Source organism: Aquimarina hainanensis, assembly GCF_042684685.1.
GTDB classification, from domain to species: Bacteria; Bacteroidota; Bacteroidia; order Flavobacteriales; family Flavobacteriaceae; genus Aquimarina; species Aquimarina hainanensis.
Genome location: NZ_JBHULX010000027.1, coordinates 887 through 166368 on the forward strand (window position 1 = coordinate 887; position 165482 = coordinate 166368).

148 protein-coding genes, 1 tRNA gene and 1 pseudogene are annotated in these 165482 nt (G+C 34.3%); 115 read left to right on the forward strand and 35 right to left on the reverse strand.

Annotation, left to right across the window (positions count from 1 at the left end):
• Positions 1-5917 (forward strand): RHS repeat domain-containing protein (locus ACFSTE_RS13365; protein WP_378298188.1); only part of this gene is annotated, 5917 nt, incomplete at its 5' end.
• 9 nt (positions 5918-5926) lie between these two features.
• Entirely contained in the window at positions 5927-6301 is a 375-nt protein-coding gene (locus ACFSTE_RS13370) for a hypothetical protein (protein ID WP_378258447.1), read from the forward strand.
• A 463-nt stretch (positions 6302-6764) separates the two neighbouring features.
• Here ACFSTE_RS13370 and ACFSTE_RS13375 read toward each other — a convergent pair whose 3' ends face one another.
• Positions 6765-7067 carry a hypothetical protein gene (locus ACFSTE_RS13375; RefSeq protein ID WP_378258451.1) on the reverse strand — a complete coding sequence of 101 codons (303 nt, stop codon included), beginning with the start codon at positions 7065-7067 and terminating at the stop codon, positions 6765-6767.
• A gap of 764 nt (positions 7068-7831) precedes the next feature.
• Here ACFSTE_RS13375 and ACFSTE_RS13380 point away from each other — a divergent pair.
• From ACFSTE_RS13380 to ACFSTE_RS13445, 14 genes are all read left to right on the forward strand, one after another.
• Positions 7832-8425: a hypothetical protein gene (locus ACFSTE_RS13380; RefSeq protein WP_176027705.1), complete on the forward strand. Its 594-nt coding sequence runs from the start codon at positions 7832-7834 to the stop codon at positions 8423-8425.
• A 33-nt stretch (positions 8426-8458) separates the two neighbouring features.
• Positions 8459-9157 carry a toxin-antitoxin system YwqK family antitoxin gene (locus ACFSTE_RS13385; protein WP_378258455.1) on the forward strand — a complete coding sequence of 233 codons (699 nt, stop codon included), beginning with the start codon at positions 8459-8461 and terminating at the stop codon, positions 9155-9157.
• Positions 9157-10392: a hypothetical protein gene (locus ACFSTE_RS13390; protein ID WP_378258457.1), complete on the forward strand. Its 1236-nt coding sequence runs from the start codon at positions 9157-9159 to the stop codon at positions 10390-10392. Before ACFSTE_RS13385 ends, ACFSTE_RS13390 begins: the two co-directional genes overlap by 1 nt.
• Positions 10367-10735 carry a hypothetical protein gene (locus tag ACFSTE_RS13395; RefSeq protein WP_176027702.1) on the forward strand — a complete coding sequence of 123 codons (369 nt, stop codon included), beginning with the start codon at positions 10367-10369 and terminating at the stop codon, positions 10733-10735. The genes ACFSTE_RS13390 and ACFSTE_RS13395 overlap by 26 nt, the downstream gene beginning before the upstream one ends.
• Positions 10722-11192, forward strand: a complete 471-nt coding sequence (locus ACFSTE_RS13400; protein WP_176027701.1) for a PulJ/GspJ family protein — start codon at positions 10722-10724, stop codon at positions 11190-11192. Before ACFSTE_RS13395 ends, ACFSTE_RS13400 begins: the two co-directional genes overlap by 14 nt.
• A complete protein-coding gene (locus ACFSTE_RS13405; RefSeq protein WP_378258458.1) occupies positions 11192-12328 on the forward strand; it encodes a type II secretion system F family protein in 1137 nt (378 codons plus the stop codon). The genes ACFSTE_RS13400 and ACFSTE_RS13405 overlap by 1 nt, the downstream gene beginning before the upstream one ends.
• Before the next feature lie 109 nt (positions 12329-12437).
• A complete protein-coding gene (locus ACFSTE_RS13410) occupies positions 12438-12863 on the forward strand; it encodes a type IV pilin protein (RefSeq protein WP_176027699.1) in 426 nt (141 codons plus the stop codon).
• Positions 12863-13363, forward strand: coding sequence for a hypothetical protein (locus ACFSTE_RS13415; protein WP_378258459.1), 501 nt, complete (start codon positions 12863-12865; stop codon positions 13361-13363). Before ACFSTE_RS13410 ends, ACFSTE_RS13415 begins: the two co-directional genes overlap by 1 nt.
• The gene (locus ACFSTE_RS13420; RefSeq protein ID WP_176027697.1) at positions 13360-14790 is read left to right on the forward strand and encodes a GspE/PulE family protein; all 1431 of its coding nucleotides are present in this window, start codon (positions 13360-13362) and stop codon (positions 14788-14790) included. The genes ACFSTE_RS13415 and ACFSTE_RS13420 overlap by 4 nt, the downstream gene beginning before the upstream one ends.
• Positions 14791-14792: 2 nt before the next feature.
• On the forward strand, positions 14793-16703 hold the full coding sequence (locus ACFSTE_RS13425; RefSeq protein ID WP_176027696.1) for a type II secretion system protein GspD: 1911 nt from the start codon (positions 14793-14795) through the stop codon (positions 16701-16703).
• The gene (locus ACFSTE_RS13430; RefSeq protein WP_378258460.1) at positions 16703-17896 is read left to right on the forward strand and encodes a hypothetical protein; all 1194 of its coding nucleotides are present in this window, start codon (positions 16703-16705) and stop codon (positions 17894-17896) included. The genes ACFSTE_RS13425 and ACFSTE_RS13430 overlap by 1 nt, the downstream gene beginning before the upstream one ends.
• Positions 17889-18416: a hypothetical protein gene (locus ACFSTE_RS13435; RefSeq protein ID WP_176027694.1), complete on the forward strand. Its 528-nt coding sequence runs from the start codon at positions 17889-17891 to the stop codon at positions 18414-18416. Before ACFSTE_RS13430 ends, ACFSTE_RS13435 begins: the two co-directional genes overlap by 8 nt.
• Complete coding sequence (locus ACFSTE_RS13440; protein ID WP_378258462.1) at positions 18376-19365, forward strand: hypothetical protein; 990 nt, start codon at positions 18376-18378, stop codon at positions 19363-19365. The genes ACFSTE_RS13435 and ACFSTE_RS13440 overlap by 41 nt, the downstream gene beginning before the upstream one ends.
• A gap of 5 nt (positions 19366-19370) precedes the next feature.
• A complete protein-coding gene (locus ACFSTE_RS13445) occupies positions 19371-19850 on the forward strand; it encodes a hypothetical protein (RefSeq protein ID WP_176027692.1) in 480 nt (159 codons plus the stop codon).
• Positions 19851-19910: 60 nt separating this feature from the next.
• On the opposite strand, the gene ACFSTE_RS13450 is transcribed toward ACFSTE_RS13445, so the two are convergent.
• Entirely contained in the window at positions 19911-20861 is a 951-nt protein-coding gene (locus ACFSTE_RS13450; protein WP_378258463.1) for a GNAT family N-acetyltransferase, read from the reverse strand.
• Positions 20862-21139: 278 nt separating this feature from the next.
• Between ACFSTE_RS13450 and ACFSTE_RS13455 the strand changes: the two genes are divergently transcribed.
• The 5 genes from ACFSTE_RS13455 (at position 21140) to ACFSTE_RS13475 (ending at position 25175) form a co-directional block, all read left to right on the forward strand.
• Positions 21140-21388 (forward strand): GlsB/YeaQ/YmgE family stress response membrane protein, encoded by a 249-nt coding sequence (locus tag ACFSTE_RS13455; RefSeq protein ID WP_176027690.1) that lies wholly within the window; start codon positions 21140-21142, stop codon positions 21386-21388.
• Positions 21389-21585: 197 nt separating this feature from the next.
• Positions 21586-21658, forward strand: a tRNA-Met gene (locus tag ACFSTE_RS13460).
• Between the two features lie 943 nt (positions 21659-22601).
• Complete coding sequence (locus ACFSTE_RS13465; RefSeq protein WP_378258464.1) at positions 22602-23243, forward strand: Crp/Fnr family transcriptional regulator; 642 nt, start codon at positions 22602-22604, stop codon at positions 23241-23243.
• Between the two features lie 364 nt (positions 23244-23607).
• Positions 23608-23823 carry a YgaP family membrane protein gene (locus ACFSTE_RS13470; protein WP_378258466.1) on the forward strand — a complete coding sequence of 72 codons (216 nt, stop codon included), beginning with the start codon at positions 23608-23610 and terminating at the stop codon, positions 23821-23823.
• Positions 23824-24287: 464 nt separating this feature from the next.
• Positions 24288-25175 (forward strand): LytTR family DNA-binding domain-containing protein, encoded by an 888-nt coding sequence (locus ACFSTE_RS13475; protein WP_378298190.1) that lies wholly within the window; start codon positions 24288-24290, stop codon positions 25173-25175.
• 417 nt (positions 25176-25592) lie between these two features.
• Here ACFSTE_RS13475 and ACFSTE_RS13480 read toward each other — a convergent pair whose 3' ends face one another.
• On the reverse strand, positions 25593-26642 hold the full coding sequence (locus ACFSTE_RS13480) for a M12 family metallopeptidase (RefSeq protein WP_378258470.1): 1050 nt from the start codon (positions 26640-26642) through the stop codon (positions 25593-25595).
• Between the two features lie 909 nt (positions 26643-27551).
• Here ACFSTE_RS13480 and ACFSTE_RS13485 point away from each other — a divergent pair.
• The 3 genes from ACFSTE_RS13485 to ACFSTE_RS13495 all read left to right on the forward strand — a co-directional run bounded on the left by ACFSTE_RS13485 (position 27552) and on the right by ACFSTE_RS13495 (position 31985).
• Positions 27552-28559: a hypothetical protein gene (locus ACFSTE_RS13485; RefSeq protein ID WP_378258472.1), complete on the forward strand. Its 1008-nt coding sequence runs from the start codon at positions 27552-27554 to the stop codon at positions 28557-28559.
• Positions 28560-28577: 18 nt separating this feature from the next.
• Positions 28578-30455 carry a phosphatidylinositol-specific phospholipase C domain-containing protein gene (locus ACFSTE_RS13490; protein WP_378258474.1) on the forward strand — a complete coding sequence of 626 codons (1878 nt, stop codon included), beginning with the start codon at positions 28578-28580 and terminating at the stop codon, positions 30453-30455.
• Positions 30456-31097: 642 nt separating this feature from the next.
• Complete coding sequence (locus tag ACFSTE_RS13495) at positions 31098-31985, forward strand: LytTR family DNA-binding domain-containing protein (protein ID WP_378258476.1); 888 nt, start codon at positions 31098-31100, stop codon at positions 31983-31985.
• A 338-nt stretch (positions 31986-32323) separates the two neighbouring features.
• Here the strand turns inward: ACFSTE_RS13495 and ACFSTE_RS13500 are convergent, their stop codons facing one another.
• A complete protein-coding gene (locus ACFSTE_RS13500) occupies positions 32324-32890 on the reverse strand; it encodes an RNA polymerase sigma factor (protein ID WP_378258478.1) in 567 nt (188 codons plus the stop codon).
• A 1476-nt stretch (positions 32891-34366) separates the two neighbouring features.
• On the opposite strand from ACFSTE_RS13500, the gene ACFSTE_RS13505 reads away from it, so the two are divergent.
• The 66 genes from ACFSTE_RS13505 (at position 34367) to ACFSTE_RS13830 (ending at position 99073) form a co-directional block, all read left to right on the forward strand.
• Positions 34367-44134, forward strand: a complete 9768-nt coding sequence (locus ACFSTE_RS13505; RefSeq protein ID WP_378258480.1) for an RHS repeat-associated core domain-containing protein — start codon at positions 34367-34369, stop codon at positions 44132-44134.
• A gap of 615 nt (positions 44135-44749) precedes the next feature.
• Entirely contained in the window at positions 44750-45160 is a 411-nt protein-coding gene (locus tag ACFSTE_RS13510; RefSeq protein ID WP_176027596.1) for a prepilin-type N-terminal cleavage/methylation domain-containing protein, read from the forward strand.
• Positions 45160-45642: a hypothetical protein gene (locus tag ACFSTE_RS13515; protein WP_176027595.1), complete on the forward strand. Its 483-nt coding sequence runs from the start codon at positions 45160-45162 to the stop codon at positions 45640-45642. The genes ACFSTE_RS13510 and ACFSTE_RS13515 overlap by 1 nt, the downstream gene beginning before the upstream one ends.
• On the forward strand, positions 45639-47057 hold the full coding sequence (locus ACFSTE_RS13520; protein WP_176027594.1) for a GspE/PulE family protein: 1419 nt from the start codon (positions 45639-45641) through the stop codon (positions 47055-47057). Before ACFSTE_RS13515 ends, ACFSTE_RS13520 begins: the two co-directional genes overlap by 4 nt.
• Before the next feature lie 65 nt (positions 47058-47122).
• Entirely contained in the window at positions 47123-49303 is a 2181-nt protein-coding gene (locus ACFSTE_RS13525) for a type II secretion system protein GspD (RefSeq protein ID WP_378258483.1), read from the forward strand.
• Positions 49303-50514, forward strand: a complete 1212-nt coding sequence (locus tag ACFSTE_RS13530) for a hypothetical protein (protein WP_378258485.1) — start codon at positions 49303-49305, stop codon at positions 50512-50514. Before ACFSTE_RS13525 ends, ACFSTE_RS13530 begins: the two co-directional genes overlap by 1 nt.
• Positions 50498-51016, forward strand: coding sequence for a hypothetical protein (locus ACFSTE_RS13535; RefSeq protein WP_176027591.1), 519 nt, complete (start codon positions 50498-50500; stop codon positions 51014-51016). Before ACFSTE_RS13530 ends, ACFSTE_RS13535 begins: the two co-directional genes overlap by 17 nt.
• 111 nt (positions 51017-51127) lie before the next feature.
• Complete coding sequence (locus tag ACFSTE_RS13540; protein WP_378258487.1) at positions 51128-51778, forward strand: hypothetical protein; 651 nt, start codon at positions 51128-51130, stop codon at positions 51776-51778.
• A 2-nt stretch (positions 51779-51780) separates the two neighbouring features.
• Positions 51781-52710, forward strand: coding sequence for a hypothetical protein (locus ACFSTE_RS13545; RefSeq protein ID WP_378258489.1), 930 nt, complete (start codon positions 51781-51783; stop codon positions 52708-52710).
• Positions 52711-52716: 6 nt separating this feature from the next.
• A complete protein-coding gene (locus ACFSTE_RS13550) occupies positions 52717-53184 on the forward strand; it encodes a hypothetical protein (protein WP_378258491.1) in 468 nt (155 codons plus the stop codon).
• A 29-nt stretch (positions 53185-53213) separates the two neighbouring features.
• The gene (locus ACFSTE_RS13555; RefSeq protein WP_378298192.1) at positions 53214-54458 is read left to right on the forward strand and encodes a hypothetical protein; all 1245 of its coding nucleotides are present in this window, start codon (positions 53214-53216) and stop codon (positions 54456-54458) included.
• Positions 54446-54760, forward strand: coding sequence for a hypothetical protein (locus ACFSTE_RS13560; protein WP_176027586.1), 315 nt, complete (start codon positions 54446-54448; stop codon positions 54758-54760). The genes ACFSTE_RS13555 and ACFSTE_RS13560 overlap by 13 nt, the downstream gene beginning before the upstream one ends.
• Positions 54757-55221: a PulJ/GspJ family protein gene (locus ACFSTE_RS13565; protein WP_176027585.1), complete on the forward strand. Its 465-nt coding sequence runs from the start codon at positions 54757-54759 to the stop codon at positions 55219-55221. The genes ACFSTE_RS13560 and ACFSTE_RS13565 overlap by 4 nt, the downstream gene beginning before the upstream one ends.
• Positions 55222-55224: 3 nt before the next feature.
• Entirely contained in the window at positions 55225-56355 is a 1131-nt protein-coding gene (locus ACFSTE_RS13570; RefSeq protein WP_378258495.1) for a type II secretion system F family protein, read from the forward strand.
• A gap of 470 nt (positions 56356-56825) precedes the next feature.
• A complete protein-coding gene (locus ACFSTE_RS13575; protein WP_378258497.1) occupies positions 56826-59021 on the forward strand; it encodes a tetratricopeptide repeat protein in 2196 nt (731 codons plus the stop codon).
• Positions 59018-59755, forward strand: coding sequence for a LytR/AlgR family response regulator transcription factor (locus ACFSTE_RS13580; protein WP_176027582.1), 738 nt, complete (start codon positions 59018-59020; stop codon positions 59753-59755). The genes ACFSTE_RS13575 and ACFSTE_RS13580 overlap by 4 nt, the downstream gene beginning before the upstream one ends.
• A 136-nt stretch (positions 59756-59891) precedes the next feature.
• Positions 59892-60458, forward strand: a complete 567-nt coding sequence (locus ACFSTE_RS13585) for a hypothetical protein (protein ID WP_176027581.1) — start codon at positions 59892-59894, stop codon at positions 60456-60458.
• Positions 60459-60498: 40 nt separating this feature from the next.
• Positions 60499-60885, forward strand: a complete 387-nt coding sequence (locus ACFSTE_RS13590; protein ID WP_176027580.1) for a hypothetical protein — start codon at positions 60499-60501, stop codon at positions 60883-60885.
• A gap of 262 nt (positions 60886-61147) precedes the next feature.
• On the forward strand, positions 61148-61492 hold the full coding sequence (locus tag ACFSTE_RS13595; protein WP_176027579.1) for a hypothetical protein: 345 nt from the start codon (positions 61148-61150) through the stop codon (positions 61490-61492).
• A 22-nt stretch (positions 61493-61514) separates the two neighbouring features.
• The gene (locus tag ACFSTE_RS13600; RefSeq protein WP_378258500.1) at positions 61515-61871 is read left to right on the forward strand and encodes a hypothetical protein; all 357 of its coding nucleotides are present in this window, start codon (positions 61515-61517) and stop codon (positions 61869-61871) included.
• A 61-nt stretch (positions 61872-61932) separates the two neighbouring features.
• Positions 61933-63201: a PA3715 family protein gene (locus ACFSTE_RS13605; RefSeq protein WP_378258502.1), complete on the forward strand. Its 1269-nt coding sequence runs from the start codon at positions 61933-61935 to the stop codon at positions 63199-63201.
• Positions 63202-63204: 3 nt separating this feature from the next.
• Positions 63205-63933 (forward strand): hypothetical protein, encoded by a 729-nt coding sequence (locus tag ACFSTE_RS13610; protein WP_378258504.1) that lies wholly within the window; start codon positions 63205-63207, stop codon positions 63931-63933.
• 20 nt (positions 63934-63953) lie between these two features.
• Positions 63954-64247, forward strand: coding sequence for a DUF7677 family protein (locus ACFSTE_RS13615; RefSeq protein WP_378258506.1), 294 nt, complete (start codon positions 63954-63956; stop codon positions 64245-64247).
• 104 nt (positions 64248-64351) lie between these two features.
• Complete coding sequence (locus tag ACFSTE_RS13620) at positions 64352-64714, forward strand: hypothetical protein (RefSeq protein WP_378298194.1); 363 nt, start codon at positions 64352-64354, stop codon at positions 64712-64714.
• 23 nt (positions 64715-64737) lie between these two features.
• Positions 64738-65088, forward strand: coding sequence for a hypothetical protein (locus ACFSTE_RS13625; RefSeq protein ID WP_378258510.1), 351 nt, complete (start codon positions 64738-64740; stop codon positions 65086-65088).
• Between the two features lie 16 nt (positions 65089-65104).
• Complete coding sequence (locus tag ACFSTE_RS13630) at positions 65105-65557, forward strand: hypothetical protein (protein WP_378258512.1); 453 nt, start codon at positions 65105-65107, stop codon at positions 65555-65557.
• Positions 65558-65618: 61 nt separating this feature from the next.
• Positions 65619-66038, forward strand: coding sequence for a DUF6678 family protein (locus ACFSTE_RS13635; RefSeq protein WP_378258514.1), 420 nt, complete (start codon positions 65619-65621; stop codon positions 66036-66038).
• On the forward strand, positions 66025-66654 hold the full coding sequence (locus ACFSTE_RS13640) for a hypothetical protein (RefSeq protein WP_378258516.1): 630 nt from the start codon (positions 66025-66027) through the stop codon (positions 66652-66654). Before ACFSTE_RS13635 ends, ACFSTE_RS13640 begins: the two co-directional genes overlap by 14 nt.
• A 3-nt stretch (positions 66655-66657) precedes the next feature.
• Complete coding sequence (locus ACFSTE_RS13645) at positions 66658-66957, forward strand: hypothetical protein (RefSeq protein WP_378258518.1); 300 nt, start codon at positions 66658-66660, stop codon at positions 66955-66957.
• A 23-nt stretch (positions 66958-66980) separates the two neighbouring features.
• Positions 66981-67583, forward strand: coding sequence for a hypothetical protein (locus ACFSTE_RS13650; RefSeq protein ID WP_378258520.1), 603 nt, complete (start codon positions 66981-66983; stop codon positions 67581-67583).
• A 29-nt stretch (positions 67584-67612) separates the two neighbouring features.
• Positions 67613-68065, forward strand: a complete 453-nt coding sequence (locus tag ACFSTE_RS13655) for a DUF6210 family protein (RefSeq protein ID WP_378258522.1) — start codon at positions 67613-67615, stop codon at positions 68063-68065.
• A 7-nt stretch (positions 68066-68072) separates the two neighbouring features.
• A complete protein-coding gene (locus ACFSTE_RS13660) occupies positions 68073-70133 on the forward strand; it encodes a leucine-rich repeat domain-containing protein (RefSeq protein WP_378258524.1) in 2061 nt (686 codons plus the stop codon).
• A 21-nt stretch (positions 70134-70154) separates the two neighbouring features.
• Complete coding sequence (locus ACFSTE_RS13665; protein ID WP_176027568.1) at positions 70155-70418, forward strand: hypothetical protein; 264 nt, start codon at positions 70155-70157, stop codon at positions 70416-70418.
• A 180-nt stretch (positions 70419-70598) separates the two neighbouring features.
• Positions 70599-71318: a leucine-rich repeat domain-containing protein gene (locus ACFSTE_RS13670; RefSeq protein WP_176027567.1), complete on the forward strand. Its 720-nt coding sequence runs from the start codon at positions 70599-70601 to the stop codon at positions 71316-71318.
• 127 nt (positions 71319-71445) lie between these two features.
• Positions 71446-73503: a leucine-rich repeat domain-containing protein gene (locus ACFSTE_RS13675; protein ID WP_378258527.1), complete on the forward strand. Its 2058-nt coding sequence runs from the start codon at positions 71446-71448 to the stop codon at positions 73501-73503.
• Positions 73504-73666: 163 nt separating this feature from the next.
• Positions 73667-74464: a hypothetical protein gene (locus ACFSTE_RS13680; protein ID WP_378298196.1), complete on the forward strand. Its 798-nt coding sequence runs from the start codon at positions 73667-73669 to the stop codon at positions 74462-74464.
• Between the two features lie 102 nt (positions 74465-74566).
• Positions 74567-74965 (forward strand): hypothetical protein, encoded by a 399-nt coding sequence (locus tag ACFSTE_RS13685; RefSeq protein ID WP_176027564.1) that lies wholly within the window; start codon positions 74567-74569, stop codon positions 74963-74965.
• Positions 74966-75009: 44 nt separating this feature from the next.
• On the forward strand, positions 75010-75468 hold the full coding sequence (locus ACFSTE_RS13690) for a hypothetical protein (protein WP_176027563.1): 459 nt from the start codon (positions 75010-75012) through the stop codon (positions 75466-75468).
• 36 nt (positions 75469-75504) lie between these two features.
• On the forward strand, positions 75505-76011 hold the full coding sequence (locus ACFSTE_RS13695; protein WP_378258535.1) for a hypothetical protein: 507 nt from the start codon (positions 75505-75507) through the stop codon (positions 76009-76011).
• A 9-nt stretch (positions 76012-76020) separates the two neighbouring features.
• Complete coding sequence (locus tag ACFSTE_RS13700; protein ID WP_176027561.1) at positions 76021-76452, forward strand: hypothetical protein; 432 nt, start codon at positions 76021-76023, stop codon at positions 76450-76452.
• Positions 76415-77056: a DUF6714 family protein gene (locus tag ACFSTE_RS13705; protein WP_176027560.1), complete on the forward strand. Its 642-nt coding sequence runs from the start codon at positions 76415-76417 to the stop codon at positions 77054-77056. Before ACFSTE_RS13700 ends, ACFSTE_RS13705 begins: the two co-directional genes overlap by 38 nt.
• A 17-nt stretch (positions 77057-77073) precedes the next feature.
• On the forward strand, positions 77074-77454 hold the full coding sequence (locus ACFSTE_RS13710) for a hypothetical protein (protein ID WP_378298198.1): 381 nt from the start codon (positions 77074-77076) through the stop codon (positions 77452-77454).
• Positions 77455-77478: 24 nt separating this feature from the next.
• Positions 77479-78516, forward strand: a complete 1038-nt coding sequence (locus tag ACFSTE_RS13715) for a hypothetical protein (protein ID WP_378258540.1) — start codon at positions 77479-77481, stop codon at positions 78514-78516.
• Complete coding sequence (locus tag ACFSTE_RS13720; protein WP_176027557.1) at positions 78509-78814, forward strand: hypothetical protein; 306 nt, start codon at positions 78509-78511, stop codon at positions 78812-78814. Before ACFSTE_RS13715 ends, ACFSTE_RS13720 begins: the two co-directional genes overlap by 8 nt.
• Before the next feature lie 2 nt (positions 78815-78816).
• Positions 78817-79368, forward strand: a complete 552-nt coding sequence (locus ACFSTE_RS13725; protein WP_378258542.1) for an AAA family ATPase — start codon at positions 78817-78819, stop codon at positions 79366-79368.
• A 12-nt stretch (positions 79369-79380) separates the two neighbouring features.
• Complete coding sequence (locus tag ACFSTE_RS13730; protein ID WP_378258544.1) at positions 79381-79887, forward strand: hypothetical protein; 507 nt, start codon at positions 79381-79383, stop codon at positions 79885-79887.
• A gap of 9 nt (positions 79888-79896) precedes the next feature.
• Positions 79897-80220: a hypothetical protein gene (locus ACFSTE_RS13735; protein ID WP_176027554.1), complete on the forward strand. Its 324-nt coding sequence runs from the start codon at positions 79897-79899 to the stop codon at positions 80218-80220.
• A complete protein-coding gene (locus tag ACFSTE_RS13740; protein ID WP_378258546.1) occupies positions 80217-80456 on the forward strand; it encodes a hypothetical protein in 240 nt (79 codons plus the stop codon). The genes ACFSTE_RS13735 and ACFSTE_RS13740 overlap by 4 nt, the downstream gene beginning before the upstream one ends.
• Positions 80453-81028 (forward strand): hypothetical protein, encoded by a 576-nt coding sequence (locus ACFSTE_RS13745; protein ID WP_378258548.1) that lies wholly within the window; start codon positions 80453-80455, stop codon positions 81026-81028. The genes ACFSTE_RS13740 and ACFSTE_RS13745 overlap by 4 nt, the downstream gene beginning before the upstream one ends.
• Complete coding sequence (locus tag ACFSTE_RS13750) at positions 81015-81326, forward strand: hypothetical protein (RefSeq protein WP_176027551.1); 312 nt, start codon at positions 81015-81017, stop codon at positions 81324-81326. The genes ACFSTE_RS13745 and ACFSTE_RS13750 overlap by 14 nt, the downstream gene beginning before the upstream one ends.
• Positions 81327-81330: 4 nt before the next feature.
• Positions 81331-81636 (forward strand): hypothetical protein, encoded by a 306-nt coding sequence (locus ACFSTE_RS13755; protein ID WP_378258550.1) that lies wholly within the window; start codon positions 81331-81333, stop codon positions 81634-81636.
• Between the two features lie 211 nt (positions 81637-81847).
• A complete protein-coding gene (locus tag ACFSTE_RS13760) occupies positions 81848-82507 on the forward strand; it encodes a DUF2947 family protein (protein ID WP_378258554.1) in 660 nt (219 codons plus the stop codon).
• Positions 82508-82511: 4 nt separating this feature from the next.
• Positions 82512-83021, forward strand: a complete 510-nt coding sequence (locus ACFSTE_RS13765; RefSeq protein ID WP_378258555.1) for a DUF6678 family protein — start codon at positions 82512-82514, stop codon at positions 83019-83021.
• 10 nt (positions 83022-83031) lie between these two features.
• Positions 83032-83592, forward strand: a complete 561-nt coding sequence (locus tag ACFSTE_RS13770) for a hypothetical protein (RefSeq protein ID WP_378258557.1) — start codon at positions 83032-83034, stop codon at positions 83590-83592.
• 7 nt (positions 83593-83599) lie between these two features.
• Positions 83600-84295, forward strand: a complete 696-nt coding sequence (locus tag ACFSTE_RS13775) for a DUF6304 family protein (protein ID WP_378258559.1) — start codon at positions 83600-83602, stop codon at positions 84293-84295.
• Between the two features lie 4 nt (positions 84296-84299).
• The gene (locus tag ACFSTE_RS13780) at positions 84300-85259 is read left to right on the forward strand and encodes a hypothetical protein (protein WP_378258561.1); all 960 of its coding nucleotides are present in this window, start codon (positions 84300-84302) and stop codon (positions 85257-85259) included.
• Positions 85260-85288: 29 nt separating this feature from the next.
• On the forward strand, positions 85289-85963 hold the full coding sequence (locus tag ACFSTE_RS13785; protein ID WP_378258563.1) for a hypothetical protein: 675 nt from the start codon (positions 85289-85291) through the stop codon (positions 85961-85963).
• 30 nt (positions 85964-85993) lie between these two features.
• Entirely contained in the window at positions 85994-86668 is a 675-nt protein-coding gene (locus tag ACFSTE_RS13790) for a hypothetical protein (RefSeq protein ID WP_378258565.1), read from the forward strand.
• A gap of 9 nt (positions 86669-86677) precedes the next feature.
• A complete protein-coding gene (locus tag ACFSTE_RS13795; RefSeq protein ID WP_176027542.1) occupies positions 86678-87190 on the forward strand; it encodes a hypothetical protein in 513 nt (170 codons plus the stop codon).
• A gap of 452 nt (positions 87191-87642) precedes the next feature.
• Positions 87643-89601 carry a cadherin domain-containing protein gene (locus ACFSTE_RS13800; RefSeq protein WP_378258567.1) on the forward strand — a complete coding sequence of 653 codons (1959 nt, stop codon included), beginning with the start codon at positions 87643-87645 and terminating at the stop codon, positions 89599-89601.
• 1021 nt (positions 89602-90622) lie between these two features.
• The gene (locus ACFSTE_RS13805) at positions 90623-90862 is read left to right on the forward strand and encodes a hypothetical protein (RefSeq protein ID WP_176027540.1); all 240 of its coding nucleotides are present in this window, start codon (positions 90623-90625) and stop codon (positions 90860-90862) included.
• 990 nt (positions 90863-91852) lie between these two features.
• Positions 91853-92011 carry a hypothetical protein gene (locus tag ACFSTE_RS13810; protein ID WP_378258573.1) on the forward strand — a complete coding sequence of 53 codons (159 nt, stop codon included), beginning with the start codon at positions 91853-91855 and terminating at the stop codon, positions 92009-92011.
• Positions 92012-92092: 81 nt separating this feature from the next.
• Positions 92093-94024: a sensor histidine kinase gene (locus ACFSTE_RS13815; protein ID WP_378258575.1), complete on the forward strand. Its 1932-nt coding sequence runs from the start codon at positions 92093-92095 to the stop codon at positions 94022-94024.
• A gap of 12 nt (positions 94025-94036) precedes the next feature.
• Positions 94037-94702, forward strand: coding sequence for a DNA-binding response regulator (locus tag ACFSTE_RS13820; protein ID WP_378258577.1), 666 nt, complete (start codon positions 94037-94039; stop codon positions 94700-94702).
• Between the two features lie 230 nt (positions 94703-94932).
• Entirely contained in the window at positions 94933-95493 is a 561-nt protein-coding gene (locus ACFSTE_RS13825; RefSeq protein ID WP_378258579.1) for an RNA polymerase sigma factor, read from the forward strand.
• Between the two features lie 424 nt (positions 95494-95917).
• Positions 95918-99073: a CHAT domain-containing protein gene (locus ACFSTE_RS13830; protein ID WP_378258581.1), complete on the forward strand. Its 3156-nt coding sequence runs from the start codon at positions 95918-95920 to the stop codon at positions 99071-99073.
• A gap of 50 nt (positions 99074-99123) precedes the next feature.
• Here ACFSTE_RS13830 and dsrP read toward each other — a convergent pair whose 3' ends face one another.
• The 10 genes from dsrP to nrfH form a co-directional block, all read right to left on the reverse strand.
• The gene (gene dsrP, locus ACFSTE_RS13835) at positions 99124-100353 is read right to left on the reverse strand and encodes a sulfate reduction electron transfer complex DsrMKJOP subunit DsrP (RefSeq protein ID WP_378258583.1); all 1230 of its coding nucleotides are present in this window, start codon (positions 100351-100353) and stop codon (positions 99124-99126) included.
• Between the two features lie 105 nt (positions 100354-100458).
• Positions 100459-101532, reverse strand: a complete 1074-nt coding sequence (locus tag ACFSTE_RS13840) for a 4Fe-4S dicluster domain-containing protein (RefSeq protein WP_378258585.1) — start codon at positions 101530-101532, stop codon at positions 100459-100461.
• Positions 101533-101572: 40 nt separating this feature from the next.
• Positions 101573-102202: a cytochrome c3 family protein gene (locus tag ACFSTE_RS13845; protein ID WP_176027531.1), complete on the reverse strand. Its 630-nt coding sequence runs from the start codon at positions 102200-102202 to the stop codon at positions 101573-101575.
• Positions 102192-102884 (reverse strand): multiheme c-type cytochrome, encoded by a 693-nt coding sequence (locus tag ACFSTE_RS13850; protein WP_378258588.1) that lies wholly within the window; start codon positions 102882-102884, stop codon positions 102192-102194. Before ACFSTE_RS13850 ends, ACFSTE_RS13845 begins: the two co-directional genes overlap by 11 nt.
• Before the next feature lie 127 nt (positions 102885-103011).
• Positions 103012-105297 (reverse strand): molybdopterin-dependent oxidoreductase, encoded by a 2286-nt coding sequence (locus ACFSTE_RS13855; protein WP_254884090.1) that lies wholly within the window; start codon positions 105295-105297, stop codon positions 103012-103014.
• Between the two features lie 47 nt (positions 105298-105344).
• The gene (locus ACFSTE_RS13860; RefSeq protein WP_176027528.1) at positions 105345-105584 is read right to left on the reverse strand and encodes a hypothetical protein; all 240 of its coding nucleotides are present in this window, start codon (positions 105582-105584) and stop codon (positions 105345-105347) included.
• Between the two features lie 117 nt (positions 105585-105701).
• Entirely contained in the window at positions 105702-106502 is an 801-nt protein-coding gene (locus ACFSTE_RS13865) for a cytochrome c biogenesis protein (RefSeq protein WP_176027527.1), read from the reverse strand.
• A gap of 5 nt (positions 106503-106507) precedes the next feature.
• Positions 106508-107752: a cytochrome c biogenesis protein ResB gene (locus ACFSTE_RS13870; protein WP_378258591.1), complete on the reverse strand. Its 1245-nt coding sequence runs from the start codon at positions 107750-107752 to the stop codon at positions 106508-106510.
• A gap of 18 nt (positions 107753-107770) precedes the next feature.
• Positions 107771-109261 carry an ammonia-forming cytochrome c nitrite reductase gene (gene nrfA / locus ACFSTE_RS13875; protein WP_378258593.1) on the reverse strand — a complete coding sequence of 497 codons (1491 nt, stop codon included), beginning with the start codon at positions 109259-109261 and terminating at the stop codon, positions 107771-107773.
• A complete protein-coding gene (nrfH, locus tag ACFSTE_RS13880) occupies positions 109254-109871 on the reverse strand; it encodes a cytochrome c nitrite reductase small subunit (RefSeq protein WP_176027524.1) in 618 nt (205 codons plus the stop codon). Before nrfH ends, nrfA begins: the two co-directional genes overlap by 8 nt.
• Before the next feature lie 216 nt (positions 109872-110087).
• On the opposite strand from nrfH, the gene ACFSTE_RS13885 reads away from it, so the two are divergent.
• Genes ACFSTE_RS13885 through moaA form a run of 8 tightly spaced genes read left to right on the forward strand, consistent with a single transcriptional unit; the run spans position 110088 to position 115548 of the window.
• Positions 110088-111266, forward strand: coding sequence for a molybdopterin molybdotransferase MoeA (locus ACFSTE_RS13885; RefSeq protein WP_378258595.1), 1179 nt, complete (start codon positions 110088-110090; stop codon positions 111264-111266).
• The gene (locus tag ACFSTE_RS13890; protein ID WP_378258597.1) at positions 111263-111604 is read left to right on the forward strand and encodes a winged helix-turn-helix domain-containing protein; all 342 of its coding nucleotides are present in this window, start codon (positions 111263-111265) and stop codon (positions 111602-111604) included. The genes ACFSTE_RS13885 and ACFSTE_RS13890 overlap by 4 nt, the downstream gene beginning before the upstream one ends.
• A complete protein-coding gene (locus ACFSTE_RS13895; protein WP_176027521.1) occupies positions 111601-112344 on the forward strand; it encodes a sulfite exporter TauE/SafE family protein in 744 nt (247 codons plus the stop codon). Before ACFSTE_RS13890 ends, ACFSTE_RS13895 begins: the two co-directional genes overlap by 4 nt.
• 3 nt (positions 112345-112347) lie before the next feature.
• Positions 112348-112938 carry a molybdenum cofactor guanylyltransferase gene (gene mobA / locus ACFSTE_RS13900; protein WP_176027520.1) on the forward strand — a complete coding sequence of 197 codons (591 nt, stop codon included), beginning with the start codon at positions 112348-112350 and terminating at the stop codon, positions 112936-112938.
• Complete coding sequence (locus ACFSTE_RS13905; protein ID WP_378258600.1) at positions 112922-113155, forward strand: MoaD/ThiS family protein; 234 nt, start codon at positions 112922-112924, stop codon at positions 113153-113155. The genes mobA and ACFSTE_RS13905 overlap by 17 nt, the downstream gene beginning before the upstream one ends.
• Before the next feature lie 29 nt (positions 113156-113184).
• The gene (locus tag ACFSTE_RS13910) at positions 113185-113628 is read left to right on the forward strand and encodes a molybdenum cofactor biosynthesis protein MoaE (RefSeq protein WP_176027518.1); all 444 of its coding nucleotides are present in this window, start codon (positions 113185-113187) and stop codon (positions 113626-113628) included.
• A gap of 1 nt (position 113629) precedes the next feature.
• A complete protein-coding gene (gene moaCB / locus ACFSTE_RS13915; protein WP_378258602.1) occupies positions 113630-114541 on the forward strand; it encodes a bifunctional molybdenum cofactor biosynthesis protein MoaC/MoaB in 912 nt (303 codons plus the stop codon).
• Positions 114541-115548 carry a GTP 3',8-cyclase MoaA gene (moaA, locus tag ACFSTE_RS13920; protein ID WP_378258604.1) on the forward strand — a complete coding sequence of 336 codons (1008 nt, stop codon included), beginning with the start codon at positions 114541-114543 and terminating at the stop codon, positions 115546-115548. Before moaCB ends, moaA begins: the two co-directional genes overlap by 1 nt.
• An 8-nt stretch (positions 115549-115556) precedes the next feature.
• On the opposite strand, the gene ACFSTE_RS13925 is transcribed toward moaA, so the two are convergent.
• The 16 genes from ACFSTE_RS13925 to ACFSTE_RS14000 form a co-directional block, all read right to left on the reverse strand.
• Positions 115557-116003, reverse strand: coding sequence for an RrF2 family transcriptional regulator (locus ACFSTE_RS13925; RefSeq protein ID WP_176027515.1), 447 nt, complete (start codon positions 116001-116003; stop codon positions 115557-115559).
• A gap of 153 nt (positions 116004-116156) precedes the next feature.
• Positions 116157-118166, reverse strand: a complete 2010-nt coding sequence (locus ACFSTE_RS13930; protein WP_378258605.1) for a TonB-dependent receptor plug domain-containing protein — start codon at positions 118164-118166, stop codon at positions 116157-116159.
• A 189-nt stretch (positions 118167-118355) separates the two neighbouring features.
• Complete coding sequence (locus tag ACFSTE_RS13935) at positions 118356-119201, reverse strand: hypothetical protein (protein ID WP_378258606.1); 846 nt, start codon at positions 119199-119201, stop codon at positions 118356-118358.
• A gap of 200 nt (positions 119202-119401) precedes the next feature.
• Entirely contained in the window at positions 119402-119701 is a 300-nt protein-coding gene (locus ACFSTE_RS13940) for a hypothetical protein (protein WP_378258607.1), read from the reverse strand.
• 157 nt (positions 119702-119858) lie between these two features.
• Positions 119859-120641, reverse strand: a complete 783-nt coding sequence (locus ACFSTE_RS13945; protein ID WP_176027511.1) for an ABC transporter permease — start codon at positions 120639-120641, stop codon at positions 119859-119861.
• Positions 120634-121341, reverse strand: coding sequence for an ABC transporter ATP-binding protein (locus tag ACFSTE_RS13950; protein WP_176027510.1), 708 nt, complete (start codon positions 121339-121341; stop codon positions 120634-120636). Before ACFSTE_RS13950 ends, ACFSTE_RS13945 begins: the two co-directional genes overlap by 8 nt.
• The gene (locus ACFSTE_RS13955) at positions 121338-122609 is read right to left on the reverse strand and encodes a nitrous oxide reductase family maturation protein NosD (protein WP_378258610.1); all 1272 of its coding nucleotides are present in this window, start codon (positions 122607-122609) and stop codon (positions 121338-121340) included. The genes ACFSTE_RS13950 and ACFSTE_RS13955 overlap by 4 nt, the downstream gene beginning before the upstream one ends.
• A gap of 20 nt (positions 122610-122629) precedes the next feature.
• Positions 122630-123067, reverse strand: a complete 438-nt coding sequence (locus tag ACFSTE_RS13960; protein ID WP_176027508.1) for a CopD family protein — start codon at positions 123065-123067, stop codon at positions 122630-122632.
• Positions 123067-123507 carry a nitrous oxide reductase accessory protein NosL gene (locus ACFSTE_RS13965; RefSeq protein ID WP_176027507.1) on the reverse strand — a complete coding sequence of 147 codons (441 nt, stop codon included), beginning with the start codon at positions 123505-123507 and terminating at the stop codon, positions 123067-123069. The genes ACFSTE_RS13960 and ACFSTE_RS13965 overlap by 1 nt, the downstream gene beginning before the upstream one ends.
• 15 nt (positions 123508-123522) lie before the next feature.
• On the reverse strand, positions 123523-124122 hold the full coding sequence (locus ACFSTE_RS13970; protein WP_378258613.1) for a hypothetical protein: 600 nt from the start codon (positions 124120-124122) through the stop codon (positions 123523-123525).
• Positions 124123-124299: 177 nt separating this feature from the next.
• Positions 124300-126258, reverse strand: coding sequence for a Sec-dependent nitrous-oxide reductase (nosZ, locus tag ACFSTE_RS13975; RefSeq protein WP_378258614.1), 1959 nt, complete (start codon positions 126256-126258; stop codon positions 124300-124302).
• 7 nt (positions 126259-126265) lie between these two features.
• Positions 126266-126847: a fasciclin domain-containing protein gene (locus ACFSTE_RS13980; RefSeq protein WP_254884089.1), complete on the reverse strand. Its 582-nt coding sequence runs from the start codon at positions 126845-126847 to the stop codon at positions 126266-126268.
• 32 nt (positions 126848-126879) lie between these two features.
• A complete protein-coding gene (locus ACFSTE_RS13985) occupies positions 126880-127389 on the reverse strand; it encodes a c-type cytochrome (RefSeq protein ID WP_378258616.1) in 510 nt (169 codons plus the stop codon).
• 189 nt (positions 127390-127578) lie between these two features.
• Positions 127579-128799 carry a hypothetical protein gene (locus ACFSTE_RS13990; RefSeq protein ID WP_176027503.1) on the reverse strand — a complete coding sequence of 407 codons (1221 nt, stop codon included), beginning with the start codon at positions 128797-128799 and terminating at the stop codon, positions 127579-127581.
• Between the two features lie 84 nt (positions 128800-128883).
• Positions 128884-129612: an iron-sulfur cluster repair di-iron protein gene (ric, locus tag ACFSTE_RS13995; protein WP_176027502.1), complete on the reverse strand. Its 729-nt coding sequence runs from the start codon at positions 129610-129612 to the stop codon at positions 128884-128886.
• A 174-nt stretch (positions 129613-129786) separates the two neighbouring features.
• Positions 129787-131049, reverse strand: a complete 1263-nt coding sequence (locus ACFSTE_RS14000; RefSeq protein WP_378258619.1) for an alginate export family protein — start codon at positions 131047-131049, stop codon at positions 129787-129789.
• Between the two features lie 227 nt (positions 131050-131276).
• Here ACFSTE_RS14000 and ACFSTE_RS14005 point away from each other — a divergent pair, with 227 nt between their 5' ends.
• The 10 genes from ACFSTE_RS14005 to ACFSTE_RS14050 all read left to right on the forward strand — a co-directional run bounded on the left by ACFSTE_RS14005 (position 131277) and on the right by ACFSTE_RS14050 (position 144265).
• Positions 131277-131999: a helix-turn-helix transcriptional regulator gene (locus ACFSTE_RS14005; protein WP_378258970.1), complete on the forward strand. Its 723-nt coding sequence runs from the start codon at positions 131277-131279 to the stop codon at positions 131997-131999.
• Between the two features lie 56 nt (positions 132000-132055).
• Entirely contained in the window at positions 132056-132517 is a 462-nt protein-coding gene (locus ACFSTE_RS14010) for a GyrI-like domain-containing protein (RefSeq protein WP_378258621.1), read from the forward strand.
• A 493-nt stretch (positions 132518-133010) separates the two neighbouring features.
• A complete protein-coding gene (locus tag ACFSTE_RS14015; protein WP_378258623.1) occupies positions 133011-134852 on the forward strand; it encodes a tetratricopeptide repeat-containing sensor histidine kinase in 1842 nt (613 codons plus the stop codon).
• Positions 134849-135586 carry a LytR/AlgR family response regulator transcription factor gene (locus ACFSTE_RS14020; protein WP_176027497.1) on the forward strand — a complete coding sequence of 246 codons (738 nt, stop codon included), beginning with the start codon at positions 134849-134851 and terminating at the stop codon, positions 135584-135586. The genes ACFSTE_RS14015 and ACFSTE_RS14020 overlap by 4 nt, the downstream gene beginning before the upstream one ends.
• A 200-nt stretch (positions 135587-135786) precedes the next feature.
• Positions 135787-136197, forward strand: coding sequence for a hypothetical protein (locus ACFSTE_RS14025; protein ID WP_176027496.1), 411 nt, complete (start codon positions 135787-135789; stop codon positions 136195-136197).
• Between the two features lie 127 nt (positions 136198-136324).
• A complete protein-coding gene (locus tag ACFSTE_RS14030) occupies positions 136325-136876 on the forward strand; it encodes a hypothetical protein (RefSeq protein WP_378258626.1) in 552 nt (183 codons plus the stop codon).
• A gap of 19 nt (positions 136877-136895) precedes the next feature.
• Positions 136896-138035 carry a DUF6882 domain-containing protein gene (locus ACFSTE_RS14035; protein ID WP_378258628.1) on the forward strand — a complete coding sequence of 380 codons (1140 nt, stop codon included), beginning with the start codon at positions 136896-136898 and terminating at the stop codon, positions 138033-138035.
• A complete protein-coding gene (locus ACFSTE_RS14040) occupies positions 138035-139528 on the forward strand; it encodes a M48 family metallopeptidase (protein ID WP_378258630.1) in 1494 nt (497 codons plus the stop codon). The genes ACFSTE_RS14035 and ACFSTE_RS14040 overlap by 1 nt, the downstream gene beginning before the upstream one ends.
• Before the next feature lie 335 nt (positions 139529-139863).
• Positions 139864-142896: a SusC/RagA family TonB-linked outer membrane protein gene (locus tag ACFSTE_RS14045; protein WP_378258632.1), complete on the forward strand. Its 3033-nt coding sequence runs from the start codon at positions 139864-139866 to the stop codon at positions 142894-142896.
• Positions 142897-142909: 13 nt separating this feature from the next.
• Complete coding sequence (locus ACFSTE_RS14050) at positions 142910-144265, forward strand: RagB/SusD family nutrient uptake outer membrane protein (RefSeq protein WP_378258634.1); 1356 nt, start codon at positions 142910-142912, stop codon at positions 144263-144265.
• A 107-nt stretch (positions 144266-144372) separates the two neighbouring features.
• Here the strand turns inward: ACFSTE_RS14050 and ACFSTE_RS14055 are convergent, their stop codons facing one another.
• From ACFSTE_RS14055 to ACFSTE_RS14065, 3 genes are all read right to left on the reverse strand, one after another.
• Positions 144373-145512 carry a cytochrome-c peroxidase gene (locus ACFSTE_RS14055; RefSeq protein WP_378258636.1) on the reverse strand — a complete coding sequence of 380 codons (1140 nt, stop codon included), beginning with the start codon at positions 145510-145512 and terminating at the stop codon, positions 144373-144375.
• A gap of 13 nt (positions 145513-145525) precedes the next feature.
• Positions 145526-146047, reverse strand: a complete 522-nt coding sequence (locus ACFSTE_RS14060) for a hypothetical protein (RefSeq protein ID WP_176027489.1) — start codon at positions 146045-146047, stop codon at positions 145526-145528.
• 82 nt (positions 146048-146129) lie between these two features.
• Positions 146130-146717: a Crp/Fnr family transcriptional regulator gene (locus ACFSTE_RS14065; protein ID WP_378258638.1), complete on the reverse strand. Its 588-nt coding sequence runs from the start codon at positions 146715-146717 to the stop codon at positions 146130-146132.
• Positions 146718-147029: 312 nt separating this feature from the next.
• On the opposite strand from ACFSTE_RS14065, the gene ACFSTE_RS14070 reads away from it, so the two are divergent.
• Positions 147030-148328, forward strand: coding sequence for a C1 family peptidase (locus ACFSTE_RS14070; RefSeq protein ID WP_378258640.1), 1299 nt, complete (start codon positions 147030-147032; stop codon positions 148326-148328).
• 110 nt (positions 148329-148438) lie between these two features.
• Here ACFSTE_RS14070 and ACFSTE_RS14075 read toward each other — a convergent pair whose 3' ends face one another.
• Together ACFSTE_RS14075 and ACFSTE_RS14080 are read right to left on the reverse strand one after the other, a co-directional pair.
• Positions 148439-149173 carry a GH25 family lysozyme gene (locus tag ACFSTE_RS14075; protein ID WP_378258642.1) on the reverse strand — a complete coding sequence of 245 codons (735 nt, stop codon included), beginning with the start codon at positions 149171-149173 and terminating at the stop codon, positions 148439-148441.
• On the reverse strand, positions 149170-150048 hold the full coding sequence (locus ACFSTE_RS14080; protein WP_176027485.1) for a hypothetical protein: 879 nt from the start codon (positions 150046-150048) through the stop codon (positions 149170-149172). The genes ACFSTE_RS14075 and ACFSTE_RS14080 overlap by 4 nt, the downstream gene beginning before the upstream one ends.
• A gap of 301 nt (positions 150049-150349) precedes the next feature.
• On the opposite strand from ACFSTE_RS14080, the gene ACFSTE_RS14085 reads away from it, so the two are divergent.
• The 6 genes and pseudogenes from ACFSTE_RS14085 to ACFSTE_RS14110 form a co-directional block, all read left to right on the forward strand.
• Positions 150350-151051: a TIGR04282 family arsenosugar biosynthesis glycosyltransferase gene (locus tag ACFSTE_RS14085; RefSeq protein ID WP_378258647.1), complete on the forward strand. Its 702-nt coding sequence runs from the start codon at positions 150350-150352 to the stop codon at positions 151049-151051.
• 100 nt (positions 151052-151151) lie between these two features.
• Positions 151152-154370, forward strand: a complete 3219-nt coding sequence (locus ACFSTE_RS14090; protein ID WP_378258649.1) for a SusC/RagA family TonB-linked outer membrane protein — start codon at positions 151152-151154, stop codon at positions 154368-154370.
• 12 nt (positions 154371-154382) lie between these two features.
• Positions 154383-155810 (forward strand): SusD/RagB family nutrient-binding outer membrane lipoprotein, encoded by a 1428-nt coding sequence (locus tag ACFSTE_RS14095; protein WP_378258651.1) that lies wholly within the window; start codon positions 154383-154385, stop codon positions 155808-155810.
• A 77-nt stretch (positions 155811-155887) separates the two neighbouring features.
• Positions 155888-157246, forward strand: coding sequence for a sodium:solute symporter (locus ACFSTE_RS14100; protein WP_378258653.1), 1359 nt, complete (start codon positions 155888-155890; stop codon positions 157244-157246).
• Positions 157222-158052: a metallophosphoesterase family protein gene (locus ACFSTE_RS14105; protein ID WP_378258655.1), complete on the forward strand. Its 831-nt coding sequence runs from the start codon at positions 157222-157224 to the stop codon at positions 158050-158052. The genes ACFSTE_RS14100 and ACFSTE_RS14105 overlap by 25 nt, the downstream gene beginning before the upstream one ends.
• Positions 158053-159183: 1131 nt before the next feature.
• Positions 159184-165482 (forward strand): annotated as a pseudogene (locus tag ACFSTE_RS14110) (hypothetical protein); the annotation flags it as partial.

Consider the following 165482-nt stretch of genomic DNA (forward strand, 5'->3'; position numbering starts at 1 on the left):
GGGGGCAAATGTTAACTATCTCTATAATGATAGGGGGCAGATAACCCAGCAACAGTTAAATATTACCTATAGAGAAGCGGATCATTTCCCTAAAGTAGCCACTGCCAGGTTATATGAATCTTGTGATGTAGTTACCGGAGTATGTCGACTGATTAATTTATTGTGTTGTGGGGATATTAATGATTTGGTGGGAGAAGATAACCAGGTTATATGTATTCAGAATCAACAGGCAGAAGAGACCTTCGAAGCAGGACTATTGACCTTATTAAATGAAGGGATTCTCAATGAGAACCGATTAGATACCCCTTATATGATAAGTTCGCCCTTGACTAGTGAATTTTTAAATAACACAAAATATCGGGAACGAATTTCCCGCTATACAAAAGATATTCCTGGCATTAATGTTTCTACGGATTTTAACAGTTGTTTTTTCTTGCGACGATCCAATCATTTTGAGGAATTAATGTTGATTTTCTCAGCAGATCCAACAGCAGATGCGTCCGCTATTGCTCATCATACAAACTCGACCCAATGTGGAGACTCTAATTGGGCTATTTTTAGAATACAACAACGGAGAAGTGATGGAGCTAACGTATTGAATATAGGAAGGATTAAGAAGTTGGATATCCAAAAAGAGGGAGTATTAGCATTTACACATACAGATCGTAGTACCAATCAGGAGATAGCAACAACCGGAAGTATTGCAAATCTGTTACCAATGCGGACCAATACAATTTGTCAGGTTAGTGGATTTAGACCGGATTGTCAGTTTTTTGAAGATCCTCCTGTGGATTGTATAGGTGAAGCAATAGCAGAAGCAAATCAATTTGCAAATGATATTAAACACCTTGTTAATGCCGTATTTCGGAATGTTGATTTAGCAGGAATAGGTATAAATCAGGGAAGGCTTATAAATTTACAAGGATATCCTGAATATACAAATTTTATACAGAAAGTACTGACTGTAAAAAGTGCTCTTCCTTGTACAACTTGTTATGATAAGTTTTTTGATTATTCGATTAAAGAACATGTCAAGTTTTCTATTACACGTACATCTTCTAATGTGTATGCTCTGAGTATAAACTTGTCAGATATACACCAGGTATCAATTCCGTTGAATGTACCTTCCGGTGAAATACCAAAACAAATAGATAGTATCACACATAGCTCTAATGGAAGATTCACTGTAGTTTCTACTGATTTAAATGGTAAACAATATACCTCCTTGCATAATTTTAGAGGAGTAAAAATAAATGACCCTAATGATCATAAATCTCCTATCTTATTTCAATTTTTTTGTAATACAGATTATAATGCTACTTCATTAGCACAAAATCCGGATAATTTAGATAATGAGAATATAGATGGTATTTGTGGAGATGCTGTATTAGAAAATAATTTAGAGCATGCTTTAAAAATAGCACTTAATGAGGGGATTACATCAATGAAAGAAAATAGACCTGTATCAAGTACTATTTTTGATGAATTGTTTTTTGGGAATGTGAATCTTCAAAAGAGGATAGAAAACCATTTTGGCTTAACGGATCCTACATCTGTATATGACTATCAATTTGATTCTGCAGAAACAGAACCAATTTACCATAGATTTGCTACTGGTCGTATACAGACTAGAGGAACTATGCATTTGATCCTTACTAGATCTGGGGGATATATAACAAGCATAAAACTTAGTTTAGAGGAAGACTTTTTCGATATTTCAGAAATAATAGATATTGAAATTGTTCGCTCTAATATAGAATTAACCCAAGGGGTTAATAATTCTATTTCAGGAGGAACATTTTGTACAATCAATTACAAAGATAGTCTAGGTGGTCTTAAACAAGCTAAAAATGTAATTATAACTTTTTCAGCTTCAGATCTACCTCGAACATATGAAAATCAATTTCTCTGTGATCTATTATCATGGCCTGTATCTTTGGTACCTACGAGAATAGTATCAGAACTAAATGAGAATGAGACCTTATCAACATCAACATATGCACGAGACCTAAACAACTCAAAAAAATCAAACCCACCCTCTGCCAAATCCACGACAATTGCGGATGAGACTATTCCTTGTGGTCCTACCGTTTGTATTCCTCCTGTAGTGGAACCACTAAGTTGTACAACGACCTATTCTGCATATACAGGGGTGATGAGTCGGATAGGGGATACGGAGGCAGAGGATATTGTTAGTGCAGAAGATTTTTGTCAGTACTCGTTGCAATACCTGGTAGCCGATTATGAGTATTACCTGACCAAATTAGGGATAGTATCGACACTAGATCTTTACTATCTGACCATCAGTGAATTTGGTGCTACAGAGTTTAACTATGGATATCCGGGGATGCGTAGGACTTATAAGGGGCGTTCTGCTGTTATTGATCTGTATCAGGCTCATGTGAGCAGCAGTGGCGATAGCGCCAAAAGCTGGACTGCTTTTACCACGGATTATCTGAATACCTCCGGGAATGAAGATATCTGTGTTCCCCGTCCGTTTTTCACCGATTTTACAGAAGTTACAGTGACGATTCCTGATGACACGGATTGCCAGCAATTTGTCAAAAGTGTTCGGGCGGCATATACCCGGGATGTATATGATAGTTATATAGCAGGTAAGCGGGCAGAATTTATAGCTGAGTATTTATCACAAGCGATAGACAATGCAGTAGAGACCTTTGATATGACCTATTATGATAAGGAATACCAATACACCTTATATTATTACGATCAGTCGGGGAATTTACTACAAACGGTTCCTCCGGAGGGAGTTGATCGTTTTACGGATACAGAATTACAGGCATCAGATGCTTCCGGGGAATCCCTTAATAGCCGTATCAATCAGCATCGAACTAATGATATTGCCCGGGAGAATAGTAGTTTATTACCAGCACATGAGCTGTTGACCAAATACCGATATAATTCTCTGAATCAACTGGTATGGCAGAAAACTCCTGATGGAGGGATTACCCGTTTTGCCTATGATGAGCTGGGAAGAATTATCGCTTCACAGAATGCCAATCAGGTAGCCGCCAATCAATTTAGTTATACCACTTATGATGCTTTGGGTCGGATTGTAGAGGCAGGAGCACTTACTCCAACCGTTGGGATTTCCATCCGGGAGAAGACAGGTACACTGGTTTATACAGCTACGGGCAATGTGGTATCGACCCGGGTAGAAGATCAGTATCCTCAGAATATTTCCAGGGATCGGGTAGAGGTCACCCGTACCCGTTATAACGATCTTTCGATAGGAGCGGCGGAGATTTTTGAGACGGTATCAGATCAGTCGATCTATCGGAGTACGACCCGCAACCGGGTGGCAGGAATTTACTACTATGATCAGTATAGCAGTACGACCTTAGAGCGACAATACGACCATGCGATTTTCTATCACTATGACATCCATGGGAATGTTAAAGAGCTGGTGCAGCACGATAAACAAATGGCATTGACCCTGGATGATCCTACCTCAGGGATGAAGCGTACCCAATATGAATACGATCTGATCAGTGGTAATGTTCATAGGGTAACCTATCAAAAAGGGAAGGCGGATCAGTTTATCCATCAGTATCGCTATGATGCAGACAACCGTATTGTAGGAGTATCGACCTCAGATAACGGCCGTATATGGGAGGAGGATGCCCGGTATGCATATTTTTCACACGGACCTTTAGCCAGAACAGTACTAGGAGCCAAGCAGGTACAGGGTCTTGATTACGCCTATACCCTTCAGGGCTGGTTAAAAGGCGTTAATGGAGAGTCCTTAGACCCGACGGCAGATATGGGAGGAGATGGATCTTCCACTTCTGATGTGGCTAAAGATGCCCTGGGATATTCCTTAAGTTATTACGAAGGAGATTATCAATCGATCGGTACTACTACAGGGAGCTCTTTTGTATACAGTAACAGTCCCGGATTAGAGAGTACTAAGAATTTGTACAACGGGAATATCAAACAGATGGTCACCAGTCTGATAGACAACAATGAATCGATGTTGTCTTCCCAGATCAATCACTATGAATATGATCAGTTAAACCGTATCAAGAAGATGCAGGGATCACAGCTGACCGGGATGACAGCAACACCTTCATACCACAGTAGTTATAGCTATGATAAGAATGGGAACTTACAGCAGTTGCATCGGGCTACGGTCAACAGTCAGGGATCGGTTGTGGATATGGACGCCTTGCAATATACCTATAAGACAGTTACTGATCCGGAGACAGGACAGCAAATGCGTTCGAATCAGTTAAGCCATGTAGACGATGCTATAGCAGGGAGTACATTTAATGATTTGTCGGATCAAAATCCCGGGAATTACAGTTATGATGCGATAGGTCAATTGATAGAAGACAAGCAGGAAGGGATTCGCAATATCGAATGGCGGGTAGATGGTAAAGTAAAGAAGATTCATAAGAGCAATGGTACAGAGGTGTCTTTCTATTATGATGGACTAGGGAACCGTATTGGTAAGCGGGTCCTGCCGGAGAACAAGACAACCTTATACAGCAGAGATGCTCAGGGGAATGTATTGGGGGTATATCAGGCAAATACCAGTGGGGCAGTTGCTACGGATATGCGCTTAAAGGAACATCATATCTATGGGAGCAGTCGATTGGGTATTGAAGAGAAGAACATTGTTCTAAGCAATGATCAGGCTGTAGCAGAAGCTACAGTGGGCAATACAGTTGGGGATAAGCGATATGAGCTAAGCAATCACTTAGGAAATGTAATGAGTGTGGTAAGTGATCGCAAGACTGCTACTGTTACAGGAAATTTAACTACCTTTACTCCGGATGTTCTTTCATTTAGTGATTATTACCCCGGCGGGATGCTCCTGCCCAATAGGCACGGGAATTCTTCAGATTACAGGTATGGAATGCAAGGTCAAGAAATGGATAATGAAATCAAAGGGGAAGGAAATAGTTTAAACTTTGCTTTTAGAATGTATGACCCAAGGCTTAATAGGTTTATGAGCCACGACCCATTATTCAAATCCTTTCCTTGGAATAGCCCATATGCAATAAGTGAAAACAGGTTGATAGAAGGAATTGACTTAGAAGGTGGAGAATACCAATGGTTTATGATACAGGCTGAAATGGGTATGTATGGTGAAACTGTTCAGAAAATAACAAGAGGTGTTAATAAATCTATAGAAAAGTCAGTTGACGGTATTGTCTTTGTTGCTCAAAATCCTGGTGAGGCTTTAAAAGGAACAGGTAATTTTGTCTTGTCTAATTATGTTTTAGCAATGCTACCACCAGGAGACCAAGAAGTAGTGTTTCCATATCTTGATGAGAAGTTTGGTACGACAACTCAAGCGACAAGAAAAGCTTTTGCAGATGGTGTTGTTGAATCTGCTAATAAGGTTATATATGGTGATTTAGAGGATAGAACAGAAATTCTAACAGATATCTTCACAGGTATTTTAGGAGCTAAAGGGACTGATAAGATAATTAAATTAGGTAAAGTTGCTGTTTTAGCTAAAATTGAAGGTACTATCAGTATTTCTCTTGGTAAAAATGTAAATCTTAAAACGTTTGCAACAAAGCAAAAAGCTGTTAGTTTCCACGATTTTGACCAGCTTCCTGGTTATACAGATGCAAAGCCTGGATTCTACAATTTTGAAGATGCTTTTAAGTTTGCTACAGAATCAGTTCTAAACACTAAAGGTAAAATTAAGTTTAATCTTGAAATTGTAAACGTTCAAAAAGCAGGTAAAATTAAGCCAGGTACAGGATTATACCAACAGCTTGATGAATTTGGAGGTAAGAGTCTCTGGGAAATGGATATGACAACCGAATGGGAGTTAAGTAAAATATTAAATGACCCAAAGTTACTGAAGAGCACAGAATTTTATAAAATGGATAAAAAAGTTCCAACAAAAACAGTAACTAATCTTGCTAAAGAATAAAAATAACTGATGATAAAAAGTGGTAATTTTAAACTCAAAAAGGTTTTAAAAAATAGAGGATTGTATTGTTCAATTGATTTTGAAGTCGAATTAAACGAGATGAAAAGCAATAACCTTATTTTTAAATATGAAGCTGACAATCAATGGGAAACAGCTAGTAGATTAGGGGGGATGATTTTTTATGACTATTTTCTAAAGAAATCAAATATTGAAATGAGTGTAACTATTAAAAATATTGATTGGATGCCTGTGGACACTAATAATGGAATTATTTTTTATTCAGTATTGAAAGGGTTGTCTGAAATATTAAGTTATCCAATAAATGATTTAGAAATAGATATTGAAAAAGAATCTTTTATAATACCAGAATTGAGGGCAATATAGATTATGTAACTAATAATAATGAAAAAGCTATCCCCTGATGGTGCTAGTTTGTCAGAGTAACGGCTACCGCTAGCATTTGCTAGTGGCGGTACAGTAAGGAAATATATACTATATAAATAAAGAGAGCTACTTAGTTTTTATACTGGGTAGCTTTTTTATGCCTTAAAGCGAAGCAACGTTTTTATCAAAGAAATCCTTAAACTTCTTATTGGTAAGCATTTTATCAATGATTTTAAAGATGGTAGATTTATTTTCCTCGTCTAGCTTGTCAATCAATTTTAAATGTTCATCTTGTGTTTTATCTTTTTGGGATGCTTTTACCCAATAGACATGGAAACAGCGGAAACTACCGCTACGGCTTTCAGGGACAAGAAATGGACAATAAGGTCAAGGGAGAAGGAGACAGGGGTGTCTGAACGGGCTAAAATACGTACAGAACGCTCCGATAGTTGTTTACTACGTCTTATAGGTTGTTAGGAAGATCCAAATCCCTGTTTTCTTCCGGGATAGCAGAACTACGCCCCGGAAACTGACTCGATAAATCCTTATAGGTACTTGTAGTACCCGCTACATTCTGCTGGCTGCGATAATAAGTAATTGCCGCATTATAAATATCAGTACTAAGTAGTTTAGAAGTATTATCCAGACTTTCATATACAGAAGTAATTCGTCGCAGTATCGGTTTGATATCCTCTCGGGCTTTCACATCTTTATCAAATTCTTTTTTATCCAGATAAAAAGGAATGAGCTCAGGTTTTTGATCCATATATGCAACCCAGTTTGCCGTATAGTTGGCGTTCTTCCGTCGTGAGATTAATCACTTTGTCACTGATAATCTTTTCAATAGTAGCAATAGATGCAATAATACTGTTTACTTCCTCAGTAGAGAATGCAGTTGAAATTAAATTGTTGGTTGCCATATTGTTTTTATGTCATCCCGAAAAAAGGAAGACGATGTTAATAGAAACGAAAGTAGTAATTATCAGAGGACTTTCTGTGTAGAAATCTGTAATGTAGAAGGTTATGTTTTTTTTCAAGAGGTTTTTATATGCTTTTTGAAGAGGATGCAGCCATATATCGTCCTAAAAAATAACAGGAAAAACAAAAGAAAAGTTATAGATAAGAGAACGGGATGACAGGAAGGCAATTATCAGGGATTACATGCTCTAAAAAGAGCCGGGGATAGTTGCTTTTCGAAAAATCTACTGCAAAGACAGAAAAAACCGGAGGACAAAAACCTGATTTTTTAGTATAAGATCTACTTTTGACAGTCGGAATTTAAAAACAACGCGTTTCAATATCCCTGAAGAGTACTTCAAAATAGGGATAAAATAAAAAGCAGTGCAGGAGTCTTGATGTATGTGTAGTGTCTTGTTTTTTAGTTGATTGTGTTTGTTTTGTGATATGTCCATTTGTAAATGGACATGAGTGTTTTAAAAAAAGAGAGGCAGGTTGGATATTTTTGTAAGATACTAAAGAAGGTGCATCATTTTTTTTTCGAAGGATTAGGGAATATATATTGAGGATATAATGGACATATTAAAAAAAGGAATTGCAGGAATTGCAGTGATTATTTTTTTTCTTTCGTGTACGGGAGAATCCAAAAAAGGCGAATTGGTAGAAAAGGATACCATGTATCAGTTAAAAGAGCGAGGATGGACCTCCAGATCCATGACCCGTTTATACGAAGGACTTTCGTATAAGGCAACACAGGTACCGGTTCCCTTTTATCTGGCAAAACAATTTCCGGAGAAGGACCTCCGGGAGATCGATTCTATCTATCAAACAGTAAAAACTGAACGCATTGTCGAGATCAATTTCGAACAGGAAAAAGGCAAAGATCTGCTGGAGGAAACCTTCACCCGAATGGATTATGAATCAGGAGTAAAATATATGGCCTTCGAGATTCAGAAAGATTTTAAAGCCATTACCCAATCAGGGGATAGTATTCGCTGTTCGGGAGTGACTTTTGAACGCAATTTTAAATTAGCACCTTATAAAAAAGTGTTGTTATATTTTGAAGGAGTTCCGGAAGGGGAGTCCATAGAAATACTTTATGAGGACTTGCTTTTTGGGAATGGGCTGATCCGATTTCAATTCACCGATCCTCCAATTGCTTTATAAAGAAATCACCAACCTGATAAAGACCAAATCATTATGAGATTATTGCTGTTAGTACTATTAGGAGGGCTGTGCTCTTTCCAGTTTCTTTCTAAAGAAACCCGAAAGATCATTTCGGATGATCAGTACAATTATGAGTTTTATGTAACCGATCATAAGCTAACTGTGTTTAAAGAAAACCGGCAGTATTACTGGTATCGGCTTGGGGAGATTCATCAAAGTCAGTCAGGAGCTAATGGAGCGTTACTACAGGGTCGGTATACCAAGAGTTACCGAGGAGCAGGTATCGCAGAAGAAGGTTTTTTTGAAAAAGGAATCAAGCACCATCGCTGGAGTAGCTGGTATCAAAACGGAGCGCTAAAAGAAGTAACGTACTGGCGGGAAGGATTGCGTTCTGGTACATATACAGCCTACTCAGATCAGGGAATAGCCCGTATCAGTGGGAAATATTCCCGAGGAAAAAAACACGGACGTTGGATTGATTACCAGACACAGGATACAACTTATTTCAAACAAGGAGAAAAAGTAGTCGAAAAACCCAAAAAGCGAAACGAAAAGACAGAGAAGCCCAAAAAAGAAGGGTGGATTACAAATAGCAAAGCCTGGTTCCAAAAGGTATTTAGAAAAAAAACAGCCGCAGAAAAAGCCGCAAAAAAAAGACAACGGGAACTAAAAAAACGCGCTAAGAAACAACAAAAACCCAAAACGAATATCCCGCCAAAACAAAGTAACTAATGGTAAAAGCAGGCTCTTTATTATATGCAATCTATGTGTGTTTGATCATCGCGATTTTATGCAGTGGATTGGTATACCTGTTTACCGCCTATATCAGTAAACATAGTAGGGAGCAATTACAAGCCAGTTTGATCGATCGCTGCGAGAGCTGTTTTACATACTTCTTAGCACAATCGCAACAGCCGAATAACGATAAAGGAACTGAAATTAAACTGTTTGAAGATGGGATTACCTGTACGGTATCCAGAGTTCCATGGGGGATGTATGAGCGGGTTGTCGGAAAAGCGTATTTTAAAAAAGATACCATCCGCAGTTGCTATATCGTGGGAGCAAAAAGAAGAAAAGAAATGCCGGCACTCTATGCCTGCGATTATGGAGAAGAAATTAAAGTGTCCGGAACTGCTCAGATAATAGGTGCCATGCAATTACCGGAATTGGGATATGAAATAGCTCATATCGGAGGAAATGAGGTGAAAAATAATCCCGTCATCAGAGGAAAAATTGGACGATCTGCTTCCAAACTACCTCCGCTGCGGGAGATACCGAGAATAGCAAGTACGGAGAAAAGAGAAATTCCGGTACGTGGAAATCGTTTTTCTGAACGGAATATCTATCAAAGTTTTCAACAACCGCTAAGAGAAATTTTTGTTGCCAAAGGAGAAAACCTAGATGGGCTACAGGCACGGGGTCATGTGATTATCAGAAGTGCAGATACGCTGTATATCAATAAAGAAACCCTATTAGAAGATGTGATTATCCAGGCGCCAAAAGTGGTGATAGGAAGTGGTTTTAGAGGGAGTATTCAGGTACTGGCCGATAAAGAAATCGAGATTGGTACCGATGTGATCTTATCCTATCCCTCTTGTTTGATTATCCCGGCTTCTGGGATAAATACTGAATGCAATATTCATATTGCGAAGGGAGCGACAATATATGGAGGTGTGGTGATGGATAGCAAGAATTTTGAACAGAGTCAGCAACAAAAAGTAATCATTGAAGAAAAAGCGGTGATTACCGGCGATGTGTATGTCGATGGATTGCTACAGTTAGAAGGCGTTGTTCGGGGAAGTGTATACGTACATAAATTCGAACTCATTACAGAAAGCGCTCAGTATGAGGATATGATTTTTAACGGGGTGATTACTACCGAAGATATTCCGGCAGATTTTGCTGGACTTCCTTTGTTCGATTCACCAAAAAACAACGGTTTTGAGCGGATTAAGCAAGTACAGTAACTATCGGGTTCCAGCCAGTTCACTCCTGGAATCAGTGATTGCGATCACCATTATAGCAACTTGTTTGCTGATTGCGATTCGGTTGTATGTACAGGTACTCAATAGCAGCCCTTCTGCGGTGGAGCTAAAAATGCGGTTGGCAGTAGATAAGGCATATATCGAGTTGCAAGAAACACAGGATTGGGAAGAGGGGATGATAACTCAGCCCTCTTTTAGGATAGCTAAGCGCATCCTGCCTTATGGGGAGACAGGAGTGCGACAAGTAGTTTTTACGGTACTAAAAGATCAGGATACCGTACAGGTATATAACTATTTAATAGAAATGGACGATGAGCAATTATAGTATTAAAGCCTTTACCATTTTAGAGATGCTGGTCAATCTGGCCATTATGTCTATTATCCTGGGATTGATCTATTTTGCATATTCGACATTTGTCGATCAGATCCGTTTATACAGGGAATCCATGGAGCAGCAAGATAAGCTGTCGGGAATGTACCTGCGAATGAAAACAGATTTTTATGAAGCGGTAAAAATAATAAAGACCCCTGAAGGGTTTTCTGCGATTGGATATGATGAGAGTAGTATTGGGTACACCGTTCAGCCACAGCAGCTGATTCGTACTCAGGGAATGATCAAAGATACCATCGCTATAGAAAAAGTGGTTTTGTTTTCGGAAACGGACAAAAACACAGGAGAAATTTATATCCACAAGGCAGAGATCCGAACGACTATGTTTGAAGAGTCACTGTCTCTATGGGTAGCAAAACAGTATAAGGCAACCACACGAATGAATTTTTGATGGAAGTAGATTTATCGACATTATCCGGAAAAAATAAAACCAAAGGTCAAGATCGTATTGGGAAGGGGTTTCTGCACCAGGAAATCGGGCTGACCAAAAAGTTTGGCGCCAAGGAAAAAGAAAAACTGTATAAGGACCTGGCGACCTTACTGGGGGCAGGGGTAGATTTTAAAACAGCACTGGATATACTGGCGAATCAGCAGAAAAAAGAATTTATCAGAGACCTGATCCTGGGGATAAAAAATAAGATCATCAAAGGAAAGAACTTTTATGAGGCGCTGGAAGAAACCAACCGGTTTTCTCCCTATGAGTACTACAGTATTAAAATAGGAGAAGAAACCAAAAAACTGGATGCGGTACTGATGGAGTTGCATAAGTATTTCAAAAGGCAACTCAAACTGAAAAAACAGATCATAGCAGTAATTACCTATCCGTCTTTTGTCTTGCTACTCACCGTAGGGGTACTGTATTTTATGCTATCCTATGTGGTACCCATGTTTGGTTCCGTGTTTCAGCAGTTTGATGGCGAATTGCCTGCATTGACCAAAAAGATCATGCTGCTGTCAGAAAAATTTCCATTGATTCTGGGAATCGGCATCGTAGTACTACTGACGGTAGTACTGCTGATCAGGCTGTATAAAAAACATCCGACCTACAGGAGGTATCAGGCACAAGTATTACTTAAAATTCCCTTTTTTGGACGCTTGATCAAAATGGTATATCTGGCTCGGTATTGTCAGTTTCTGGATTTGTTGCTGACTGCCAGAACACCCCTGACCGATTCTCTGGAAATGGTAAAAAAAGTAATTGGGTTTTATCCCATCGAAACATCCATAGATACCATCCGAACCGATGTAATTCGCGGAACGTCGTTTGCAGCGGCGATGAAGAAGCACCGTATCTACGAATATAAGCTCACATCGATGGTGGCTGTGGCAGAAGAAATTAATCAATTAGATACTATGTTCGCCCGTTTGGCAGATGAATATGATGAAGAAGTAGAACATAAGACCAAAATGATAGGAGTGATTCTGGAACCCATTATCATTATTGTGATCGGGCTCATCGTAGGTGTGATTATGGTAGCAATGTATGCTCCGATGTTTGATCTCAGTAAGATTATCAGAGGAGGATAAATATTGATACCCCAATTATTGGGGAGAAGGAATAAATAACCTGTAAGAACAGGGAAGATGAACGATAAAAAATTGTGAATACAATAGAAAAATAAGGAACACGAAGATTATGGTTATAAAAAAACATCGACAGTTAAAAAAAGGATATGTAGCCGCATATTCGATGACAGAGATTCTGATCGTCTTGTGTATTATAGGCATATTATTACTCATGGTACTGCCCAGTCAGACCTCTGTGATTGCCCAGGCGAAGTCCATCGAGGCGCAGAGTATGCTCAATCACCTCTATGGTTTAGAGAAAAACTACTTTTACCGACACTCACGCTATAGCAGTGATTTTGAAGCATTGGGATTCGAGCCGGCATTGACCATAGAACAAGGGGGGCAGGCCGTATATCAGATTCAAATTATCGAAGCAGGAACCAATAATTTTAAGGCAACTGCAACTTCGTTATCTGATTTTGATGGAGATGGAAATTTCAATACCTGGTCGATTGATGATAAAAAGCAATTAAAAGAAGTAGTGAGGGATTAATGGAGTATCAGGAATTACTTATAGAAGTAGGCGTATTGGTGCTTTTGGCATTGATTTTCTGGCAGGACTATCGCCATAGAGCGATCCATATAGCACTTCCTATTGGGATATTTGTACTGGGAGCATACCAGTTTTACCTCAGGGGGTATGAAGTGAAAATGGCAGGATATTCTCTGTTGTTTTTACTATTGACTCTGGGAGGAGGCTATCTGTATATTCGTATTCGCAACACAGCAGCTACAGATCTTTTGGAAATGATCGGTCTGGGAGATATATTATTTCTGGCAGCTGTAATTCCCTTTTTTAGTCCGTCTAATTTTATACTGTTTTTTATCAGTGGACTACTCTTTTCTATTGTGGTGTTTACTGTAATTCCTACGCTTAGAAAAACGGCTCTGGTCCCTTTAGCAGGATTATTGGCACTCTATATGCTAGGGATACGCGTGTTTCAAATATGCTGGGAGTCCGATGTTTTTTATGCTAAACTGAGTGTGTTATGAACGGAGAGAATATCATCGAATTAACAACAGAGCTACAACAGCGGATTCCGGCAGATCTGGCACATCACCTACAGGTGATTCCCAAAGAAGATCAGGGAGATGCCCTTTGTTTCTATGTAGCAGCAGATAAAGATTCCGAAATGGTTCGGGAAGAGCTCACACTATTATTAGGAACAGCTATAGAAGTAGCTCCGATTTCTTCTGCAGCGATCAAAAAAGCATTGATCCGGTATTACCGCAGAGGAACAGAAATAGAGACAACTGCGACAGGAGAAACAGCAGCAGCTAAGACAATACAGGGAGGTCAGGATTTTCTGGATGAATTAATCCTGGAAGCCAAACGCATCGGGAGTAGTGATATTCATTTCGAAGTGTTTAGTGATGAAGCCAGAATTCGCTATCGGATTGATGGAAAGCTGATTGAAAAGTTTAAAATAGAAAGAGAAAACTATTTGGAACTGGTCAATAAAATAAAGATCAGATCCAATCTGGATATTACCGAAAAACGATTGCCACAGGATGGACGTATTAATTACGAGGCATTTGATATTCGGGTATCGATACTGCCGACTTTGTACGGAGAGAAAATAGTTATGCGATTACTGGGGAGAGATACGACCCATGTAAGCATTGATGCACTGGGAATGGAATCTACAGAGAAAGAACAATACCTGGAAGCCTTAAAAGCTTCTAAGGGAATCATTCTGATCAGTGGACCAACCGGATCAGGAAAGACCACCACCTTATATGCCAGCCTGAAACTACTGAATAAAATGACCAGTAATATTGTCACGATAGAAGACCCGATAGAGTATACCTTAAAGGGGATTAATCAGGTACAGTTGAGAGAGGATATAGGGCTTTCTTTTTCGAGTGCCTTGCGGACCTTTTTACGACAAGATCCGGATATTATTATGCTGGGAGAGATCCGGGATGGGGCTACTGCAGAAATGGCTATTCGTGCAAGCCTTACCGGGCATTTGGTACTGTCTACCATTCATACCAACTCTGCTATAGGAACCATCTCCAGACTGATCGATATGGGAGTTCCTGCTTTTTTGATAGCAGAAACCTTAAAAATTTCTGTAGCACAACGATTGGTACGAAAACTATGTGAGTGCTGTAAACGAGAAGAAACAGTACGAGAAGAAGCATATAAGCATCCTTTATTCCGGCAGTTGAAAACCCATTATGTAGCAGTAGGGTGTGATCAATGTTATTATACAGGTTATAAAGGAAGAACTGCTATTTATGAAATGATTCCTGTGGATTATGAATTAACACAGGCAATAAAGACAAATTCACAACAATTAGAAGAACAATTCTTACGAGATAAAGAAAATAGATTATCCGTAAAAGCACTACGATTAGTGTCTAAAGGGGTTACAACGATAGAAGAAGTGTATTCTATTATAATAGAAGGGTAAAAATGATACGAAGAATCATATTTTTTGGGGTATTGCTGATGCTACAACAACTGGTAGCACAATCGGATTATAAAACCGTGGAAGCACAATTAAACGAAATGGCTCAGACCAAAAAGGGCTTAAACGAAGTAACACAGCTGGATGTATCCGGGTTGACACTCTTTGAGATTATTACCTCACTGGCAGAGGAGCATAAAATCAATGTAGATGTTGATCCTAAACTCAACCAACAAGTGGTTAGTAATTTTTTTGAAGTTCAGGTCAAGGAAGTATTTATGTTTCTGATTCGCAAGTATGAATTACAGGTTCAGTTTATGAATGGGATTATTCTTTTTAAGCCCAAAGAAGAGGTAAAGGAACTACCAAAACCTGTTCCGCCAAAGAAATTACAGATTAGTTATAACAAGCAAAATGACTTTTTATCACTAAAGCTAAAAAAAGATTCATTAGCTGCAGTGGCAGCTTATATTACAGAACTGTCGGATAAAAATATTGTTCTGGGACCTGATGTCAAAACCATGAAAGTCTCTGCTTATATTGTAAACAGGCCTTTTGATCAGGTTGTTAATATGATGGCAAAGTCCAATCAATTATTGGTAGATAAAGACGAAAATGGGTTCTACTTTCTGTCTAAAGATCAGGAAGGAGCATTGAATACTAAACCATCGAATAAAAGGAGAGTGCGTACCAAAAACAGGGGGCAATTGGAGCGGGGAGACTTACAATTAGAGCTCAAAAAAAATGGATATTTGTATATCAAAGCTACAGAAGCAAGTGCGATGGCAGTTATTTCAGAAGCTGCTGAATTGCTTAAGGTTGGCTATACGATGTATGATCTTCCACAAGAAGTAACCACTACTATTTTTGCCGAAGAGATTGATTTTGACAGCTTGTTGGAACATATTTTTAAAGGAAAGAAATACGCCGTAAAAAATACAGATGGGTTTTATATTATCGGAAGAGAATCTACCTCCGGATTGCGAACCACAGAACTGATACAACTGGAAAACCGAACCATAGAATCCGTATTAAGTACCTTGCCCAAAGCCCTGTTACAGGATGTAGATGTCCTGGAGTTCGTAGAACTCAACGGATTGTTAGTCTCTGGCTCCAAACCAGTGATAGAAGAGTTGCAACAGGTGATTCGTAAGCTGGATAAGGTAGTACCACTGGTACAAATAGAGGTGATGATCGTACAGTATAAGAAAACGTATGATATACAGACAGGATTAAAAGGCGTTCTGGGAGATGGAACAAAGAAGGTCGTTACTAAAGGGACTATTTTTCCTACTACGGAGGTTACCCTGAACTCCACTTCTATCAATAAATTAATTAATGCCTTTAATGGATTAGGAGTGATCAATATTGGAAAGGTCACTAAGGACTTTTATGCGAATTTAAGCGCATTAGAAAACAATTCAATCATCAACCTGAAGTCAACACCTAAAATTGCTACACTGAGTGGTCATGAAGCAAATGTCTCTATAGGTGAGACGAGTTATTATTTCGAACAGCGAAACCAGATTCTTAATAATACGGTGAATAATCAAATTGTACAGTCAGGACAGTGGAAAGCAACAGAAGCAAATCTGAGTGTGAATATTAAACCCTTTGTTTCTCTAGATGAACATGTAACTCTGGAAATCTCTGTAGAAAAGAGTGCCTTTTTAGGACGAGCAGGAGAAGGAGCCCCTCCAGGGAAATCTACACAGAAATTCGAGTCCCTGATTCGGGTAAAAAATGATGAGATGATCTTATTGGGGGGACTCGATGAATTAGAGAAAGAAAACTCAGGAAGCGGAACTCCCTTTTTATCCAGAATACCGGTAATTAAATGGTTTTTTAGCAGTAGAAAGAAATTGAGAGATAAGTCAAAATTACATGTGTTTATTAAGCCTAGTGTAATATACTAATGATAAAGGAAGCAGTACATACAGCAATTACGGGAACGACCTACCAATCGCTCCATATTCATATGGAAGGCGGGCAGCGTAGTTATCGGGTATTAAAAATTGCCCGTAAAAAAACGGCGATTCGCCTGGTTAGCGAGACTGTATTGGATAAGCAGGAGGCGCTCTGGACAGTATTGTCTAAAAACCATCCGATATTGGTTTCTTTCAGCGGGCAGGGGATTATCACAAAAAAGGTAGCAAACTCAAAAAATTACCAGTCTGAGATTATATACAATGCTGCTCCGGAACAGTTTTTTTGGTTTGAGTATGTCGAAGAAGATTCGAGATATGTGAGCATCGCCCGAAAAGAGCTTATTAATGAAGAGCTGACAGCGATTTCCGAAAAAGGATTTTATACGCATGATGTCAGTATCGGACCGTTGGTTTTGGTTGCGATAAAACCCCTGCTGAATGTAACGGTGATTCAAAACTTACAACATCAATTGCATTTTAATACAGAAGGGTTACAACAAATTACCAAAATGACATCAGACGAAACCGTACGTTACCATTTTGGAGAAGATTTTATTGATAATGCATCTATTCAGGGAGTTGCTCAGGTGGTTCAGCATTTGTTCCCATCTCCTCATCTTCTTACTGAAGAGTCAGAAGCAGTTATGGCTGCCAGGAAATTATTTGTCTATAGAAAGTTGTTTAATATTTCCGGAGCTTTTGTGCTGGGATTCTTTTTGCTGAGCTTATTGGTTAGTTATTTGCTATTACAGTTTTATCAGGAAGAGTATCATACGACACAGGTGAAACTGGGAGAACAAAATATAACCTATTCGAAATTGGTTTCTCTGGAGAAAGACGTAAAGAATAAGACCGCCATATTAACTGAATCAGGATTGGATAACACCAGAGGGGTTTCTTTTTATAGTAATGCGATAACCAAAGACCTTCCGGGGGAAATTCGCCTGAATGACGTAAAACTGTTTTTGCCAAATCATAAAATAAAACAAGGGCAACGCATCAACTTTGCTAAAGATGAGATTTCGATAGAAGGAAGTGTTGCTTCATACGCAGTGTTTTCGGAATGGATAAAACAGCTAAAGAAAAAACCGTGGATCCAAAAGCTGGAGATCATCGATTTTCAGGGAACGGGTAGGGAAAATGTTTTTGTAATAAAGTTAAAAGTCCGGTTTAATGTTTGAGAAGATATCATATCAAAAAAAGCTGTTGATACTTGTGGGAATAACCATTATGCTAGGATATACTGCTAATAAGAGATCTTTTGCTATAACCAGAGAAGCAAGAACAGTATTACTGGAGTCCAGAGAAAAACTGGAGAAAGCAACAAATTCCAGACAGCGAATTAATGGTTTGACCAAAGAACTAGCTTATCTGGATGAGGTCATCGGGAAGCAAGCAGCAAATCCTGACATTGTACAACAGGAAATTATTAACACCTTTACCAAGGTAGGAGGGCAGATAGAACTCGTAAAACTAGAAGAGGTACACACGGCTCAGGATGCATACTTTAAGGTGTATAGCAATCGGCTTGTTTTATCAGGAGATTATGAAAGCTTGATCAGAGCAACTTATGCCTATGAGAAAGATTTTGAATACTCCAGAGTTGTTAGTTGTCACTTTTATGTAGTAAAAGATCCTCGTACGCAAAGAAAAAAATTATATGAACAAATTATATTTCAGAACTATGAAAAAATACATTAATTATATATTGATCCTGGCAGGAGTGGGTTTTGTCGCCTGTGATGATGTGATCGAAGATGATATTACGGATGATGTAATCACGACGATTGTTCCCGAAAATGGAATCGAGATAGAAGGAAATACGGTTCAGTTTAGATGGAAGGGGATAGAAGGAGCGGATTCCTATCGGATACAGATTAATGAAGGTGCTACCCAACGAATCATACTAGATTCGCTGGTGTCTGAAACTGTCTTTGATTATGCGATGACGCCAGGTGACTATCAATGGCGTATCAGAGGAGAGAATTTTGCGTATCATACAGCCTATTCTTTCCCAAAAGAATTCAGCATTGTATCCTCTGAAGACTTATCAAAACAAACAGTATTGCTAAAAAAACCAGATAATGAATTGTATAAAAATAGCCTGGCAATAAATTATTCCTGGGAAGGGATTGTAACGGCTACTCATTATAAATTTAGAGTGGTCAAAGTAGAAGGAGATGCAGAAACAGTAGCTTTTGAAAATCCCAATGTGCTAGACACGTCTATTACTCTGACAGATACGGATGTCACATCGGGGGATGCGAAATATATATGGCAGGTGAGTGCTTATAATGATTCGAGCCATTCTGATTTTTTTGGAAGGGTCCTTTATCTTGATACGGAATTACCTCCGGCACCTAATTTGATAAAACCGACCAATAATCAAAATTTTACAACGGGACAGGAAGTTACCTTTTCATGGAACTTTAGTAATGATACAGGGGTTATAAAATCAGGAATTACTGCAACATTGCAGGTAGCCTCTGATGAGAATTTTGGGAATATAGTCGTTACTCAAGAAGTTGCCTCCGAAGAATATAAACAAGCGTTTACCACAACGGGAACGTATTATTGGAGAGTAAAAGGACTGGATGCGGCAGGGAATGAAGGTCCTTTTAATAGTTCCGGAGTTTTTAAAGTAAACTAACACAGGTGAAAAAGAAGCGTATAAATATCTTTTTAGGAATTGTTTTACTGGTCATTTGGGGGCTTGTGGGAACCAAACTACTACGGTCTTTCTTTACGGAAAAAGAAGTGGTGATTACGTCAGAGGCTCTAGTGACTCCTACAGTAAGAATAGAACGGATAAAAGATACATTTTCTTTGGATATACAAGATAGGGATCCTTTCTTAGGGAAAATAAAAACCAGAAAAAAGAGGGCTCCGAAAAAGAAAGCACCTTCTTATACAGGAATTCCGAAAGTAAAGCAAGTAACACAATGGCCTGCTATTACCTATCTCGGATTTGTGAAATCTTCCGGACATAAATATCGCTTGGGATTATTGCGGGTAGATGGGGTTTTAAAAAGAGTGAGAGAAGGAGGGGTGATAAAAGGTGTACAGGTACTCAAAGTAGAGAAAGAACAGCTAGTTGTACGATTAGGAAAGGAACTTCGCAAGATTAAAAAGTAAGAAAGGGAACAACATTCCCCTCCTTGCTTGTTTTTTCTCCAGATATAGTGTACAATTACGCTATTCATTCCATTCATTTTTATTAAAACGAATTCTCATGTGACGATGTTTGAGTCCCACTTCTTCAAAAGGAGTTCCGTAGATAGAAAATCCGGATTTTTTATAAAAATCAATAGCTGTTTCCCGGGCATGACAGCAAACTTCTTCGATTTGATTTTCACGACAGAACTGCTTAAGCGTATCGATTAATAATTTTCCTATCCCCTTTCCCTGATAAGCAGTATCAACAGCCATCTGTATCAATTGCGTTTTGTTTTTTTGGGTGTTTAGAGGTACCAGTACAAAACAACCGATTACTTTGTCTGCTTTGACAGCAACGAAGTGCCAGGAAATAGCATCTTTCTTTTCCCAGGCATGATCCGGAAGACCAATCGGTCGCAAAAGAACCTTGTTACGTAGATTACGCTCCGATTCGTATAAAGGATGATGGATATCAATGATTGCCACAGTTGTTTTTTGTGAGGATCGCATCAAATCTGAATGGTCAATGCGTTTTAGAAGCTGCTCCCGATCTCTTTTCTTAGCCTCCTGAAATAAAGGAAGTACGTTATTGTTCATTTTTTTTAATTGAGATAACAGATGTTGATACTCCTCTTCAGAGAATCCCTGATTACTGACATTGCTGATAAACTGTTCATTCCTGATAAGAAAAGAACAGGTCTTTTCTCCTTTGTCTGTCAGGTATAGTAGTACATTACGTTTATCCTCTGGGTTTGTCTGCTTTTTGATATATCCTTTTTGAATGAGTTTACTCACAGCTTTGCTAACAGTGGTTTTGTCCAGTAGTAAGATAGCAGATAATGTTTGCTGATTAATACCAGGATGTTCGTATATCCGGGTTAAGAATTGATATTGCCCTTTTTTTAGTTCGAGAGGCTCGTATAAAAAATCGACAAAGGTATTGATAGAACGGTATATTTTACCAATCTCCCGAAGGATTAGATGATCCATAAATTTAATAGATGAAAGTTCAACTAAGTCAAAAATAACAAAATTAGTTGAATGTTCATCTATATTTTTAATAATTAAAATATATACAGTGATTTCCAATTACAAGAGATAAAAACAAGAAGTCGGTTAGCGTACTATTGACAAGGAATTCCTACTAAAAAAGAACTTGTCTTAGAATAGATATGTTAAATAAAAAATATTTTTTAATGTAAAGCTCTGATAGGTAAGTGAATATTTTTTTCTATATTTAAGAAACTAACTGAAAAATCAAAACTATTATGGGAGGATTATTATACTCTATTTTGATTGGAGCTGTTGCCGGATGGTTAGCAGGTAAACTAATGAAAGGAGGAGGCTTTGGGCTTCTTATCAATATTATTCTCGGGATTGTAGGTGGATTAGTAGGAGGATGGTTATTCCATACACTGGGAATCCGCTTATTTGATGGGGTTCTTGGAGATCTTTTAACAGGAGTTATTGGAGCCTCGGTAATATTATTCGTCGCGGGATTATTTAAAAAATCGTAAAACTAAAGGCTAATTTAGGTCACATGTATAATGTGTAGCATAACCGTTTTCTGTAGCTTCAGAAAACGGTTATCTGTTTTTTTAGGGATAAAAAGTTGATATTTTGGGAGTTACTGATGTGTAGGTGTTATTAGGAAAGTAAAGTTTCAATAATAACTGGGATAACATAAAAAAAGCTGTATCTTTGCAGCGAATATCGCGGGATAGAGCAGTAGGCAGCTCGTCGGGCTCATAACCCGAAGGTCACAGGTTCGAGTCCTGTTCCCGCTACTATAAAAGCTAAAGCATTAATTTAAAATGTTTTAGCTTTTATTTTTTAGACCAATTTTGCCCAAAAATGGGTGTGACTTTCGTCTTCTCTACGCGAAGGCCACATATTGGATTTACATCTTTATTTTTGAATTTAAATAATTGATAATTAATATTTTGTGTGTTTTTATTGTAAAAATTGGAGCTAAATTTTATAATAGTGGTGGGGGAATAGGTGGGGGATTTTGTACTTGTTCTTCGAAAATCTTCAAATTTTTGATAGCTGTACTAACGATTTTCTCGTCGATATAGTGCTTTTTTATATATCATCCGTAGAATGAGAAGAAAGTAATTTTGCATCCCCATGCATTGCTATTTCTAAATAAGTTAAATAGGTTTTTCGTAAACATTTGAATATTAACTTTCGATCTGTTTTCAATTGTTTGAAATAATGATTAAACCCTTTTGAAGTTAAATCCATCATTGTGCTTGTAAATAATTATACGAATAGTTGCTATTAATGCGAGAGGACTAAAAATGGATTAGTAATGAGTTATGAGTAAGGTTAAAAGAAATGCCCTTTATTTAAGATTATAAAAGATAGTAAGGAGGGTTTAGGTATATAAATTAGATCCTGTCTGTTATTTCAATTCCTCTGAGGCTAGCCTCAGAGGAATTATTGTTTAAAAGGAACTCGAGTATGAGGTTTTTGTGCTTATACAAACTGTTATGTGATAAATTTTATTAGTTATTATAACTAATAAACTATCAAGACAATGAGGTGTTTTTAATTTCTATACCAAAAACTATGGATTTATGAGGTTTTTATTGTAGTGAAAAATAGTGACAATAAAGATAGAGGTATTAAAACGAATGATCTACGTATGTTTTTTTAGGACTATCAGTTTGTTTTTGAATGATTTATTTGGTGTATTTTTTGTTTTTTTTATATTATAAATAAAAAATGATTTCAGAAATACTAGACCAATATTTTCCAAGGTTGACAACAATACCTGAATTAAAAGAAGAGTTAGTAGCTGTAAGCAAATTTTATAAATTCAAAGCAGGGACAATTATATTAAGGCAAGGAGAATATATAAAGGGAATTCCTTTGCTTAAATCTGGATTAGCAAAGGTTTTTAAAGAGGAGTCCATTAATGGGAATGAAGTTTTATTATATTATATAAAACCAGGTGAAAGCTGTGTGATGTCTGTTACCAATTTAATACGTCACGAAGCTAGTCAGGTTAAAGCCATAATTGTTGAAGATTCGGAAATCGTATTAATTCCAGCAGATAAAGCCTTATCCATAGCTAAAAAATACTCTAAATGGAATGAATTTATATATGAGCTTTTTAGTCTTAAATTTGATGAGCTATTAAATGTAATTGAGATACTTACTTTTTCCAATAAAGAAAAGAGATTGTTAGAATATTTAAAGAAGGAGTCTAAATTAAAATCTACTTCAATGTTATGCACTACTCATCAACAAATTGCGTATGAACTAGGTTCTTCTAGAGAAGTGATATCTAGGTTGTTAAAAAAGTTGGAGCATGAAGGGAAGCTTATATTAAAACAAGGAATTATAGAGTTTATAGATCTTTAGACGATTTCGTAATCATCTCCTGAAATCTGCACTTAAAATAACATGTCATGTTTCATGTAATGATATTTTGTAGAACAAACAATGTGATTTTTTAATAAGATACATATTGACGTTCTATAGTATCACTTAACCCTTTTTTTTATTTTAAGTTAATTATCACTTGTAACAATTGTCACAGCTTTTGAGTATGTTCTAATTTACTTTTGTTGGTGTAACAAATCAGCGTAAAGAGAATTAATAAGATTTTACAGAATATTTTAAAGATTGTAAATCGAATAAACTACTAATTATTTCTGCTATATACTCCGTTATTATTATTGGAGTCGTGCTAATTAGTGATTTTTTTAACATAAATACAAAACAGATGAAAAAGAATATGGGCGGGTTAGATCGCATAATCAGATTTACTGTAGCTATTGTAATTAATATATTGTTCTACATGGGAGTTATACAAGGGGTATTGGCTTATGTTTTGCTGGGGCTATCCGGAGTGTTTGTTTTTACTAGTATTACAGGTTTTTGTTTATTATATGTAATTATTGGGATTAATACCTACAAAATGAAAAAAAGAAGTTTTTAGTACTCTTGTTAGCTTTATTATTTTTAGTGATCTTTTGTAGCGAGTATAACAATGATTTTAAAAGATCATTTTAAAATAGAATTAACAGGAGTAATGGGAATTATAATCGATATGCAACTACTTAATATGAAGTAATATTAGTAGATATTTTGTGAATATTGTAATCGCTAGAACAAACTTTTTCTTTGCAACATAATTAGTAGTTCCCATTCTCGATAAATATGGTATAACCCTTGGCATAAGTTGAAAGTAGAAATATGAATTTAATTTGCGTTACATCAATTAATCATTATGAGTAAAGTGGAGAATAAACTTTTAAATATTGTCTTCAGATCTAAAATTTTTGTTCAAAAATCAAGAATAGGTTGAATATTTTTTTTAATAAAACTTAATTTAGCTATTGATTTAGAGTTCACTCCATATAAGTTTCAGGTTTAATGATTAAACTATATGAATAAACCAATATGTTTTCTATTTACAAAGTATTATTGCAACAACATTATAGACCATATACTCTTTATGACGTTAGAAAATCTACTATTATAACTTTTATTGTCTCTTTTTTATTTCTCTATGCTTTTAAACCAATTACTATTTCCGAATATAAAATTGAAAGCCAATTAGTAATAATCACTTTTTATTCAATATGTGCGGCTGCTGCTTACTTTATAGTGACTAAGATTTTTAAACCTGATAAAAAAGCATATTGGCCTTACCTTTATGAAATAGCACTATTATTAAGTACTATGGTACTAGCGTATATCATGATAAGTATTGGATCGATATTTTTATTAGCTTATCTTCTTAAACTTATTACGAGTATTAAAGAAGAATTTATACTACCTTCTTTCTTTTTTAAAGAAGTATTATTGTATGTTGGAGTTATAGGAGGGCTTATCTATATGTTAATTAATTTTAGTGATCTAGTAGTTTTTATGATCTACAAAAAACCATTAAACATTACACTTGGTATAAATACGTCCATTGAGCTAGAGTTTAAAGGAAAAAATAAAAATGAATACCTTAAGATAAATTCAATTGATTTGGTATGTGTTAAATCACAAGGGCACTATGTCGAAATAAATTATATCGATATAAGTAATTATCAACTAAAAACCGTTGTTTATCGATTAAACATGAAAGATGTTGAAAAAATTGTGTACCATTCTTCTTCAATTGTTCGTTGCCATAATTCTTATTTTATCAATTTGAATTTTATACGATCTCTTATTTCAAATGGTAAAAAGTGGAATGTTTTAGTAGATCATATTAATGCCAAAATTCCAGTTTCTCAAAGTAAAGTATATATTGTTAAAGAGAAACTATCGAAATTAGAAAACGGTCTTTTCTGAAAAAAATAACAAATTATAGTCTACAAGTTACTCTTCCTTATTCTCTATAACCAAAGAATAGTATGATACTTATATTCATGTTCAAAATTGGTATGTGAAGAATTGTATTAACTATTGTTTGAGTTATTAATAGTTATTTTAGTTAAAACTTCTCAATTAAGACTGTTCTGCTGATTGGGCATAGAGGTGCTCTGGTCTTTTTTGGGAAGTTTTTAAAAATTTAAGTCTTCTCTTTAGAAGTTTCGCTAAAAAAAGGCAATTCAATTAAGAATTGCCTTTCTTGGTTTATATAGGTCACTTGTTTTTATAAATATCTCCCGCTAAAGAGATCAATAACAGGAAAAGAATTATGAACTAATTACACTATTATCTTTATGATTGATCAAAAGCAGGAGATCAAAAGCTAATAAAATAAAATCAATTACATTTTTCTATTTGTTCCCACCACCATGACTTGTCAGGAGCTACAGCATATATAAATGCTCTAGATTTATACTTGTATCCTTTATAGCTAACAATTTCACCTTTTGAATATGTTTTCGAAGAAGACCATTTGCTGGCACTACAAAACGATGGTTTTTTATATACTTTGTTTATAACATCTATGTCATTTGCTGTCATATAACTACGGTTAGGGATTATCTCTTTCCCATCTATTGTTTCTATTGACCATTTTCCTTCTTTCTTTGCCTTATCTGTTCTAAAATATGTTGATCCATACATCATTATGGAGTTTAAATCCATTGCATCCGAATGGGTTGTGAGTTCTTCTTTCTTATATTTCTTAAAATTATGTTGTCTGTTTTTAATAATGTTATCCCAGTTTACTGTGATGTAATCATCTCTATTCCAATGAGCTTGCTCATGTAAAACACCTGCTGCATGTAAAAATTCATGAATGGTACTTCCTAAAGAACAACTAGTAGAAATATTCATCTTTTGCCCGGGGAATTTTTTAGCTTGATAGCCTACTTGGGCACTACAGCCGCTTTTGTAAGAAATCCATACGTATCCTATATCTTTATCTTTGGTTTTATCCCATTTCCGTATAGTTAAGTTAGTCTTATCAGTTATGTGCTTAGCTGCAGACTTTATTTTTTCTTGTGTTTTTTTAGGCATTTTGGATGAATGTCTGTAACGAATGATATTATCAGGCCATTTCTTATCCTTATACCAAACACCTTTGTTTTGTTTGTCACCATGATCAAAATCATCTTCTGATAGAATCATATCTCCTAATGCGTAATTCCCTTCTCCCAGAGAAACTACTTTGATTTTGGTCCCAAATAAAACTTTTGAGACTTCGGGTCCTTCAAAGCCTAATTGTTCTGCTGCTAAGGTTGCTTCTAATTCATTAACACTTGTAATTCCTGTTTCTAAAAGTCCTTCCTCTATATCAGATTCGCAGGAAAATAATATTAATGATAATAGAAATGTAATCCTTAATAGTTTTTTTGAATTTTTCATATCTATATATGTTTAACAAAGATTAATTAAAACGAGCTCTAACCTATAACGAGAAAATACCTTTCTTTTTTAGCTACAAATATTTTAACTAATACACCTCTATTCCGGATAGAGAGGCTTTGATTTTTAGCAATTAATCAAGTAGGTATAATCTTTATGAGCTCTTGGGTTATGGTTATCGCTTTTATTGTAGATGGCTTTAAAGTTGTTTTGTGGACATTTGAGAGGGAATAACTTGTTATTTATAAGTATTTTATGAAGGTGTAGGTGAATTAAGAAACGCAAAAAAGCGTATGGTTATATTAAAATCTCAGATGATAAATAATAATTGAATAGGTAATTCCCCTTTTTTTAAAAGGAAACACAGAATAACTGTTAGGTATAATTATAAAATAATTTTATAGGATTAAAAACAAACAGTAACAAAAGGAAGATAAACCTAATTTAGATGTTATCAATTGCAAATAACCTGTTTTTCCTCTTAATACCTTTTTGCAAGCGTCTTATGTGGTTGTTTTTTTATTAACTTTTTTCGGCGCATTATCTTGAATATAAGTTCTGTATGGGTTTATGCTGTATTGTCAGAATATTAGAGGTAAATTAAAGCTTCTACAATTAAGGGAGCTCCTGTCTCTTTAGTTTTAGCATTCATTTTGTCATTAGAAAGTACTTTAATTTAGTAAAGAAAATAAATTCACTGGTATTATTTTACCATCCTCATAAGCATGCTTTCCTCAAAAATATGATGATTTGTCAATATCGATACAAAAGGAATAGATTCTGTTGGTATTTGAAATAACGATGTTTCGTTTTTCTATTCCGAATCTACATTTTTATTAAATCAAGATGTCCACAAAAATAATTTTTAAGCGATCTATAGAGCGATTTAATCCTATAAAAACTAAACTTATGGAAAAAAAGAAAAAATTATTAATCGTATCATTTGCTTGCCTTTTTCTTTCCTGTGAAAAAGAAGAAGAAACTATTGTTGAAAAACAAGAATTGAAAATCATAGAGATCCCTGAAGAAAGAGGAAAATTATTAAAAGAAGTCCGGTTATCTTCTGAAATGAGTAACGTTACAACTCTTTATAGTAAAAAAGTAGAAACAAATCAATCAAAAAAGGTGACAGGCTTTACAACCTTAAAGAGAAAAGCCAGGGTATCAGATTTGAATAATTTAGGGATTTCAAAATTTTTGTTAAAGAGATGTGCAAATGCACAATATGATAATGATGTTGATGGGCTCTCTATAAATGATGAAGGTCTTTTTAAAAATTACACCAAAGACGGGGAAACTATTTCACAAATGTATAATAAGAATCTTTATATAAGAACAGGAAAGCCTATAATCAAAGAAGTAAAAGGTAGTTATGCTTTTGGCGAAACCATTTACAGAACTTATGAAGTTTCAAACCCTTTTAATTACTCTATAAAGCATACAACCCAATTAACGACTGCAAAGCTTGAGAATTCATCCTATACAACTACACATAGTGTAGGAGTTGGGTATGAAAAGGAAATAGCATTAAAAGGCTTTTTTGCTAAACTAAATGGAAAATTTTCTATTAATTATGAATATTCGAATGAGAGTTCTAATTCTACATCAACAGAAGTTAAGTGGTCAGATAAAACAGAGTTTAATATTCCTCCTAAGACTAAAGTTAGAATCAGATATGTATATACAAAGAAAGAAGCTACATTTAGTTTTAAAATTCCTACTTACTTATGGGGGAGAGTTGGTGTCAATTTAGATGAGACGTTTGAAGGACATTATTTTCACTTTCCAACAATGTATTATTTGTTGAGAGAAACTCCCGAGGGAAGAAAACTTCGAAAAAAGAGATATCAAAAAGGAGAGTTCACATTAACTGATGTGGAAGATATCAAACTAGAAATAGAAAAAATTCCTTTGTAAATTCTAATCTTAAGAAATATGTTACTAAAAAATAAAATTTTATGGAGTGTTTTGTTGTTGTTTAACACTACAATAGCTCAAACAGGGCAAACCTGGATGAAATACATTTCAGATGATACAAAAATCTCACGTATTACTATACCAGGAACACATGATTCTGGCTCTGTAGATGGGGAGGAAGGTACGTTTAGTTGGGTTATTCCAGATGATGCAAAGATCAACCAACACGAAACTATAATGGAACAGTTATACTTGGGAGTTAGGTTTCTGGATATCCGGTTACAAGACGAAAAGGATAAAAATCCTCGAATTGTACACGGTACTTTAGTCGATTTTGAAACTCGATTTAAAGATGTAATGAAGACAATAAAAAGTTTCTTAAAACAATACCCTACGGAGACTATTCTCTTATCTATAAAGAAAGATGATGGCTCCGAAGAGAAGTTAGCAAAACAAGTGAAAGATATTCTCAATAGTGATTCTTACAAAGATATTATCTCTACAAAATATTCGAAAAGTACGACACTAAAAAGTGTAAGAGGGAAAGTAATAATATTATCGAGAATGAGTAAGCTTTATATAGGGAAGTATATTAAAATCCCTGATATGGCAGAAAATGAGTCTTTTGGCTTGGGGTATGTCCAAGATTATTACAATGTTAGTAAACATAATAAAGGTGATCATAAAAACAGGGAGAACAAATGGGATCTGATTTATGAAATGATGCATAAGAGTAAAGATTCAGAAAACGATGATCTCTATCTGAATTATACTAGTGGGTTTCAAACAAATGCTAAATGGCCAGAAATTCCGACAGTATATAACTATATCAATGAAAAATTATTATCCTTTATGAATTATTATAAACATGATAATAAAGGTTTTGGAGTAATTGTTACTGACAATATTAATGCGGATTTAGCAAGGGCTATTTATCGTACAAATTTTGATGGGACTCCTAAACAAAAGGAGAATTTGATACTTTATCAGCATGTAGGTTATAAAGGAAAAGATCTGGTTGTTAAGTATGGCTATAACGACTTAGGTGATGTGAATTTTTCGAATCGAGCTTCATCCCTGAAAATAAAAGATGGATATGAAGCGCTTTTATACTACGAACTTGATAAAAAAGGAGCGTATATTTCTAGAAGAAAGAATAACTCATCTATAGGAAACGATTTTAATGATGAGATTGTTTCCGTTACGGTTAGAAAAATACCAGAAGGAGTATTGTTCTTCAAAAGAAAAAATTATGAAGACAATACTGAAAATGGAGGACAACCATATACATTCGATGATAAAAAAAATAATGGAAAATACTCGAAAACCTTTAGAGCAGAGGTAGGGGATGATAATTTAGTGTCAATGAGAATCCCTGCAGGGTATAAAGTAACTCTTTATGAAGATAAAAATTGGAAAGGTTCTAGTAGGTGGTATAAAGCAGCTGGAAATAAATATTATAATGTGTCAGATCTCAGTAAAGTAGGATGGAAAGACAGGACCTCTTCGGTAAAAATAGAAAAGATACAATACGGAAAATCAAAAAGACAATATGAAGAACATCAGAGTTCTAGCAATTCCTATCTTTATACCTCTGATTGTTCTGAAAATTGTAAAGATATAGATCAGCTATCACCTTCGTCAAATATAACTCTTTCCCCTAATCCAGCTCATAACAGTTGTAAATTGTTTGTTCAGGTAACACAGAATAAAATAGCGGAATTACAGCTGTTTAATCTGATAGGTGAAATAATATACCACAAAGAAATAGAATTGTATTCTGGGAATAATGAGATTCTTATTACCATTGATCCTAGTTGGTCAAAAGGTATGTACATAGTAAAATTTAAACAGGAAAATCAAATAGAGCAAATGGTTAAACTAGTTATAGAATAAGTTAGTGTGAAATTGTAAGTTGTTAAATAGCAGGGTTTTTTAACTCTGCTATTTATTTTAAAAAATACTTTGAAGGTTGCTTTGTTAGTAAGCATTTAAAGTCTAAAAGTAAGTTTCTATGACTTGGCTTGAGGAAATTTACTTGATTAAGAAGAGGAGGAATGTAACAATAGAGATAGTCTCAGATGATTTTTGAGTCTTTCTAAAAATGAAGTCTGAAGTTCACCTTCTTTTCTATTTATACATCACAGCAAGAATAGTAATTTATACATAAAAAAACTCTTGGTAATTTTTGAATTAGAAAGAGCTGATGAAGGGAAGTATCTATCTAACGTTTATTTTTTGAGATGACTTTGTGTACTGTTAAGTCAAAAAGAATGTTTCAATAGAGAATGGATCTAACTGTATGCTTGGAAAAAACTTAATGGTGTTGTAAATTAGTTTGTAATGAGATTTGGAGAGACAAGTAAGAAGCGTATATAGTAGTTTTATAAACATGTTTTTTTATATGATTGTCTACGAAGATCTCTTTTTCTTCTCTGTAAAAAGTTAGACCTGTTTATTAGTAAGCATATTTTATGCTAATATTTTTTAGGGTTCTAAAAAATGTAGACTAGGTAAGATGTAAAAACCAACAAAGTAATGCTAAAGAGAATTCTTTTTTTTTTAAACGAAACACATTATAGACCACAAAAAGCATATAATATTACTAAGTCGGCATTCTTCTCCTTTGTGATATCTTATTTTTTCTTGATAATATTTAAACCTTTTAATCTTAACGGGTACGATGTAGGGCTTCAGCTAGTAGTCATTTTCTTGTACTCTTTTTGTGCCAGCTTTTCTTTTTTATTAGCTGCATTTATTTTAAAACCAACCAAAAAGGAAAGATGGACTTATTTATCTGAGATCTTAATTGTTGTTCTTTCTCAATTCTTTACCCTAATGTATACATACATTATAACAATACAATTTTTGGATTATATATTGATTGATTTATTTGGTTTCAAAAAAAAATTTGTTGTGCCATCGTTTTTTTTTATTAAATCAATGATGTACATAACAGTGACTGGATGGATATTGTATGTTTTACTTAATTTTTACTCCCAAATGAAGTATAACTTAAAGAAAAGAAACAAAAAAACTATGACAACCACTCATCACTTTCTTAGGAACTCAAAAATGATTTTTTTAGTAGGTAAAAATAAAGGAGAGCAGCTTTATGTGTCCCCGTTTGATTTGATATCAATTCATTGTCAAGGGCATTATATAAAAGTCTTTTATTATGATTCAAAAAAGATAATTGTTCAGAAAGAAGTCTTTAGGCTTTCTATGAGAGAAGTTGAAGAGATGTTGTTTAACCATACTAATATTATTAGATGTCACAAGTCATTTTTCGTCAATACAGCATATATTAAATCCATAAAAGCAAAAGGGAATGGGTGGGTTGCAATATTAAATTATAACAATATGCAGGTTGCTGTTTCAAAAGATAAGCTTGAGCTTGTTAAGCAACAAATAAATATGAGGTAATTTATTTGTTGGGAATTACATTTTTTAAACATTATTGAGAGCAACACTTTAGAACCTTCAAAAACAAATATAATTTCATTTACATTATTTAGGAAGTCTTTAAATCATAGTATATGGTCTTTAATAGATAAGGGAGTTACAAATAGTGAATAGTTGATTTAAAGCAGGGTAGTGTTATTTCGTGTCCCTTGTTTTATTCTTGTTTTTTCTTTAAAAACCCAGTAGAAAGAACGAGCGATTCATTGACAATAGTTTAATTTAATATTGGTTTGCTCCAATATAGATCACTTATTAATTTAGATAGGAAGCTTCTTTTTTTTTACAGCCTCCTATTGACGTTAGAAACAAAGTTTATTTAAATGGTCAAGATCATTGTTTTCTCTTATCTTAGTTAAAACTCGATATACTTGTTTTCTAGCTGAATTATGGTTTATGTTTGTGATTTCTCCTATTTCATAATAATTGTGCCCAGAAACAAATTTAAGCAACAGTATTTCTCTTTGTTTTGGAGTTAGTGATTTTAAAATCATTTTTACCGCCATTTTTTTATTATCATTTATCTCTTTATTGATTTTTTTGTTCTCAAAATGTAGATAGTCATCGCTAAATGTATTAGAAAAATCAATTTTATGTATGTTATTAATTTTGGTTTCTTTAGAGAGCTTTGTATAAATGGCGTTTTTTAGAGATCTGAGAATATAATATTTAAGATTTTTTGGTTCAGAAAGGTTATTTTTATGCTCGTATAAGTATATGAATACTTCTTGGATACAGTCTTTAACTAACTCTTTGCAAGAACAAATTTTTAACCCATAGTTGTACATGTCATCTATATAAAGAGTGTATATCGATTCAAATGCATTTTTATCACCGCTTTTAAAATTTTGCCATACTTCAGTACTCATAATTTATTTTATTTTGAGATTTATATACTTGATTGCTTTGTAGGTCTATTAAGTTTCTGATGCGTTTGAGTGCCTCTAGGTTTCTTAGGGAATGATAATTTTCTTACAAATCATTTCTTAAGGAAAGCTAAACGTGAAGTTAGTTGTTAAGATAAAGCCATCTCTTTTCTTTTCATGAATAAATGTAAAATTCCATATTCTGTTAGGGTAAATATCTCATTATAAGAATTTTGTGTTTTTTGTGTTACGCACAAATAAAGAAGGATTTTTCACGAAATATCGTTGTTGTTTCGAGCAAATAAAGAAGCTTATCGATTTTGGATTTTATCCTTATGATTATTGAAGGGGTTAATGGTAATTAATTAAATTTTTATAAGAATTGAATAAATATCAGGTATCATAATTATCTCAATCACATTTTAAAATTTCTCTTTTAAAACAATCATTAATTTAGAAATGAAGAATAAAAGTCATAAGTGGTTTTACCCTTAATTATAACCAAATATCAGTTCTGAATAAGAATTAATATTTTCTAATTTAACAGCTTGTTTTTTGTGTGATATGTGTCTAATCGTAAATTTTATTTGTACCATTTTTAAGGTTTTTCATTTGTTTTTGATTAACAAAATAGCCTTCTGGTATCATGAACTTAGATAAAGCCAGTTTTAATCTTATTTGGTTTTAGATAGCTTTGTTTTATCTTTTTATTATACAAATTAGAAATACTAAAATTATTTAGAGTGAAGCATTATTTACCTATAACGTCATAGTTTTTAAAACTAAAAGGAGACCCCTTTTAGATATTTAGGTGGGGGGGGGTGGTGGGGGTTTTTTTATATTTTTCACATGTTTTTACAATTTTGTAAGATGTAGTTAGTTAAAAATCAGCGTTTTAAAAATTTGATTTTCGCCCTCATAACCCGAAGGTCACAGGTTCGAGTCCTGTTCCCGCTACTTTTAAAAGCTAAATCATTTTTAAATAAATGGTTTAGCTTTTTTTTAGTTAGTCTCAAGAATTTCTTTAAAAATTGCAATCCTTAGTGTAACTCCCCCGAAGGTTGTAAATATACTTTTAGACAATTATTGTTTTACGAAATTAAATTATAACCTAAGCGGACTCATATTTCTTTAACTCAAGCTATTTCTATATTTTTTTGAAAGAAAATTTTTTGATGATAATCATCAAAAGAATATGGCTTTTTAAGCTTATTCAGGTCAATTTTAATACGCTAATAGATGCTAAAAAAAGCTAATGTTGTGCTAATGTTAAGTTAAGGGTATATCGTTTTTTTTGTTTTAAACAGTTGATTATAAGTGTTTTGTTTTAAGTAAGGTATAACAGTAATAAAAAGGAGGGTTTGCAGTTTTTTATGTGGTTTATATACTTTTGCAGGCTATTAGTTAATTTTTTGAAAGAGCTCTAAAAAATTAACTAATTGTTTGTGAAATATATTTATTAGAAAAAAATAGCTTTAAATGAAAAAAGAAGAAATTACAAGAAAATTAGGAGCTTACTTATTATCGATATTAATGATGAGCAGTAGTTTTTCCCCAACCTATGCTTATGCTAAATATCTTATGGGGCTTACTCCTTCAAATACTGGTTTTTTGCAGGTTGATAAAGAGATTATAGATTTTAAAGGAGGTTCCTCTAAAGTAGATCAGGTAGATTTAGGTACTGGAAATGTGGCTTTAAGTGCTTCATTATTTTCGGTAGAGGGGTATAATGCTAAAATAAGGTATAGCAGTGAAGGCGTTGCTAAGAAGGCTAGTGTCTGGAACAGGGATCAAAAACAAGGTGTTATAGGTTTAGGGTGGTCATACCCTGAACATAAAATTATTCGTTTAACTCAGCAAACGGGTACTTTAGAAGATGATAAATATTTACTATATGTAAAAGGAAATTCATTTCCATTATTATTTGTATCTGAAGATAATGAAGAAAAAACATACCGTATAGCTAAGCAACCGGATTGGATTATAAAACATCAAAAACCAAAAAAAGATAAAGAAGGAAATGAAATCAGATCTTTGGAAGAATCCCAATGGAGGGTATATCATCCTAATGGCAAGATCTATATTTATGGAGATGGTAATTTAATTACACATGTTTCTAATGGAGTAGAATATAATGTAAAATGGAGTAACTGGATAGGTAGTTCTGTTTCGACGGGTCAAAGCCTTCTGCCTATTTCTTATAATTTATCAGCAATAGAGAATGTTTATGGGGAACAGGTTAAATTTTTCTATACACAACAGAAAGAACAAGTAGGTAGTAATGGGTTAGAACATACAAGAGCTACCTATCTTTCAAAAATAGTAGGATTACGAGGTAAATCTATTGAAATAAAATATAATAAAAAGGAAGCTTTTGAGTATCAAGATCCTCATACTGAAAATAATAACATTAGTATGGATAATGATAAAGATGCATACCAAGAGCGTTATGAAAATTTATACTTATCTGAGGTTTTACTCAAAAATAGAAAAGGAATATTACAGCGTAGCATTGTTTTTGGACATAACTTTCTAAATAAAGGGAGTGAATTACAAAAACGATTATTAACTTCAATTACCTATAAAGATGCAAAAGGACATATATACCAGCCGTCTAAGCTTTTTAATTATTTTGGAATTGAAAAAGAGATAGATGGAGTATATGCCGGGTTAACTAAAAATGAAACCAAATTATATAACGCAGCTAACGGAGCGTTATATGGAGCCATCAAGCAACAAACATTGTCAGAGGGAGTGAGTTATGCATACCATTATGGTAAAGAACAAATTCAAGGAAGCTCCAAAGATATTGAGATCAAATTTCCTAAGGAACCATACAATAGCAAGTTTAAATTGAGTTCTAAATGGAGTGCTCCTGAATTATTCTATGGATCAGATTATGTGGTTGCAATTTTTGAATCTCAGGATTTAACTCTTCGTCAAAGCTATGTAAAAGTATATCAGTGGATTGGAGATCGATGGATTGAAAAGGATATAGGTCAGTTTGATGGTTATTTTTATGATCGATATTATGCAAAAGATCAGTATACAAAAGGTTTTTTGAAGCAATTAAAAAGCAATGTTTTTGAAGCAATCGGGAATACTTTTCCTGTTGCAGCAGGTGTTCTTAATGGTTTTGAAGATGCTCTAAAAGATACAGGTAAAACACTCTATAAAGTGGGAGATGATATCTCTCATGGTGAAATAGGAAAAGCAATAAAAGACTGGTTTGAAGGTAGTTTTAATGGATTAAAAGACATAGCTAAAGATATTGCTGCTGGTCTAGAGAAAGAAGTTGATGAGTTAATACTAATCGAAAATCAGATCTTTGGAAGCAATGAGACAATATTCTTAGATACACAAAAAAAGCTATATGAGCTCAGAGATAAAGATGCTTCAGATAACCCGAGAAAGGTATACCACGTTACTTTGCAAGATCATTTTTTTGCATTAACATCTTCTTGGGGAGGGCAACAAGTGGCTATCGTCCAAAAGAATAATTTAGTGCCAGGAGAATGGATAACGAACCGGGAAGGGGTTAATATCATGAGTAAATTCTTCACCTTCGATTCCGGAGATAATTTTGTTGCTTTGTTAGATGAGGTTACAGATTTTTTATATATCTATAGTTGGGATGGTCAAATATGGAGTACATATAGTAAGCCATTAAAGACAAGTTTTAATGCTCGTATCACTTCTAATTCAGGTAAGAATAATGTAGAAATAGCTCTTGATGGTTTGTTAGGACCGAATGGAGAGGAGCCAGAGCAAAGGTTAGATCATCGTTCTGCAATAAATGCAAAAAACAATATGATCATTGCGGTAATTACAGATTCTCAGGGAATTAATGCAGATGTAAATTTATTATATCATGATGAGAATATGAATTGGAAAAGCAAGGGAACACAACTTAATAAAAAAGCGGCCCTTATCGGAGATAATACTCACCTTAATACAGATCAACTTTCTCGTTTTTCAATTTTTATGGGTCGAGATGCGAAGATTGATGTAAAGATGGGGAATAGCTTTGCAGTCTTACAAACCTATAATAATGAAGATGAGAATATTCCTGATGTATCTGATATTCCATTAGTAGGAACTTTGATAGGAAGTTTTGTCCCAGACACAAAAAAAATTAATAGTACATATGGTATTACATGGGATGAGAATTATGATAATATTAGCCTTACTCATTTGCATTCGGCTGCTGGTCAAAGTGGAGTAGAAAGTTTTATTGTTGGCGATGTGATAAATAAAATAGGTAAATCGCATAGTTTGATAGTTGGTTCTAATGATGCTTTGGCACCTGCAGATGGTAAGAATTATGCGTTTAGATATACAGGTTCGGATTTTCTGTCTTATCAGATAGAGTCGCCATATTACACAGGTAGTTTTGCCAATGATGTATCTACGGCTATAGTAGAGGGGGCAAATAAAGCGTATAAGATTCCTAAATTTTATCAATATGATCCAAATATAGAAGAATGGGGAGAGATTGGTAATGCATCACAAGAGCAAATTGGCACATCAGAGTTTATCGATTCTGCGATTAATGTGTCTGTAGAGGTCCTTAATATTATTGTCCAGGTCGTTTCATTAGCCATCCCAGGTCTAGGAGAAGTAGCAGAAGTAGGGGAAACATTGGAAACCATTAATAATGCTGCAAACGTAGCAGGTACAGTAAGTGGTCTAATGGAGCCTGTAGCCAATGAAATAGTAAAAGATATTATCGGTACTAATCATAAAAGTACCTCTATTGCGAATAACTATATATCTGTAAACGGGAAGCTGTTTCATAGGCAACCCAGTGGTAGCTGGTTACAAGTAACAAATGATGAGTTTACATTGAATTCGAATAATAGATTGGTTAATAGGTCTAATAGTATTGTAGATAATTTTATACCTTATACTCTTAAGACACCATCTGGACTAGAAAATCATATCAAACTCTTACGTAATGGAAAAGTTTATGAATCAAAAAAATTATCTATTACAAATAAGATCATTCATCAGGATTCAATATCTTCTACAGTTGGTCCAGGTGCTTATGTCAGTTATGGACCAGCAAATCCTAATGGATTTATACAAAAAAATGAATATTTAGAACAGTTTCGTCCTGTTATAGAAGCTACAGCAGAAGAAAGAAGTAGAAACAAACGCCCTGCATATAAAGAAGCAACCCAAGTGACCTTACATAAAGTAACAGGAGATTCTTTTGATACTGAATTATATGATTACCCGGTAACTAGAGTTAGTATACAACAAGGTAATGAAACATTAGGTCATCATTATTACAAGTATGATAAAGCAGGTGTTGCTTATAATTCGGTATCTAAAGTAGCGCTTTATGGTAAGGTTACAGATATTCCGAGCAGTATAGATTATGGTATTAATGAAGAGATTCCCCTAAATAATACAGATGGAGGATATACCGAGTATTACTACTATAACAGGTATAATTCTTTTGGAAAACAAGCTAAAGCGACAGGGCATGTTGCTAATCATACATTAGCATCGTTTTCCGATCAGGATCTGATAACATACCAGAGCAGTTATGATGGAGATAATGTGTCTTTCAATAAAGGCGGTATTACTGTATTAGATGGTCACCCTTATGCCTCTTTGATATATAATACAGATCAAAAAGTAGTATCTCAAGATTTTACTTATTATAAGGTTTGGGAGCATGATTTGATGCATCAAATCACAAATGGGAATACGTTGCAAGAAACGAAAACGTATACAGTACGCCCTGTTCAAAAGATCAAGGTGATAGATGGAGTTGCTTATAAAACTAATCGTAATTATGAATTTAACTCATCAGGGAATTTAGTCCTTCGAGATAAAAGTATAGAAGGAACTTCTACCGATGGCTTACAAGAAGTGCATAGTACCAGGTATGTTTATGCAGACGAGCATTACGATAGCTTAAGAAACCAAAACAGATTAGGGAAACCTTTTATAACACTAGAATCAATTAAAAAAGGAACCCAACAAGAAACAGTCACTAATGTAGATGTTATAACGTATGATCAGTTTATGGTTAGAGGTAAAAATGTTTTTGCACCGAAACATTTTTATAAAGCAAGTGAAGCATACCCTATTAATGATTATATGAATTCGGCAGATATAATAAGTAAAATAGAAGCAGATTTAATAGGACAAGATCGGGATGAGATTGCTTATGAAGAGAAAATAACGTCTATTTCTAAAGGGTATTTCGATGCTCATAAGGCAATAGAGCTTATATTAAGAAAAGAAGATGATTTAAAAAGTGAAATCCATGGGCTAAACACTGAAATGCACGTTCTCAGTAGAGATATTGAAGAGTTTAAGTTAAGGATTGCTGATGATAAAAATGCTGTAAAGAACCTCCACGAAGAGATTAAAGGGTTATATACAGATATTGATGGTTTTAATACTTCTATACAAGGCGAGTATGCTAAAATTAAGGAGGCTCAAGATAATATTGATAGCTATAATACATTTTTGAATGGTTTCTTAGTTGGTCTAAGTTTAGGGTTTAAAGCTATTTCTGATAATAAAAAGATCGCTTCTCTAAAAGATGATATTTCTGGATATCGTTCTGCAATACGTCAGTTATATCAGAATATCCAACAAAAAAGAAATGAGATTAGCTCTAAACGTACTAGTGTGACTGATTTGTTGGATCAGAGTAATGAACTAACAGGTAAAATAACAACTATTGAGACGGCATTAAATGATGAGACAGCTTTATATCATGATTTTCATGAACAGATCGAAACCTTGTTGGTCAAAAGCCATGAAACCATAAAAAATTATCGTTTAATATCGCTTGATACTGATAAACATACTGCTGCTGTTAATGATGTAACATCTCTTCAGGTAAAAAGAATACATGATAAGTACTTAGAGACATTAGAGCGATTGAATATTGCTATCGCTAATCTCCCAGAGCTTACTTCTTCATTGAATGTTAATTTATTGAATAGTAAAGTTTTAGAGCATAAAGCACATTTAACAAGTTTACTTGAGAGACATAAAGTGGCAGTAGATTATATTCAAGGATTACCAGAGCAATTACAAGGGTATGGTTCTTATCAACACAAGTGGGTTAGGACCAATACTATCATGTCCAGAGATTCAGAAACAGGGATTCCTATTGTAGTATCTGATACCGAAGATAATTCATATAGCACGGTATTAGATCCTAACCATAAAAAGCCAATGGTTACTTATAAAGGAATCAATATAAAAGATATAAATGAAGGAGGAGTAAAGTATTATGGTTTTGAAGAAGGAGCATCTCTATTAGGAGGGCAGCTTAATCAAGAGAGTCATACCGGGGATTATAGTATTAAATTAAATGGAAAAAAAGGAATATTACCTGGAGTTGTCCTGGATAATAACAAGAGAAATATATTATCAGCCTGGATAAAATCAGGACAAACCAACATTCCGACATTTTTTAAAGTTGGCAACACTAATACGAAATCATTTTCCGCTGATCAAGAATGGAAATACATAGAAGCATTTATTGAGATAGGAGCGTCAGAAGTACAAATAGAAGGAGTAGGAGATTTGTTAATAGACGATTTGTTAATACGTCCTGTCTCTGTAAAAACAGCTGTTACTGTTAGGGATGATAACGGTATGATAAGTGCTTCGATAAATAATAATGGTAATACTATAAAACATCTTTTTGATGATGCTCAGCGACATTTTGTTTCATTGGAAGATCAAGGTAGAGCAATAGGGTATTCTCACCATTTTTATGGTAGAGGTTTACAAATAGATGGAGTATATAATCCAGATAAACCTAATAATAATCTTCGTGTTGGTTTTCAAGGAAAAAGTGTTTATAAAGGAGATTTGCCTAATGGAATATCTATATCTAAGTCCACATTAAATGAGGAATATGGTTTTGGATACGGAATTTCGTTTATCGCTGAGTCAGATTTTGGAGTTTCTTCTGAATCTTTAAGATTAGAACGAGATGGTCCAGCTTTAAATATTGATAATATCTTTACAGGGGAGAGCACTCAGGTAAAGATTGGTAAAAGGAAGCACTTTTTAATTACTAAAATAAGAGAGGTTTTACATGTTTATGCAGATGGAGAGTTAATCAAACAGTTGAATGTAAACGGATTGGATTCCGGGGATATTGTTGTCACAGGTAGTGTTCGTAAGTTATTTGCAGGAGGATCACCCATATTATCTATGAGGTATCTGGATGGACTTGCTAGAAGTATACAACATCAATATTTTTATAATGATTACGATAACAAAATTACCGGTAAAATTGTTTCAGGTACGATATATAACGGCTGGGGTAATCCTATTCTACAAACCAAGCCTGCGTTAGACAACTATAGTGAACAGCAATATAGCCTATCTTATGATTCTAATTTTGCAAATTATGATGGTAACAGACTAACAGGTAACTTATTTTCATTTTATAAAACGAGAAAAGAAGGAACTTCTACGTATGATACATCAGAAATCAAAGATCATTATAAAATGTTTGATAAAACAGTGTATAGTAAAGACGCTCTACAGCGTGTTGTTTCTGTACATCATACTGGAATTACGGATGTAGATCTTAATAAAACCAGAACATTTTACCAAGATGCTATAGGAAGAGAATTGGAGACTGAGTTAGGAATTTCTACATCGAATGAGTTGAAATTTGCTACAACTACTACCAGAAAACGAGATAATGACAAATCGGTAGTACATGACACTTTTGGAAGGTTAATTGCTTCTAAAGATGGAAATTCTGTGAGTGAGCAGACCTATAGTTATAAAACAAATGGTCATAAGATATCTTCTAGATTGCCTTTATCTTTTCAGAATAATGATAAAACAAAATATACCAATAGTTTAGAAACATTGGATTTGTTAGGAGATCAAAGTTTAATGTATAGTATAGACGAAGGGTCAAGTTATACGGTTAAAAATAAGAAGGGGCTTCCTGTATTTATTTCAACAGAAGATTTCTCTGCCCAAGGTACAGATATCTCTTGGCGTTATTTTAAGTATGATACTCAAGATAGACCAATAGAATCTGGAATAGCCATAGTGTCAGGAGTATTTAATGCAGAAAAAATGGTGCTGTTAGCCAATTTACCGGTTTGGCTTAGTGATATTGTAACCACCCCAGTAAAAACTTGGGTCTATGATCAAGCAGATCAAAATACTATCGATATAAATACAAAAGGAAGAGTTGCCGAACAAACGTCTCTTAGTAATGGTACTTCTGTAACCACCAAATTTACATATAATCCGAGAGGGCAGGTTGTTGAGAAAACCACGCAAGTGAACCAGGGGGATTCAAATTTGGTGAAATACCAATACTATTCTAATGGGAAGATTAAGAACATTACTTACCCTAATGGAACAGAAGTAGCATATACATATGATCTGAATGGCAGATTATATGGAATAGGCAGCGTTACAGATCAGTTTATATATGCAAAATATGGATATGGTATAAATGGCAAAGTGATACAAAAGAACTTTAATAATGAAACTATTGCCAATAGGATACAATATACTTTGCAAGAAAACCAGAAAGAACAAAATGTTACGGTGGCTAATAAAGTATTATTTAAGGAAAAACTTAACTATACAAAAAATAATACTGATTATTACAAAGGTTTAGTTGTAGAGAAAGAAGAAATTAATGAGTTACAGCAAAGAACCGAATGGAAGTATACTTATGATAATCGATATCAGCTAACTAAAGTAGATAAAAATCAATCAGGTGTCATTTCTGATCATAGCTATACGTATGATGTTAACGGAAATTTACAGGAGTACACCAATTCTTTAGATGTAAGTCAGAATGTCAATTATAATTACCAAGAAGGGAGTAATAAATTAAGGAGTGCTTCTGAAGAAGCGAATGCAATAGGACTATATACCAAAATTGGGAATACGCCATTTAGTAATAATACTCGCTTAACATATGATAAGTTAACTCGTAAAGTTATAAGTATAAATCAGCAAGGAACACAGGAGGCCATATCTTTTACTTATGATGCTTATAATCGAAGAGTTCAAAAGGTCAAAACAGGTGCAGAAGGACAAAAAGAGATCCTATCTTATACTTGGGGGACAAGATCTCTACCATTATATGAATCCTATAGTAATAGACAAGCAGATATATCTAGCCCTACTGAATGGAGCAAAGTATATATTTATGGAGAAGAATACGCACCCATCGCAATGATCCATAATGGGAAGACCTATTATTTTATTAGGGATTACCAAAGTAGTTTGCGCTATGTAATTGATGCAAGTGATAATACAACAAAAGAGAAGTATGTTTATAATCCTTACGGAAAAATTGAATATTCATATCAGGAAGATGTTAATCAACCTTTGGGAACTTATCTATATACTGGGCAAGAATATGATCATGAAGTAGGAATATACAATTTTAAGGCACGTCAATATGATCCGATAAGAAGAATATTTTTACAACCGGATCCAAAGCATATAAATTATTCTCCATATACTTATGCCAATAATAACCCTGTCAATTTTGTGGATAGGAATGGGAAAAATCCATTGTATATTTTAGATCATATTGAAGATGAACTTCCAGCAAGGGAACTCAGTAAAACAGGAATTGTGGTTACCTATGAGGATATATTCGGTAAAACTTTAGAAGAGTTACCAGACCTTTCTAAAGTTGGGTTTGATGGAAATGTAACTATCATGGCTCACGGCTATAAAGGAGTTACATCAAAAATAGGAGTAAGAACTGGAAATGCCCGAATGTTTATAGAGAAGCAATCTTTTACAGAGGAGTTAGGTACTTATCTCGGAACAGCAAAAATAGATGAAATAAACCTAAATTTTGGAATTTGCCATAGTGCAGATTGTTCAACAGGAACCAGTGTTTTGGATGAATTTGGTCAATCTTTGGCTGATCAATCATCAAAAACCATCAATGCTGTTGGCTTTACAGAGAATGTTGGATACACGACTAAAGCTGGAGGACTCTCCAATGTTTTTTTAAGTGGTACTAATACACAAAAACCTTTTGGACACGTAAGGGATTTTAATAATTTAAGCCAAGGTAATATTTCAAACAATGCACTGGATCGTTCATTAAATGAAACAGGTCATATTGACATTACAACAGCCGAATTTAGACAAGGACTAGGTCCATATGGAGTTAGTAAAACATTTAAACCAAGAAATTTTCTTGAAAGAGCAGGAGCAAAAATAGGAGGATTCTTCAAATGGTATTAATAAAAAGTATTAGATCTTTTTCAGAGCCTTCCGACTATTAGAGGTGAAATGACCGGTTTTACAGAAGTTCCATATGTAAATCATTAATATTTAGGAGACAATGAACTAAGTAGAAGGAGTAATAAGGCAGGTTCAAAATAGGGATGTTTTGAATCTGCTTTTTTCAAATCATTGAACATTTCAAAACAAACTTTACGGTACATGTTTTATAAATAAAATCCACTTTTTATCAACTAATTAAATAAAGAAAAAGATAATTTAAAGGCGAGCAAAATAAGAATATAATATCATTTACCGTAATCAATATTTATTATACGAGTATAACTTTTATCATATCATTTACTCCGCTAGATACTGCTTTTTATTTCTGTTTTTTTTACTATAAAATTAAAACCTTATGTCATGAATTTAGATGTAATAACAACATTGATTAATGAAAAAAATCCAATAAAATTTATTTAGTAAAAAAGGAATTGTAAAGACAAATATTATTGCCAATCGAGTATACGACAACTTCATTACAAACCAAAAATGAAATTTCAGGACTTGTTTAATATCAAAAGATAATATTAGAAGTTCTTATCACTATTAAAAAAAAAATACTAATAAAAACAAATGAGAAAAGTCTTATTCATTAAAATAAACGGCTTCAATTTACAGGAGATGCTTTTGGTACTGGCAATTATAGGAATATTACTGTTAATAGCATTGCCTAATTTTTTGCCTTTGATCGCGCAAACCAAAGCGCAAGAAGCAAAAATACAGCTGAAAACAATCAGTAATATGCAGGCCCAATATCGTTACCTTAATTCTAAATATTCTATGGACTTTACAGAGCTTAATTACGAGGCTCCAAAGACTGTAAATTCTGGTGGAACAGCTAATTATAACTATGAAGTATTAGAAGCTACCGTATCTAATTTTAAGGCTAGAGCAACTGCGGTAGTCGATTTTGATGGGGACGGCGTATTTAATGTGTGGGAGATCAATGAAGAAGGTAATCCAAAACAAATAATAAAGGACTAATGTTTCTAATAAAAGTAATAATCATAGGTGTTCTGGGAGTAATTGCCTATCAGGATTTTAAAGATAGAAAAGTCTACGGCTTTGTCTTTTTCGTTTTGATTGGTTTACTAGGTGTTTTACATTTTCAAAATGTAAATCATATTAATTTTCTGTATGCAGTATTGATCAACCTGGGAGTTCTTATTGTTATTATAGGGACATTATATGTATATAATTTGATAAGAATACAGCGACCTTTTTTTGAAGAAGTATTTGGATTGGGAGATCTTTTGTTTTTTCTCGTTCTGGGAGTGAGTTTTCCAACAATTACGTTTATAATTCTATTGGTGTTCTCCTTACTTTTTTCAGTTGTAACATGGTTTGTAGTAAAGAAAAGAGCAAAACACAATACGATACCACTTGCAGGATATATGTCAGTGTTTCTAGGCGTAATATGTATAACATATTGGAATACTAACATGTTAACTTTATATCTGATATGAGTAGTGTAAAAACATATGAAATACCTGTAGAGTTAAAACAATTGATTACATCCAATCAAGCTTTTCATTACAGGATAGTTCCTGTTGCTAAAGAAGAAGGGAGACTTACGTTAAAAACAGATCATCAAGATGTAAAAGATTTACAAAAGGAACTAACTATCATTTTAGATTGTTCTGTTGATATTATATCTGAGACTACAGAAGATATACAGTCCTATTTAACCTTTAATTATAGAAAAACTTCTGTTTCTTCTACTGAAAAATTGGAATACCAAGATCAGTTTTTACAGAAACTAATTGCTACAGCTAAGGATTTTGGAAGTAGTGATATCCATATGGAACCTTATGAGAAGTTGTGTAGAGTTCGCTTTAGATTAGATGGTAAACTAAAAGAACAATATACGATCTCTAATACAGAATATCCTCAGTTGGTTAACCAAATCAAAATACAATCAGGTCTTGATATTTCACAAAAACGATTAGCACAAGATGGGAGAATAACATTTAAAGAAGGTACAGATGAGTTTGATATCAGAGTGTCTACCATGCCTACTTTGTATGGAGAAAAAATTGTACTCAGATTACTTAATCGTAATACCCAGGAAGTATCATTAAACGATTTAGGTTTTACAAAAGAAGAAATAGAGGAATATCGTGAAGCAATAAAAAAACCGCAAGGGATTATTCTGATTTCCGGACCTACAGGATCAGGTAAAACGACGACCCTTTATGCCTCTTTAAAAGAGCTAAATAAAGAAACAACTAATATTCTCACGATCGAAGACCCTATCGAATACACACTTCAAGGAATCAACCAAGTACAGCTTAGAGAAGATATTGAGTTCGATTTCCCAGCTGCATTACGCGCATTTTTACGTCAGGACCCAGATATTATTATGGTTGGTGAGATCAGAGATGATCGTACCGCAGGGATGGCTATAAAAGCAGCATTAACAGGACACTTAGTGCTTTCTACGATACATACCAATTCTGCATGGGCAACTATTTCTAGATTAATCGATATGAAAGTGCCTGCTTTTTTACTGGCTAATACGATAGCTATGAGTATTGCCCAACGTTTAGTGAGAAAACTTTGCCCACATTGTAAAACAAAAAAGAAAGCAGAAACAAGAGATTTTCCTCAAGGTTTTGAAATCCCTGAAAAAATGGAACAGCATTATATAGCTGTAGGGTGCAATCATTGTTATCATACCGGATATATGGGGCGTAAAGCGATCTACGAAATACTACCTATAACCAAAGAATTAGAGGTAGCTATTCGACATAATGAATTGCAGATAGACACCTATATAGAAAAGAAAAAAATAAACACATTACGACATAACGCGATAAGGATGGTTCTCGATGGAGAAACTTCGGTAGAAGAAGTATATGCTTTGCTGACAAATAATTAAATATTATTGATTAGGGGGCGATAATGCATCATATCAGAGAATTAAAAAGGAATAAAAGAACAAAGATGAAAATAAAACAGCTAATACTAATTTTCGCTCTTACTGTGGGGGTACAGGTTTCTGCACAAGTAGATTTTCAGAATCAGGGGGGAAATAATAGTAGGATTTCTAACATAGAAAACAAGTTGGAGCTTCTTAATGTAGATATCCCTGGCTTAACAGAAAAGGTAAATGTAAATATATCAAACACTTCATTACTCAATTTTTTACGAGCAGTATCCCAGGTACATAAGATTAATATTAATTTGTCAAATGAATTAAATAACATCCCGATTATAAATGGATTTAACGATGTTACTGTTCAGGATTTATTAATGTTTTTGGTAAAAGAATATCAATTAGATATTGCTTTTACAGGAAATATATTATCAATAAAAAAGTATGTGTTGCCTGTGGTTGCTCCTACAGAAAAAAAAATATTGGTAGCGTATGATGTTCTTAGTACCGAACTATCCATTGATTTAAATAATGATCCTTTATCTAAGGTTTTTAGAAAAATAACAGAAGTTTCTGGTAAGAATTTATTGTTCACTCCTGAGCTCAACGATAAAAACTTAAATTTCTTTATCAAGAATGTCTCTTTTGATGTTGCCATGAAAAAAATGGCAGAGGCTAATGATCTGGACTATAATAAAACAAAAGACGGGTTTTATGAGTTTACCTCTTTTGAACAAGCAGGAAAGTCAGGAAGTAAACCAGCAAGTTATCGCTTACGTCGATCTAATTTTTCGTATAAAGTGATAGATACGTTAGCAAAAAGGGTGTCTGTAGATTTAAAAAACACACCAGTGTCTAATGTAATTTATACCCTGTCTGAAGATTTAAAACTTGATGTTTTTATTGCTTCCCCATTAGAAAATGCAGGTAACGTTACAGTAAAAGCTGAATCGATTTCTTTTGATGAATTATTGTCAAAAATTTTTGAAAGCAATATAGTTTCAGGGCAAATAGATGCGTCTAATCAAGAGAAATCTAATACTTATAATGGGCAGCAAAATATACAGAACAATCTAGCAACGACATCAAAGACATTTACTTTTAAGAGAGAAGGTAACGTTTATTATTTTGGGACAGAGGATCAATTGTCTCTCAAAAAAATTGAAATGGTGCAAATGATGCATCGTTCTATAGTGATGTTAGGAGATGCAAATTACTCTGGTTCTGGGGATGGCGCTTCTAATTTTCCCACAGGAGGTGTTAATTATATATCTGGGGGGTCGAGTACAGGGATTAATAGAAATCAACGAAGTTCCTCTTTTAGAAATAGAAAATCATCTTCTTCTAATGAGATGCAGGTAAGTTCGATTTCAGAAATTTTTCCGATAACTGTCACTACAGGATTAGATATAAAAATAGATGCAGAACTCAATAGTTTTATTGTTAGTGGTTCTGGTACCCAGGTAGAGAAATTTAAGAAATTTATAAAGTATATAGATAAACCGATTCCACTAATATTAATTGAAGTAATGATTTTAGAGGTCAACCGCTCTGCTATTTTAGAAGCAGGAGTAGAATTTGGTATAGGTAAAGAACCTGTCACTACAGAAGGAACAATTTTTCCTAATGCCAATATTACCTTGGGAGCCTCAACAATAAATAGAGTAATAGGAGGGTTCGATGGTTTTGGGTCTTTAAACTTAGGAAATGTGGTGCCTAATTTTTATATGGATATCAAAGCAATGGAAAGCAATGGTAATGTAAAAATATTATCCACCCCAAAGTTGAGTACTTTAAATGGACATAAAGCATACTTATCAAGTGGGCAAACTACCTATTATGCAGTAACGAACCAAAACTTTTTTGGATCACAGATTCCGCAGACTTCAGAAGTCGTAAACTATCTTCCAATAGATGCTGAATTAGCGTTAGAATTTAAACCATTTGTATCGGGTGATGGACAGATTACTCTTGATATACAGGTGATTCAATCTAGTTTTAGTGGAAAACGTATAGCTGAAAATGCTCCCCCAGATATTAATAGTCGCAAGTTCTCATCGATTATGAGAATGCGAGCTAATGATGTGGCAATTCTCGGAGGAATAGAACAAAAAGTAAAAAATGATTCGGGATCAGGAGTGCCACTATTGTCTCGTATCCCTATTTTAAAATGGCTATTTAGTAAGCGAAAAAGAGAAGATTCTAAGAAAAAACTGAACGTAATTATCAAACCTACAGTATTTTATTAATGAAGGATTTTTTATCGGCATACAACCCCTTTGGTCAAATATTAGTCACCGTAGAACATTCAGATAATAATGGAGAACCTATACTTTTGGGGCTCGAGCTCATGCAAAAAAAAGGAGAGTTAGATATAACTCAAACTTTTACAGTACGACATTATAATGAGTTGTCTAAATTTTTAAAAAACAGCGAATTAAATCTGGCTATTACCGATGATAAAATATTATCTAAAGAAGTAGCTCATACAGGAACCGATGCAGAGATAGTTGCAGAAGCTTTCCCTAACCTTAACCTCAATGATTTTTACTATCAGGTACTGCGAACAACAGAAAAATCATTTATTGCAGTATGTAGAAAAAGATATATAGATACACTTATTGAAGAATTTCAAAATGAAGGATTCAAAGTTACTTCTATTTCTTTGGGGGCATTAAAAATGGCAGTGTTATCAGAGTACGGTAATGGCGAGCGTTTAAAAACCCATAGGGGAGAAGTACACTATAGTAATAGTGAAGTAGTTTCAATAGTAACCAACCAAAAAAATACCGAAGAGCAATATAGTATTGAAGGGCTTGTTTTTGCATCGACACATTCTTTGCCATTAGCAATAGCTTTGGATGCTGTGATGAGTAATAATAAAGTTTTGGGGAATCTGGGAATTAAAAATCAGGAATTATATAAACACTATGTAGAATCTCGGGTTTTTAAAAATACATTACAAGGAGGTATAGGGTTTCTTTTGATAGTATTACTGGTTAATTTTTTTGTGTTCAATTCGAATTATAAAAAATGGCAAGGATTGCAGGAAGAACTTCAGGTTTATACAACTCAAAAAGATCAAATTACTAAGAAACAATCTGAAGTAAAGATCATGGAAGCATTGGTACAAAGTGTTTTGACTACAGGTTTTTCCAGAAGCTCCAATTATATTAATAAAATTGTGCAAGTACAGCCTTCCACTATAGTGTTAACATCCCTTGCATATCAACCTTTAACAAAACCTATTAGAAAAGATAAGGTTATAGAATTTAAGGATAAAATAGTTTCTGTTTCAGGTAAATCAATAGATAAATCAGATTTTACAATCTGGTTAAGAGCGATAGAAGGATTATCATTTGTAGATGCTGTTACGATAGTACAATATGGTTTAGATAAACAAAATATATCTGATTTTGAATTAACATTAAAGATTAAGTCGGATGAAACAAAAAACTAAAAATATAGTATTGATAGCTGTTTTGTTGTGCATACTGTTTGTAGCGTATCGTTTTAGTATTGCCAAAACATTTGCTATACATTCTGAAGTTTCCAAATTAGAATATGAAAAAGAAAAGTACTTGGCAGCACCTATACAGTTAGCTGCATTAAAAAAAAAGGAACAGCAGTTAGAAGCGATTTTGAGAAAAAACAATCTCAAAGGAAGCTCTTTACAGCATAACTTATTGAAAACGTTGAACTCTTTGTCTAATATGTCAGAAATTAAGGTTATTGCTTTTGAAGAGCCACATATCTATGATGATGAAGTAACAAAAGAAGAGATTACTACCTATGATTTTATTTTGCAAGGCGATTATAAGGCATTGATAGAAGTAATATATGCACTAGAACAACAATATAGTTTTGGAAATATTGTTCAGGTACATTTTGAAAAAAAGAAAAATTTTAGGACTGGAGTAACATATCTGCAATGCAGGGTATTGTTACAACGCCTCAATTAATAATATAAATAGAAGAAGAACAATATCATGAATTATAAAATATACTGTTTTGCAATAATTTTGACGTTTTGTTGTATTGGATGTCATAGTGTTAAAATTAATAAGGAGGTAATGCATACAGCTAGCAAAAACCCAGTTGCGTTAGGAGTAATAGGATTGCATAAAGAAGGTGTGTATAGCTCAGGATTTCAGATTTCGACCATACCAGAATACAAAAAACTGATAAGGGCAAATAGCACTTCTGTAGATTTTAATAAAACTACTTTTAATACCTATTTAAAGGCGGATAGGAATAATTCACAAGAAATCAAATATGTAGATTCTTTAGAGAGTAAACCCCAGTTTTTAACCCTAGAGATATTAGATCGCGTTGGAACTATTGCAGAGTTGCAACAGGACTATAATACACAAACTTTTACGTATCTGAAAAGTCATAAAGAAGCGGCTATTGTTACTTCTGTGTCTTTGGCATTGCCGAAAGCTCTTATACAGGAAATCAATAATGCAGAAGCTATTTTTTTGAGTAATCATTCTTATAAACAATATCAAATATCTCTGGTTAAAGAAGGGAAGCTTTACAAAACAATTGATTTTGCAGAAGCTACAATTTTTGCCTACGAATTATCTTTTTTCTGCTGGGGAGAAAATGATAGAAAACAAATAAATATGGTAGGTATTATTGATGAAAAAGCTTCCTGTTCAAAAAATACTTATCAAGATGCAGAAAAAGCAAAAGGGAAAATGAATTATTTTAAACTTTAGAGATGAAAAAAAACAAGATATATCTAATAGCGCTATTTGCAATGTGTATTGGTTGCGAAGAGGTGCTTTTTGAAGAGAATTTAACAGAAGTAAAAACAGTCCTGATTGCCCCGTCTGAAGGAGTGTCGGTAACAAATACCTCGGTGACATTTAGTTGGGAAGCTGTAGATCAGGCGACAGAATATCGATTGCAATTAGCACAACCTAATTTTGAGAATGCTTCTCAGGTTATTGTGGATACTACCGTAACTACTACAAATTTTAATACTACTTTGGTTAAGAATGGATATCAATGGAGAGTGAGAGCACAGAATTCGGGGTCTAATACTCCATACACTACAGCAAGTTTTACAGTATTTGAAAATGAAGATTTTTCTGCTCGAGAGGTATTATTAACAGCTCCGCAAAACAATGAGATCATAAATACCACAGAAACAAATTTGAAATGGCAAGCAGTAACTGCTGCTACACTTTATAGAGTGCAGCTATTAAACGGAAGTGATGAGATTATCAGTGATAAAACTACCACAGGTACTTCATTGCCAATCACTTTTCCAGAAGGAATAACCAAGTGGCAGGTACGTGCAGAAAATAATACCCAAAGTACGCTCTATACCACAAGAACATTGACTGTAGATAGTAAAAACCCTAAGAAACCTGTGGCAACTGCTCCAGTTAATGATGCATCACAATCAGTAGCTACAGTAACTTTTAATTGGACAAGAGAAGCTGTAGAAGGAACTGTAGAATTTGATAGTATTTATATTTATAAAGATCAACAGTTAACACAGCTTGCGACCAAAACCAAGGTGACATCACCTTCAGATATTGACCTTGAAACAGGTGCAACCTATTATTGGTTTTTAAAAGCATTTGATCAAGCTGGTAATCAAAGTGAATCTAGTGATGTATTACGTTTTACAATAAATTAAGGGATCATGTTAAGAGGTAAAAAAGGATTATATGTTTTGTTGCCACTGGTAGCCTTTATCTGGGGAGCTATTATTTTTCAGATAGTAGGAGCATTTTCGGATGAAGCCTCAGTAATTGTAGAAGCAGAGGATATATCAGTAGCTCCAATAGAAGTCAAAGAGCAAGAAAAATTTATTTTGGATGCTGTAGAGAGAGACCCTTTTTTAGGAACCCTTTACAGACCAGAAAAGAAAGTAAGCAAATCAAAAAAGATAGAGAAAAAGGATTCTTTGATTTGGCCTATAATCAAATATAAAGGGGTCGTGTCTGGTCAGGACAATGCTAATGCGATTTATTTGATAGAGATCAATGGTAATGATCAGCTGATAAAATTAAAACAAACCGTTTCTGAGGTGACATTGCAGAAAGCTTTTTCGAGTTCAGTCAGAATGCGTTACAAAGGGAAAATTAAAGAATTTAAAATAGTGCATTGAGGTTTTTTTCAAAAATAAAAGCACAGGCTATGCAATTTGCCATACTCATTTCGGTATTAGTGGCATTATTGTTAGGTGCTTTTTTATTGCTTACGCATGTTCATTCTTTTTTCAGGATCAAATCTAAAGAGTTAGTGCAAGCTTTTGAACAATCCAATACAAGGATATTTGAATCTTTGAATAATGACGTTGTAACAGGAGATACAATTGTTTCTGTACAGAATCTTGGAACAATAAAAGAGATATCGGGTTATCATGGAGCTTGGTTAAAACAATATACAGAAATTAGTGTGCATGATAGAAAAGTGTCAAGAGTAGCTTTTACAGGAGTAAAAATATCAGAAACAACGCCAAATTTGTATTTAGAAGATGCAAATTCACCTTTGGTTGTTGTTGGTAGTACTCGGTTAGAAGGAAACAGTTATCTTCCTAAACTGGGGATTAAGGCAGGGAATATTTCAGGTAATTATTATCAAGGTAGTGCGCTACATTATGGTCGTGTGATAGAAAGTAAAACAGTACTCCCAGAATTAAAACCAGAATGGCTAACATATTTAGAAGGACTTGCACAAGGAATACTGATTGATACGGGGGAGCCAATAGCAAAGCAAAAAGAACTTAAAAATTCATTTCATGATCCTGTTTATGTTATCTATGATACAAACCCGGTATTTCTGGAAGACGAAAAGATAACAGGAAATATAGTCATTCAATCGAAGACAAAAATTGTTGTTGGTCCTCAAACAGAATTAACAGATGTAGTTTTAATCGCTCCCGAAATCATTATAAAAAATGGAGTAAACGGTCGTTTTCAGGGGGTTGCTACTAAAAAGATTAAAATAGGGAAGAGGTGTCACCTGTCTTATCCTTCTGCGATGATACTTTTGGATCAAAATATTGCTTATAGTATCCCACAGAATGACCAACAACAAAATGATAAACCAGATTTTATAATTGAAGAAGGAACAATTATAGAAGGTGTGGTTGTGTATTTGAATAAAAGTAAGGATAAAAAAGAAAAAAGACGTCTTAAGCCAAACCTGAAGATAGCAGCTAATGTAGGTGTTATAGGAGAAGTCTATTGTCAGGGAAATATAGATTTTCAAGGAGAAGTACAGGGGGCTTTGTATTCTCGTCAATATATAACTCGCCAGTCTGGTTCTGTATACCTCAATCATATTTATAATGGTAAAATCTTAATAAATCCAGTGGTAGATTATGCTGGACTCCCTTTTGCAAATTCTAAAAATACTATAGCAAAATGGTTGTACTAAAAAAAATAAGAGCCGCCACCTTAATAGAAGCCCTTACGGCTTCTGTATTGATCATTATTGTATTTATGGTAGCTAGTTTAAGTTTTAATAATATTTTTAATAATCAGATACGACAAGATCATAGCCCTATAGAAAACAGAGTGAAAGAGCTGGAATACCTTTTTATTCATCAAAAAATAAAGCTACCATATACAGAAGATTTTGATGGCTGGGAGATTGTAATTACATCAACAGGAGATATTGCTATTTTATCTTATACTAAAAGTAATATCGAACATAGAAAAAAACTGTTTATAAAATGATGAAACTGAACTATAAAATAAATGCCTTTACCCTTACCGAGGTTATGGTAGTTATTGTTATCTCGGCAATAGTGGCGGGATTAGCATTTTCGGTATTAACAGTAGTACAAAATAATATGAGAAGTATTGGTGAAAATTATGAGTATAAAGAACAGATACAATCGCTTGAAGCAGCATTAACGATAGATTTTAATAAATTCACTTCTGCAAAATGGAACCCGATAGAAAATACATTAGAAGTTTTTTCTCCTATAGATGAGCGAAGCTACCAATTCTTTACTGATAGTATTATCACACCAATTCATACCTATCCAATAACAATAAGAGAAAAAGAGTTTTATTTTGAGGGAAAAGCTGTACATGCGGGAAGCATTGACGCTATAAAATTAACTTTTGATAATACCAGAGAATTACATCGCATTTTTGTATTTAAACATAATGATCCTACAATACATTTCTGAAGCATGGGGATAAAAATTTCAAATACCAAAAAGAAAGATAGAAGAGAAAGCTCTTTTGATCTCTCATCGATATTGACTCAAGAGATTACTTTATTTGGTAATGCATTTAATACTAAAAAGAAAGAGCAATGGTATGCAGAACTAAGTGTACTGTTAAAATCAGGGATTGATCTTAGAAATGGTCTGGAGTTATTATCAGATACTCAAAAAAAAGAAAAAGATCAGAAATTGATGAAGTTTATGCTTTCTCAACTGGTTACAGGAACACCTTTTTCTGAAATCCTTAAGCATAATAAAAACTTTACCGATTATGAATATTATGCTATAAGAATTGGAGAACAAACGGGGGAGTTGGCGCAAATCACTTTAGAACTCAGCGATTTTTATAAACGTAAAAACGAGTTGAGAAGGGAGATCGTTGCAGCACTTACTTACCCAGTTATTGTAATGTGCACCGCTATGATAGTTATTGCCTTTATGCTTCGTTATGTTGTACCAATGTTTGTAGATATTTTTAAACAAAACAATGTGGATCTGCCAGGGGTTACAAAAGGAATTATTAATTTCTCTGATTTTATAAGTATCCATGGGGTTTTGTTGTTTGGAGCAATTGTTGTTTGTATTGGAGTATTATTTTTTGTTTCCAAAAAACAGTGGTATCGCAAAATATTAGGGAGTGTACAATTGAAGATTCCCATCCTGGGAAATTATTTCCAAAAGATCTATATGGCACAATTTACTCAGGCAATTTCTTTGTTAACATCTGCAAAGGTTCCCATGGTAGAAAGTATTGACTTAGTAAAAAACATGATTAATTTTTATCCTCTTCAACAAGGGTTGTATAAAACAAAGCAACTGATTTTAGCAGGAGATGCATTAAGTGCTTCGTTTGCCAAAAGTCCGATTTTTGATAAAAAAATGATTGCTATGGTTCGTGTTGCCGAGGAGACCAATCAAACAGAGTTTATTTTTCAGAAATTGAATGAACAATATAATCAGCAGGTAAAATACCAATCTCAAGTGATTTCTAATGTGCTTAATCCGATCTTGACCCTATTTGTTGGAGTTATTGTCGGGGTGATTCTTATTGCCATGTATTTACCGATGTTTAGATTGAGTAGTGTGATCGGATAATCGTTGTTTGTATTTTGAAATAAGCTTCATTGATTTTCTTAATTCTAGAGGATTGATTAATACGTTTTATTAATTCTATTTCTTGTTTTACGATGGTATTTATTTCACAGAGGGCATATTTATTTTCTTTCTCTTGTTTCCAGTGAGATATATTGAACGGGGATAGTAGCTATTTGTTCAGGAGTTAATATGTCTTTCAGAATTCCATGCCTTGCAAGGTGTTTTTATGGAAGTTTCCCAAGTTTTTTACATGTTTTTAGTCCTGCTCCTGTCACTGATAAAAGCTCTACAGAAAAATGAAGTTTTTATACGTGAAATATAAGAGCAAGAATATGGTAGTTCAATTCTATTCTTTACTACAAACAATTTTATCTCGTTCCTCTCTCTCTTAAAAAAGGTTGGAGAGTAAGGGAGAGTAGAATAATTCCCTATTTTTTTGATTTGAAAGTATAATAACCGTTCTTTATTTTATGAAAATAATAAATGCACCTATTATTTGCTTACTGTGTTTTTTATCTTTTTCTACAACTGGCTTATCTCAGTATAAGAAGATAGACAGTCTAAAAAAAGAACTAAAAACGTATACCAGGAAAGACACAGTTCGTGTAAAAATCCTCAATCATTTAGCGTATTATCTTTATAGAAACAATTTTTCTCAGTCATTAGCCTATGCCGAACAAGCCGGAAAACTTGCCGATGAAATTAAATCCGTAAAAGGAAAAGCTCGCAGTTTTTATATGAAGGGGATTGCTTATATGGAACGCGCTAATTTTAAAGTGTCCATACATAATTATGAAAAAGCAATTGAGTTGTATACTTCAATAGATGATCTAAAAGGAATTGCAGGGTGTAAAAATGCTTTAGGGGTCTTATATAACTATAAAGGAAACAAGAAGCTTGCATTACAATATTATGAAGAGGCGTTGGCGATCGATCAGAAATTAGGTATAAAAAAGAACTTACCCAATTATCAATATAATATAGGCAATATCTACTCAGACATAGGAAAATATAAAAAAGCCTTAGCTAATTATAAAAAAGCCCTAAGAGCGTATACAAATAATAACAATGAATATGGGATGCTTAGTTGTTGGAACTCAATGGCTATGATGTATCTTAATCAAGGTGATTATTCACAGGCAATAGAATATCACCATAAATCATTAGATCTTGCTAAATTATCTAAAGATTCCCTTAGTATTTTTCAATCGTTAAATAATATTGGAAATATTTACAGACAACAACAACTTTATGATAAGGCACTAGATTTTTATAAAAAAGCTTTAGCGATTAAACAGGCGAATCACAATAACAAAAATATTATTGCCATCAAAAATAATATGGGAGGGATCTATCTTGATAAAAAGAAATTTGCGAAGGCACTCTCTTGTTTTAAGGAAACAAATACCCTTAGTAAAGCAATAGAAGATAATGAATATTTAGCAGTGAGTCTTAATGGTTTAGGTTTTTCGTATTTGGGAATGAAAAACTATTCCAAAGCTTTAGCTAATTTTCAAGAAGCGAATAAAATTACCTCGGTTAATCAAAAGCAATATGAATTAGTAGAATCGTATGTAGGAATCGCATACGTGTATTACTATATGAAAAAATACAATTTGGCATTGATTAATGCCGAAAAAGCAGCTCAACTAGCTAATAAATACAAACTTTTAAAACATCGGAGTGATGCCTATGAATTACTTTCTCTAATAAACAATGAATTAGGAGAACATAAAAAAGCCCTTATAAGTAATCAACAATTAAAAATATTGAACGATAGTCTGCTTAATAGGGAGCATATTCAGAAGATTACAGAAGTAGAGTATGAATATAAGTACAAAAATGAATTAGCATCTGCAGAGAAAAGAGAATTAAGACTTACACAAACAGTTCAAACGACAACTAATAGCTTAGAAAAGTCACAACGAAACCTATTATTAGGAGTGATTGCTTTTTTAATCACTACATTAGTATTAGGAGCAGCAATTTTCTTTTTAAAATTAAGAAATGAAAAATCTAAAACTCAAAATATCATCATAGAACAAAAATTGCTGCGTTCACAGATGACTCCTCATTTTATTTTTAATTCACTATCCGTATTACAAGGGATGATACTAAATAAAGAAGAAAAGAAATCAGTTGCTTATTTGTCCAAGTTTTCCAAATTGCTTCGTATTACTTTAGAAAACTCTAGAGACAAAACAGTATCACTTTCTCAGGAATTAATTGCGATAAAAAACTATTTAGCTCTTCAGAATTTAGAAGATAAAACTTATATATATACAGTTATTGTAGAAGAAGCTATTGATACATCACTGTTTGAAATCCCCCCTATGCTGATTCAGCCATTCGTAGAAAATGCGATAGAACATGCATTTGTAAATCAAAAAGAAGATAGAATAATTGATGTTCACTTGTCCTATTCAAATGAAAATTTGATTTGTACCATTACAGATAATGGGATTGGAGTTGATGCTCAAAAAGAAAAGCCGCAGGGGACTAAAAAATCATTATCGACCACAATCACTTCTGAACGCTTAAAAATATTATCAAAAGATTTTAAAATGAGTAGCTCGGTTACTGTGGAAGATAGAAAGAAATATAACGAGCAAGGAACCCGGGTTACTTTAATTATCCCCTATAAATTACAGGAAAACGTATCATGAAAGCAATAATAGTAGAAGATAAGGAATATATTAGAAAAGGCTTACTGAATTTATTACAATTGATAGATGCTGAAACAGAAGTAATAGGAGAATGCGAGTCGGTAAAAGAGGCGGTTGTAGTAGCAAATGCTTGTAAGCCGGAGTTGATTTTTTTAGACATAAATCTTACCGACGGTACCGGTTTTGATTTTTTAAAACAGACAGAAAATCTAAATTTTAAAGTAATCTTTATTACAGCTTATGAAGAGCATGCCTTACAAGCCTTAAAAATAGGAGCAGTAGATTATCTGTTAAAACCGGTAGATATGGAAGAGTTGCAAGTAGCATTACAAAAGGTGGCAGCCCTACCGATAGCAGAACAAAAAAAACAGATAAAAACGGTCAAAGAAGTATGGGACAATGAAGCCTCTACAATCATACTGTCGCTTCAGGATAGTTTCCAGGTGGTAGACTTAAACGAATTATTATTTTGTGAATCAGATAAGGGCTATACAACTTTTTATTGCAGTAACAATAAAAAATACATGGTTTCAAAAACCTTAAAGGAGTTTGAAGACCGTCTTTCTAAGGCTAATTTTACACGACCGCATCAATCCTATATGGTCAACTTAAAATTTATAGATAAGTATGATAAATCAGGTGTTATTTATTTGAAAAACGGTAAAAAAATACCAGTTTCTTCCCGGAAAAAAGAACACTTCTTAAACGCGTTTCTACATTGGAATAAGGGCTGAATTTTCCTCTATTGCGAATATTTTTTAAAGTGTTACACTTATTTATTCTAAAACCTCAGAAATAGATTTCCTATTTTCTGTCCTACCAGTACCATATACTTTTACTGTGTCGATAATAACTAAAAACACAGTACAGATGAATGGATTAAAAAAGATAGGATTAGTAGGGATGGCAATTACATTACTAGCTTGTGGAGGAAGCTCCAGTAGACAAGAAGCGAATGCAGCAGGATTTGAAGTGATAGAAAAAGAAATAAAAAGCAAGTTTGGAGATGAGGTTTACTTCACTGATTTGATGATCAGCTATAATAAATCAATTGGAAATATTATTGGAGTAACCGTAACCAAAGCTCCCGAATCTTTAAAAATGGGACAGTGGAATTTAATGCGAGGAAGCTGGACACAGAACTCAGAAATATCACTAGAAGTCCCGGAAGGAACGAGAGCAGCAGATTTTATGTTTCAGTTAAATGAAAAAATAAGTCTTTCTAAATTAGGAGAATTAGCCGAACAGGCTAGAAAGAAATTGGAAGAAGAAAAAAACATTGAAAAACCAGCGTTCAAAATGGCATATATAAAATTTCCAAAAAATGGAGATATAGCTAAAACCGAATATGTCACAGTATTCACCCCAGAAAATGGAGGGACTAATTTTACCTTTAGTTATAAGCTAAATGGAGATTTTATAGAAATGAATTATTAATTTTTTAAGGAATATACGAACGATATTAAATTTTGTACCGATGGAAAAAACAATGACCGTTAACCAGCAATACAATTCGTTAGACAGCTTGGGAGACTTTTTAAAAACAGCTGCTTCTTTTGAATGTACCAAAGAATATGATCGATGGGAAGTTAGAACAGATGCGAATGGGCAAATGGCTCAGTGTATTGTGCTTAAAAAGAGTTCGATGCATGCAGTAAAAATCTATTTTACCCATGAGAATTCGATACAAATAAAGTACGTCATACCAAACTCGATTATGAATGCTTATTTTGGAAAAAGTGTTAAAGCAAGAAGAAATATCATTGAAATAATTGCAGAAAAAATAAAGGAAACCATCCTGGCACCAGCACAGAAAAAAGCTTTTTTAGAATTGGAAGCAGTGATTAATAAAGCAGCGATGTGAGTATGTTTATTTTTTATGCTAACTTACTGAGTGTAAAAATAGATCGAACATATTTAGGTTTTATTGGATGCTTTTTGAAGAGGTGGTTTTTAAAGATTTGTAGATGATAATGTTATGTACAGTGGGCTCTTGAGAAATAACGAAATGTAATACTGTTTTATGTTTCAGAAATACGAACAAATTTAGGGAAGACCGTACTTCCTGGTTAGCATAAAAATATGACCTTATAGAGTTGTTGTATAAAGAATAACCCCAACGTAAGATGATGAAAGTCTTAAAACAAGTTTTGACATACTTATTATGGATAGCAGTATCTCTTTTATTGGGGATCATATATATGCGGATTCTTTTAGGACCTAACAATGCGCCTTCTGAGGGGCTCTGGTATCTGTTTCATATTTTTTACAATTTTGGACTACTTCATGTAGGAGCAATGATCGGAAGTGTAATGGCGGTTTTGTTTATTCTTTTGGACGTTTTTTACCTGAAAAAGAAATTAAAAAATAACATACAAGCAATATGTATCAGGTTTATGTCTCTTATTGGTATTGCTACAGTTGTTGGAGTAGTACATTATGTATTAGAGAAGGTTATTGATGTTATTTAAGAGAAGAAAATAACTATAGAAAATGAAATTACAAGCGTTAAGAATACCTTCAGGGTGGAAGATTAATTGGAACTTGTTCTATGAACAAGACATCAATGAAGATAATTACATGGATGAGTTTTCCAGTTCAACATTGCTTTCTATCTCTAACACTCAGCTTAATAGATGCCTGGAGTTGATTTGGTATCCAAAAGGAGATTTGAAAGGGAACTACATACTAGAAGTTTTTAACCTTTGTGAAAAGTATAATCCTAAGAAAAAAATAGTTGAAAAAGTCCCGGAAACTTTAGCACCTCAACTTACTTTTGAAAGTAAAAATAGAGAAGAAATAGTCAACAAAATCGAAACCTTAGTTATGGAGCTAAAACCGTATAAATAATAGTTCAATACCTGTGAAATCTACTAATCAGGTTATCCTAAAAACGTAATAATTCGTAACAATGAAAAATCCATATATTCTAATTTTACTGATATTCATCTCTTGTGCTCAAAAGGCACAAGAAAAAGAAGAAACTGTTATAAAAGCGCAGGATGCAGTTACAGCGTCAACCGATGCTCCCAAAGAGATAGCTCCTAAAGGTTTTAAAGAGTGTATCAATGCAATTGAAATCAAATCAATTCCACTAATAGAGGCGACAAATTTTGATAGCTTTATAGACGAAGATGATCATAGAAATGTAGATGATAATGCTTTAAAATTAGAAAAAATATATCCCGAATTTAATAAAGAAGGTTATCACTATAGAGCGGTGAATTGCTATAGACTGGAACTGTCTAAAAGGTTTTATTCTGTAGTAGTAACAATTCTTAAAGGTGATAACGAAATGGAATCCGTACTTATTAATTATGATTTGAATGGAGCACTTATTGATTCTAAAGTGGTTTCTTATGATGAAATAGCCGAAGGGCAATCAAGAATTGAGTCTAAAATTGAAGAAAAGAAATTAACGATCAATAACATATTCTGGATTGATGAAAAGAAAGTTGAAACAACATCATTTCTGGTAAAAGCTAATGGTAAGATAAAAGCTGTTTCTCAAGAAGAAATACTTATTGATCGTGTGATTCAACAATTAAATCTGGATAAGCAAAAAATTAAAGAAGAGTTTGTCGTTTCTAAAGTACAACCTCATAATCCTAATGAAACCATTGTTGTGATTCCCGAAGTTGCAGGAGAGGACGATGAGCACCTTTTTGAGCTTAATAGTTATATTGTATTGGTGGATAATACTACTCAGAAAATAACCCATACATATTTTGAGAGTGCTAAGACGAATGGTTGGGTTTCTGATGCAATTATATTGTCTGAAATTTCAATTGACACAGCCCCATATATCGTTACTCAAGATACAAGAGCATTCGGGATACGGGTTTTTTATTACAGCATGTCTCAGCCAAACCCATACAGTAACAAGACCATTTCTCTGTTTATAAAATCAGGAGAAACGTTAAAAGAAGTGTTACATTATGATGTAGAAAATTATGGTGGGGAATGGGATACCCAATGTGAGGGATCATCAACCAATATAAAGAACATACTTATCATGTCTGAAGAAAAGACCAATCAATACTTTGATATTGTTGTAAAAAGTAACATTACCCAAAGCAAGACTTACATTGATAAAAATGGCGAATGTAATGAAGAAAGCAAAACCACCTCTGAAACAAGAGTCCTACAATTTAATGGAACAGAATATGTAAAAAAATAATACATGAAAAATAAAGAGTTCTTTTTGTGGGTAGGAGGGCTGTTTTTAATCCTATCTGGGTATGCTCAAGATGAGAGTTTAGAAATACAATTACAGCTATTACAAAACTCATCAGAGTATCAATTCCCTATAGATAGCACTGGTTTTTCAAAAATAAAAAACGCTAAATTCTATACCAAAAACGGAAATACAGATGTGTTTGCCATTAATAGTAATAACATACTTCTAGTAGATATCAATAAGGATGGAGAAAAAGATGTCATTTATCAAGATAACAGGCATTACCAGGCAACTGTATTACTGGTGAAAAAAGAGGATGATTTTGTAGAAATATGGAATGGTTCAGGCGTATTAGTTCATCTAAGAAAAGGAAAAGAAACAATCATCTATGTACTAAATAGTGCTATCGGTTGCTTTGATATAACGATGTTGTCAACACTCGTGATGAGTAATGATAAACTCACTGAAAAAACGATAGCGCTCTCTTCTGAGACAAAAATAGGAGTAATTGATAAAACATTCGAGCAGAGGATGATTTCAGGAATCCTAAGAACGCAAGCTATTGTAGATGACAAAAAGAAAACAGACCCTTGTACGGGAGATTTTAAAATAGGAAATCAGATAAGAACGATAGAGAATAAAGAGGTGACCATTATAAAAAAACAAAATGAGTGGTTATTGGTAGTGTTAAAAGAAAAAGAACAAAGTATCATTGGTTGGGTGAAAAATTAGAAAACAATAAAAACAAATACATGAGACTAAGCGAATCATTTAGCAGAGCACTACGCACCTTTGCTTATTTTATGGCGAGTGGTACACATTACCAGCTAGAAGGGATTGATTACCTAAAATTGTATGGAGAAGAACCTAGTGCTATAGAGCAAGTCTTCGCCATATTTGCTAATGTGATTGAATTAGATGAAAATGGAAACGTATTAAATGCAAAATACGCCGAAAAAAGAGCCGTAGATTACCTTCGTTCGTATTGTGATCCGGAATTTGAAGTAACACCCCCTTACGAAGGTTGGGAAATAGAATTACATTAATGATGTATAAAAGAAAAGACATAAAACATATTATTTGTATTAAAAAGACTATTGTCGTCATGATCCTGTGTTGTATTAGCGGCATATCATCTCATGCGCAGAAAATGAAAAATCACTTACATAAAAAACTCGTAACAAAAGTTGGAACTGTTTGTGAAGAAACACCTGATGACAATCCTTGCGCAGGTAGCGAGATCTATTTATCACTTTTTTTTGATAAAAAAGAAGTAAAAGTGTCAGAGATAGAAGTAGCAACCTGTGGTCAAGAATCGATTTACAACATAGGAACCTATACCTGGAAATTATTGCCCAATAAAGAAATCAGAATTGATTTTATTCCAGAACAAACTAAAGGTACGTATGCAGAACATTTGTTTTTAGAACTACGAGATAAAAAGCTTGTTGCACGTATAATACATTTGAATGGGGAAGAAGTTGAGTATGTTTTAGAGGATAAGAAACCGTGAGAAATCAACAGATAAAAGATTGTTTGAAATTCGAAGATGATACAGAAGGTGTTATTTTTAATCACTATTCGTTCTGTGAAATCATAAAACATATCATGGTGCAATATGGAAACATCACTTATCAAGAAGCTGACAAAAAACTAAAAAATCATTTTCTGATTGAAATACCGAAATCCAAAGATGATGTAGAGTTTTTGGGGCACGAATTAGAATTTCATTGGGCGATGCATGTCTTGTATGGAGATATGTATTGGACAAAAGGGATACCAAGTGATTTCAATAACTTTAAGGAAGAATACCTGATTTGGGAGGCTAAAATTAGAGTAAAACACAACTTAAAAAAACCGTATTTATATTACGAAATAGAAGAATAATAAGGAGAGATAAAACATGAAAAACGGATGCACTATTGCAGATGCAATGAACACCTATAATACAGCACTAAGAATCATACAATCCAAAGGGTATAAAATTTTTCTCATTCCAGATAAAAGAGAAGAATACTTTGGGGATTTCTGTGCTGTCAAAGGCAATCATAAGTTTATTGGTGGGGATCCATTAAGAGTATTAGGTCTGGTTTCTATTTGGGAAAATACAGGTGATGATTGGCAAAACAGTCATTTCTCTGAGCAGGATATAAATGAAGAATCTTTATATGACAAAATCCTTTCAAGAGCCTATCCTGATAGTGTTGAAGATTTTAATAGCTTGTCAGATAAAGAGTTCGCAGATTTTGTGTTGGAGTATAGATTGTTTTTTACACATGTTTTAGATGAAAAATTTCCGCAAAATCCATCAAGAGAAGATATGTTTCAATTAGTTAGTACATTTTACCTGGAATGATCATCTTAAAAAAGAAGAAAACGATAAAAAAATAATGATACACTAAGATAAGTATATACTGATGTCCAACGTGGAGAAATATCAAATTCGATTGCAACAGGAGATAGGCAATAGAGCTAGTTTTATGAATGCTACAAAATGGAAAGCTTTGTTTTTAATACTAAAAGAAACAGATCCGTCATACATTCTAAAAGTGAAATTGCTTTTGGAGAATGAAATACGAGAAACGACTATTCCAAACTCCAAAAATTTTATCAATAAAAAATACCTTGAAGAATATTGGGGGGTATTTGAACTAAAAGAAATAGAATGGATTTTAGTTCCTTCTAAAGTTACATTAGAGAGAAAAAACAGGGAAGAGTTGTTGGTTCCAAAAGTAATGCATCAAAACATTGAAGTCATAGAAAAAGCACTTCAACGAGGAAAACAATTTGAATATGAAACATCAGATCTAGGATTAAAAATTTATGGATATCGATAATAAAATCATCCTTAGAGATAAAAATAAAGAACAAATAGCAGAGGTGCTCGTACACAGTTTTACAGAAAATCTGGTAATAGGGACTATAGTGTCCTATTCGTTTGATTCCATATTGCAACAAAGAATAACTGAATTTGAGCATATAGTACAGACGCAACAGTTTAGTGTGCTAGATGAAATTGCAGCTCAATTAGATGCGTATAACTGGCAAATAAATGGTAAAGATTGGGCGATTTTTGATTTTCAGGTATTCAATACTAAAGATATTTCGTTTCGAGTTATGAGAAAGAATAAATTTGCAACAACAGACTTTATAGCAGAACTCCAGTTTTTAACTACCGAACAAGGTGGGAGAAAAACTTTTGTTACATCAGGTTACAGACCTCATATAGAATTTGATGGATTTCCAAACCACCTAACTTCTGGACAGCAAACCTATATCAACCAGAAAACGGTTACTCCAGGAGAAACCGTAAAAGCCGAAATTTCTATTCTAAGTAAAGATTATTTTACCAATCGGTTGTATAAGGATATGACATTTAAATTTTGTGAAGGAAAACATATTATGGGGTATGGAAAAATAATTGAGCTTGTGAATATGCATCTAAAGAAATAAGCAATGAAATTAATACCACTCAAAGATATAAATGATGAGCAAGAGTTTTGGAGAGGAACCCGTTTTAGACAATACGAAGTTACTTTGAATGCAGAAAGCAAGGAAGAGGATTATTATGAATATATGCTTGCCGAAATCCCAGGAGAAAAAGACTATATGTTATTAACCTGTATAGAAGGCTATAAAGCGGGAATTGCTTTGGCATTGGTAAAAATGGCAGAAGATAAATCAAAACGTGTTGTAAAAGGAAAGGCTGTTAAATATTCGATGGGAACAAAAAACACCTATGTAATAGAAGAATAAATACTAGTAAGTAACTATAAGCAATGACATTACCCAAAAAAGGATTTAGATCAATAAATGTAAATGATAGGCTATACAAATACAAGGTAACAGGTGAAGACGGAGGTATACGTGTTATAGTAGGGCTTCCTAATAGTAATGGACAAGTTCTAATAGGGTGGATTTCTTATCACTCTAGTCATGTGTCCAATTTGAACTCAGAGGGTATTGCAAAAAGTTGGAGTTTATATCAAAGAACTATTGTAACACCTAAAACGATTAGAGAGGTAATTTTATATGGTTTGGATAATAACTGGAAACCAGAAGAAAACCTAAAACAAATGCTTATTCCTGATTTAGATGATAAGATTAATTTGCAATTAAAAGAAATAACCAGATTTCCAGACTTAAAAAAAGAAGAAGTCGCTGTCGTATTCGAATTACAGAACAAAAGATTAAATGTAGACTTTACAATGTATAAGGGAGAAGGAAACATCTATCATAAATTTGACAATATCCAGTTAGCTCAGAAATTTTCTGAATCAAAGATTAAAGAAAATGACGATTTATCATGCTGGATTCTTAATGATTTTAACAAAGCACTATTGTTTATTAGTCAGAAAGAAACTATTGAATTTGAAAACTGATCAAAATATAAACATAACCGAAATATTTTATGAATAAACCACTACTACAATTATGGGATACCGTTGGGCTGGGAATTATCATAGAATATCCTACAGGAGTTATAATTGCTAACCAAACAGGAGGAACCGCTTGTTTGTATTCTACATGTGAAGGTGTATACCTGCCACTAGCAAATGATTATAATGAAAAAACAAAAGAGTTTTTAAGTCCAGAAATAGAACTGTCAAATTATTTTCAAGGAGCAAAATACAAAGGTAATGGTGCCATAAAAGGTATTGATCTCGAAGATGTCAAAAAAATAAATACGATTATCAATAAATCAGGCTTGAGCGAATTAATAGAAATAGATGTAGAACGATTAGCAGCATCACACGAAGCTTGGATACGGATAAAAATTAATAATAACGAGAATACTCAATTAATGAATGGGTTTGAGAACTACCCTCTAAACGGAGTATTAACTTGGGCGAATAGTGATTAATAGTAGTATGAAAAACCAAATTCAACATATAGAAGAACTCTTAGGCATTACACTGGAGAAGTATGATTACAAAAACGAGCATCAAGTAAATACCTATAGTACCTGGACAAAAAGTACTAACATAAGAGAATTTGTTTTTGAGGATATCAGCATTGAAAATATCAATGTATTACTGCCTTTTTCGAAGCACTTACATACCGTAAAACTAACCAATTGTACAGTGCATAATATTAGCGAACTATTCAATTTTGAAAACTTAGTAAATATCACGTTGGATAATGTAACTATAACCAATGTTGAGGAATTAATGCATGAGGATGGGGATACATGTAATAGAACTTATGAAGGGTTCTTACAAGTAGTGGATTTAAAAAACATGGCAGTAGATCATTTAAGTGTGTTATTGCCTATGGCAAAAAATCTTACATATATATACCTGACCAATTGTATAATCTGTAATTTTTATGAAATCAACTTGTTTCCTAAGTTACACCATTTAACATTGGATAAGGTCACAATTAACAGAAGCGATCGGGATCACTATCATACCATTATACCTGATAGAAAATTTTGGTTTTTGTATCTTAAAAATATGGATATAGAAAACATTTCCGATTTTTCATCTATTTCAGAAACGATCATTGATATAGATATTATAAACTGTAAAATAGGTAGTATTAGAGAGCTTCATCAATTTCCTGCGCTAAAGTGCTTAACTATTGATGCCTTAACTACTGTTGATGATGTAAAACCAGTTACACCAAATTTACCTTTCAAACTTAAAGAATGTGTTATTCCGGCAATAGAGGAAGAGGCAACACGAGAAACTTTTGATTTAGAAAAACTGGGAGCAATAGCTAGTTATATACAAACACTCACCTTTAAAAATGATAACATTAGCAATATAGATTATCTTAAAAACTTAACCTCACTAAAAGCTATAAAATTTGATCGCGTTACTGCCAGGTTAAAAGACTTTTTACCCATAGCGGCACAAATTATTTCTTTAGATTTTTCAGAATCAACAATTAAAAACAGCTCTCAAATACAACACTTTAAAAATCTGGAGGTTTTAAAAATAGATGCGGATACCAGTGAACAAAGTTTTGAAGATTTTAAAATGCTGCTGCCCTTAAAAGATCAAATAAAGAAATTTGATCTTTGGGAGTTCTCTGATAATCATATGAATAATCTGGAGCTAATAGAACAGTGTACCAACTTAGAATCATTATTTGTTTTACGTGCTTCAAAAAAAGTGGCTAAACGTATTTTTACCTTATCCAGTTTAAAAAAACTATCGGTACGTATTCATGCCAAAAAAGAGAACGTATTTGATGTAAAAGCGCTTAAAAATATAGAAGAACTCTACATAGAAAGTGAAGAACCTATAAGATTAAAAGGAGTTAAACATCTTGAGCATTTAAAAGTACTAAGCCTGGATTCTTATTGTAACTCAAAAAGATTACATCAAATTAAAAACTTACAATATTTAAAGGTTACATCTTCTGTCAATATTAATGAGTTGCCCACTATACCAACGCTTACAAAGTTAAAGATAGAGGTACATGAAGATTATGAGATTTTGGGTTTAGAACAGTTTCCCAATCTAACAGAGCTTTCTATAGAGGGCACCAATAAAATAACACTGGGGCTTTTACCAAAATTAAAGGTGTTGGACATTTCTAGTACATTTCCACAAGAGATTGATTTTTTAAACAAGTTGCCCAATCTGGAAAAACTGTCTTTAGAAAATAATTGCTTGACAGAAGTAAAAGGATTGGATACGCTTGCTAATTTGAAAATGCTAAATATTTCAGAAAACACAATTCAGAATATAGATGGACTAGCCAATTTAAAAAGCTTAGAACAGTTGAACTTATACGAAAATGAAATTTCTGAAATACGTATTTTGAATACATTACCAAGCCTAAAGCAAGTAAATGTAGCAGGAAACACCATAGAAAAACCCGAGGTTTATGATCAGTTAAATAAACCCGAAATAGCTGTGTTTTATGGTTTGCCCAAAGTACCTTTTTGGATATGGAAAGATCAGGATTTTGAGTTGTAATATGCTAACAAAATAATCAAGATGATGAATTTGGATGAAATAAAAAAAGAAGCAGCTCAATGTAAATGTGATGATATACCATCGTTATCATCAAAGATCACGGAACTAAAAAATAAAGGAGTCTCTTTTTTGGGGTGTGTAGCATTTGTTCAGGTCAATCAGCAGATTACATTAAAAGAAGCCAGAGAATTAACCGTGAAATTAGATGCATATAACGAAGAAGAAAAAAAACGAATTGATGAGGCGTATCAATTAATGCTTAGCGAATTTAAAGAAGAAGAATAAGTTGTAATAAAATAAACGAATATAAATGTAACCGCTGTAAATATTGATTGCTATATGTGTTTTCAATATAAAAGCTTAATATGACAGCAAAACAAAAATAACCTATACTATCAAACAAAAGATATTGATACTACATAAGTATGTTGAAACATCTGTAATAAAGGTATAAATAAGTAAAAAATGAATTGGAATAATTATCTATCTCAAAATAAATCACCTAACTCTTATGCTCACTTGGGAGTCCTGGAAGGAGCCGTTCGTTGTCCGTTTGATATTTCGGAATTACCTAATAATACGAAAATACTAGGGATGAATACACCTCTGAAAAAATTTAAGTTGACGTATACAAATTATGATTCTTTGATAGGTAATGAAATCATAGAAGCTATAACATTAAATGACTTAGATGAAAATCGGATAAATACCTTTTCTACGTTACCCAACCTAAAATACCTTCATGTTTCTAATAATAAGCAAATCTCAATTCCAAGTTTATCTCCTTTAAAATCATTAGAGGTACTCATCTTAAGTGGTATTAAAAAGGTAGAAAACATTGATTTTATTAAGGATTTGAAAAAATTAAAAACATTATACGTCTATGGTATAAATAACCTTTATGATATAACCCCAATCGAAACACTTATAAACTTAAAAGAATTATGGTTAGACCATGGAAAAATGAGTGGAACTGGAAAAGCGATTAGAAGCATGGAGCCGATATCCAAATTAACAAATTTAGAATACTTGAATTTCATAGTAAATATCGAAAACAAGAATTATGATATTTCTCCTTTGTTAGAACTAAAAAAAATAAATCACTTGAGAATCTTACCTAGGTTTTTGAAAAATGGGCAAAAGGAAATTATTGAAGAAAAGTTTCCTAACATAAATATAGTTTAAAAATCCATTGATAATGGAGCTATAAAAAGGTATCGTCGATATTGAGTTAACATAATAAACGAAATACTTGAAGCGTCAATCAATCTAATGCCAAGCGAATTTAAAAAGAAGAATAATAACAGAAGAGATGGACAAACTTAAAAACATAGAAAAAGCACTCGATATTAAGTTCGAAAAGTACGAATATGATAAGGATCAAACTCATACATACGAGACTTGGGGCGAAAATAATCGTATTATTGCTTTAACCATTCAAAATATAAGTATTGACAACCTGGATCTCTTTTTACATCTCGCAAAAGAAGTGTCCAGACTGACCTTTATCAATTGTACGATTAAGGATATTAGTGACCTGATTCAATTTGAAATCCTGCGTGAGTTTACTTTAGATAAGGTAACCATTGGTAATATAAATACACTATACAATAACAAAGATTGTACTACGAATTACGATGGTAATTTGAAACATATTACTATTAAGAATATGACCATTGACCATCTAGCGGTATTACAACCCATGGCAAAAAAAATTGATCATATTTTTATTACAGATTGTACGATTCATAATTTTTATGAGGTCAATTTATTTCCAAAACTATACGATTTACGATTAAAAGGGGTTACCATTGAGCAATCAGAAAATGATATCATTCATAAAGCAAAACCGGATAGGAATTTTATCAGAATTCTCTTAAGCAATATGACCTTTGATACTATAGCTCTATTTTTACCTGTTTCAGAAAATGTAAAACATATTGGATTAAATAGTTGTACAATTAATTCAATTAAAAACGTGCATCAATTTTCTAAGCTGGAGCGTTTAGAGATGGACGCTGGTACTGTTATTAAAGATCAAGTACTGTCTAAAGACAAAGCAACTGCATTTAGCATAAAGTATTGTATAGTAGGAGAAGAAAGATCTTATCCAAAAGCAAAAGTCAACTTGCAAAACTTGGCAGCTATAGCACATTATATCAAAAGCTTAGAATTTCATCAATACGTACCTGACGATATGACGTTTTTGCAACACTTTACCCAACTCGAAAAATTAAATTTTGAATATAGTGTGGTTCCCATTGATAATTTTATACCCATAGCACCTCAAATAAAGGAATTATATTTCAGTCAATCAGAATTAAAAGAATCGGCACAATTAAAAGCGTTTACACAATTAGAAAAGATTATATTTTTCACCAATCCACACGAAAAAGGGTTGGTCGATTTAAAAAAACTCCTACCGTTAAAACATCAGCTTAAAAAACTAAAGATAGATGAAGATGAAGTGAAAAATATATCGTGTATCAAAGAATTTACAGTATTAGAATCCTTAGATATAACAGTTACCTCTATTGCCCAAGCTAAAAGTATTTTAGCATTTAAAACCCTTAAACGATTACGATTGTATATAGATATAGAACCCGAACCAAAAGATACTATAGCTATAGATGTAAGTGCTTTAACGAACCTAGAGACGCTAGAACTTTGGTGTTATTTTTCTATTGAATTGATAGGTATAGAGTATCTTCAAAAGTTAAACAACTTTACGCTTTATGGGAATTTAAAAAACACAAGATTAGATACCTTACATAACCTAAAGTACTTACGATTAGATGAGGATACCGATATAAACGAAATACGTTCTATAAAATCTTTAAAAACCTTAGTGCTAGAGGCATCAGACGCATCCAAAATTAATACTTTAAAGCAATTTCCTAATTTAGAAAATGTAAACATTAGCGGAACTTCTAAAATTAATTTGGGGAAACTGAGTAAACTTAAAGTTTTAAAAGTACAATGGGATTTAAATTTAGCAAAAACAACCTGTTTTGATGATGTACCCAACCTCGAAAAACTAGACTTAAGTTGGTGTAATATAACTCATGTGAATAATTTAGAAAAGCTTACCAAACTAAAAGTATTAGACTTATCAGAAAATGGTACGATAGAAAATATAGATGGATTAAAAAATCTTAAAAAGTTAGAACAGCTAAACTTATACAGCAATAAAATTTCAGATATCAGTGTGTTAAATACATTGCCATGCTTAACAGAAGTCAACTTAGCGGGTAATAAATTAGACAAGAAAGAATTTTTGCAACAACTAAACAAACCAGAAATAGCTATCTTTTATGGATTACCATATGTGCCTTTCTTGATATGGAAGACCCAGTATTTCGAATTGTAGAACTATGGTGAAATAGTCAAAATTGTTTTATAGATTGCAATACTACGAATATGGATTGACGTGCTACGAATATTTCTTGATTATAGGATGTTGGTATTAAGATGTTTAAAATTGCAGTATACATAATGTGCAAAACGTAAGCGGTAACTACAACTCATAAACAATGATAAGATTAGATGAATTACATATTTGGAAAAAATTAAGTAGCCCATATGGTAACTCTGAACTAATACCATCATTGATTGACAAGCTTTCGAAAACGTTGGATAAAAAGATTGCAGACGAATTAATCTGGGAGCACATTTATCATCAAGGGTCAGTATATGAAAATACACTTGCTACCGTGCCTCACTTATTAAAAATAATTGAGAAGTCAGATAACGTTGAATTTAATCTTAACATGATAGCTTGTCTGGGAGTTGTTTTAATTGACCTTGACAATATATCATACGTAGAACAAATATTCGAAGAGAACAACCTTGATGAAAAAGAAAAAAACAGCATTCAGATAGCATTTATTGATGCCATAGAAAAGTTTAGGATCTTAGTAAGCCATTATGTGCCTAATACCAGGATTTTAGATGAGGAGTCCAAACGATTTTATTTAATAGCATTTTTAGTTTCAATACAAAGACATAAAGAAGCTGAAATATTTAAAACGTTCAATATGAATGACGAATATATATTTGTATGTCCTAATTGCGAAGAAGAAACCTTCTTATGGAATGAAGAAAATGTTTTAAATGCCTATTGTAGAGATCCCTCTACCAACAAAAACCAAGAAAAGTTAAGAATTGTTTTAGATCAATCTAATATAAATTTAAAGTGGTTAGAAAAACCAATTGATATAATAAATATCAATTCGCTAAAACCATTACTTCAATATTTTAAAGGAGATATAAATTGTCATAGTTGTAGTAAAAAACACAATGTGTTTGAAGGAATAATGAATAGTATATAAAAGCTATAGCCATCTTTTTGAAGACTTATTTGTACTCTGTTGAAGATTTATCAAATAGAGAACAAAGTTGATCTTTTATCAAGTACAGGAAAGATTAAAAAAATGAAAATTACACTATCTATTATCGTGACACTTTTGGTTGTATCGATGCTTGTTTTGGTAAGATATCGACTGATTCACTCTAAAATAATTAGAGGAGCCTCAGAGGTAAAATATAAAATGATTGATCTGGGACAGCAAGATATTTTTAGACATGGGTTAGAATCTTTATTAGGAAAAAAAAGAGTGTTCTTAAAAACACAAAATAAAGATATAGAATGGCTGTATATATCTAAAATAAATTTCAAGAAGCTTTATCCCGAAAGTCCAATAAAAATGAAGGAGAAGAACTACACCATAAAATTCAGCTATGAAACAAAGCGCTTAATTTTTGGTGGGTATGCTTGTGCAAAAATTATTTCTTTCGAAAAAATTAATGAAATTCCCGAAGTATTAAAATGACGAAAAGCAACATTAAATTAAGATTTATCCTATGGTTCATTTGCATGAGTCTAAGCACAACGGGATTGCTGATACTTATAGGGTTGCTTCTAAAAACACTTTTATACGAAGGTGTGGAAACATTTTTGCTTTTCATGGTATTTCTATTGAGTCTAATGGTCATGGTAGTGCTCATTATTTTTAAAGATTTTAAGTACATCGTCATAAATCGAGAAACACAAACAATCAAGTGGCGTTCGATATATTATCCATTGGGAAAAACAGTCAGATTACAAGATTTTAAAGGATATATAACATCTGTAGAATATGGTCGGTATGAAGATTATAGGACGGTTCACCTGGTAGATAAATCATCTAGAACCTCATTTAAGATAAACGGACTATTCTACAAAAATTTTGACGAAATTTATGAAGCAATTGAGCTAGATGAAATAAAAAAATATCATTTCGGCTTTTGGAAATATCTAAAACTAATCTGTACAGGGAGAATTCGAATAGAATAAAAAGGATATCGGGACTTTAAAAAACAAAAAGAACAGATGAAACTAACAATGCCTATAGAAATTGATTTGCTGGATTTTTTTAAGACAGGAAGGTTTGATCATCTAAAATTGGGACAAACCAAAGAATGGATTGTAAATAATTTTCCTGACCCGGATTGTTTTGACGCTGATTTTTTGACAGCGGAGGTTAATATCTGGACCTATGGTGGGATTGAACTGCATTTTGAAAATGAAAAACTCTATTTAATATTTTCAGATTATTGGTACGAGGGAAAATTAGATAGTGGTAATCAACTAAAATTAAACAAATGGATCTTTGATGATATTAGCCAACTCAACCTGTTATTTGTGATGACAAAACTAAACGAACACAATATTGATTATAAAAAGAAAACCGATAACCTGGGAGTCTTGTTACGATTAAGAAGTGGTGTCGAATTGACCTTTGAAAATATAGATGATATTGAAGGAGTAAGCACTAATAGTTTTCAATTAACTTCCTTCTCCCTGGTAGCAGAAAACCCATATCGCTGGAAAGAGTAATCTTGTAGTATGAATAGTAGAGATCGTTATGCCGAAATCATAAACGGAATGAAATCCGAAGATAAAATGGTACAATGGCGGACTATGGTTAAGTGGTGTATTCTGTGGATTGAGGTAGAGAAAAAAGAGTTAAAACCGCTCCTTGAATTCATAAAAGCGTGTAAAGAAATGGGATTTTGGCAGCGGTATTATCCCAGCCAATCACATTGTGCTTTAGGACTTTCATTAGGCAAAAATTATGAAGAAAGGTATCACTTACCCATGGTGTATGTCAGTTATAATCCAGTCGAAAACAATTTTGCTATACAATATCAAAAAGGACAAGGCGGAGAAACTGTTAGAGTAGTATGTGGGAGTCGTATCTCTAAAAAAGAGTGGAGAGACATAGAAAGATGGTTGGATAATGAAAAAAAGAATAGCAGAAGTCTTGAAAATGAATAAAAAAGAAAAATTAATCCAGGAGATACAGGAAGCTTTTAAAGGAGTAAAACTCGATGATGGGATCGGTCTATGGGAAGCACAAGGACATGATGATAGGGGAAGTGAGGTAACATGTAAAAAGTTAAGAACCAAAGATGAAACAAATGATTGGACAAAAATTTCTTTAATAGATATGTATACCTGTAGTAGTGCTATATCTTTTTTTGATGCCAAAGGAATGTGCTTTCATATGCCTAAATACCTGTTATTGGCATTGGGAGCCTACAAAAACGAAGAACAAAAATTGATAGACCAAGGACTAATAGAAGAATTTTATAAACCTGATATAGAAGATCGTTTAACAACGATAACAAGGTATTTATCCGATAAGAGTAATAGTCAGGATAAAGAGTTTTATAGACAATATTTTTCATTGTTTACCAAGAAACAGTTACTGTGTGTGGTGAGGTTTCTCGAATATAGAAAAGATGAAATAGGAGAATACTACACGAGTGATGAAGCAAAAGCATTAGGGATATCAGCAACAGCAGTTAACTATGATAAAGAGTATCTCCAACTGCAAAAAGCGATAGACTATTGGAGTAATAATTTTCTAATACAATGATTTAAATAAAAAAATAAATGAAACCAAAACTACAAACCATCTTACTTGCAATTTCAACAATATTGCTTGGAGGATTAGCATACTGGCACTATTTAGAAGCAAATTTTAGTGCCAAAGTAATTAAAGATAGAGAATTAACAATTACGAATTACAAAAAAGTGATTAATGCTATGGGAAGAAGTGGTGATATCTCGGTTAAAAAACTAAAGACAGAACTTAGAAAGGAATTTGATGTTGATGAAAAACCAGGATATAATGATTATGCCAAAGAATACTATTATGTCCTATATCCAAAGAAATATGAAGTGAATTCTAGAGAAATATGGGATTTTAGAGGGCTTGAACTAATTCTTGATGAAGAAAAAGTATTTAAAACCATAACTATGTATAAACCTTAATAAAAACATACTCAAAATAGTATAATGAGAAATTGTTTAGTACATAAAATAAGCTTTGTAGTAGTGGTATTGTTATTAAAAATAAACGCTAACGCTCAACAAAACAGTAGTGTTCGTTTTGCAAACAATACTATTGCCATAAAAAAGCAAAACGACTCTATTTACTTTTATGATAGCCTGGGTGAATTACGAAAGATCATTGATTTAAAAAACAACAAAGTAACCCCTTTTGGATTACCTAAGGAGGTAAAAGATATTATATATAGAGGTGAAATCCCTGAGAGGATAGAAGTTTCTGACGAAACGTTTCCTGCTTATTTATATACAGAGCGATATGTTGATGTGGGAATTGTTCTATGTTCCAGACAACTGTTTTATAATAAAATAGGGCTGAAAACAGGATATAAAGAAATATGTCCAAACGATATAGTCGATGGAGATGATTATCATTTTGGAAGTGAAAACCTTTATAAATATAATAAATATGGCTTGTTAATAGAAACAGAGGCGATTGTATATAAGTATAATGATAAGGGACAGTTAATCGAAAAAAAGAATAGAAACAGAGGTTCCAAAAAAGTATACCGTAACACTATGTACAGCTACAAAGATCAGAAGTTAACAGAATGTATTATACATGAAATAAATTCAAATCCGATATATAACCGAACAAGCAAACGAAAATATATCTATAATATCAAAGGGTTACTATCAGAAATCATAAAAAATAAACGCAGTAAAATTGTATTAGAATACAATAAACACAATAAAATAATCAAAGTTAGTGATGTACATACATGGCGAAATAAAACATATAAAAAGCCTCGTTTAATCTATCACTACAACCCTCAAAATAGAATTGTCAAAATTAGTACGTACGTACATTCTTCAGATATTCCCTTTGAATGGGGTTTTGTATATGATGTTTATGGACACTTAACTCAAAAGACATTGGATGGAAAAATCATAGAGAGTTACCAATATGACGATAAAGGAACTTTAATAGCTATAGAAAGCAATAAGAGATGGGGGGCAGACAAAACATTGGTGAATTATGACTGACAAAACGATCAAAACGCCCAAAGTAACTGTTGACTTTAATGCGATGATAGCATGTAATTTGGTGCTGTTATCAAAAACCGATTTCAAAAAAGATTCAAACCAGAATACTATTAAACTAAAAGAAGGCATGAAAATCTGTGTGTGTATGGAAGATGAAGACGAATTTGGGAAACCAGACAATTTAATAGCCTATGGAACTGTAGAACGTAACAACAGCGGTGTTTTTAAAACTTGCAAATGGAATATAAGAATTGACGAAAAAGGAATTCGTCATGAGTCAGAATTAAATAATGATTAAGAATGATTGAAGAGGCTAAAAAGGAGTTACACCGTAACAAACACCTTCTAATTATAGGAAAATCCGAAATAGACAGAAGACTGTTTATTAATAATTTGATAGAAGGTGTTCATAGAGAAGTGATTAGGGCATCGAGAGGAATAACAACATTAGACGATTATGCAGATTTTATTAAAAAAGTAAAAATGTATAACCCCGATTACAAAACAGCAGGATATCCGCCTTTTCCAGCATTGCAATTGGTGTATTCGCATCATGATATATTACGTAAAGAGGATAATAGTTGTTTGATGATAATAGATGAATTAGATCAAATCAACCCCAAAGAAGTAGGCTATGTAGAACGAACCATTAAAATTTTAATTGAACGATTAGATGATCTAAAAAAAGGTGAAAAATCAATTCAATTAATCATTTCGCAAGAAAACGAAAATGATTTAATAGAGAGATTAGCAAAACGGGACAATGTATATGGGGCAAATAGGAATGCTAGAAGAACCTACAAACAAATTGTAGAGCAAAATCTTAAAATTATAGATATTTCAGGATACTAATCTATTTATACTATGGCAAGCGGAAAACAAATATTACTGTCTTTATTAAGTGAATATTCTCAAAAAAAGACAACAAAGCAGCAGTTAGAAAAAGTTACAAACCGTATCAAATCAGGTTTGCTCCTGCATGGCTCTACTGCAAAATTTATGTGGCCAACGGTAGAAGAATTAACATGGGTAGAACAAAGACCTGATATAGAACAAGGAGATGATGAAGTAAAAAAGCAAGGGTTAGGTCTAAGAGATTCTGAATTATTGTTATCCGATCTGTTTGGTTTGATAACCGAAAGTGAAGAAATTCCAGAAAATATAAAAGAAATATATCCAGAAATCACAAACGAAGCCTATAAGGCAGGAATTCATATCATTTGGTCATTGCTAAAAGCACTAGAATGGTCCAAAACCTATGAAGACGTAGAAAATTCCGGGAAATTAGATGTTAGTGAAAAGGAACGATTTTTAAAGAATTATGAACGTAAATTAGTAGAATACAGAAACGACCCAGAGGATTATTCTTAAATAACAAACATGAGTATAGATGAAAAAATATTAAATGAAGGGTTAGCACAATCTATGGAGTTTGGCGACAATTGGTTGGTTGATGTTGATGAAAGATTAAAAGAGAAATTTCCCAAACTATCAGAATCAGAATTGAAAGACTGTGATAAGTTGTTTAGGGAGATTAATACCTATGCGCATGATTTAGTTAGAAATACAATAAAAATGAAACAGGAAATTAGCTTTATAAGTATTGTTCGATTTAATGAAAAACTGATCGCAAAATATCAGTGGATAAACTCATCTAATCTCAGTAGGTTATATAGTCAAAGTTGTTATTATGCCTTAAAATGAACAAAAAGTATCTACATAGTATAATAACTATCTGCATTGTATTAATTACCGCTTTCTGTATTTGGAGCTATATCCAGAGAGCAAGCTTTGAGTATAATGCTCAAGGTACATTTTTATCTCCTGATGATGGAGTTGTTTATAGAGAACAAGCAAAAGAAGTATATGGAATCCTTGCCCTTATCGGATTGATTTTGATAGGGATAGTTACTTATAAAACAATAAAAAAAATTAAATGAAAATTGTAGGACTAACATACCTATCTGCTTTATTACTCTTTTTAAATAGTAATGCTCAAACTATTAGTAATGAAAGTAAGATGCTGCATACTATCTTTAAAGTTATTGATGCTCATGCGCATATAGAAGCTCCTTTGACAATTATAGAAATTAGTTCTGGAAATAAAAGAATTAATAGGGTTCAAACAGATTTTGACGGATTAAGTCCTTGGGATATATGTTCTAAAGAATTAATTGATCATAAATTTAAGATTAAAGTATTTGGAATGAATTATAAACCATTTGAAAAAGGATATTCCATTAAAAATGATACTATACTTACTATTAAACTCTATCCTAGTGAAGTAAAGTTTAAGAATAAAAGAGAATGGGAAACCTTTATTAGAAAGGAGTTTGGGATCCCATTTTGTGGAACTGGCTTAAGAATGGACGAAGAAATAGAAACTTTAGAAAACGCAGAATATCAGCATTGTGACGGTCGTATAAAACGATACGACCAAATCCCCAAAAAGGAATTGAATCAATGGAGAAAAATAAAAAATCAAAAGAGACTAAGAAATGACAGTAACTGAAGCCAAAAACCTAATTCATCACGAACACGAATCTGATGAAGGATTAGATGTATTGTTTAGAATGAGTGCTGATATAGAGGAAGAACGAATCACTATATTTATTCAAGCATTATGCTGTTTAGAAGAGTATTATGCAGACAAGAATACTATACCAAAAGAATTGGCGTATCAATTGTTTAGTATGAATGGTACCCTAAAAGCAAGTATGGGGCACTGGAAGGCAGAAAGACCTAAAGGTTTGGACCACGATAGCTGCTGGAAAATTCTTGACGGCATACGAAATGTTTTTTCAAGTTAGACCTATGGCATTAGATTTTCATAAAGCAGACAATAACGAACACCTCTTTGGATTAGAGGATCATCAATATGCTAACCTGGAAGCGATATTTACAGCCTTCAAAAACTGGTCAGGAGTTGTTATTGACCCTTATGGAGATACAAGTTTAACAATCGAGAACCAAAAAACAATTGTACGAATTATTGATACATATATTCATAAAGAAGACGTAAATTCAGACAAGCAAAAAACAATCGATATTATAGAGTTTAGCGCAATGATGAAATATTTTTCAAATAAAGGAATTGTACTTAAAATAGTAGGTGACTAATGGGATTTTAGGAGCGCTAACAATACAGGTCAATTACCCAATATCAGTATCTCTTTTGAGAAGGATGGAATTTACATATGTAGATATAGTGATTGTTATGTATGGGAAAACCTACAGGAGTTACAAGAATTTATTGAATGCAAAAACATTAAATATACAGTACTTGATTATCAGGAATAAAAAACTGTTATAGTCAATTTGATAGTATCAGATGAACATAGAAGATATAAAACATATCCGAAATACCTTACGCATTGGTATAAGTGAAGCCAGACAATTATTAGAGGATCATGGTACAGTTACCTCTGCTATAAAAAAATGGAAGGAGAAACAAGCCGAATTACTAGCGTTCGAAAAAAATAAAAAGTATATCAGCTTTAAAAATTGGTTTTATATTAAAGATTTCTTTATAGAATGTTCTCAGCGCTTTTTCAATGACAATGAAACAATCCCAAATAAAATAAAACCCTTAACAGAAAATTATTCAAAAAAACTATGGAATAACTATGTTTCTGAAAAACACCGTCACTTAATGATGGTGACATCTGATGATGATTGGAAAATTAAGCATGTTGAATCTTTTATAAATGAGTGGAACTGGACTACAAGTTGGAATGAAAATGATGAGGGCGCATTTGAAAAAAACGTTAAACACAGGCTGGATTGGGATGCTAACGATATGATATACTTTTTTTGGGGTAGATATACTGGAGCCGAAACAAATTGGGAAACTTTATATAAATACTGGATTCCGTTTATGTACGAAGATGAGATGAATATTGTTGTTAATCCTAAAAGCAAAAAAGTACTGGTCATAGGAGTTCATGGCAGTATAGCTATTGGAGAAAGGATACAAACTACCAAGGATTAATTGAATGAAGACAAACGACGAAAAATACAATCTTTACAGAACGGTTGATTCCATGGATATGACACTACTGGAGCGGTATAAATATCTTACAGAAAATGATAATGATATAGGGAAACTCAAACAGCAGGTAAAAGAAATAATCGTCCGTAAAAACCTATCTTCAATAATGAATGATACCAAGTGGATTGAATTACAAAAAGGAATCGAAACTTTACCATTTCCTCCGGCTTATAACGAAAAATTAATTCAATGGGATAAGGCAAGGTTTAGGTTTAGTGATTTAGACAAAGAACCTGCTTATTTTGGAGACTGGTCAAGTTATTGGGAAGAAGGGCTTCCTGTCTTTTTTACAATTGAATGGCTGGAGATAAGACCTAGATACCAAAAATACCTGGGACGCTTAGTAGCCCCTAAAGTAATAGATATAACAACAGCATTACTTCAACTGTTAAAAGAGATAAACATCCCGTTTGAACAAGAAAATGGCTCTGTAATGATATATGGGTATAAATAATAGAAAATAGATGATAAAATTTACAGAATGTTTAAATGATACCTGGGATTATTTCTTTTTAACAGACCCGGCTAGTTTATTACGGTTTAAGCAAGAGAATAGCTTATCGGATGATTTGATCCATGAGTTTACCACAAATGAAAGTGGAGAATTAGCCACTCAACAAGGAATTATAATTCCGATGTGTAATATTAGCAACAAGCCATATACTATTTTTTTTAATACCAATAATCAAACATCGGTATTCAAAAAAGAAACAAGTTTGCTATTGTTCGAAAGAACAGGATATATGTTAGAAATTATCAATAATGAAATTTGTTTGATAACAGTACCTTATTTAAAAAACTGGACGGTAGATAATGGAATATATCGTTTAAATGAAGCAGTTAAAGTAGGTTCCAGACAAAGAATAACACTAGAAAATGGTTGGTATACCGTAGGTATTTTAGGAGGTTTTACGGTAGAAGAAAATATAGAGGAAGCCACATTCGAGTTTCAAATTAATCGAGTTTCAACTAAAGCAGAGAGCAAAGTTACGGACATTGGATTTTCGTATTTGATAGAGAAATAGAAGAAGTATGCGGATATACCAGGGAACATATCAGGATAAAAGAGGAGTAGAGACAATCGCTATAAAATCAGATGGGAGTACAATGTACCTTAGTCTAAGAGAGATTGATTTTGAAGGATATGATTTTGAAATGATGACAGGAGAAATTGACGCTACCAAATTTGATTATGATATACGTCGAGACGGTTCTGGAGGTATCACCAATTTCCAATTAACTATAACAATCCCAATACAACTATATGACAATAAAACGGGTAAAACATTTATAGAACCTCTGACGACTTATGTTGAGGTAGGAGAAACGACAACAATAGATGGTTTAGATAGCGAGCTTACCGGTTTGATACTGAACACTTCCTTTGGAGAGTTTAAAGTAGAAAAAAACTTAGAGTGGATGGAGGATGCTTTGATTGCCATACAAGAGCAATTACCTTCAAATATCTATTTAAAAACCTGTATAAGTTGTAAGTATGCTAATTATAGCCCTTTTGGCAATGGGATGTTTGGAAGCATATATTGTTTTAAAAACCTCAAATCGATACTAAAAAAATTAAACGACAAAACAGATTTGCTGGATATTTGGACAAAAGAAGCTATGGATAACGGAAATATCTTTTCTGTTCAGGAAACCTTTGATTATCCTGAACATCAACTGCCTACTGAAGATGATTGGTATTATAAAAACTGGACAAAATTGATGTAGCACTATGGAGGAGATAGAAATTGTAAAAAAAAGTAAATTTTATAAGGAACTCAATACACTTTTAAGAGAGCAGTTAACGATCATACAACAAGATATAACCCCCGAATATGAACAAATTTTAAAAGAAAAAGAGTTTCAGCACCCTTTGCCTATTATTTGCCAGTTTGAATATGCCAGTTGGGGAGGAAACAAACAATGGCGATTAGAGCTAGATTTTGAGGAGTATCAATGGTCAAACGAAACTGTAAAACCTCATTTTTTAACTGCGATGGTTTACTTAAGTGTAAGTGCAGGATACCTTCATTTTAAATATCAACTGTGCAGTTCTTTCAATGAATTATTACAACCAAAGGAGACAGAGACCATAGAAATTAAAAGGCTTAATCAGACCAATTTGGTGAAAGATAAATTAAATCAGGTAAGACAATTTTTAGAAGATTTGCCAAACCATTTTTTACAAGAAGTAGAGAAAATAAATTTTGAGGAGTTAGAATATATGCTGCATCCTAAAATACAGGAAAAATGGAAACAAGGCTATTTGCCTGGTTTTGATTGTATTGTTATGGGAGAAGGAGATTTTATTATAGGAAATGTATACAGTACCTATGATCCCAATACTGGAGAAACCAAACAATATTGGTCACCTCTGTGTGACACAACATTAGAAGGAATTGAAAAATACGATGATGACATCTGGACAGAGATTGATATTTTTCACGGAGCTTTTGAATATGAAAACCAAAAAATTGTATTTGGAGATGGAGCGATGGGGAACGAAGGCTATGTGGCTTCCACAACAAGGAATGGAGATTTAAATTGGGCAATCTTTTTTACATTTTCAAACCCAATCTATAAAGCAGAAGTCATAGACAAGCATCTGATTTGCTATGGAAATACCGGGACAATTATTGATATAGACCTAAACAATATTACCAAAATAAAAATTACAGATCAAAATACCTGAGTAAAACCATAAAAACCGAACGTTACGCCATGTCAACAATTATTGAACGCTATGAAAATAAGTTGAATGAAGCAAAAGCAAGACTAAAAAAAGCCAGTATTGCTGTTTCTACAAAAAACACAGGTATTGAATGGTCAGAGTTCAATAAAGCTTCTAAGAATTTGCTTATATGCGAACGCCAACTGGCTGCTTCAAAAAATGAAGAACATGCAGACGTTATGGATTTTCCAGTTGCATGGGATGTAGGAGCCCCACTTCCTCATTTGTTCATGAATGATCATAAAGCATATTTACTGTTTTATGTGAAATCAGTGGATCCCAATTGGGATGGAACGTACACAACCATAGTAGACACAGCAAGCGATAAAGCTACCTCTTTAGCCTTAGTAGAATTTATACATTGCACATCAGCTAAGTTGGGTGCCCCAAATGATGAAGTATTCGAAGGACATCCATTATATGGTAAAGGCCTAGAACTTTACGCTCCTTTACAAATTATCAACTCCAGTTGGGTAAAAGAAATTAAGGAAATAAATAGTATACATACCAATCACAATCCAGAAAACTGGAAGAATGCTAAACACTTCTTTTTTGGTTTTCATGATAATGTTTTCGAATGCATAGCTGATTCTTTTAAAGTAGAATTACATCAAACTAGTTTTAAGAAGTTAATGCAGCTCGTATGTCAAAAACTAGTAAACTGATCATCCTGAAATAACAGACCGGTTAAAAAAATGAACTATAATTTAGTAAACATACTAGAACAATTATCCACTATTCATTTTGAAGAAATAGAAGGGAATTTTACAATACAAGAACTGTGGGAATGGATGCTTTTTGATCAGGAAAACAGTGTTTTGAATAAAGAATTACAAATTCATCAACCATCAGGAGTACCAGTTAAAGGAAGGAATTCTGAAATAGATAAAAACATAACCATTACAGGAGATTATTATTGTTTTACCTATGTAGATCATCAACCAGCATATCACTTGCAAAAAGTGAAATCCCCTGATGATTTGGCAAATTTATTACTTTCCAAGGGAGGTGTTACCAATATGTTTACAACTGTAATGGTTCCGGTTGTTAACGGAAAAATAATACCTGTTGTCAAAAAAGAAGATCTAACACAAATAGAATCCGAATTAATTAGTGAAATACAACAACTCATAAATTGTTTTGATGATTCAACCTTTAACGAGCTGGCAAAAAAAGGATATTCTTGTTTAGTAAAATATAAAGAATTAGGACTATCTCAACAGAAAACCTATGATACGGTACATTTTATAGAACAGATATACCAAGCATTAGACTTAGAAGCTAAAAGTGATTTAGCAGATGAGTTTTTAGATTACATAAGTGGTTATATAGGAAATAAGAAACACTGGATATGGGACAACAAATTATAAATAAGTACCATGATTATATCAATTAAAGATTTTGTTTTGACGGGTAGATTTGGAGCTATCTCTATTGGGATGCATAAGGATGAGGTGATTGACTATTTAGGAACACCCTATAAAATAAGTGATTATAAAAATGGAAGATTTGGGTTGTATTATAATGGCTTCCGGTTTTTATATGCAACCTCCTGTAAAATTTATGCCATTACCTGTCAGGGGTTTGATGATGTTTTTATAGAGAAACCAAGTACCAGAGTTTTTGCATTAACCAATAAAATTGAAATAGATACGTACTTTTTTACAGTCTCAAAACCCGTACAATACAAAGAAATTATACGTCGTATACATGCAGAAAATATTAAATATACGGAACATCAAGATAAATTTTGGGATAAAATAATTTTTGATAGCGGTGTCGAGTTTTTATTTAATAATTGGTGCGAATACCCAGAGGATCATACGTATGATAAAAATGAATTAATACTTTATGGAGTAAGAAACTTTCCTACCAAAAGCAATAATGAATAACAATGAATGTTCCCCTATAACAAGGGAAAGGGAAGAAACGTGACACTACTATTCCTATTCACAAACTCATTTGGGAATTCATAAACTCGTTCCCGATACTCTTTTTGATTCTCAGTATTCTTGTCTTTAGAATGTACAACGCATAACCCTAAAATATGACAAGAAAAATTACGCAACCAATATCAGTAATAGCAATTACAATTTCCTGTAACAAAAATAAGGTATCTACACTACCTCAGTGATCAACTAATCACACAATCATAGATTCATGACATTTTCTGCATTTCATTATAGAAGATGTTGGGACACATCTCTAATGATGAACCTCGGTCATTAACATGTGATTCCATGCTATAATATTCCAAACATATACATAAAAATCAGATCTAAGAATTTGAGAGAGGTGGAAACAATCAATAATTATATAATAAAAAGTAAGTAAAATAAAAGTAATGAGAAAAATAAAACAACTAGTAATAATTGCAGGAGCTATTGTCATCTTTTCCTGTAAAAAAGATGACGATCAATCAATTAGTAATACAGCTCCGGAGATAGAGGCACAATCATTTAATGCCTCAGAAGCAGCTAAGGATACAGACAAGTTTGGTCAGATAGTGGCCGCTGATTTAGAGGGAGATACCCTGCATTTTTCGTTAACCGAAAACAGTAATGGATTATTTGCAGTTAGCGCTACAGGAAGCCTTAGTTTGGCAGCAGGTAAAAAACTGGATTATGAAACTGCTAAAAGCCATTCAATTACTGTTGAGGTATCCGATGGAGAAGCGACTTCTGCTGCAAAAATGACAATCAATGTAATCGACGTAGATGAAAATACAGCCCCTGTATTAACTGCACAAACCTTTACAGCCTCTGAAGATATAAACGGGACAACAATCATAGGTGTAGTAGTCGCTACGGATGCAGAAGGAGATGATTTACAGTATGCGATAGTGTCCAATGAGGATGATCTGTTTGAGATCAGCAGTACCGGAGAACTAAGTTTGATATCAGGCAAGCAGTTGGATTATGAAACAAAAGCTACTTATACCCTGACCGTAAGTGTAAGTGATGGAGTATTAACAATATCCAATGATGTGACCATTACGATCTCGAATGTTAATGAAGCGCCGATCTGGGATGATAGTTCTATTATTGATGATGCGGCAGAAGACATCGATGATACTGTCGTATTCGCATTCATAAAAGCAACAGATCCAGAAGGAGATGCACTTACTTTCTCCCTAACGAATGATGCGAACGGACTCTTTGAGATTGGTAGTACCAATGGAGAGATAAGTCTGGCAGCAGGTAAAAGCCTGGATTATGAAACCGCAACAAGTCATACAATTACCGTGGCAGTATCTGATGGAGTATTGTCCAATTCGGAAGATATTAGAATTGATGTGATCGATGTTGCAGATACCATGATAGTAAGTACCTTGGCAGGAAGTAGCCGTGGATTTGCGGATGGTACAGGTGCTAATGCACAATTTTACCTTCCATCCGGAACAGCTGTTGATACACAGGGGAATGTCTATGTTACAGACACAAGCAATCATAGAATACGCAAAATTACTCCGGATGGAACTACAACTACCTTTGCAGGAAGCACCTATGGATTTGCTGATGGTACGGGAACCAATGCCAGGTTTGCTGATCCTTATGGAATAACTATAGATGCACAGGGAAATCTATACGTAACTGAAAGAAGAAATCATAAAATCCGTAAAATTACGCCCGCAGGAGTGGTTACAACCTTAGCAGGAAGTACTCAGGGATTTGCTGATGATGTAGGAACAGATGCTCAGTTTTCGGATCCGCAGGGGATCACTATTGATAGTCAGGGGAATTTATATGTGGCAGATAGAGGGAACCATAAAATCCGCAGGATTACCCAGGGAGGAGTGGTTACGACTCTTGCAGGAAGCACAGAAGGTTTTGCAGATGGTACAGGTGCCAACGCACAATTCGGAGATCCTGTAGGAATCGCGATAGACGGATTACAAACACTATATGTAGCAGATTCCGGTAATAATAGGATTCGCAAAATTTCAATTTCTTTTCAAGTAGGAGGAAACTCCACCATCGGAACTGTTGTGGTGAGTACTTTGGCAGGGAGCACCAGAGGAGCTTCTGATGGTACAGGTACCAATGCACAGTTTTCTGCTCCAAATGGAATAGCAGTTGATACACAGGGCGATATTTATGTAGCTGATAGAAATAATCATACAATACGGAAGGTGACTCCCACAGGAGAGGTAACGACCCTGACAGGAGGTCCCAGTGGTTATGTAGATGGAACTACCGCTGATGCCAGGTTTTCAAGTCCTTCAGGAATTGCTGTTGATACACAGGGAAATGTATATATAAGTGATATGGGGAATGATAAAATCCGAAAAATCACTATGTAACAAAAGAAGTATAGAAAAACGAAATAAAAAATACCGCTATAAGGGGGCTGGCTGTAGGGGCTATGGGGTTTCCTTCCCCCTTATAGAAGGTATTACAGGACATCACATAATAGTTATTCCCTAATACTCTTTACTGAAGAGATTCAAAGCATTATCAAGCTCTTTCGAAGAATCATTTTGATCATTCCTAGTCACAGCTAGAGAAGATATACCGCTTACCTCCGGTCTACAGTTGTAGAAACAGCATTAAATACCGAGACTTACATGGTTTTTAGAAGAATTTCAAGACGCAATAGATTTATTCCTGTATAATATAGGTTAAAGTCCTTGTTGTTAATTGTTTGAAAAATATTTTTATTCCAAAATTTGGAAAATAATAGTTTATTTAATAATATTTGTATAATAAAATAACAAAGTGAAACAAAATAGTATACATATCGCAATAAGAGTACCGTTTACGTCCTGCGACAGAAACTGTATTTTAGAAGTATCCTCACCAAGGACGCTATGGAATTATTTTGAGCATTATATACAATGACAGATTATAAAACACACCATATAAAAGAAAGCGTCCAAGAAATTGGGCGCTTTTTTTGATGTAAGTATATAACCAAACAAAAAAATATAAAAAAACGAACCAACATACATACCAAAAAATGGATATAGTAAGTAAAGCAAGTAGTTAAATCAGAAAAATATGTAATAAATTTTTTAAGAAAATGAGTAACAGATAGTAAGACATAGCGAATTAATTTTTTGGATTCTAAGCAGCTGATATATAAGTGACTGCTAAAGCAGTCAAAAATCCGTGAAATACGGACAGGGATTTCTATGCCTAAATTTAAACGTAAGTATTTGATAATCAATTTATTAAAATAAAAAAGTATTTGTGAGAATGTAAAAGTTTCCGTATATTTGTCACTCAAAACAACTAAAAATAAAACATATAAAAAGTACGCAAAAAGAGTGCGCATGTGATCAACACATTTGCACGATTAGTAACAACCAAAAGAAAATAACAATGAAAAAACATCAACATACAAATATAGAGATGGACAGCAGCAAAATACTGTTAGTCGTAGCTACAGAAGGCGCTCTTGATATGAGTGGGTGTGATTTTATTGTTACTCCCTCCCTTCAACAACTAACCCAAACCAGAAGTAACAAAAAAGTGAAAAATACACTTCTATCAGTAGAAACGTATTTTCAGTCGTGGGTAATCGGCGAACGTTACATGGATGTTAAAGCAGCTATTTCGTAAGCTTTAACAAAAGTTCATAAGGATAGAACTTCTCTTTTTGGAGAAGAGGTCGTTTAAAACGAATGATTGTTTTTTCATGAGAATGACGCTATAAAAGAAAGCGCAGATTTCTCAGAAAAGAGAAGAAATACGTGGCGATATATCCCTTATGACTCATGTAGCAGCACGAAAACCAGCAACAGACTATCGTTATAAGTAGCGGTAGGAGCATTGTCAAATGGACACCTTTATTCAGAAAAAGTAAAGGAGCTATTAGAAATGCTCACGAATTCTAAAAGCAAATGTTATAAAGATGCTTTTTAGGAGCTGGATCGCCATGTTTACTCAACCAGAAAGCGTGTTTACTCACTGCTGATTGTCGCTGGAATAAGGATATGATATCTTTAAGAAAGCATGACAATCCGTATCAGAAGCGGTATGTATAGAACATTATATCAGTTGCATTTCGAATTTACTGAGATAAAAAAGCATTTTTTATTCCAGTAGGTGCAAGGTGTATATGGTATGAGCCAGGGATGCCAGAAAGGCATGTATATAAACGCTTAGAATGAGTTGAATCATTTTTTTGATTTGAGGCTCGCCTCAATATCGGTAACACTCACTTAGTGAGTAAAATTTCAATAAATAACACAGGAAAATAGTACAGTCATGTAACCTATACGATAACGGATAAAAACAACTTATCAGATACGATGGATTACTATTAGGATATCGGTCATAACGACCGGTACAGGACGCATAGTGCCTACTATCAGATAAGAAATAATATCCAAACCGCTTGCGGTACAATAAAATCTTATCAACCAAAAATCCAGGTGTGGTCTGCTGTTTCCCAAGGGGAAAGAAGGGGGACACAGCCACACAGGAACATTCTTTCCCAGCAATCAACTGATCATTTCCCATAGGTCGTAGGTATGGCACAGTATACCTATTTGGGGGTAAAGACCTATGGGTGGCCCCCAACACGGAAAACAAAAAAACTATATCAACATGAAAACATTAAAATTCGTATTCCTGATCGTCGTCCTAACCTGCATGAACCTTATCGCTTGTACCCCAGATGATAGTGTACAAGAAAATGAAACCCTTCATACCGAAGTCCTGAGTACTACAGGATTGAATGATGGTTATGAAGATGATGAAGGGTAATTTTACTTAGTATAATTTATATATCTTTGAGGGATGAAACGCCTTTTGTTTTCATCCCTCTTTATATATATAGCTCTTTTTTTGGGTGGGATACCTTATTCCTGCAAAAAAAAACTTCCTTCACCGGGAATTCCTGTGCAATTACAACAACAGCTCGATTCTTTAGATACCTATTATAAGCTAGCCAAGAACAATGCTCATACCAAGGGAGAAAGAATGGCAGCCATCAGTACCTTTATCACCGGAGCCAAAAACATAGCGTTGGATTCTTTGCACTGCAAAGGCTTAGCCTTATATGCCAAATTACTTAATAAGTATTCAGGACCGGAAACAGCCATTTCCGTTTCCTATACCTTATTAGAGACAGCTGAACAAAGTAACGATAGTTCTTATATAGGGTTAGCCTTATATCGATTGGGTTACTATAATAAAAAACAGGGTAAGTATCTAAAAGCCTTTAATTTTTATAACCAATCTTTTAAGGTGTATAGAAACATAAAAGATAGTATCTATGCAGGAAGATCTTTAATGACAATGTCTAATATTCAACGGGTCTTGGGGGATCATAATGCCTGTATGATGACGGCTACCGATGGCTTAACCTACCTGGAGGGAACCCAAGAATACAGACTCCTTGGCGGACTGTATCAAAATATAGCAATTGCATTTATGGATTTAGGAAACTCTAAAGAAGCTCTTTTTTGGAATACCAGAAATATGGGATTGTTTAAGGATTCTATAGCAAGGAAGCAATTTAGGAGTAGAGATATTTTTAAAACAAAAAATTCCCGTGCCAGTATTTTGAGAGAACAAGGACGGTATACAGAAAGTATTGCGATTTTGAATAACCTGATAGCAGATCAGGGAGTAATACAGCAGCCCAGAGAATATGCCAAATTTTTAGCTAATTTAGGCTATGTCAAGTTTCTTAAAGATCCCGAAAATCCGGAAAGTGAAGAGATGCTGCTAAAAGCATATCAGATTTGGAAAGAACAAGAGGATCTTTTTGGGTTATATGGGGGGAATTTATGTTTGACCAAATATTATAAAAATAAGGATGTTGTAAAAGCAAGAGCCCATGCCTATGAGGCATTTAAAGCGATACAAAAGATAGGAGATCGGGAGGGGATGTTAGAAATTTTAACGCTGATTACTGCCCTAACCCCGGATTCCTTAGAGGATCACCAGCGTTTTAAAGAAGTCAGTCTGGAATTAATGGAGCTGCGCAAAAAAACACGGGAGATTTATGCCCCCACCCGATTCGAGAATGAAAGCCTGCTAAAAGAAAACGAAGCCAAAAATCGTAAAATAGCGCAGGTACGTAACCAAAACACCATTTACCTATTGGTGCTATTAGTGGCATTGATGGGGATTGGATTTAGTATATTTTTCTTTCGGCAACGTACCCGCAATCTGGCACAGCAAAGTAAAATTGCGCAGTTCGAGGCGCGTTATGAAACCGAAATCCGTATTTCCAAACGATTGCATGACGAACTGGGGAATGATATTTTTCAGTTAATGCTCCAATACCAAAAGAATCCGCATGATCCGCAGATTAAGGAGAAATTAAATACCTCTTATCAGAGGGCACGGGACATTTCCAGAGAAAATAATGAGTTTGATACCGGTTCTGCTTATGGGCAGGAGCTCAATAATATGTTGCAGAACTATGCTCAGAATGGGCAGCAGTTATTAGTTCGTGGTTTGGATGCCATGGAGTGGGATACCCAGGCAAAAACGACCAAAATTACAGTATATCGGGTCTTACAGGAATTAATGACCAATATGCAAAAACACAGTCAGGCAAGTTTGGTTGCTTTGTTGTTTAAGGAGGAGGATAAAAAGTTGATTATTAGGTATTCTGATAACGGATTGGGAATGGATCTTAGTACCACAATCAGTAAAAATGGACTTCAAAATACAGAAAAGCGTATTCAGGCAATAGGAGGAAGCCTTATCTTTGATTCAGAAAAAGACAAAGGTGTCAAAGCCGAAATCCAAATTCCGAATTAAAAAATACGTTTTATGTTTACGAAAGTATTGGTGGCAGAAGATTATGAAATTGCCAATCAGGGGATTATTAGGGTTCTTCAGGAAGAGATTGGCATTCAAAACATCGAGGAGGCTAAATATTGTGATGAAGCCTATCTCAAATTTAGAAAAGCACTGCAAGACCAAACCCCATTTGAGTTATTGATCACGGATCTTTCTTTTAAAGAAGATCACAAAGTACAGACCAGAACCTCTGGAATCGATCTGATACAAGATATCAGAAAGATACAGCCGGATATCAAGGTGATCGTCTATTCACAGGAAGACAGACCTGATAAAATTAATATGCTATTCGATGTCCATACGATTGATGGTTATGTGTGTAAAGGCCAACAGGCCATCAAAGAATTAGTAGATTGTATAACAGGAGTGTTTCAGGGAGATACAGTACAACCGCCCCAATTGGCAGATAGGAATACCAATGAAATGATTCACTTAGACGATCTGGATATGATACTACTGGAAGAATTGTCTAAGGGATTTACCAAGAAAGAAATCAGAGTCAAATTACAGGAGCAAAAAATAAAACCCAATAGCGAGAGCGCCATTGATAAAAGAGTAAGTAAGTTATTTGATGATTTTAAGGCAAAAAACACGACACATCTTGTAGCGATAGCAAAAGATTTAGGGTTGTTATAAGCGTATGTTGTATCGTTGCATTTGAGCCCTTGATACACAGGGGATATTGTATTGTTTTTAGAAAGGATATTGTTCTCAAAATCAATTTTTTTCAAAAAAAAAGACCCAGATTACAGAAATCTGTATTGAGATGTCCGATAGCTGATTTAAGTTTGTATAGTACTAGCAAGTAAGTGATAGATGCTGAGGAGCTTCTCCTAAATATGAAAGGGAAACAAACTAACTATACAATGGAAAAAGATCAAGTAATTATCACAGGAATCATCAACGGGAATGAAAAAATCCTAACACGTTTCTACGATGAAAACATACGCTATATTCAGGGGTATGTATTGAGAAATCATGGAAAACCAGAGGATGTAGAAGATGTCTTTCAGGATGCATTAATGGTATTGTACCAGAAGTTGAATTCCGGGATTTTTGAGTTAACAGGATCTATTAGAACCTATTTTTATGGGATTTGCAAAAATATCTGGAGAAACCAACTACGAAGAAAACCGATTTTTACAGATGGGAAACACATGCTTGAAGAGACTACCTATGATTCTTTGCTGGCTGATATAGAAAATCAAGAAAGAGAACAGTTTTATAAGAAGTATTTCCAACAGCTAAGTACAGATAATAAACAGCTACTGTATCTTTTTTTCGAAGGGAAGTCAATGAAAGAAATAGCTCAGATAACAGGGTATTCTGAAATTTATACGCGTAAAAAGAAATTTCTGGCCAAAAAGAAACTATTAGAAATGATGGAACAAGATCCATTGTATAATGAATTAAGAGCTGTATCCTAAAATGGATTATTACAATATATTGATATAGTTATGCGGGGGCAATAACATATATAGACAGTGAATTTTAGAAGAAGCCTTATGATTTCATAAGGTAGTTGAATAGAGGTATATTTTGTGGGGAAATATACCTCTTCTCTTTTTATTCCTGTCTTGATTTACATTGGAGACTTAAAAAACTGAAAGAGATATGCAGCAGCATCCAGTGGATATTGTGCAATAAGAAAATGAAAAAAAGTATTTTATAAGAAGGGGAGCGTTGTATAATTATTTGATTTGTAAAATAAAAAACTACATTTGAATCAATGTCACTTTTTTTATCGCAAAAAAAGACCAGTAAAATGAGGATCATAAATTCAGTAGATATCAACCTGTGCTAATGATAGGCGAATGCATACTGAATTACAGAATAATATGCCAATCAACAATGAATACCCTTACAAGAATCGTATTAGTTTTATTTGTAACCCTGTATTTCCCAATGTTGTTTTCCCAGGAAGAGAAACAGACCGCATATCAGTTTTTTAGACAGGGGGAAGAACAGTTTTTTTATGGAAAATTCAAAGAAGCTACCCGCTCATTAGAGAAGGCAGTAATGATCTATAAGGATACAAAACAGTTTAGTGAGCTTCCTAAGGTATATAATGTTTTAGCAAAATCGTACCTAGAGAATTACCAGTTGGATAAGGTACAGTTTTGTGTAGAAAAAGCCTTGTTGTACAGTCGGATTAAAAGTAAGGAAAATAAAAGAGAAGAAGCAAATGCCATAGAACATCAGGGAACCGTATTTCTCTTTAGAAGAAAATTAGGAGCCGCGCTAAAAAAATATGAAGAAGCACTGATGATTCGGGAGAAGAATATGTCAGATGACAAAGAGGTGATGGCAGTATCGTATTATCGCTTAGGAAAAGTATATGTCGAATTAGGGAAGTACGAACAAGCAAAGGCGTATTTAGAAAAAGCGTTTATCACAAATGAAGGCAAAACTTCGATACAAAAAATTTTGCAAGCCAATATTCATGAAGTGATCGGGCAACTTCATTATAACAAAAGAGAATTTGACAAGGCTCTTACTTTTTTTGAAAAAACATTTGAGATCGCAAAAGAAGTGTATGAAAAAGAAAATCCGTACTTCGGAAGACTTTATAATGAATTAGGGGTTATATACTCGATAAAAGAAGATTTTAATGCCAGCCTTGATTATTACAAGAAAGGATTGAGTGTTAGTATTTCTCAGTTAGGTGTAGATCACCCGGAACAAATGATGATTCATTTTAATATGGGAACGGTGTACCTAAAACAGCACCAGAAGTATAAAGCCATATTCCATACAGAGAAAGCATTGGCTATGGGGCTAAAAGTTTTTAGACCGGATCATGAGAATATGTTTTATCCGTTTAGTCAATTAGGTCAGATATACGGAGATGAAAAAGGAATTGAATATATAGAAAAAGCCTTAGCAATTTGTCATAAGTCAACACATAAGAATTTCTTGAGAATATCTTATTTGCATGAGTACCTGGCAGAAATTTATATGAGTCTGAATAATAATACAGCAGCACTCAAAAATGCCCAAAAGACACTGGATCTCCGGTTGCGAATGTTTGGAGAGCAAAACCCCAATACAATCAAATCCTATAATTTGGTATCGAAGATATATGCAAAATGTACAGATTATAAAAATGCTTTACTATATAATAGAAAAGCGATTGATCATAACTATGAAACAGATAAACAATCAGAGACAAAGACGACAGAATCTTCATTAGGGAATTATTTAGATACTGATTTATTGTTAGAAACAATGGAAATCCGATCAGATGTTTTTCTTAGAAAATATAAAAGTACTCGCAATAAAGAAGACCTGGAGGAAGCAATATTATTTTGTAAAAAAGCAATTGCAGTAATTCCTCAAATAGAACAAAGAAAGCGAAATTATGACGACCGGATAAAGTTTTCAGAAATTGTAAAATCGATATATGCCAGGAGCATAGAAGCAAATTTATTACTTACGAAAGAGCAAGTTTCCGAGACCTCCTATCATACTCCTTTTTATTATTCTGAAAAAAGTAAGGCAACTGTTTTGAGGGCAATAGCAAAAAGGGAAACGATAAAAAAAACAGCTGCTATTGATTTTACGTTGCTGAATACTGAAAAAACATTGAATATACAGATAGCAAGATTAAACTCGCAGATTCTTAAGGAAACTACAAAAGAGCGGCGAGATTCTGTAAAGCTATATAAATTGGAGGGGGAATTATTAGATGTATCCTTGCGAAGAGATTCTGTAGCAAAAGAAATAGAAACCTACTATCCTGCATATTATAAAAAAAATAAATCAAGGGAAGATATTATTACAGTTTCTGAGGTGCAGAACAAATTGGAAGCCCATACTACACTAGTTGAATTCTTTAGATCTGATGCGGTTTTATATGTGTTTATTATTACGAATACGACTATTGAGGTCAGAGAGTTAGCAGTACCATTGCTGGATAAGCATATTGAGGAACTTAATAACAGTATTACAACGAAGAATCGCCATCAGTTTATAAAAAAATCAAGACAACTATATCGACAACTCATTGCTCCGATAAAGGATGCTTTTGTTGGGGATAGGTTAATATTGATTCCTGATGAATCTTTATGGCATTTGCCATTTGATTTGTTACTGACCAGAGAAGAAAAAAATGAAGCAGGGAAATTATCGTATTTACTTTTTGAGTATGCCATTAGTTATGCGAATTCAGCCAGCTTATTATATAAAAATAACACAGCGGCAAAAAATGATGGATTGTTAGATGAATGCCTTGCATTTTCATATACCAGTACGGATACAATAGACAGTAAAGAAGAGGTGCTTTCTTTGCGAAAATTAAGAGATGAGAAGGCAGATTTACCAGGAACAAGAAAAGAAATAAAGGCGATTTCCAACATTGTAAATGGAAAGTATTATTATCATAAAAGTGCGAATGAGGTAAACTTTAAAAAAGTGGTAAATAATTATAAATTGGTACACCTGGCGTTACATGGAGAAATAGATCATATAAACCCTAAGAATTCGAAAATACTTTTTTCAGATACTGAAGCAACTACCTTTGAGGATAACAAATTGTTTAGTCATGAATTATATGCGTTAGATATTCCAGCAGAACTAGTAGTGTTAAGTGCTTGTAATACAGGAGCCGGCAAGATAAATAAAGGAGAAGGTATTCTTAGTGTAGGGAATGCTTTTCAGTATGCAGGAGTAAAAAGTCTTTTGTTGAGCAAATGGGAAATTTCAGATCAAACAACTCCTGAGGTAATGGCACTTTTTTATGAAAATTTGCAACAGGGAATGAATAAAGACAAGGCGCTTCAACAAGCAAAAGTTGATTTTTTGAAGGCATCTGATGTCTTTACAGAAGCTCCTTTTTACTGGGGGAGCTTTTATGTACTGGGGAATACAGATGCCATTTCTTTTTTTCAATCCGATATGTATGAGAAAGAATGGTTGTTTGCCTGGCTCCTTATCTTTTCAGGATTGGGAATACTATTTTATTGGAGGAAATCTCGGATACATAAAAAGGATTCCGGGACGAAATAAAAAATGATGATTAAAAATAGATGTATTCATATACATACATACTACTAAGTTTATTCTTTAGAAACAGTCTCTTTCTTATATCGCAATTGTCCAAGTTCTATTTTTATAGCTGTTTTGGCTAGAATTGTAAACACAAAAGCACCCAAGGCCCAGATTCCTAATGTTACTCCTATTTCAATTCCTGTCGGGGTATATTCTGCAATTTTCCCATATGGTCCAGGGATAAAACCAGGAACGATTAATCCGAAACCTTTCTCAATCCAAATAGCAATAAAAAGTAAAGAACAAGCAAAATATAAAATCTTAAAATTATTTCTCAGTTTATGGAATGTAAGTAATAGCGTGGCTATCACATTCATAGAAATAGCAGTCCAGATCCAGGGAAGTAAGGCTTTCTTTCCATGTAGCCCAAAGAACAAATAATATGCGCTTTCACTGTGATGAGTTGGAGCATAAAACTCTTTGAATAACTCAGAAACAAGCATAATTAAGTTAATCTGAGCTGCTACGGTAACAACGATCCCAATTTTTTTTAAGGTTTTGTCTTCAATGCGAAAAGAGCTACTGTATCGAATTAATGCCAATACCAAAATAATTAATGCAGGACCAGCAGCAAATGCAGAGGCTAAAAAACGAGGACCTAATAAAGCATTATTCCAGAACGGACGTGCCTGTAACCCCTGATATAGAAAGGCTGTAACCAAATGAATCCCTACTGCCCAGAGAACAGATAATAATGCTCCGGGAACATATACTTTAGACAAAGCATCTTTTCCTTGGTAATGTCTGAATAATATATAAAAAGGAATGCTGATATTTATGAATAGATATCCATTAAGTGCAATAACATCCCAGGTAAGCATAGAGTCTGGAAAATTAAAAACACCAATTCCAGGGAGCATATGCCATAATACAGAAGGACCTCCCATATCAGCAACAACAAAAGCTAAACACATGATGAGAGCAGCAACAGCAAGTCCCTCTCCAATAAGTACCGCTTGTTTAAAATCAATATCCTTCAACACATAAGTGGGCATGACTAAAATAACAGCAGCAGCGGCAACACCTACTAAAAAAGTAAAATTAGAGATATAAAGCCCCCAGCTTACACGATCTGTCATTCCAGTAACACTTAGACCATGTTCTAATTGAATGGTATAACAATACATACCTATAAGCATGATAAAAGTGAGAAAAGCCATCCATAGATGGTATTTTTTTGACCCATGGAGAATAGCTTGTAGACTGTCTTTTACTAAACTGATAAATACTGTAAACATTTTCATTTGATTTTGGTTGTTGATCTGGGAATAAGAAATAATAAGCCAGATCTTATGTTAAAGCCCACGGCTTTTTTATCTTTTAATTCTCAATTAGATGGAGTGTTAATCCATGAAATACCAGAATTTAGGCTCAGTACCTAAGTCTTCTTTTAGTCTGAATACTTTTTTATTCTCTAAGACCCACCTAATGGTACTGTTAGGATCTAGTAAGTTCCCAAAAATTCGTGCTCCTGTAGGGCAAGCCTCTACACAAGCAGGATTTTTCCCGGCTCTTGACCGCTGAACACAGAATGTGCATTTTTCCATAACCCCTTTTTTACGCAATCTGTTCCCTAGATAGTGTTGGTTTTTATTAATTTCTGCTTCAGGAACCTCGGGTTGAGACCAGTTAAACCGCCTTCCGTCATAGGGACATGCAGCCATACAATAACGGCAACCGACACACCAGTCATAATCAATAACCACTAGTCCATCCTCTTCTTGCCAGGTCGCTTGTACCGGACATACCTTGGTACAGGGAGGATTATCGCAATGAAAACATTGAGTTCCCATATAAAAATGACCTTCTGCAGGAACCTCATGATAGTAATTGTCATCTGCTTCATTGAAGTTAAACCCTTTTCCATCTTTCATTTCATGAATTCGGATATATTGCATTTGAGAATTTCTATCCTGATTATTTTCTTCCACGCATGCATTAACACAATCCATATAGCCTTGGCATTTAGAAATGTTAAATGCATATCCAAACAATACGTTTTCTTCTGGACCTTGAGAAGAAAGATTAATTGTTTTGCCGGTACGTAATTCATAAGAGCGAGCTAATCGTTCTACAGTGGCTTTTTTTTCCTCCTCGGACATTAATTTATAATTGCCTTTAAATTGTTCTTCCCAGTCGATTTGCGCTTTTTCTTTGGATTCATTACCAGAAACCAAACTACAGGAAGTACTGACAGCTCCAGCACCTATCAATAAGCTGGCAGTTAGTTTTTTAAAAGCAGTTCTGCGATCCATAGGAACATCAAATACCTGATCAAACCCATCTTTTTGTTGAGGGAAGGTATCGGCAGAATGACAATTGCCTTCCTTTTTTCCGCAACTGCAGGAAGATGAAGAGGCATTTTCTTTTCTAGATCCGAGGTTTAGAGAAAACCATTTTTTAGTAGTATTACTCATATTAGATATGATTATATGTTTGTCACCTTAGTGATAAGGTCTATTCTCGTTCTTTTATTTTTTGTGTATTGTATCGCACAGGCCACTTAGATTCAAAATGAGGTTTATGTGGATTATGACAGTTTACGCAAGTCAAAGCAGTTCTTGGGGGAGCCCAGCTTTTTACTTGTTTACCATGAGCACCTCCCTTCCAATCAGTAAATTGTTTAGAGTGACATTGACTGCATAATTGATAGCTTTTGTTAAAATTAATAGGGGTCCCGGTTATACTCTGAAGCTGATCCATATTATCTCCGTTATGGCAGCTAATGCAATTCATTGTATGCTCATCAGCATGCTGAAGTTTGATATTCCAATGTGCTTTTTTAGAAGCGGTTCCTTTCATTTCTTTTAGTGGACTGCTATGACATTCAGTACAGGCAAAGGAGGTAATTTCACCTGTTCTTTCTGGGATTAAAAAAGTATGCTCTCCTTCAGTTATTTTTATGGTATTCAGGTGTTTGGTGTGTAATTCAGAGGTGGTGGAAGTAGCATGGAAGCTCTTGCTTTTAGCCTCAATTTTATCCGTAATACTATGGTATTCATCTTCATGATGCTTACATGAGATAAGCAAGGAAAGAACAGTGATATAACCAACCCAATTTACTAGTATCTTATGTTTATTTTTCATGAGTATTTGGTCTTATAAAAATGGAAGAATTGGTTACGGTATTATCAGTAGAAACGTGGCATTGTCTGCAGTTGATACGCTCTGGATGAGATACTCTAATTTCTTTAGGGGCACTTGGTCCAGCGTGACACGACAGACAGTTTTCCCGCATTTGAATTTGATGAGGTATCATAGGAGGACTTCCTACTAAGGCACTATTTGTGCCTACAGAAGGTGCGGCAGCTTTAAAAAAGTTATTTTCTTTAAATAATTGCTGTGTATGCTGAGGGACGTGACATTGTTTGCAGTTGAGCATTTCAGGATGAGGGGTAACCGGAGCATAGGCTTTATATTTAGTTACGAATCCTCCATTTTGATGACATTGCAAACATTCTTTTTCCCCCATAGCTCTTTCATTAGAAACCGGATGAGGGATACTGGGAGGAGCCCCATGAAAAGCTCTATTCTCATAATAAGTATCTAAACTTCTTTGATGTATTTCATCAACAGTCATGTTAGCATATTCTAATGCATATTTTGACCTTAGAAAAACCCCGGTTTCTGATGGGATTAAAGGAGTTGATATCTCTTGCTCCAAAGGGATATAGGCATCTTCTAAGCCTGTTTGATAGCTATAATTCCAAATAGCAATAAAGCTTATAAAGAGCACTATAAATAATGATATGATGCCTAATCTTTTCATCTAAGTGTTTTTTTACTAAAACTGCTTCCTGTTTTATTTTTTTCAACCAGATACAGCTTGCATTAATCGATATGTTGTATCATCTGCATTTATTACTTTGAGTTGGCAGATGAGAATGGTTATTCGTTTATGCTTTTTCTACTTTTACAGCACACTTTTTATAATCAGGTTCTTTAGAAATAGGGCAGAAAGAGTCCAATGTGATATCATTGATCAGCATGCTTTCATCAAAAAAAGGAACAAATACCTGCATAGGAGCAGGAACCCCCCTTTGATTGACGGAAGCTGGTAATATAATTTCTCCTCTTCTAGTAGTAAGTTTAACGCTATCTCCATTTCGAATTTGCATTCGCTTAGCATCTGAAGGGTTCAATTCTACGTAAGCATGAGGCATTGCTTTGTGCAATACAGGAATTCTTCGGGTCATGGAACCCGTATGCCAATGTTCTACGACCCTTCCAGTACAAAGCCAGAAAGGAAATTCCTGATCAGGTTCCTCAGCAGCTGGTTCGTACGGGCGTTGCCATATAACTGCTTTACCATCCGGCTTCCCATAAAAATGAAAATCTTTTCCGTTAGTACATGCAGGATCGTATTTAGAATTAAAACGCCATTTTGTAGATTTCCCTTCTACGTATGGCCATAAAGCTCCTGATTGTGTTTTTAAGACCTCCAGAGGAGCCATGTTGTGTTTTTTTCCTTCATGGTGTCTTCGGTATTCATTATAAATTTCTTCAATATGTGTTTCTTTCTGGTAATAGAACTGTTTTTCGTATCCTAGACGTTTGGCAACTTCGATAAGCTGCCAAGTATCGCTCATTGCTTCTCCTGGAGGAGCAACCATTTGTTCGAAATATTGTGTTCTTCGTTCTGAATTTCCGTATAACCCTTCTCGCTCAATCCACATAGCTGATGGTAGTATAACATCGGCAATGTCTGTAGTAGGAGTTGGGTATACATCAGATACGACGATAAAACGCCCTTCTTTTTTAGCCCCGTCTCTATAGCGTTTTAGCTTAGGGATGGTTACCATAGGATTGGTTACTTGTATCCACATAAATCGTATATCTCCTCTGTCTAATGCTCTGAACATCTCTATGGTGTGATATGTCGGCTTTGGAGAAATATTTTCTGCCGGGACTTCCCAGATTTTTGCAGCGAACTCCCGATGTTTTTTGTTCATAACTACCCCGTGTGGGAGCTTATGTGTTAGTGTTCCTACTTCTCTTACCGTTCCACAAGCGCTTGGCTGTCCGGTTAGAGAAAAGGGGCTATTTCCGGGAGAGGAAATCTTACCTGTTAATAGATGAATATTATAAATCAGATTATTCATCCAAGTGCCTCTGGAGTGTTGATTTGGTCCCATACACCAAAAAGACATTACTTTTTTATTAGGGTCTCCGTAATACGCAGCCATATACTTAATCTCTTTGGCAGAGACTCCTGATATTTTTTCTACTTTTTCAGGAGTGTAATCTTTTAGAAATTCTTTATAAGATTCGAAGTCAATTTTTTGAGGTTTATCTTTGAATTTGAAGTTATCTTCCAAACCGTACCCCATATTGGTTAGCCCTTTACTGAAATTACAATGTGTTTCTATAAAAGCGGTATTTACCCACCCATTATTAATGATTTCATAGCAAATAGCATTTGCTACAGCAAGGTCTGTTTGTGGTTTGAAAATAATAGAAGTATCTGCTGCCATACTGGTTCGGGTCGTTCGGGTCGCAAAATCAATGATTTTTACACCTCTTTTTAATCGTTGATCTAATAACCTAGAAAATAATACAGGGTGCATTTCTGCCATATTATTACCCCATAGAACAAAAACATCAGCATGATCGATATCTTCATAACATCCCATTGGTTCATCAAGCCCAAATGAAGAGAGAAACCCCGTTACTGCAGTAGCCATACACAAACGTGCATTTGCTTCGACATTATTTGTTCCGATACATCCTTTAAATAGTTTAGAGGCAACATATCCATCAGGAATTGTCCATTGTCCGGAACCGTATATGGAAACAGCATCTTTTCCATGTTCTGTTATTGTTTCTTTCATTTTAGAAGCAATAAGATCTAATGCTTCCTTCATAGAGGTTTCTACATAGGTTCCATTTTTTTTAATAAGAGGTTTCGTTAATCTGTCTTTTCCATACAGAGCAATAACAGAATGGTACCCTTTTACACAGCAAAGCCCTTTGTTGACAGGGGATTTAGGATCTCCCTTAACGGCTACTGCTTTTCCATCTTCAACTCCTACTAATACACCACAGCCTACTCCGCAAAATCGACAAGGTGTTTTTTTCCAACTTAGATTTGCATTTTTTGGAATATTTTTTTCTTGTTCATCAGCGAATAATATTCCAGGAAAAATTGATGCTGCTGCGGTCATGGCTGATAAAGCAGCCATTTTTTTTATAAAACTTCTTCTATTTGTTAAAGAGGTGTACATAACGATTAATCTTTTTGAGGTGTATTAAATCCAGAAACCATGGCTAGTAATTTTAGACTTGGAATTATGTCTAATTTTTCCTTTAGAGAATCTTCTTCTTCTTTGTTGTTCGTCTCTGTAATAACAATTAAAACTTCTTTATTTTCGGCAGGAATTACATCGCAATTTTCTATATAAGATAATGACGCTAATAGTTCTTCTTTTTTTCCTTTATGAGGGTGGGCTAAGTAACTTTTTATAGGCATATCTCTTAGTTTTGGTTGATTTGTTAAAAGTATTTCTTATCAAAAGTGATTTGTATGATAATTGTCATATTTGACTTGTTTATACTTGGTCTAAATAATTGTTTTTAAGGTTTTTAATTATTGTGTGTAAGTGTGTACGCTAGTGTTCGATACAGGTAAGTAATTAACTCCGAACCAGCATATGAGTAATACAATAAATGCAAAAGCTAGAATACTAAGGGCTTGCTTGGATTTGTGCAAATAAAAATAGCGGTAATGAATATATATCAAGTACCCCATCCAAGTTAAAAAAGCCCATACTTCTTTAGGATCCCATGTCCAATAATGCCCCCATGCTTCCTTGGCCCAGAGAGCTCCAAATAACAACCCTAGAGTAAGAAAAGAGAATCCTATATAGACGAGATTGTCTGCCAATTTTAGTGTTTCGGAATCAAAGCGGTTTTTATAATAATCAATTAGCCCTTTTATAGCTACGATACTCGATGCTGCTAAGACAGCATATGAAAATAGATAGACCAATACATGGGGAATAAACCAAGGGCTTTGTAGGGCGGGCATTAACGTTTTTGAATATGTTTCAGGGTGTAAGTAATTAATAATAAGAAAAAGACAGGCCATAGCGATGCTGTATCCCAAAAACCATTTGTATCTCCATCGGATAAAAGTGATGTAACCAACGAGTGGTAAAAATGTAGCATACCAAAGGCGTGTTTCGCCTAGGGTTCGCATAGGAGGCCTGTCTAGTTCTATCCATAATTTTATCACAAACACTAGTAAGATCCCCCAACCGGTAATAAAAACAATGTTGGCTATTTTGAATAAAGCTACTTTTTTGTATGAAAGAAGTAAAAGAAGTAAACCAATACACCAAAGAATGAGAATATTAGTGCTGTATAAGGGAAAATCAATCCAGGTCATAAATTTTATTTTTTAGTTATTTTGTTTCCTATCCAAAATAGGTATAAGGCTCCTGTAATCATCATAAATATTCCTACGTAAATAGCCGGAAGCCAGGGGTCTTTTACAAGTTCTAAAACACTGAGATTGGACCACTTTCCCATTCTGTCATCATAACTTAATTGATAGATTTTCCACCCATTGAATAAGAAAGGTTTGTTTACCTCTAAAACGGTACTAATTCGTTCTCCTTCTTTGGTTAAAATATCGATGTCGGAACTAAATTTCTTTGCTTCAGGAATGGTCATTACGATGGAATAGTCATCACTTATCTTTAGAGATTCATAAGGAGATCTAAAACTACCACTGCTGACCCATCCGGTTATTATGGTATCTTTTACAAGATCCTTAATAGTTAACTTAGCGGAAGGAGGGGAGCCAACTTCATTGACTGACACGTATTTGTTTAAGACTCTACCAGAGGAAGGGAGGTATTCGTCAATTACAACTTCAAATTCGTTAAAGTTATATTGCTGTTTAGGAGTTATGAGGTATAGATTTTTGCCATCATTATGCACTAAACTCCCACTAGTATTGTCTACCAAAGCTAGCTTAGGATTATATTCTTCTATTAGAAAATCTTTTAGATAAAACGCAAAAGGAAGTTCTACCGGGTTGTTTTGGATATCTTTGGCAATCCAATTAGGTTTCCCTTCATAAGTGTCAATAGTAATTCGTTGTACATCTCCAGCACCTAGAATTCCCGATAATAAAGCCATGAAGAGCCCCAGATGATTGAGAATAAAACCTGTATTAGACCAACGAAACTGAAGTATCCTTTTGATTGTAATCAACCCTAGACAACTTAGGAATAAAAATAGAGTAAGAAGAAATGCCCAGTTAGTAGTCATGCGGTTTAATCCTAATGTATTGATCACAGCATTATCAGAGGTGGTTTGTGGGATAATACCCATTACCATGACCAGAGTAGTTACTAAAACAATACTGGTTATGGAAGCGGGGACTTTGGTAAGCCAGCGAATGATTTGATAAGAAGAAAACCATTTATAAGCAACATATAATAGGACTATGTATATGATTAAAAAATAAATGTTATAGGGATAGGTAAGTGTCAAAGAGCTGGTTTGTCCTGTGAAAACTTCCAGAAAAAAACCGGTTATGATAATTCCCAATCCGATAAAAAAGGATTCAAGGTAACCCCAGGGAGTTTCCCAGAGGTTACGTTGAATGAGGGTGTTTGGCTCACTCATATAATTGTGTAGGTTATATTAATAGGTGCTTTCTCTTTTCTTTGCGGCTTCTTTCCATTTAGGAAGTACTTCGTTTTTAAAAGCCTCTTTTTCTTGTTTTAATTTATCGATAGGGAGTCCTATAAACTTTTGAGCAGCTTCTTTTGTTTCTATAGAGGGATAAGGGACTTCCTCTTTAAAGCCAAGCTCATGTAATAACCTAGCGAGTTGTATTCTTGTCTCTTGCGTAATATCAATTCCTTTAGCGACAACTCGTCCCAATTCTACAGGTGCGTGGAAAGAGCCTCCATGCGATGCAGCAGCATAATCCCATCTCCATTGTCCTAGTCTTATTCCATGTAAGATATCCTTCATTTGTTCTTCTGTAGCACCTAGATCCCAACATTTTTTAGCTTCTACATGTGCTTTTACTAATAGAACTTCTAATTGATCTCTGTTCTCAATAATTCGATCCTGATTATCGAATACATTTTTTATAAGCTCGTCTTTTTCTTCCCTATGGCAGACCTGGCATGAATTGGCAACATTATTTAGTGGTGATTGTATATGATGATCTGTAAACTTCTGACCTCCTTCTGTTTTATATGGCATGTGACAATCAGCACAAGAGACCCCTCTTTGTCCATGAATTCCCATTTTATATACTTCGTATCCAGGATGCTGAGCCTTAAGCATAGGAGCTTTACTTAATTTATGAACCCAGTCTACATGACCGATACTGTCGTAATATTTTTCCATATCTTCTACAGTCTGCCCTTTATCCCAGGGAAAAACCAAGTAAGGAGTACCTTTTTTATTCGGTAAGTTTTTATCAAAATAATATTCTACATGGCATTGTGCACAAACCAAAGATCGCATTTCATTATGAGAAGCATCCTGGATATTTTTTCCTTGACGATCAAATGCTTCAATAAGCGCAGGGCGAGTGATTTTCAGGTTCATTGTCTCGGAATCATGACAGTCAGCACAGCCTATAGGGTTTATAACTTCTTTTCCTAAACGGGACCATTTTCCTTTGTAGAACTCAGAAACTCCTTGTTCATTCATTACCCTAGGGACGTCAGGAGATTTACATGTCCAGCAGGTAGATGGCATAGGACCATCATTTTCTCCCGTAGGAGCTCCAGTTCTAAGTGTATTGTGTATATCATCGATGGCATAGACATGTCCTCTTCCTTGATTATAATCTTTAGAAAAACCATATCCTGCCCATAAAACCACAAGCCTAGGATCAATCGCTAGCATATCTATCATGGCATTTCCATTATATTTTGAAACAAAAGAAGAGTCCGCTGTTTTATAGTAAGATTGGAATTCTCTAGGGAAGTTTTTTCCCCATATTTCATTTCTGGGTTCTAGTGGGTTAATTTTAGTTTTTGGAGTATAGGCAAATTTAGCTTCCATTTTGCGTGTTGTAATTGTAGAAACTAACATGCCTAATAAAAATACTATAGTTAATGATGCCAGGAATAGCACCCAGTTTTTCCATGGTTTTCTTTTATTACTCATCGTTTTCAGGGTTTTTGTTTTCAGAATCGTTTAATTGTTTTTCTAGCCATTCCGGGATTGTTTCTTGGTGCTCTTCAGGGATTTTTCCGTAGTATTTAGTAGCGGATAAACTATGGATGCTTCCATGAGGAACTTCTTTGTGACATTCCCAGCATTTTCTCGTTGTTCTATCTTCATAATGGTTTTTAACCATTCCACTTAACCGAGCATCGGTGACTTGATCTTGATGGCATCGAATACAATTGTTTTGTACTACGACATTTCCGGCTTCTTTCATTTTTATAACCTCTGGCTCTCCTCGGGAAGTAAATACAGAAGCATGATATAAACCATCTTTGGCTTTAAACATGTATTTTTTTATCGCATTATCGTGAGGAACATGACAGTCATTACAATTTGCCCATTCTCTGTGAGAACTTTTTTCCCATGTGGTGTATTGAGGAGTCATTACATGACAATTAGCGCATGTTTTCGGGTCGTCAGATAAATATGAAACAGCTTTTGACTCTATCAGAGTATAAATAGTAAGACCTGTTAGTGCTCCGGATAATATAATCACAGGGATTCTCCAAGGTTTCGGGGGGATAAAAAACTGGAATATTTTTTTCATAATTATAATATTAAGATAAAAAGGTCTTTTAATATTTTGAAAGAGTAAAAATCAGATTTATTTTGAGGGATAAATATGACATTTGTCACAATATATTTGTTTAGATTTAATCTAAATAGGTATAGCTTTTTGCAAGAGTAAGAGGTTGTAAACATGATTTTTATCATGTTTTTAAGGAAAAACAGCCGCTATATTTGTGTGTATATAACGAGTATAATGATATCTGTAGAAGAAGCCATACAAAAAGTAGTTAAGACGGTTCAAACTACCACTACATCACAAACTATAAGAGTAAGAGAAGCGGTAGGAGAAATATTGTCAAAAGATGTGATTGCACCAATTAACATGCCTCCTTTTAGGCAGTCTGCAATGGATGGTTATGCATTAAATCTCTATGACAATACTACGTATGAGGTACGGGATGAAGTAAAGGCAGGAGATCAGCACCATCCGGTTTTAGAAAAAGGCGAAGCAGTGCGAATTTTTACCGGTGCAGCTGTTCCTGATACGGCAAATACAGTGATTATGCAAGAACGGGTAGTAATGAATGAGAACACTATTGCTGTAGAAGGACTCGTAAACTTTGGAGATAATATTCGCTTAGAAGGAGAGCAGATTAAGAAAGGAGAAATTGCCTTAAAAAAAGATACAATAATCACTGTTGCAGGTATAGGGTATCTGTTAAGTTTAGGAATACAAGAAATTCAGGTGTATAAAAAACCGTCTATAGGTGTTGTTGTTACAGGTAATGAATTGATAGAACCGGGGAAACCATTATCTACAGGGAAGGTTTATGATAGTAATGGAGGGATGTTAGCCACTGCGTTACAATCACTAGAATATAAAGAAATATCGGAGTATTCTGTAAAAGATCAATATGAAACCACAAAAGAAGTTTTATTAACAGCTCTAAAAGAAAATGATGTAATTGTTTTATCGGGGGGGATTTCTGTAGGAACCTATGATTATGTTGGGAAAGCATTAAAAGAGTTAGGAGTGGAGGAGATCTTTTATAAGGTAAAGCAAAAACCAGGGAAACCATTGTTTTTTGGAAGAAAGAAAAACAAAATTGTTTTTGCATTGCCAGGAAATCCCGCAGCAGCGTTAAGTTGTTTTTATTTATATGTATATCCAGCATTAGAAAAATTAAGAGGGAATAAAAATTTTAGTCTAGACAAAAAAGAAGTAACATCTATATCTTCTTTTGAGAAGAAAGGTAACAGAGCTCAGTTTTTAAAAGCCATTTTGGAAGAAAATACTGTGACGATTCTAGAAGGACAGAGTTCGGCTATGTTACAAACATTTGCTGTAGCAAATGCATTGGTCTATATCCCTGAGGAGCGATCGAGAATTATGAAAAATGATACTGTAGAAGTAATATGTTTACCGATATGAAGAATGTAAAAATAAAAAGTAGGATTTGGATAGAAGTGGATAATAATGTGCTTATAGGAGAAGGAAGAGTTCGGCTACTAAAAGCAATAGAAAATACAGGCTCATTGTCTAAGGCAGCAAAGAAATTAAATATGTCTTATAAAAAGGCATGGGACCTTATCTATTCAATGAATAATGCTACCTCTTGTCCGGTTATCACGACGACTATAGGTGGTAAAAATGGAGGAGGAGCAGTATTAACAGAACATGGAAAAACATTAATTGATTTTTTTGAAGAGCTCAACAAAGGATGTTGGGAATACCTAGATCGTCAAAAAGGAGAAATACGGATACGATGATTTTCGAAACAGAAAGTGTTTTGCTTTTTATGATTATTCTTCCATTAGTGTCTTTTTTGTATGCTAGTGTAGGACATGGAGGAGCAAGTGGATATTTGGCATTAATGGCGTTTTTTTCTTTTAGCCCTGAGATGATGAAATCAACGGCGTTATTACTGAATCTATTTGTAGCAGCGATTGCATTTTTTCATTATTACAGAGAAGGTTTTTTTAGGATGAAACTATTTCTGCCATTTGCAATAGCTTCTATCCCGATGGCTTTTATTGGAGGGACTATAGAGATAGAAGCTGCCGTTTATAAAAAAATACTAGGAGTACTGCTGATTTTTGCTATTCTGAAAATGCTTAATGTTTTTGGGAAAGGAACCGCCACTATCAAGGACGTTAAATTATGGCAGGGAATTGTAGTAGGAGGGGGCATTGGTTTGCTCTCTGGTTTAATTGGTATTGGAGGAGGAATTATTTTGAGCCCAGTTATTCTATTATTGCATTGGGGTAAAATGAAGGAAGCTGCAGCAGTTTCAGCTCTTTTTATTTGGGTGAATTCCGCTGCGGGACTTATTGGACAATTTAGTAAGGGAATAACTTTGAATAATATCTCATTTATTTGGGTGCTTTTCGCATTAGCAGGAGGTTTCTTAGGGGGGTATTTTGGAAGTAAGAGATTTAGTAATGCAGGGTTGAGGTATGTATTAGCCTTAGTATTAGTATTGGCTTCAGTAAAGTTATTTATAATCTAAAAAATGAAAGAGTCTTCCAAGGACGTTACCGGAATTATCCTGGCAGGGGGCAAAAGTAGTCGGATGGGAACAGATAAAGGTTTTATAAAGTATCGTTCAAAATACTTTATAACACATATTATAGAAGCTATGGAGCCAATAGTTCGTGATATTATTATTGTTAGTGATTGCGCTGATTATGATATTTTTAATAAACAAAGAGTTGAAGATGAAATAAAAAATGCAGGTCCTTTGGCAGGAGTGTATACAGGTTTAAAACATACCAGAACAGCCTATAATCTAATAGTAAGTTGTGATGTTCCTTTGATCAAGACAGCTGTACTGACAAAATTATTAGAACAAAGAACTGAAGAAACACAAGTAATACAGTTACAAGGAGAAAATAAAACAATGCCCCTATTGGCCTTGTATAAAAAGGAATGTGAACAGAAGTGCTTAGAGTTGTTAGAACGGGGAGAGAGACGGATGAAAGTAGCAATAGCTGAGTTTAAAACAAAAACAATAGAAATAGAAAAAGAAGAGTGGTTACGTTCTATGATAAATGTAAATACTCCGGAAGATCTAAAGAATATAAGCCATGGAATTGACGATTAAATATTTTGGAATGTTAGCAGAAGTTACTAAATGTGGAGAAGAAAAATTAGACTGTACAGCCAAAACAATAGAAGAACTTCTAGATTTTCTTTTTGTAAAATACCCAGACCTAAAAGGAAAAGAGTTTAAAGTGGCCCAGGGACAGGAGTTTGTTTCTCTTGAGGCGCCGTTAGCAGAAACAGAGCTTGTATTGTTGCCGCCATTCTCAGGAGGATAATAAATGAATTTTAAACAAAACACATAGACATGAATAAAAAAAACCTCAAAAACATTTTTGTAGAAGGGGCTATTTCTACAAAATTTATTGGAGAATCAATAGCAAAGCATCAAACAAAAACGACTATTGGAGCACATGATATTTTTTTAGGACAGGTTAGAGCGGATATTATTGATGGAAAAAAAGTAACCGCAATAGAATATACTGCCTATGAAGAAATGGCAAACCTAAAGGCTCATGAAATAAGAGAAGAAACTTTTGATAAGTTTGACCTGACCTGTATGCATGTGTATCACAGTAAAGGGATAGTGAAATCAGGGGAGATTTGTTTGTTTGTGTTTGTCTCTTCTCCAAAGAGAAAGGAAGCATTTAGAGCAATAGAATACCTAGTAAATGAAATAAAGGCAAATATTCCTGTTTTTGGAAAAGAAATATTCGATGATGCTTCGCATCAATGGAAAGTGAATACATAATATGGTAGATATCACACATAAACAGACAACACTTAGAACTGCTGTAGCTCAGGCAACGGTAAAAGTGAGTAAACCCGAAACAATCACAGCAATCAGGAAGAATACTGTCCCTAAAGGAGATGTATTATCGATGAGTAAAGCTGCAGGTTTATTAGGAGTGAAGCAAACACCTAATTTATTACCAGATTGCCATCCGATACCGATTGAATATACCAGTGTTGAATATGAGATTAACGAATTGGAAATAGAGATACTGTTTACGGTAAAGACAATTTATAAAACAGGAGTAGAGGTAGAAGCAATGCATGGGGCTAGCGTAGTAGCACTAAATATGTACGATATGCTAAAACCAATTGATAAAGGAATCGAAATTAAGGAGATCAAGCTCTTAGAGAAAAAAGGAGGGAAATCAGATTTTAAAGATCGTTTTAGAAAAGATCTTACCGCTACAGTAATCGTATGCTCAGATACTATCTCGGCTGGACAAAAAGAAGATAAAGCCGGGAAAGCTATTATCACTGTATTAGAAGAAAACGAGGTGTCAATATCGAAGTATATTGTTATACCAGATGAAATAGAAGAGATAGCGCTTTGTGCAAAAAAATATGCAGAACAAAATATTGATTTAATTATATATACGGGAGGAACGGGGCTATCTAAAAGAGATGTTACCCCAGAAGCACTTTTACCGTTATTGGATAGAAGAATTCCGGGGATTGAAGAAACAATTAGACGGTATGGTCAGGAGCGGACCCCTTATGCTATGTTATCCAGAAGTGTAGCCGGGACCTTAAAAAACAGCTTGGTTTTAGGGCTCCCTGGATCCACTAATGGAGCAAAAGAATCAATGGAAGCTGTTTTCCCAGCAATACTTCATCTTTTTAGAATTTTTAAAGGAGCAAGACACGATTGATGAAAGAAATAAAAAATATATTAACCGATACTCATCAACGAAAACATTCGTATCTGAGAATTTCATTGACAGAACGTTGTAATCTTCGATGTACTTATTGTATGCCCTCTGAAGGAGTTCATTTATCCCCAAAATCTTGTCTGATGACAGCTGATGAGGTCTATGAAATAGCAAAAGTTTTTGTGAAAAATGGAGTTACAAAAATTAGATTAACAGGAGGGGAACCACTTATCCGAAAAGATATTCATCAGATACTAGAAAAATTAGCTTCTTTACCTATTAATCTTGCGATTACAACAAATGCTGTTGTCGTTGATAGGTTTATTCCTGTTTTTAAAAGAGTGGGAATTAGAGACGTTAATGTTAGTTTAGATTCTCTGAATGAGAGAAAGTTTAAAGATATTACAAGAAGAAATTATTTTGATAGAGTATATACTAATATTTTTAAATTATTGAACGCTAATTTTCATGTAAAGATCAATATTGTATTGATAAAAGGCTTTAATGAAGATGAAATTATCAATTTTATTCGATTAACTAAAGATTTGGATGTAACGATTCGTTTTATAGAGTTTATGCCTTTTGATGGAAATAGATGGAATATTGATAAAATGGTTTCTTACCAAACGATAATGAAGACTGTAAAAAACTATTTTTCCGAAAGATTGATTGTCAAAGAAAAAGATGCTCCAAATGACACTGCTGTTCACTACAAAATAGGAGGTTATACAGGGAGATTCGCAATTATTAGTTCTGTGACAAACCCATTTTGTGATTCATGTAATAGGATAAGAATTACGGCTAATGGATACTTGAAAAATTGTTTGTTTTCGGCAACGGAATCAGACTTGTTAAGCCCTTTACGAGAGGGGAAATCGATAGAGTCAATAATTCAAAAAAGCTTTTTGCTTAAAGAAAAAACAAGAGGAGGGATGAATACCTTAGAGGAATTAAAGAATCCAGTACTACATACGAGAAACCGAAGTATGACAATTATAGGGGGGTAGTTTTCTACTTAGTTGTTAAACCCTTTTAAAGAAATAACAGTACCGTTTTCCTTAATCTCTTCCACAAGACTGGCAATGGTTTTATCTCTAAAATCATTTAAAATTAATTTTTTAAAAGGAGATACAAATCGATGTGCAGGACAGGGGTTTTCATCATCACAGGAAGATAACCCTAAAAAGCATTGATCAAACTTATCTGTTCCGTCGATTGTTTTTATAATATCCCAAACCGACTTTTCTTTATTTTTTTTATCTAAGAAAAAACCTCCCTTAGGTCCTTTACTAGAAGAGACAAGCTTATTGGTTACTAATTGTTGAAGGAGTTTAGCAAGAAAAGGTTGAGGAGTCTCGATTTCTTCAGCAACTTTTTTTACGCCAATTTTATGAGTTTCATCACTGTGTATCGCTAGATATAGGATAGAACGTATTGCATATTTGCATGCATTAGATAACATAATCAGTTTGGTTTTGCTTTCAAAAATAATAAAAGATATTTTTATCTTTATTATGAGCAATGCTTTTCATGAAATAAACAACAGGTTTTACTCAATAACAGAGGTATAAATGTTTCAGAATTTGTTTCAAAGAGATTCTTCCAAAAATGATCTTTATTGAAGAATGTATGAAAGGTTTACAAAAAAGTTCCTTCCCTGTCTAGGGATATTATTCCAGTCAGCATAGGTAGAATATGTCGTGTCCAGGATATTTTCAATACCATATTTAAGCACGGTTTTATGTTCTTTGATATAAAACTGATTTCCCATTGTTAGGTTCAGGATGGCAAATGATGGGGTCTTGTCCTCTCCGTAAGTGGGGCTATAGGATGTCTGCTCCATATTTCCTTTGAGCTGTATAGCGGAGTTAAATGTAGGGAGTTTATAAGAAACCTGGATCTGGTATGAAAGAGGACTGATCAGTGGCAGGTTAGCACCATTACTTCCCTGACCGTAATTAAATCCGATAGCTGTATATAGTGAAATTTGATCTGAAAGCGTATAGGTACTATTTAAGGTAGACTTAAAGATAGAGGCATACGCTAGAGAGTTGTATACCCGAACTCCATTTGCTCCAATGGTCATCGGACTTATAGCGGGATTGATCTCTCCGATAATATAATCCATAAGATGAAAATAAGCAGCTTCTGCGCTGATTTTTAGCTTCTTTTTCTCGAAATTAGCTTTGACTGAGAAGTCTACCGATTTTTCTTTTTTTAGCGCTGGGTTTCCTATATAATCATAACCATCAAAGCTATTGAACAGAAAGAAACCATAGCCTTCGCTCACAGAAGGAGCTCTTTCTCCATATCCGATCCCAAAAGAAAGATCTGCAGTAGCTGTTTTTTTATGATAATTAGCAGAAAAACTATTGAGAATCCGTTGTTTGGAGTCTGATATGAAAGGATAAAAGATTCGAAGACTTTCTAAGCCGGTTTGATTTTTAATAGTGTTCTTATGATATCCGATACGAGTAGTAAGGTGTAGTTTATCCGTATCAGTAAGTTCGATTTTGTCTTTTGCAAAAAAACCAGTATTAAAAGTTCTTACATCTGGCCAGGTATACATAAACATATGCTGCTCATCAGGAGTATTGGGGTACATTGTCATTTCTGCCAGTGATCGGTTATAATGAGCGGTAAGGTTAAATTGAAGGCTGTGTTGTTCTTTCTTCAATACCATTTTGGAATACCCTCCATAGGTATCACTCCACCCAGGCATGTCCATACGTATTGGAACATCAGGTCGCTTTGTATCATCCATGATGTGAGTTACCGAATTGTAATAGAGTTTTGTTTCCCAATCTTTGATCATAGTATCATCGTTTTGGTATTTATATGCGAGAGAAGCAATAGATGCTTTGGCTAGAGAGACATCCATAGGCAATGCCGGATAGCCTACATCAGATGCTCGGTCATAAATATAGGTGGCTTCTATGCTTTGATATTCCGATATTTTATAAGCAGTTAATACAGAGATATTGTACTTTTCGAATTGAGAGAATAAAACTTCGTTGTTATTACCCGCATAGTAGTTATCAGACTTTCTATAGATGATATCCCCACTTACGAAAAAATTATTTCCGGAATAAGAGAGAGCCGTTCCGGTAGTTTTGTAGTGACTGTTTGTTTCATATCCAAGATCAAAACTGCTCTTGAACCCTGTGTTTTTATAGGTTGCTTCTGGAAGTGTTAAGTCAATTCCTCCTCCAATTGTATTGGTGTTTTCTGCTCCTTCCTGACCAGAATAAACCGTCACTTTTTCCAGATTAGAAACATCTACATATGAGGTAACCGGATCCATTTTGTCGGTACAGGCTCCATAAATTTGCATTCCATCAATAGTAATCGATAATCGATCTGTGGTCATGTTATTTAGCGAAGGCTCCCAGGCATAATTTCCTCGCTTAATCATATTTATGTGCAGGGAGTTCTCTAAATATTGATCAATCCCTGATACAATTTTTTCTTGCTGATAGTTACTGAGTTTTCTCCTGCTAATAATGGTGATTTCATCTAATTGAGTGATTGGAATTTCTTTTTTTTCTGGAAGTTCAGATTGTGATTGAATCCCCCAAATACTACTAAAAAAGATTCCGAGGATGCAGTTATGTATTTTTTTCATGTTTTAAAACATATTGAATAAGAAGACATAGCACTCTATACGACCTTATTATAGAAATGAGGTAGTGCTGCTATTCTTTTGGAGTTGAGGATTTTAGATAAAAAATGCCCTCTTTATTTTTGTGAAATAGGAGTAATAGCCCCAGGTTTTATTCCGGGGCATTTATAAGTCATCAGAGCTGATTTTAGATCAAAACTCTATTTCCAGATATAAACTGCTTTGTAAGTGATCAGTCGTTATATCCTCTCCTTTAAGAAGCATTCCCTGATCATTTATAAGTTTTAGGTTCAGTACCCAATACCCAGACATAGTTAATGATAACCTTCCATGATACATAGTATCAATATCACTGTAGATGAGATCTTCATTATTGGGAGAGCTGTGATTTCCCATAGAAGGCATTCTGGGGTCCAGAGCTATGGAATAATTTTTTACTACGGGAAATGAAAAAGCATCTTCCATAGTGTAGATACCTATTTTTACATCATTAACTGCAATTTTGGGAACTGATGGGGCTATCAAAGCAATAATGTATTTGGTATCATCACTACCTGTAATAGTAGTTACATTTTGTCTGTTACTTTGTCCAACCAGTAGGGGGGCTTTTGCCTCATAGGAATTATCATTAATCGTATAAGAAATGTTCAGTGTCCATCCGCTCATGTCCATATGAGTCATTTGATAAATAATATACCCGTTATAAAGGGTGTTTTTTCCTGGAACCTTGGAAATGGTAGATTTTGGACAAGAGTGTTTCATCGTTGGCATCGTCATAACCGGATTCCATGTTAGTGAAGCATTTTCTATATAGGTATTGTCCGAGTTATTTTTAATGCGCAAGCTAATATCATTATAGCCGGTACTAAAATGACCTGTATCGGTATACAGTTCTATTGTATGGGTATCGTTGGTAATTTCCTGAACTTTTTTCAAAGATTCAATTTCATCTATTATAGTTATATCTGTGTCATCGTCAGAACAGGATATGTGGATCAAAAAGAAGAATATAGGGAATAAATAGTGTGTAAATTTCATGTTTTTATGTTTTTAATAGTGTAGCATCTGATACGAGTTGTAAAAAAATAATGTACAGCTTATCATCCTCAATCAATGATGAAAAAATAGGATGACCAGAATCCGCTACAGGCTTATAATTCTTATGAGATGATTGTATAAAAGATCACCACATAAGGAGAATGTGTATGATTACACTAGAAATAGTGTATGAAAAATGCTTACACAGTAATAGGTGGGGGTACTTCTATTTCGTAAAATTGCTTAATAGGTTTTTCTAATGTCTGACAGCTGATTAGAGCTGATGTTTTAATCGAAATTGTATTGAGAAAATACATTGGAGCAGGAGGAAGATATCGCAAAGAAACTACATAGTTTTCTTCCTGACCCATCGGAATACCAGAAGGTGTTTTCTTACTGTTTGCTCTTAGCATTTTTCTCAATTGACATTTTCCGTTACATCCTTTGGGAGCTTCTTTTTGTACACATAGTGTTGCCGCAATTACCTTTTGATTAATCATAAAATCAGTAAGTATGATTACTGTATTTATGTTATAAGTTAATACGATAAAACCTAATAATAGGGCTATTATTCTATGTAGACAAAAGGGGTTCACAAAGACAAAATTATTAAAAAAAGAAGCACTGTATATGATAAAAATCAGTACTAGCCTAAGCTTAGAAATCTTTTCTTTTTGATTTAAAAATAATTCGAGAAACGGGAAGCACCACCCAAAGAAATAAGACCACAGATGAAATGATAAACCCAAGGCTGGTACCGAAGAATTTTTTAAACACAGCCCCTGTATATCCTAGAAGAGCAGAGATATCCAGTTTTAATAAAATAAGTGTTCTCGATAAGTCAATAGGATTTAGAATGGTCCCGAATAGCGATAGCTTATCTAAAGGGTAATCTTCAAACAAAATTAATGACATTAAAAAGATACCGTCATAAATGATAGCCATAAATAGCCACAAAAGAATGGCGTATCCAAACCCCTTTATTTTGTTGTTATTGGATAACGCGATATTAAAAGCTAGTGCTGTAAAAATAAAGGTGAGAAAACTTCCTGTAATAAGAAGGAGAGAAAAATCCCAAATGGCATCTGAAAAAAATAATCCGTAGGCGGCAAAGGGAATTCCAATTCCTATAATCAGACTCATGGACAAAGAGAGTGAAACTCCGAGATACTGCCCGAGAAAAATGGCTTCACGTCGTAGCGGTTGAGCCAGTAATAACCCAACAAATTCTTTGGAATTGTAGTAATACATAACTCCAAAAACGGTTCCGATAAGCGGGACAATAAGGATGATCACATTCATTAATGTTATAACTGCTTTAGACAGGTCATTGTTAAGGAATAACAGGACGGAAGCAAGGAGCAGGTAGAATAGAAAATAAACATAGCTCCAGCGGCTACGCATTAAATCGTAAAAACTATATTTTAATATTTTAAGCATGATGTAATTCTAATATGGATGCGATTGCATGTTCAAAATCTGTTTTTTGTGTTTTTTGTTTTAGAGTAGGGATGGAGCCTTTAAAATAGATCTGTCCTTCTAGTATAAAGACAATTTCATCAGCGATTTCTTCTACGAAACTCATAATATGAGAAGTGACTAAGATGGTCTTGTTTTTCTCTTTTTCATCTTCGATCAATGCTTTTAAACGTATCAAGGAGATTGGATCTAATCCTGTTGTAGGTTCATCTAGTATAACAATTGGGCTATCAAACATAAAAGTGAGAACAATGTTTACTTTTTGTTTTGTTCCCCCGGAGAGCTCTCCTAATTTTTTATCCAGAAACGGAGTCAGCTTAAAAAGAGAAATTAATTCCTCATCCAGTTGGGTAGCTCCCCGGAGATCCTTAATCATTGTAATGAGCTCTTTGACTTTTAGATTACTGGGGAAATTGGCAATTTGCGGCAAATAGTCAATTTGCTTTCTGTAATTCCAATTATTCTGTATAGGTTGTCCCATAACCATTATATCACCTGATGAGGGAGTAATCATACCTAATACACTCTTAATTAAAGTTGTTTTTCCCGAACCATTGGGCCCTAGGATGGCAAATACCCCTCCTTTATTAATAGTCAGGTTAATGCCAGTCAATACCTTATTTTTCTGATAACTTTTATGTAAATTCTTTATTGCAATCATAATACTTTCTTCATTAAGGGGTGTTGATCGATAAGCTTATCAGGAGTAAAGACAGGAGAGACTTTCTCAGAGAAATCGATGATATCGATAAAGAGACTACGTAATAGTATGATGGTTTCTGGAGTCCTGTTAACGATGTATGAAAATAATTTTACAGGTCTGTATCCGACATCCCCAATATTATTTTTATCTAAATCATACCCAGTATAATTACTCCAGTAATTCTTATCGAATAGATTATCGTTTAATTTACTGTTGTATGAAATATCGAAAGAGTTATATAAAAAATTGTTATGAGTAAACGTATTGGTATAACATGCTCCCCGAACTTTAATAGCCCATCCATTGGTGATAAAATTATTTTTCGTGTAGCGTATTCTGTTGGATCCTTCTATATTAATTCCAATGGTGTTTTCTTCGAATGTATTTCCGATGATCTCAGCATCATTTATTTCCTTGAGGAGCATTCCGTAGGATGCCGTACCCCAGTTTTTCCGGAAGAAGTTATTTGTCATCTTAATACGTCTGGAGAACATGACCGCTACACCTGCACCATTTAACTCAAAAATGTTTTGATCGTAACTATCGTCATTAGAAAACATAAAGTGAAGACCATAACGGATATTTTTTGTGCTGGTATTGTTTTTTATGGTGCAGTAATTAGAAAATTCCAGGTAGATACCATCTCTTACCTGCTGTATAAAGTTATGTGCTATTTCTATGTGATGACTATACCAGAGTTGAATCCCGTTTCCCGAATTGTGTTCTTCGACAGCATTTCCGATAATTTTATTGTGGTAAATTTTTCCATGATTAGATTTTTCTATATAAATACCGAAAAAGAGGCGTTCCAAAACTATATTCCGAATTGTGAAATGGTTGCTTTTTCGCACTCGTATAGCTGCAAAGTCTTCTGTATAGCTAATACCTACATTAATAATAAACAAGCCGTCAACGGTCACATGATCAGACGTAATAGTGATAATTTCTCCTTGTTGCTCTCCATCAATGACAGGGTATTGTTTACCGATAAGACTAAGGGGCTTATCGATTACAATATCAAATTCTTTATAGGTTCCCTTTTGGATATAAATAGTGTCATAAGCATGGGCTGATGCAATAGTTTCTTTGATAGAAGTATGAGTACAACTATGACATACAGAGAATGTTTCTGCGTATGTGTTTTTAGCGCTTCCTATTAAAAATAAAAACAATAAAAGGCATAAATAGCGAAATGAATGATGGTATGTATGTATTCTTATAGTCATTTGTATTAGGAACAATAGAATTAGGGGTTAAAAATCCCACCACTTCTCAGGCTAAAACCAACCAGTACGAATAATACAGAAGTAATAGTAACTGCGATAATGTGATAGGCTAAGGGTTTTAATTTTTGTTTAGGGATAAGGACGAACCTGGCGTGTAATGCGAGGCATATGGTACATAAAAGAAGCCCAAGTTTTATAAGAATGTGTTTTATAAAGTGATTTTCAAAATCGAAAGTGAATAAATCAGGAGCATATATGGTTGTCATATATATTCCTGTGATGACAAGTATAAATAAGGAAGGGATTCCAATACGTTCGTACCTGGTTTCAAAACTCTCTATGATTTTGAAATCATTATTGCGTAGTGCTTTAGGAAGAAATGTCAAAGCTAATATAAGGTGACCTCCTGTCCATATGGTAGCACTGATGATATGAATAAATATTACAATTTTTAGCATTATTGGGTGTTGTTTTTAAGAGTTGACAGGAGCTTGTTCCAGGAGTATATATTTCCTCCTTTTTTTGCCTGAACAGAGTCTGCGTCTTTTGGGTTTTCAAAGGCTGATAAGTAGGCTCCCATCGGACTGGGGATTTGCTCGGTGATTAAAAAAGTTGCTTTTGTGGCATCTATTAATAATTCTGGTTTGGTATAATCTACAGTGAGGTAAGAGCCGATAGAGGAGGTGTCTACTGTTTTTATATGGTTGATCATACATTCGGTAGCATCAAACTTAAATACTTTTCCTTTTCTGGTTACAATTTCTGCTGCATGTCTTTTATCTACAATAGTCATTGTACAGGAATAACACATGTCTGTTCCGTAATGAATAGGCTTGGGACCTGTATTACATGAAGTCAACAGTATAGAAATAAAAGAAATGAATAATACTTTTTTCATGATGCTGAATTTATTTTAGGAGGGGAGAGTGTTTTTTTGATTTTTTTTGCTGGTTATGTATGCGAATAGACAGAGGAGTATTCCTGCTCCTAAGAAAAAAGCTCCCAGTTGCGGATATGAATGCACTCTGAAATTTAGGATATCCTCAGATCCTAGTAGCGGAGGCTGAAACCCCATCACACTTCCGTCTGGATTTGTGAATTTCAGGATTGCTTTTGGGTCCAGGTTATGACCGTATTCATATTCCCATAGATAAAAGTCATAGATGCCCGCACATGCTAATACACTCATTATTATAAACCATCCTAAATACCACTTGTAGTTTTTGAAAAAACCGATGAGTACCCCGGTAAGTGCCATAAAAATGATTACTATAGGGAATATTTTGAATTCAGGAATCGTTTCCGGAATTTCCTGCATTCCTACATAGTGATTCATCAAATTTATATTTTTGATATCATGGGGGTGGGTGTCGGCAAATTTATAGATGTAGATATCCATTTCCAGAGGGGTAGGGTATTGAGGCGCTTCCAGTGTAATGTTCCATAAAGGAAATAGAAACAAGGTTAGAATTATAACAGCACCAGATACCATCATTATTTTTGGCTTCGTCATAAGAATAATATTTAAAAAAAATGAAGCAGTCGTTTCGTATGATTACCAAGGGTCGTCCTTATCAGATTATTGAAGATATGGAAGTTCTTTTGATAGGCTGATAAGCATTGGTATATCATGACTGCTTCATTATGAGTGAATATGGTATTTACGTTATAGAGGTACCTTGTTTAAGGCTTATTCATCCCCTAATGACCAGCTTAATTCAATGTCGGAATCCTTTGGAGAAACACGAACATATCCTTGCATCTCCTGATGTAGTGCCGAACAAAAATCAGTGCAATAGAACGGCCAGACACCTACTTGCTTTGGCTCCCATACAAAAGACTCTGTCTGTCCGGGCATGATCAATAACTCGGATGTATTTGCTCCAATCATACTAATTCCGTGAGGGACGTCATAATCTTGTTCGAGATTGGTTACATGGAAATAAACTTTATCTCCAACTTTAATACCTTCGATATTATCCGGAGAAAAATGACTCCTGATCATGGTCATATAAATGTGAACCTCATTGCCATTTCGTACTACTTTTACATCTTCAGCAGACTTGGCAACATACGGGTGTTTGTTTTCTTCGAGTTTAAATATCTTTTTAGACTTTGATTTTATCAGATCTGCCGGACATCCGGCAGCATAATGAGGTTCCCCTACTGTTGGAAAATCCAGAAGTAACTCCATTTTTTCTCCTGTGATGTCATACAATTGTGCAGATTGTGTTACTTCGGGACCAGTAGGAAGGTAGCGGTCTTTTGTGATTTTATTCATTGCCAATACGTATTTTCCAAATGGCTTTCTGGAGTTACCTCCTGGAATCATTAAGTGTCCTACAGAATAGTATGTAGGTTTTCTGTCAATAACTTCCCAGGTACCTACTTTCCATTTTACTACTTCAGAAGAGATAAAGAAAGTGGTATATCCATGACCTTTATCATCAAACTCTGTATGTAATGGACCAAGTCCTGCTTGTTTTACACTTCCTGCATTCACAGTTTCAAAATCAAGGATCGGAATACCATAGGCTTCTCCTGTGAATTTTTTCTCTTCAATGGCTTTCATCATTTTAGAAAAAGAATGTACGGTTACATCAGCAGATAGCTTCCCACTTCCTACAATGTACTCTCCCGTAGGGTCTACATCACATCCATGCGGTGATTTAGGTGTAGGTAAGAAATATACTAAACCAGGACATTCTGCGGGATCCAGAACACGAACTTCTTTTCCCCACTTAGTGGTTGCAGTATGTGTTTCTTCGTCATAAATATTATGTGCATATCTAGTTGGCATTGTCTTGAATTTTCCGGCCTTGATATATTCTTCTGCCTTCTTCCAGTTTACTGCTGCAATAAAATCCTTATCATTTTGTGAAGCATTTACTTCTAGTAATGTACTTGCTTCTTCGGTATTATAGGTCGTGTAGAAAAACCATCCATGAGATTTTCCTCTTCCCGGGTGCGCTTTGTCATAATCGAATCCCGGCATTAGAATTTGAAAAGACAGATCCATATGTCCTTCTTCGGGATCTACTTTTAAAAAAGATAAGGCGCCTTTAAAATTACCTTTGTATTCTTTGATCGAAATATCTCTTTGAGGTACCGGAACCCCAAAACGAGTTCCTGCAATTACATATTCCGTGTTTTCAGTTACATAAGAAGAACTGTGGTTTCCTGCAGAGTTAGGAACTTCTATGATCTCAGTAGTTTCGAAAGTAGTAAGATCTATTTTGGCAATTCTAGGTGTATTATTCTCGTTGATAAATACCCAACGACCATCTAGTTCTCCATTTGTTTGCGAGATATCCGGGTGATGTGCATCTCCCCAAGGGATATGCCCAAAAGAAGTATTCAGCATCGGTTTTGTCTCTTCACTATACCCCCAGGCTTTTTCTGCGTCCTGAGAGAAGACAGGGATTATTTTGAACAGTCGACCGGAAGGAAGACCATATACGGCTAACTGACCACTGAATCCTCCAGAAACGAAGGCGTAAAAATCGTCGTGCTCTCCAGGAGGGACATATACTTTTTCTGCTGCGGATGCGTTTAAAGCTCCTTGCTGCTTAGATTTTGTTTTTGGGGTGCAGTTTATAATAGTTACTGCGATACTTATTATAAACAGATAAATGAATGTCTTTTTCATGTTTTATTTATTTAGAAGGGAGAATTACTTTATCAACTACGTGTACAATTCCATTACCGGCAGGAACGCTACCAATAATTTTAGCGCCACCTACATATACTTCTCCATTTTTTACTTCTACCGGGATGTTTTCATTACTGGCTTGCCCTAGCTTTTTGAATTTTTTTATAAACTCTTTATCATAGGTTGCCGGAGTAACATGGTGCTTTAATATGTATGCGAGCTGATCTATATTTTCCGGCTTTAACAAATTGTCTACGGTTCCTTCCGGGAGTGCATTAAATGCTTCGTTTGTAGGAGCAAATACTGTCAGAGGACCAGCATTGACAAGTGAGTTTTCTAATTGTGCAGCTTGTACGGCAGCGACTAAAGTGGTGTGATCTTTAGAACCGATAGCTATGTGTAATACAGACGGTTTTGCTTCGTCATCTTTGATAAAAGCCTGCCCTTGCCTTTGTTGTGCCTCTTGCTGTTGGGACTTAGAGGGAGATGATACCTTGTCAACAGCTTCATTTTTACAACTTATAGTTGCAAAACACAATAAGAAGAGCGAGTATCGTATCGACTTTTTATACATGTTTGTGTTCATTAAACGTAATTGATTTTGGGGTTATTGATATTCTATAATGTTCTTAAGTATTCTAAAATTGTTCTGGATTCTTCTTTGCTCAAGCTTTGATTTGCCATTGGAGAACCGTTAAACTCAATAAAGAGTTCTTTGGCTAATGGATCTTTCTGAACCATTTCTTCGGGATTTAACATCATATTCATCACCCATTCAGGAGTTCTTCTTTTTAGAATACCTGCTACCGGAGGACCAATGAATTTTTTGCTGACTTTATGACAAGCCATACATTTTGTCTTGAAAAGAGCTTGTCCGTTAGTAACCATTGAACTATCGGTGTTTTCAGGCAATTCTATAGAAGATATGGGACCAATACCTTTGTTTGTTAAGTCAACCTTTTTGGATGCAAGAATAACGGGAGAGGTTGTTTCTTTTTCTTCTACCTTATTCGTTGAGGTATGTTTTTTTCCAATTGTAAATTTTTCTTCTTTTTTTTCTTGTTTTTCACTGCAACTCATACACAGTAAAACAGAGAATAAAAGGAAGAATGTTCCTAGTCTCTTCATAGTAGTGTTTTTTAGAATTTAATACCCGATGTCTGAACTTTAAGACAACCTTACTTTGTTTTGAGATAGACAAAAGTAATTGACAAATAATAGTTTAAATATGATTTAAATCATATATTAAGATAAAAACATCTTTTATTCTTTTAACTAAAAAAATTTCATGATAAACTCTTTATTTTTATAGATGAATTACAAGAGAGAAGATCGGTTTAAATGCCTGAGATTAGAAAAAAGAAGGAAGCTGATACCAATCGGCATAAAACAGCTCAGTAAAGTGAGTAGAAAAAAATAGTGACTAAATAGAGGAAGTTGTAGCCAGATAGATATTCCTTTGTAGCATATAAGAAGCTCCGAACCTATGAAACCAATTAAGTATAGGGTCATAGATGTTTTGGGAAGTACTATTAAATAAAAATGATTGAGAAAAAGTAATAAAGCCAGGCTGATGATTCCTAAGAATGTTAGGTGAAGATATCCTATTATAAGGTCTAAATTAGAATGAACAATATTAGAGAAATAAGGAAACGCCGTCAATGTCTGGAGAAAAAACTTAAGACAGAGTAACCCTAAGATAAATCGATACAGACCTCGTTTAAAGGGGGAGAGGTCTTTGCGAAAAATAAAAAAAGAGCTATTACTTATTTTGATGAATACCCCAAGGCCTAATAATTGACTAATAGCTCCTGTGCCGGCTAAAAGGTAGACTAGTGATTTTGGAGTGTTCCACAATACAGATAAGAAAAAAGACAGGAGGATTCCTATCTGAAAGGAGTAATATAGCAAGCGTTTTCTCTTTCTTGGGATGTTTATTTTTTGTTGTTCCAGTATGTAAAAAAAGACCCCTAACAATGAGAGAAAAAACCAGCCATTATATTGAAAATGAAGATAAAAATAAATGGCGTGTTTGTACCAGGGAGAAAAACTGCCTAGTGTATTCATTATGATTCCTAATGCCCAGGGACCAATACTGGATAGAATCATATAGATTAAAGCGCTTCGGATTAGTGCATATGAAAACGAGTTTTTTTGTTCGGGAGTTGTATTTTTTATAAACAACCAGAAAAAGTAATAAGAAGCAACTATAAAAAGAGAAGAAAACACAATAGAAAAGAAAGCATAGCCTGTAAATGGAAAAGTAAACAACATGCCTATAATGGTAATTTGTGTACACCAAAAAAGCCTTTTGTATGTTTTGCCGATGTTTCTTTTGGATAAATATAACTGGTAAATCAGAGAGGTTATTCCTGTGTAGATCCAACCTAATAATGCCACATGTGAATGAGTGTGTACAATATGCTTATAATTTGTAGAAAGGAATATGACATGAGACATTCGTAGTATAATCCCTAAAAAGGCAATGATACAAAAGTATATTATTCCGATAGTAGCATGTTTTTGTATCTGTACCATAGTGGACTTCTTTTATGATATAGCAAACCATATAATCTATAATGAAATAAAAATATGGTTTGCTGTTGTAAATAGAAAAGCTTTTTACAGACAGTTCTGTACTTTTTTTTCTAAAGCTACCGCTTTTGGGTGAACAATATTATTTTCTAAATGAATATGTAAGTGCAAATCTTGTTCAAAATCATCTAACTCAGCATACAACGCCTTAAAAGTGTTGCAGGCTTCTTCTGGAGGGGTGTAATTATTTGTCAATTTAGCAATTGTTTTAAAAATTGTCCCAGCGTTTTCATGTTCATATTCCATCATTTGTACCGGATTTTTTACGGTTCCAAAATGAGGAGAGGCATAGGGAGTTTGTGTTTGGTCAGCTTTGATTAGTTTTTTTATAAAAGGGAAGAGAATTAATTCTTCTTTTTTCATATGAGTTGTTAATTCATTCGCTACTTCTAAGAACAGTTCCTTAATTTTAATAAGTTCGGGGTAATGATGTCCATGAACATTCGCTACTTTCTCAGTGTATGCCAATAAGATACCAATACTCTCCTCTACATAAGTGTGGTGTACATGTATGATATGGTCGATTAAAAAGCCTAACTCCCAATTGTTATAATCAAACTCCTTTTTATTTTTTTGATCAATAGCCATTAATTCATTCCTAACTATATCATAATCGATGTTATGATTAGAACAAGCTTTTTGAATAGTGATTCCTCCTCCACAACAAAAGTCAATTCCATATTTCTTAAAAACGTGTGCTGTTTTTATATTATCAGCGACTACTTCTGCTACTGTTTTTTGTGCCGTAATTATCATAGGATTTCTTATTAAAGTGAAACAAAATTAAACAAGGCTTTAAGAGGATTGTGAAGATACTGGCAGATACCTATAACTTTATATGATCTCAATCATATAGTTTCTTTTTATGATGACAAAAGCACATTAAATACCTGTTATTAATGTGCTTTTTTTATAATGATTTATTGCATTTTAATTGTTACTAGTGAATAAGGTTGGCTTAATAATAAGCATTATCCATCCCCAATTATTGGTGTTTCCATCTGTATTTTCTTTGAGAAGTTCCATTCCATCAGCCGCAAAAAGATGAGAATATCCGGCTTTTATAGCAATGTCTTTTTGCATCTTGTATGAATAGACTAAGTCAATTTCATTACCAAATTGAGTATCACCATTAGAAGGCATATCTGCAGCCGCAGAAAAATTATGTATGGCAACCAGTAAATTTGCTTTGGTTGTAAGGGCTATTTTAGCTTTAGCATAAAGATCGATGAGCCCTACATTATTGATATGATTCCCGACATAGAAATAATCCATCAAACCATTAAACTTATGGTTTGTTCCATAAAATGGATTAAAAGCAGTATTTTCCCTATTTGAAGTGGTTCCATTGTCGTTTCCACTTTGTACTTCGATTCCTAGAATAGGAGTAAAACTGGGAGTGATTTTATAACTGGCTTCTAAACCAAGGAGATATGCACTCAGGTCATTGTCAGCTAGGTCATTACCGAATTGATAATATGCATTACCAATAATACCTAGTTTATTTTTTTTATAGCCAAAATGGGTTCCTGCTGTCTGACTATATCTAGTTTCATTATTATCTGTATTAGTATCATCAATATATTGAAGACCATTATTGAGAAATAATAAACTAGCAGAAAAATTATTCCAATCTTTATGCAACCAGGCATATTGCAAACTTTTATAAGTATTAGGAGTAGTTAGTGTTGTTTCGGTTAACCTCTCAGCATCTTGATTAAAGGCAGCACCTATGTTTAAGGTAAATCTGTTTTTTTGGTAATTTAATACAGCTGCATCATGACTACGTGCTTGTTGCGCCCAATCTACACTTCCGAAAATACGTTGATCATCCAAGGAAATTTCTTGTCGACCAATTTTTGCAGAAAACTCCGGAGTAAACATAATTTTTCCCCAGGCTTCATGAATACTTAAACCGTTTTTGTCAGCAGTGTTTAGCTGAGGGACATCTCCCCAAATTCTGATATCCTGAATGCTTAGAAAAAAGTCCAGCTTTTCAGTTTTATAAGCTGTTTTTAATCGTGTTCGTTGAGAAACAAACGCTGCGGGGTCAACATTATCAGCAAAAAGTGTTTTGAAACCATGCCTGTATTCGAATCTAGGGCGTAATTCGGCATCAATTTTTAATTGAGCGTTCGAAAAATAGGTAAAGAATAAAAAAAACGCCAAAGTGAAACTATTGTGTATTTTCATAACGGATATAATAAGAATTTATGGTTACAAAATTTAAAAGATAAAAAGGGATAGGAAATGATAAATGTCATTTCAGACACGTTTGTTTTATTAAGGAGGAAAAAACGTAAGGTTTTAAACCTTTTTTAAAGATGATCTTTAATGAATAAATCTTGTGTTTTGAGATAAAAATAATAAAGATAGTTTACGGGAATAATGTACTTTTGATAGAGTATCAAGAAATTCTTATGGAGAAAGAGAAACCAAGATTGGTAAGGCTTACCTCAATTATGACGCAGCTGCAATCCGGAAAATTGATAACAGCCAGAAGTATTGCCGAAAAGCACAATATAAGTATTCGTACCGTCTACAGAGATATTCGAACATTAGAAAAATCAGGAATACCGATTGTCACAGAGGAAGGAAGAGGATATTCCCTGATGGAGGGATATAAGCTGCCACCAGTTATGTTTTCTGAAGAAGAGGCAAATGCTTTGATAACGGCAGCAGAAGTGATTAGTGCGAATAAGGATATTTCTTTGGTAACTCATTATCAAGAGGCAATAGCAAAAGTAAAAGCAGTTTTGAGATATTCTCAAAAAGAAAAAACCGAGCTTCTGGAAAATAGAATTCACGTACGAAAAGATCGGGATATAATCAGTTCTAGTAATTTTTTAATTTCTCTTCAATCTGCTATCACTAATTATCAATTAATATTTTTGGATTACCTGTCCCTGGAAGATAATAGGACGCAGAGAACCGTTGAACCATTTGCGTTGTACAGTACTAATGAAAACTGGATTTTAATCGCATTTTGTAGATTAAAAAATGAGTTTCGATCTTTTAGGCTAGATTGTATAAAAGAAATAAAAGTAGTCAAAGAACACTTTACCAAACATCCGATGACATTGCAGGAGTATTTCGAAATATGTAAAAAAACATGGGAGGAGAAATCAAAAAAGAACCCCTGACATAGGGTTGACATTACTGTCTTATAAGTTTGCAGAGAATCATTAATACTAAAGACATGAAAAAAGTAAACATGACTTCTTTTTATATCATAGGAGTCTCTGTAAGAACTACTAATGAAGAGATGAAAGCAGCAACTGATATTCCTGAGTTATGGAATCGGTTTATGACACAACAACTACAGGAAGTAATCCCTAATAAAGTAGATGAAACCTTATACGCAGTATATACAAATTATGAGAAAGATCATACCAGACCCTATGATACCGTTGTAGGATGTGCAGTTACCTCTTTGGATAATATTCCCGAAGGGATGGTTGGGATAACCATATCAGCGGGGGAGTATATGTCATTTGTATCTAAAGGTGATTTGACTCAGGGAGCTGTATATAATACCTGGTTAGACATTTGGAATACCCCTTTGGAGAGAACTTACAAAACCGATTTTGAACGCTATGGGGAAGCGGCTAAAAATCCGACAGATGCCGAAGTAGAAATTTTTGTTGGAGTGATGAAATAAAGGATCATCTGATGCGATGAAAATTCCAATTCCCGATACTACAAAAGGAAGAAAATATGATGTTTTTTGTACTATTAGACTGGGGGGATCTATTAGTTTAAAAAAATAATTTTATGTGCTATTTGTATAAACCGTTTGGATGAGGGAATTGGAATTTTATTGTTTAGGTGGTCTTCTGTTTTATAGAAAAGAAATACTTGTTTTTCAAAGTATATTCTTTTCTATAAAAAGGGGTTTATTAGTAAAGGGGTTGCTATTTTTTCATTGAAACAAACACAGTCAAAAAAGTACCTACATTATGTCAAGACGTAACTTATTGCATGTATAACCCGTAGGTACTTATATAAAATCACTTTCTGAACGAAACATAGACCCGTTTTTTCCGTAAAGCAAAATAGTTTTAAATTCGATTAGATAGGTTTTATATTCGATGTAGTGAATACAGTGTGGATTTAGTATTTTAGCAGTAATAATAAGCCACTACCCCTCTACTATGAAGTCATCCATACAACTTAGCTGTATATTGATGCTGTTTTTTTGTTTTATGAGTTGTGATAAAAAAGCAACTATACGACCCGCTATAACAACTTCACTAAGTGCTCTAGATACAATATCACAAAAAAAACCATTACAAGCTTTAAAAAAGATAGATAGTCTATCCAAATACGTCGAAGCAATAAATGAAGCCGAAATAGCCATATTGTTGTTTAAGAAAGGGGAAATTTATTTTTTAAATGATCAGTACTATCAGGCGTTAAAGGTTCATAAACAAACCTATCAGCTATTTCATAAATTAAAAGATGATTATAATAAAGGAAGAAGTTTAATAACCTTATGTGCAGCAAGCTTACATTTGGGTAAGGTAGAAGAAGCACAAGAATACGCTCTGGAAGCACTTCGTATTTCGCAAGATATTACTAACGATAGACTCTGTGCTAAATCATATAATCAGCTATTTCATCTGCATCTCAAACTAAAAGATTATAACAAAGCACTTACTTATATAAAAAAGGCGGATTCCGTCTTTACACATTTACCGGATACAATTTCTAAAATAGCGATAAAAAGTAATATGTCTAGTGTGTATGTGCTACAAAAAAAATACAACAGAGCTCTGGAGAATTATCAGGAAATTATACAAAATAAGCAGTATACCAAAGACCCTAAAATGACAGTTAGTATTCTCAATAACATAGGCTATACATATCTTAAAGCTAAAGAAGAGAAAAATGCAGAAAAATTTTTTAGAGGTGCGATAACATTAAATAAGAATATCAAAGCGATTAATGCAGCTCCATATAAAGGACTGGGGCATATGTACCTGATGTTGGGAGTTCATGATTCGGCAACAACATATTATGAAAAAGCATTAGGAGAATACAAAAAACATACGAATCATAGCGAATCGATTGAAGTTTATGATAAACTGATTTCTATAGCCATTTTAGAAGAGAAATATCAACGGGCTTTGGAGCAACAAATTATTAGAGACAGTATTCAGCAACAGCAAACAATAGCGGAAAAAAATAAATTGCTTTCATTCGCAAATGTAACCTATGAAATTAAACAGAGAGAAGCAGAATTGGCATATGAAAAAGAATTACATGAGAGTAATAAATTACTCTTTGCTACTATTGTATTGTCTTTATTACTTGTATTAATAGTAGTTGGTTTTTGGCTATATACGACCAAGTTGCGTTCTGCTAATACGGCATCGAAGTTAGAACAACGCTTATTGAGAGCACAGATGAACCCTCATTTTATCTTCAATACCTTGGCAGCAATCCAAAACATAATCTTAAAAGGAGATTCTCTGCAATCTTCTAATTACATTGCCAGGTTCTCAAAGTTAATTCGTCAGAATTTTGACTATGTGAGAAAAGAAAAGATATCGCTACACCAGGAGATAGGAATGATAACTAATTATATAGAGACACAACAATTGCGGTTTAATAATATGTTTACCTACACAATTATGGTAGAAAAAGCCATCAATACCAGAGAAATTTTTATTCCTCCCATGCTCTTACAGCCATTTGTAGAAAATGCAATCGAATACGGATTAAAGCATAAAGAGGAAAAGGGAAAGTTGTTAATTGACATTTCGGAAACCAAAGAAGGTGTTCAGTTTGTCATTGAGGACAATGGAGTGGGAAGAAATGCTTTTTCCAAACAAAAGGAAATAGAAGATGAGGTACATGCTACAGATGTTTTTAAGGAACGGTTGAAGCATAGAAAAAAAGGAGAGGAAAAACATTTTTATATTCAGGATTTAGTAAATGATATAAAAGAATCTATAGGGACAAGAGTTGTATTTAAACTAAGAATGCTATGATTAGAGCTGTATTGATTGAGGATGAATTTAATGCAATGAATGCATTAGAGAAATTGATAAAATATACACAGAAAGACATCACTATTGTCGCTAAAATAGATAATGTCCCTGAGGGAATTTCTTTTCTTAAGAATGAAACTGTAGACCTGGTATTCTTGGATGTAGAATTGGTAGGAGGAAGTGCTTTTCAGATTTTGGATGCATTAGATACAATTAATTTTAAAATTATTTTTACGACAGCCTATGATGAATTTGCTATAAAGGCAATTAAATTTGAAACCATAGACTATTTGCTAAAACCGATAGATTCGGATGAGCTGTTTAAGTGTATAAATCGATTTAGAGTAGGGTATAAGAAAGAACTCGCCTATAAAAAAGCAGTAGAGAAAATATCAGAATTAGATAAAAAAGAAGAACAAAGAACCCTGTTGATTAAAACTTCAGATCAGCAATATTTTGTGCAGATTGATGATATTATACGTTGCCAGTCTGATGGGAGCTATACAGTTTTTTATACCACAAATCAAACAATTATGAGTGCCCGTAACCTCAAATATTATGAGAATTTATTGAGTAATCACACCTTTGTACGAGTACATCAATCCCACTTGATAAATATAAAATATATCCAGACGCTGACCTCAAATAATACTGTACACCTGACCGGAGGAGAAAAAATTCCGGTAGCAACAAGAAAGAAATCGTATGTAAAACGTATTCTGGAACAATTCTAATTCAGTTCAGATATAAAATTAACAGGGACACATATAAAATGATTAGAGAATAAGGTAAAACCTCCATGTATTTTTGATTGAAATTGAAGTAAACTACCTCGAGTAAGAGTAAGAGGAGTTACTTAGGAGATAAATTGTATTTCAGGGGAAGCCCTGGGATATACATCTTGATCATCGAATAAACATCAAAAGAAAATATAATGGGATTAAAAGAAAAGAGATTTACCAAAATATTTCAGGAAGAACAATTTCCAGACTTACAACAACAGATTTTAGAGGCATTAGGAAATGAAGTCCCTATGGAAATTGAATGGGAAACATTATTTGAAGAACGTTTTATTCATTTGTATTCAGAGACGTACCCTAAGATCTATTTTATACCTCTGATCGAGGCCTTTAAAGCAATTGGAGTTGATGATTTGGGTAAAGAAGCCCTGAAAGAAGGAATCCATAAGATTGTGATTTGTAACAAGAATGATCATCATAATCCGGAACGAGCTTATACAATTTCAGAAGGAGTATTAACCGTAGATCATAGTCCTGTACTGAATGCAGATAAAGTAGAAGAACGGATCTCAGTATTACAGCAAGTTATAGAAAACTCTTTATAAAAAAGTCTCCTTTTCTAATCTAAAATAGAATACATCAATAGAAATGGACAATGAATATCTGCGACAATTCAAAGCGAAATCTCCCACTTCAGTAATACAAGAATTATTTAGGACAGCACCATAGTGTTTGATTGAGATTTTATTGCGTAATGGTGCGTGTATAGAAGGAACTATTATTGATTGCAGTGATAGCTTTATTTGTATGAGGGATAAAAGAGAGAAAGTGAGTTATTTTTCTCTTTATGAGATAACAATGGTCTCAGTGCTACAACCTAAAAAAGCGGCAGTGATATTATCTGATGGGGCTATCAGCAGACCAGTGGATGAGAAAGCATCCATAACAGTTTTGGCACTAAGAAGGTGGCTGATGAGCATGATAGCATCATTACGGATTCCCGATTTTACAATCACTTTACCAGATGAGTTAAAGTCAGTAGAAGAGCGGCTCAATATAAGAGATTGGGGTGTTCATTTTTGTCGTGCCATAGCCGAAATACGATCGGACACTTTAGGAAAAGAAGCCTGGAGTACCATTCGCAAAATAGAACTGCAATTGACCTCGGGGTCAATAGATATATCCAAAGATCAGGATATAATTTTAGCAAAAATTAATTATCAAAAAGCAACACCATCAAACTTAACCAAAACTCTAGAAGAGCATTTGTTAGAAGTGTTGTGACAAAAAATAAAGAAATACCATGGGACTAAAAGAAAAACGAGCTGTTGAAGCATTTAGAACAACTCATTTCGAAACCATAAAAAATGAAATAAATAAAACTGCGGGATTTGAAATTTCATTTGATATTTCCTGGGATACATTATGTGAAGATCGATTCTCTCACTTGTATGATGACACATTTCCCAAGATCTATTTTTTACCACTATTAAACGGGCTAAAAGAAATCGCCAGTGATGCTATGGGACAGCAAATGTTGCAGACCGGTTTGAAAAAAGTAACTATTCTTAATCAAGACAATAAGCACAATCCAACGCATGCGATTACTTTTCAGGGAGGAGTATTAACAATTGATCATAGCCCGGTTTTAAATGCAGATAAAGTGGAAGATCGAACCGAAAGAATTGTTTTTCTATTAGAAAACGGTCTGGAAGAAGTAATAGAAAGTTCTTCAGTAAAAGAAGAAAAAAAAGCAGCTGACGAAGAAAAAGTATTGGAAGAGCTGGATATAGAAGTGCTTTATAATCAGTGCGTGGCAAGGTCTTTTGAACAGCAAAACATATTCGCAGATATGGTGAGTGATCAATCCTGGGATTTTAACATGGGAAAAGGAACAGTCACATTTGGAACACAGGAATTTTCAATGCAAATGTTGGGGACATATTCAGAAAAAGAAAAATCCTGGTTATGGGCATGGGGAAATCAACAAAGCGGGATTCCAGAAGTATTATTAGAAGCAGTTCACGAATTACGTTCCGTAGGAAGTAAGTACGGAGTGGAAGATTTTGTAAGCCCTAAAATAGATACAGAAGAAGATCCTGGACATTTCTACGGAGCCATTGCCAGTTCCTTAACAGGGATGAGCTGTTATTGTCCGTTAAAATTTAAAGGACTAAATGTCTATGTATTGATTAAATCCGATGAAATAGAAGCAAAGGAACTCAAAGAACCTTCATTACTGGCTGCTAATTTTACGAAAATGCTTACAGCAGTAGCCTGTTCTCATAAACATGCACTGTATTCATATTTAGAGAAGAAAGGATACTCTATGGAGTTGACAGGGAATAATATTGTGGCAACTAAAGAAGGCGATCAGCTTCTTGGGATTTTTGACCTGAAAGGGAGGTTAGTAAAATTGACAAATAACAAAGTAGCAGTATAATGACAGCATATCAATCAACAACCTTGCAGGAGTTAGAAGAAGAACATCAGACAGCGATTTCTGAGGCGCAGACAATAATGATGAAAGAATTGGAAGAAGCTCAGTTGACCGGTGATATGGATAAAATTCGTGTCAGCAGTAGTGATTTCCAAAAGAAGACAAGCCAGTTAGTAACATTATATCAAGAAAAAATAGAAGAAATCAATGCAAGAGGAGAGGTAGATACTTCTTTAGAAGATAAGGTATATGGAAATACCAGGAGCGGATTGATATTAGATAATTTGGTATATGAAGGAGATAAAGAGTATGTATTAGCTTTTCAAAAAGATAATCAGATTCAAAAAGTACTGGAAACAATAGAAAGTAATAACCCAGTATTTAAATCGAGAAGGCATCTTTTGAAATCCAGTTTGAGATTGACAAAAACGTTAGCTCCTCAGTTACATGAAATAGGGACACATTGCAAAGAAATACTAAAACTCAAAAACAATATAGAGTTTTTTGTCTACCAAAGTGATGTTTTTAATGCATCCTGTTATCCACCGGATGATAACACACTGTATATCATTCTTTCATCAGGGATCTTAGAACGATTCCAAAAAGATGAATTGAGTTTTGTTGTCGGACATGAAATAGGGCATGTTCTTTTTGAACACTTTAAGTACCCAGTAAAACACATATTGGAAGAAGGGAGAGATACATTAGCTCCTATTCATGCCATGAAATTATATGCGTGGAACAGAAATGCTGAAATAAGCGCAGATAGAGCAGGTTTACTGTGTTGTCAAAGCTTTGAAGCAGCAGGAAGAACTTTTTTTAAATTATCATCAGGAGTTACAACAGACTCGTTAGATTTTCAGTTAAGTGAATATTTACAGCAATTTGTAGACCTGGAAAGTGTGTTAAATGATGCAGGTCACGATCCTTCAGATTGGTATTCCAGCCATCCTTTTAGCCCAATTAGAATAAAAGCATTAGAACTTTTTAATAAGAGCGAAACATATAAAAAGTTTAACAATGCGTGCACAGTAGAGATTACAGGAGAAACTATGGAATCCGAAATCAAACGCGTAATGTCACTGATGGAACCCCAACACCTGAATGGAGGGGCAGAATATACCCATAAAATACAACGATTTATGTTTTTGGGAGGGTATTTGATTGCTAATGCCGATGGAACAATTGAAGAATCAGAAATTCAGGCATTGAGTAGTATTGTCGATGCATCAATATTTGCAGAATGTATGCTTACCATACAAGGGTTGGAAGAAAAAGAAATGATAGGAGAGCTGGGAGCGCTTGCCAAAGAGTTGGATGTAGTACTGTCAGTAATGCAAAAACTGAATATTTTGAGAGATTTATCGATTATAACCTATGCAGATGGAGCTATTGATGACTCTGAGGTAAAAGTACTGTATACTTTGGCAGTGATGTTGTATATCAATACAGAATTTATCGATCGGGTAATTAGTGATGCACAAGGGATAGAATAAAGTTTGTAAATACTGTTTTTACTGTTTTTATTTTTTGAAAAGCATGTGATTTTATATCGCATGCTTTTTTTGTTAAAAAACATGTAATTTTTATAAAAAGAGAAAAAACAAAATATACCAAAAAAGAAATTTGAACTGATTTAGTAAATCATTGATAGAAAGAGCACAATGCAACTTACTGTTAAACCATAATTTTGTTAAATTTTTCTTGTTAAATTGTCTTAAATATTACTAATAATGTAATAAATAGTATTTTTTACAATGATTTATTGTGGTTTATAGATAATTTCGCCCGCTGAAAACTAGCTAATAATAAACTAATTGCTTAATTATCTATGAAAAAAAATCATGTAAAAATTCTCTTAAGCCTTTTTTTTCTGTGTTCTTTTTTAGCAAGTGCACAAGAAGGAATGGTTGAGGGTACCGTTCGTGGTTCAGATGGAATTCCTTTACCCGGAGTAAATATTATTGTTAAAGGAAAAACAACAGGAACCTTATCAGACTTTGATGGGAATTATACAATAAAAGCAACTTCAAGTGACATTCTTGTTTTTTCTTTTGTTGGTTTTGAATCAAAACAAGTTCCCGTAATGGATAAAGTGAAAATCAACGTAACATTACAAGAAGATGTAAGCGCTTTAGAAGAGGTAGTAGTGGTAGGATTTGGTACACAATCCAGACAAAATATCACCACTAGTGTAGCTTCTATTTCTGCAGATCAAATAGCCGAAGTTCCTACTCCAAGCTTACAGAGTGCTTTAGTAGGTAAAGCAGCTGGAGTACAAATTACACAGCTCAATGGTAAGATAGAAGGAGGAGTAAAAGTACGTGTTAGAGGAATTGCATCTATATCAGCATCTCAGGAACCGTTATATGTTCTGGATGGAATCCCTATTAATAACACGAATGAATCAAGAAATGGAGCGCCATTAAACCCATTATTATCATTAAACCCTAATGATATTGAATCTATTGATATTTTGAAAGATGCTTCTTCTGCTGCAATCTATGGAGCCAGAGGAACAAACGGGGTAATTATTATTACCACTAAGAAAGGAAAACAAGGAAAAACGCGAGTGTCCCTAAATTCTTCTTTCGGAATTAGTAGTGCAACTAATAAAATAGATCTGTTAAATGCTGCAGAATATGTAGAATTGTTTTCAGAAGCTTCTGTAAATACTACAGGTAGTACTGCTGCTGCAGAGCAGGATTTTGATAAATTATCTAATGGTAAAGATTGGAGAAATAATGAAATAGATACAGATTGGCAGGATATTGCACTTAGAGAAGGGTCTGTACAAGATTTAGGAGTAAATATTTCAGGAGGTGGAGATAAAACCCGTTTTTTCGTATCTACAGCCTATAATAATACCACAGGAATTGTATTAGGAAATGAGATGGAGCGATATACATTTAGAGTGAATGTGGATCATGATATTTCTAATAAATTTTCTATGGGAGTAAAAACCAGTTTGGCAAAAACGATTATTGATCGAATTTCGAATGATAATAGTCTTACAACTCCATTACAATCCATTGCACAATCACCATTGTCTTCACCATACTTAGAAGATGGAGTAACTCCAAATAGGGACGGGCTAAGCTATTATAACTTCTTATTTAATGAAACAAACGCAAGCATTAAGAATCAGGTTTGGAGAACTTTTGCAAATACCTATTTAGAATATGAATTTATTCCAGATGTAAGTTTTAGAAGTGAGTTTGGATATGATATGTTATCACAGTCTAATGATCAGTTTTTAGGGAGCCAAACATTTTTAGGAAGACCAGTGGGAGGACGAGGAACAGCTTCTTCAGTACAAACAGAAAAATATAATTTCAATAATTATTTCAAAATTGATACAGCCATAGGCGATTATGTAGATTGGGATATGACTCTAGGAATGAGTTTTGAAGATGAAATAAGACGCTCGGAATTTGTGGAAGGACAAGGGTTTCCATCAGATGAGTTGATAACCTTGAATAATGCCAGTCAAATAACAGCAGGAGGATCTCGAAAAGATCAGGTTAATTTCCTTTCATATTTTGGGCGTACTGGATTGCGTATAAATAACAAATACCTCTTTAAGGCCAGTTTGAGATATGACGGATCTTCTCGTTTTGGAAAAGAGAATAGATTTGGTTGGTTCCCGGCAGCTTCTGTAGGATGGATTGTATCAGAGGAAAACTTCTTACAAGGATCTTCATTCTTATCATTGTTAAAATTCAGAGGAAGTTGGGGAAGAACAGGTAATGCAGAGATAGGAGATTTTAGAGGATTAAATCTATTCAGTAACACTCTTAATAATAGTAAATCAACATATAATGATAGAGGAGGTTTAATCTTTAATCAAATAGGAAACCCGGATCTGAAGTGGGAACGAACAACTCAGGTAGATGGAGGAATCGATATAGGATTCTTTAATAATAAAATTAAAGCAGAAGTAGATTATTATGTAAAGAATACGGATGAGTTACTATTAGCAGAGCCTGTTCCAACTACCTCGGGAGTACTGAGTGTCTTTAAGAATATAGGAGAATTAAGAAATAAAGGGTTGGAAGTAGTCATCAATACTAAAAATATTTCTAGCTCCAATTTTAACTGGACTACTTCATTTAACATTTCTACCTTTGACAATGAAATTACGAAATTACCTGGAGGAGATATTATCAATGGGGTTAATATTGTACGTAAAGGAGAAAGTATTTCATCATTTTATTTAGTAGAATATGCAGGAGTAGATCCGGCAAATGGAGATGCACTTTTTATTAAAAATACAGAAAATGCAGATGGTACTATTGATAAGAGTACCACGAATGATTTTTCAGAAGCCAGACGAATTGTAGCAGGAAGACCATTCCCTACCTTAATCTCAGGATTGACCAATACGATCAACTATAAGAATCTGGATTTTTCTTTTACTCTTCAGGGAGAATGGGGAGCTTCTTTATACAATGGAGCAGGGGAGTTTCAATCTAGTAATGGAAGTAATGTAGATAACCAAACTGCTGATCAATTAAACAGATGGCAACAACCAGGAGATATTACAAATGTTCCTCAATTTAGAATGGGAATACGTAATGGTAATCAGCAAAGTACTAGGTATTTAGAAGATGCAGACTTTGTGAGACTAAGAAATATCACTTTGGGATATACATTACCAGAAGACATCACCAAGAAGTTTTTTGTGCAAAGATGCAGAATCTATTTTACAGGGGTTAATTTATTAACATTTACAGACTTTAGTGGGTATGATCCTGAATCTACAGCGGACCACTTTGGAGGTAATAACCAAAGAGTAGGAGAGACATTTTACTCAGCTCCTGCAGCAAAGACATATACCATGGGGATTAATGTTGATTTTTAAAAAATGACCAATCATGAATATTAAAAAAACGATTATAAAATTTAGTGGGATATTATCGATATTGCTACTAATAAGTTGTGATGATAATTTAGAATTAACTCCACAGCAAAGTATAGAGGTAGAAGATGCAGTAACTACTGAACAAGGTCTGAAAAGTGTATTAATTTCTGCATATGAAAGAGCTGGAAGCGGTAATGTATTAGGAGGAGGAATCCATAATGCTTCTGAATTATTAGGAAATGATCAGTTGATTGATTTTGGAGGAACTTTTAATACCTTAAAAGAGTTTGATAATAAACAAATGACAGTTAATAATACAGATGTTTCAGGTATTTGGATTGACAGTTATAGAGCGATTAATCAAGCTAATATTGTATTAGCGAATAGTGATGTTGTAAAAGATGAAGAAGAGAGAAATAGTCTGGAAGGAGAGGCTAAATTTATCAGAGGAGCTGTATATTTTGAGTTGGTAAAATTGTTTGGAAAAACATATCAAGAAGGAGAACAAAATCCCCAGCCGGGAGTACCTTTAGTGTTATTGCCAACATTAAATTTGGATGAAATAAAAGGACCATCTAGAAATACAGTGGAAGAGGTGTATGCTCAAATTCTTACGGATCTTACAGAAGCATATAATACACTACCAGAAGCAAATGCAGAGTTTGCAGATAAATATGCGGTAAAGGCATTAATGGCAAGAGTATATCTGCAGCAGCAAGCATATGAAAAAGCAAGAGATGCTGCTAATGAGGTTATTCAGAATGGAAATTTTGAGCTAGTAGATAGTTATTCAAAAGCTTTTAATAATTCGGAAGATGGCAGTGAAGATATTTTTGCATGGCAGATAACAATTCAAGGTGGGCGTAATGAGATGAACTTATATTGGGCATCAAATGATTTTGGTGGTAGAGTAGGCTTAGATATAGCAATAAATGATTCTTATTGGACAATATTTGATGACTCTAATGATGAGAGAGGAGCCTTCTTTTATGATGCAGAGGATGAAAGAGCTTCTACAAAATGGCAGGAGCAGTATGCGAATGTTCCGTTTATCAGATTAGCAGAATTATACTTGATCAGAGCAGAAGCCAATGAAAGATTGGGGACAACAGAAGGAGATAGTCCGCTGAATGATATTAATAGAATAAGAACCAGAGCAAACGCAGCTGAACTTACCGCAATAACGCTTGATGATATTTTATTAGAAAGACAAAGAGAATTAGCTTTTGAAGGCTTTGCGTTACATGATCTTAAACGTTTGGGAGGTTCTGTAGATGGAATTGATGCTAATGATGATAAATTAGTACTTCCTATTCCACAAAGAGAAATGGATGCAAACCCAAACTTAACTCAGAATCCAGGATATTAATTAGCCGTTAATATAAAAATTCGCTTAACGAATTTTGTTCATTAAATATATTCACCCCTTAGTTTTGCTAAGGGGTGTTTGTTTTAAAAGATGCTTATTTAGTAGATTCATTTAATATCCCCTCCTACAGGAAGTCCACTGGGAACACTTTTAGGAATTGATTTATCAAAATGATCATCATTTAAGGAAAGCATAAAGGCAATAATAGATTCAAACTGTTCTTCGTCAACCTCCATATCGGCTAAGTCCTCAGAAAGCATATCACCATTCACATTTGGATTTTCAATTTCTCCTTCTCCCAGTGCTTCATAGAATTCCATTACTTCTTCAAGAGTTCGTTTAGTACCGTTGTGCATATAAGGACCTGTGATGCTTAGGTTGCGTAATGTAGGAGTTCTAAAACGATATTGTCCATCTCTCCCATCATCACTTTCTTTTAGGTCACTATGATCCGCTACTCCAAGACTGTGTAATTCATAGTCGCTAAACATCGGTCCGCTATGACAATTGGTACACTTACTGTCAATGAAAGCCTGTAGTCCACGAATTTCCAGATCTGATAAAGCATCAGAATTTCCATTTACGTATTGATCAAAACGACTGTTATTTGCAATCAGAGTTCTTTCGAAAGTTGCAATAGCTTTAAATAGATTCATCTCAGTAATACTATTCGTTCCATAAGCAGATTCAAATTGAGCAACATAAGTAGGGATTTTCTGTATCCGTTGAAGAATAGTATCAATAATTATATCTTTTTCGAATCCATGTCCTCGCATTTCTTCTAAAGAGAGTATGGGAAGCTTGGCCTGTGATTCCAGTGAAGAGGCTCTGTTATCCCAAAACATTGGTGCTGTAGTAGGATCATAGGGGGTATTGTTTTCGATACCGTTAAAAGCAGTATTTAGGATTGTCGGAGAGTTTCGTTTGACCAACATTCCTCCTGTTCTGCTTTCACCAAGACCTTTTCCTCCAATTCCGGAAGATAGAGCTCTTCCATCTGCATATCCTTTGTCAGGATGATGACAGGTAGCACAGGAAACTGTTTGATCTCCGGATAAGATAGGATCCCAGAAAAGGTTTTTTCCAAGTGTTACCCGAGCTTCTGTAATTTCATTATCTAATGGAACTCCCGGTTTTCCTGGGAGTGCATCCAGACGTTCATCAATAGGGACATATTCAGCCTCAACTGCGCAACTACTACATAAAATACTAACAATGATAAATATAGGGTTTTTTAAAAGTTTCATGATATGATGGGGTTTAAAAGTTAATGGTAAGACCTATTTTAATTCCTGTTCCTTCAGTATTTAACTGTTGTATACCGGTGCTCAATCTGATGGAACGATTAAATTGATACCCAATATCCAACCCTGCCTGAAACCCGAAATTTGTTATAGTCTCTTCTCGCTCTTCATTAGCAAATAAGAATGAGAAACGTTCATTCAGATAAATACCCCCTCCATAGACAGAGGCATAGAATCCCTTATATGGGTTTTTACCAAAGTCATAATCAAATCCTCCAAGAACACCAAAGCCGTTTAATAAAACATTGGTACCTCCTAAGGATCGTATATAATTCGCTCCTACAAATGGTTTTAATTTTTTTTCTGTGGATAAATTGTATTTTGCAGTAAGCCCGATTGCACTTTCATAGGTGCTTGAGTAATCCCCGGAAATAAATAAATATCCGTCTGTAGAAACACTCCATTTTTTAACATTTTCTTGAGCATTCATGGTGGTAAAACACCAAAATAATAATGGCAACATCAATAACTTCTTCATATTCTGACCAATTTTTTAAAATTTTCACAAATGTATGGTCAAAAAAGAGGAGCAAATCTTGATCTATGTCAATAGTTAATTTTTACTCAAACAGAATTTTCTTTTTGAGACGACTAAGTGTTTCCGGAGAAATATTGAGATATGAGGCAATTTGAGTATTGGGAATTCGATTGAGAATATTTTTGTGTTTTTTGGAAAAATTGATATAACGCTGAGTTGCATCTAGTGTATAATATTCTAATTCTTTTTGCTCTTTTCCAACAAAAGCTCGTCCTGCCAGCACGTAGAAAAGTTTGTACCATTTATGATTAGATTCGGCAATGGTCAGAATTTTATTTAAATCCCAATAATATACAGTTGCATCTTCCAGCGCCTGACAATATAATTTGGATGGAGTGTGCTCTATATAGTCTGATAGAGAGGCGACAAAAAAGCGTTTTCCAAAGATAAAATGTTTTGTGTGTTCTTTGTCATTTTTATCCTGGTAGTAGTGTCTGGCAATCCCTGTTTCTAGAAAATAAAAGTGAGAAATCCGCTGCCCTGGTTTACAGAAAAAATCATGCTTTTTTATACTTTTTTTGGATGCCATAGAGAAGAATGTTTTTAGCTCATTATTATCTAAGGGAATTAAACTTCTAAGTTGTTTAGCAATGATGTCTTCCGTCTTCATAAATCTCAATTGTAAAAATAACAGCGGGAAAATACTAAAAATCATTTATATGAAGAAAGAAGATGTAGTATGAAAGAGGTGATTTTTAATGGGGTATAAACTGTAAGGTGACAGGAGTTAAGGAATAAGAAAGTAAAAACCGAAAAATACTACTGATATAAGAGAAATGGGTAATAAAAAAAGAAGCGATACTCCTTATAATATATACCGACGAGGTAACAAATAAGAAAAAATAGTATGTAAGAAAAGAAGCTCTTTAATTCCTGTGCCAAAAGATGTAAGTAAATCAGTAATAAATAAATCTAAACTAGTATGAGAAATAAATTTACGATTGTATTGTTTTTGTGGCTTTTGATACCATGTATAGTCTTAGGACAGTATCAGGTAGCATATCAAGAAGTAAGTAAAGAAATAAAACCTATAAAAAATATCCCATGTGAGTTTTCATGGAAGGCAGTTCATACAGAATCAGGGATGAGAAATTTTACAACTCCGCAACGAGAGCAACCTTTTCAAGGGCCTTGTTTATCATACGCATTTAATGCAGCCATAGAAACCATGTATATGATCGAATATAATGAGACGGTTTCATTATCTCTTTCAGATGCTTATTTGGATATGAAAGTCTTTGATGAAGATATGGCAGTTTATAAAACAGTGTTGGAATCGGGATTTAAGGTGCCTGAAAAAATCCCGGGACATTATGAGTACACTTTAAGTGATTTTTTTCCGGGAGTAGATTCTTGGTTTGATCCGGTTTATAATAATTTTAGAACAAAAGCCTTAAATTGTATTAATGAAGAAAGAAATTTTGTAATAGCAGCAATTGACGAGCCTCCTACAACATATGAAATACTCGATACTTGTGGAGAACCTGTGACAGATTTTGATTATTTGACAGTTTCAGATGTTATTGCACTTCCGTTTTCACAAGTTCCAACAGTAGATCATCTCAAAAATATTATTATGACCCAGGGACCGGTTGTTCTAAAAGTAACCAATGAAGAAACCGATTCAGGGTATGTGCTGCAAAAGTTTAAGGAGTATAGCACATCAGAAATGACAGCAGTATCGTATCATGCATATACACTTATTGGATGGGAGAATCAAACGGATACCACCACCAAATGGCTTATGAAAGATAGTTGGTTCTCCGGAGAAGCAAAGATAGTTGATGACGAAGATTTTATAGAGTTACTTTCTTCAGGGACGATAGCATTATACCGCGTAGAAAATATAGAGAAAAATAACGCAGCTTCGGGAGTTTCTCCTTTTGTGGTAGATACAGCATTGCAATGTGTTCCAGTTTCTCCGCTTTTTACTTTGTGGTCTGTGGGGGTACATTTAGATTATATTTGGATTGGAGGAAAAATGTACTCCAAGTTTTTTGTGCATAGCAATCTGCCGGCAGATGAGTGGGAGTGGGAGGTAATTACTCCTGCATATACTACCTCTGAAATACATGGAGAAATGATGAGTAGTCTGTTAGTTAGTCCACATGAGAATGGCAGCGTTACTGTTCGGGTAAAGGCGAGAAAAGATGATGTATGGACTCCGTGGAAATATAAAACTGTCTATTTGAATAATGGAGTATCAGGTGGGATGCATTAGAATAATCTTTCAGAAAAAATAAGCCTTTCCAATTCCTGAAATCATTTGTTTGAATGATTTCAGGATAACAAAGGAAAAGAATTATATACTAAGAGTCTGTGTTGGATAAATTACATATTGGATAATTGACTGTGAAGATCCGGAGTGTACATGATATCTTGTAAGCTATATTTTTTGTTAACGATATCGTGATCTACATTTTTTCCTTGTATTCCGTAAACTTTTCCTCTTTCAGAACGTTGCCAGATTGTCCAGCCATTTTCAGCCCATGTTGATGGTGTTTTTGGAGTTTTGACCTGGTATTCTGCAATCCAAAGTTTATAAGAAGCGAATTTTGAATCAGTTAAGTATGTATTGCCAAAAGGGTTGTTAGTATAGATGATAGGTTTGATCCCTAATTTATCTTCCACTATTGATAACCATAAGAGCACATCTTTTTGGAATTGTATAGCAGAAATATGATGCTCTAAACCTTCTTGTTCCAGATCCAGCATAGGAATCATATCTCCTTCATTAAGAGAGACAACTGTTTGGATAAATAAATCAGCTTGTTTTCTAGGGTCTTTTCCTGCCATAAAAAAATGATATGACCCGTGTTTTAAACCGATTTTTTTTGCCTGTTTCTGATTTGTTTTGAATTTTGGGTCTACAAAAGAAGTTCCCTGTGTCGCTTTGGCATAACAAAAAGAAACTCCATCTTTCTTTATTTTCTTCCAATTGATGTTTCCTTGATAATGAGAAATATCAATACCAAGAATAGGAGCGTCATTAAGGTTTGTTTTCTGCTTTTTGCAAGATAAGATACTTACGAAAAAACAAAAAAGAAGTAGGTATAATTTGTTCATAGCTTTTGGTTTATTAGTTCATTAATAGAAAACTGGAATAAGCTTTTTAGAATCAGATTGATGAGGTAGAAATAAAAAATAGGCAAAATGAAATAAAGCAGAATAATGGAGGTAAAAAGATTGACCAGATGTTGTAACAGCAATTCAGTATTGAGTAATACGATTTCTTCTGCGATTTTAAAATCTTTTTCTACTTTAAGTCCGATATCTTCTACAGTATTTACTACAGCATCTTCTGCTCGTTTTAAAAAACTGATTTTCTTTTTTCCTTTACTCTTTGCTTCTTCTAATTGTTTGTCTTTGATTGCTTTTTGGTGCTCTTTTAGCGCAGTTTCTTTTTGGGCAAAAGTAGCTTTTGTTTCAGAGAGCTTTTTATTGAGATCAATTCCTAAATCTATTTTTACAGCTATTGCAATTGAATGAATTGTATTGACATAAATTGATAACCCAGGAGTGAGAAACAAAGAAATTAGTAAAAGTTTAAACGCGATTGTTTTATAATTTTTTAAAAACAAACCCACAATAAAAACTAATGGGATTAGCTTAAAAATAGTAAGGTTAAAAATAGCAAGAAGCAATGTCTGTATCTTGATCAGAATTTCTGTGACAGTGAGGTAGTCGCCTATTTTAGTGAGATCTTCTACTGTATTAGAAGCATAGCCCTTGATTACAGGAATCCCTTCCGAAGCAACATAACTGATTGTTTTTTTTATGACGGTAATGAAAGTAGAACTCTCAGACATTCTACTAGAAACTTCCTTTACACAGGCAGTTGCTTTATCGTGATAATGCCCATGAAAAGAAAGCAAAACCAAAAGAATGGCAATGAATGCAATTAGTATTCTGGTTTTGTTTTCTTGTAAAAATTTGAGCATGTTTTAGGTTTATAGAGTACAATAAAAAAAGAACACTTTAGTATGTTCTCATTGAGAAACGGGACTAAAAAAGGTGTACTATTATTTATTATTGATAGCACTTCTCTAACAAAACTAACCGATTTGATATCAGAAGAAAATAGGGGAAATTACCTGTTTTTTTATTCAAAAGAAGAATTGTTTTTGTTGTAAAAAGGAGGTATTTTTAAGGTATAACGGCAAAAAAAGAATATTTCTTGTAATGATAAAGAGAGATATTCGACTCTTTGTTTTTTAATTGATACCAATAATCAAGTTAATCGTGCCGGTAGAACAAGAACGAGCTATTATATTAATGTTTGCGAATTCTTCATCAGAAGAAATCAAGCATAAGCCAATTCAAAAAGGAAAAGCGCTTTTTGAGTATTGCACGATGAAAACGCTTCGGGAAATAGAAAAAAGTAACCTTCCCTATGTTATATATACAGAAAAAGAGCAAAGAGGAGATTCCTTTGAAGAGCGATTAGTAAATGCGATTCAGGAAATTTTTTCTCAGGGGTATCAAAAAATAATAACGATAGGGAATGATAGTCCTGAATTGAAGGCAACAGACCTTATCGATGCAAATCGAACCATTTCAGAAAAGAACATTGTGATCGGTCCATCTATGGATGGAGGAATTTATCTATTGGGAATTCACAAGACACATTTCCAAAAAGAAATCATCCTGCAATTGCCATGGAAAACACCAAATCTAATGCCGGCAATGATTGATTTTTTTAGAAAAAAACAGATAACATTGCACATTAAGAAAAGGCTTAGAGATATAGATACTATAAGTGATGTAAAGTGTTTTAGTGGTTTTTTCAAAACGTTTTCCTACTCTTTTTTGCAACTTCTATCTTACTTATTACAGGAAGAGCTAAAACAGTTTCGCTGTATGACTCCTCTGAATTATATCGCCATTATACAAACAGGACGCTATAATAAAGGATCACCTCAATTGATAAACTCTTTTAACTGAGAGATTGTATTTCGAGAGGAAAGAGCTTCTCAAAACAGCTGCATTGTGGGAATGTATACCCGATAAAACAAAAAAATAAAGTCATTACTTATTCCAATATATGAAACAATTTATCATTGGAGCATTTCTGTGTTTTACAACATGGGGATTTGCCCAAACGACTGTTACAGGAAGAATAACTACTGTAACAGGAACTCCTTTGCCTTATGCTAATATCTTAGAAAAAAACACCAGTAATGGAAGTATTTCTGATGAAGAAGGGAACTATCGAATTACCTTGAAAACCAAAGTCCCTGTTTTGCTGTTCTCTTCTTTGGGATACAAAAAACAAGAAGTTTTAGTCCAAAACAAAAAAGTGATAAACCTGATCATGCAGGAAGATTCAGAAGGTTTGGAGGAGGTTGTCGTAACAGCCCTAAATAAAAAAAGAGAAGCTAAAGAATTAGGATATGCGGTACAGCGGATTGGTGCCACTCAAATAGAAAATGTAAAATCAGTTAACTTTTTGGATAATCTTGCAGGGAAATTGGCAGGAGTTTCGATTACTCCGGGAGGAGCGACGGGTGTAGGATCTTCTTCTAAAATTACCATTAGGGGAGAACAGTCCTTTTCTAATAATAACCCTCTTTTCATAGTAGATGGAACCCCCATAAACAACAGTACGGTTTTTAATACCACCAATGAGGCTGCTGCAGGATTTCAGGAAGTTGATTTTGGAAATGGCGCTATGGATATTAATCCCGACGATATTGCTTCAGTATCAGTTTTAAAAGGTCCCTCCGCCGCCGCATTGTACGGAACCAGAGCGTCTAATGGAGTTGTGATTATTAATACAAAAGACGGAAGCAAACAAAAAGGAATAGGCATCAGTCTTACTAGTAGTTTGTTCATTGATTCTGCATTTCAGTTGCCAAAGTTTCAAAACCAATATGGGCAAGGAAATTCAGGACAGTTTGAATATGTAGATGGATTAGGAGGAGGAGTCAATGATAATATTACCTATAGTTGGGGACCAGCCTTACACCAGGGAATTCGTATTCCTCAGTTCGATAGCCCGGTTACCCTTCCAGATGGTACGGTCGTCAGAGGAGGAGATACTTCCCTTTATACGGGATTGCCAATAACAGCTACCCCTTTTGTAGCACACCCGAATAATCTTCGGAATTTTTATGAAACGGGAGTAACGACGATTAATAATATTGCTTTTGCAAATGCAACAGAGACAGGGAACTATCGATTGTCGTTTACAGATTTACAAAGTGAGTCGATTATACCAGGGGTGAATTTTGATCGAAAGACGCTAGCGGCAAGACTTCGTTTTTTACCTACTGATAAAACTACAGTAACAGCTTCTGTTAATTATATGAATAGCCAAAGTGATAATCGTCCATCCAATGGATATGGATCAGAAAATGTAAATTATTCTTTGGTAGCCTGGGGACCGCGTTCTCTGGATATTAATAGCCTGAGAAGATATTGGCAACCTGGATTAGAAGGAATACAACAGTATTCTTTTAATTATACATTTTTTGATAATCCGTATTTTATTCTATTTGAAAATAGAAATTCATTCAATAGAGATCGCGTATTTGGGACAATAGCTATAAAACAACAATTATCCAAACATCTCAGTATTACGCTTCGGTCAGGAATGGATTACTCTAATGAAAAACGAAGATTTTTGAGGAATTTCAGTACGAATAGATTTAGAAATGGAGCATATGCAGAACATGATGTTACATACAGAGAAGTAAATACAGACTTTCTTCTAAATTACACTCGAAAGTTAGGAACGTTTGATATAGATGTTTCATTTGGAGGAAATCGCTTGGATCAAAAAGCAAAAACAATACAAACGCAAACAATACAACTAGCACAACCGGGCGTTTTTAGCTTTAATAATGCTGCTGCTCCTATAGAAAGTTTTGATTTTGAATCCAGAAAACGAATTAATAGTTTGTATGGTCTGATAAAAATAGGTTTTGAAGACTTGATTTATATTGATATAACCGGAAGAAATGATTGGTCCAGTTCTCTGGCAACTCCATTTTCTACCGATAACACCTCATTTTTTTATCCTTCGATATCGTCGAGTTTGATATTGAGTAATCTGGTATCATTACCAGAAACTATTTCATTTGCTAAAATCAGAGCAAGTATCGCTCAGGTAGGAAATGATACGGATCCCTATCAAACTTCCGGAGCTTTTGTAGCAGGAACAACTGTAAATGCGCAACCTACTTTTAGTAATCAAAATTTTATTCCCAATCCGAATTTAGTTCCGGAAAAAACCACTTCTTATGAGCTAGGAACAGATATCAGATTTTTAAAAGATCGCCTAGGAGTTGATTTTACATATTATAATTCCATTACAAAAGATCAGATCATTTCGCTTCCTATTCCCATTTCATCAGGATTTAGTCAGCAAGTAGTAAATGGGGGAAAGGTCCGTTCTCAGGGAGTCGAAATGATCATTCGGGCAACGCCAATAAAAAAGCAGAGTTTTAAATGGAACACAACCCTGAATTTTAGTAAAAATAGATCAGAAGTTGTTTCATTGCCCCAGCAGGAAGGACGAGTTACTTTAGCATATTCCAGAGTGTATGATAACCCTGATCAGACAGTATGGTTTCAAGCAGAAGAAGGAGGGCGTATCGGAGATTTTTATGGTACAGGGTATCTAAAAAATGAAGATGGAGATTTTGTATTAACAGCGGATGGAAGGTTTATAGCGGATAATACACTCAAAAAATTAGGGAATTATACCCCTGATTTTATGGTTGGACTTTCTAATGAATTTTCTTTCAAGAATTGGCGGGCGAGTTTCCTTCTGGATTGGAGGCAAGGAGGAGAGATTGTATCCAGAACACTATCTTTAGCTGGCGTTGGGGGACAGCTAGAAGAAACTGCTTATAGACCTGAAGCAGGGATTGTAGCGAGGGGAGTAATCAATACAGGAACAGAAGCAAATCCGGTATACCAGCCCAATACCGTTGCAGTATCGCCCGAAAGTTACTACAGACAATTTTATGATAGGAACCATGAAGAAAATAACGTATACGATGCATCGTATCTAAAACTTCGTCAGTTTTCCATTGGATATTCTTTTGATATGAAAAAGGGAGCCTTTGAGGTATTAGATGATGGAGCAACCGTGGATATATCGTTGATTGGAAAAAACCTATTTGCGATTAGTGAAATCCCTCATTTCGATCCAGAGCAATTGGCAGTACAGGGACAAGGACTTGTGAGTGGAGTGGAAGATATGTCATATGCTACCTCGAGGAGCTTTGGAATAAAGCTGGGAATTAACTTTTAATAAAAGAAAAAAATGAAAATAATATATAGTGTCATTATTGGAATGTTGTTGTTGGGGTGTACCAAGGATTTTGAAGAAATTAATACCAATCCCAATACACCTGTTGATGTTCATCCGAGTTTATTGCTACGACAAGTTATCTATAACTATGGCGAAGAGATGTCGTATGAAGGATTTGTAGCGGGGAATTTATTAGGACAATATCTAACTGCTATAGACTTTAACCTGTTTGATAGGCATGCGTTGAGTTCTCCCCAACTGGGAGGAAATCCCTGGTCTATTCTGTATACCAACCTTAGAGATAATGAAGTTATTCTCCGTAAGTCCCAAACAGAAGAAACCCTGGCAGTGTATGAAGGACCTGCGCTGATTTTTAAGGCATATATGACCATGGCATTAACAGATTTATACGGAGATGTTCCATATACGGAAGCTTTTATAGGAGATCAGGGAATAACTACCCCTAGATATGATGAACAATCAAGTATATATCTGGATGAAGGCGGGATTTTGGATAACCTGAGAAAAGGAATAGAAGTGATTACAAACTATCAGGGGACTATAAAACTGGAAGGAGATGTATTGTATGAAGGAGTGCTATATAACTGGGTGAAATTTGCAAACTCTCTTCGAATTAAAGCATTGATGCGTATTTCAGGAAAAGAAGCTGTAGGGAGTGAATTGGCAGCTATTTTTGCGGAAGGAAATTTTATCCAAATAAATGAAGAGAATGCGGTTTTTAATTTTTCAGATGAAGCTCCTAATAATTTTAGATTAGCGCGTCTTAGAGCAGGAGATTTTAATAATTTCGTGATGTCAGAAACCATCGAAGAAGTTTTAACTGGCTTAAATGACTCGAGAATCAAGACATTGTTTCGCCCATTATCGAATACAGAAGAAGAATCGTATCATGGTTTGATTAATGGTATTGACGCTTCTCAAACACCAATAACAGTGTCTGATTATTCATTTGCGGGAACTGTATTTAGAGAAAATACAGGCGAGTTGTTTGCTAATTATATGACAGCCTGGGAGACCTCTTTTCTTTTGGCGGAAGCAGCAGAAAAAGGACTGATTAATGCAGATGCAAAATCGCTATATGAATCTGGAGTTACAATGGCATTTGATTATTGGAATGTGCCACTGCCGGTAACATATTTATCATCAGAAGCATTATATGATCCGACCAAAGGGGTAGAACAGATTATTACCCAAAAATGGATAGCTAATATGGTTAATGGATATGAAGGGTGGATTGAGTATAGAAGAACCGGGTATCCTGCTTTAAAGCCGGTGGCAGCAAGCTTAAATAATAATTTGATTCCTGTAAGAATGCCGTACCCGGCAGAAGAAGCAACATTAAACTCAGCGAATTATGAGATGGCAGCAACAGCAACGAATGGCAATAGTATTAATATGCCAGTTTGGTGGGATCAATAAAAGAGATTAATTGTTAAAAGTTAAAATCAAAGATATCGATTCAATGAATTAGTATCTTTGATGTTTTTAGTAAATACATGTTCACGATTATGCAGGAAGTCGCTTTATGGCAATGGGGTTTAATTTTGCTATCTAGTGTTTTGTTTTTTTGGTTATCTCCATTTGCCAAAACAAAAACACAATTTTTTAAGGCTACTTATACTGATGAGTTTTCTTCTGTGTGGAAACTAACAGGAAGTCTGATTATTTCATGGATTTTTGCAAAAAGTATTACGAATGCTGCAAATTTAGGAATGAGTTTTGGTCTGCTCGGGGGGCTTGCCTATGCGGCCTATTATCTCTCTTTTGCAGTGGCAGGAATACTCATTTACAGAATGAGAAAAAAAGGAGGCTTCACAAGTATTCATCACTTTTTAGTAACCAGTTTTGGAAAGGGAGCCGTTTATGTCTTTTCGATTTTGATTAGTATTCGGCTATTTAATGAAGTTTGGTCAAATACCATGGTGATTGGTACTTATTTTGGAAGTGAAGGAAGCTTACCGTATTATAGCTCGATTGTTGTCTTTACATTTTTAACACTGGGTTATGCCTTAAAAGGAGGCTTGAGTAGTTCTATATTTACTGATACCATACAGATGATCCTTTTTTCTATACTACTGGCAGTAATTTTATGGAGTATTTTCAGAGTAGAAGAATTTTCTGTTTCTACTGTGATACACTCAGGGGAATGGACAATGGAGATGGGAGGAAATTTATTAATTGCAGCACTATTACAATCATTTAGCTACCCCTTTCATGATCCGGTATTAACAGACAGGGGATTTATAGCTTCTCCAAAAGCTACATTAAAAAGTTTTCTTTGGGCAAGTATTCTAGGAGGAGGATGTATCGTCCTTTTTAGTATTGTAGGTATTTATGCACAACATGAAGGAATGGAAGGGCAAGCAGCTGTTGCTGTGAGTCAATCTTTTGGTCTGGTGATTCTATTGATGATTAATTTTATAATGATTACTTCAGCAGCTTCTACGTTGGATTCTACTTTTTCGTCTTTTTCAAAACTAATGACGATTGATTTAAAATTAGGAGAAGGGCTTCGGTTCGGAAGATTAACCATGGTTGTGATTGCCCTTTTAGGAACCATTCCTGTTTTTTTTGGAGCAGAAATATTATCAGCCACAACGATTAGTGGAACCATGGTTATCGGTCTTTCTCCGGTTTTTTTACTTTGGAAAAAAGATGCTCCCAAAAGCAGTTTTTATCTTTCGCTCTGTTGCGGATTGTTTTTTGGATTATTATTAGTATTTGATGCTTTCCCCAATAGTTTAGTGTTTACAAAAGGAAAATATGCAGCTCTTTTATGGAGTAACATCTGGGGAATAGGAAGCTGCTTTATCGTTTATTTTATACCCATATGGCTACAAAAACAAAAGCGTTAGGAACTCTATCAGGAAAAGTACTTTTATTTGGAGGAGTCTATAGTAATTTACAAGCTTTAGAACAATTGATAGAAATGGCAGGTAAAGAAAACATTCCACCCGGAAACTGTATTTGCACTGGAGATATCATAGGGTATTGCGCACAGCCGGAAGAAGTAGTGAAACGCTTCAGGGAATGGGGAGCGAATAGTATTTTAGGAAACGTAGAAGAGCAATTAATAAGTGGTGCTATCGATTGTGGCTGTGATTTTAGAAAAGGATCTAAATGCGACCATTTGTCCAGACAGTGGTACCCGTATGCACAAAACCAATTATCAGAAGATTCGATCACATGGATAAGAACATTACCGAATTATATTTCTTTTAGATATGCTGATCGAAAAGCAACCGTAGTTCATGGCAGTTACTCTTATATTTCAGAATTTATTTTTGAATCTACTCCCTGGAAAAAGAAGGAAGAGTCCTTTAGCAGAAGTAAGGCAGATATGGTCATTGCAGGACATTCCGGGTTGCCTTTCTTTCAAAAAAAGAAAGAAAAATTGTGGATAAATCCGGGAGTAATAGGAATGCCCGCTAATGAAGGACTACCCAGAGTTTGGTGTGTGATTTTAGAAAAAGAAATTGACCCTTTTTTTTCTTTTACATCATATACATATGATAGCGAATTTGCATATCAGCAGATGAAAAAACAAAACTTGCCGATGGAGTATGCTAATACCTTGAAAACAGGGTTTTGGGATAATATGGAAATCTTACCAGAAAGAGAAAAAAAGCTGCGTGGAAAAAAAATCTTTACAAAGGGTTAAAATAAGTAAGAATAAAAAACGTTTTTGATACTTTTAGAAATAATTAAGAAAGGAAATATAGTTCCTGTTATTTTTTATAAATACATTTGTCAGGACTTTATACTATTTTATTTTGTCTTCCCTATATAATAAGGTTTTCTGTCAGAAAAGTCATTATTACAGTCGTAAATCACTAGTTATAAGGTTATTCCGTATTTATTCGGAGTGATTAAAGTATCCTTTTTTAAATATTTGTAGTTAATTTTAAGTGTTGAAAATAAATTTCAACAGATACCCCATATATAAGAGCATTAAAAACAGAAAATGTTCTTCCTAGTATATTTAAATAAAAAAAATGAATTATTTATTTGAATAAAATATAAGTGATATATGATTATAAAATTGTTCAAATAATCTTGTTTATGGATAAAAAATACATTTAAATCTTCTCAACTGCTTTGAAATAAATGATAAAGGATGTTCTCTAAAAAGAAATTTTTAGAAGTAAAGGAAAGGTGTTAAAGATATTTAGTGCGTATAATTTTTTCCTGAAAACATATGTTTGTATTCCTGGCAGTATCTCATAGTACTTGATATAATACAGGAATATGTTTTAAATATTACTGTATAAAAAGACCCTACAAGAGTAAGACTTTGGCGAGCATACAATTGTAGGGGGGTGTATAATAATTAATTTATAACTAAATCAACCATTATGAGGATATGCTTTCGGATAGTACCTTCAAGCAACATATATGAATATATTACATCTCTTCAAATTAATTTCTCTGCGAATGAGGAGCTAAATACCCCAAAATTAATAAGTGTTAAAGATACCTATTATTTATCAAATACTACGATAGCAATTCCCTCTGTTTCAATTTTGCCCCCCCCTAAAGAAGAGAAGTTTATTTATTTAGATTTAAAGCGTTTTCATTTGTTTTTCAGAAGGTTGATTTACTTCTGGGAAACATTTTTTTGTGTTGAAAAATAAAAACGATAACAATAGATTCAGCTCCTTTTATAAAAGTGATTTGCTCCTTTTTTCTATAGATGAATGTAACCCCACACTAAAATGAAATAACAATGATAAACAGGAATACTTTACATAGCATAGGGCACTTTATATATAACAAAATACTGAAATATAGGGTGGTAAATATTGTTGTTCTGGCGATTTTATTTACGACAATATCATATTCTCAGACGTTTATTGATGAGGATTTTGACAGTCCATTAAGTGCCGATTGGGTATTAAGTGGAACCGCTGCACAAAATACAAACTGGTTGCGATTAACGGATGCTGTAGGGAATCAGTCAGGAACTGCTATTTATAATGTGGCATTTCCTTCGACAGACAATGTAATTGTCGAATTTGATTATGCAGCTTATGGAGGAGATGGGGCAGATGGAATTTCTTTCTTTTTAATTGATGGAACTGCGGCTCCAAGTACTGGGGGAGCAGGAGGACCATTAGGTTATGGATACTGTTCATTGTGTGGGTCACCTGTTACTGATGGAGTAGATGGAGGATGGATTGCAATAGGCATTGATGAATTTGGGAACTTTGAACCAGTGGGGGGAGGAGACGACTGTAGAGGAAATTATCCAACATATGCAGGGACTGTACCAGATACATTTACAATAAGAGGAGAAGAAGGGGCAAATTATCCGTGTTTAGGGTATACCACTCTCCCAGGAGGAGCTTTGGTAGATGGAGTTACCAGAGCGAATAGCAGAAGAGTGAGGATGACTATTATTGATGGAATAGTCAATGTATGGCTGAACCTAAATGATGGAAATGGTTTTCAACAAATCTTTACGAATATCAATTCAGGACAAACAGCTCCTGCAACATTCAAATTGGGAATTAGTGGAAGTACAGGAGGTTTTAATAACATACATGAAATAGATAATATACGGGTAGGAGCAGCAATCGATACAGATAAAGATGGCATCATAGATAATGTAGATTTAGATGATGATAATGATGGTATCCCGGATGCTATAGAATGCCAGCCAACAGGAACCGATGCAATTGTGAATGGAGATTTTACATCTTTACTATCATCGTGGACTGAAGGAGGTGATCTTGCCTGGAATTCTTTTGCAGGGGCAGATCCAGATGCTCAGATAAGTACGACAGGAACAGTTTCAACAATCTCTCAAACATTTTCGACTACTGCAGGAGATGGGAATTTATTATCATTTGACCTAGCCACTAATTATACTGATGGAAACAGTTCCAAACTAAATATTTATATAGATGGAGAATTAGTATATGAGACAACTGCTCAGGAGTATCAGACAACAAATGGAGCTTCTACCAGTGCAAATCAAAAAATAGTTATTAGCTCATTAGGAACTTCTACTACAATTACTATAGAAGCGATAACAGGAACAGGAGGTTCCGATCTATATTTTATCGATGATATAACTGTTTTAAGGGCGTGTGATAATCTAGATGGGGATGGAGTCCCTAATTATAAAGATCTAGATGCCGATGGTGATGGTATTCCTGATAATGTAGAAGGGCAGACTACCTATAGCTACACAGCCCCTGGAGGAACATATACCAGTAATGGAGTGGATACTTCTTATGGAGAAGGGATTAATGTGATTGATTCGGATGGAGATTTAATACCAGATTATTTGGATACCGACAGTGATGGGGATGGAACAAACGATACTATTGAAGCAGGAATTACATTAGCAGGCAGTGATACAGATGGTGATGGATTAGATAATGCAATCGATACGACAAGTGATCATACAGATCCTAATGGTACTATTAATACACCTTCTTCATTACCAGATTCGGATAATGATTATCCTTCAGATGATGTGGACTATAGAGACGGACATACGTACAGTTTGGATACAGATGGAGATGGGGTAGATGATAGTGTTGATTTAGATTCAGATGGAGATGGAATTTTAGATACAGAAGAAGGAAGATGTACTCAGGTATCTACCGGAATCTGGTCAGGTTCGGGAACTACTTACACAACTACTGCAGGGAGTGTTTCAATTACCACGACATCTACATTTACAGCCCCAGCAGTGCCTTTCCCTTTTGGAAACAATACATTAAATACAACGAACTATTGGACCCCAAATGTTGCTGGTGCTCCTTCTCTGGTATATGATGTAAATTGGGATCAAACTAATGAATCAGGAACAGATATTGATTTGCCCACTGATGATCAGGGATCAGGAACATTAACGTTTACTTTTGATCAGGCTGTAACGAACCCTGTTTTGCATATAGATAAATTAGGAGGAGTTGATGGAATACATACCAATTCTCTAAGCCTAACTATTACCACTCCGGGAATCTCCTTATCCAGATTAAGTGGATCCGATGATTTTCAGGTGATTGGAGGCGCAACTATTCAGAGAATGCCCAATATAATACATACAGTAAATTCTACAGAGACATTACCTGCAGTTGATCAGGGAACCGCTTCCGGATCGGTAAGAATCAATGGGACAGTAACATCTGTAACATTTTCATGGAAAGGAGTAGGGTATGAGGGGTTAGGAGGAGATTTAATTGAGATAGCCTTACAGACTTGCGCTTCTAGAGATTCTGATGGAGATGGATTGGCAGATTATCTGGATTTAGATAGTGATAATGACGGAATACCAGATAATATAGAAGCACAGACTTCTGTAGGGTATGTAGGACCTAATGGAGATGCGGGACCAGCAAATAATGGGGTGGATTCTGCTTATACAGGAGGTATTTCTCCAACCAACACAGATGGAACAGATACACCGGATTACATAGATTTAGATTCAGATAATGAAGGAGGAAATGATACTTCGGAGGCAGGAATTACATTAGCAGGCAGTGATACAGATGGTGATGGATTGGATGATGCTACAGATGCAATAACAGGATATGGAGATAGTAATGGAATTTATGATGAGACACAGATCAATAACTTCCCGGATGCAGATAATGATGTTACAGTAGGAGGAGATTTAGATTGGAGAGATGCAATAATAAATTCTCCGTTTATGGATACAGATTCAGACGGAATACCTGATGTCACAGATATAGATGATGATAATGATGGGGTTTTAGATGATACAGAATGCCCTCGGACTTCTTATGCGATTTTATGGGGGCAAATAGGTCTTACAGATGCAGGAATTAGCGCAGTTGGAGGGCAAACTATAGCCGATTTAGGAATCGCTACAGGAATTCCAGAATTTAATGGGATTTCTATGACTGTAGAGTTTGAGCATTCTGGAAGTTCACCTAACTCTAATTTAGTTAATGAAGGAACACCGACAAGTCCATTTTTAGCAGTAGGTAATGTGCCCGGAGAAAATAATAAGGTAACAATTACATTTAGTCAATATGCTGGAGAAGCTATTTTGGGATATGATCCATTATTTGTAGATGGAGAAACAGTGTCCTTTGGAATAAATGGAATTTTAGAAACACCTGTAATTGGTTCTGTTTCTGGATTAAATATTACAACCAATAGTATAGAAAACCCTATAGGAGGGGTAACTACAGGAATTAATTCAGGGAGTATTTCGTATAATTTGGGATATAATACAGTAGCAGAATATACTACCTCATTTTCTGCTTCTTCTGGAGTTTCATCCTCTCAAAATGCAATTTTTATTAGAATTTGGTATAGACCAGATAGTAGTTGTGATATCGATGGAGATACAACTCCGGATTATTTGGATTTAGATAGTGATGGAGATGGATGTAGTGATAGTGTTGAGGGAGGAAATACTTTGGTGAGTAATAATGATATTTCTAATTATAATACAGGTATTGATGCCAACCTCAATGGGTTACTAGATCAGTTTGAAGATGGTACAACAGGAACTATAAATTATACTTCTACTTATACGGAATATGCAAAAAGTAATCAAGTCAGTGCATGTTTAGATACAGATGGTGATGGGGTTGTTGATATTGTAGATATAGATGATGATAATGATGGGGTGCCAGATGAAGATGAATGTCCTGGGTTGAATCAACCTTTGGTAGTGTATGGTAGTTTTTCTGAAAATTCTATTCCAACGACAGAATGGTATATTTCGAGCACGACATCTAATTTTGATACTCCTACAGGAAGTGTATATACTTATTCTTCTACAAATAAAAACTCTACATTAACAGGAGGACTTTTTGATGAAATAGGAGATGGAAATCCAGATACAGGGAATAGAAATACATTATTTGAGATAAACTCTTTTAATTCAGGGGTGGTTTTGAAATTTTCAAAGCAATTAGATGGAGGGGAAAATTATCAATATTCTTTTGACTTAGGGGCAAGAGGAGTAGGCTCCGCCTCAGAATATGTAGTAGATTTATACAATGCAGATACAGATATAGTAGTTAGTACACTAGAAAGAGCTGCATTTAACACATTACCTTCTTATTCGGCATCTCCTAATTATGCTACTTACTCAGGAAATTTCACAGTACCTCAAACCGGAAATTATTATGTTTTATTTAGAGGTACAGGTACAGGGAGTTCACCTGATGATTACATCATAGATAGGGTCGCTTTTAAAAGGACGGTCCCTGAAATATGTACTACGAATACAGATGGCGATGGAGTTCCGAATAGTTTAGATTTAGATAGTGATGGCGATGGATGTAGTGATAGTGTCGAGGCAGGAAATACATTGGTAGCTAATAATGATACAGTAAATTACAATACAGGGACTGATGCTAATGGAAATGGATTATTAGACCAGTTTGAGGATGGTACTACAGGAAATATTAACTACACTCCTTCATATTATCTGGCAATAGATAACACCTTGAATGCTTGCCTAGATACAGATGGGGATGGAGTAGTTGATATAGTTGATATAGATGATGATAATGATGGGGTACTGGATACGACAGAACTTTCGTGTGGAGTTGGAGAAGCTACGGTTACGAATACAGTACTTACAGCCGGGAGTCAGCAGATAGAAGGAACTTTTACCAATGGATCAGGAATTGCGGATTACAATATTCAGTTTTCGAACCTGAGTGCTGCTTTGGTAGCAGCTAATATTGCACCCGTCGCAGGAGGATTGCACTATATAGTTGATGATACGAATCTGGGAGATTACGAAACTACGATACAAATAACCCCTCAAACCGGAGGATTATTGGAATCTGTTGAGTGGGGACCTGATTTAGTAGGAAATACAGATACGGAGAATAATAATGATGAACAAACGATTACATTAACCTGGACTCCTGCAGTTACAGCAGTAGTGATCGATCCGGATAATCAATTAGACATAGCAGATGGTACGATCATAAATTCTGGACAGGCGATATTTCAGGGAGCCGAATATGAAAATGCGAGTCCCCCTACCTGGAAGATAGTCTTTACTACCAATTTGATTTCCTCAGCATTTGCATTAACCGCCTCTCATGAGGCTTTAGCAGGAGTTGCAGATTTACGAGACGAAGGGTTTAGTTTAGTGACCAATGTTTGTTACGCAGAAAATACAGATGGAGATGGACTTATTAATAGTTTGGATTTAGATAGTGATGGAGACAGTTGTAGTGATAGTGTCGAAGCAGGGAATACATTAGTTAATAATAATGATACGGTAAACTATAATACCGGAGCAGATGTTAATGGCAATGGATTATTAGATCAGTTTGAAAATGGAACTACAGGAACAATCAATTATAATTCATCCTATGATAGCTTAGCAAAAGACAGTTCGTTCAATGGGTGTTTAGATACTGATGGTGACAATGTAGGGGATTTGATTGATATAGATGATGATAATGATGGAATATTAGATGAAATGGAATGTGATTATGGAGGAGGAAATACAGTACCTTTAATATCACACTCTTTTGCTGAAACGGGTTCTTATGGACCCTATACATTGACAAATTATGCAGGATCCCCTTTTATTGATTCGAGAGGGATTGTTCTTAATAGAGATGCCAATTTCAGTGCAGAACTGACAACAACCATAACAGCAAATAAGGGAGATCAATTAGATATGACAATAACAATTGGGAGATTGTCTGGAACGAATACACTCGATTATGTAGAGGTGTTCTTAGACGGGGTTTCTCAAGGAACAGAGTTCGCTTCAGCCTTAGCATCTGGACCAATTGTTATCTCTTCTACAGTAGACAATAACAATCCTGAATTAAAGGTTGTCTTAAACCATATTCATTCGGCAGGTAATAACGATTATTATATTCATACAATAGAAGGTTTTTTAACGTATTCAGCAACTTGTAAAGAAAATACAGATGGTGATGGAGTTCCGAATAGTTTGGATTTAGATAGTGATGGCGATGGATGTAGTGATAGTGTCGAGGCAGGAAATACGTTAGTAGCTAATAATGATACAGTAAATTACAATACAGGGACTGATGCTAATGGAAATGGATTATTAGACCAGTTTGAGGATGGTACTACAGGAAATATTAACTACAC

What these genes read in the sequence shown, in the direction of transcription:
- moaA (WP_378258604.1), top strand. Translation starts at nt 114,541, where the DNA reads ATGAAAGAAATAAAAAATATATTAACCGATACTCATCAACGAAAACAT.
- ACFSTE_RS14065 (WP_378258638.1), bottom strand. Translation starts at nt 146,717, where the DNA reads ATGAAGACGGAAGACATCATTGCTAAACAACTTAGAAGTTTAATTCCC.
- ACFSTE_RS13980 (WP_254884089.1), bottom strand. Translation starts at nt 126,847, where the DNA reads ATGAACACAAACATGTATAAAAAGTCGATACGATACTCGCTCTTCTTA.
- ACFSTE_RS13410 (WP_176027699.1), top strand. Translation starts at nt 12,438, where the DNA reads ATGGTTATAAAAAAACATCGACAGTTAAAAAAAGGATATGTAGCCGCA.
- ACFSTE_RS13795 (WP_176027542.1), top strand. Translation starts at nt 86,678, where the DNA reads ATGATTATATCAATTAAAGATTTTGTTTTGACGGGTAGATTTGGAGCT.
- ACFSTE_RS13610 (WP_378258504.1), top strand. Translation starts at nt 63,205, where the DNA reads ATGAAAAATAAAGAGTTCTTTTTGTGGGTAGGAGGGCTGTTTTTAATC.
- ACFSTE_RS13850 (WP_378258588.1), bottom strand. Translation starts at nt 102,884, where the DNA reads ATGAAAAGATTAGGCATCATATCATTATTTATAGTGCTCTTTATAAGC.
- ACFSTE_RS13385 (WP_378258455.1), top strand. Translation starts at nt 8,459, where the DNA reads ATGAGATTATTGCTGTTAGTACTATTAGGAGGGCTGTGCTCTTTCCAG.
- ACFSTE_RS13955 (WP_378258610.1), bottom strand. Translation starts at nt 122,609, where the DNA reads ATGACTATAAGAATACATACATACCATCATTCATTTCGCTATTTATGC.
- ACFSTE_RS14080 (WP_176027485.1), bottom strand. Translation starts at nt 150,048, where the DNA reads ATGCTCAAATTTTTACAAGAAAACAAAACCAGAATACTAATTGCATTC.
- ACFSTE_RS13765 (WP_378258555.1), top strand. Translation starts at nt 82,512, where the DNA reads ATGAAGACAAACGACGAAAAATACAATCTTTACAGAACGGTTGATTCC.
- ACFSTE_RS14050 (WP_378258634.1), top strand. Translation starts at nt 142,910, where the DNA reads ATGAATATTAAAAAAACGATTATAAAATTTAGTGGGATATTATCGATA.
- ACFSTE_RS14055 (WP_378258636.1), bottom strand. Translation starts at nt 145,512, where the DNA reads ATGAAACTTTTAAAAAACCCTATATTTATCATTGTTAGTATTTTATGT.
- ACFSTE_RS13515 (WP_176027595.1), top strand. Translation starts at nt 45,160, where the DNA reads ATGTTTCTAATAAAAGTAATAATCATAGGTGTTCTGGGAGTAATTGCC.
- ACFSTE_RS13555 (WP_378298192.1), top strand. Translation starts at nt 53,214, where the DNA reads ATGCAATTTGCCATACTCATTTCGGTATTAGTGGCATTATTGTTAGGT.
- ACFSTE_RS13690 (WP_176027563.1), top strand. Translation starts at nt 75,010, where the DNA reads ATGAGTCTAAGCACAACGGGATTGCTGATACTTATAGGGTTGCTTCTA.
- ACFSTE_RS13950 (WP_176027510.1), bottom strand. Translation starts at nt 121,341, where the DNA reads ATGATTGCAATAAAGAATTTACATAAAAGTTATCAGAAAAATAAGGTA.
- ACFSTE_RS13585 (WP_176027581.1), top strand. Translation starts at nt 59,892, where the DNA reads ATGAATGGATTAAAAAAGATAGGATTAGTAGGGATGGCAATTACATTA.
- ACFSTE_RS13500 (WP_378258478.1), bottom strand. Translation starts at nt 32,890, where the DNA reads ATGAGTACTGAAGTATGGCAAAATTTTAAAAGCGGTGATAAAAATGCA.
- ACFSTE_RS13735 (WP_176027554.1), top strand. Translation starts at nt 79,897, where the DNA reads ATGAGTATAGATGAAAAAATATTAAATGAAGGGTTAGCACAATCTATG.
- ACFSTE_RS13695 (WP_378258535.1), top strand. Translation starts at nt 75,505, where the DNA reads ATGAAACTAACAATGCCTATAGAAATTGATTTGCTGGATTTTTTTAAG.
- ACFSTE_RS13595 (WP_176027579.1), top strand. Translation starts at nt 61,148, where the DNA reads ATGATGAAAGTCTTAAAACAAGTTTTGACATACTTATTATGGATAGCA.
- ACFSTE_RS13730 (WP_378258544.1), top strand. Translation starts at nt 79,381, where the DNA reads ATGGCAAGCGGAAAACAAATATTACTGTCTTTATTAAGTGAATATTCT.
- ACFSTE_RS13710 (WP_378298198.1), top strand. Translation starts at nt 77,074, where the DNA reads ATGAAACCAAAACTACAAACCATCTTACTTGCAATTTCAACAATATTG.
- ACFSTE_RS13895 (WP_176027521.1), top strand. Translation starts at nt 111,601, where the DNA reads ATGATTTTCGAAACAGAAAGTGTTTTGCTTTTTATGATTATTCTTCCA.
- ACFSTE_RS13590 (WP_176027580.1), top strand. Translation starts at nt 60,499, where the DNA reads ATGGAAAAAACAATGACCGTTAACCAGCAATACAATTCGTTAGACAGC.
- ACFSTE_RS13870 (WP_378258591.1), bottom strand. Translation starts at nt 107,752, where the DNA reads ATGAGTGAGCCAAACACCCTCATTCAACGTAACCTCTGGGAAACTCCC.
- ACFSTE_RS14075 (WP_378258642.1), bottom strand. Translation starts at nt 149,173, where the DNA reads ATGAACAAATTATACCTACTTCTTTTTTGTTTTTTCGTAAGTATCTTA.
- ACFSTE_RS13620 (WP_378298194.1), top strand. Translation starts at nt 64,352, where the DNA reads ATGAAAAATCACTTACATAAAAAACTCGTAACAAAAGTTGGAACTGTT.
- ACFSTE_RS14095 (WP_378258651.1), top strand. Translation starts at nt 154,383, where the DNA reads ATGAAAATAATATATAGTGTCATTATTGGAATGTTGTTGTTGGGGTGT.
- mobA (WP_176027520.1), top strand. Translation starts at nt 112,348, where the DNA reads ATGAAAGAGTCTTCCAAGGACGTTACCGGAATTATCCTGGCAGGGGGC.
- ACFSTE_RS14070 (WP_378258640.1), top strand. Translation starts at nt 147,030, where the DNA reads ATGAGAAATAAATTTACGATTGTATTGTTTTTGTGGCTTTTGATACCA.
- ACFSTE_RS13480 (WP_378258470.1), bottom strand. Translation starts at nt 26,642, where the DNA reads ATGAAAAATTCAAAAAAACTATTAAGGATTACATTTCTATTATCATTA.
- ACFSTE_RS13370 (WP_378258447.1), top strand. Translation starts at nt 5,927, where the DNA reads ATGATAAAAAGTGGTAATTTTAAACTCAAAAAGGTTTTAAAAAATAGA.
- ACFSTE_RS13465 (WP_378258464.1), top strand. Translation starts at nt 22,602, where the DNA reads ATGATTTCAGAAATACTAGACCAATATTTTCCAAGGTTGACAACAATA.
- ACFSTE_RS13940 (WP_378258607.1), bottom strand. Translation starts at nt 119,701, where the DNA reads ATGATTAATCAAAAGGTAATTGCGGCAACACTATGTGTACAAAAAGAA.
- ACFSTE_RS13665 (WP_176027568.1), top strand. Translation starts at nt 70,155, where the DNA reads ATGATGAATTTGGATGAAATAAAAAAAGAAGCAGCTCAATGTAAATGT.
- ACFSTE_RS13705 (WP_176027560.1), top strand. Translation starts at nt 76,415, where the DNA reads ATGAAAAAAAGAATAGCAGAAGTCTTGAAAATGAATAAAAAAGAAAAA.
- ACFSTE_RS13435 (WP_176027694.1), top strand. Translation starts at nt 17,889, where the DNA reads ATGTTTGAGAAGATATCATATCAAAAAAAGCTGTTGATACTTGTGGGA.
- ACFSTE_RS13830 (WP_378258581.1), top strand. Translation starts at nt 95,918, where the DNA reads ATGAATACCCTTACAAGAATCGTATTAGTTTTATTTGTAACCCTGTAT.
- ACFSTE_RS13400 (WP_176027701.1), top strand. Translation starts at nt 10,722, where the DNA reads ATGAGCAATTATAGTATTAAAGCCTTTACCATTTTAGAGATGCTGGTC.
- ACFSTE_RS13550 (WP_378258491.1), top strand. Translation starts at nt 52,717, where the DNA reads ATGTTAAGAGGTAAAAAAGGATTATATGTTTTGTTGCCACTGGTAGCC.
- ACFSTE_RS13505 (WP_378258480.1), top strand. Translation starts at nt 34,367, where the DNA reads ATGAAAAAAGAAGAAATTACAAGAAAATTAGGAGCTTACTTATTATCG.
- ACFSTE_RS13860 (WP_176027528.1), bottom strand. Translation starts at nt 105,584, where the DNA reads ATGCCTATAAAAAGTTACTTAGCCCACCCTCATAAAGGAAAAAAAGAA.
- ACFSTE_RS13670 (WP_176027567.1), top strand. Translation starts at nt 70,599, where the DNA reads ATGAATTGGAATAATTATCTATCTCAAAATAAATCACCTAACTCTTAT.
- ACFSTE_RS14040 (WP_378258630.1), top strand. Translation starts at nt 138,035, where the DNA reads ATGACAGCATATCAATCAACAACCTTGCAGGAGTTAGAAGAAGAACAT.
- ACFSTE_RS13545 (WP_378258489.1), top strand. Translation starts at nt 51,781, where the DNA reads ATGAAAAAAAACAAGATATATCTAATAGCGCTATTTGCAATGTGTATT.
- ACFSTE_RS13380 (WP_176027705.1), top strand. Translation starts at nt 7,832, where the DNA reads ATGGACATATTAAAAAAAGGAATTGCAGGAATTGCAGTGATTATTTTT.
- ACFSTE_RS13885 (WP_378258595.1), top strand. Translation starts at nt 110,088, where the DNA reads ATGATATCTGTAGAAGAAGCCATACAAAAAGTAGTTAAGACGGTTCAA.
- ACFSTE_RS14045 (WP_378258632.1), top strand. Translation starts at nt 139,864, where the DNA reads ATGAAAAAAAATCATGTAAAAATTCTCTTAAGCCTTTTTTTTCTGTGT.
- ACFSTE_RS13800 (WP_378258567.1), top strand. Translation starts at nt 87,643, where the DNA reads ATGAGAAAAATAAAACAACTAGTAATAATTGCAGGAGCTATTGTCATC.
- ACFSTE_RS13525 (WP_378258483.1), top strand. Translation starts at nt 47,123, where the DNA reads ATGAAAATAAAACAGCTAATACTAATTTTCGCTCTTACTGTGGGGGTA.
- ACFSTE_RS13890 (WP_378258597.1), top strand. Translation starts at nt 111,263, where the DNA reads ATGAAGAATGTAAAAATAAAAAGTAGGATTTGGATAGAAGTGGATAAT.
- ACFSTE_RS13390 (WP_378258457.1), top strand. Translation starts at nt 9,157, where the DNA reads ATGGTAAAAGCAGGCTCTTTATTATATGCAATCTATGTGTGTTTGATC.
- ACFSTE_RS13990 (WP_176027503.1), bottom strand. Translation starts at nt 128,799, where the DNA reads ATGGTACAGATACAAAAACATGCTACTATCGGAATAATATACTTTTGT.
- ACFSTE_RS13605 (WP_378258502.1), top strand. Translation starts at nt 61,933, where the DNA reads ATGAAAAATCCATATATTCTAATTTTACTGATATTCATCTCTTGTGCT.
- ACFSTE_RS13715 (WP_378258540.1), top strand. Translation starts at nt 77,479, where the DNA reads ATGAGAAATTGTTTAGTACATAAAATAAGCTTTGTAGTAGTGGTATTG.
- ACFSTE_RS13455 (WP_176027690.1), top strand. Translation starts at nt 21,140, where the DNA reads ATGGGAGGATTATTATACTCTATTTTGATTGGAGCTGTTGCCGGATGG.
- ACFSTE_RS13470 (WP_378258466.1), top strand. Translation starts at nt 23,608, where the DNA reads ATGAAAAAGAATATGGGCGGGTTAGATCGCATAATCAGATTTACTGTA.
- ACFSTE_RS13475 (WP_378298190.1), top strand. Translation starts at nt 24,288, where the DNA reads ATGTTTTCTATTTACAAAGTATTATTGCAACAACATTATAGACCATAT.
- ACFSTE_RS13945 (WP_176027511.1), bottom strand. Translation starts at nt 120,641, where the DNA reads ATGCTTAAAATATTAAAATATAGTTTTTACGATTTAATGCGTAGCCGC.
- ACFSTE_RS13775 (WP_378258559.1), top strand. Translation starts at nt 83,600, where the DNA reads ATGCGGATATACCAGGGAACATATCAGGATAAAAGAGGAGTAGAGACA.
- ACFSTE_RS14010 (WP_378258621.1), top strand. Translation starts at nt 132,056, where the DNA reads ATGAAAAAAGTAAACATGACTTCTTTTTATATCATAGGAGTCTCTGTA.
- ACFSTE_RS13780 (WP_378258561.1), top strand. Translation starts at nt 84,300, where the DNA reads ATGGAGGAGATAGAAATTGTAAAAAAAAGTAAATTTTATAAGGAACTC.
- ACFSTE_RS13660 (WP_378258524.1), top strand. Translation starts at nt 68,073, where the DNA reads ATGAAAAACCAAATTCAACATATAGAAGAACTCTTAGGCATTACACTG.
- nosZ (WP_378258614.1), bottom strand. Translation starts at nt 126,258, where the DNA reads ATGAAAAAGACATTCATTTATCTGTTTATAATAAGTATCGCAGTAACT.
- ACFSTE_RS13930 (WP_378258605.1), bottom strand. Translation starts at nt 118,166, where the DNA reads ATGAAAAAAATACATAACTGCATCCTCGGAATCTTTTTTAGTAGTATT.
- ACFSTE_RS13985 (WP_378258616.1), bottom strand. Translation starts at nt 127,389, where the DNA reads ATGAAGAGACTAGGAACATTCTTCCTTTTATTCTCTGTTTTACTGTGT.
- moaCB (WP_378258602.1), top strand. Translation starts at nt 113,630, where the DNA reads ATGGTAGATATCACACATAAACAGACAACACTTAGAACTGCTGTAGCT.
- ACFSTE_RS13725 (WP_378258542.1), top strand. Translation starts at nt 78,817, where the DNA reads ATGATTGAAGAGGCTAAAAAGGAGTTACACCGTAACAAACACCTTCTA.
- ACFSTE_RS13965 (WP_176027507.1), bottom strand. Translation starts at nt 123,507, where the DNA reads ATGAAAAAAGTATTATTCATTTCTTTTATTTCTATACTGTTGACTTCA.
- ACFSTE_RS13520 (WP_176027594.1), top strand. Translation starts at nt 45,639, where the DNA reads ATGAGTAGTGTAAAAACATATGAAATACCTGTAGAGTTAAAACAATTG.
- ACFSTE_RS13755 (WP_378258550.1), top strand. Translation starts at nt 81,331, where the DNA reads ATGGCATTAGATTTTCATAAAGCAGACAATAACGAACACCTCTTTGGA.
- ACFSTE_RS13535 (WP_176027591.1), top strand. Translation starts at nt 50,498, where the DNA reads ATGAAACAAAAAACTAAAAATATAGTATTGATAGCTGTTTTGTTGTGC.
- ACFSTE_RS13655 (WP_378258522.1), top strand. Translation starts at nt 67,613, where the DNA reads ATGAATAAACCACTACTACAATTATGGGATACCGTTGGGCTGGGAATT.
- ACFSTE_RS13845 (WP_176027531.1), bottom strand. Translation starts at nt 102,202, where the DNA reads ATGAAAAATAAACATAAGATACTAGTAAATTGGGTTGGTTATATCACT.
- ACFSTE_RS14100 (WP_378258653.1), top strand. Translation starts at nt 155,888, where the DNA reads ATGTTCACGATTATGCAGGAAGTCGCTTTATGGCAATGGGGTTTAATT.
- ACFSTE_RS13750 (WP_176027551.1), top strand. Translation starts at nt 81,015, where the DNA reads ATGACAGTAACTGAAGCCAAAAACCTAATTCATCACGAACACGAATCT.
- ACFSTE_RS13570 (WP_378258495.1), top strand. Translation starts at nt 55,225, where the DNA reads ATGGGGATAAAAATTTCAAATACCAAAAAGAAAGATAGAAGAGAAAGC.
- ACFSTE_RS13495 (WP_378258476.1), top strand. Translation starts at nt 31,098, where the DNA reads ATGCTAAAGAGAATTCTTTTTTTTTTAAACGAAACACATTATAGACCA.
- ACFSTE_RS13805 (WP_176027540.1), top strand. Translation starts at nt 90,623, where the DNA reads ATGAAAAAACATCAACATACAAATATAGAGATGGACAGCAGCAAAATA.
- ACFSTE_RS13530 (WP_378258485.1), top strand. Translation starts at nt 49,303, where the DNA reads ATGAAGGATTTTTTATCGGCATACAACCCCTTTGGTCAAATATTAGTC.
- ACFSTE_RS13825 (WP_378258579.1), top strand. Translation starts at nt 94,933, where the DNA reads ATGGAAAAAGATCAAGTAATTATCACAGGAATCATCAACGGGAATGAA.
- ACFSTE_RS13420 (WP_176027697.1), top strand. Translation starts at nt 13,360, where the DNA reads ATGAACGGAGAGAATATCATCGAATTAACAACAGAGCTACAACAGCGG.
- ACFSTE_RS13760 (WP_378258554.1), top strand. Translation starts at nt 81,848, where the DNA reads ATGAACATAGAAGATATAAAACATATCCGAAATACCTTACGCATTGGT.
- ACFSTE_RS13450 (WP_378258463.1), bottom strand. Translation starts at nt 20,861, where the DNA reads ATGGATCATCTAATCCTTCGGGAGATTGGTAAAATATACCGTTCTATC.
- ACFSTE_RS13440 (WP_378258462.1), top strand. Translation starts at nt 18,376, where the DNA reads ATGAACAAATTATATTTCAGAACTATGAAAAAATACATTAATTATATA.
- ACFSTE_RS13840 (WP_378258585.1), bottom strand. Translation starts at nt 101,532, where the DNA reads ATGAGTAATACTACTAAAAAATGGTTTTCTCTAAACCTCGGATCTAGA.
- ACFSTE_RS13820 (WP_378258577.1), top strand. Translation starts at nt 94,037, where the DNA reads ATGTTTACGAAAGTATTGGTGGCAGAAGATTATGAAATTGCCAATCAG.
- ACFSTE_RS14105 (WP_378258655.1), top strand. Translation starts at nt 157,222, where the DNA reads ATGGCTACAAAAACAAAAGCGTTAGGAACTCTATCAGGAAAAGTACTT.
- ACFSTE_RS13905 (WP_378258600.1), top strand. Translation starts at nt 112,922, where the DNA reads ATGGAATTGACGATTAAATATTTTGGAATGTTAGCAGAAGTTACTAAA.
- ACFSTE_RS14005 (WP_378258970.1), top strand. Translation starts at nt 131,277, where the DNA reads ATGGAGAAAGAGAAACCAAGATTGGTAAGGCTTACCTCAATTATGACG.
- ric (WP_176027502.1), bottom strand. Translation starts at nt 129,612, where the DNA reads ATGATAATTACGGCACAAAAAACAGTAGCAGAAGTAGTCGCTGATAAT.
- ACFSTE_RS13490 (WP_378258474.1), top strand. Translation starts at nt 28,578, where the DNA reads ATGTTACTAAAAAATAAAATTTTATGGAGTGTTTTGTTGTTGTTTAAC.
- nrfH (WP_176027524.1), bottom strand. Translation starts at nt 109,871, where the DNA reads ATGAAAAAAATATTCCAGTTTTTTATCCCCCCGAAACCTTGGAGAATC.
- ACFSTE_RS13680 (WP_378298196.1), top strand. Translation starts at nt 73,667, where the DNA reads ATGATAAGATTAGATGAATTACATATTTGGAAAAAATTAAGTAGCCCA.
- ACFSTE_RS13745 (WP_378258548.1), top strand. Translation starts at nt 80,453, where the DNA reads ATGAAAATTGTAGGACTAACATACCTATCTGCTTTATTACTCTTTTTA.
- ACFSTE_RS14025 (WP_176027496.1), top strand. Translation starts at nt 135,787, where the DNA reads ATGGGATTAAAAGAAAAGAGATTTACCAAAATATTTCAGGAAGAACAA.
- ACFSTE_RS13785 (WP_378258563.1), top strand. Translation starts at nt 85,289, where the DNA reads ATGTCAACAATTATTGAACGCTATGAAAATAAGTTGAATGAAGCAAAA.
- ACFSTE_RS13635 (WP_378258514.1), top strand. Translation starts at nt 65,619, where the DNA reads ATGTCCAACGTGGAGAAATATCAAATTCGATTGCAACAGGAGATAGGC.
- ACFSTE_RS13770 (WP_378258557.1), top strand. Translation starts at nt 83,032, where the DNA reads ATGATAAAATTTACAGAATGTTTAAATGATACCTGGGATTATTTCTTT.
- ACFSTE_RS13415 (WP_378258459.1), top strand. Translation starts at nt 12,863, where the DNA reads ATGGAGTATCAGGAATTACTTATAGAAGTAGGCGTATTGGTGCTTTTG.
- ACFSTE_RS13970 (WP_378258613.1), bottom strand. Translation starts at nt 124,122, where the DNA reads ATGACGAAGCCAAAAATAATGATGGTATCTGGTGCTGTTATAATTCTA.
- ACFSTE_RS13700 (WP_176027561.1), top strand. Translation starts at nt 76,021, where the DNA reads ATGAATAGTAGAGATCGTTATGCCGAAATCATAAACGGAATGAAATCC.
- ACFSTE_RS13740 (WP_378258546.1), top strand. Translation starts at nt 80,217, where the DNA reads ATGAACAAAAAGTATCTACATAGTATAATAACTATCTGCATTGTATTA.
- ACFSTE_RS13425 (WP_176027696.1), top strand. Translation starts at nt 14,793, where the DNA reads ATGATACGAAGAATCATATTTTTTGGGGTATTGCTGATGCTACAACAA.
- ACFSTE_RS13645 (WP_378258518.1), top strand. Translation starts at nt 66,658, where the DNA reads ATGAAATTAATACCACTCAAAGATATAAATGATGAGCAAGAGTTTTGG.
- ACFSTE_RS13675 (WP_378258527.1), top strand. Translation starts at nt 71,446, where the DNA reads ATGGACAAACTTAAAAACATAGAAAAAGCACTCGATATTAAGTTCGAA.
- ACFSTE_RS13600 (WP_378258500.1), top strand. Translation starts at nt 61,515, where the DNA reads ATGAAATTACAAGCGTTAAGAATACCTTCAGGGTGGAAGATTAATTGG.
- ACFSTE_RS13565 (WP_176027585.1), top strand. Translation starts at nt 54,757, where the DNA reads ATGATGAAACTGAACTATAAAATAAATGCCTTTACCCTTACCGAGGTT.
- ACFSTE_RS14090 (WP_378258649.1), top strand. Translation starts at nt 151,152, where the DNA reads ATGAAACAATTTATCATTGGAGCATTTCTGTGTTTTACAACATGGGGA.
- ACFSTE_RS13510 (WP_176027596.1), top strand. Translation starts at nt 44,750, where the DNA reads ATGAGAAAAGTCTTATTCATTAAAATAAACGGCTTCAATTTACAGGAG.
- ACFSTE_RS13650 (WP_378258520.1), top strand. Translation starts at nt 66,981, where the DNA reads ATGACATTACCCAAAAAAGGATTTAGATCAATAAATGTAAATGATAGG.
- ACFSTE_RS13630 (WP_378258512.1), top strand. Translation starts at nt 65,105, where the DNA reads ATGAAAAACGGATGCACTATTGCAGATGCAATGAACACCTATAATACA.
- ACFSTE_RS13855 (WP_254884090.1), bottom strand. Translation starts at nt 105,297, where the DNA reads ATGGCTGCTTTATCAGCCATGACCGCAGCAGCATCAATTTTTCCTGGA.
- ACFSTE_RS14060 (WP_176027489.1), bottom strand. Translation starts at nt 146,047, where the DNA reads ATGAAGAAGTTATTGATGTTGCCATTATTATTTTGGTGTTTTACCACC.
- ACFSTE_RS14000 (WP_378258619.1), bottom strand. Translation starts at nt 131,049, where the DNA reads ATGAAAATACACAATAGTTTCACTTTGGCGTTTTTTTTATTCTTTACC.
- nrfA (WP_378258593.1), bottom strand. Translation starts at nt 109,261, where the DNA reads ATGAGTAATAAAAGAAAACCATGGAAAAACTGGGTGCTATTCCTGGCA.
- ACFSTE_RS13865 (WP_176027527.1), bottom strand. Translation starts at nt 106,502, where the DNA reads ATGACCTGGATTGATTTTCCCTTATACAGCACTAATATTCTCATTCTT.
- ACFSTE_RS14015 (WP_378258623.1), top strand. Translation starts at nt 133,011, where the DNA reads ATGAAGTCATCCATACAACTTAGCTGTATATTGATGCTGTTTTTTTGT.
- ACFSTE_RS13485 (WP_378258472.1), top strand. Translation starts at nt 27,552, where the DNA reads ATGGAAAAAAAGAAAAAATTATTAATCGTATCATTTGCTTGCCTTTTT.
- ACFSTE_RS13685 (WP_176027564.1), top strand. Translation starts at nt 74,567, where the DNA reads ATGAAAATTACACTATCTATTATCGTGACACTTTTGGTTGTATCGATG.
- ACFSTE_RS13430 (WP_378258460.1), top strand. Translation starts at nt 16,703, where the DNA reads ATGATAAAGGAAGCAGTACATACAGCAATTACGGGAACGACCTACCAA.
- ACFSTE_RS14035 (WP_378258628.1), top strand. Translation starts at nt 136,896, where the DNA reads ATGGGACTAAAAGAAAAACGAGCTGTTGAAGCATTTAGAACAACTCAT.
- ACFSTE_RS13560 (WP_176027586.1), top strand. Translation starts at nt 54,446, where the DNA reads ATGGTTGTACTAAAAAAAATAAGAGCCGCCACCTTAATAGAAGCCCTT.
- ACFSTE_RS13640 (WP_378258516.1), top strand. Translation starts at nt 66,025, where the DNA reads ATGGATATCGATAATAAAATCATCCTTAGAGATAAAAATAAAGAACAA.
- ACFSTE_RS13375 (WP_378258451.1), bottom strand. Translation starts at nt 7,067, where the DNA reads ATGGATCAAAAACCTGAGCTCATTCCTTTTTATCTGGATAAAAAAGAA.
- ACFSTE_RS13405 (WP_378258458.1), top strand. Translation starts at nt 11,192, where the DNA reads ATGGAAGTAGATTTATCGACATTATCCGGAAAAAATAAAACCAAAGGT.
- ACFSTE_RS13960 (WP_176027508.1), bottom strand. Translation starts at nt 123,067, where the DNA reads ATGCTAAAAATTGTAATATTTATTCATATCATCAGTGCTACCATATGG.
- ACFSTE_RS13615 (WP_378258506.1), top strand. Translation starts at nt 63,954, where the DNA reads ATGAGACTAAGCGAATCATTTAGCAGAGCACTACGCACCTTTGCTTAT.
- ACFSTE_RS13810 (WP_378258573.1), top strand. Translation starts at nt 91,853, where the DNA reads ATGAAAACATTAAAATTCGTATTCCTGATCGTCGTCCTAACCTGCATG.
- ACFSTE_RS14020 (WP_176027497.1), top strand. Translation starts at nt 134,849, where the DNA reads ATGATTAGAGCTGTATTGATTGAGGATGAATTTAATGCAATGAATGCA.
- ACFSTE_RS13935 (WP_378258606.1), bottom strand. Translation starts at nt 119,201, where the DNA reads ATGAAATTTACACACTATTTATTCCCTATATTCTTCTTTTTGATCCAC.
- ACFSTE_RS13575 (WP_378258497.1), top strand. Translation starts at nt 56,826, where the DNA reads ATGAAAATAATAAATGCACCTATTATTTGCTTACTGTGTTTTTTATCT.
- ACFSTE_RS13910 (WP_176027518.1), top strand. Translation starts at nt 113,185, where the DNA reads ATGAATAAAAAAAACCTCAAAAACATTTTTGTAGAAGGGGCTATTTCT.
- dsrP (WP_378258583.1), bottom strand. Translation starts at nt 100,353, where the DNA reads ATGTTTACAGTATTTATCAGTTTAGTAAAAGACAGTCTACAAGCTATT.
- ACFSTE_RS13540 (WP_378258487.1), top strand. Translation starts at nt 51,128, where the DNA reads ATGCATACAGCTAGCAAAAACCCAGTTGCGTTAGGAGTAATAGGATTG.
- ACFSTE_RS13790 (WP_378258565.1), top strand. Translation starts at nt 85,994, where the DNA reads ATGAACTATAATTTAGTAAACATACTAGAACAATTATCCACTATTCAT.
- ACFSTE_RS13925 (WP_176027515.1), bottom strand. Translation starts at nt 116,003, where the DNA reads ATGTTATCTAATGCATGCAAATATGCAATACGTTCTATCCTATATCTA.
- ACFSTE_RS13720 (WP_176027557.1), top strand. Translation starts at nt 78,509, where the DNA reads ATGACTGACAAAACGATCAAAACGCCCAAAGTAACTGTTGACTTTAAT.
- ACFSTE_RS13580 (WP_176027582.1), top strand. Translation starts at nt 59,018, where the DNA reads ATGAAAGCAATAATAGTAGAAGATAAGGAATATATTAGAAAAGGCTTA.